Source organism: Shimia aestuarii (assembly GCF_900114635.1).
Taxonomy (GTDB): Bacteria; Pseudomonadota; Alphaproteobacteria; order Rhodobacterales; family Rhodobacteraceae; genus Shimia; species Shimia aestuarii.
Genome location: NZ_FOTQ01000003.1, coordinates 2,501 through 233,186, shown reverse-complemented (window position 1 = coordinate 233,186; position 230,686 = coordinate 2,501). Strand labels below are relative to the sequence as shown.

Here is a 230,686-nt window from a genome sequence, read left to right as displayed (position 1 = left end):
CATCCCGCTGCTGATCATCGGCAGGTCGGTCCCGGCCTGGTAATGCGCCGATGAAAAAACCGATATCCCCGCGAGAATGATGATCTCGTCATACCGTGCGATTTCAACCTCTGACATGCCGCCCGACGTCCAGCGGAAATTCTTCTGCACAAAAGCGCTGGATGATCCGACAACCCCATTCCTGACAGTGGCCGTGCGCAGTGAATTGCGCTGGCTTCCGAACACGTCGACCTCCACGCCTGCAAGCCCACCTTCCACGCGCATGTCATTCAACGCCGCCCGAACCGCCGCCACATGCGAATTTCCAAGGAAACAAAGCCGCTTCACCGACCAAAAGCCTCCAGCATCTGCTCGTCACATTGCACATCCTCATTGGCCGGAACCTCGGTTGGGCGCTGTCCCGTCTCCTCCCTCCGCAACCGGGGCGGATGGGCGGCGAAAAAGGCGTTCATGACAACCTCGACCCCTTCCGTCATGACCGACCGCAGATTGGATTCAAAAAACGTCCCCCGTGCGGCAGGGTTGGTGATGATCTCATAGCTGGGAAAATAATCGACGTTGTCACAGGTCTCGCAAAGCCACCCTGCCACCGCGCGCAGCACGGATTTCGAATAAGTGGACGCCGCAAGAACATGCTGCCCGCTGGCCGTCGCGGTCAATGGCACAGGCGACACCGTCAACAGATAGCGCAGCGGCCTTTTCCGGCCGCGCAAATCGTCCAGCATCTGCATGACGGCTCTGAAGTCGGCCTCAACTTCACCATACGAAAAATTTACGAATTCATAGTCCTGCGCCCGATCTTCCCCTGCAACAATTCCCGGTGCCAAAGGAACCACCTGCCCGCTTTCCTTGTGCACCCACGCCTCGGTCAGGCCCAATGTGAAAACAAAGACGTCGACCTCAAGGAAAAGCCTCCGCACGCAGCGCAAATGGTATCTTCGCGCCTCGATCACTTCGTCGCGCGACAGAAACCCGTTTGGCTCGATAGTCGGGCGGAATGCATCAAAAAACCGCCCCTCGCGTTCCCAGATCAGGAACGGTCGCGGATCGTCACTGAACGCTGCCTCGACCAACTGGCGCAATTGCCGCGCGGAATAAAGGTTGCCATAGCGAGCGGAATACATCCCGTATCCAAACGCCGCATGTTGCACCTCGGACAGTCCCCTCGGCGCCGGTTCCACATCCAATACCCGATACCCGTTTTGGGTCAGATGCCGCGCGATATGCTGCGCAAAACAACTCCCGGCCGTTCCGATCTTCTGATCCGGACCGATCTCCCATTTTTTTTGGTAGATCTCTGGCACGGTCAAATGGCTCGGTGCGACAACACCGGTTTTCCAGAACGCCCGCCTATCGAGGTCTGAATAGTAATTCTTCACGCGCGTCCCAAAGCCCTGCTACTGCCAAAATACGCCAGATCCTGCGGTTTCTCCGCCTTGCCGAAAATTATGCCAAAGGACCCACGCCTTGTCACCCTGTCCCGCGAAAACGATCCTGCGCGTCGCTGCCGCACGATGCTGTGCAAAGCGACCACGCGCGGCGATGACCCGGCGTCAGGCCGCCATTCGTGACTTGCCTTCCTCCCCTGCCGGCTGACACTCTCACCGGCATCAGACAGGAGAAAACCGCCATGTATGAAGTCATCGGCAATATCGCCAGCCGCGCCTTTCGCGTCATGTGGATGCTCGAGGAACTTGGCCAGCCATACGAGTTTTCCCCTGAGAAGCCCCACTCCGAACGGGTCAGGTCGCTGAACCCTTCCGGCAAGATCCCGATCCTCAAAGACGGAGATGCCGTTATCTCTGACTCCACCGCCATCCTGACCTATCTCGCCGACAAGCATGGCGCCCTCACCTATCCGGCGGGCACCGTCGAACGCGCCCAACAGGACAGCCTTACCCACCAGATTCTCGACGAGATCGACGCCGTGCTGTGGACCGCCGCCCGCCACAGCTTTGTCCTGCCCGAAGACAAGCGCGTTTCCGACGTCAAACCCTCGCTGATGTGGGAATACAGCCGCAACGTCGCGAACATCATGGCACGCGCCAAGGGCCCCTACCTGATGGGCGACATGATGACGATCCCCGACATCATCCTGACCCATTGCGGCGGCTGGGCCCTGTCGGCCAAGTTTCCGACCGACAACGCCGAATTCAAAACCTACCTGAAAAACGCCCGCGCCCGCCCTGCCTTCCAGAAGCTACGCAAATAGCGAAGACCGGCCACATCAACCGACGGCCCTTCTCAATGGTCTCCAATACCCTGGGGGAGTCACCCTCGGGGAGACGGGGGCAACGCCCCCTTTAGTCAAAGCGGCGGCACGCGCCCCTGAAGGCAAAACCGCAAACGTCCCGCCGGGCGCGCGTCCTGGATCACCCCGTCCGGCGCGTCCCGATAGAGCTTCAGCAAGGCAAGCGTGTCCGCCACATCTTCCGCCGGGCGCACCCCGGAAAACAGATAGGCCACCTTGCCCGACCCCCTCAACGCCAACGCAAGCGGCGCGTCGCACATGTTGAGACAGGACGTCGTGCGCACCTCCACCTCAACCGGGGCTGCCATTCTCAAATCGGCCGCAAACCCCGCCCCTTCGGGGGCTTCACCCGGCGCCGCGCAGGTGTCGCAGATATAGACAACATCACCCAATGAGAAGGCCTCCTGTTTCACAAGAACTGGACTAACGGGCCGGGGAATGCGACACAAGGCTTCGCACAACGCAACGGAGATCGAAACACCGTGATCAAGAAAGCTTCTGCCATTCGTGTTGTTCCCGGCAACCCGCGTGACCGTCAGGCAACGGCCCTCCTGCAGGCCAGCCACGCCCTGATGCGATCCCTGTTCAACCCCGAGGAAAACCACTTCCTCTCGGTCGATGAACTGTGCACGCCCGATATCCGTTTCTTTATCGCCCGCGAGGACGACAAGACCCTTGGCTGCGCCGCGCTGGCAAACCGTGGGGAATATGGAGAGATCAAATCCATGTTCGTGGATCCCATTGCACGCGGCAAGGGCATAGCGCACAAACTCATGCAGCGCCTTGATGCCGAGGCACGCGCGCAGCGGCTCAGCGCGCTCAAGCTGGAAACCGGTGACAAGCTGGAACAGGCGCATTCGCTCTACAAGGCGCACGGCTTTGTCGAATGCGGGCCCTTTGGTGACTACGAAGCCAATTCCACCTCGATCTTCATGACCAAGGCGCTCGACTAGGGATCAGCATTCCGCTTCGAGATAGCCGGTGCTGCCGCCACTCGGCACCCAGATATCGACCACTTCGCAATCCTGATAAAGCGGCACATAGCTCGCCAGGGGGGCTGTACGCGCACTATCACGGCAATCCATGATCCCAAGGATCAGCGCCGCATCGCCGCGAATCTCAATCACGTCACATCCCGTGACCGCCTCAATGGCAATTTCCGCGCGACGCCCGATCGGACCAAGTCGCGGAGCATATTCCGAATTGACGCGAATGGCTTCGGCAAGACGCCCGCGATGGCGAATATCAAATGTGCTGCCCTGCACCGAGACACGCGTCACCTCCGCCCCTCGAAAATGGGGCGTTGGTGTATTGCAGGCCACAGCCATCAGGCAAGTCATCAGTAACACCCATCGCATGAGCGAGACTCTCTCAAACTTGGGTTAACGCCTCCTTAACTTCCGCACCTCCCCTGTGCGCGTTTGTCACAGTCACATTCCAACTTTCGCATATATTATATATTCCATGTTCAGAATGTAATGGGAGAGTCGTCATGACCACCACGGCCCAAAGACCTGCCGACAGCTATTCGCCGCTCTATTTCCTCGCCTCACTTGGCGCGGGCGGTCTGTCTGTCACGTTTTTCATGTACCTGATGTTCTGGGTGCCTCATAAGGGCAAACCCGTTCCCACCTTCGAAGACATCGCGGTTGCATTCCAGACCGGCGACCTGCCCATGCAAGCCGCCTTCCTGATTGCCGTGCTGGGCATTGCCGTCTTTACGGTTCTCAATATCAAGTCCCTGATCTGGAACCTGCGCGCCCTGTCCGCGTTCAAGCAAACTGGCGCCTATCTCAAGCTTGTCAATTCCAACGCCGAATCCACGCTTCTCGCGATGCCGCTGGCCATGGCCATGACCGTCAATGCGCTGTTCATCGTGGGGCTTGTATTCGTACCCGGGCTTTGGAACATCGTGGAATACCTGTTCCCCGCCGCGCTCGTCGCCTTTGTCCTGATCGGTATCCTGGCATTCCGCCTGATCGCCAATTTCCTTGGCCGCGTTCTCTCGCAGGGCGGCATCTTTGACGTCACCGCCAACAACAGCTTTGCCCAGATGCTCCCAGCCTTTGCCCTGTCGATGGTCGCCGTGGGTCTGTCCGCTCCTGCTGCCATGAGCACCGCCCAGACCACCGTCGGCATCTCGCTGGTCCTGTCCACTTTCATGGGCACGGCCGCCATCGTTTACGCGCTGGTCGCGATCTTCACCGCCTTCAATTCGATGCTGCATCACGGAACCGCCAAAGAGGCTGGCCCGACCCTGATGGTGGTGGTCCCGATCCTGACCGTTCTGGGCATCATGTTCCTGCGCCAGAACCACGGGCTGCACGCGACTTTCGAAGTCCATGGCACAGCCGCCGAGACCATGATCTTCCTGGCACGCCTGCTGTCGATCCAGATCCTGTTCCTGCTGCTCGGGCTGCTCGTTCTGCGCCGTCAGAGCTACTTCGCGGATTTCGTGTTCGGCTCCAAAACCTCGCCCGGTTCCTATGCGCTGGTCTGCCCCGGTGTGGCCCTTTCGGTGATGACCCAGTTCTTCGTGAACAAGGGGCTGGTCGGCGCCGGGATCATCGCCAAGTTCGGGATTGCCTATTGGTCGATCACCGCGATCGCGATTGCCTTTCAGATTGCCATGGTGGTGCTGGTGCTGCGCCTCAACCGGCAGCATTTCGGCAAACCCGCCTCGGGTGCCGCCGTCCCGGCCGAATAATCGATTTCCTCCGCGAGAACGAAAAGGGCGCCTTCGGGTGCCCTTTTCACGTGGGTTTACCGACGCAATACCGACGTGATACCGACGTGAAACCGAAAGCCCGAATTGGTCAGGTCAGCGCCCCACGCAGCACCCGTCCCAGCCGCAGCATACCTTCGTCAATCTGTTCGACCGTCGGACTGGAGAAGTTCAAACGTAGGGTGTTTGCTCCCGCCCCATCGGCAAAAAAAGCGCTCCCCGGCACAAAAGCAACCATCTCGCTACGCAACGCCTCGGCCAGCAACGACGCCCCATCCATGTTCTTGGGCAATGTCATCCAAACAAACATTCCACCCTCGGGACGGGTCCATTCCACCCCTTCTGGCATATGCTTTTCAAGGGCGGCAAGCATCGCATCCCGCCGCGCGCCATAGCTCTGGCGCAGAGTGCCAACATGGCTCTCGAACATGCGCGCGGCGACCTCGTGCACGACAATCTGGTTGATCGTTGGAGAGTGCAGGTCGCTGGCCTGTTTGGTCAAAACCAACTGCCGGATCACGGGCTTTGCAGCCACCACCCAGCCCACCCGCAATCCGGGGGTCAAGGTCTTGGAAAAGCTCCCACAATAGATGGTTCGGCACGCTTCAAGATCGCCCTTGCGCGCGACCTCAAGGGCGAGGATCGGCGGCACCGAATCGCCGTCATAGCGCAGCGCCTGATACGCCGCATCCTCGATCGACGCCACGTCCAGCGCCTCGGTCAGGTCCAGCACGCTTTCTCGTCCGCGCAGGTCCATCGTTTTCCCCGTCGGATTTGCGAAATCAGGGGTGAGATAGGCAAATTTCACTTTTCCCCCAGCCGCTTGCGCGGCATCCGCATAATCTTGAGCGGGACGGTTGCCATTGACGCTCAACCGATCAAAGCGCGGTTCATACGCCCGGAACGCGCCCAAGGCACCCATGTAGGTCGGCCCTTCGACAAGAGCGGTATCGCCTGCGTTCAGGAACAGTTTGCCCAGGTAATCCAACGCCTGCTGAGAGCCCGATGTGATCAGGATATTGTCAACGTCACACGGCACCCCCATGCGCTCCATCTGCCCCACCAGCCAACGGCGCAGCGGCAGGTATCCTTCGCTCACCGAATACTGCAACGCAACCGCCTGGTTCTCCGGCGAGAGCGCGCGGGCATAGGCTTCGGAAAACGCCTCAGCCGGAAACAGGTTGGGGTCCGGAATACCGCCGGCAAAGGACAAGATACCGGGTTGTTCGAGAAGCTTGAGCAATTCGCGTATTTCGGACGCCTTCATCTGGCTGGTGCGACTGGCAAAAACCTGTTCGAGACTCATGACGCTTCCTCCCCGGCTGGTCAGGCCCAAGCTAGAAGCCCAGCTCATTATAAGTCAATATTATTGACCTACATGACATAATTCGTGAAGTTCCCCAAGCCCTCTTGCCCTTTCCGCGCGCCCATGGTCAACTCACTTGACCAATCCTGCGAGGTTTCAGAATGCCCTTCCAGAAGGTCCAGCCCGAAAAACTCTCCACCTCCGTCGTCCGCCAGATCGAACTCCTGATCCTGCGCGGCATCCTGCGCCCCGGCGAACGCCTGCCTGCCGAACGCGAGTTGAGCGAACGACTGGGCGTTTCGCGCCCGTCACTGCGCGAGGCGATTTCCACACTTCAGGACAAAGGATTGCTGACCTCAAAGGCCGGTGCCGGCATTTTCGTGGCCGACGTTCTGGGCAGCGCCTTTTCCGCGGCTCTCGTGCAATTGTTCGCCGCGCATGACGAAGCTGTTTTCGACTATATTTCGTTTCGTCGGGACATGGAGGGGCTTGCTGCGGAACGCGCTGCGACTTTGGCGTCGGATACGGACCTGCAGGTCATTCAGACCGTCTTTGAAAAGATGGAAGCCGCACATACCAAGCGCAACCCATCCGAAGAGGCTCAGCTGGACGCCGACTTTCACCTCGCCATTATCGAGGCCAGTCACAATGTCATCATGCTGCACATGATGCGCTCGATGTATCAGCTCCTTCGCGAGGGCGTGTTCTACAACCGCTCGATCATGTTCAAGCAACGCACCACGCGTTCGGACCTTCTTGAGCAACACCGCGCCATCAACACGGCCCTTCAGGCGCGCGACGCCGACGCCGCACGCGCCGCCGTGACCGCGCATCTCGACTATGTCGAGCAGGCGCTGTCAGACCACCAGAAGTTCAAGAAGAACGAGGCCATTGCCCAACAGCGCTATGTGCATGAGATGACCCGCTAGGCGCGTCAGGCAACCTTCAGGACAATCTTCCCGATGTGTCCACTGGTTTCCATCCGCGCATGGGCGGCGGCAGCTTCGGCCAGTGCGAATTCACTGTCCATGACCGGCGCAACGCGGCCCGCGTTCAGAAGCGGCCAGACGTTTTGCCGAAGCGCATCAGCGATCCTGGCCTTGGCCAGGTCGCTCTGCGGGCGCAGAGTTGACCCGGTAATGGTCAACCGCCGTGTCATGACCTGCGCAAAATTCAGCTCCACTTTTGGCCCACTCAGGAATGCGATCTGAACAAGGCGGCCGTCATCAGCCAGTGATTTGATATTGCGCGGAATATAGTCGCCCCCCACCATGTCGAGGATCAGGTTCGCACCGCCCTCGGCCTGTATCGCGTCGACAAAATCCTCGGCGCGGTAGTTGATGGCCCGCTCCGCCCCAAGGTCAAGGCAGGCACGACATTTTTCATCCGAGCCAGCCGTTGTGAAGACCCGCGCCCCCAGAACACTGGCCAACTGGATCGCCGTCGTGCCGATCCCACTTGATCCACCATGCACAAGGAACACTTCACCTGCCTGCAATCCGCCGCGCTGGAACACGTTCGACCACACCGTGAAGAACGTTTCGGGCAAACAGGCCGCTTCTTTCAATCCCATGCCATCCGGGATCGGCAGGCAATGCGCCGCCGGGGTCAACGCGTATTCGGCATATCCCCCACCGGGCAAGAGCGCGCAGACTTCGTCGCCCTCCGCCCATTCACTCACCCCTTCTCCCACCGCGACAACGGTCCCCGACGCCTCCAGTCCGGGAAGATCGGACGCATTCGGCGGCGGCGCGTACATGCCCGCGCGCTGCAGTGCATCCGGGCGGTTCACCCCCGCATAGGCAATCTTGAGCAACACCTCGCCAGCGCCAGGCTGGGGCACAGTGCGTTCGGTCAGCTGCAGCACATCTGGGCCACCGGGTTTGGTGATTTCGACAGCTTTCATAAGGTGCGACATGCGGGGCTCCTTGGGTTGTGATTAACAGGTTGCCCGATCCTTAACATTGCCACACATCTGCGCAACAGGGGCTTTCGGGTAACGCCCTCGCTGCCCCTTTGTCCGACATGGCTTTGCGGCGTTGCCCAGATCGCCACTCTGCGCTACTCATGCGCAACGCTAAACAAGAGACGGCCCATGTCCCATATCAGCCAGATCGAGATCGACGACCGCAACCTGCCCCCTCCGACTCCGGAGATCGAACAGGAGCGCAAGGTGGCCATGTTTGACCTGTTGGAAGAGAACACATTTGCCCTTCCCAAGCGGGACGATCGCCTGGTGCCGGACGGCCCCTACAAGGTGGACCTTTCGATCCGTGAAAAACGGCTGGTATTCGATGTCGCCACCGAAGACGGCGACAAGGCCGCCGAGTTCCACCTGAGCCTGTCGCCCTTCCGCCAGGTCGTCAAAGACTATTGGGCAATTTGCGAAAGCTATTTCGACGCGGTGAAATCCCTGCCGCCCAGCCAGATCGAAACCATCGACATGGCACGGCGCGGAATTCACAACGAAGGGGCCCGCATTCTTCAGGAGCGACTGGAAGGCAAGGCCGAGATCGACATCGACACGGCACGCCGCCTTTTCACCCTGATCTGCGTCCTGCATTTCGGAGGCTGAGGCGCGTGGCCGAAGAACTTCCTCAGTCGGTTCTCTTCTGCTGCGACCATAACGCAGTGCGCTCTCCCATGGCCGAAGGAATCATGAAAAAGTTCTTTGGCACCGACGTCTATGTTCAGTCTGCCGGCATTCGCAACGATCTGGAAATTGATGGATTTGCGATTTCGGTCTGCGAAGAGATCGGTGTGGAACTGTCGCGCCACCGCTCGCGCAGCTTTGAAGAGATGGAGAAATGGGGCGATCAGCTTTCGTCCTTCGATCTCGTCGTAGCCCTCACTCCGGCAAGCCGCGCCGAAGCCCGAGACCTGACCCGGTTCTATCACCTCGACCTCGAATACTGGCCGATCTCGGACCCTTCCGGCATGGGTGAAAACCGCGAATCCCGGCTGGAGGCCTATCGCAAATCCCGCGATGAGATCATCGGACACCTTGTCGAGCGTTGGGGCGATCCGCGCGCGACCTGAAACAGGTCGCTTTCGACCCAACGGGCACACGGACTCGCCGCTAGGATTCGTGTGTGATCGACGAGGGGAGCCACATGAGCACAGATACTATTCGCGCCTATTACAACGCCTTCAACGCCGGTGATATCAATGGCATGGTGGATTGCCTGTCTGACGCCTTTGTCCATGACGTAAACGAAGGGCAGCGCCGTGATGGCAAGGCGGCCTTTGCCGATTTCTGCGCGCATATGAATCGTTGTTACAAGGAGACGCTGACCGACATGGTAATCATGGTCAGCGAAGATGGCACCCGCGCTGCGGCCGAGTTCACCGTCAACGGCACCTATCTTGAAACAGACGGGTCTCTGCCAAAGGCACATGGCCAGTCCTACGTCCTGCCAGCAGGTGGATTTTTTACCCTTGAGGATGGCAAAATCACGCGCGTGACAACCTATTACAACCTCAACGACTGGATCAGGCAGGTGTCGTGATGGAAGTGCGCAAGCTGGTTGGCGATGCGCTGGCGAACGCGCTGGACGACGTCGCGCGCTTGCGTATCGAGGTATTTCGCGCTTTCCCATATCTTTATGATGGCGACCTTGCCTATGAGCGCGACTATCTCAGGCCCTATGTCGAAAGCGATTCGGCCATCATCGTTGGCGCATTTGATGGCGATCGGCTTGTCGGGGCTGCAACAGGCACCCCGCTGCGCGACCATGCCGACGATTTCGCAGCCGCCTTTGCAGAAACCCACATCTCGCTGAACGACGTGTTCTATTGCGCTGAGTCTGTCCTTCTTCCCGAGTATCGGGGAATGGGACTCGGTCATGACTTTTTTGATCACCGCGAAGCACACGCGCGGTCGCTGGGGTTTTCCAAGGCAGCATTCTGTGCTGTTCTGCGTGAAAATGGCCATCCCCTCCGACCGGAAGGCTACGTGCCGCTCGATGGTTTTTGGCGCAAGCGCGGCTATGCCCCGCTTAAAGGGGCCGTGGCCGGGTTTGAGTGGAAAGACATCGACAAGGGTGCGGAAACAGAAAAGGCACTGCAATTCTGGATCCGGGACCTGTGAAAAGGAAGACATCCATGAGACTTGCAACCGCCGGATACCCGCTCGATTTTTTTGATAGCTGGGCAGCCTACGAAGACAAGCTGCATCGATGGGTCTCCGATGCAGCGACAAACGGCGCGGACCTTTTGGTCTTCCCCGAATATGGCGCGATGGAACTGGCCACGCTTGCGGGGGCCGATGCGGCCCGGGATCTTGAACAATCGCTGCATGCCGTGTCCGAACGCATGCCCGAAGCCAATGCCCTGCACGCCCGCCTGGCGCAAGAATTCGGCGTGCATATCCTCGGCGCCTCCGCCCCGGTTTTTGACGGTGGCCCGCGCCCGGTAAACCGCGCTCACATCTTCGCGCCTTTCGGTGCAATCGGGTTCCAGGACAAGCAGATCATGACACGGTTCGAAACCGATCCGTGGAATGTCGTTCCCGGCGGGGAGTTGAAGGTTTTCGACACCACCATCGGCAAGATCGGAGTGCTGATATGCTATGACAGCGAATTCCCCCTGCTCGGCAAGGCGCTGGAAGCGTGCGACGTGATCCTAACGCCAAGCTGCACGGAACAGCTCTCCGGCTATTGGCGCGTGCGTGTCGGGTCCATGGCGCGCGCCCTCGAAAATCAGTGCGTTGTCGCCATGGCGTCACTGGTTGGCACGGCAGAATGGTCCGAAGCCGTCGACATGAACACCGGCATGGGAGGCATCTTTGGCCCACCCGACACCGGCTTCCCTGACACGGGCGTCATTGCCGAAGGCACCCTGAACCAACCCGGCTGGACATATGGGGATGTCGACCTGCAAACCATTGACGCAGTGCGCGAAACCGGCAGGGTGCGCAACCGCTGGGACTGGGCCAATCAACTGGGCCGTGATTCCCAAGTCACAAACCAGATTTTGCGCTGAGATTGCCCTTGAAAACCTGTGCATATAGGCCCATTTAAGGGCAGCCCGCGCAAATGGCGGGTATTATGTAAAGGAGAAACCATGGCCAAGGAAGAACTGCTCGAATTTCCCGGTGTCGTGAAGGAACTCCTGCCCAATGCGACGTTTCGGGTCGAGCTGGAAAACGGCCATGAGATCATCGCACACACGGCAGGCAAGATGCGCAAGAACCGCATCCGTGTTCTGGCTGGCGACAAGGTGCAGGTCGAAATGACCCCGTATGATCTGACCAAGGGTCGGATCAACTATCGCTTCAAGTAAGCGCCCCGCGCGGGCGGATCGAGGATTTCGGATGAAACTGATCCTGGGTTCGGGAAGCCCGCGCCGCCGGGAACTCCTGGCACAAATCGGGGTGGTGGCGGATGATATCCGCCCGCCCGACATCAACGAAGATCCCCTGACAAACGAACTCCCGCGGCCCTATTGCCAGCGCATCGCATATGAAAAGGCCATGGCGGTCAAGGCGGATGCGGACGATATCGTGCTGTGTGCGGACACGACCGTCGCACTCGGGCGCCGGATCATGGGCAAACCGCGCGACGCGGGCGAAGCAGCAGAGTTCCTGCTGGCGCTGGCCGGGCGTCGGCACCGGGTGATTACTGCCGTGGCCATCCGCCGGGGCGACCAGATCTGGCAGCGCGACGTCGTCAGCGCCGTCAAGATGAAGCGCCTCTCGGACAATGAGTTGAACGCCTATCTCGTCAGCGACGACTGGCAGGGCAAGGCCGGCGGCTATGCCATTCAGGGCCCAGCGGGCGCGTTCATCCCGTGGATCAGCGGATCGTTTTCCGCCATCATGGGCCTGCCCGTCGCCGAAACCGCCACGCTTTTGCAGGCCGCAGGCTATCCGTTATACAAGGAGCGCACATGAAAGGCCGCCAGATCATTCTCGACCATATCGAAGGCCGCGAAGCCGCCGCGCTAATGGTAGACGGGCAGCTTGACGACATTCTGGTCGACGGCGATGCCCCCCGCCCCGGAACGGTTTACCGCGCGATTGCCGACCGACCGGTCAAGGGTCAGGGCGGCATGTTCCTCAAGACGCCGGACGGCCCGGCCTTTCTGCGCCAGGTCAAGGGTCTCGCGCCGGGACAGGCTCTGCTCGTTCAGGTGACAGGCTATGCCGAGCCGGGCAAAGCCATTCCAGTGACGCAAAAGCTCTTGTTCAAGAGCCGCTTTGCCATCGTCACTCCTGACGCACCCGGCCTGAATATCAGTCGCGCGATCCGCGACGAAGATACACGCGACACCCTGCTCGAAATCGCGCATGACGTCGCCGGGGACGCCGACATGGGTCTGATCCTGCGGTCGGCCTGTGACGGCGCAGATGAGGACGAGATCGCCGAAGACATCGCCGCGATGCTGGATCTGGCGCGCGCGGTTCTGAAAGACACAGAAGGCGGCGCTGAACTGCTGGCCGAGGGCGATGGCCCGCACGTAGCGGCCTGGCGCGACTGGAGCGATCCGGCCGAGATCGTTACCGAGGCTGGCAGCTTTGAGACCCACGGCGTGCTTGACGCGCTAGAAGAGGCGCAGGGCCCCAGGGTTCCGCTTGGTGGCGGCGCCAGCCTGTTCGTAGAACCCACCCGCGCCCTTGTCGCGGTGGATGTGAACACAGGCGCCGACACATCACCTGCATCCGGGCTGAAGGCGAACATGGCCACTGCCAAACTGCTGCCGCGCGCACTGCGGGTACGGGGCCTTGGCGGGCAGATCGTCGTTGACCTTGCCCCAATGCCCAAGAAGGACCGCCGCGCCTTTGAAAGCGCTCTACGGGCTGCTTTCCGCCGGGACACGATCGACACAACGCTGGTGGGCTGGACCCCGCTGGGGCACTACGAATTGCAGCGCAAGAATGCCCGCATCGCATTGTCCGAGGTGCTGTCATGAGCTGCCCGATCTGCAAGAAAGACACGGTCGCCAAGTATCGCCCCTTCTGCTCCAAACGCTGCGCCGACGTGGATCTCGGCAAGTGGCTCAGCGGAGATTATGCCTTACCATCAGGCGATCCCGAAGAAGCGGAAACGGCCATCGACGAGATATCGCAACACGCCCCGCATCTGCACTGATTTTTTTGTCGAATCCCTCTGGACACGCCTCCTAGCCTGACATAGAACGCCGCAACCCGAACGCAAGACGTTCACCCGTGCCCGGGTAGCTCAGGGGTAGAGCAGTGGATTGAAAATCCTCGTGTCGGTGGTTCGATTCCGCCCCCGGGCACCACTTTAGCCATAAAAAAATGCACTTCAGCATCGCACAGTTTCTACTTCCTGCATTGCACAGTCATCGCACAGTTTTTCGTGCGTTGCTGGGTGGATTTGAGCGCTGAAAGACTGTGTCGAACACAGTGTTTGGAATCGCGGTGTTGAACACAGTGTTCGTAACACACTGTTTGCCCACAGTGTTTGTGGCATGGCTCTACAACACAGTGTTTAGGAAGACGGTCAACAACAGAGCTTTTTCATTCGGGCTCAGGGCCTACCTTCAAAATCCTGTCTTTGCTCCCAACCAGCGCTTCATAGCCTACCTCTGCGCCAGCGCCCCCACACCAAACCTCCATCGCGTCCAATTGAAAGGATACGGTCAGGACCCCAATTATAGTCGCCTCCTACCTCCGTAGATGCGTTGGTTCAATCAGTGCCAGTCTCGAAAGGCTTCATAGCCGCGTAAAACGCTTTGTGCGCGGGTGTGCATATTTTGTGCCTTCTCGCCAGTTCGACGATCTTCCCGGACAGCCAAGCGTTTTCCAAAGGTCTTCCATTTTGCAAATCTGTTAGCATTGAAGACTGCGCGCTCGCCCCCATGCCCATGGCAAACGCCATTGTTTTTCCTACAAAGCCGTCGTCTAGTTTTACAGCCTCGGCATCGGCAACAGCGACCGCCTCCTTCAACGCTTGTTCAAATAGTTCTTTTGCGGACTGCTCTTGTTGGGTGAAACCGATTGGCTGCCTGGTCAAACAGGTAATCCCAGAAAAGCTAGCCAAGAATACAAACTTCTCCCATAACTCCCTTGTTATGCTCTGAGGTGCCCCTAGATTTGTAGACGCTTTGCTTGGTAATTTTGGAAGCAAAGCGTCTACAAATCTAGGGGCACCTCAGTCTTTGCCCGTTCGCAGCTCCATCAGATGGCCCTGATACTCGCGCAATTCGAAGAAAAGGTGAGGCCCCCGATTATTCTCGCAATGAGCTACCAATCGCCGGAAATCATCGATGAGGACATGACTTCCATGTTCTTTCGCGATTTCAAGCGATCTCTTCAGTTTTGGGAGATCATTCAGGCATTGGAACTTTCTTGAGTGATCATATTGCCAAAAGAGCGCATCAGGTTTTCCAGCTTTCACCGCGGCAAATTGGAGATTCTCGAGTTGCTGTTTCGCAGCCGGGTGACCAGCAATGCCGCCCTTGGGCTTGGCGCCGTGCGTTAGGAGAACATAGGCGATCGGCAATGCGTTCTCTTTCCGTTGTGAAAACGTAAATCTTGTATTTCCACCTATGTCCTCATGCTCTGATTTCAAGCTTCACCAGTGGTCTTGCAAGTTGGTTTTCGTACGGACTGACACCAATAAAATAATCCTAGGAGAACGGAGGAATATGCCCGACGGACGTTGGGCGGGGCTGTATAATATGGGCATGCAGAAACTACCGAAGGAATACGCATGCCCCGTCAGCCGAAAACCGTGTCCGATGCCTGCCAGAGCTGGCTCAAATCCTGCGAACGCAACGAGCTGGAGCGATCTACGCTCAAGGCCTATCGCAGCCATGTGAACATCCATATTGAACCGAGGATAGGTGATCTTCTGCTCAGAGAGCTCTCCCGCAGCAACGTCCGGGATTTCATGGACGAGTTGCTGGATGAGGGCGTGTCACGCGCCCTTACAAAGAAGATCATGGTTAGCCTGCGGGCGGTTCTGACAGAGGCCGTCGAGCGCGAATGGCTCTCGCATAATGTTGGAACAGAAGTGAAACTCAAACGCAGCTCAAGGGCGATCGGCAGGCGCATCGATATCCCGACCAAGGAAGAAATCCGCACAATCATCGCCAACGCCCCGGACTCACATCGGGCGATGTTCGTAACGGCAATCTTCACAGGAATGCGGATTTCCGAGCTGCGCGGGTTGACATGGGAGGGTGTCGATTTCGAGCGCAAGGTTCTCCGTGTCTACCAGCGTGCGGATGAATACTGCGAAATCGGACTTCCAAAGAGTAGGGCAGGAACACGCGAGATCCCGATGGCGCCAACAGTCCTTTCGGCGCTGGAAGAATGGAAGGGCAAGGTGCCGAAGAGCGACCTCGGTCTCGTCTTTCCAAATTCGGTCGGGAAAGTGCAGAACTATTCGAACATCTATAATCGTGTGTTCAAGCCAATGCTCGCGAGGGAAGGCATTGCCAATGCCGCCGGAGAGCCTAAGTTCGGCATTCATGCTTTGCGACACGCTGCGGCGTCACTGTTCATTGAGCAAGGTTGGAACCCGAAGAAGATCCAGACGCTGCTTGGCCACGCCACGATCAACATGACGATGGATGTTTACGGGCACTTGTTTGAGAATGCTGAGGAAGATGTCGCGATGTTTGAGAAGTTGGACCAGGATTTGATGGCGGCCTAATACTGATTAGTTTGTCGTATTCATGAGCGCGAGCGGACATTCGTTGCCTCATGCGCCCATGCCCGCAACGCGAGACCTTTTCGGGCCCTGTAGTCAGAATTGCGAACGTCGGCTTCCCCTGCAAAGCGCCCAACTTTCCAAACGTCCAGACACCCCCGTTGCAAGGGGTGACGCGACGCTGTCCCAAGTGCCGAGTTGTCCAAGACCGAAAACTCCAGTTGCACAATCAATGCGCCACCATGATGTGCCTGACCGCGGTGTAATCCTCGAGCGCATACATGGACATGTCCTTGCCATAGCCCGATTGCTTGGGCCCGTCATGCGGCATTTCCGTGGTCAGCATGAAATGCGTATTCACCTAGGTGCAGCCGTATTGCAGCTTGACGGCGACATCCATCGCGCGGCCGTTATTTCCGGTCCAGACCGACGAGGCCAGACCGTATTGGCTGTCATTGGCCCAATCGACCACCGGGTCGTCTTCGGTGAACCGGGTAACCGAGACGACGGGGCCGAACACTTCGCGCTGGACGATCTCGTCCTCCTGCCGGGCGCCTGCAACGACGGTGGGCTTGTAGTAGAAGCCAGGACCACGACCATCGCGCCTCCGGTGGCGATCTCGACATGCGAGAGGTCAGCGGCGCGCTGGACAAAGCTAGCGACCCGATCGCGTTGGCGCGGCGAGATCTGCGGCGGGATCTCGTTCAGGCTGTCATCGGCGTTGTTATAGACGATGCTGGCCGCTGCGGCAGACAGCTCGGCCACAAGATTTTCATAGATCCCGGCGCCCGCATAGATCCGGCAGGCCGCGGTGCAGTCCTGCCCGGCATTGTAATAGCCAAAGGCCTTGAGCCCCTCGACCACCGCCGACAGGTCGGCATCATCATGGACGATGACGGGCGCCTTGCCGCCCAGTTCTAGATGGGTGCGCTTGACGGTGCGCGAGGCGGCCTGAAGCACTTTCTTGCCGGTCGCCACATCCCCGGTGATCGAGACCATATCGACCCCGTCATGGTTGATCAGCGTGCTCCCGAACGAACCGTCCTTGCCGACGATCACGTTCACAACGCCTTCGGGCAGGATATCGGCAAGGATATCGGCAAAGGCCAGTGCGGTCAGAGGCGTCTGCTCGGACGGTTTCATGACAACGGTGTCAACGCCCTGCGCGGTATCTATGCCGGTCTCGGCAACTGTGTTGGCGGCGGTGCGGGAGGCTTTACGATTTACCGTGACAACCATTGGGCCTTTGACGGTGCCGGGCTTGGTTATGGCGACGTGCTGGGCGCGCGCTCGCGGATTTTCGGCTACGAGGTCGACGGCCTGGACTATCGCTTCGAGGATAGGTCGCCATTAGCATCCCGTGGGTGTCGCTTCAATGCGCTAAAGTGTCTCAGCGATAGACCCGGTGATTGCGCTGTCCCCAGTCCGTATAGAGGTCTGCCATGATGGTTCGGAATTGGGTTTCCGCCCGTTCGGGCAGGATGGCTGCGGCATCGCCTTCGCCGAACACTCTGACGATATCGCCAACAGCGATATCCCTGATGCCGGTCACATCCGCCACGATCGCATTCATGGAAATCTTACCCAAAACCGGCGCCAGTGTATCCCGTATCGCGACAGTACTTCCCTCGTGTGCAACGCGCCTGAACCCGTTTTCATAGCCGATCGAAATACAGGCCAATCGGCAATCCCTGTACAGGCATTGCGCGCGGTCATAGCCGACTGTCATCCCCTGCGGATAGTCCTGCATGCTGACGACGCGGGCCTCGAGATCCATTGTCGGTCGAAACCCCAGATCAGGCCGCAAGATCCCGTAGAGGATCGCACCACAGCGATACATGTCGGTTGTAACATCCACGTCCGAGATCAGCGTCAGTGAGCTGCCCGCATGGACCAGCGTCTCACGGCGTTTCAGATTGCTGTTTTTGAACACCCACGCGGCCTGTTGCTGAAACTGATCCGCGATTTGCCCGAGATGTGCGGGCTCATTGGATGGAAAATGCGAACTAATCCCATGAATGTTAGCCCCAAGGGCGGCAAGGATTTCGTGGCATGTGTTCTGCCCATCCGCCGTCGAAATCTCCAGCGCGTCGCGCGACATGCCCGCTGTATTCAACGCCAGATGGGCACCGGTTCGCAGTTTTCCTGCATCCAAAAGGGCGCGAAGCTGCAGCGCAGTGGTGACTGAGGCGACTTGCTCTTCGACACGATCATCCAGCGCGCCCTCGATTTCCTGCAGTCGCGCTGCGCGCAAACGGATCAGCGTGCCGTCGAACCCTGCGTCGCGAACAGCACGCGCTTCGGCATTAGATGTGATGCCGACTGTCTCTACCCCCTGCTCCCGGATCAGGGGCACGACTTGCGCAATGCCATGCCCATAGGCATCGGCCTTTAGCACCGCACAAAACTTGCGGCCGTCAGGGACAAGACCCAGCGCGAGCTCCAGGTTTCGCGAAATCCGGTCGCGGTGAATGGTGCACCAGGATGTGGGGTTTACGTCGCGCATAGTTACTGCGCCTCGGATCCCAGCATGTCCTGCACAATTTGGCAGAACAGATCCACCGCAACAGGGACAAGGGCATCGGGGAAATCATAGTCGGGGTTGTGAAGTTGGGGATGATTTTCGCCAGCTCCAAGGTAGAGCAAGGCAGCTTTGGCCCCATCGTCGCCAAACCGCCCGAAATCCTCGGACCAGCGCATGGGCGTCGGCATCTCGCGGCAGCGCTGCCCCAAGGCCCCGGCTGCGGTGCGGGCAATGCTGGTGGCCTCGACATCATTCACCACGGCGCGAAACACATCATGCCACAGGATATCGACGGAAAGCCCCAGAGCGTGTTTTTCAACCCTGTGCAGCGCCTCTTGCATCAGCGCGTCCATACGTTCATTGGTCATCGACCGCAGCGTTACGCGCAACTCGCCATCCGCGGGGGCAATGCCAAACGTTGGTTCACCCAAATGGGCATGGGTTAAGGTCGCCAGCGAGAACGCCTCATCCCCAATGGTGCCGCAGCTCAGTTCGGGAAGGCCGGCCATCAGAGCCGCCATGGCTGGCCCCGGAGACACACCATCCTCGGGCGCAGCGGCGTGTGAGCTTTTGCCCTCAAGAAGGATCTGCATGCCGCGTGAGGCGCAATTGCCGGGCCCTTTGCGAAGGCCAACCTCTCCCAGCGGACGACCGGGCACGTTGTGATAGGCAAAGGAAAAGTCGGGCCGGATTTCTGGCCAGCGTGGATCGTCAATCACCGCCTGAGCACCAGCGCCGGTTTCCTCGGCAGGCTGGAATAGCAGAATGACGCGCCCCTTTTGCGGACGCGTGGTCAACCGTGTCGCAACTCCCAGCATTGACACCATGTGGCCATCATGGCCACACAGGTGCCCCTTGCCAGGAATGGTCGATTTGTAGGGGAGGTCCGAGATCTCGCGGATGGGCAATCCGTCCAGTTCACACCGCAAGAGAACCGTCGGGCCTTCCTCGCGCCCGGAAAACTCGGCAGCAACACCATGCCCGCCCAGCCCGCGCCAAAGCCGGTCTGCCCCCAGTTTGGTGAGTTCTGCGACGATGCGCTCTGCTGTCTGCGCCTCTTCACCGGACACCTCGGGCGATTGGTGCAAAGCGTGGCGCAGGGCCACAAGATGATCCAACTGTTCTGATGAAAGAGCCTGCATATTTGTCCCCTCAGAAAATCTCGACCAGACCAGCGGCGCCTTGTCCGCCGCCGACACACATGGACACCACGCCCCATTTCGAACCGCGCCTGCGTCCTTCCAGCAGAATATGCCCCACCATGCGCGCACCGGACATGCCATAGGGGTGACCGATGGAAATTGCACCGCCGTTGGCGTTCAGCCGGTCGTCAGGAATGCCCAGACGATCGCGGCAGTACAGCAGTTGCGCGGCAAAGGCTTCGTTGATCTCCCACAGATCAATATCCTCCATGCGCAGTCCGTTGCGCTCCAAAAGACGGGGCACCGCGACGACAGGCCCGATGCCCATTTCGTCAGGCGCGACGCCAGCCACGGCAAATCCGCGCAAAGCGCCGAGTGGTTCGAGCCCCCTGTGGCTTGCCTCTGCCGCATCCATCACGACCAGCGCGGCCGCACCATCCGAAAGCTGGCTGGCGTTGCCCGCGGTGACAGTCATGCCTTCGCCACGCACGGCGGCGAGACTGGCCAGCCCGCCAGCCGTCGTGCCCGTGCGATTGCATTCGTCGGCTGTCAGCGTGACGGTTTCCTTGTGGGTTTCCTTGGTGGCCTTGTCCGCGACGGTCTTTGTAGCCGTGACCGGAATGATCTCATCGGCAAACAGACCGGTGGCCTGCGCTTTGGCTGTACGAGTCTGGCTTTGCAGGGCATAGGCATCCTGCGCTGCACGGCTGATGCCGTAACGGTCCGCGACCACTTCGGCGGTGTCCAGCATGGGCATGTAATAGGCCTCTGCCACCGACGGATCGTTGTAGCGATACCCGTTCCAATGCGCATTCTGCACCAGTGAAATGCTCTCCAGCCCACCGGCCAGCGCGATGTCTACCCCTTCGCCCTGCACCATATGCGAGGCGATGGCGATGGCGTTCAGACCCGAGGCGCATTGCCGATCCACGGTGGCACCCGCGACGCTGTCGGGCAGACCCGCGGCTTGCACAATGTGACGCGCGACATTGACACCGGACGAACCCTGCGTGAGCGCTGATCCGAACACAGCCTCTTCCACCTCCCCACTGCTCAGGCGCGCGCGGTCCAGCGCGGCCTTGACCGCCGGGGCGGCAAGGCTCGGGGCCTCAAGGTTGTTGAACGCACCGCGATAGGCCTTGCCAATCGGTGTGCGGGCGTATGAAACGATAACTGCCTGTCGCATGGGCAAATCCTCAGATGTTTTCAACGCCGCACCAGTCGGCGATGAACATGGCCGTGGCCTTGGTCACGCGGCGCATGCTTTCAAGCTCAACCCGCTCGTTGAAACCGTGGATCGCCTCGGCGCGCGGGCCATAGACCAGCGCAGGCGTATCGGCATATAAGCCAAAGAACCGCGCGTCGGTCGTGGCGGTGATCGCTTCGCGGACGAGGCCCTGTCCGGTGGCGGTGCGGTGGGCGTTCTCGAGTGCTTCGATCGCCGAAGTCGCTTTGACCGAACTGTCCTGCGACAGCGCATACCCTTCGGCGTGGAACCCGTGATAGACGATCTCGGGCAAAGAGTTGCGCAGGAAATCGTTCTGCCGCGCGGCATCCAGAATGACCTGCTCGATCTCGGCCCTTGCCGCGTTGATGGATTGCCCCGGGAACAACCCCATGCGCACGTCAAACACACACCAGGCCGGGACCGAGCTTGTCCAGTCACCACCTTCGATCTTGCCGACATTCAGATTTAGCGCGTGATCCATATGAGCGTAGTCACTGGTCCGGTTTTCCGCCGCGTTCCAGCGGTGTTCCATATCATGCAGCGCGGTGATCAGAGGAACGGCCGCTTCAATCGCATTGGCACCGCTACCGGCATAGGCCACATGGGTCGGCAACCCCTTGAGATGCACCTGGAACCACAGGACACCCAGCTGCGCCGTGACCAGATGTTCCGAAAATGGTTCGGGGATCAGTGCGGCATCAGCGGTGTAGCCCCGAGCGAGGCAAGCGAGCGCGCCATTGCCAGTGCACTCTTCCTCGACCACCGATTGGTAGAACACGTCCGCTGCGGGCGCGAGCCCGCAGGCCGACAGGGCATCAAGCGCGAAGAGGTTCGAGGCCAGACCGGCCTTCATGTCGCCGCCACCCCGGCCATAAAGCCAGCCGTCCTCGACTCGTGGTTCAAACGGCGGGGTGTCCCACATGTCCAGCGGTCCGGCGGGCACGACGTCGATATGCCCGTTCAGGATCAACGAGCGGCCTGTCCCGGATTTGGAACGGTGCGTGCCCACGACATTCACGGCATCCTCATACGGCCCAATCACCGGAGAGAACCCGGGCAGGTGCTGAATTTCAGAGACGTCGATCTGCCATTGATCGAGTTCATAACCCCGGTCAGCCAACGCGCTGGCCATGAAAGCCTGTGCGGATTGCTCCTGCCCTCGGGTCGACGGATGCGCGGTGAGGTCAGACAGAAAGGCGACCTGCCGGTCAAACGCCGCATCCACGGCATCGCACAAACGGCTATTGAGTTCGGTTTGCATAAACAACCTCAGAAAACGGGCAGAGTGGTATCGGATACGACCAAGGGTGCCCCGGTCGCTTCGCGGACCTCGGCAAGGCTGACCCCTTCGGCAATTTCGACAAGCGCATAGCCTTTCGGCGTGACGTCAATGACCGCCATCTCGGTAAAAATTCGCGAAACACAACCCCGTGCCGTAAGTGGCAGGGTACATTCATCCTTGAGCTTCGGGTTGCCCGCCCGGTCCGTATGGGTGGTCAGGATCACAACCCGGCGCGCCTTTTGCGCCAGCTCAATGCCGCCGCCCACGCCGGGGCTGAATTTACCGGGGATTTTCCAGTTGGCCAGATCTCCCTGACGGCTTACCTCGAATGCCCCAAGCATGGTCAGATCCAGACGGCCCGAGCGCACCATCGCAAAGCTGGTCGCGCTGTCAAAAAAGGCCGAGCCGGGCACGGTCGAGACATAGGCCCCGCCTGCATCAATTAAGTTTCTGTTGGCCTGATCCGCAGGCAAGGTCGGACCAATTCCGGTCAACCCGTTTTCGGTGTGCAGGCAAACTGGAAAGTCGGGTGGCAGATGATCAACCACCTTGGTTGGCAGCCCGATACCAAGGTTCACAACCATGCCCGGAGCAATCTCGCGTGCAGCGCGAGCGATCATGCGGGTTTTAGCGCTGGACAACGGCGTATTCCTTGGAAAGCGCACCCAATTCGGTGACGTGATCAACAAACACACCGCTTGTGTGAACGGCGTCCGCGTCCAGCGCACCCAATGGTGTGACGGTTTCAGCCTCAGCAATCACGCGGGTCGCGGCCATGGCCATAAGCGGATTGAAGTTCCGCGCGGTCGCGACATAGGCCAAGTTGCCAAAGGTATCGGCCCGACCGGCATGGATGAGTGCGAAATCAGCGTGTAACGCCGTTTCGACAAGGTGCGGCTTGCCGTCCACCTCGACGAGCTGCTTTCCATCTGCCAGTTCAGTGCCGATCCCGATATCGCTCAGCACAGCTCCGATCCCGGCGCCTCCTGCACGGATGCGCTCAGCGAGGATACCTTGGGCGTTGAACTCCACTTTGATCCGGCCGCTGTTCATTAGGTCGATGGCATGGCTGTTCAGTCCCAGATGGGTGGTAATCAGGCGCGCCACCTGACCGCTTTGCAGCAGGTGGTCGATGCCCATACCCGGCTCATTTGCGTCGTTTTTGATCAGCGTCAGATCACGGGCACCATGATCCACAAGCGCATGGATCAGCGCCATCGGCGTGCCCGGCACACCAAAGCCGCCCACCATGACTGTATCGCCGTCTTTGATATGGGCCACGGCTGCCGCCATGTCACAGCGTTTGTCCGGCAGTCTCATGCGGCCACCTCCAGTGGTAGGCCAACCTCTGCAGCAAAAGCGTCCAGCGAGTCGCGTAAAATGGACATCAGCTCAGCGATCTGCGCTTCGGTAATGATCAGCGGCGGTGCGATCAGAAAATGGTCCCCAGCCGTGCCGCCGCGCGTGCGACGGGAATAGATGATCAGCCCCCGTTCATAGGCCAGCTCGACCAGACGATCATAGGCGTTCAGGCGCGGCTCCAGCGGCTCCATCGTGTCTCGGTCCGAAACGAGTTCGAACGCGGTCAACAAACCCTTGCCGCGCACGTCGCCGATAAAGGGATAGCGATCCATCAGCGCGCGCAGCTCATCCATCAGGACCACGCCCATGGTAGCCGCATTGGCGATCAGGTTCTGGTCTTCCAACTCCTCCAGCACCGCCAACCCAGCAGCGCAAGCCAGGGGGTTGCCCGCATAAGTGAAGCCATGCGCAAAACCGCCGGCATCCAGGATCGGTTCGACCAGACGCTTACCGGCAACAACAGCCCCCAGCGGGACATAGCCCGCGCCAAAACCCTTGGAGAGTACCACGATATCCGGGGTGATCCCCCAATGTTCCGCCGCCAGAAACTTACCCGTGCGACCCGCACCGGTCATGACCTCATCATAGATCAGCAACACGCCGAACTCGTCGCAGATTTCACGAATGCGACCATAATAGCTGTCAGGGGCCACCAGAGCGCCGGTGGACGCCCCACCGACGGGTTCCATCAGAAACGCCAACACGCTATCCGGCCCTTCGGCAAGGATCTTGTCCCGAAGCAGTTCAGCGTATTTCAAACCGCGCGCCTCTTCGCTCAGGTTGTCGCGGTCCAGATAGGTGGCCGGGGCGGCGATCTTGGGCATGCCCTCCAACATCGGCGCGAAAGGCTCTCGCAGCGGGTCATACCCGGTCAGATCCAGCGCCCCGAACGTACAGCCGTGATACGAAGGAAAGCGCGAAATCACTTTATAGCGGTCGGATTGTCCCTGTGTCAGAGCATACTGTCGCGCCAGTTTCACGGCGCTTTCCACGGCCTCTGAACCGCCAGAAACAAAGAACACACGGTCCAGCCCGTCAGGCGTCATGGCGACGGTTTTCGCAGCGAGATCCTCGGATGGGTGCGTGCGAAAATGCAGTCGATAGCCAAAAGTCGCACGGTCCATCTGTGCTTTGATCTTTTCCAGCACGCGCGGGTTTGAATGCCCGATATTAGACACCATCGCCCCCGAAGAGCCGTCTATGTAGCGTTTGCCGCTTTCATCGAACAAGTAGATGCCTTCACCCCGATCCAGAAACGGGCGTGGGTTGCGGCTTTGGTAGAACAGGTAGGATTCTTCGCTCACGACGCACCCTCAATATGTTTGCGCAGGAATTCGCGGGTTCTGTCCTGTGTCGGATTTTTGAAAAGTACGCTCGGCGGGCCTTCTTCAACCACGACGCCCTTGTCCATGAACAGCACGCGGTCACAAACCGAGGCGGCGAAATCCATCTCATGGGTGACGATGATCATGGTCATGTGCTCTTCGGCGAGCTTTTTCATCACCATATTGACCTCTTCCACCAGTTCCGGGTCGAGCGCGGAAGTGGCCTCGTCAAACAGCATCAGCTTGGGTTTCATGGCCAAGGCTCGGGCAATCGCGACGCGTTGCTTCTGACCGCCGGAAAGCTGCGAGGGGTAATAGTCGATCCGCTCCAGCATCCCGACCTTGTCCAGTTGCTCCTCGGCCAGCTTGTCGGCATCGGCTTGCGACAAGCCTTTCAGCAGCTTCGGCGCCATGGTGACGTTTTCGCGGGCGGTCATGTGCGGAAACAGGTTAAAGTGCTGGAACACCATCCCAACCTGCTGCCGCATTTCGTTGATGTGCTTTTCATATTGGCGATGCGGCAGCGTCTTGTTCACCTGCACACCGTCAAGCCAGATCTCGCCACCGGTCAGCGGGTCCAAATCGTTGATCGCCCGCAGTAGCGTGGATTTGCCCGATCCTGACGATCCGATGATCCCGACAATCTGGCCACGCTCGACGTTCAGGCTGATGTCCTTGAGCACCTCAAGCGAGCCAAAGGATTTCTGGGCGTGACGGATTTCGACAAAGTGTGTCTGTTCGCTCATGATTGGCCTCTTGGATCAGCGCGAGATGGAAATGCGGCGTTCGATCTTGCGCTGCACCCATTCCATGCAAAGGTTGATGACATAATAGAAAGCGGCGGCGAGGATATAGAACTCGAACGGACGATAGGTCTTGCCGATCACCCTCTGCGCGGACAGCGTAAGCTCGCTGACGCCGATGACTGACACCAGCGCGCTGTCTTTCAAGAGCGCGATCATGTTGTTCCCGATCGGCGGGATGACGGCGCGCACCGCCTGAGGAATGACCACTTTGCGCAGCGCCTGCGTGCGGCTGAGACCCAATGTGCGTGCTGCTTCCATCTGGCCCTTGTCCACGGCAAGGATGGCGGTCTGGATCAGCTCGGAATTGTAGACCGCAAAGTGCAGCCCCAACCCAATGATCCCGGCCACAAAGGCGGGCAGGTCAATGCCGATCTGCACCAGCCCGAAATAGATCAGGAACAGCTGCAACAACAGCGGCGTGCCCATGAACACCCATTCGGTCAACCGGAACGGCTGGCGAATGAGCCAGGGGGCGTAAAGGGCGATCACCGCAAAGATGATGCCGCCAACAAAGCTCAGCAAGGCGGCTGCAACCGTAATCCCCACGGTCCAGCCAACACCCAGCAGGATGATGTCCATGTATTTGGGAATAATCGAAAAATCTAGGCCCATCTGTCTGTCCTTTTCCGATCAGGTGATCTGTACTTTGCGATCCAGCCAGGCAACGCCACGGCCGACCACGTAGATGATGATCATGTAGAGAACCCCCGCGAGCAGGAACATTTCGAAGGGCTTGTAGGTCGACCCGATATAGCGCTGCGCGGTGTAGGTCAGCTCGACCACCGCAATCGCCGCCACCAGCGCAGTGGCCTTGATCAGCATATTCAGGTTCACACCCAGCGGACGCACCATCAGGCGCGCGGCCTGCGGCAAGATCACCTTGTAAGTGGCCTGCCAGCTGCTCAGCCCCAACGTGCGGGCAGCCTCGCGTTGTCCCTTGTCGATGGCGATGATCGCGCCGCGGATCGTCTCGGTCATATAGGCGCCAGCATTTATGCCCAGGCCGATCACGCCGGCCTCGAACGCGTCCAGCTGAATGCCAATCTGGGGTCCGCCAAAGTAGAGAATGAAGAGTTGGATCAGCGCGGGCGTGCCGCGAAACAGGCTGACATAAGCTGCACCGAGGAACCGGAGAACCGCAAATCGCGAGAGACGGGCAGCGGCCCCAAGCGTGCCGCAGATCAAGCCCAGAATCGCTGTCAGAACAGACAGCAGAATGGTGACCCACGCGGCCTCCAGAAAGAAGGGATAGACCTTCAACATCAGATCAATGTCCATGAGTCACTCCTTTTGGGTATCCGACCCGAAATCGTCCGGACGGCGCAAAGGCTGTCTCGGCACGTTTTGCGTAAAGTATCGGATAACTTTGGCGCCCGTGGATGGGGCAGTAAAGGATCATCGGTCCCTTAACCGTCGCCACGATGAAGATCCCCGCCGCCGTTGGGCGACGGGGAGATGTGTCTTAGCGAATGTCTGCGCCAATCCATTTTTCGGCAATGGTCAGATAAGTGCCATCATCCATCATGGATTGCAGCGCAGCCTGCATTTCTGCGGCCAGTTTCGGGTTGCCTTCGCGAATGGCGATACCCGCGCCAAACGGTTCGGTAGTCGGGTCGCCGAACATCTCGAACTCCTGCCCTTTCTCGGTCATGGCCAGAATGGCCGCGATCGAGTCGTTGACAATGGCGTCCACACGGCCGTTTTCCAGTTCCAGCAGCAGCTCGGGCAGACCTTTGTAGGTGTTGATGTCATAGCCCTTTTCGCGCGCCCAATCTTCGTGGGTTTCGCCCAGGGTCAGGCCGACTTTCTTGCCTTCCAGATCCTCGAGGCTCGAAATGCCCGAGCCCGGCTTGCTGAAAATGGCACGTTTGTCCGAGTAATAGGGACCAACAAAATCAACCACTTCATCGCGCTCTGCGGTGATGGTCATCGATCCGACGATGGCGTCATATTTGTTGGCCAGCAGGCCGCCAATAATGCCGTCCCACGCGGTGGTTACGATTTCCACTTCCATGCCCATGCGCTTGGCAATCTCAGTGCCAATGGCCGGGTCAAAACCAACAACTTCGTTCTGATCGTTCACGAAGTTGAACGGAGGATATGCGCCGGACATCGCAATGCGGATCACGCCCTTTTCTTTCAGCGCGTCGAGCTCTTCTGCGACTGCGGTATTCAAGCCAAACACCGCAAGGCCAGCGGCGGCAATTGCGGATTTCAAGATGGTACGGCGAAAAGTCATTAATGTCTCCCTGTGAGAATCATGCCGGGGTGTTTCCCGATCAATGCCTGCGGGCGGACCCGCTTGCGAAAAAACTTGCATAACTCAGCAATATTGCGCAAACAGATAATAACTACATTCAATATAGATTTCATCTATGAGCCTTCCGCAGCAGCAACGCTTTCCCTGGAACCTGGACTGGAACCTTCTGCGCACCTTCATGGTTGTGGTCGAACAGGGCGGCATATCCAAAGCCGCCGACTTTCTGGGTCTCAAGCAGCCCACCGTTTCTGCAGCCCTAAAACGCCTTGAGCAATCGACAGGCAAGCAGCTTGTTATTCGCAAGCCCAACGAGTTTACCATCACGCGACCCGGACAGGCGCTTTACACCGAATGCGCCAATATCTTCGGCACCATCTCTCAGCTTCCCTCCTTGCTGGATGTCGACCGCGCCGAACTCAGGGGGCATCTGTCGATCGCCATCACGAGCTCCGTAATTTCCGAGCATTTCGACGCGATCCTGAGCAATTTCTCCAAGATTCATCCACATGTCACCTATTCTTTCTCAGTCCACGAAAGTGAAGATGTGGAAACGATGGTGAACCAGAACCGGGCCAGCTTCGGAATTTGCCTACTTTCCAAACTGCCCAGAAATCTGGACTCTGTAATCCTTTATCGAGAGTTTTTCGGCCTTTACTGCGGGGCGCGCCATCCATTGTTCAACGCCAAGGAAATCAATCCCAAAGATCTACAAGGGGAACCCTTCGTCGCCTTCCAGACTGAGGCCGAGGGCGGACCGCTGCATGCCATTTCACGGCTTCGCGCACGCTTGGGTTTGGCCACCAGCTGGCGTGGCGTGTCCTCAAGCCTTAATGAAATCCGTCGTCTGATCATGGCGAATGTCGGAATTGGCGCCCTGCCCCTTCACGTTGCAAAACTGGACGTTCTGGCCGGAAATATCCGGCAGTTGCCGCCCTATGACGAGCTGCCCATGGTGAACATCTACCTTATCACCAACCCGGCACGCCGCCAGTCAGATGCCGAGGCCGAGTTCCTGTCGGTATGCAATGCCGAGCTGAACGCCATTGATATCAAAGAACGCACCTATGGCCTAGACTGACTAAAAAAGCTTGAGATTGCCGCTACGTTTGGAGTGCCACAAGGCGAGTTCAAGTTGCTGCCCTGCTTCATCGAGGGTTTGAAAATGCGCAGCAATCTGGAATGACGGGCCGCCGTACAGCGACGGACAACTACGAAAGTTGTGGGCACTGGGCCTTGCTTACCAACGCCAATGTCGTCAATCGGCGCTTCGCAACTGTCTGCGAAAGGTGCAGCATCGGTCAGAATGGGCTCGTTTCAGCCATTGGTTGTGCTCTGCACCGAAGTCCGCTGAGCGGGACGAAGCGGACAGTGACGAGGGGTCCAAAAAAGGCGCCTCTAGCTGTTCGAAAGCGTCAGGCTCCAGGCCTCAGTTTATCCGAAATCCAGCGATACTCTGGCGGCAACACCGGAAGCTTGGTTGTCATCATCGGTTCCGATGAAAGCTTGCGGGCCGCTGTTAGACAGACTTCGGCCTGCTTATCCATCTGGATTTCGTTCAGGGCCATCGCACGGAGTTTCAGGTGTCCCGCTTCGTTCGGGCGCAGATCAGAAGCTGCGGCAGCATCGTGGGCGGCTCCTTCGAAGTCTCCCCCACAGAACCTGGCCACACCTCGCATGAACAGTCGGTAAGGCTGAAGCGGGTTCTGAGCGCCACGCTCGATTAACCGGGAAAAGGCGGTATCGGCACCCTCGAAATCGGACTCCCGAAGGAGGATCTGCCCTCTTAGTTCGTAGTTCTCGAGATACGCCGGATTGATTTCCGCACTTCGCTTCAGATCCGCGCGGGCGCCTGGAACGTCATCATCAACGACGAGCCGGAAGTATGCACGCGTCCAGAACACATAATCGCTCTGCGGGGACTGGATTACCGCGGTGTTCAGATCATCAGAATAGATTTCACGTAGCTGCGCGGGCAGGTCTTCATAGCGCGCTCCATGCAGCATGATCTGAGCTTCGACCCGCATGCAGAGCGATACTGCGTCGTGCGGATTGAGCGAAATCGCCCGTTCCATCAGTGCGAGACCGTACGACCAACTCTCCATTGTGACCTTGTAGTATTCGTTGGCTGCCCGTGCCCTGAGTTCCGAGACACTCAAGTCCTCGAGAGGGATATCGACCAGACGATCCCCGTCGAATGCATTGGTCTGCAGACGCAGGTCACCCTCCGCCAGTTCGAGGACTTCGTCACAGAAGGCAAAGATATCCTCTGTTGGCGCTTCGTATGTTTGCGACCAGACGGGCCGGGCATCTGCCCGTGAGGTCATGGTTACAGTGAACCGGCCTCTTCCCCCTGCTATGCGCAACCGTCCGCGCAAGTCATAAGTCGCCTTTTCCACGTTTTTGTCGGAAGCGTCGAATATCAACACGCCCTTGCGACGCGAGACACGAACGATCAACTGGTCGCGCAAGTCGCCGGCCACAGCAGCAGTTTCAGAATCGATCGGGGCGAATTCGAAAGCCTGCACTGCGATTGATGGAACATCGTCCAGTTTCCGTTTCAGACCGGGAGCCGGGCGCCACTGATAAAGCCTGACCGGCTGCGAAATGTTCTTCAGGTTGAACGTGCCTGCGTCGCTAAGAAGCTTGGCGCGGTCGTTGGACAATTGCCGAAACAGATCTTCCGACACCATCACGCCTCCCGGCGGCGCTTCGGTCTGGATACGCTGAGTGATATTCACACCGGCGCCGTAGAAATCATCTTCATCTTCGACGATTTCGCCCAGGTGACAACCGATCCTCAGCTTCAGTTTCCGATGATCGTAGAGGTTGGTCTGCACCTGAATAGCGCTGTCCAGAGCCGCGCTTATAGAGGAAAACGCGATGATCCAGCCATCTCCCATACGTTTGAGAATTTCGCCACCGAAATCAGAAAGGACGGGCTCTAGCTGCTTGTTCTTCAGTTCACGAACCGCCTCGATCGCAGCGTCTTGATCGGCGCTCATCATTCGCGAGTATCCGACCATATCGACGAACATCAATGTCGTGATCCGCGAACGCATCCTGTTCCTCCGCTGCCTAGCCTAGCAAGAAAAGTCGGATCGGCAAACGGACAACATGTGGGGACCGTTTCTTCAGACAGCTGCCCCTTATTTGAGCAGCGGCTACGCCTGCATTGCGGACGAAGCGGCCTTTCGCCAAGTCACAGAAGGCGGATAACAAATATGCGCTGCAGCTTAAGGCTTCGTGCTATTCTGACGTGGAACTGAGGGAGCCAGGGATGACCAGAGGCCTGCTTTTCGCCACGTATGTGGCTGTTATATCCGCGGGATCAGTCTTTGCGGGCGGTGATTGCCGACATCTCTGCGACGCAAAATTCTACACCACCGCAACAGTTGCAGACGTAAGAGAAATACTGGATGGCGGAGCCGACGTTAACGCGCGGGACGATGTTGGAAAGACTGCTCTGCATTGGGTCGCACTGGCGTCGCCGAGCGTGGTTGTGGCACTGCTCGCGGCTGGCGCTGATGTAAACGCACGGGATCAATTGGAACGGACGCCTCTGCATTTTGTGGCAGCGGCAGGATCCGTCGAAAACATCAAGCTGCTCATAGATGCTGGAGCTGACGTAAACGCCAAGACTGCCAATGACTGGACCCCAATCCACGGTGCTGCGAAGTTTGGTTCCGAGGAGCAAGTCATGGCTTTGCTTGAGGCAGGAGCAGATGCGTCCGTCAAAACCGAGATGGGTGAAACTGTGTTCGACTTTGGCTCCAGCAACAAAAAGCTGGCCGACACTGAAGTCCTAAAGAAGTTGGAAGATCAAGAATGACAGAGGACTGAACGGCGTGTCTTCGTTATTTAATCGCTGCGCCGCAGCTCGCTTTCCCGGAAGCTGTCGTTTGAGCATTGCTAAAACGGCCGGATCGAAACCGGCCGTTCGTCGCCCTGCAGTTTGATGTCCGACATTGCGGGACGAAACGGACATTTGGTACCACATCTGGTACTGTTCCTATCGATGCCTCTGAGAAGCGAGATTTCATGCCCAAAATACTACTTCATCATGTTTCCTATCCCGTCAGGGATATTGAGGAGTCAGCTGCCTTCTACGAAAGTCTTTTCAACCTAGAACGCCTTGACCGCCCACCATTTTCGATACCCGGAGTTTGGTTGGCATGTCACGATCGCCAAATTCACCTAGTGCTGAACGAAGCTGGAACCTACCGCACCAAATCGTCTCCTGACATTGCTGACGTTCACTTTGCATTCTGCACCGACGACTTCGAAGAAATGGTCGAACGCTTGGAGGCGGCTGGATTTAGGGAGGACTTGCCGGAGGGTGACAGAAAAAGACTACTTATTCTGCGTGAAGGCCTCGCCGGGTTCCCACAACTCTATCTGCTTGATCCCGACCTCAACACTATCGAAGTAAACGCAGCTCCAATGCCAGGAGAACCCTGAAGCGAACTCGCTATCATTACCCCTTTTGCCTTCGAAGCAGACCAAGTCAGGAAAGGGGCATGGGTCGGTTGAGTTAACTTGGAGCGGCCGTCTGCCAGACTTGCGAACGATGCCAGGTGTGGGGGCGTAGCCGCAAATTCCTTTCAGAAATGGCGCAACTCTGTCGATCCGCGTCAATCCAACTCGAACCGTAGGACGCCCGCTGCGGCAAGTTCATCATCGAGTTCCCTTGCCGTCAGAAATTCAAGGGCAGATGCCGCGCTGGCCCGAGAGGTTCGACTAAGGAATATCGACATATCGATATGAGTCCCAAGCTCTTCCGGCAGGATTGCCGCAGGAACCACCCCAGGTGTGGAAATAACCGTGGTCAGCGGAGCGACCGCAAGCTCAACTTGGCCAGCGGCGACGGATGCGACCGGCTCGCCACCACCCATGGCCAGGCTCTTTGGTAAAAGTGCAGTACTCAGATCGAGCCGCCCGATCACATCCAAGTAGGTGCGGCCACTTGTACCTGCACCCGTGTAGGCGATGCTGTCGGCTTCATGAAAAAGGCCTCTGATAGTCTCGACGTCTTTTGTGATTGAGCCTGCGGTTTCCTCTTTTCGGCCAATGGCAAGGGGCACACGTCCAAAAGCTCGGTGACTGGCTGCCTCTGCATTTCCAGTTTCTATGAGCCCCTTAGCGTAAGGGGGATTGGTCAAACCGATGTCATAAGCTTCACCCGCCGAGATGCGCTCAGGTATCGCAGGGTTGAGATCAACCAACTGAGTGACCGATGCACCCGTTGCCGTTTCCAAGCGCGGAACGAGGTTATTCATGATCGCCCGGATCGCCACCGGTACAAAAATGCGCAATTCACTCGGCATAGCAGATGAGGTTTCTGACGGTGTGCTCCAGTATTATCTTTGCATGATCCTTTGCGGCTGAGAACAGGGCAATGCTTGCATAAAAGAGCAGTTCGACTTGGAAACTGAGCAGACGCCGCCCGATTTCGACTGAAAGGCTGCTCTGCGGGACAAACCTACCGACGATTGCTTATTGGGCAACGGCAGCTCTCGGCCCATAGCCGACATCCGACCCCGTTCTTCGCCGCAGCGGCAGCAGCCCGCATTGCCAACATTCGCCGTGAGTGCAAAACCTGATGCGGGTCGCACTCACAGAACGCGGACTTTGTCAGCTTTCACGGAGCGGGCAGCATCTACCAGACTCAGCCCCAGCGTCATCGAGCTATGGATATCATTTCTGCGGCGCGGCTCGACATAGGTGCCACTTTTCCTATGCACAGCATTGTTCAACGGAAGGCAAAGGCCGGGTCGCTGACAAAAACCCAATCGTCATGTGGGACCAATTGGCGGCAAAATCGGTCTAAACCATGGCGAGCTGCCAAGCGGGTGCTTTGCTTGCCTTCGCCTCAGCACCTTTGGCCAAAGTGCTGGTAGATGCCTCACCTCGCGGTATGTGCCGTAATATTAGGCAGCTTTTAGATTACAATGCCATAAATAGGCGTAATTCACGCCTTTGTAGAAGGATGCGCTTTCCGAGCTGTGCTCCTCAATTATGATCGTCGCTAAGAAATTCGGCCTGAGAAAACCCATGGAAAAACCAGAAAGCTTCGATGAGATGTGGGGAGTGAGCGGCGCTCTTCGAGAACCTTATCGTCAATTTAACACTTGGTTCGAAAGCGAGGATCCCGCGCGCCTGCGCAAGAAACAGCGCGACGCGGAGGAACTTTTCCGGCTGACCGGGATCACTTTCAATGTCTATGGCAAGGCCGAGGCCGAAGAGCGCCTTATCCCGTTTGATATCATTCCACGGATCATTTCAGGCAGCGAATGGTTTCGCCTCTCACGCGGGATAGAACAGCGTGTGCGTGCAATCAACGCCTTTCTCTACGATATCTATCACAAGCAGGAAATCGTGAGGGCAGGCCGTATCCCTGAGGAAATGATCAGCCGAAACGAGGCCTTCCTGCCTCACATGATCGGAATGACCCCCCCGGGTGGGGTCTACACACATATCGTCGGGATCGACTTGGTTCGCACAGGCCCGGGCGAGTTCTTCGTGCTTGAAGACAATGCCCGCACGCCTTCGGGCGTCAGCTACATGTTGGAAAATCGCGAGACGATGCTCCAAATGTTCCCTGAACTTTTCAGTCAGAACAGAGTTCAGCCCGTCTCCAACTATCCCACTGATCTGCGTCGTTCTCTTGCCGCGTGCGCGCCGCCGGCGTGTGAAAGCGAGCCTGTGGTCGCCGTGCTGACGCCCGGGATCTACAATTCTGCCTATTTCGAGCATGCCTTCCTGGCCGACAAGATGGGCGTGGAACTGGTCGAGGGGCATGATTTGCGGGTTGTCGATGGCCGCGTCGCCATGCGCACAACGCGCGGCTACAAACCGATCGACGTGCTCTACCGCCGGGTAGATGACGAGTTCCTTGATCCGCTGAACTTCAACCCCGAAAGTGGCCTTGGCGTGCCCGGGATCATGGACGCCTACCGCGCGGGTTGTCTCACCATTGCCAACGCGCCCGGCACCGGCATTGCCGATGACAAGGCAATCTACAGCTACATGCCCGAGATCGTCGAGTTCTACACGGGAGAACGCCCCATCTTGCAAAACGTGCAAACCTGGCGTTGCTCGGAACCCGAGGCGTTGGCCTATGTGCTCGACAATCTAGAAGAATTGGTGGTCAAGGAAGTTCATGGTTCGGGCGGGTATGGGATGCTCATCGGTCCGACTGCCACCAAGACGGATCTTGCGGCGTTCCGCCGAAAGCTCAAGGCGCGGCCCGGTAATTATATCGCCCAGCCCACTTTGGCGCTTTCGACCGTTCCGATCTTTTCACGTGCGGGGCTCAGCCCCAGACATGTTGATCTCAGACCTTTCGTTCTGTGCAGCCCCGGGAAAGTGGAAATCACCCCAGGCGGTCTTACTCGCGTGGCGCTGAAGAAGGGGTCGCTGGTGGTCAATTCCTCGCAAGGGGGTGGCACCAAGGACACCTGGGTTCTGGAGGACTGACACGATGCTGGGCAAAACCGCAAACGGCCTCTTCTGGATGTCACGTTACCTGGAGCGGGCGGAAAACACCGCGCGTCTTATCGAAACCGGACAACGCATTGCGCTGACTAGGTTGAGCAGCGGAGAAGAAGAATGGATACCCGTGCTGCAATCCGCAGGGTCTTTGGGTGGTTTTCACGAGGCCTATGAAACCCCCGGCGCTGAAGCTGCCATAGATTGGATGCTGCGCGGTCGCGACAACCCCTCTTCGATCAAGACCAGCATCTCTTCTGCCCGACAAAACGCCCGTTTGGTACGGACCGCAATCACCGGTGAGGTTTGGGAAGCCGTCAACGCCACCTACATGATGGCAAGTACCCTTTTGGCACGCAAAGTCAGCGAACGTGACCTGCCCTCCGCGCTTGCCGCGATCCGACAGAACACGGCGCTGGTACGGGGCATGATTCACGGAACGATGCTGCGCAATGATATGTATGACTTTCTACGCATTGGTACGTTCCTTGAGCGGGCGGACAACACAGCCCGCATCCTTGATGTGAAATACTACGTGCTCTTGCCGTCGGTCAGCGCCGTTGGCAGCTCGATCGACAACGTGCAGTGGGAAGGCATCCTGCGTTCGGTTTCCGCACGTGGCGGTTTTCGCATGGAATATGGCGCCGAGGGAGGACCGCAGGAAATCGCGCACTTCCTGATCTTCGACAAGCGTATGCCGCGCAGCCTTGCCTTCTGCGTAGCTAAGATCAAGGACAACTTGCGCTATCTGAACGCCGGACAATCGAAACCATCGCAATCCCAGAAACTGGTGACCCATCTTGAAAACACCTATCTTTCGCACGGTATCGAAGAGGTATTCGATTACGGCCTGCACGAGTTCATCGAGAAAATGCTGGAACTGCTCGCAGAGCTCGCGGGCCAAATCCAACTCGACTATCGATTCTATGAGTGAGCCATGCGACTGACCATTCATCACACCACCCGCTACAGCTTTGATCAGCCGGTAACCTTCGGCCTGCAGCAATTACGCAAGACACCGAAAAACACCCCGAACCAACATGTGCTGGAATGGCACACACGCATCAACGGCGGGCGCAAGGAGCTTTCCTTCGAGGATCATCATCACAATACAACCGAGTTGATCAGCTTCGAACCTGGGAGCTCTTCACTCGAACTGATTTCTGAGGGGCGGGTAGAACTGAATGACACCCATGGGGTGGTGGGCCGTCATCGAGGTCCGTCACCGTTGTGGCTTTATGCCCGCGCCACCCCGTTGACGGAGGCGCGCGCGGGGGTCCGCGAACTGGTAAGCGACCTTGATAATCGTGATACCGTTGACATGCTTCACGAGCTGTCGGCCCGTATCCAACGTAAAGTTGCCTATGAAATCGGTGTATCACACGCGGGTTGGAGCGCGGAGGATGCGATCGAAGCGGCCAGCGGCGTTTGTCAGGATCATGCGCATGTCTTCATCGCTGGTGCCCGTAAACTGGGCCTTCCGGCGCGCTATGTCTCGGGCTACCTCATGTTGAATGACCGCACTACGCAAGATGCCATGCATGCTTGGGCCGAGGCCCATGTCGAAGGGTTGGGCTGGGTTGGTTTTGATGTTTCCAATGGTATCTCGCCCGATGCGCGCTATGTACGTGTTGCCACGGGGCTGGACTATCGCGATGCGGCGCCTGTATCTGGAACGCGAATAGGAGGTGCCGGAGAGGTGCTCGACGTTCAAATCGAAGTGGCGCAACAGTGAGGCCTCTATGACGTATTGTGTGGGAATGATGCTCAATGCTGGGCTGGTTTTCATGTCCGACACCCGCACCAATGCCGGGCTGGACAACATTTCGACTTTCAAGAAGATGACCTGCTGGGAAACATCTGGAGAACGGGCGATCACACTCCTGTCTTCGGGGAACCTGGCAACGACGCAGGCCGTGGTCAGCCTTCTCGATGAACGTACTCAAGCACATGACGAGCGCGATCCTTCGATCCTCGGTGCGCCTTCGATGTTTCAGGCAGCGCGGATGGTGGCCGATACACTGCGCGAAGTGATTGCCCAGCATGATGCCGCGGGCCAACAGGCCGACAGCGCATTCGGCGCGACACTGATCCTAGGTGGTCAGATAAAGGGCGGTCCACCGCGGCTCTTCATGATTTACCCCGAAGGAAATTTCGTCGAGGCCAGCACCGATACACCGTTCTTCCAGATTGGCGAAACGAAATACGGGCGTCCCATCCTGGTGAGGGCCTACGATCCCGAAATGTCCTTCGAGGAGGCAATGAAACTCCTGCTGGTAAGCTTTGACTCGACAGTCAAGGCGAACCTTTCCGTGGGTGCTCCGTTTGATTTCCATCTCTATCGAAAGGACGCACTTAGGATTGAAACCGGGGGCCGAATTGAACAGGAAGACTCATATTTTAAGCTTGTCTCGCAAGGGTGGGGGGATGCCCTGAAAAACGCGCTTGATAGCCTGCCCGATTTCTCGTTGGAGCGATAGCCTTCTGGCTTCGTAATCCGGGGAACCTCATCTTTTGCGATTGAACGATCACACAACGGCAGAGTTGACAGTCCTCAACCAAGAATATCAAGCGCCTTCTTCAGCTGCGGGAAGGAGCCAAGATCCAATTGGCAAGGATGGCTTTACGACGGTTGCAAACTTTCTTGCGTTCCCCAACGATGGACGAAATGGGCTCATTCCGGTCATTAGCTGCATCGCTGCCCTATGTCCGTTGAGCGGGACGAAGCCGTCGTTCGTTACAGAGCGGCGTCGGACGACAATGTTTCAAGTATTCTAAAAGCTTTCGACCGCCGCAGGTGTGTTTTGGGACGACCTACTTCGCCTTGTTGCGCCAAGCTTCGATCAACTCGTCAAACCGCGGGTCTTTTCGGGTCAGTTCAAGATCAGGGTCATACAATGCCCAATCCAGCATTCTCACCGGGCGACCGGCCTGAATTGACTGTTCCATGAACTCAATCGCTTTATCGACATTTCCGGCCATCGAAAAAGCGCACGCAAGATTGTATGTCGTTCTTGGATCGGCAGACTTGATTTCTTCGGCGTGCCGAAGCCATGGAAGGGCCTCTTCGACCCGGTTCATGTGAATGTACGCAAACGCACCCACGTAAATGGCAGGCGCGTCAGTCGTATTTAGTTTCAAGCGACGCTCCGCGATTGCGAGCGCCTTTAGGGATATTGACGTAAGCTCTACTTCGAGACCGAGTTTTGACAGGCAATTCATCAGCATCATGTTTGACTGCAGGTCGTCTCCACGCACTTTGGAAGCCTTGGAATAGGCTACCGCGGCTGATTCAAAATCTCTTTGAGTGAGGCTGATTATTCCTAGGTGCCAAAACGCTTCATAGAGCATTGGATCAAGTTCAAGCGCGCGTTCAAGTTCTGCCTTCGCCTCGTCAAAGTCACCCTGCAAGAAATGTGCCAGCCCTAAAGAAGCGTGGGCCTCTGGTAGATCAGGATCTAGTTGTACTGCTTTGCTACTATTACTGATCGCGGCTTCAACAAAGGTCTCATCCGACGAGTAGAATTGGAAGATAGTCGACTCACAGTCCGCCAAACCGCTGAATGCAAGCGCATAATTTGGATCAAGTTCAACCGCATTTTCAAATAGCTGGCGCGCTTTGTACAAATTCTTCCTGTTCATTTCATAAAGTAAGTTGCGCCCCTGCAAACAGAGGTCGTAGGCATCGAAATTCCTTGTGGGTACACGCTCGATCGCCCGCCTTTCCTTCGGCGCAATGGCAACTTTGAGGGCATCAACGATATTGCGGGTCACGTCATCTTGAACCTCAAAAACGTCCAATAGTTCACGGTCGTATCTTTCTGCCCATAAATGACCGCCCGAAGCCCCATCTATGAGCTGCGCAGTAACTCTGACACGGTTGCCAGATCTTCTGACGCTTCCTTCCACCACATACTGTGCACCCAGATCCGCGCTGACTTGCTGAATCTTGATAGCTTGACCTTTGTAGGAGAAAGTTGAATTTCGCGAGATAACGAGAAGCTCAGAGACTTTGGACAAGTCAGTTATTATGTCCTCAGTTATGCCGTCGGAGAAATATTCCTGCTCCAGGTCGCCGCTCATATTTGAAAAGGGCAAAATCGCAATCGATCTTCTTTCTGTCTGGCCCTGCTCTTCAGCGCGTTTTCGCGAATAATCACTTGTTCCAATTTTGCAATGGTAGACGCGTACAGGTTTGGACAGGTTCTTTAGGCGTCGCGTTCCTCCGTTTTCGAATTCGCAGTCAACCTTTCCTGAAACCATGTCGTAGGCTGTTCCCGACAAGCAAACGCTTCCCGGCTTCGCTATCGACTCAAGGCGTGCGGCGATATTCACGCCGTCGCCGTACATATCATCGCCATCCACGATGACATCGCCTAAATTGACGCCAACCCTTAGAACAAGGCCGCCTTCAACTCGGATCAAATGTCGCTGGATTTCGATGGCGCACTTGACCGCATCAACCGCGGAAGCAAATTCGACCAGCGCCCCGTCACCAATTAATTTGAAAATCCTGCCATTATGCTTGCCGACGATGGGATCAAAGACTTCAACACGATGCGTTTTGAGAGACGATAAAGTTCCCGTCTCGTCCTGTTCCATAAGCTTTGAATAGCCAACAATATCTGCCGCCAAAATCGCCGCTAGCCTACGTTCCACCCTTTCCCCCTCTTGCACCAACAAGCCGGAACTCAAACGAACCACGTTACGCGAGAACAAGACCGGCTATGACGATGGCCGATCATACCAACGAACCACCTTAGTTCAACAACGCGTCCTTTTCTTCAAAGCAGTCGCCATCAGTTGAGGCTCCATTGAGCCTCGGCAATGGGATCAAGAGGTGTATTCGAAGCAACGCCGTAATCGCGCGTGATCAACGTCTTTTTGGGCTCGTTTCAGCCATTAGCTACACTTGGGATTGAGGTCTGCCCAGCGGAACGGAGCAGTCCTTGCGTTCAAGGTTCGGCAACTAACCTATTTGGGCTTGAAGCAGATTATCTGCACGGGGTGGGTTCGGCGTTCTTCGATGTTTCGCGCGGCATTTCGCACAATTTGCGGAGCCAATTTGCCTAACAGAATATGAGTGCCAAATACTGGTGCTTCACCTTTCTCGGCAAGTTCGATAGCACGTCCATAGCCCTGCAAATACTTTTCTCCTGTATCGGCGACCTCGATGTCGGCGAAACCTGCCTTTTCCAGCGCGGCAACTGTATCGGCGGGCCGCATCAGGTAGGCGCCGCTTCCGTCTTCTGACCAGGGCACCGGATGATGTGGCTCACCCACTTCGCCCAGCCCATGTTCCGTAAGCGCGAAGAATGCACCAGGCTTCAATACCCGGCAGGCTTCGCCGAAGAAAACGTCTCGATCGGGCACGTTCATTGTGACGTGCTGCGTGTAACCTCCATCGAATGTTTCATCACCATAGGGGAGCTTCTGCCCGTCACCGTGGCGGCATTCCACTGCGCTTTCCATCCCAACGAGCACACTCAGTTTGTTGGCAGCGTCCACGAATGGTGCCGTTATGTCGATACCGTCAACATGGCAGTTGAACCGTTTTACCAGATACCTAGCGGGACCGCCGAGCCCACAGCCGATGTCGACAAGTCGATCACCCTCTTTGATTGGTAACGCATCTGCAAGTTCAACGGTCGCGGGGAACCCTCTCGCATGAAAATGATCCACAGGCGCAAGCTGTTCGACTGTCACGGAGTTGGGGTCGATGCCTGCGAGTTCCATTGTGTCCAAAATTCGGGCATATACGTCTCCCTTGCCCCAGTGATCAGAAATGGCTTTTGCATCAGTCATTTGAGCCCCTCCTATCTTGCCGGTTAAGTTAGCACAGTTTCGAAGCACCCGATATGCGGGTTCATTCCGTCTGCTCCGGGCTCACAGCCGCCATTCCCTGTACTTGCGAGAGCCTGACTGCCCTGAAGGTCAGCTAAGCGGACGAAAGAGACGTTTTTTGGGGGTCAACTTTTCTGTTTTCTTGAGGACAAGATTGGGTCCAAGACGCCCAATGCTACAGCAAGGCCGAGACTCGCAAGCAGTGCCCCGATTGCTTCCGGCAGAGCGGGAATTTCACCCGTCACCGGTATGCCCACCAAAAGCGTGCTTACCGGGACAACGGCTGGAAACAGGGCCGCTCTCGCCGCCCCAAGCAGTTGCACTGCCTTTGCATAAGCGATCAAAGCCAAGACACCTGCTCCTAGCCCTTGGGCGCAAAGCTGAGCAAGGAGGTCTTGGGTAGGCAGGACGGCAAGACGACCAAAGTCCTGCAAAAGTACGAAGAGTGGCACAACAGCCGCTGCAGACAGAATGGAAACCGAAGCCGTCGCGGCGACGGCGTTCACGCTCCAGCGCCTGAGACAAAGCGTAAAGCCGACCCAGAACAAGCCGCCCAAGAAAAACAAGCTATCACCAATCCATGCGAGCGGATGATCGACAGCGCCACCGACAGATCGCGATGCAACGATTGCCAAACCTGAAATCAGCAAGATGGTACCAATGGCCCTTATAAGCGATACCTGTTCCTTTAGAACGAACCAACCTAAGAGCATTGTAACAAGCGTTGCCGTGGACGGTTGAATGACGGCGCCGTGGCTTAACGGTGCGAATAGAAACCCGGAGGTTCCGAGAAGCACAAATATGGGGCCTGCGAAAATGGCCAGAAGTGTTCCGCGCATCCAGCCAACACCGCCGAGATCCCGGAAGCCTGCCCGGAGCATCCAGGGAAGCATGACAAGTCCCGCAACGCCATAGCGAAGAAGCAATAGGTCTTGCGGTTGTAACCCTGCCTTGATCCCCGCGCGCGCGTAGGCCAGATACGCCGCCCACATCGCAACTGCCCCAAGTCCACATAAGATGCCGAAGAGCGTGGACGTTGTCTGTTCGCCTTGTTTGCTTGTGCTGACCATGAACCTAGTTAAACACCAGACATGCCAAGCGTAGCAATGCTTCACTAGTTTGGTTATGTTTCCAAGCCGTCGCTGGATTACCGCTGATCCGGCGGCTCAGGCTGCGGCACGGACAATCACTGCATAAGCAAAGGCTGAACTGTGGCTGACTTCCACTCCGCGGACAAACACGGTATTGCCTAGTTTGGTTTACCGAGCACGCGCTACGATCAAGGATGCCGGAATTTGAGCCCGCCATTTGTCACCGTGGATGAAGCGTTCACTGACTTTTTCGGCCACCGCAGCTTTGATTGCTGCATTGTTCACCTCTGGTTGCTGAGACAGCAAGTATCCACCGCGAGGCGCTCCGTTCTGGAAAATCTCCGCCAAGCTTTCTGGAGCATCCAACATCCAGAAACAATCGACCTGGTGCTGGTTCTCCACGTCGAAACCCGCGTCTGACAAGATCGACTTTGCCATTTCCTCGTTTGCAAACTGGTGAAAATTCGGACTCTCGGGCATCTTCACGGAAACATGTCCGTGTTCTTGCACGCTGCTATAAAAAACTTGGAAGACAGGGGAGATATCTGGGCCACACCAAGACGTCATAATGAACTGACCCTTTGGTTTCAGAACCCTGCGAATTTCCGAGAGCGCTTTTGGTTGATCGGGCACGTGCATTAAGCCGAAACTGCAGACGACACAGTCAAAGCTCCCGTCCTCGAAAGGTAGATCTTGGGCGTCGGCTTCAACAAAGTCTCCTGCAGGAAACCTCTTGCGTGCATGTGAGAGCATCTGTTCGGAAAAATCTGCCCCCGTTACCGAATACCCAGATTGGGCAAGTGCCTCGGTAACATTACCTTGCCCGCAGCAGAGGTCGAGAACCTTATCGGTACTTTTGATACTGGACACAATGGAAGGAATTGCCATGTCACTCGCTTCAGAGAACATGTTTACGTAGCCGGATGAAATCGTATCGTTAGACCAGCCTTTCGTTTCTAGTTCCGCAAAGCCCTCGTACGTCGTCATTTTGACCGCTCCGATATCGTTTGAACTCTAAGATTTTAGCACAACAGGTCGAGTTCAGCCAAAGGACACCCTGAACATGGGGACTAGATCGGAATCAATTTTGCCGCCTGCCGCATTTCGTCAGCCTTTGAGGGTCTAAACGGTTTATGGTCCGGTCTGGCGGCCGTATCCGCCGTTTCCGTTTCAAACCCGGCACCTGAACGCAAGCAAGTTTGGCAGCTATCAACTAGCCCGGCACTGTTTCAGAAACCGCTCAATCTCGGCATTCATCAAAGGCCAGCAGGGATCATTCGCAGAAGGTATGTGGCTAGAGCTTTCGTATGTCACAAACCGAGCCTCTGGTAGGAGAGATGCCATCAGCCGTCCTTGCTCAACAGGGTGCATTCGGTCGCCATCGCAGTGCAGGACAAGGCAAGGAGCTTGAATATCCGGGAGAATATCGGTCACGTCTATTTCATCGATAACCTTACGGTAGCTGCTAACCACTTCAGGTGTTACCATGTCGCGCATTGCCTCTGCGAATTGACGACGATCTTCGACACTGGCCAGTGGCACAATCATGTCAGCCATCATGTCGCGAAGTGAAGGATAGTCGTCATCCCATCCAACCTTCATCATCGTCTGCATGGCACTTGCTTTCTCCTGATCCCTTTTTACAGGACGTTTGGATCGGCCAAGCGGGAACCCTCCGACCATCACAATACCCGAGATCCTCTCCGGAAAACGCGCTGCAAAAGCAGCTGCCACCGCACATCCTTGGGACATACCAAGAATGGGGGCTCTCTCGACTTCGGCAGCATCAAAGACAGCCCGCAAATCCTCAATCATTGTATCGAAAGAAATGTCGGGTATATCTCGATCAGAAAGGCCATTCCCGCGTGCGTCAAAACGAATGAACTTGTGTGTGTTCGAAAGTGAGGTGATGAAATGTGCTAGGTGTGGAAGACGAAAATCCATATCTAACCGACTAATCCACGCAGGTGCCCGCACCACTGGCGAGCCCTCTCCGACGGCTGTCCAAGCCAGCATTACGCCGTCACTACTTTTAGCGAAGCGAATGTCATGCCCCCTTTCGACGTTCAACGCTTCCGGTGCTGAGCCAACCTGATCTACAACGATCGACAAGATCTGCAGCGGGTGTTCGATATTCTTGAACCGATGGGTCCCCTCATTTTGAAACTGAACTGGAAGACCACTCCCGGCCAGGTCTGTCACAAGCTTCGAAACAAAAACCCCGCCTTCGGGTGCTGCAGCCTCAAGCCTTGCCGCTACATTGACGGCTTCGCCAAAGATATCTCCTTCTGAAACAGTGACGTCTCCAGCATGAATACCCATCCGAAGCCACAGCCGCTCCGTATCGTCATAGAGAGCGGGTACCGAGCTCACTTGCTTCTGGATTTCTGTTGCACAGAGAACCGCGTCCCTTGCAGACCCAAACTCCACGATGGCACCATCCCCCATGAGTTTTACAACGCGCCCACTTTGCGCCTTCACTGTAGGTCTAATAGTTGTGCGAAATAACACATCGAGCGCGTGCAGCAGCTCATCTCTTCCTTTTTGCATCAAGCGGCTGTAGCCGACCACGTCCATTGCCAAAATGCTAGAAAGTCTGCGTTGCGCCATCGCTCGCCTCCTGTCACGATCCAAATGATCGTATTCTTTTCCAATAGCAGTGCAAACGGCTATTCTGGGCTCGAAACGGTCGTTCGCCGCAAACCTCATGAACGACTGCTCTGGGCCCGACAGCCCATCTTGCCGACAAGAATCTGGGGGCTGCCTTCCGCGGCGGCCTTCACGTCATCGACGTTACATTGAATGACACGGAAATTGGTCGATCGCCCTCAGTTGGAGCTCCCGTCTGCTACAATTATTTGATATTCGTTCACAAAAGGGCGCGTGACCAGGTTTCAAAACCAGTTTTCGTGCTCGCCCAGAGGCAAATTCGGGGTTGGGGATACCGAATGGGGTACAAGTAATTTTATAGATAATTTTCAGTTTAAAATCTGTTACTTACCCTTCTTTTTAAACTCCGCCCCCGCACCATTTTTCTCCAAGAAAAGTAATGTGTTGGCGATGTAACAGCTATTGCACCTCGCTGGTTGATTGCCCGGGACTGCACCAAGGTTATTCAGTGACTGGCTCCATGTCCATTGGAGCCTGGTGCTTCTTTGCCTCACAGATTTCTTTTAACCGTTGCCTGAGTGTGGGCTACACCCTTTCTGGAACAGAAGTAGTCCAAAATTTTAAACCAATTTGCAGCTGGGTTAAGTTGGATCAGGGGTTCATTTCGGCTGCTATTCTCATTGGTTGTATTCTGCTGGCATAGGCCTCATCTGGGGTCAACAAGCCATGCTTTGAGTGGGGGCGTTCGGTGTTGTAGTAACTCAGCCACCTACCAATACCGGGGCGCATTTCTGATCCCGTCTCAAAGGCATTCAAATTCACGCATTCATATGTCGTCGCCATCCACGGCCGTTCGATCAATCGGATGTCGCGCCATGCGCCTTTTCCATCCATGCTGATCTTGACCTTTGCGTCCACCCGCACGTCGAACCAAGCGCCACTGGTAAACTGGCTGCCTTGGTCGCTGTTGAAGATCTCTGGTTTACCGTGGTTGACCAAAGCCTCTTTCAAGGCCTCCACGCAAAAGTCCGCGTCCACGCTTTTCGACAGCCGCAGACGGCTATTCGGGCCGGTTTGCGAAGATTGCGAAAATGAGTGAGGAGATCAAGAAAGAGAGAATCAGAAACCGCAGGTTGCAGCACCAAGCCGCTGCCGCTCAAAATCAAACAAAAACCGAACCAGAGCCTCCGTTACGAAAACACCAACCCTTTCCGAAAAACTCTGTAGACGGACACACTTCTTGTCGGCATCTGGGTTTTCGTGGCGAACTCGCATCAATCGCCTCTTTGTCGTGCGAATTGAACGTAGTTGGTACGCCATGCATGCAGGCTGCGAGCAAGGAAAGTCCGGCGTTCAAACGCCTACGTGGTTTTTGCCAAAGATGGCCCTGATTTCCGGCTGGCTCTGATGACGCGACCGCTTGAATCCAGCCACGGAACGGGTTCACCGCCATATTGAGCAAACCGGAGGACAGGGGAAAACAAACAAGAAGCCGAAAGGAATAGTTCCCAAGTTTCGAAACGTTGAGGCATTCGTCACGCAAGACTTGTTCCGTCTTGATGCGATCAGGCGTGAGGCTTGCACTTACCCGCCGGTTTACCTGCCTTCCGGCAATGATACGTGACCTCAATATCTTGTGTTCTTGCCAGCAGCTGACTTGCGATTCTCGGAGACCCGACGCTTCGCCTTCCCAATGATATTTGGGTGCAGATTACCATTCTCTCCACCAACAGGTCGCGGCGGCAAAGTAAGCGCCAGATGCAGCGCTCGCACGTCAGAATTGATAGGTGGCGCCGAAAATAAGCCCGGATTGGCTGAACTCGAACGGATTTCCGTTTACCACGCTCTCCATCGACAAATGTCGATAACCGCCGCGCAGAACCCAATTGTCATTGAGCTGATAATCCGCCGTCAAGAGCGCCTGCCAGGTTTCATTCCCCTTTTCGAACCCGCCATAATCGAAAAAGGCGGTTCCGTTCCAGCGCTCTGAAAACGCGACCCGTGCACGGAGGCCGACAACCGGGTCCACCCAGCCCGCTTTCGCGGTCGCGCTGCGCGGCGCCGCCGCTCCCGGCACTAGAGCCAGCGTGGTATTTGTGTCGAACCACCGGAAACCGGCAGCCAGATCAAGTTCAACCGCGTCACTCTCATACACCTGATAGGCCACGTATCCATTAAAAATCTGCGTCGTCATCGACGCATTCATTTTCGAATAAGCGGGTCCGGGCCTGGGATTGCTGAAAGACAGATCATTGTACATGTAGTCCGCCAGAAAGCTCCACTTTCCATTGGAGGCGCCGAAGGCGCCCATGAATGCAAAATCCAGGTTAGCCAACGCATCTGCAAAGCTGAGCGTGCCTTCGATCCGCCCGCCAGGCGTGGTAATCGCCGTGTTCGTCTCCGGCATGAAAAGATAGACCGTCGCCTCGTAGTTCCAGTTGCTTTGCTGGGCAAACGCCGGTGACGCAACGGCGCTGAACGCGGCAAGGGTTGCCGAGAGCGTCATACAAGTTTTCATTTCTGACCTCCTTCATGTCGGACCTGTGCGATGCACCTCCAGTTCAAAAGACGATCTGGCCCCGCCTGGCGAGACGGGAAAGCGCAATGCCGGATACAAGCCACATGTGACAATACTATCGCACGAAATGCGGTTTGTCCCACGCGCCGTTCAATCGTGACGCCTAATGACCGGCTGCCACTCAAGTCCTGCAAAACGGGCCGCCTGCCCGCCGGCCCAATGCCCCGTGGCCAGGCAGGCCGTCAACAGGTAGCCACCTGTCGGCGCTTCCCAGTCCAGCATTTCACCAGCCGCAAACACGCCGGGGAACCGATGTAGCATCAGGTCCTGGTTCACTTCCGAAAACGGAATACCACCGGCGGTCGAAATTGCCTCGTCCATCGGTCGCGGCCCGGAATGCCGAAGCCGCAACGCCTTGATAAGCGGCGCAGGATCGTCTGGCAGAGGGCGCGCAAACTCCATCAAGAGCGCCTGTTTTACGGGATCGAGCCGCAGCGCCTTGCGCAGGTGGTTGGCCATGCTCGCCTTGCCCCGCGGTTTGCTCAGCCGTTTGCGAATTTCTGCGACTTCCAGATCCGGCAAGAGGTCCAACGTCAGGACCTGCCCCTCGCGCATCGGCTTGGACACGGCATAGACCCCGCCCCCCTCGATCCCGCGTTGCGAAATCACGAACTCGGCCCGCACCGCTTTGTCCCCTGCTCGGAGAACCACGTTCTTGACCGGGCTCCCGAAAAAGCGCGCCATGTGCGGCGACCAGTCGACGAGAAATCCCATATTGGCCGGCTGGAATGGTGCTACCGGCACCCCGGCAAGCTCGGCCCACGCCCCATCCGATCCAAGCCGCGCCCAGCTGGCCCCGCCACAGGCCAGAACCGCCACCTTCGGGACAATCTCCTCGACGCCTTGCGGCGTGTCGAACCGAAATCCCCCCCCCACCCATCGCCACCTGCGCCGCAGGCTGACGCCCTGCGCCTCCAACCGTGCCAGCCAGGCCCGCAACAGGGGGGATGCCTTCATCACCTTGGGGAAAACCCGGCCCGACGACCCGGTGAACATCTCCTGCCCCAGAGCCTCGGCCCAATGCGTCACCTCGTCCGGCCCAAACGCCTCAAGCATGGGGCGCAGGTGCGGCGCGGCCTCGTCATAGGCCGCAAGGAATGTCTCGAAAGGTTCGGCCTTGGTCAGGTTCAGCCCCGACTTGCCGGCCATCAGGAACTTGCGCGCGGGTGAAGGTTTGGCCTCGGCAATTACCACCTCCAGCCCCGCCGCCGACATCACGTCCGCCGCCATCAGCCCGGCAGGACCGGCCCCGATGACCAGCGCCTCCGTCATGAAGACCGGGTCTCGATCGACCCCTTGAGCTCGACCACACGCTGCGGATAGGGAATCTCGATGCTATTGTCCTTGAGCGCATTCCAGATCAGGAAGAGCACGTCCGACATGAACTTGTTCTTGCCGTCATCTATGCCCTCGACCCAGAATTCCACCGCGAAATCGACCCCGCTATCTCCAAATCCACGCAACTCGCAATCCGGCGGGAAGGGTTTGTCCAGAACACCCGGATGCTTGGCCACGGCGGCCTCCACGATATCCGGGATCAGGTTGATATCCGTGTCGTAGCTCACCGAAAAGGGCGCCTCGTAGCGGTTGGCGCTTCCCTGGTCCGAGAAATTCACCACCCGCGTAGTGATGAAGTCCTCGTTCGGCACCACGATCCAGCGCCCATCAAAGGTTTCCAGGATCGTGGCGCGTGCGGTCATCTTGACAATGGTACCCGCCTCGCCGCCGTCCAGCTCGACATAGTCCCCCACCGTGGCCTGCCCCTCGAGCAGAAGGATCACACCGGAAATGAAGTTCGACGCAATCTTCTGGAGGCCAAAGCCCAGCCCGACACCGATAACACCGGTCAATACCGCCAGCGACGTGAGCGATATGCCCATGATGTTCATCACCAACAGGAAAGCGACGCCGAAAATGGCGATTTCCATCGCCTTCGCAGTCAGCTCCCGCATGGCCGGGCGCATCTCTTCCTGCTTCTTGATGAACTGGTTTGACTGCTCGTTCGACCACCTTCCCAGCCAGAATATCGCGCCCCCGACGATCAAGAAGCGAATTGCGAACAGCAACGAAAAGGACAGGTTGCCCAGAGGCACGATGGTCTCGTCCAGCTTCTGCATCGCCGGATCGAGAAGACCCAGCGCATAAAGCGCAGCAACCGGGATCAGCACATAACGCCCGAGCACTTTCATCAGCGGATCATGGATGATTTCGCGTACGAGAATACGCACTGCGATGAACAGGAACACCCGTTTGCCAAAGGCAATCACCGCGCCCGATCCGAACACCGACCGCGTGACGCTTTCCCCCAATCCGGTGAACAGGTACGCCAGCAGGGGCAGCAGCAACGGCACGAAGACAAGAACAAAGCGCCGCAGGCGGGCAAGCGCGTGGGTCTGCTCTTTCGGCGGGGTCAGCAAACGGGTCAACAGCGGCCGCGCCCTGCGCGCCACCAGCAGCGCCATCACGAATGCAACGACCAGCAAAGCAAACTGTGACCACGCCGCCGGGCTCATCACCCAGCCCTCGGCGAATGACCACATCTGTTGCGCCTGCTCCAGCGCTTCCTGCGCGATTTCCGAGCCTTCCATCATACCCTCATACCGAGATACCCTTCCGACAATCTCATGCCCGCATGTCTTGGCAAACTCAAGGGAAACCCCGTGCCGGATCCGATATGTCCCCTATGTGGCCGCCCGATTCCGCCAAAAGCGCCGCAAAGCCTGCACCACCTCATCCCCCGGCTCAAAGGCGGCAAGGGGGGGGCGGTCGTGCGACTGCACCAGATCTGTCACAACGAAATTCACGCCACTTTTACCGAGGCAGAACTGGCCCGGGACTATCACACGGTCGAGGCCCTGCGCGCGCACCCGCGGCTTGCCCGCTTCATCCAATGGATCGCCAAACGTCCACCTTCGTTCCATTCGCGAACACCCGGCCCGCGACGCAAACGCTGAGCGCGCCAATGGGGCGCTCAGCCACACATCTCTTTGATGCCTTGCGCGATCTCCGGTTTCGCAGCGAGCGTATCCGCCACGATCTCCCGCGCGGCGTCCAAGAGCACCTCGCGCTCGACGATCCGGTCCACCAGCCCAAAGGCAAGTGCCTCATCGGCCAACAACTTCTGCCCTCCCATCAGAACGAGCTTGGTGCGAGCCGGGCCAATCAGCGCGGCCATGCGCCCGGGGTCGGAGGGTTGCGGCAGGAAGCCGAGTTTCATGACCGGATAAAAGAACTTGGCCCCGGGCACGGCCAGGCGGATGTCACAGGCCAGCGCCATACCCATCGCACCCCCGGCAAGGGTTCCGTTCAGGGCCGCAATGCTCAATCCCGGCAGAGCAGCAATGGCGCCCGACAGCCGTTCCCAGACATCGCTCGTGGCCAGACCAGCACGCGCCTCTTCAAGGTCGGCACCGGCGGAGAACACTTTTCCAGTGCCTGTGAGGACAAATGCACGCGCCTCTTGCGCGGACTCCGCGATGTCTGCCAGTTCCGAAAGCATCGCGTGTGTCAGAGAATTGGCCTTGTCGGGACGGTTGATCGTGACCACCCACAGACCGTTCTCTTCTTTGACAAGCTCAATCATACCAGGCCCACTTTCCGACGGATGTCTTCGTCACGCAGCGAAATTTCATCGCCAAGCCATGCGTCCGCCTCGGCACCGCACATCCAGAGCAGGCACCTTGCAGGCCATTCCGGTGGAATGTGATCGGACCACTCCAGCTGGCTTACCGGGTTGATACCGCTGGCCTTGATTTCGCGCTGCATCTGTGTGGCCACGGTGCCGGGCGACAGGCCAATTGCCCGGATCCCCTTGTCGCGTGCCTCCTTGTCGACACAACGGGTCAGCATGTTCACCGCCGCCTTGGAGGCGCAATAATGGCTCCAGGCCTCGACGGGTCCATGCGCCGCGCCCGAGCTGATCGTGAGGATCGAGCCACCTCCCGCGCGCTCCATCACCGGCATGACAGCACGCATGCCGTGGTAAACCCCCTTGAGGTTGATGTCGATCACCTGCCCCCACTCGTCCGGAACAGACTGGTCCAGATGGGCGATCGGCTCGACCACCCCGGCGTTGTTGATCAGAACATCCACCGCACCGAACCGCTCGACCGTAGCCGACACCATCGCTGCGACCTGGCCATAGTCGGCCACGTCACAGGGGATGGCCATGGCCTGCGGTCCGATTTCGTCCGCGATGGCGGCAATCGCTTCGGTGCTGCGCGCCGTGAGAACAACGCTGGCGCCGGCCTGTGCAAAGATCCGCGCCGCGCTTTCACCGATCCCGCGGCTTGCGCCTGTGATGATCACCGTTTTTCCTGACATATCCGCCATAAATCTTTCTCCTCGCGCAAGATTTGCCCCACTGGTAATCGCGAAGTGAAGCCGGGTCCACCCCTTCACCCTTGACCCCGCCGCGCCATCGTCCGAAGCTATGGCCGAAGATTAAGTGAGGGATGTCCCAATGAATTTCCAAAAACGTATTGCAGGGTCGGGCCTGCTGGCCACATTTTTGCTTTCCACCACTGCCATGGCCGATGTCGGTGCGCGCGATGTCTGGGAAAGCTGGCGCGGATATCTGGGGGGATTTGGATATGATATTTCCGCCTCGGAAAAGACCGACGGAAATACGCTCAGCATCAACGACTTGACGCTCGGCATGAGCATCCCTGACGAAGACGGCACCGTGACCGTCGAAATGGGCAGCCTGCAGTTTGTTGAAAACGGCGACGGCACGGTTGCAATCGTGATGCCGAACCAGATGCCGATGCGCATTCTTGCAGATGTCGAAGGCGAAACCGTCGACGCAGTGGTCACGATAAGCCACACCGGTTTCAGCACGATCGTATCGGGCACGCCCGAAGAAATGACCTATACCTACAACGCCTCGGAACTCGGCGTGGCGCTGACCAGCCTTGTCGCCGATGGTGAACCGATGCCCGAGGGCATGGTCGTCAACGCCATCATGAGCGGTGTCATGGGGCGCTCAAAGATGGCCGTGGGGGAAACGATCACCACGCAACAGAAAATGAGCGTCGATACGCTTACCTACGTTGTTCAGGCCGAGGACCCCGAAGGCGGTGGCACCGTGGATATCAAGGGCAGCATGAGCGGGCTGGAAATGGACGCGGATGCCGTTGTGCCGACCGGCGACTATGGCGAAGATCCCGCCGCGATGTTCGCCGCCGGGTTCGACATTGCCGGGTCCTACGCGCTTAAAGGCTCCGACCTCGCCTTCATGCTGACCGAGGACGGAGCGCAGACCAACGCCACGATTACCACCGGCGCCTCCAACATGGCCATCAAGATGAACGACATGGCCATGGCCTATTCCGGAACGCTTGCGGACATTCAGCTCAACGCGATGGGGCCGGATATCCCGTTGCCGATCGACGTGGCCATGGGCGAATTCGGGTACGGGTTCGAGGTACCGCTCAAGGCGGACGAACAGCCGCAGGATTTTGCCGCCAATCTCACACTCGCCGACCTTGCTGTCTCTGAAATGATCTGGGGCATGGTCGATCCGGGCCAGGTTCTGCCGCATGACCCCGCGACGATGATCATTGATATCGTCGGCAAGGCCACGGTCTTTACCGACATCATGACGCTGGACGAAAACTCCGACGAGGTGCCGGGCGAGCTGAACGCCATGTCGCTCAAGGATCTGCAACTGCACATCGCCGGGGCAAGCCTGACCGGCATGGGTGATTTCACCTTCGACAACTCCGACATGGAGTCCTTTGACGGCCTGCCGCGCCCCGAAGGCGCGCTCGATCTCAACATCAAGGGTGTAAACGGCCTGATGGACAAGCTGGTCCAGATGGGCCTTTTGCCCGAGGATCAGGTCATGGGCGCGCGCATGATGCTGTCGATGTTCTCGGTTCCCGGTGCTGGCGAAGACGAACTGACCTCGCGGATCGAGGTCAACGAACAGGGCCATGTACTGGCAAATGGACAGCGCCTGAAGTAACCCAAGACTCAGCACGCAGAGGGGCCGCCGCGCGCGGCCCCTTTCGTTTTGTGGGACTTGCACCGGCCCCCCGCCCGGTCTACCTCAGGTGAAACAGATCACAGGGGCATCATGAGCCAAAATCTCCAAACCCTCGCAGAGCAGCTTCTTGACGCGGCCCAAAAGGCGGGTGCGGACGCCGCAGACGCGATCACGGTTCAGGGCACCTCGCTCTCCATCGACGTGCGCGAAGGCAAGCTGGAACAGGCCGAGCGCTCCGAGGGGCTTGATCTGGGGCTTCGGGTTTTCGTCGGACAGCGTCAGGCCAACGTGTCCGTCTCCGACGCGCGCCCCGAAACCATCACCACCATGGCCGAACGCGCCGTCGCCATGGCGCGTGAAGCGCCCGAAGATCCCTATATCGGACTGGCCGAGGCCGATCAGCTGGCCAAGCAATGGGACATCAACGCTCTCGAACTGGCTGATCCCTCACCCGAGCCTGACCCGGCCGCGCTTCAGGCCGACGCCCTCGCCGCCGAGGCTGCCGCGCTGGCCGTATCGGGTGTCACGCAGGTGCAATCCGCGACTGCAGGATTCAGCCACACCCAGATGCACCTTGCCGCCACCAATGGCTTTTCAGGCGGCTATGATCGCACCAGCCGTGCCACCTACTGCACCGCCATCGCCGGTACCGGGGACGGCATGGAGCGCGACTATGACGGGGACGGGCGCATCTTCCAGAGCGACCTGCGCCGCCCCGAAGACATCGGCACCACCGCCGGGCAGCGCGCAGTTGAACGGCTAGAGGCCCGCAAACCCGCAACCGGCGCTTACCCTGTGCTGTTTGACGAACGCATTTCCTCATCGCTGATCGGACACCTGTTGGTTGCCGCCAACGGCTCTTCGGTGGCGCGCGGCTCATCGTGGCTACGCGAAAAACTTGGGCAGCAAGTGCTGCCCGAGGGTCTTTCCCTGATCGAAGACCCCCTGCGCCCGCGCACCTCCGGGTCCCGCCCCTTTGACGGCGAGGGCCTGCCGACACGCGCCCGCAAGATCGTGGACAACGGTGTCCTCACCGGCTGGACACTCGACCTCGTGAACGCGCGCAAGCTGGGCATGGCCTCGACCGGCAATGCCGGGCGCGGTGTCTCGGCACCACCCTCGCCCTCCACATGGAACGTCGCCCTGACCCAAGGTGACCAATCCCGCGAAGACCTGATCCGCGACATGGGCACCGGCCTTCTGGTCACATCCCTGATCGGCTCGACCATCAACCACAATACCGGCGATTATTCCCGTGGGGCTGCGGGGTTCTGGGTCGAGAATGGCGAACTCACCTACCCGGTCAACGAATGCACCATCGCGGGCAATCTGCACGACATGCTGCGCGGGATGATCCCCGCCAATGACGCGCGCACCTATCTCTCCCGCGTGGTTCCTTCCCTGCTGGTCGAAGGGCTGACTCTTGCCGGGAACTGACCTCGACCTCCTGATCGACGCTGCGCGCGAGGCAGGACGCATTGCCACGCGTTTCTCCGGCCCCGAGGCCCAGGCCTGGCACAAACCCGAAGGCGCCGGCCCCGTGACCGAGGCCGACCTTGCCGTCAACGAGATGCTCGAACGTGAATTGCGCGCGGCCCGGCCCGACTATGGCTGGCTGTCCGAGGAATCGCTCGACAGCGGCGACAGGCTCGCAGCGGAAAAGGTGTTCATCATCGACCCGATCGATGGCACCCGCAGCTTTATCGACGGCTCGAATACATGGGCGCATTCGCTGGCCATCGCGCAAAACGGCACCGTCACCGCCGCAGTCGTGTTCCTGCCCCTGCGCGACAAGCTCTATAGCGCGGCGGACGGCCGGGGTGCCCACCTCAACGGCGCACCTATTTCGCCAACCACGCGGGACAGGCTCACCGGGGCCAACATGCTGGTCGCGCGCCCGGTGATGGACGCCAAGCACTGGAAAGCCGCACCCCCCAACGTATTCCGAAGCTACCGCCCCTCGCTGGCCTATCGCCTCGCGCTCGTGGCCGAGGGCCGCTATGACGCCATGCTCACGATCCGACCGACATGGGAATGGGACATTGCCGCCGGAGACCTGATCCTGCGCGAGGCCGGGGCCACCACCTCGGATCGCACAGGCGCGCCGCTGCGCTTCAACAACCCCGACCCGCGCGTCAAAGGGGTGATTGCCGCCAATGCCGCCGTGCATGGCGACATCAAAAACGCGCTCACGGGACGCTAAGCCGCGCGATAGCGCTCAACAAAGTTGCGCAGCACTTTTTCGGGCGCGTGCACATCCGCCGCGCGGCACATGTCGATCAGGCCCTGCGCATCCTCGGGGCGGAAATAGCCGCGATGCTTGTAGATGTTGATCCTCACTTCGAACCCATCGCTATCGGCCTCCGGGTGAAACTGCGTGGCATAGACGTTCTCACCGTAGCGGATCATCTGGTAGGGGCAGGTCGGTGAACTGACCAGGTGCACGCACCCCTCTGGCAGACGCTGCACCGCCTCCTTGTGACCGACAAAGGCATGGAACGCGTCGGGGACACCCGCCAGAACCGGATCGGCTTTGCCGTCTTCCGTCAGCACGCAATCCGCCGTGCCCACCGCTTCCGAATAGTTTTCCTTGTTCACCACACGGCCAAGATGATGCCCGAGGATGCCGATCCCGTAACAACAGCCAAGGAACGGAAAGTCCTTCTCGGTGATCTCCGGCATCAACCCCAAGACGGCCGTTTCGATCTGCGCCTCGACCGGGGTTTTCTGGTCTTCCGGGTCGCTCACGCACCCCGGTCCACCGCCTACGATCACCCCGGCATACTCCTCGAGCTGCAACCCTTCGGGCAACGGAGACTGATCAAGCCGGATGCGGTGCACTTCGGCCTCGTCAAGCCCGCCTTTGCGCAGAATGGCTTGGAACTCGTCATCCGAGGCTTCGGTTTCGGGGCGCAGTTGCAGGATCAGAAAAGGTTTCATCGGTAGCCATCCAAAGTAATGCCGCCCGTGGTTGCCCGATTGCGCCGGATGCGTCAACAGGGCAAGGTTGCGCAAGCGCTCTGCCCTTGAGGCCGCGGCCCATCGGCCCTAGGTTGCCAGCGAACTCAAACTTCAGGAGTCATGCAATGACCCAGCGCCTGCATCTCGTCTTCGGCGGCGAGTTGGTGGACCCCACCAAATCCGCGTTCAAGAATGTCGACGACATTCATATCGTCGGGATCTTCCCGAACTACCAATCCGCGTATGACGCCTGGCGCGCCGAAGCGCAGCGCACGGTGGACAATGCTCACATGCGCTATTTCATCGCCCACCTGCATCGCCTGCGCGACGAAGAGGCCGAGGCGTCCTCGACCGAAGAACTGGGCTGATCCCCCCGATGGCGCGCTCGCTCAGCCTTGCGGCCTATCTGGCCTTTGCGCGCCGTCAACCGGCCAGCCTGTCCCGCATCACCACCCCGCGCCCCGACGGGGAACTGGTCTGGATGCACTGCGCCGATCCCACACGCGCGCGCGCCATGGCGCAAATGGGTCTGCGGCTTGCCGCGAACCGGCCCGGCACGCACCTGTTGCTGACCACGTCGCCCGGTCAGCGCCCGCCGCGCAGCCTTCCCAACGGCGTCACCTGGCAGGAAGGCCCCTCGGAAAACCCCGGTGACGTCCGCGTTTTTCTGAACCATTGGCGGCCGGATTTGCTTTTGTGGCACGGTCCCTGGCTGCGCCCAGCCCTGATCGACGCAGCCGCCCAACGCGACATTCCGGCCATCCTGCTCGAAGCCGACAATCCCGGGCTGGAAAACCGCCGCTGGCGTTGGGTGCCCGAACCGACCCGTGCGACCATCATGCGGTTCTCCGCCCTCATGACACTTGATGACGCCGCCGCCGAGCGGTTTCGCCGCTCCCTGCCACTGGATGGCCCCACCGTCATCGACAGCGCCCGCCTGCTCGAAGAAAGCCCGGTCCTGCGCTACAATGAAACCGACCTGGAAGAGCTGCGCTCCGTACTGACAGGGCGCCCCGTCTGGCTCGCTGCCCATATCCAGCCCGAGGAAACGCCCGCTGTTCTGAGCGCCTATCGCAAAGTGCTCAAACTTTCACACAGGATGCTTTTGATCCTCGCCGCGGACAGTCTTGAAAAGGCACCGGCCATCCGCCGCCAGATTGCCGACTCCGGGTTGCGGCTCGTGGATTGGGAAAATGGCGAGTTTCCCGACAACAATACACATGTTCTGCTCGCCGAGACCCCGGACGAACTCGGGCTCTGGTACCGCGTCGCCCCGGTCACGCTGATGGGGTCATCCATGGCGCCGGGCTTTGGCGGGCGTGATCCTCTCGAACCGGCGGCACTTGGCTCTGCCGTGCTCTATGGGCCCGGGGTGCGCAATCATCTTGACGCCTACAAGCGGCTGGTCGATGCCGGTGGCGCGCGCATTGTCAGGGACGCATCCAGCCTCGCCGCCGCGCTGATCCACCTGCTTGCCCCCGATCAGGTCGCGGCAATGGCCCATGCCGGCTGGCAGGTAGTTTCGGACGGCGCCGAAGTCTCGGATGCCATCATCGGCCTGTCTCAGGACATGCTTGACGCAAAGGACAGTTTTTCATGAAAGCACCGCGTTTCTGGGACAACCCCACCGACCGCCCCGGATGGCAGGCCCTCCTGCTTGCTCCTCTTGGAGCACTCTATGCCCGCGCGACACGCAAACGCGTAGCCCAAGGCGAGAACGGCCTGAAGGCCCGCGTCCCCGTTATCTGCATCGGCAACCTGAACGCCGGAGGCACGGGCAAGACACCGACCACCATTGCCCTCGCGCAGCATCTTCAGGCGCGCGGCCTGACTCCGCATGTCGTTTCGCGCGGCTACGGCGGATCGCTTGAAGGGCCCGTACGCGTCGATGAAGTGCGCCACGCTGCCAGCGAAACCGGCGACGAACCGCTCCTGCTCGCCGCTTTCACCCCGACATGGGTCGCCAAGAACCGTGCTGCAGGTGCGACCGCCGCGCAGGACGCCGGGGCGGACGTGATCCTTCTGGACGACGGGTTCCAGAACTCCTCGGTTCAAAAGGACCTGTCGATCATCGTCGTGGACGCGGCCAAGAGCTTTGGCAACGGGCGCTGCATTCCCGCGGGCCCCCTGCGCGAACCTGTCGACGTGGGCTTGAAACGTGCTGATATCGTGCTGTCCATCGGCCCCGACGCGGCGCAATCCGCTTTCAAATCCGCTTGGGGGGGTCACCTCACGCTGCCGCATCTGACAGGGCACCTCGCCCCGCTGCAAACCGGCATGGACTGGACCGGCACACGATTCCTGGCCTTTGCCGGGATCGGAAACCCGGCCAAGTTCTTTGCCACCCTGCGCGGCCTTGGCGCCGACATCGTGCGCGAACAACCGCTGGATGATCACCAGACACTGACTCCGGCCCTGCTCACGCGCCTCGCCAAGGAAGCGGCACAACACAACGCACAGCTTGTCACCACGGAAAAGGACGCCGTACGCCTGCCCCGCGACATGCGCCCGCACGTTCTGACCCTGCCTGTCCGGTTGGAAATCGACGACTGGTCCGCGCTGGACACCGCCCTCGATGGATTGCTACCCGGACAGGACTGACCCGTCCGGGCAAAAAGCGTCTTACAGCTTCGAATCCAGGATCGCCTTGAGATCCTTGTAGCTCATGTTCGAATGCTTCTCGCCGTTGATGATCAACGTCGGCGTACCCGAAATATCGTCCGCGCTTGCGTTCTTCTGATACCACGCGATCAACGCCTTGGCCTTGTCTTCATCCTGCAGGCAGGCCTGCAGCTGGTCATCCTCCAGTCCGGCCAGACGCCCGGTCTTGCGCAGCGCGTCGGCAATCGCCACCGGATCACCGGCGCGGCTCCATTCCGACTGCGATTTCATCAAGAGGTCCGCAATGCCAAAGAATCGTTCCTGCCCGCCACACCGCGCCACCATCGACGCCCACAGGCCGAACCGGTCGAAATAGACATCCCGGAAAACGAACTTCACCTTGCCGGTATCCACGTAATCCGTCTTGAGCTGCTTCAGGACGTTTTCGTGAAAGCTGGCGCAATGCGGGCAAGTAAACGACGCGTATTCGATCAGCGTGATCGGCGCATCTTCCGCCCCCATGACCATCTCGACCACTTCCGAAGAAGAGGCTTCGGCCCCGTCGGACGAGACCAGTTCGACATTGGCCAGCGGCACGGTGGTGTTGGTGGACTGGCTGTACCAGTATCCGCCGCCCGCAACGGCAATCAGCGCCACAAGGACGATGGGTAGTAGACGGTTCATTCAGAAACCTTTCGTGTGGTTTTTCGTTTTGAAAGCACGTTTGACGCCAGGCGTTCAAGCGCCTGTCGCAAATCCGCATCTCCGACCGGCGCGGCCACTTCGGCGGCCTCTTTGCGCACCTCCGGGTCCGGCGCGGCCTCGCGTTTGGGTTTTGGTGCGAACTGCGCCTGCCCCTCGGCAAATCCTGTGGGCGCGGTCTGGGTGATACGCAGCCTTGCAATCGCGTTATAGCCATAGGCCGCATTCACCCGCGCCCGCAGCGTTTCTTTCTGCATCTCGAGCATCGGCGCCTGCGCCCCCGTGGTCAGTACGGTCAGCGTCGCGCCGAACCCCTGACGGCCGTATTTCACATCAACCGGCTTACAGATGCGCGCGACATCCTCCCCCACGATCTCGGCCCAGTGGGTCAGCACCTTGGTCACGGCAAAGCCCCGACTTTCGCCAGCCTGCCGGATTCGGTCCCGCAACAGCGATGACGTACGTTTGAAACCTTTGGTCGTGGCGCGGCGCATGTCGAGTCTTGCATCCTTGGATCAGGCACTATTGTAGTGTGCCAGCCGCGCTGTTCCAGCGAAACCGCTTCCATGGGGGGATAAAACTTGCGTGACCTGCCGGAACCTGCCGACCTGCTCGACTGGTATGATACCCACGCGCGCAAGATGCCGTGGCGCATTGGTCCGGCAGAGCGCGCTTCGGGCCACCGCCCCGATCCTTACCGCGTCTGGCTGTCCGAGATCATGCTGCAGCAAACCACCGTGGCCGCGGTCAAGGACTATTTCCTGCGCTTCACAACGCTCTGGCCGGACGTACACGCACTCGCAGCGGCGCGGGATGAGGATGTCATGGGCGCCTGGGCGGGGCTCGGCTATTACGCCCGTGCACGCAACCTCCTGAAATGCGCCCGCGTGATCAGCGAGGATCTGAAAGGCGCATTCCCCGACACGCTGCCCGAGTTGCTGAAGCTTCCCGGCATTGGCCCCTACACGGCCGCCGCCATATCCGCCATCGCCTTTGACCGCCCCGAAACCGTGGTCGACGGCAATGTCGAACGGGTCATGGCGCGGCTCTTCGATGAACACACCCCCCTGCCCGCGTCCAAACCGATCCTGACCGAACACGCCGCTCGCCTGACACCCACGCAGCGCCCCGGCGACTATGCACAGGCGGTCATGGACCTTGGCGCCACGATCTGCACCCCGCGCAACCCGGCCTGCGGCATCTGCCCGTGGCGCATCCCCTGCAAGGCCTGCGACATGGGCACCGCCGCAGGCCTGCCCAAGAAGACCCCGAAAAAGCCCAAGCCGATCCGCTTTGGCACCGTCTATATCGCCCGCCGTGTCGACGGCGCGGTCCTTCTTGAACGCCGCCCCGACAAGGGACTGCTCGGCGGCATGCTGGGCTGGCCCGGCTCGGACTGGAGCGAGAACGAAACCCCGCCCCACGACACCCCGATCCGCGCAGAATGGAAGACATTGCCTGCCGAGGCGCGTCACACCTTCACCCATTTCCACCTGCGCCTCACGGTCAAGACCGCGCTTGTGCCCATGGACCGCACCGCCAGGGTTGGCGACTTCCTCGAACAGGCCGATTTCCGCCCATCCGACTTGCCCACGGTCATGCGCAAGGCGTTCGATCTCATGCGCGAAGGGTGAAGCACGTTGCGGCCCCCGGAAAGGCACCGCATACTGCCCGCGCGCGCAGCCCTTACGGAGCCACCACATGATCCCGTCCAAGCAAGTTGCCAAGCTTTCCAGCGCCCTGCCCTTCTGGTTGTCGCTGCTGCTGATCCCCCTGATCTGGATCGTCGCAGGGCTTGGCTCGTGGTGGGTGCTGCTTGTCCCTGCGGCCACTTGGTACCTGTTCTCCGCGCTCGACGCCGTCACCGGACTCAACCTTGAAAACGCCGATCTCGAAACCAGCGAAGACGATCTCTACTGGTATCGCCTGATCACGATGATCTGGCCCTATATCCAGTTCGTCACCCTCTTCGGCCTGATCTATTTTGCCACCCACACCGACCACCTGTCCGTTGCGGCCAAGATCGGCCTGTTCTTTGGCGTCGGCGTGATTTCCGGCACCGTGGGCATCGTCTATTCCCACGAACTCATGCACCAGAAGAACAAAACCGAGCGCTGGCTTGGTGACTGGCTCATGGCCATGGTGCTTTATTCCCATTTCCGCTCCGAGCACCTTCTGGTGCATCACCGCTATGTCGGCACCCCGCGCGACCCGGTCACCGCGCGGTATAACGAAGGCTTCCACCGCTTCTTCCCCCGCGTTTTGATCGGCTCGCTGAAATCGTCCTTCCGCGCCGAAAAGGACATGCTGGCCCGCAAGGACTTGCCCTGGACCGACCTATCCAACCCCTTCTGGCGCTACTGGGCACTTCAGGGGGGCATGTTGCTGCTGGCGTTCCTGATCGGCGGCTGGGCCGGGTTTTTCCTGTTTATCTGGCAGGCCTATATCGCGATCTGGCAGCTTGAGATCGTCAACTATGTCGAACATTACGGCCTGACCCGAAAACATCTGAGCGAAGGCAAATACGAGCACGTCAAGCCGCATCATTCGTGGAACGCAGCCCACAAAGCCTCAAACTGGCTCCTGATCAACCTGCAACGCCATTCGGACCATCACTACAAGCCCGACCGCCGATTTCCGCTCTTGCAGAACTATACCGAGGCCGACGCGCCGCAGCTGCCCTATGGCTATCCGATGATGACCATGTTCGCGATGGTGCCGCCACTCTGGAAACGGGTGATGAACCCCCGCGTGCGCAAGTGGCGCGGCATGTATTATCCCGAGATCACCGACTGGAAACCCTACACCAAGGCCAAAACGCCGATGCCGCGTTAACCTTGATCCTGCGGCCGCTCAAACGCCCAGACCGTCAACTTGTCCTCGACCCCCCGAATGTCCTGATCTTCAAAACGGCGCAGGCCAGCCAGACAGGCATGCCCGCCTTCCTTGACCACTTCATCGCGCATTGAGTCGCTGATCACCAGCCGCGCATTCAGACCCCGTGTCAGCGCCTCAAGCCGCGAAGCCACATTTACCGTATTGCCGACCACCGCGAACTCCAGCCGGTTCGCCCCGATATCGGCCAGAACTGCCGGACCGTAATGCGCCCCGAACCCCACCCGAAGCGGCGGCTGTCCGCGCGCGATGCGATCATTGTTCCAAGCATCAAGGTCGTCCATCATCTGATGCACGCATTCAAGAGCATTGATCGCGTCCTTGTCGGTCGGCTCCGGGGTGCCAAAGGTCACCATCAACCCGTCCCCCAAATACTTGTCCAGCGTGCCACCGTGATTGAACACCGCCTTTTCCATTAGCCCATGGAACTCGCGCAGGGTTTCGATCACCTCTTCGGGCGCGCGTCGCGCGGCGAATTCCGTGAACCCGACGATATCCACGAACAACACCGCGATCTCGTGGTTGCGAATACGCTTCAGCGGTTCGTCATTGGTCGACAGCGCCTCAACCACGTTGGGCGAGAAATAGCGGCTGAGGTTCGTGCGCTCCCGCTCCAGCGCCGCATTCGAGCGCAACAACCCATTAAAACGGCGCACCGATACCGCCATGATCATCGCCACGATCAGGAACACTGCAATCTCCTGAACCCGCATCTGGATCACATAACTGTTCGGGTCGAGCCAGGCAGCCATCTCTGGCTGATCCGGATAGGCTGCAATCATCGCCTCACTCAATCCGGGCAACGGCTCGACAAACCACAAGGACAGCAACAACGCCCCAAGCCAAAGACCCGTCGTCCACGTCCCGATCGCCATCACCGTCCGCCACGAATAGGCCAGCGTCCCGGCGGCGAGGATCACGAACAGGTAGATGAAATTGCCAAACCGGTACTGCATCGCGTGCGGCCAAGTATGCTCGCTCAGCGGGTTCGGCCCGACCATGCCCGCCGTCATCAGGAACAGGTCAAAAAAGATCAAAAGCAACTCGACCCGCGACAGGCCCACCTTGCCCACGCGCCGCATCAGCCAGCCATTCAACGCCAGAAGCGCCAGAATACCCTCGAAATACCAGACATCCGGCATCGGCACGAGGAACAGAAGAAGAATCGCAATCACGAACAGCGCGGCCCAACGCACACGGACCGCCAGTTCCAGCCCCTGCTGCTTGTGACGCTCCAGAACGGCCTCGGTATATTGGTATTCCGGGCTGTCTTTATGCGGCAGGTCATCCGACCTACGGCGCGCAAAAAGGGACAGGATCGGAGTCTGGGTATTCATTGCCTTGGACCTTCCTGAAACGATCTGCCTTAAATAGTGGCAACTGGAATAACTTAAAGCCCAAAAAAAGCCCCGCCAACATGGGCGGGGCAAGTCAGGGTGCCTGTTCTTAATCGTCAGGCCACAGGCACCGGCGGTATTCATTTGTCTTGGGTAGAGGTATTGGGATCGTCTGAAAAATCAGTTCGGACGCTCGGCCATCTCTGCGCGGATCTGCTGGCGCAGCACGTCGATCGGCACACGTTTGCCGTCCTGCTTGTAGCTCCAGTAGGTCCAGCCGTTGCAGCTCGGCGCGCCTTCAAGATGGGCACCGACCTGATGGATCGAGCCCTTCACGTCATCCCCGATCAGCGTGCCATCGGCGCGCACCTTGGCCTTGTGGCGGCCATTGATCGAATACAGGTTCTCACCGGGGCGCAGCATGCCACGTTCCACCAGCTGCCCAAACGGCACGCGCGGCTCGGCGCGTTTGCTTGCCGAAACCTGCAGCGCTTCACGGTCGAACTTGCGGGTGTTCTTGAGGCGCTTCTCTGCCACCTTGCGATAGGCTTCCTCGCGCTCGATCCCGATGAATTCGCGGCCCAGCATCTTGGCAACAGCGCCGGTCGTGCCGGTGCCGAAGAACGGGTCAAGAACCACGTCGCCGGGGTTGGTCGATCCCACCAGCACCCGATGCAGCAGGCTCTCGGGCTTCTGCGTCGGATGCGCCTTGTCGCCGTTTTCATCCTTGAGCCGCTCATGGCCCGTACAGATCGGCAGAACCCAGTCGCTGCGCATCTGCACACCTTCGTTCAGCGCCTTGAGCGCTTCATAGTTGAACGTGTACTTCGCGCCTTCGGATTTCGATGCCCAGATCATCGTTTCATGGGCATTGGTAAAGCGTTTGCCACGGAAATTCGGCATCGGGTTCGACTTGCGCCACACCACGTCGTTCAGGATCCAGAACCCCTGGTTCTGCAATTCCGCACCCATGCGGAAGACATTGTGATAGCTGCCGATCACCCAGATCGCGCCGTTCGGCTTGAGAAGACGGCGCGCCGCCTTGAGCCAGGCACGGGTGAACTTGTCATAGGCGGCAAAGCTGGAAAACTGGTCCCATTCATCGTCGACCGCATCCACCTTGGAATTGTCGGGACGATGCAGATCGCCCTTCAATTGCAGGTTATAGGGCGGATCCGCAAAGATCAGATCAATCGAGTTTTCCGGCAGACTGTTCATCACTTCGATGCAGTCACCATCCAGAATCGTGTTGAGTGGGAGCGCAGTTGCGCTCTTCGCTTTGGTCATCGTTTTCATTCTCTGCCTCGTTCACGGCGCGGTTTTTTTGATGCGCTCGTTGATGAGACAAGGATGATTCAAACGTGATTCGGCGTCAATTTCTTTTTTGAATCAACAGCTTACATTTTACCCTTGATACAAGATATTGTGGACAGGCCTGAACGAACGTCTATGGTGTGGGGTCACACCAAGATTTTGGAGCGCCGCCTTGTGGCTTTTTGACGGATATCCGGCGTTTGTTTCCCAGCCATAGCCAGGGAACTGTTGCGCCAAATCCCACATGATGCGATCGCGCGTGATTTTTGCCACGATCGACGCGGCCGCAATCGACAAAGACTGGGCATCCCCTTTGACCACTGCCTGCGACCGAAGCGTCAGACCGCGCGGGATCATGTTGCCGTCAATGAGCAGGTAATCGGGCGCGTGCGGCAACCCCGCAACCGCCCGCTCCATCGCCAGATGACTGGCCCGCAAGATATTGATCTCGTCGATCTCTTCGACGCTGGCATGGGCGATACTGACTTCGGCCTTTTTCATGATCTCGACAAAGACCGCCTCGCGCCGTTTCGCGCTCAACTTCTTGGAATCGTTCAACCCCTCGGGAATACTGTCAGGGTCAAGCACCACCGCCGCCGCCGTCACTGGCCCGGCCAGCGGCCCGCGTCCCACTTCATCAACCCCGGCCACCCGCGTGGCCCCCTGCGCCAGCGCGCCCTGCTCCAAAGAATAATCCGGCATCTCCATGGCTCTTCACAACCACGCCCGCAGACCAATCGCAACATGAAAAAGGCCGGGCGGCTCCACACCGCCCGGCCCGCCAGCCGGTCTGCTGCCGGCCTTCTGCTCGATGTCTTATCGACGGCTCACGCGATAGCCGCTGCGGCGCAGGCATCCCGCCTTGTAGATCGTGCCGTACCCCCGGCGCGTTTCGACCTCGCGTTCGCAGCTGCGCGGCAGGTGTGCCGTGGGAAAACCCGAGCGTGACAGGCAGCGCACACCGAACCCACGCACGGGCTCGCCGCTTGTGGTCCAGTAATCGCGCTTGCAGGCAAGCGGCAGTTCCCGGTTGAACCGGTGCGGATTGCCTCGGGGCGCAGGGCGCGGCGTGGCATAGGGGTTATAGGGATCGCGGGCTGGTTCGTACCGCCGCGTCGGCGCATCATAGACTTGGCGCCGCTTTTTTTTCTTGTTCTCGTCTTCCAGCGCCTTGCCGATGATCACGATCGCGGCCGTCCCGAAAAGAACCTTGGCAATATCATCCGCATCGGGCCCGGCATGTGCCTTGGCGGCGGTCAGCCCGGTAATGGCGATGGCAGCGGCGAGAACGGTGGTGATGAAGTGACGGGGTTGCATCTTGGGTCTTCCTTCCTGTCTGTGACAACTCAGTGCCCGGTCTTGCGCACCGGACGATGTGCCCCAACAATTCCGCACCATCGAAAAGCCACACAATATCAGCGCCTTGTTATCCCATATCAGGCACTCAAAACGGCTTGGTTATTGAATAACACGGGCCTTTGGCGCAAAGATTGGCCCATGATGTACACGCTCAGACATATCGCCCTCATGGCGGCCATGCTGCTGGCGCTGGCGCTCCCCAACCCGGCAGCCGCCGCCGAATGCTATGCCGATTACAAGGCCAAGAAGGACAGCCCCCTGCGCCTGCATTACGGCGTCATGCAACTGCATCAGGGCTGCTCCAAGGCCGACGCCAAGAAAGAGGTCGCCGCCCGGATCAAGGGCGACGGCTGGAAACTTCTGAATGTCCTCTCCGTGTTCGATGGCTCGGAGCTTGCCGGAAAGGAATCCAGTGCCGGACAATTCTACCTCCGTTATTGACGCCCGCCGTCAGGCTGGCCGGGTCGTCACTCTTGGTCTCACCGCCATCGTCGCGATCCTCCTGATCGCAGCGGTCGTGCTCGTGTTCACCCTGCCCGATGCCAACGCCTTCAATGCGCGGGTGGAACAGCTGTTTCTGGAAAACGACACCCTGACCGGGCAGGCGGAAATCAAGCTTCTGGAAATCCTCGCCCAATCCGGCACCGCCTTTGCCGATACGCTGGCCAGCTATCGCATGGTCATCCTCGTGCTTCTGGTCTTTGCCACCGGCATGATGATCGCCGCGCTGGTCTTCCTGATCATGCTGATCACCATGAACCGCCGCATGGCCCAGATCGAGCGCGCCGGGATCCAGGTCAATTCCCTCCTGATCAGCCGGGATGAGAAAACCGTCTATCTCAACAACATGGGCTTCAAGCTCACCGACGCGGCCATGGAAACCCTCTCGGTTCTGGCCGAGGCCCGCATGGATGACGAGATGCTGTCCGGTGTCGAGATTGAAGCGATGATCTCCGGCAAATCCAGCAGCGATTGTGACGAGGCCGCAGGCGCGACCCGTATCAAGCGCCTGCGCGACAGTCTCGGCAACCAGATGGTGAGCGAACTTCTGGTCAAGAATATCGCCCGCAAAGGCTATATGCTGGCCATCGACAAGGACGTGATCCGGGTGCTCTAGCGGCCGCGCATCGGCGCCGCGCGCGGTGGCGACCCGAACTTTCTGCAACGCGGTTTATCTCGCCACCCCAACGCGCCTCCAAAATAAAGCGCCAAGCCTCATCAAATCGCCGCCGCGTGGGGGCGCGGCACCGATGCGCGGCGGCGCGCAAGCGCGCCTTTGTTCCGCGCAGACGCACATCACCTGAGCTTGGAAACCCCCCCTCGCCCCCATATACTGTGTCTCACCCGGCATCAGAAAGGCCGCCCCATGGAAGGCTCCCGTTTCGGTTCCAATTCCGGCTACGGCATTCGCATCGAACCGCTTGACGGCACGGTGCGCGTCCTGCGTGAAGGCCACGTCCTCGCCCAGAGCACCCGCGCCAAGGTGATGTATGAAACCCGCCTGCCGCCTCAGGTCTACATCCCTGCCGAAGACGTGCAGATTCCGCTTTCCGACCCAACCGATCTGCAAACCTTCTGCCCCTTCAAAGGCACCGCCCGCTATCGCGACATTCAACTCGACGGTCAAACCCTCGCGAACGGAACGTGGTCCTATGATGATGCCCTGCCAGAAAGCCGGGACATTCAGGGCCACATTGGCTTCCTGCCCAACACCTATACCGAGCTTGACCTCGGAGGCGCCGAGTTCAGCCCCGATGACTCCGGCAACATCTCCGGCCCTCTGGTTGATTGGCTCATGCGCGGGGCCTCCACGAACACCACGCCGGAAGATTTCACCCGCGCGCTTGCGGAAAAGATGCTCGAAAGCGGCATCGCCGTTTCCCGCATGAGCCTGATGATCTGGTCCCTGCACCCGATGATCGCGGGCAAGAACTATATCTGGCACAAGGGCAAGGACGAGATCACCACCTTCGCCCCGTCCTACGAGCTTTATGACCACCCCTCCTACGTCAACAGCCCCCTGCGCCACGTCGCCGCCGGGCTTGGCGGGGTGCGCCAGAAACTCGACGTGCCCGTGGACCAGATGCAATTCCCAATCATGGAAGACCTCAAAAAGGACGGCCATACCGACTATGTCGCCATGCCGCTGTCCTTTTCCAACGGGCAAATCAACGTCCTCACCCTCACCAGCGATCACCCGGACGGCTTCACCACCGCCAACCTTGGCCTGATCTTCGAAATCTCCTCGGTCATCAGCCGCTTTTTCGAAGTCTTCACCCAAAAGGAGAACGCGCAAAGCCTTTTGGAAACATATGTTGGCCGCCGCACCGGGGCGCGTGTGCTGGGCGGTGAAATACGCCGGGGCGACGGAGACGAGATCGACGCCGCGATCATGTTCTGTGACCTGCGCGGCTCGACCCGGCTTGAAGAAGAGCTTGGCCGCGACGTCTATATCGACCTCCTGAACCAATTCTTCGACACCGTCACCGCAGTGGTGAACGATCATGGCGGCGAGGTGCTGAAATTCATCGGTGATGCGGTGCTGGCCGTGTTCCCCAGCGATGCCACCGACGCCTGCGCCAACGCGCTTGTTGCCGCCAAGCAGATCGTGCGCGATCTGCGCGATGTGGCCGAGGCGGCTCACCTTGACTGCGAATGCTCCATCGGCATCGCCTATGGCCGCGTCACCTATGGCAATGTCGGCTCGCAAGAGCGGCTCGACTTCACGGTAATCGGCCAGCCTGCGAATATCGCGGCGCGACTGGGCGACTACGGCAAACGCGTCGGCCACCGCATCGTCGCCACCGCCGAGGTCGCCGCAGAGGACAAGGACGCAAAGCCGCTGGGCGCCCTCTCATTGCGCAATGTCTCGGAACCGGTCGAGAGTTTCGGCGTGTCTGTCGATTCCTGACACAATCCCGGCAATCCGCCGCGCATTGCCCTTGTCTCAACCCTTGACGATGGGGATTTAAAGGGAAAGAAGGGGCCTTTAGTCTACCATCGCCCATTTCCGAGGCGGATGGCGTCCCAAAAGGTGCGTGCATGAGCGAGCCCGACATCTCTGTTGTCGTTCCGGCCAAGAACGAAGAATCCAACTTGCCCACCCTGATCCAAGGCATTCAATCCGCCTTTGACGGGACGGGCCACGCAATCGAGATCATCATCGTCGATGACGGCTCCGAAGACGGCACCCTTGCACGCCTCAAGTCGTTGCAGGCTGACATGCCCAACCTGCGCGTCCTGCACACCCCCACATCCGGTGGCCAAAGCGCCGCCGTGCACACGGGTGTCAAAGCCGCGCGCGCCCCAATCTGCTGCACGCTCGATGGCGACGGCCAGAACCCGCCATCCGAACTCCCGAAACTGGTCGCACCGCTGATGGCGGCCGATGCGCCGGCCAAGCTGGGTCTGGTCGCGGGCCAGCGCGTCAAGCGTCAGGACACCATGTCCAAGAAACTCGCCTCCAAGGCGGCCAACGGCATCCGCTCCTTCGTGCTCAAGGACAAGACCCGCGACACTGGCTGCGGTCTCAAGGCCTTCCGCCGCGATGCCTTTCTGGACCTGCCCTATTTCGATCACATGCACCGCTACCTGCCTGCGCTCTTCTCGATGAACGGCTTTGACGTGGCCCATGTCGATGTCGCCCACGAAGCGCGCCATTCGGGCCGCTCGAACTATTCCAACCTGCAACGCGGGTTGGTCGGGGCGGTGGACCTCTTCGGCGTGGCATGGCTGATCCGGCGGCGCAAAAAGGCGCGGGCAACAGAACTCAACGGAGACAGCTGATGGAAGCGGTTCTTTCCTTTCTCAAGGTCGACAACTGGGTCGAATTCTGGTGGGTCATGTTCGGCCTCTTTGGTCAGCTCATGTTCTCGGGCCGCTTCATCGTACAATGGATCGCCTCGGAAAAGGCGCGCCGCTCAACCGTGCCGCTGGCCTTCTGGTATTTCTCCATGGCCGGTGGGGTGATCCTGTTCACCTATGCCGTCTACCGCGCCGACCCGGTCTTTATCCTTGGCCAGTCGCTCGGCCTCTTCATCTATTCGCGCAACCTCTTCCTGATCTATCGCGAGCGCCGTGAAAATGCCGCTGGCTGAGTCGCGCGACTGGCTCAAGCCGACCCTCGTCGCCGTTGGCCTGATCACGCTTCTGCGCGTGGTCGCCCTCTGGGGGAGCCCGACCGACCTTTATGTCGATGAATCGCAATACTGGCTCTGGGGTCAGAACTTCGATTTCGGCTATTATTCCAAACCCCCGATGATCGGCTGGGTGCTACGCCTCTTTGATGAACTGGCCATCCACCGCAGCGCCTTTACCGTGCGCCTGCCCGCGCCGCTGTTTCACGGCATCACCGCGCTGATCCTCGGCGCGTGGGCCCAAAGCCTTGCCCCGGCGCACCGCATGGCGGGTCTCTGGGTGGCGATGGCCTATCTCTCTCTGCCCATCGTCGCCGTCGGCAGCTTCCTGATCTCGACCGACACGATCATGGCCCCCTTCCTTGCCGGGGCGCTGTTGTTCTACTGGCGCCTCTGCGCGGGCGGTACCGCGCGCGACGCGATCCTTGGCGGCCTGCTGCTGGGCTGCGCCTTCCTGTCGAAATACGCCGCGATCTATTTCCTGCCCGGCGCGCTGATTGCCTACCTGATCATCCCGTCGATGCGCCCGCGCGCAGGCCTGCTGGCGCTCTATGCGCTGGCCTTCCTCGCCGCCGCATCGCCCAATATCCTGTGGAACTTTGCCAATGACCTGACCACGGTCAGCCACACGATGGACAACGCCGCATGGCTCAAGGCCGAAAGCGCAGGCCCGAAACCCAGCCTGCCCCGCGCGTTTGAATTCATCGCCTCGCAATTCCTCGTCTTCGGCCCGGTCTTCATGGTGCTCTGGATCGCCGCCCTGCGCGCGCCCGCTCCGGGGCGTCAACGCGCGCTGATCTGGTTCTCGATCCCCGTCTGGACCATCGTCCTGATCCAGGCCTTCATGTCGCGCGCCTATGCCAACTGGGCCTTTGCCGCGATCCCCGCGGCCACCATCGCCGCCCTGCTCTTTGCGCTCGATCGCGGTCGCATCCGCACGCTTTGGGCAGGTATTGCGCTCAATGCCGTGGTCTGCGTGGCCATTCCGCTGATGACGCTGTTTCCGACGCTGATCACCGACGCCAAGGGCCAACCGCTTGCCAAGCGCTATGTCAATGTTGCCGACATCACCCATGACGCCATTGCCACCGCCCGCGCCGAAGGCCTGACGGTCATCGTCGGCAAGCATCGCGGCATTTTGGCCGATTTCTTCTTCACCGGCGCGGACAGCGACATGACCTTCTACGCTACGCCCCCCAAGGGCGCGCCGAACCACTATTACCAGCAGAAAAAAGCCCTGCCCGCCGACCTCACCGGCCCGGTCCTGTTTGTTACCGACGACGCGGCCCTGACGTGCAACGGGGAAACCCTGACCCCGGTGGTCGACCTCTCGCAAGAGATCGGAAGCTGGGCGGGCAAACCCTTCCCGGCCTATGTCATCGACGCAGAGTGCCTGCGATGAGCAACAACACCAAAGCCCTGCGCGACGGGATCGTCCTGACCACCATCCTCGCCATGGTCTTCACGGTCTGGCCTGCGCTCGATCTCTGGGTGTCCGGCCTGTTCTATTCCAACACACACGGATTCTGGCTGGGCAAGGTCGACGTGATCCAGAACCTGCGCAAGGCGATCTGGTCGCTGATCCTGCTCACGTTGTTCTTTTCGCTTGCCGCTCTGATCTTCTCAAAGATCGTGCGCACCACCACGCCCCGGCTCGACAAGGTCTGGGAGGTGATCGTGCTCACCTACCTCCTTGGCCCGGCCCTTTTGGTCAACGCCATCCTCAAGGAACACTGGGGCCGCGCCCGCCCGTCAACCATCACCGAATTCGGCGGCACGCGCGACTTCACCCCGGCCCTGATCCCCTCGGATCAATGCGCCACCAACTGTTCCTTTGTCTCCGGCGAAGGTGCAGGGTCGACCGCACTCCTAATCGCAATCCTGCTGATTGTGCGCAACATGGCTCCGGGCCGTTATACAAGGCACATGACCATCGCCGCTTTCATCATTGCGGGGATGGGTCTGTCCTTCCGCGTGCTGATGGGGCGGCATTTCCTGTCCGACACCATTCTGGCGGCGCTTTTCGTGACCCTGATCGCGCTCACCATCCTGCAGCTCAAACGCTACCGCAATATCCGCCTGTACTAAGTCTTCAGAGCTTGTCGGCGAACTGCGCCAGAACCTCTTCGTAGACCGCCCGCTTGAACGGCACGATATTGGCCACCAACTCGTCCGCAGGCAGCCAGCGCCATTCCGAGAACTCCTGGTGCTCCTGCTCGATCTTCACCTGATCGTCCGTGCCATGGAACCGCAGCAGGTACCATTTCTGCTCCTGCCCCTTATAGCGCCCCTTCCAGATGCGCGGCACGATGTCATGCGGCAGGTCATAGGCCACCCAGCCCTCGGTTTCGGCCTCCACCGTCACCAGATCGCGGGACACGCCGGTTTCCTCTTCCAGCTCACGCAACGCCGCCTCTTTCGGCGTCTCGCCCTTGTCGATCCCGCCCTGCGGCATCTGCCACGCGGGCACCTCGCTATCCAGTCGCTGCCCGACAAAAGCATGCCCGTCGGCATTGACCAGCATCACACCGACATTGCGGCGATAGGGCAGTTTCTCGATCTCTTCGGGGGTCATGACATCTCACTCTTTCTCAGGCTTGGCCAAGTCCTAACCAAGCCCATCACCACGCGCAACGCGGCAAATCCTCAATGCGCCTCGGCCCAGTTCCGGCCCCGCCCCGCATCCACGATCAACGGCACGTCGAGCTTCACCGCAGGCTCCGCCGCGCCCTGCATCACATCCCGCGCCACCGCGATTGCCTCGTCCACCGCGCTGTCATCCACCTCGAAAATCAGTTCGTCATGCACCTGCAACAGCATCTTGGCAGGCAGATCGGCAATCGCCGCCGGCATCCGCACCATGGCCCGACGGATCACATCCGCCGCCGTGCCCTGGATCGGGGCGTTGATCGCCGCGCGATAGGCAAAGCTGGCGCGCGGCCCCTTGGCGTTGATCTCGGGCGTGTGAATCTTGCGCCCGAACAGCGTCTGAACGTACCCGTGTTCCTTGGCGAAGGCCTTGGTGTTGTCCATATAGGTGCGAATGCCCGGGAAGCGCTCGAAATAGCGGTTGATGAAATCCTGCGCCTCGCCGCGCGGAATGCGCAGGTTGCGCGCCAGACCAAAGCCCGAGATGCCATAGATCACTCCAAAGTTGATCGCCTTGGCCCGCCGCCGCAACTCAGGCGTCATCTCTTCCATCGGCACGTCAAACATCTCGGACGCGGTCATGGCGTGAATGTCCTGCCCGTCCTTGAACGCCTGCTTCAGGGCATCAATCCCCGCGATATGCGCCAGGATACGCAGTTCGACCTGGCTATAGTCGAGGCTGACCAGCGTCTTGCCCGGCTCACTGACAAACGCCTCGCGAATGCGCCGCCCTTCTTCGCTGCGCACCGGAATGTTCTGAAGGTTCGGATCGGTCGACGCCAACCGCCCCGTATTGGCCCCGGTCTGCACATAAGACGTATGTACCCGCCCGGTCTCGGCATTGATGTGATCCTGCAAGGCATCCGTATAGGTGCTCTTGAGCTTGCTCAGCTGCCGCCAGTCCAGCACACGGCGCGGCAATTCATGTTCCGTGGCAAGCTCTTCGAGAATATCGGCCCCGGTGGAATATTTGCCGTTCTTGCCCCGCTTGCCGCCTTCAATCCCCATCTTGTCAAACAGAATCTCGCCAAGCTGCGCGGGGCTTCCGACGTTAAAGCTTTCCCCGGCCAACTCGTGAATCTCGGCCTCCAGCCCGGCCATCTTCTGGGCAAAGGCGTTGGACATCCGGGACAACGTATCCCGGTCCACCTTGATCCCGTGCATTTCCATCTCGGCCAGCACCGGCACCAACGGGCGCTCCAGCGTCTCATAGACGGTTGTCACCTGTTTCTGATGCAGGCGCGGCTTGAACAGCTTCCACAGGCGCAGCGTGATATCCGCATCCTCGGCGGCATACTTCACCGCCTCATCAATCGGCACCTTGTCAAAGGTGATCGCGGATTTTCCCGTTCCAAGCAGCGTCTTGATCGGGATTGGCGTGTGATCCAGATACCGCTCCGAAAGCGCATCCATCCCGTGATTATGCTCCCCCGCATGCAGCGCGTAGCTCAGAAGCATCGTGTCATCGATTGGCGCAACAGTGATCCCGTACCGGCTCAACACTTTGCAATCATACTTGGCGTTCTGGAAAATCTTCAGCACGGCGGGGTCTTCGAGCACCGGTTTGAGCATATCCAGCACCTCGTTGAGTGCCATCTGTCCGTCCTGCAATTCCTCGCCGCCAAAAAGATCGTCGCTCGCGCCCTTCTTGTGCCCGACCGGGATGTAACAGGCCTCTCCCGGCTCCACGCTCAGACAAATCCCGGCCAGCTCCGCGACCATCTCGTTAAGTGAGGTGGTCTCGGTGTCCACGGCGACGTAACCCCTGTGATGGATCTTGCCGATCCACGCCTGCAAGGCCGCCGCATCACGCACGCATTCATAGGCGTCGGGGTCAATGGCCACCGATTCTTCGCCTGCATCCGAGGTCTCTGCCGCTTGCGGTTCGGGAATGCTCGGCGCCTCGACCCCCAACTGGTCCGCCATCCGCTTGGACAGTGTGCGGAACTCCATCTCGGCCAGAAAGCTTAACAAGACGTCCGGCTCGGGTTCACGCACTTCCAACTCGTCCAGCGTGAAATCCAGCTCCATGTCGCAATCCAGCTGCACCAGCCGCTTGGACAGTTCAATCTGGTCGCGTTTCTCGATCAGCGTCTGGCGGCGCTTGGGTTGCTTGATCTCTTCGGCCCGGTCCAACAGGCTTTCCAGATCGCCGTATTCGTTGATCAGCAAGGCCGCCGTCTTGATGCCGATCCCCGGCGCACCGGGCACGTTGTCCACGCTGTCCCCGGCCAGCGCCTGAACATCGACCACCCGTTCGGGTCCAACTCCGAACTTCTCGATCACCCCGTCCCGGTCGATGCGGCGGTTCTTCATCGCATCAAGCATTTCCACGCCATCCCCCACCAGCTGCATCAGGTCCTTGTCGGAACTGATGATCGTGCACCGTCCCCCGGCATCCCGTGCCTGACAGGCCAGCGTGGCGATGATGTCATCCGCCTCGAAACCCTCGATCTCCTTGCAGGCGATATTGAACGCCTTGGTTGCCTCGCGGGTCAGCGGAAACTGCGGCACAAGGTCTTCGGGCGCAGGCGGGCGGTTGGCCTTGTATTGATCGTACATGTCGTTGCGGAACGACTTGCCGGAATAGTCGAAGATCACCGCCACATGCGTCGGCGCATCCGGCCCGGTATTGGCCTCGACATAGCGGTGCAGCATGTTGCAGAACCCCGCCACCGCGCCCACCGGCAACCCGTCGGATTTGCGCGTGAGCGGCGGCAGCGCGTGATAGGCGCGAAAGATAAAGGCCGATCCGTCGATCAGGTGAAGGTGACAACCCTTGCCGAAACTCATGTAACGCGCTCCCCGTTTCCTGTTGGTCCCGTTGTGCCATGCCGCGCGCGGTGGTGCCAGATGGAAAGCGGTGGATGAGGGGGCCAGCCCCCTCTTGAGCCGATGGCTCAATTCACCCCCGGGATATTTCTGGCAAAAGGAAGAGGTGGGGTGGGGATTGTTTTACCTGTTCAGGACTTGACGACTCCGCCACGAGAGCGTTTGTCTTGCGCTTCAAAGAGGGGAAACACATGACACATCTCTGGGTGCGGGCAGAGCAGCGGCCCAATGAAGAACGCGTGGGGCTGACCCCCGAAGGCGCAAAGGCACTTCTCGGCAAAGGTATTCGGGTTACGGTCGAGGAAAGTTCGGTGCGCGCGATCCCGATTGAGGGTTATGTTGCGGCGGGTTGCGAGATTGCTGCGGAGAACAGCTGGCCCGACGCGCCGCGTGACGCCATCATCTTTGGTCTCAAGGAGCTGCCCGAGGATGGCACCCCGCTACCGCACCGCCACATCATGTTCGGCCATGCCTTCAAGGGGCAGCATTCCGGCAAGGCGCTCTTGCAGCGGTTCAAGGCCGGGGGTGGGACGCTTTATGACCTCGAATATCTCGTTGACGACACCGGGCGCCGCGTCGCGGCCTTTGGCTATTGGGCCGGTTATGCCGGGGCGGCGGTCACACTCAAGACATGGGCCGCGCAACAGCGTGGCGAAACCTGTGGCCCCGTGGGGGTTTATGCGGGCAAGGATACGCTTCTGGCCGATCTCGGCGCCGAACTTGACGCGCTAAACACCCCCCGCCCCACCGCCATCGTCATCGGTGCGCTGGGGCGCGTCGGCACCGGCGCGGCGGATCTTCTCGAGGCAATGGGCTGTGCCGTGACCAAGTGGGACATGGCCGAAACCGCAAGCGGCGGCCCCTTCCCGGAAATCCTTGATCACAACCTGTTCCTCAACTGCATCTTCGCCCGCCCCGGCACCCCGGTCTTTGTGCCGCGCGACGCCCTCACCGCGCCCCGCGCCCTCACCGCGATTGGCGACGTGGCCTGTGATCCAGACAGCGATTACAACCCGGTGCCGGTCTATGACCGCGCCACCACCTGGGATGCCCCCGCCCTGCGCGTGGCCACCGACCCGGTGCTCGACGTCATGGCAATCGACAACCTGCCTTCGATGCTGCCTGTCGAGTCCTCACAAGACTACGCCGACCAGCTTCTCGGCACGCTGCTGAGCCTCGACGATCTCTCGAGCGGGGTCTGGACCCGCGCCGAGGCCGATTTCATCACCCATTCCAAAGACCTCTGAGAAGGAGCGCAAAACATGACCATCCACTGGTGTGGCACCGGCCTCTCGGCCATTCCCGGCCTGCGCCGCCTGATCGCGGCGGGCCATCCCGTTACCGTCTGGAACCGGACCGTCGAAAAGGCCAGCGAAACCGTGGGCGACCTGACCGACGACATTCGTGCCTTTGACATCGACACGCTGGGCGCGGCGCTCAACAAGGGCGACGTGGTTGTCTCGATGCTTCCGGGCGACTGGCACGTCCCACTGGCCGAACTGTGCATCGCCAAGGGCGCCAATTTCGTCAGCTCGTCCTACATCGCCCCCGAGATGAAGGCACTCAATGCCGCGGCGCAGGCCGCCGGCATCGCCTGCGTCAACGAAGTTGGCCTCGACCCCGGCATCGACCACCTGATGGCCCACGCGCTTGTTGCCGACTACCGCGCCTCGGATGCCTATGATGCGGGCAACACCCTCTCGTTCATCTCCTACTGTGGCGGCATCCCGAAACACCCAAACCCGTTCCGCTACAAGTTCAGCTGGTCGCCGCTTGGCGTGCTCAAGGCCCTGCGCTCCGCCTCGCGTTCGATCCGCGATCACGCGCCGCTTGACGTGGCCCGCCCGTGGGACGCGATCAGCAGCTACGAAGCCCCGCTGCCAAGCCCCGAGACCTTCGAGGTCTATCCCAACCGCGACTCGATCCCCTTCATGGAGGATTACAAGTTCGACCCCGACTGGTCGGTCAAAGAGTTCGTGCGCGGCACCCTGCGGCTCAACGGCTGGGCCGACGCATGGAGCGACGTCTTCCGCGAGATCGAAACCCTTGCAGGACCCGAAGGCGATGCTCGTCTCAAGGAAATGTCGGACCAGTTCTGGGCTGACAACGCCTATGACGAAGGCGAACCCGACCGCGTGGTGCTCTGCGTTGGTCTAAAGGCCGAGAAAGACGGCGAGACCGTCTGGCACAAGACCTACGTGATGGACGCATGGGGCGATGAAAACAGCACCGCCATGGCGCGGCTTGTCTCGGTCCCTGTATCGCTGGCCATCGAATCCGTGCTCGCGGGCGACATCGCCCCCGGCGTGCACGCCGCCCCGAGCGAACCTGCACTGTTCAACGCGTGGCTCGACGAGGTTGGCAAACTGGCCCAGCATCTCGACGTGGTCGACCATACGGCCTGAAGTGACGACACCGAGATAAGCACGGCGCGCTCCCAACTGCGCGCCGTGTTCATGCCCCAGTCATCGCAAGACCCGGTTTATGGCAATCAATTCTTTCTGACTGGTTTTGATCCAGAAGGATCTCAACAGACGCCCGCATCCACATAGGCGACGAGCGGAAGTTCGCCCTGATCAGGAGCAATGTCTGCAGTGCGGGACGGAGCCGCCGTTCAGTTTCTGAAGCGGAGTTGTAAAGATGCCCGCTCGGAGTCGTGCATCCGCTCCTCTTCCTCGGGCTCCCCGTCCTGCGAACCAGCCGTTCGGACGGTTCAAAGTTGGTGTCGTACCCGCTTGACCAGCACTGCCAGGTCGCAGTTTTGGACGTGACTTCAGTGATGCCTGGAAGCATAGGTTTGGATTTCCAAACGGATCCGCTGGTCCGGCCAAATGAGTTGCCAAATCAGAACAACTGGCTCGGCGACATCGCCGTATCACCCCAGCCTCACAATAGTCGCTCGGACCTCAAAGAGCCTGAACCGAAAATCTGACGCTGGGACAGTTGTAAGTTCGCGTGAGCGATATTAGTTATAGACTTATAACCAATCCGGGACAGGTTCGTGCCTATTGCCGGTGCAATGGAGGTGTGGCTTATGGAACCCCCTATCGAACATTCGACAAGCTCGTCCAGATGGGTGAAGGGCGTTGCATTGTTTGCAATCGCCTTCGGGTTATTGACTCTGTTTTCAGGCGGCAATGTCCTGTTTGGCCCAGACGACGCGCGCGAACTGGCGGGCGCCTATGTGCCGTTTGTCGTCTGGTTCAACTTCCTTGCAGGGTTCTTCTACGTTCTCGCTGGGATTGGCATCTGGCTGGGGCGCGCTTGGGCATTCGGCCTGTCGGCCCTGATCGCGGCGGCAACAGCGATGGCGGCACTGGTCTTTGGCATCCAGGTGCTTCAGGGCAGCGCCTTCGAGATGCGAACCGTGGGCGCGCTGGCCGTCAGAACGGGCTTCTGGGCAGTGATCGCAATGCTTCTGTTCCGTCGGACTGGCCGGCCGTGAGAGCGCGAAAATCGCAACAGGACCGAAAGGCCGAGATAGTGCAAGCCGCCCTTGACCTGGCCTTCGAGGCGGGGCCGGATCGGCTGACGACGGGGATGATTGCGGATCGGCTTGGGCTGACACAGCCTGCGATCTACAAGCATTTCAGAAGCAAGGAAGACATCTGGCAGGGTGTGGCGGACAGTCTTTGCGACCTAATCGCGGCCAACATCGCAAAGTCACGGGATACGTCAATGACACCCGAGCGCAGCTTGCGACGGCTTGTTCTGGGCCATCTGCGTCTGGTGCGGGACAATCCTGCCCTGCCGCAAATCATGGTGATGCGCGACCCCACAGAGGCGCAGAACGCGTCATTGACACAAATCAGGGCAAGCATGTCGAAGTTCCGCGACAACCTGATCGACGCCATTCGCCAAGCGCAGTCTGCCGGCCGTTTCCGGGCCGATATCGGCGCGTCGGATGGTGCAACCTTGATTTTCGGGATCATACAGGGCTTGGTTTTGCGGCTGCTTTTAACGCGTGATCCGGAGATCTTGTTGAGCGAAGGCGAGCGGTTGCTGGATTTGCAGTTGTCGCTGCTAGCCGAGAATGGAGACAGCAATTGAGAAATGCCTTGAAACTGGTGTTTGTCACGGTGCCGCTGGTGGCGATCGGGGCTGGCATACTTGCCTATATCATCGCGAACAGCCCGCCGCCGGAGCGTATTACGCTGACAGAGCGGGCGACACCGGTTCGCTCGATCATCGCCCGCGTCCGGGCCGTCACACCCAGCATCGCCGGGTTTGGCCTGATCAACCCGGCCAGAACCTATGAGGCAATCGCGCAGGTCGGTGGCACGGTGGATTATGTGAACCCGGGCCTGGCGAAAGGCGCGATTTTGCCCGCGGGCGCGGTGCTGGTCCGTCTTTCCCCGGTCGATTTCAACCTGGCCATCGCGCAGGCCAATGCCAACATCCGCGCCGCCGAGGCCCGGTTGGAGGAATTGGCGGTGTCCGAGGTCAACCAGACCGCGGCGCTGGAGATCGAGAAGCAGGCGCTGGCGCTGAAAGAGGCGGATCTGGACCGCGCCGAAACCCTGTTTGCAGGCGGGACCGTTCCACAGACGGTGCGTGATGCCGCCCGCGCGGCACTTCTGGCACAGCGCCAGAAGGTCCAGAATGTGGCAAGCACATTGGCCCTGTTGCCAACACAGCGGGCGGTGCAGACCGAGCAGATTGCCGTCTACCGATCGAACCTCGAGACCGCCAGGCTGAGCCTTGAACGCACCGAACTGTCGCTGCCCTTCGCGGCGCGGGTTGCGTCCACTTCGGTCGAGGTCGGGCAGTTCGTGCGCGTCGGCCAGACCGCCGCCGTACTGGACGGAATCGACGCCGCCGAAGTCGAGGCGCAAGTTTTGATCGCGGCGCTGCGCAATCTGATGCATTCGACCCACATCAGTACCGATGCGGTGCCGCTCGACCCGTCAGCGATGACCGAGGCGCTTCGTGCCTTGGGTCTTTCGGCAGAGGTGCACCTGCGGCTGGGTCAGGACGTTCTGACATGGGCCGCGTCGGTGGATCGCATCAGTGACACGATTGATCAAAAGACCGGGACGCTGGGCGTGATCGTGCGCGTTGATACCGCCTATTCCGGGCTGGAGCCGGGCAGACGCCCGCCACTGACCAAAGGCATGTTCGTCGAAGTGATTCTAAAGGCGCAACCCGCAAGCGGTGTTGTCGTTCCGCGCAGCGCCTTGCGGGATGGGCAGCTACTGGTGGCAGATGCCGATGACCGGCTGCAACTGGTGCCGGTCGAATTCGATCTGGTGCAGGACGGGATCGCCCTGATCACAGGCGGTATTGCAGAGGGCGCGCGCATTGTCGTCAGCGCACCCAGCCCGGCCATTCCGGGCATGTTGCTGGCCGTGACCGAAGACAGGGCCCTGATGGCGCGGCTTGCCGCGGAAGGCAGTGCCGAATGATCAGGTTCTTCGCCGGCCACCCGACCATTGCCAACCTGCTGATGATCCTGTTCCTGGTGGCGGGCCTGTTCGTGGCGCCAACCCTGCTGCGCGAGACGTTTCCGCGTGCCGAACAGAACGAGGTCGAGATCACGGTGCCCTATCCCGGCGCGCGCCCTGAAGACGTCGAAAGCGCCATATGCGAGCGCATCGAAAACGCGCTGGACGCGGTGACGGGCATCGAGCGGCAGTCCTGCGAGGCGCGTGAAGGGTCTGCGCGATCCATCGTGAAAATGCGCGAAGGCGAAGATTTTCAAAGCTTCGTGGCGGATGTGAAATCCGAAATCGACGCCATCACCGATTTTCCGGATCGCGCCGAAGCCGCCCGCGTCAGGCCGCTGGGTCAGACCGATTTCGTAGCCTCGATTGCCATCACCGGCCCCGATACAAGAACCGGCCTAAAAGACTATGCCGAGGATGTGCGCACCCGGATGCTGCAATGGGGCGGCATTCCCAAGGTGGATATTCGAGGGTTTTCCACCCGGGAATTGCAGATCGGCCTGAAACCCGGGGCGCTGCACCAGTTCGGCGTCTCGGTTTCGGATATCGCGCGGGCGGTGCAGGCGGGCAGCCTGGATCTGCCGGCGGGCAGCTTAGAGACCTCGACCGAGACCCTGCTGATCCGAATAGCCGAGGAACGCCGCGACGTTGCCGATCTGGCGGCGCTGATCGTGCGCTCGTCAGCCGGAGGCGGACAGGTCCGGCTGGGCGATATTGCCGAGATCACCGAACGGTTCGCGCTGGATGATGACGTGGTCATGTTCGACGGGCGGCCTGCGGCGATTCTGGATATCAACAAGACCCGGGCCGAGGATTCGCTGCGCATCATCGATGCGTTGCAGGCGTTTCTGGCGGCAGAGAGTCAGCAAGCCCCGCCCGGAGTGATCATGGAAATCACCACCGATGCGGCCTCGGTGGTGCGCGATCGTCTGACGCTGGTGGTGGTCAATGGCTTGCAGGGTCTGGCGCTGGTGTTCCTGGTGCTGTGGCTGTTTTTCGGTTTTCGGTTCTCGTTCTGGGTCGCGATGGGGCTGCCGGTTTCGTTCATGGGCGGCGTCGCGCTGATGGGGCTGGTCGGCTATTCGCTGAACCTGATGACGACGTTGGGTCTGCTGATCGTGATCGGTCTGTTGATGGACGATGCCATCGTGATTGCCGAAAACATCGCCCGGTTGCGCGAAAAGGGGCGCAGCGCGATGGACGCAGCGGTCGAGGGCGCAGCGCAGGTGTTTCCCAACGTTCTGGCGTCATTCGGCACCACGGCGATGATTTTCGGGTCGCTGGCGTTTTTGCAGGGCGACCTTGGCGCGGTTCTGCGGGTCGTGCCGGTGGTGATGCTGTTCGTGCTGATGATCTCGCTGATCGAGGCGTTTCTGATCTTGCCGCACCATCTTATCCATTCGCTTGAGGCGCGCACAAAGCCGGGCGGCATCTCGGCCCGGGTCGAGGCTGCGCTGGCGTGGACGCGCGAGCGGCTGGTGGGGCCGCTGGTCGATTTCACCATTCGCTGGCGCTATGCGACGGCGGGCGTGAGTTTTGCGGTCTTGCTGGTCTCGGTCGCCATGCTGGCGGGCGGCTATCTGAAATTCACCGCCTTCCCGGAACTGGACGGCGACACGATTGTGGCGCGGGTTCTGCTGCCGCAAGGCACGCCGCTGTCGCGCACCGAGGCGATCGTGGCGCGGCTGGAAGACGGGCTTGATCAGGTCAACGAACGGCTTTCGCCGGAACAGCCCGAAGGTGCCGACCTGATCCGGCATGTCTCGGTCTATTACGGCCTGAACCGCGATGCGTTCGAAACCGGCGCCCACGTCGCGACGGTCAGCGTCGATCTCCTGCCCTCGGCAGAGCGCACCAGTCGTCCCGATGCGATCATGCAGCTTTGGCGTGACATCGTCGGGCAGGTTCCCGACGTGATCAGCCTGAAATACGCTGAATCGACCATCGGCCCCGCCGGCATCGCCATCGACCTGCGCCTGAAGGGCGATGACTTGACCCTGCTCAAATCGGCCTCGCTCGAATTGCAGGACTGGTTGTGGCAATACAACGGCGTCACTTCGATTCTGGATGACTTGCGACCGGGCAAGCGGGAGTTGCGGATCAGCCTGAACGATGCCGCCGGACCAATGGGGGTGACCGCCGCGATAATCGCCGATCAGCTGCGCGCGGCTTATTTCGGAACCACCATAAGCGAAATGCAGGTCGACGGCAGCCTGCTGGAGGTCACGGCCCAGCTTGCCGCTCAAGCCCAGAGCAGTGAACGGGCCTTCGACGATTTCATCATCGCCAGGGGCGACGGATCGAACGTCCCGCTTGGCATTGTGGCAAATATCGAGACCGGCCAGGGATATGCTCGCATCAACCGCGAAAACGGCATGCGGACCGTGACCGTACAGGGGTCGATCGACACCCGAATCGCCAATGCAAACGCGATTGTCGGTGACACACTGACGCGGTTTGTGCCCGGCTTGCAGGCGAAATACCCCGGTGTCGCGATTGATGTCGAAGGTCAGAATGCCGAAGCCGGGAAGACCCAGCAATCTATGCTAAAAGGGTTTCTTGTCGGGTTGATCGGGGTGTTCCTGCTGCTGAGTTTTCTGTTTCGGTCCTATGTAGAACCGATCGTGGTCATGCTGGTCATTCCGCTTTCGCTGCCCGGGGCGATATTCGGCCATATGGCGATGGGGCTGGATTTCTCAATGCCCAGCATGCTGGGCTTCGTGGCGCTGGCAGGCGTGGTGGTCAACAACTCGATCCTGCTGGTAGATTTCGTCAAGCGCGAACACGGTGACGCGGCAACTGTCGCCATCGCGGCGGCCCGCGCCGCGCGTGCCCGGTTCAGGGCAATTTTCCTGACCACCACGACGACCGCGGCCGGGCTGTTGCCGATCCTGACCGAGACCAGCCTGCAAGCGCAAATCCTGATACCACTGGTGGCCAGCCTGGTCTTCGGACTGCTGACGGCCAGCCTGATCGTTCTCTTCGCGCTTCCCGCCATATACGCGATTCTCGATGACCTGGGCCTTAGCACTCTGGCGCACGAACGACGCGCAGCAGCCGCATGAGTTTTGGCTTCGGTTTGAGGCGGGACAGTGTTGCACTCGGATCGTCTACGGTCGCGGCCGTCGCTTTTGGAAGTCATTTCCGTTCCAGGCGCAACGTTGCTTACCTGCTCGCTTGGTCCCGAAATGCGGTTAAAATCAACGTCCGCTTCGTATTCTCGTTTTTGCGAGCGAGTTGGTACACACTTCGATCAGCAACCTCCCTCCGAGCTACTTTCTGCAACGCAGCAGCCGACACGAAGGGCTCAAACCTGCCCTTCGCGGCGCATTGCATCAATATCGGCTATCCGCCTAAACAAGTCCTACCATTTCAGATGCATAGCAGGTTCTGGCCCATCCCTGAACACCAAGCACCTCCCATGTCTGTTCTGGGATGCTTAGTGGGTACGGTCTCAAACGACCTTCCACTGCTTATTCAAACGCCTGGCATGGCGACTGGCATTGTCGCCATGCCGAAGCCTTCCAATCTCACCCCGCCACGGCCCCGATTGCCGTCACCTTGCGCACCCATTTCTGCACCATCCCGTCCTTTGGATGACTGGCCCCGCTGAACTGGGTGATCTTCAGCGGCTTGATTCCAACGAAGCCAAGCACCTGCCCGCGCAACTGCACCATCAACGCATTCCGATAGAAAAGCCGGAACACCCAGTTCGGCGTGTCCGACAGGATCAGCACCCGCCCCGTGCGCCCTTTCAAAAGCGGCGCGGGCAACCCAATCGCCGTCGTGTTGCGCGTGTCAAAGGTCCGCCCCGGCAGGAATGCCCGGTCGATCAACCCCTTGAGCTTGGCCGGGAACCCACCCCACCAGACCGGGGTCGCAACCACCACATGTTCGGCCCATTCGATATCCTGCAACACCTGCTCCAACCCCGGTTCCAGCGGCTTCTGGTTGACGTAACCGCCAAACCCGTAATCCGGGTCAAACTGCAAATCATGCAAATGCGTCAGGCGCACATCATGTCCCGCGTCCCGCGCCGCATCCGCATAAGCCTGGGCAAGGCTGCCCGTCAGAGAACTTTCCGCCGGATGCCCGTTCAATACAAAAACCCGTTTGCCCTTCATGATTCTCACTCCTCGAATCCATTAAATTGACCACGGTCATTTTCTTAGCCTCAATAATTGACCGCGGTCAATATAAAATTTGACCACGGTCAGAAACCATGTCAAAAGACCCCATGGCCAGAGCAGTTCAGAAACGTACATTGGAAACCCGCGCCCGCCTTGTGGCGGCCGCAGAAAAGGTCATTTCAGAGGTCGGATACGATGGCCTGCGCGTCGAACAAGTGGTTCAGCGCGCCGGCGTGGCAAAAGGCACATTCTTCGCGCATTTCCCGGACAAGGACGCGCTGATGGATCTGTTGATGGGCGCACGCATGGACGCGATTCTGGACGAGGTTGGGCACCGCCCACCGCCGCGCTCGACCGCCGAACTCGTTGATTCCCTCATGCCCCTGCTGCGCTTCATGACCTGCGAACGCTATGTGTTCGATGTAATCCTGCGCCATTCGGGGGCCGCCGCACGCAGCGAAATCGGGCCCATTGCGATGAATTTCGGTCGTCAGATCGACCTATTGGCAGACAAACTGACCAACGGCCCGTTCCGCTCCGATATCGACAGCGGGCTTCTGGCCGAGGGGGTGCAGGCCTTCGCGGTTCAGGCCATGGCGCTGGTATTCTGCGCCCTGCATAACGAAACCGACCTGCGCGCGCGGCTGACGGTTTATCTTGATGCCTGGCTGATGCCGCCCCGCTGACGCATAACCGCGCGGGGCGTTAATTGCCCGAATTACCGTAAACCGCACCGACGCGATACCGATGCAATACCGAAGTTTTACCAAAACCGGTTTTTCAGGAAATTCAACGAATTAACCCCGATTCGCGGATCAGCCGCCCCGAACGAGATCGTCTTCCTCATCCGCGAGCGACATGCCCAGCTCTTCCATCCCGTTTTCAAGATGGTCCGACAGGTGCGGCGTGCCGAGAAGGTAGTCCGCGGTCGGAGTCGTCGCCTCGGACTTGGCGGTGCGGATCGCCTCTTCCAGCTCATCCGCCCCAAAGGCTTCACGCCCGATCCACATGACAGCCACAAGGCTGGCCTGTTCCTCTTCGTTCAGCCGTTCGATAAAGCCACGCAGCTCACCTTCGGCCCGGTCCAGCTCGCGCGACATCAGCACAACCTGCGCCACTTTCCAGGGGGTAATCTCCAACATGTCACGTCTCCTTGCGGTCCGTCGTCTTAAGACCATCTGAGACATCATCATGCAACCCGTCCTTGATCTTGCGCAAATATTAATTCCGCATACCCCGTTCAGGACGCCCGCGTTTTCACAACCGTCACGGCAAAGATCACCATCGACACGAGCGTCAGCACCGACCCCGCCTTGGCCAGCGTTTCCCCGGTCTGCTGCAAGGCCTGCACGATACCCGGCACGATCAGCACGAGCCCCAGAACCGCCACCCCGAAATGCACCCGCGCCAGCCAGTGATCCGCCGCTGCGGGAACGAGGTGATAATAAAAGCCGGCAATGGCAAACCCGACCCAGCCAATCAGGTTCAGGTGGGCATGTGCCGGAGACAGATCGTGATTGTGGGTCGCTGACATCTGGATGCCCCAGCCCATCCCGATCAGGGCGCAAAGCACTGCCAGCCCGAAAAACCAAAAAGAGATTCCACGCATGTTGTTTCCTTTCAACTCACTGTTCCGATTGCGTTATTCTTGCTTCTCATGCCGCAAGTGGCGGCCCGGTGAACGTCATGTTGTAGCGCGCGCCAATCGCGCCAATCGCCGCCATGTCCTCGGGGATGCGATACTGCCCCTCGGCCATTTCACGGAAGAACCCTTCGAAACCGCCCGGGGTCAGGATTGTCAGCATTCGTGCGGGGCGCGGCCCGATCACACGGAACGCATGTTCCACGCCCCGAGGGACAAAAACCGTTTCCCCGGCCTGCGCCACCTGTTCCGCCCCCGCCAGCCAGAACAGCGCCTCGCCGCTCAGCACATGAAACGTTTCGTCCTCTGCTTCGTGCACATGACGCGGCGGCCCGCTCTCGGGTGGGCAGACACTTGAGAATATCCCGATGCATCCGCCTGTCTCTTCCGACGACAACTGAATGTGATATTCGGTTCCGTTCCAATTCATCGGGCGCGGCACTGTCCGGTCCATGACGAGTTCCTTTCTGTTTCGTCAGAGGCTGCCAGACCCATATTCATGATTGAAACAAATTGTTCTTATACTCATTATGAACGCCATGAATTTATCTACGCTGGACCTCAATCTCCTGCGTGTTCTCGATGCGCTGCTGGCCGAAAACTCCACAACCCGCGCTGGCCAGCGTATCGGTTTGACGCAATCCGCCGTCTCGGCCGCGCTGGGGCGCCTGCGCCATGCGCTGAACGATCCCCTTTTCGTCCGCCAGGGCCAAAGCCTCGTGCCCACCGATTTCGCCCGCTCACTGGAAACTCCCCTGCGCCGGACGCTGGACGAATTGCAGACCCTGCTAAGCGGTCCCGAAGGCTTTGACCCCGCTCGCTCCACGTCGTCGTTCAAGCTGTCCGGCTCGGATTTCTATGCCACGCTCCTGATGCCGAAACTGGCCGAGCTCCTCGGGCGCAAGGCCCCCAACATGACCGTACAACTGGTCGACCTTGTCCCGGACAGCTATGTCGGCATCCTCGAGAACGCAGAGATCGACATCGCCCTGATCCCGAAATCCCCGTTTCCTGCATGGATCGCACACCACCCCATGCACCGATCACGGTTCGTGGTGATCGCCCGCGCAGGACATGATCGCCTGCACCGCGCCGGACTTCGCCCCGGCGACACCATCCCGATAGACCTCTTCTGCGACATGGGACACGTCCTGTTTTCGCCCGAGGGCAAACGGGCCGGAATGGGGGATGCGGCTCTCGCTGCTGCCGGGCGCAAGCGCCGTGTTGTCATGACCCTGCCGGTGTTCTCCGGCGTCGTGAACGCCGTGTCCGCCAGTGATCTGATCGCATTGTTGCCACACCAATTCGCCGAGCACAGCGCCAAACGCTTCCGGCTGGAGATCTACCATCCCCCGATGCCAACCCCTGAACCCGAGCTGTGCATGGTCTGGCACGAGCGCGCAACGCTCAACCCGGCCCATCGCTGGCTGCGCGAGCAGGTCGCCGGAATCCTCGACGACCTGACAGACTGAGCGCCCTGCGTCCCCGCCTCAAACCTTGGGCTTGCCCAACGGCACCACCTTCTTGTCTTCGGGCGCCAGTTCCTCGAAATCGAAATTGTCCAGCCGCCGCGCCCGTCGTCCGGCCTTGTCCGCGCTGATCTTGATGTCGGCAATATCCTTGGCCGCCTGCCCAAAATGCCGGTCAAGGTTCTCCACCCGCGTCCCCAGCCGCTCCACATCTCTGTAAAGCAGCCCCAACTCGCGCCGGATCGCGCCCGCCTGTTCGCGCATGCGCGCATCCTTGAGGATCGCCCGCATCGTGTTCAGCGTCGCCATGCATGTCGTGGGAGACACAATCCAAACCCGCGCCGCGAACCCTTCGCGCACCAGCTCGGGGAAATTCGCGTGCAGTTCCGCATAAACCGCCTCCGAAGGCAGAAACATCAGCGCCCCATCCGCCGTTTCCCCCTCGAGGATATAGCGCTCGGAAATATCCTTGATGTGCTTCTTCACCGCACCCCGCAGCATCCGCGCCGCTTCGTTAAGCTGACCCTGATTGTCGGCATTCCTGAGCGCCTCATAGGCTTCCAGCGGAAACTTGCTGTCGATCACGATTGGCCCCGGCGGGTTGGGCAGATGGATCAGGCAATCCGCGCGCCGGCCGTTCGACAGGGTTTTCTGCAACGAATAGCTGTCCGCAGGCAGCGCCTTGGACACGATATCATTGAGCTGGATCTCCCCGAACGCCCCGCGCGTCTGCTTGTTGCTCAGGATATCCTGCAACGACAGCACATCTCCCGACAGGCGGGTAATGTTTTCCTGCGCCTTGTCGATGGTCTTGAGCCGCTCCTGCAGCTCTCCCAGCGAATGCGCCGTGCGCCGCGCCGACCCTTGCAGGTTCTCGGTCATCTGGTGGTTGACCTGTGCCAGCCGTTTTTCCAGATGCTGCAACAGGTTGGCCTGTGCCGCCGCCTGGCTCTCGACAACCTGCGTCAGCCCGCCCGCCAATTGCTGCTGGCCATCGCCCAACGCCTGCACCCGTTGCCCCAGCGCGCCCATCTGGTGCGCCAACGGCTCCGCCATCCGCGCCGACCGCCCCGCCGCCCGGATCGATAGGATCAACAAAAGGATCACCAGCGCCGCAACGCCACAGGCCGCCAACTCGACCGGGCCAAGAACGTACTCGCCAACCGTTATCATGCCTGCCTCACTGCCTGTTCCGCCCGCCCCCTTTCCGGGGGTCGGGCCGCGCGCTTCGCCCCCTCCGCGGGGGCGAAGCGCGCGCCTCAACTCCGTCCGAACAACCGCTCGATGTCGCTCAGCTTCAACTCCACATAGGTGGGCCGCCCATGGTTGCACTGCCCCGAATGCGGCGTTGCCTCCATCTCGCGCAACAGCGCGTTCATCTCGTCGGCTCGCATCCGCCGCCCCGACCGGATCGACCCGTGACAGGCCACCCGGCTCAGGATCGCCTCGATCCGGGCCTGCACCAGCATGCTCTCGCCCTGGTCATCCAGCTCATCCAGAATATCGAGCACCATGGCCCGCGCGTTGACCTCACCAAGGATCGCCGGTGTCTCGCGCACCGCCACCGCACCACCGCCAAACGGCTCCAGCGTCAGCCCCAGCTTGCTCAACTCGTCCGACACTGCCAGCAGGCGCGCACAATCCCCGTCGCTCAGTTCCACGATCTCGGGGATCAACAGCGCCTGCGCCGCCACGCCGTTCTCCGCCATCTGGCGTTTCAGCTTTTCATAGACCAGCCGCTCATGTGCGGCGTGCTGATCCACGATCACCATCCCGGTTTCGGTCTGGGCAATGATGTAATTCTCATGCACCTGCGCGCGCGCCGCGCCCAATGGCAACGCCTCAACCGGGCTTTCTGCGTCCGCTTCCGGCGCCTCGTCCAGTACCGGTTCCACCCGCGCGCTGTAGCTTTCTGAAAACCCGGCAAACCCGGTTTCCGGTGCCTGCGCCGCATAGCCAGCCGACCGCGCCCCCAACGAGGGTCGATCCATCTGATAGACCCGCGCCGCGCCCACCGGTTCGGGCCGCATCGCGCCAAGCGTTGCCCCCGCCACCGTGGTCGATGCCCGGTGCCCAGCTTCGGCCAAGGCATGGCGCAGCGCGCTCACGATCAACCCGCGCGCCAGCCCCGGATCACGGAACCGCACTTCAGATTTCGCCGGGTGCACGTTCACGTCCACCAGATGCGGGTCACAATCAATGAACAGCGCCGCCGCCGGATGCCGGTCGCGGCTCAGGAAATCGAAATACGCCCCGCGCAACGCCCCGACCAACAGCTTGTCCTTCACCGGACGTCCATTCACGAACAGGTATTGCGCCACGGAACTCCCGCGCGAATAAGTCGGCAAGGCGGCATAGCCCAAAAGCCGCAGCCCCTCGCGCGTCGCATCGATCCGCAGGGCATTCTCGGCAAACTCGCGCCCCAAAATCGACGCCAGCCGCCCGTGCAGTGCGTCAAACAGATCGCCATTCTCGGCCTCGGCGCGGAAGGTCACCCGCCCCTCGCCGCCCCCGGTCACATCGCGCAAGGTAAAGGCAATGAACGGCTCGGCCATGGCCAGCCGCTTGACCACATCCGTGATCGCCTGCGCCTCGGCCCGATCCGAGCGCATGAATTTCAACCGCGCAGGCGTGGCATAGAAAAGATCGCGCAGCTCAACAATCGTCCCACCCGACAGCGCGGCGGGTTTCACCGCGCCCATCTTGCCACCCGAAACGCTGATCGACGCCGCCTCGGCGCGTCCGACCCGGCTGGTGATTGTGAGCCGCCCCACCGCGCCCAAACTCGGCAGCGCCTCTCCGCGAAACCCGAAGGTGTGGATGTCGAGCAAATCCGTGCCGTCGATCTTGGACGTGGCATGGCGCGACAGCGCCAGCGGCAGCGACTCGGCCTCGATCCCGCAGCCATCATCCGTCACCCGGATCAGCGTCTTGCCCCCGTCCGCATAGGCCACCTCGATCCGCCGCGCGCCCGCGTCGATCGCATTCTCCACCAGCTCCTTGACCGCAGAGGCGGGGCGTTCCACGACCTCCCCGGCGGCAATCCGGTTAATCGCGGCATCATCCAACTGGCGGATTACGGGGCGATTTTCGCTTATCTTGGGGTCTGTCTGGGCCATACCGCAAAACCTAGCACGGTCTGGTTTGATTCTGCCACCGACTTTGCACCCTCAAAGGATCACACGGAGCGCGGCCTGAACCAGCTCAACCCGGTCCCGGTCTGCCCCTTGGGCCGATACTCTGCACTGACGAACCCCCCGTAACCGCGCGCATCCAGTCCTCGGAAAAACGTCGGATAATCGAATTCACCACCCATCGGCTCGTGCCGGTCCGGGATGCCGCCGATCTGGATATGCCCGACACGATCCGCATGCGCGTTCCAGCACGCCTCAACGTCCCCGGTGATCCGGTACGCATGATAGGTGTCGAACTGCATTGCGAGGTTCGGCGCCGCGACCACATCCAGTATCTCCGCCGCCAGGTCAAAATCATCAAGGAAATAGCCGGGCATGTCGACGCTGTTGATCGGTTCGATGGTCAGCCGCTGCTTGGGCGCAAACTCCGTCGCCCATGTCAGGTTTTCGATGAAGGTTTCGCGCGCCTCTGCGCCCTCTGCCGCGCCCGCCATGATGTGCAAAAGCCCAGCGCCCAACGCCTCGGCATAGCGCAGCGCCCGCTTGAAATCATACTGAAACCGCGCCTGCCCGCCGGGAATGGCCGCAAAGCCCCGCGCGCCACCCGTGTAATTTGGCGGCGGCGTGTTGATCAGCACCAACTCAAGCTGGTTGCGCCTGAGCGCCGCCTGAATATCGCGCGCCGGACACTCATAGGGGAACAAGACCTCGACCGCCCGAAATCCCGCCGCACTGGCCGCGTCAAACCTCTCAAGGAAGGGCAGTTCCGTGAACAGCATGCTGAGATTGGCGGCGAATTTTGGCATGGGTGATCCTTTGCCACAGGGTTAGCGAAGCCTACGTAAAGGTCAATAATTTCCGGCGGGACAAGCAAAAGCGCGCCAACCAGGAATCAGCCCAACTCCTCCGCCCGCTGGATCGGAAAAAACACCCCTCCCGACCAGACTCCGAACCAGCTCTCGCCCTCGACCTCCGAGACCGCGCCGGCCTCTACCATCCGGTAGAAACTCTTGCGGTCAATCCGCGCCTCAAGGTTGGCCCGCACCAGCACGTAAGGCGCCGGTTCATCGTGCTCGGGACTGGTTTCCACCCGGATCGGATTGCTCGGTCCGGCCTCGACCACATCGCCGACATTTGTCTCAAACCGCAAGACCTGCGCCGCGCCCTCACCCGCGACATCCACGTCCACCGCCACGAACGGCACATCCTCGACCGTGATTCCGACCTTTTCGACCGGGGTGACAAGGAAGTAATCCTCCCCTTCGCGCAACAGGATCGAGGCAAAAAGCTGCACCAAAGCCTCGCGGTTGATCCGACCGCCCTCGTGATACCACGACCCGTCCCTTGCGATCCGCATGTCGATATCGCCCATGAATGGCGGGTTCCAAAGGTGCACCGGCGCCGGTCCCCTGCCCTTTTTGGCGGCACGGGCCGCTTCTTCGATGCCTTTCGCATCCGGTTTCACAGGAATTTGTCCGCTCATTGTTTTTGCCATTTCATCTGTGCGCGCTAAGCTTCGTATACATATAGGAGAGCAGGGAGCCTTGTCATGAGCGAAGAGACCGATCTGGTTGCAGAAATCGAACAGCTTGGCGTGAAACTAGCCGACGCCAAGGACGCGATCACGCGCCGTTTCATCGGACAGGAAAAGGTCGTCGACCTAACGCTTTCGGCCTTGCTTTGCGGGGGTCACGCGCTCCTGATCGGTTTGCCGGGGCTGGGCAAGACCCGGCTCGTGGATACGCTTTCCACCGTCATGGGGCTCAATGGCAACCGGGTTCAGTTCACGCCCGACCTGATGCCCGCCGACATCCTTGGCTCCGAGATTCTCGAAAAGGTCAAGGGTGGCGGGCGCGACTTCCGATTCGTGCCGGGTCCGATCTTCTGCCAGCTGCTCATGGCCGACGAAATCAACCGCGCCAGCCCGCGCACCCAATCCGCCCTTTTGCAGGCGATGCAGGAAAAGCGCGTCACCGTCGCCGGCGAAGACCGCCCGCTTGACGCCCCCTTCCACGTGCTTGCCACCCAGAACCCGATCGAACAGGAAGGCACCTACCCCCTGCCCGAAGCCCAGCTTGACCGCTTCCTCGTGCAGATCGACGTCCCCTACCCGGACCGCGACACCGAACGTGACATCCTTCTGGCCACCACCGGGGTGGAAGAGGACGAGGCCCACCAGGTCTTCACCGCGCAGGAATTGATCGCCGCCCAGACCCTCCTGCGCCGCATGCCCGTCGGGGACAGCGTCATGGAACTGATCCTCGATCTCGTGCGCGCCTGCCGCCCCGAGGACGAAACCGCCACCGATGCGGTGCGCGAACATGTGGCTTGGGGCCCCGGCCCCCGCGCAGCGCAGGCGCTGATGCTGACGGTGCGCGCCCAGGCGCTTTTGCATGGCCGCCTCGCGCCCAGCGCGCAGGACGTGATCGACATGGCCCAACCCGTGCTCAGTCACCGCATGGCGCTCACCTTCGCCGCCCGCGCGCGCGGCGAAAGCCTGCCTGAATTGATCCGCGAGACCGTGCACCGCTTTGATCCGATGGGGGCCGCCGCGTGATCACCTCCGCCCACCTGCGCACGGGGGCCGAAGCCGAAGCCGCCAGCCTGCCGCCCCTCTTGGCGCAGGCCGAGCATCTGGCCGGAACGGTTCTGCTTGGTGACCATGGCCGCCGCCGGGCCGGGCTGGGCGATGACTTCTGGCAATACCGCCCCGTGCAACCGGGCGACAGCCTGCGCATGATCGACTGGCGCCGCTCGGCCAAGACCGGCGCGCAATTCGTGCGCCAGCGCGAATGGCAGGTGGCCCAATCCGTCATGCTCTGGGTCGATCAGGCCGCCTCGATGGTCTTTTCCAGCGACAAGTCCCTGCCGACCAAGGCCGACCGCGCTCGCGTGCTGGCGCTGGCTGTGGCGATCCTTCTGATCCGGGGCGGCGAACGCGTCGGCCTGACCGGCACCCTCCTGCCCCCACGCCGGGGCGAAGGCCAGATTCTGCGCCTGACGGACATGCTCTTGCGTGACGAAGGCGGTGATTACGGCACCCCCGAGGCCCGCGCCATGCTGCCCCATGCCCGCGCGCTCTTCGTGTCCGACTTCATGGGCGATTTCGACAGTTTCGAAGCCGCGCTGACCAAGGCCGCCGATCGCGGCGTGCGCGGTGTCTGCCTGCAGGTGCTGGACCCGGCCGAGGAAAGCTTCCCCTTCAAGGGCCGCGCCATCTTTGAAAGCATGGGGGAAACCCTGCGCCATGAAACCCGCAAGGCCGACGACCTGCGCGACCGCTACATGGACCGCCTTCTTGAACGCAAGGACCGCCTGCGCGCCCTCTGCCGTATGACCGGCTGGCACTACGGCCAGCACCACACCGGCGAATCCGCCCAATCCGCGCTCCTCTGGCTGCACCGCGCGATGGAGAAGCGCTAATGATCCTTGGCCTGCCCATCGGTTTCACGGCCCCCTGGGTGCTCGCGGCGCTGGCGCTTCTGCCGATCCTGTGGCTGATCCTGCGCGCGATCCCGCCCGCCCCGATCCGTCGACGTTTTCCCGGCGTCGTACTCCTTCTGGGGCTCAGCGACGACGACACCGTGACCGACCGCACACCCTGGTGGCTCCTGCTCCTGCGCATGCTGGCGCTGGCGGCGGTGATCATCGGGCTGGCCGGACCGCTCCTCAATCCCGAGAAGTCGCAAGGCGGCAAGGGCCCCTTGCTGATCGCGATGGATGCAAGCTGGGCCTCCGCCGCCGATTGGGAGGCCCGCCGCACCATGGTATCCGCCCTGCTCGAAGAAGCTGCCCGCGACGGGCGCGCCGTGTCCCTGCAACGCCTCAACGACCCGCAGGAACTGCGCTTTCTGCCCGCCGACAGCTGGGCTTCGCGTCTTGCCGGGGTCCTGCCCCAGCCATGGGCCGCCACGCCCGACCAGATGTCCGCCCTTGCCCGGGCCACGGATGGTCAGCGCTTTGACACGATCTGGCTGTCCGACGGGGTGGCGCGCGACGGGCGCGATACCCTGCTCGACGCGCTGCAAGCCGCCGGATCGGTGCGTGTCGTGCAAACGGGACAGGGCGCGCTTGGCCTCAAACCTTCCACCTTCGAAGACGGCAAGGTTCTCCTGACCGCCACCCGCTCGGAATCGGCACTGGCGCGCGACATCACCGTGCAGGCCATCGGACAGGATCCCGGCGGCGCCGAACGGGTGCTGGCCACCCTGCCCATGACCTTCGAAGCCGGCGAAAACGAAGCAACCAACGCCCTTTCCCTGCCCGCCGAACTGCGCGCCCGCATCTCGCGGTTCGAGGTACAGGGCCTGCGCTCCGCCGGGGCCGTGACCCTCTCGGATGACAGCCTGCGCCGCCGCGAGGTGGCGCTCATCGCCGGACGCGAAGACCGCGAAGGACTGCAACTGCTCTCGCCCCTGCATTACCTGCGTCAGGCGCTTGTCGAGAACGCCGACGTGCTCGAAGGCGCCCTCACCGACCTGCTCCCGGCCAACCCGGACGTGATCGTGCTGGCCGATGTTGCCGTGTTGTCCGAGGGCGAAGAGGCCGCCGTGCTCGATTGGCTCGACAAGGGCGGGCTGCTGCTGCGCTTTGCCGGTCCCCGCCTTGCCGCCAGCGAAATCAGCCGCACCGAAGAAGACCCGCTCCTCCCCGTCCGCCTGCGCGCAGGCGGGCGCAGCGTCGGTGGCGCGATGAGCTGGGGCGAACCCAAATCCCTCGCCCCCTTCCCCGAGGACAGCCCGTTCTTCGGCCTTGAGGTTCCGGAAGAAGTCACCGTCACCGCGCAGGTCATGGCCCAGCCCGATCCCACTCTGGCCTCGCGTGTGATCGCCTCGCTCAGCGACGGCACCCCCCTCGTGACCCGCAAGCAGATCGGTCAGGGACAGGTGGTGCTTGTACATGTCACCGCCAACGCCGAATGGTCCGGCCTGCCGCTCTCGGGCCTCTTCGTGCAGATGCTCGAACGGCTCGCCGTCCTGAGCAGCACCGCCGCCGACCTTCAGGACCGCATGGCAGGCACCATCTGGCAGCCACTCAAGGTTCTTGACGGGTTCGGGCGGCTCGAAGACGGGCAATCCCTGCCCGGCGTCCCCGGCGAAAATCTGCTCTCGGGCGCGATCAGCCGCGATCTGCGCCCCGGCCTCTACCGCGACGGCGATCGCCTGCTGGCGCTCAACGTGCTGGACGCGGAGACCACGCTCGCGCCCGCCCGCTGGCCGCTTTCCGTTCCGGTCGAAGGCCTGCGCGGCGCGGTCAGCAAGGACCTCTCGGGCTATCTTCTGGCCGCCGCCCTGATCCTTCTGGCCGCCGACGTGCTGGCTTCTTTGGCCGTGTCGGGGCGCCTCTGGGGCGCACGCGCCGCCGCCGTTCTGGCCTTGGCCGTCCTGATGCCCACGCCACAGGCGCAGGCCCAGTCCAACGATCCCCTGATCCGCGAAATGGTCCTCGCCCATGTGCTGACCGGCAACCGCACCGTGGATGACACCGCCCGCGCCGGGCTGCACGGCCTCACCGAAACGCTCTTTTTCCGCACCTCTGTCGAACCCGGGCCACCCGCCTCGGTCGACCTCGAACGTGACGAGCTGGCCTTTTACCCGATCCTCTACTGGCCGATCACCCCGGATCAGCCCAGCCCCTCGCGCGAAGCCTATGCCAGGCTCAATGACTACCTGCGCTCGGGCGGCATGATCCTGTTTGACACCCGCGACGCCGACGTCGCCCGCTTCGGCGCGGCAAGCCCCAATGGGCGCAAGCTGCAAAGCCTTGCCGCCGGGCTCGATATTCCCCCGCTTGATCCCCTGCCCGCCGACCACGTCCTGACGCGCACCTTCTATCTCCTGCAGGATTTCCCAGGCCGCTATGACAGCCGCGATGTCTGGGTCGAGGCCGCCCCACCCGACGCCGAACTGATCGAAGGCATGCCCTTCCGCAACCTTAATGACGGGGTCACGCCTGTGGTGATCGGCGGCAATGACTGGGCCGCCGCCTGGGCCATGGATGAGCGGGGCAACGCGCTCTTTCCCGTGGGTCGGGGCCGCGCCGGCGAACGCCAGCGCGAACTGGCTTATCGCTTCGGGGTCAACCTCGTGATGCATGTGCTGACCGGAAACTACAAAAGCGATCAGGTCCACGTGCCTGCGTTGCTGGACAGGCTGGGCCAATGACCGGACAAGTGCTTTTTGACCCGCTCGTCCCGCTTTGGGCACTGATCGCACTGGCCCTGCTCTGCGCCGTTGCGATCTCTGTCGCGCTCTGGCGTGGCCTGTCGGGCTGGGCCTATCGCGGCCTTGCCGAGCTGGTGATCCTTGCAGCGCTATCTGGCCCTGTCCTGCAAACCGAGAACCGCGCGCCCCTGACCGACATCGTGCTCATGCTGGTCGACCAAAGCGCGTCCCAGCGCCTTGCCGACCGGACCGGGCGCACAGAGACCGCCGCCGAGGCGCTCGCCACCCGCCTCGCTGCGCGCGACAATACCGAAATCCGCCGCATCAACGTGCCGGACGGCGCGGGTGATGCGGGCACCGAAATGATGGCCGCCCTGACCGAGGCGCTCGCACAAGAACCCGGCGGGCGAATTGCCGGGGTCATCGCGCTCAGCGACGGGCGCGTACATGACATGGACCGCATGCCCGACGTGCCCGCCCCGGTCCACCTTCTGCACACTGGCAAGTCCACCGACTGGGACCGCCGCCTCAGCGTGCGCAACGCCCCCGCCTTTGCCATCCTTGGCGAACCCGTCACCCTCACCTTGCGCATCGAAGACAGCGGCGCCTCCCCCGCTGGCGTCGATCGCGCCCCGCTTGATATCTCGATTGATGGCGGGGAACCCGAGCGCTTCATGGTGCCCACCGGCCGCGACATCGACCTGCCCGTCACACTTCCCCATGGTGGGCGGAACGTGATCCAGTTCTCCGTACCCGCCGAAGAGGGCGAGTTGACCGACCGCAACAATGCAGCCCTCGTGCAGATCAACGGTGTGCGCGACCGATTGCGCGTGCTTCTCGTGTCGGGCGAACCCCATCCGGGCGGGCGCACATGGCGCAACCTGCTGAAATCCGACGCTTCGGTCGATCTCGTGCACTTCACCATCCTGCGCCCCCCCGAGAAACAGGACGGCGTGCCGGTCTCCGAACTCTCGCTGATCGCCTTTCCCACCCGCGAGCTGTTCCTTGAAAAGATCGAAGATTTCGACCTGATCATCTTCGACCGCTACCAACGTCGCGGCATCCTGCCGTCGATCTACCTTGAAAACGTCGCCCGCTACGTGCGCGAAGGCGGCGCTGTGCTGGTCGCCGCCGGCCCGGATTTTGCCACTGCGGACAGCATCTACCGCTCGCCGCTCGCCGACGTCCTGCCCGCCAGCCCCACCGCCCGCGTTCTGGACGAGGCTTTCACGCCCGAGATCTCCGAAATCGGCGCGCGCCACCCTGTCACGGCGGGCCTGCCCGACGCGGGCAGCTGGGGCCGCTGGCTGCGCCAGGTCGATGTGCTGCCCGATGCGGGCACCGTCCTGATGACCGGCCACGAAGAGCGCCCGCTCCTTGTGCTGAACCGGGTCGACGAGGGGCGCGTCGCGCTTCTGGCCTCGGATCACGCCTGGCTCTGGGCGCGCGGCTACGAAGGCGGCGGCCCCCAGCTCGAACTGCTGCGCCGTCTCGCCCATTGGATGATGGGCGAGCCCGAGCTCGAGGAAGAAGCACTCTGGGCCGAGGCCACCGGCCAGTCCATGCGCATCATCCGCCGCAGCATCGAAGACAGCGTCGGCCCCGTCACGGTCACAACCCCATCCGGCGAAACCGTAGATGTCCCGTTGAACGAGGTGTCTCCCGGCCATTTCGAGGCCCAATACAATGGCCCCGAGATCGGCCTTTATCGGCTGAGTAACGGCGACAAGGAGGCGGTGATCGGCCTTGGTCCCGCCGCCCCGCGCGAGTTCGAGGAAACCATTGCCAGCGCCGCGCCCATGACGCCGCTGATTGACGCCCGGCGCGGCGGGGTCTTCTCGCTCGAAGACGGGCTGCCCACCATCCGCAATACCCGCGAAGGGCGCCCGGCGGCAGGGCGTGGCTGGATCGGCCTGACCCCACGCGGTGCCTATGAAACCCACGACATCGCCCGCGCACCGCTCTTGCCCGCGTGGCTTGTTCTGCTGCTGACGGGTTTGCTGATCGTCACCGGCTGGCTGCGCGAAGGGCGGCGCTGATCCGCGCCGCCGCCGCATTTCGGCGCATCCACCCAAAAACCGGTTCCCCCCAAGCGCCCCACGCGCTAGAACGCCCCCGATTTCACACGGGAGTTTTCGATGACCACGCCAAAGCCTGTCGTTCTGTGCATTCTCGATGGCTGGGGCCTCTCCGAGCGCACCAAGGACAACGCCCCGCATCTCGCGAATACCCCCGCCTTTGACGCGATGATGGCCGAGTGCCCGAACAACACGCTGATCACCCACGGCCCGGATGTCGGCCTGCCCAGCGGCCAGATGGGCAACTCCGAAGTCGGTCATACCAATATCGGCGCGGGCCGGGTGGTCGCCATGGATCTGGGCCAGATCGACCTTGCCATCGAAGACGGCTCCTTCTTTGAAAACACAGCCCTGCAGGCCTTCATCGCCAAGCTCAAGGAAACCGGCGGCACCGCGCATCTCATGGGCATGATCTCGGACGGGGGCGTGCATGGCCACATCACCCATATCCTCGCCGCTGCCCGCGCTGTCGCGGATGCGGGCGTCCCGGTGGTGCTGCACGCGATCACCGACGGGCGCGACGTGGCCCCGAAATCCGCCTTCTCCTATCTCGAAACCCTCTCCGAGGGCCTGCCAGAAAACGCCCGTATCGCCACGATCACCGGGCGCTATTTTGCGATGGACCGCGACAATCGCTGGGAACGCGTGGCCGAAGCCTATAACGCGTGGATCAAGGGCGCGGGCCACAAGGCCAGCACCGCCCACGCCGCCGTGTCCAACGCTTATGAACGCTCGGAAACCGACGAGTTCATCTCCGCCACCGTGATCGGTGGCTATAGCGGTGCCAGGGACGGAGACGGTTTCTTCTGTCTCAATTTCCGCGCCGACCGCGCCCGCGAGATCCTCGCCGCCATCGGCCAGCCCGATTTCGATGCCTTTGACACCGGTGCCCGCCCCGATTGGGCGGGCCTCCTTGGCATGGTCGACTATTCCGATGCCCACAACGCCTATATGACAACGGCCTATCCCAAGCAGGAAATCGTCAACACGCTGGGCGAATGGGTCGCCAAGCAGGGCCTGCGCCAGTTCCACCTTGCCGAGACCGAGAAATACCCGCACGTGACCTTCTTCCTCAACGGCGGCAAGGAAGCGCCCGAAGCAGGCGAAGATCGCTACATGGCCGCCTCGCCCAAGGTCGCGACCTATGACCTCCAGCCGGAAATGTCCGCTGCCGAAGTGACCGAGCATTTCGTCGGTGCCATCGAAGAAGGCTATGACCTCATCGTGACCAACTACGCCAACCCCGACATGGTCGGCCATACCGGCAGCCTCAAGGCGGCCATGAAAGCCTGCGAAGCCGTGGACGAAGGGCTGGCCGCCGTGCGCGCCGCACTGGATGCGGCGGGCGGGGCGATGATCGTGACCGCCGATCACGGCAATTGCGAAACCATGTTCGACGATGCCACCGGCGGGCCGCACACCGCCCACACCACCAACCCGGTGCCGGTGATCCTCGTCAATGGCCCCGAGGGCGCGCAACTTCGCTCTGGCGGACGGCTGGCCGATCTGGCACCCTCACTTCTGGACCTGATGGGGATCGAGAAACCCCCAGAAATGACCGGAGAGAGCCTGATCATCCGATGAGATTTGCCGCGCTGCTTTTGCCATGGGGACTTGTCGCGGGACTTGTCGCGGGCCTCGCCCGTGCCGAAACCGATCCGGCAGACGCCGCCCGCGCCGCCGCAGATCAGCTCGAAGCCGCCACCGTCGCCCTTGCCCAGACCGACAGCGCACGGGATCGCGTGAAGGCCCTGACCGAAGTGGTTCATGCCTACGAGGCGGGCTTGACTGCCCTGCGCGCCGGCTTGCGCCGCGCGGCCATCCGCCAGGCCCAGCTTGACCGCCAGCTCAAGGCACAGGAGGGCGAGATCGCCCGCCTGCTCGGCGCGCTGCAATCCATCGGCTCGGGCCCGCCACCCGTCATGCTCCTGCATCCGCACGGCCCCGAAGGCACGGCGCGGGCGGGTATGATCCTGGCTGATGTCACGCCGGGACTGGAAAGCGAAGCCGCCCGCCTGCGCCGCGATCTCGAAGAGGTGGTGATCCTACGCGACCTTCAGGAGGGCGCCGCCGAAACCCTTCAGAACGGGCTGGCCGGGGTACAGGCCGCGCGCACCGAACTCAGCAAGGCGATTGCCGACCGCACCGACCTGCCCAAACGCTATGACGAAGACCCGGTCCAGACCGCTCTCCTGATTGCCTCGACCGAAACGCTCGAAGGCTTTGCCAGCGCGCTGGTCGACCTGCAGGTCGAGGGTATGGACGAGATCGACCTGCCCGACGCCACAGCCTTCAAGGGCGTCCTGCCGCTACCGGTCGATTCCACCGTTCTGCGCCGCGCGGGCGAGGCCGACGCCGCAGGCATCCGCCGCCCCGGCCTTGTTGTCGCCACCCGCCCCAATGCGCTCGTTGTCGCGCCGCTCGCGGCCACGATCCGCTATCGCGGCCCGTTGCTCGATTATGGCAACGTCATGATCCTCGAACCCCAGCCCGGCCTGCTCTTTGTTCTGGCCGGCATGGAAAAGGTCTTTGGCGCCCCCGGACAGGTGCTGCCAGAAGGCTCTCCCGTGGGTCTGATGGGCGGAAATGACCCTGAAATCGGTGCCATTCTCTCACAGTCGAGTGATGGCACTGGTCATGACCGCACAGAAACGCTCTATATAGAAGTCAGAGAAGGCAAATCGCCGGTGGACCCGGAAACGTGGTTCCGCACCAACAAGGATGGATAACCTATGAAGAAATTCGTCGCTGCCGCCGCAGGGGGTGTCATGGCCGGGCTTCTGGTCACGACCCAGGTGGCCGGGCCGCTCCTGGCTCAGGAAAACGCACGCCAGAGCAACGTCTATGAACAGCTCGACCTGTTCGGGGATATTTTCGAACGCATCCGCGCCCAATATGTCGAGGAAGTCGACGAAGCCGACCTGATCGAAGCCGCGATCAACGGCATGCTGACCTCGCTTGACCCGCATTCCAGCTATCTGTCGCCCGACGACGCAGAAGACATGCGCGTTCAGACCCGCGGCGAATTCGGTGGCCTCGGCATCGAGGTCACGCAGGAAGACGGTCTGGTCAAGGTGGTCTCCCCGATCGACGGCACCCCCGCTGACGAAGCCGGGATCGAGGCCGGAGATTACATCACCCATGTCGATGGCGAAGGCGTGCTTGGCCTGACGCTTGATCAGGCGGTCGAAATGATGCGCGGCCCTGTGGGGTCGGAAATCGTGATCACCGTGCTGCGCGAAGGCGAACCGGAGCCCTTCGACGTCTCCATCATCCGCGACACGATCAAGCTCACCGCCGTGCGCTCGCGCACCGTGGGCGACTCGGTGGTGCTGCGTGTGACCACCTTCAACGACCAGACCACCCCCAACCTCGAAGCAGGCCTCAAGAAACAGGTCGAGGAACTCGGAGGTATGGAAAACGTGACCGGCATCGTGCTCGACCTGCGCAACAACCCCGGCGGGCTGCTGACACAGGCGATCAAGGTGTCCGACAGCTTCCTTGAAAAAGGCGAGATCGTCTCGACACGAGGCCGCAACCCGCAGGACGGCGAACGCTACAACGCCACGCCGGGCGATCTGGCGGAAGGCAAGCCCATCGTTGTGCTGATCAACGGCGGCTCGGCCTCCGCGTCCGAAATCGTCGCTGGTGCGCTGCAGGATCACCGCCGCGCCATCGTCGTGGGCACCAAATCCTTCGGCAAAGGCTCGGTCCAGACCGTGATGCCGCTGCGTGGGGACGGGGCCATGCGCCTGACCACGGCGCGCTATTACACGCCATCGGGCCGCTCGATCCAGGCGCTTGGCGTCAGCCCCGACATCGTCGTCGCCCAACCGCGTCGTGCACCCGCCGCGACCGAGGAGGAAGAGACCAACACCAACCGCCGCTTCCGCGGCGAAGCCGACCTGCGCGGCAGCCTCAACAATGACAGCCTCTCCGAGGACGAGGTGCGCCAGATCGAGGAAGACCGCAAAAAGGCCGAAGAAGCCGCCAAGCTGCGCGAAGAGGATTACCAGCTGGCCTATGCCATCGACATCCTCAAGGGCCTCTCGGCGCTGGGTCCGAAAGAGTAAGCTGCCGAAAGGTGCTGAAAACAAAACAGGGGCGTCCATTGTGGCGCCCCTGATCTATTTTAGCTGCCCCGTTTCTGGCTTTAGCGCAATGTGATAGACTGGCGTCGAACGGAGCCTGCCATGACCCCCTTCCAATGCACTACATTTGCCGCAATCCTGATCGCAACGCCCGCACTGGCCCAGAACGATGTTTTCTACGTCTCTGGTGCTGGCGATGATTATACCATCGCGTCCAATGCCAATGGCTATGTGCTCACCAGCCGCTACCCCAAGGCCCGCTTTGTCGAAGCCGGTGCCGACAGCCGCGTTGTTCGGGGCGTCGAAACTTTCTATTTCGGCAAGGATTGCGACGCATTCCACGACCTCTTCGGCAACGGCACATGGGGCTGGGCCAATGGCGGATTCGGGGCCGAGTTCGACGGATTCCGCCTGATGTTCCCACGCCAGGAGCTGCCAGAAGGACCCGGTCTCGACTGCCGCTGGTAAACCTCTATCCAGCCTCACCCCAGCCACCACCGCCGGGCGTGCCCATGCCAAACACCGCCCCAGCGGGCAGGTCGATCTCGTCAAACCCCTTGAGGTCCACGCGGGTGCCATCCGGCATCTCGGCCCAGTTCACCCCCACCGCGCCGGGCGCCCCGCCCGCCACGCCAAAGGGCGCAACCTCGCGGTGCGAACACAGCGTCGTCACCGTCACCGGCTCAAGAAACCGCATCTCGCGCCACGCCCCGTTACCGCCACGCCAGCGTCCTGCACCGCCTGAACCATCGCGCACACCAAACGCCTCAAGCCGCACAGGAAAGCGCTTTTCCAGAATCTCGGGATCGGTCATGCGCGTGTTCGTCATATGCGACTGCACCGCATCACACCCATTGAACCCCGGCCCGGCACCCGTGCCCCCGGCAATCGTTTCATAGTTCTGGAAATCATCATTGCCCCAGATGAAGTTGTTCATCGTGGCTTGCGAACAGGCCATCACCCCCAACGCCCCATAAAGCGCGTTACAGGTCGCCTGACTGACTTCCGTATTCCCCGCAATCACCGCCGCCGGGTATTCGGGGTTCAGCATCGACCCATCCGGCACCACGATCCGAAGCGGCTTCAGACAGCCCTCGTTGAGCGGAATTTCCGCCCCCACCATGGTGCGGAAGACATACAAGACAACCGCCCGGCACACCGCCAGGGGCGCGTTATAGTTCCCTTTGTGCTGCGCACTTGTGCCCGTGAAATCAATCACTGCCTCGCGCGCACCATGATCCACCGACACACTCACCCGGATCTCGGCACCATGGTCCATCGGATAGACAAACTGCCCGTCCTTCAGCAGGTCGATCACCCGACGCACGCTTTCCTCGGCATTGTCCTGCACATGCCCCATATAGGCCAGCACCACGTCGAGCCCGTATTGCGCGACCACCTTGAGCAATTCCCGCCGCCCGGTCTCGTTCGCCGCCACCTGCGCCTTGAGGTCGGCCATGTTCTGATCCGGGTTGCGCGCCGGATACATGCCGCTGGCCAGCACCTGCCGCGCTTCGCTCTCCAGCAAATCCCCGCGCGACACCAGCCGCACATTGTCGATCAGCACCCCCTCGTGGTCGATATGCGTGCTATCGGGCGGTCCGGAACCGGGCGTGCGCCCGCCAATATCAGCGTGATGCCCGCGCGAACCCAGCCAGAACACCACCTCGCCCCCATGGAACACCGGCGTCACCACCGTCACGTCCGGCAAATGCGTCCCGCCGTTATAGGGCGAGTTCAGCATGAAGGCGTCACCCTCGTGAATATCCCCGGCATTCTCGCGCATCACCGTGCGAATGCTCTCGGCCATGCTCCCGAGATGCACCGGCACATGCGGTGCATTCGCCACCAGATCGCCCTCTGCGTCAAAGATCGCACAGGAGAAATCCAGCCGCTCCTTGATGTTCACCGACCAGCTCGTATTCGCCAGCGTCGCCCCCATCTGGTCTGCGACGCTCATGAACAGGTTGTTGAACACTTCCAGAAGCACCGGGTCCACATCCGTCCCGGCCGCCTTTTCCCGCGCCTTCTCGGCCACCCGCTCAAGGATCAGGTTGCCAAGCCCGTCGACCCGCGCGGCCCAGCCCGGCTCCACCACATTGGTGCCGGTCTTTTCCTTGATCACCGCAGGCCCGGCAACCACGGTCCCGGTGTTCAGCAGATCGCGGTCAAACATCGCCACGTCGCGCCACGCGCCGTCCGCATACATCAGGATTTCAGCCACCGCTGCGCCATCGCCCTCCGGCACCACAGGCAGCACCGCACCAGAACTGCCGCCCGTCGCTTCGACGCTCACCATGTCTATGATGATCTCACGGTCGGGCGAGATGAACCCATAGCGCTCCTTGTGGCGCGCCTCGAAATCGGCGCGCGCCTGCGCAACCGTATCAAACGCCACCGGGATCGCCTCATGCGCCCCGTCATAGCGCAGGTGCACCCGATGCGCGGCCTGCACCTCCCCGGCCCCCTGCGCTTCCACCTCGGCAATCGCCGCCTCGGCCAACTCCCGGGCCACGGCGCGTGCGCGCTCTGCCTCGGCAAGCGGCACATCGACCTGCGCTTCCTTCATCGCCGTGATCCGCGCCAGCCCCATGCCAAAGGCCGACAACACACCGGCATAGGGATGGATCAACACCCGCTTCATGCCCAGCGCATCGGCCACCAGACAGGCATGCTGCCCGCCCGCACCGCCAAAGCACTGCAAAGTATAGCCGGTCACATCATGCCCGCGCTGCACGCTGATCTTCTTGATCGCATTGGCCATGTTGTCGACCGCAATCCGCAGAAAGCCTTCGGCCATCTCCTCGGGGCTGCGCGCTGCCTCGCCGGTCTCGGCGGCCACCTTCTCCGCCATCTCTGCGAATTTCGCGCGCACCACCTCCACATCCAGCGGCTGGTCCCCCTCGGGGCCAAACACATGCGGGAAATGATCCGGGTTCAGCTTGCCCAGCATCACGTTGCAATCCGTCACCGCCAGCGGCCCGCCACGCCGATAACAGGCCGGCCCCGGATCGGCCCCGGCGCTTTCCGGCCCGACCTGAAACCGCCCGTCGCGGAACGTACAGATCGACCCGCCCCCGGCGGCCACCGTGTGAATATCCATCATCGGCGCGCGCATCCGCACGCCCGCCACCTCGGTCTCGAACGAGCGCTCATATTCGCCCGCGTAATGGCTCACATCCGTCGAGGTGCCGCCCATGTCGAACCCGATCAGCTTGTTGAATTCCGCCGCCTCCCCAGTCTCGACCATGCCGACGATCCCACCCGCAGGCCCCGACAGGATCGCATCCCGCCCCTGAAACCGATGCGCCTCGGTCAAGCCGCCATTGGACTGCATGAACATCAGCCGCTCGCACGCCGTCCCAAGATCCAGCGCGCCCGCCACCTGATCCACGTAACGGCGCAGGATCGGCGAGAGATAGGCATCCACCACCGTCGTATCCCCGCGCCCCACCAGCTTGGCCAACTGGCTGACCTCGTGGCTGACGCTCACTTGCGTGAACCCGATCTCGCGCGCCATCGCTGCCGCCCGTGCCTCATGCGCCGGGTTCAGATAGGCGTGCAGCCCGGCAATCGCGATTGCCCGGATACCGCCGTCAAAGGCCGCTTGCATTGCCGCGCGCAACGGCGCCTCGTCCAAGGGGCGCACCACGACGCCCTCGGCATCCAGACGCTCGTCCATCTCGATCACGTCTTCATAAAGCAGGTCAGGCCGCTTGATCTCAAGATCGAACAGGCGCGGCCGCGTCTGATACCCGATTTCCAACAGGTCGCGGAACCCCTTGGTGATCACCAACAGCACCCGCTCGCCCTTGCGCTCCAAGAGCGCATTGGTCGCCACGGTCGTGCCCATCTTCACGGCGCTGATCGATCCGGGTTCGAACACCTCCCCGGCCCCGATCAACTCGCGAATTCCCTGCACGGCGGCATCGCGATAACGTTCCGGGTTTTCCGACAAAAGCTTGTGTGTCTCGATCCCGCCATCGGGTCGCCGCGCGACGATATCGGTAAATGTCCCGCCCCGGTCGATCCAGAATTCCCAACGCCCGCTCATGCCTGCCCCCGTTTCCAGCCTCGCACAGGCTTCACCCCGAAGCGCGGCAATGTCAACGCACCCTGCGTCAATTCAAACGTTGACTTATTCATGAAATTGAATACATCCAAGCCAACACGCGACGCTATTCCACATGGGCAAGCCGCGCACCAACGGGATAAAACGACAAATCACCGTTGGACGGCTCGCCCGCAAGTCGACATTCGCCAAGGAGTCCACCCATGGACATCAAGACCATCAACGCGCAAATCTCGGTCTCTCCCCAGATCGCCCCCTCCGACCTCAAGGACATCGCCGCCGCGGGGTTCCGCTCGGTGATCTGCAACCGCCCCGATGGCGAGGCCGCGGACCAGCCCACCTTTGAAGAGATCGAAAGCGCCGCCAAGGACGCCGGTCTTGAAACCCGCTACCTGCCCATCGTCGCAGGCAAGGTACAGGACGAAGACGCCGATGATTTCGGCAATGCGCTTCTCGAACTGCCCGGCCCGGTCTTTGCCTATTGCCGTACCGGCACGCGCTCGGCGACGCTCTGGTCGCTGTCACAGGCCAAGACCATGGCGCCTTCCGACATCCTCGCCGCAACCAAGGCCGCAGGCTACGACATGGCCGGCGTGGTGCGCCGCATCGTGAATGGCGGCAAAACCCCGACCGACACCGCCGACGCGGCTTTTGACGTGGTGATCGTGGGCGGGGGTGCCGCAGGCATCGCCGTGGCATCGTCGCTTCTGTCGCGCAAACCGGGGCTGGACGTGGCCATCATCGACCCCGCCGACATCCACTATTACCAGCCCGGCTGGACCATGGTCGGCGGCGGCATCTTCGACGCTGAAACCACGGCCAAGACTATGGGCTCCCTGATCCCTTCGGGTGTGCACTGGCTCAAATCCGCCGTGGCCGCCTTTGAACCCAAGGACAACGCCGTCATCCTCGATGGCTGCCGCGTGGTGAAATACAACCGGCTTGTCGTCTGTCCGGGCCTCAAGCTCGACTGGAACAAGGTCGAAGGCCTTGTCGAAACGCTGGGCAAGAACGGTGTGACCTCGAACTACCGCTATGACCTCGCGCCCTACACGTGGGAGCTGGTCAAGGGCCTCAAAAAGGGCCGCGCGCTCTTTACCCAGCCCCCTATGCCGATCAAATGCGCCGGGGCACCGCAAAAGGCCATGTACCTTTCGGCCAGCAACTGGGAACGCATGGGCGTGCTCAAGGATATCGACGTCCAGTTCATGAACGCGGGTGGCGTGCTCTTTGGCATCAAGGACTATGTCCCGGCCCTGATGGAGTATGTCGAACGCTACAACGCCGATCTCAATTTCTTCCACAACCTTGTTGCCGTGGATGGTCCGGCCAAGACCGCGACCTTCGCGGTGAACAAACCCGACAGTGATCCGGAAACCGTGACGGTCGAGTTCGACATGATGCATGTCACCCCACCCCAGACCGCGCCAGATTTTATCCGGGTGTCGCCCCTCGCGGACGAAGCGGGCTGGATCGACGTGGACCAGTCGACGCTGCGCCACAAGGAATACGAAAACATCTGGTCGCTCGGGGACGTGATGAACGCCCCCAACGCCAAAACCGCCGCCGCCGCCCGTGTTCAGGCGCCGATCGTGGCCGAGAACCTTGTCGATGACATCGACGGCAAATCGCCCACCGCGATCTACAACGGCTACGGCTCCTGCCCGCTCACCGTGGAACGCGGCAAGATCGTTCTGGCCGAGTTCGGCTATGGCGGCACCCTGCTGCCGTCCTTCCCGAAATGGCTGATTGACGGCACCAAGCCAACCCGCGCGGCCTGGGTGCTCAAGGAACAGATCCTGCCGCCCGTCTACTGGAAGGCGATGCTGCGCGGCAAGGAATGGATGGCCAAGCCCGAGAAGGTCAGCGCGAGCTAAAGCCGTGCAGCGCCCGACCGAGGGCGGGCGCCTCCGACCTCGGACAAGAGCGCTTTATCGCGCCACGTTCTGCACGCGTGATATCTGTCAAAACGCCGCATAAGCGCCCGCCCATGGGGCGGTCGGGCGCTGCCCGGCGGCGCGCAAGCGCGCCTTGATTCCGGGCTGGGGTTCTCACCCATTCTCCCCGTACAACCACCGCATGTCCGGCCCCTCGACCGTGTACATATGCACCCAGATATAGGCGTGCTGAAACGCTGCCACGATCAGCGCCTGCCACGACCCGCAGACCAGCGCGATCCCCCACAGCCCCATGAAACCGAAGGTATACATCGCGTTCTGTGACCAGCGGAAGGCGCCCTCCCGCACGATCGGCATCCGGCGGTAATGTTCATAGAAGTGATCCCCGCCCAGCGCCCGCTCAAAGCTGAAATAGCGCTTCACGCTATACATCGTGTACCCCGCCACCCCGAGCAGCACGGCCCCCGCCCCGATGCTCGGCCAAAGCGGCCACCCCAGAGACCCGCGATCCAGAACGGCCACGATCAACACCGTTACCGGCCGCGCGATCAGGAACGGAAAGAACATCCAGCCCCAAACCTGCAGGTCGCGCTTGGCCAGGAAGCGCGACATCAGCGACAAGTGCAGTTGCAACCGGAAGATCAGCGCCACCATACCCTGATGCGCCACCGCCAACCAGACCGACACCCAGGCCCAGGTCACGCTGTCCATCCACAGGAACCGCCGCGTGCCCGTGTCTCCCTGCAGGAACCACGCCGCCCCGGCCAAAAGGAACGTCAGCAGGATCAGGTGCTGGCCCTGTCCTTCGAAAATGTCACGCCAACCGCTCTTGGCGCGGATGTCCTGCAATGTCGCCATGGGGCACTCTCCTCGCCTGATTGAACGCCCGATCCCGGCTTGGGTCAACGGGATGTCTTTTTTCCAAACCCCACATACGTCAGCTTAACAAAGCGCGTTTCGCCAACTTCGATCCCCCGGTGCCGACGCAAAACCGACCTGATACCGACGCAAAACCGAAACCCGATTTCCGTGTTTTTCACCGCATTAACCCGATTTCTGGAAGATTCGCGGCGCAATGGCCCACTCTCTCGCGCGCCACCCCTTCACTTATTCCTAATTTTGAATATATAACATCGCAATGAATCGCCAGCATCGGAATCACCCATGTCCCTGCCCCGCCTGAGTCTTGCCCAACTCGAACGCCACCTGCCGATCCTGCAATGGGCGAAAACCTATGACCGGGACACGCTGACCTCGGACGCGGTGGCCGCCGTGATCGTGACGATCATGCTGATCCCGCAGTCGCTGGCCTATGCTTTGCTTGCGGGCCTTCCGGCAGAGATGGGGCTTTACGCGTCGATTTTGCCGCTGGTGGCCTATGCCATCTTCGGCACCTCGCGGGCACTGGCCGTCGGCCCGGTCGCCGTGGTCTCGCTGATGACCGCCGCCGCCGTCGGCAACCTTGCCCTGCAAGGCACCGCCGAATACGCCGCCGCCGCCATTGCGCTGGCCTTCATCTCGGGATTGATCCTGACCGTGATGGGCTTGTTTCGCCTTGGTTTTCTTGCCAATTTCCTGTCGCATCCAGTGATTGCGGGCTTCATCACCGCCTCCGGCATCCTGATTGCCACCAGCCAGCTCAAGCACATTTTCGGCATCGACGCCCATGGCCACAGCCTGACCGCGCTGCTGCAATCGCTCTATGCGCACCTGCCCGAAACCAATGTCATCACGCTTGTGATTGGTGTTGTCACCACCGGCTTCCTGTTCTGGGTCCGCAAGGGGCTGAAGCCCCTCCTGCTCGGCACCGGCATGAACTCGCGCCTTGCCGACATCCTTGCCAAGGCCGGCCCCGTCGGCGCCGTCGCCGCGACCACGCTGGTGGTCTGGCTGTTCGGGCTGCAAAACCACGGTGTGCGCATCGTGGGCGAAGTGCCCACCGGTCTGCCCCCCCTGTCGCTGCCCAGCTTTTCCGCAGACATCTGGTCCTCGCTCTTTGTCTCCGCCTTGCTGATCTCGATCATCGGTTTCGTGGAATCGGTCTCGGTGGCCCAGACGCTCGCCGCCAAGAAACGCCAGCGCATCGTGCCCGATCAGGAACTCGTCGGCCTCGGCACTTCGAACATTGCCGCTGCGATTTCAGGGGGTTACCCGGTGACAGGCGGCTTTGCCCGCTCGGTCGTGAACTTTGACGCAGGCGCCGAAACCCCCGCCGCCGGGGCCTTTACCGCCATCGGCATCGCGCTGGCCGCGCTGCTGCTCACGCCGCTCCTGTTCTTCCTGCCCAAGGCCACGCTCGCCGCCACCATCATCGTCGCCGTACTTTCCCTTGTGGATTTCTCGATCCTCAAGAAAACATGGGGTTATTCCAAGGTCGACTTCTCCGCCGTGGCCGCCACCGTCCTTCTGACGCTCGGCTTTGGGGTCGAGGTCGGCGTGTCCGCCGGGGTGATCCTGTCGATCGGCCTTTTCCTCTACAAGACGTCGCGCCCCCACGTGGCCGAGGTCGGGCTTGTCCCCGGCACGCAACACTTCCGCAATATCCTGCGCCACAAGGTGAAAACCCATCACGAACTGGTCACGCTGCGCATCGACGAAAGCCTCTACTTTGCCAATGCGCGTTTCCTTGAGGATTACATCAACGACCGTGTCGCCTGTGACGAACCTATCAAGCACGTCGTGCTGATGTGCTCGGCAGTGAACGAGATCGACATGAGCGCGCTGGAAAGCCTTGAAGAGATCAACCACCGGCTCAAGGACATGGGGATTTCGCTGCATATGTCCGAGGTCAAAGGCCCTGTGATGGACCGCCTCAAGCGCAGTCATTTCCTGGATGACATGACCGGGCAGGTGTTCCTGTCGCAATATGACGCCTGGGCCGCGCTCGCGCGGGGCAAGGCATCTGGTCTGGCGGCCCAGTAACGGGCCGTTGGCCCGTCGCCTGCGGCGGTTGAGTATTTCTGGCAAAATGAATACGGGGCGTCAGTGCGCCGGGGCACCCGCGCGTTTGCGGCACGGGGCAAAGAGCGCTGCGAGGGCGAGGATCATACCCGAGACCGTGGCGATCATGCCTGCCGCGCTGACTGCGTTGTCATGGCCCAGCCAGAGCGGCCCATAACCTGCCAGCACATAGCCCAGCACAGCCGAAAGGAAGGCGAAAACCACGCTCCACACGATCTGCACCTCGAGCTGATTGGTCATCAGTCGCGCGGCGGCAGGGGGACAGATAAACATGGCGATCACGATGATCGAGCCAACCGCGTCAAAGGCGGCCACGGCGGCAATCGCCGCCACGATCACCAGCGCAAGCCCGATCCAACCCGTGCGCATGCCCAGCGTCTGGGCAAAGCCCTCATCAAAGGTGGACAGTTTCAGCGGCCGCCAGAACAACCATGTAAAGGCGCACACCGCCATCAGCGTCACCGCGATACGGATCAGTTCCACGGGCAGCCCGGCAAGGGCAATCGGGTCCAGCAGGCTTTCCCAGCCGACCGCGTCCAGCCAGATCAGGCTTTCGAGATTGCCATAAAGCGCGTGCTCCACATCCAGATGCACCGCGGACGTATCCGATTGCTCAAGCAGCAGCACCCCGGCGGCAAACATCGCCGTAAAGGTCAGCCCCATCGCCGCTCCGGGCTCGATCCGGCCCAGCCGCCGCACGGCTTCGATCAGCACCACCGCGACCACCGAGGCCAGCGCCGCGCCGATCATCATCGGCCAGGCCGACACCGCGCCCGTGACCAGAAAGGCCACCACGATTCCAGGCAGGACGACGTGGCTGATCGCATCCCCGATCAACGCCTGTTTGCGCAGTACGAGGAAGTTCCCCGGCAGGGCACAGGCCACCGCCGCGAAAATGCCGATCAGCATCGGCGTCAGCGACAGAGGGACAAACTCCGCACCACTCATGCCGTCATCCCCCTGGGTCCGCCGATCCGGGTGTCGATCTCGGCAATCTGGTCCGCGGTCAGCACGGTTTCAATCTCGCGCAGCCCGTCATAGAGCGCCGCCGCGCTCTCGAACGCCTGATCGGCCCGCACGAGTTCCCAGCGCTTTTCGTCGCGCAATGCCTTGGCCGCGCGCGCCTTGCCTGCCTCGGTTGCGACACCGTCAGGATGGGCCAGCCCGGCCTTGCGCAACAGGCGCAGCGTGTAGTTTTCATAGATCGGCTGACCTTGGGCCAGCGCCAGCAACCCTTGGCGCATATGCACCCGACGCTGGAACCGCCCATGACGCAGCACCGCCGCCAGCACGCCGCGATTGGGCGCAAGGAACATGGAGATGGCGAACATGGCAAAGCTGACCAGCACGATGATCGGCCCCGTCGGCAGCGCCGGGGCCGTGGCCGAAAGCGCGGCGCCAATCCACGCCGCCGCCCCGCCACACAGGCCGGAAATCAGCGCCACCCGGTCGGTCCGGTCGGTCCAGAACCGCGCCGTCACTGGCGGAATGATCAGCATGGCCACGATCAGGATCAGCCCGACGATCTTCAGCCCCACGACCGTCACCGCCATCGCAAGCCCCATGATGGAAAGGTCGATGCGGGCCACGTTCACCCCGCTCGAGGCGGCAAATTCCGGGTCAAACGCCACCAGCCCCATCGGCCGGCGCAGCATCAGCACAAGCGCCAGCGTGGCCGCGCCCCCCACCGCGATCACCACCGCATCATTCCACAGCATCCCGGCGGTTGAGCCAAGCAGAAATCCTTCCAAACCGGCGGCGCGCCCCGCGCTCATGGTCTGGATCACGGTCAAAAGCACGATGCCAAAGCCAAAGAACACCGACAGCACCGCACCAATGGCGGCATCTTCGGCCAGCCGCGTGTTACGCGTCAGCCAGTTCACACACAAAAGCCCCAGCCCGGCAGAAACAGCCGACCCCAAAAGCAGGATTGGCAGGTTCCGCCCATCCCCGCCCAGCATCACCATGAGGATAAAGGCCAGCCCGACCCCCGGCAGGGTGGCATGGCTGATCGCGTCGCTCACAAGCGCGCGTTTGCGCAGGTATAGGAATGTGCCCGTCACCCCGGCCGCGACACCCAGAAAACAGGCGCCAATGGTCACCAGCGTGGCGTTATAGCCGAGCTGCAGCGTCAGTGCATCCCACAACATGGTTCAGCGCGCGGCCAGCGCCAGCTGGTCGATCTGCCCGGTGGCCAAGCGCCCGCCATAGGCAATGTCGAGGTTCTCGGGTGTGAAGGCTTCGCCGACGGAGCCTTCGGCAATCTTGCGGGTGTTGATCATGAACACGCGGTCAAAATACTCGGTCACGGTGGCCAGATCGTGATGCACCGCCACCACCGTCTTGCCCTCTTCGCGCAGGCCCTTGAGCACGGCGATAATGGCTTTTTCCGTGGCCGCATCGACCCCGGAAAAAGGTTCGTCCAGCAGGTAGAGATCCGCCCCCTGCGCCAAAGCCCGTGCAAGGAAAACACGCTGTTGCTGGCCGCCCGAAAGCTGGCCGATCTGACGGTCTGCAAAATCGGCCATGCCGACACGCTCAAGGCAGGCCATTGCCGTGTCCCGGTGGCTCTGAAGCACGCGGCGCAACAGACCAAGTTCACGGTAAAGCCCCATCAGAACCACGTCGATCACGCGAGTCGGGAAATCCCAGTCCACACTTGCGCGCTGCGGCACATAGGCAATGCGGGCACGCTGTGCGGCCATCGGCTTGCCATAGACTGTCGCATGTCCGGCCAACGGCTTCACGATGCCCAAGGCGGCCTTGAGAAGGGTCGACTTGCCCGCGCCGTTGGGGCCGATAATCGCCGTCATCGACCCGTCCTTGATCGTCATGTCGACCGAGAACACCACCGGTTTCTGACCATAGGACACGGTCATGCCCCGGATCGCCAGCGGGCTCTCTTCCATGTTCGGCATAGTGGGCACGGCGCCCTGATTTGCCGCCAGTTCAAGTGTCATGGTTAAAACCCTGCCGACAGTTTGCCGTGCATACCGCGCTCGGGCGCGGATCCGCCCAACGCATTGGCAATCACGGTCACATTGTGATCGATCATTCCGATATAGGTGCCCTCATAGGTACCGTCAGGCCCCATGGCGTCAGAAAACAACTCTCCGCCGATCAACACCTTATGACCCTTTGACGCAGCCCCTTCGACAAGTGCGCGGATCGACCGGTCCGAGACCGAGCTTTCCACGAACACCGCGCTGATTTTCCGCGCGACCAGCATATCGACAAGCTCCCCGATCCGGTTCAACCCGGCTTCTGACTCGGTCGAAATGCCTTGAATACCCATGACCTCGAACCCGTAGGCCTGCCCGAAATAACCAAACGCATCATGCGCCGTCAGCAGAACCCGCGCCTCTTGCGGGACGGTCGCCAGTGTATCGACCGCATAGGCCCGCAGGGTTTTGAGTTCGTTAACCAGGGTGGCAGTATTCTCGGCAAATATCGCGGCCTGTTCCGGGGCCTTTTCGCTCAGCGCATCGCGGATACGCTCTGCGACCGTGATCCAAAGGCCCGGATCCATCCACACATGGGGGTCAAACTTGTCGGCATAATCGTCATGCCCACGCAACATTTCGCGCGGCAGCGTATCGGTCACGGCCACGACACTGCTGCGTTTTGCGAGCTTGTGGAAAAACTCTTCCATCTGCGCTTCGAGATACAGACCGTGCCACAACACGAGGTCCGCACGGGTCATCGCAACAATATCCGTGCGCGTCTGACGATAGGCATGCGGGTCTACCCCCGGCCCCATCAGCGCCTTGACCTCGACCAGATCACCGCCGATCCGGCGTGCGGTGTCCGCGATCATGCCGGTGGTCGCCACTACGGAAAGGGTGCCACCCGCCCAGACAGGCGCCGCCAGAGCCATCGCTCCGGCCAGTCCGGTAATCATAAATCCACGTCGCGAGAATCGCATGTCGACTCCTCTGGCTGCGTTTGAAATGAATATGAGAACCATTCGCAAGAAAGTCAACGCAATTGCGAATTATTTGCAAAAAGACTTTACCATATGGTCAAAATATCGCCGCTGACCGCACGCGAATGCTTGAAATGTTAGCGCCCGCATGACACGGTAGGGCCTGTTTTTCGCACAGGACGGACCCATGCAGACGCCCACCAAGACCGACGCTGACCACCAGTTGCCCACGGCGATCGAACCCCGAAATCCCGGCATGGCGCTGGATCTCGACTGGGTGCGCACCGCACAGGCCAACACCTCGGCCATCGAACGCCGCGCCAAGACCCTGCCGGGCCGCCGCTCGGTCAAGAAAGACTATCAGGCCGCGTGGCTCTGTCGTGCCATTTCCTGCATCGACCTGACCACGTTGGCCGGGGACGACACCGAGGGCCGCGTCCGCCGCCTGTGTGCCAAGGCCGCCCAACCAGTGCGCGCCGACATCCTTGAGGCGCTTGGCATGACCGGCCTCACCACCGGCGCGGTCTGCGTCTATCACGACATGGTGCCCACCGCCGTTGACGCCCTCTCGGGCACCGGCATCCCCGTCGCAGCTGTCTCCACTGGCTTTCCGGCGGGCCTTTCGCCCTTTCACCTGCGCGTCGCCGAGATCGGGGAAAGCGTCAAGGCCGGGGCCGAAGAGATCGACATCGTCATCACCCGCCGCCATGTCCTGCAGGGCAACTGGCAGGCACTCTATGACGAAATGGCCGCCTTCCGCGCCGCCAGTGGCGACGCTCATGTCAAAGCCATCCTCGCCACCGGCGAGTTGGGCACGCTCCGCAACGTCGCCCGCGCCTCGCTGGTCTGCATGATGGCGGGCGCCGATTTCATCAAGACCTCCACGGGCAAGGAAAGCGTCAACGCCACCCTGCCCGTATCGCTCGTCATGATCCGCGCCATCCGCGACTACTATGACCGCACCGGCTACCGCGTCGGCTACAAACCCGCCGGCGGCATCTCCAAGGCCAAGGACGCGCTAGTCTACCTGTCGCTAATGAAAGACGAGTTGGGCGACCGCTGGCTGCAACCCGACCTTTTCCGTTTTGGCGCCTCCTCGCTTCTGGGCGACATCGAACGCCAGTTGGAACACCACGTCACCGGCCATTACTCGGCCTCCTACCGCCACGCCATGGCCTGAGGATACCATTATGACCATCAAGGAAATCTTCGAGACCATGGACTACGGCCCCGCCCCCGAATCCGCCGCCGACGCGCTTGCCTGGATCGTCGATCAGGGCGCCGCCTTTGGTCAGTTCATCAATGGCACATGGACCGAACCGCGCAAGGACTTCCAGTCGTCCAATCCCGCCAATGGCGAAACGCTGGCCGACCTGTCCCAAGCCACCGCAGACGAGGTCAACGCCGCCGTCACCGCCGCCCGCAAGGCGCAACCCAAATGGGAAAAACTTGGCGGTCATGGGCGCGCGAAACACCTCTACGCCATCGCGCGGCTCTTGCAGAAACACGCCCGCCTCTTTGCCGTGCTTGAAACCCTCGACAACGGCAAACCGATCCGCGAAAGCCGCGATATCGACATCCCCCTCGCTCAGCGCCATTTCTACTATCACGCGGGCATGGCCCAACTGATGGAGTCCGAACTCCCCGACCAACAGGCTATCGGCGTCTGCGGTCAGATCATCCCGTGGAACTTCCCGCTCCTGATGCTGGCATGGAAAATCGCGCCCGCGCTGGCCATGGGCAATACGGTGGTCCTGAAACCCGCCGAATACACCTCGCTCACCGCCCTTTTGTTTGCCGATATCTGCCAACAGGCGGGCCTTCCGGCAGGTGTCGTGAACATCGTCACCGGTGATGGCGCCGTGGGCGAAATGATCACCACCCACGACGGCATCGACAAGATCGCCTTCACCGGCTCCACCTCGGTCGGCCGCGCCATCCGCGCCGCCACCGCAGGTTCCGGCAAATCGCTCACCCTCGAACTTGGCGGCAAATCCCCCTACATCGTCTTTGACGACGCCGACATAGATTCAGCAATCGAAGGCCTCGTCGACGCAATCTGGTTCAACCAGGGACAGGTCTGCTGCGCCGGATCACGCCTGCTGGTTCAGGAAGGCATCGCCGACCGCTTCCATGAGAAACTCAAGTCCCGCATGGACGGGCTGCGCATTGGCAACCCGCTCGACAAATGCATAGACGTGGGCGCCGTCGTGGACCCGGTTCAACTCAAGACCATCACCGACATGGTCTCGTCCAACACCGAAGGCGAAACCTACCACGCCCGGATCGACCTGCCACCCGAGGGCTGTTTCTATCCACCGACGCTGATCACCGGCCTCGCCCCCTCCGCGCGCCTCATGCAAGAGGAAATCTTCGGCCCGGTTCTGGTCTCCACCACCTTCCGCACCCCGTCCGAAGCGGTCCAGCTTGCCAACAACACCCGCTACGGCCTCGCCGCCTCGCTCTGGAGCGAAAACATCAATCTCGCGCTCGACGTGGCCCCGAAACTGGTTGCCGGCGTGGTCTGGATCAACGCCACCAACCTCTTTGACGCCGCCGCTGGGTTTGGCGGTCTGCGCGAAAGCGGCTTTGGGCGCGAAGGCGGCTGGGAAGGGCTCGCGGCCTACACCAAACCCAAAGGCAGTCCCAAACCCCTCAAACCCATCGAGGCGCTGCCGGGTGACAAAGGCCCGTCCGATCCGCTCGACCGCACGGCCAAGCTTTATGTCGGCGGCAAACAGGCCCGTCCCGACGGCGGCTATTCCCAGACGATCTACGGAAAATCCGGCAACATCCTCGGACAGGCCCCGATCGCCAACCGCAAAGATATCCGCAACGCTGTCGAAGCCGCACAGGCCGCCAAGGGCTGGTCCGGAACAACAGGCCACCTGCGCGCCCAGATCCTCTACTACATCGCCGAAAATCTCTCGACCCGCGCCGATGAATTCGCGCATCGGATCAACGCGCTCACCGGCGCACGCTCGGGCGCGAAAGAGGTCGACGCCGCCATTCACCGCCTCTTCACCTACGCGGCATGGGCCGACAAATACGACGGTCAGGCGCATGGCGTCCCCATTCGCGGTGTGGCGTTGGCGATGAAAGAACCGGTCGGCGTGATCGGCGCCTTCTGCCCCGATGACGCACCGCTTCTCGGGCTGGTTTCCCTCATGGCCCCCGCCATCGCCATGGGCAACCGCGCTATTCTGGTCGCGTCCGAACCCTTCCCGCTGGCCGCTACCGATTTCTACCAGGTGCTGGAAACCTCCGATGTCCCGGCAGGCGTGGTCAATATCCTCACCGGCTCCCATAGCGATCTGGCCAAGCCGCTCGCGGGCCACATGGATGTCGATGCGGTCTGGTCCTTCTCATCGACCGACCTTGCAAAAACCATCGAGCGCGAAAGTGCCCACAACCTCAAACGCACATGGGTCAACAACGCCACTCAGCGCGACTGGTTGGGACCAAAAGGCGAAGGCCGCGCCTTCCTGCAGGCCGCCACCGAGGTCAAGAATATCTGGATCCCCTACGGCGAATAACAAAAGGGGACGGCCGCACCCGGACCGCCCCCTCTTCATTTTGCCAGAAATACTCCGGGGGAGGCCCGCAGGGACGGGGGCAAAGCCCCCTCACACCCCCTTGGGCTTGCCCACCACCACGAACATGAGCGTTTCGGGGTCCAGCAACTCACGCGCCACGCGGTTCACATCCTCCAGCGTCACGGCATTCACCTTGTCGTTGCGCGTCACCATGTAGTCGATCGGCATGTCATCAACCTGCATGCCCACCATGATATTGGCAATCGAACTGTTCCCGTCAAACCGCAGCGGATATGCACCGGTTAAAAGCGCCTTCGCCGCGTCCAGCTCTTCCGCCGTCACGCCCTCGGACGATATCTTGGCCCATTCCTCCCGGATCACGGCAATCGTTTCCCCGATCCGGTCATTGGCCGACGCCACGCTGCCGAGGTAGAGATTGGCAAGGTCTTTCGGCACAAGATAAGAGTAGATTCCGTAAGTCAGCCCGCGTTTCTCGCGCACCTCTGTCATGAGGCGGCTCTCGAACCCGCCCCCCCCAAGGATCGTGCTCAGAAGGTAGGCGGCAAAGAAATCCGGGTCATCGCGATGCATGCCCGCCTGCCCGAAAATCGCGACCGATTGCGGTGTATCGAAATCCACCACGTCGACAGTCCCCGTGATCTGCGGGGCAGACTGCGCGGGCATCGCGGCGCCGGTTTCGGGCAATTCGCCCAGAAGACGATCCAGCAGCGGCCCCAACTCTTCGGCCGTGATATCGCCCACCGCCGACACGTACATGCGATCCTTGGCCAGCGCCCCTCGGTGGGCCGCCACGATGTCCTCCCGGCTCAGCGCCGACACGCTTTCAAGCGTGCCGTTCTCATCCGACCCATACGGGTGATCCCCAAAGACCAGCGCATTGAACCGCGCGCTCGCAATCTTGTCGGGGTCCTTCAGGCTCGACCGAATTCCGCTCAGCACCTGATTACGCACCCGCTCCAGCGCGGTTTCGGGAAAGCTCGGCGCGATCAGCGACAGGCGCAGCAGTTCAAGTGCCTCGTCGCGGTTCTCGCTCAGCACCCGCGCCGAAATCGCCACCGCATCGTCGCCGCTGTCATAGCCGAACTGCGCCGCCAGCGACTCGCCCGCCTTGGCAAAACCCTGCGCATCCAGATCGCCAGCCCCCTCTTCCAGCAATCCCACCATCAGGTTGGTCGCCCCGCGCTTGCCCGGCGCATCTAGTGACGTACCGCCCTTGAAGCGTATTTCCAGCGCCATGAAGGGAATCGATGGCTCTTCGACAAGCCATGCCTTGATCCCACCGGGCGAGGTCACTTCCTTGATCGCGATTTCGGCCATCGCCGGGACCGCCGCCATGAGGGCGACGAAACTCAGAACAAAGCGCATCATTGCGTCACCTCTTCCTCGGCCATCAGCCAGCCGGTCACGGAATTTTTCTTCTCGAACACGGCTCGTGCAGCGGCGACAATCTCTTCTCCCGTCACCGATTGCAGGATCTCGGGCCACTCCTGAATGTCGGCAATCGTCAGCCCCGACGTCAGCGCCCGCCCATAGCGGTTGGCCAACCGACCTACGTCGTCGCGCTCATAGATCTGCGCCGCCCGAAGCTGCATCTTGATCCGCTCAAGCTGCTCTGCATCCACTCCGGTCTCAAGAAACTCGGCCACCGCCGCGTCCATTGCGTCTTCCGCCTCTTGCAGGGACACGCCGGGCACCGGCACCACCGTCAGGTTAAAGGTGGTCCGATCCAGCGACACGCCGCTGTACCATGCCCCCGTGTATACGCTCAGCTTCTGTTCGAACTGCAGTTTCTGGTTCAGAACCGAGGTCGTCCCGCCCCCCAGAATTTCGCCCAGCAAGGTCAGCGCCGCCGCCTGCCGCTGATCGCCGGGATTGCGCTCCGGGGCCAGGTAAGAGCGCGTCACATAGGGCTGCGCGACGCGCGGATCGGTATAAACCATGCGCCGGGGTGTGGTCTGGGGCGGCTCCTGCGGACGGGCACGTTCGGGCAAGTCCGGATTGGCGGGGATCACGCCATAATACTGCTCGGCCAGCGCCTTCACCGCATCGGGCTCCACATCCCCTGCCACGATCAGAATGGCATTGTTGGGGGCGTAATAGGTGCCGTAGTACTCCAGCGCGTCCTGCAATCCGAGCTGTTCCATCTCGTGACGCCAGCCAATGATCGGCACGCCATAACGATGGTTGTAATACTGAACCGCCCCCATCTGTTCCCGAAACAGCGCGCCGGGGCTGTTCTCGACCCGCATGTTGCGTTCCTCGATGATCACGTCGCGCTCGGTCAGAATTTCTTCTTCGCCCAGACGGATATTGACCATCCGGTCGCTTTCCATCTTCATCATCAATTCCAGCCGATCAGCCGCAACCCGTTGAAAATAGGCGGTATAGTCATAGCTGGTAAAGGCGTTGTCCCGCCCACCCTGCGCCGCAACCGTGGCCGAGAACTCACCCGGTTCCAACGTATCGGTGCCCTTGAACAACAGGTGTTCGAGGAAATGCGCCACGCCCGAGACACCGGGCTTTTCATCTGCGGACCCGGCGCGATACCAAACCATATGCACCACAACAGGCGCGCGATGATCCTCAACCACGACCACCTGCATACCGTTATCCAGCGTGAAATCCGTGACCAGATCATTGGCCCAGACAGGCACGGCGCACAACGCCACCCCAAGGGCCAAAGCCAAGCTTCGCAACATAAACACACTCCCGGTTTTTGATGTCTCGGGGAATAGTTACGCCCGCTGCGCCCCGCTGCAAGGGCACAAACGAAGATGTGAGATGACGATTTGCGTTAGACTCAGGATCCCGGCGGCGCCGCAGGCGTCTTGGCCCCGGCTTTGCGCCAGCGCCACCACTCGGGATAATAGTCGAGGTGCTCGCGCTTGTAGATCTCGTTATAGCGATCTTCTTTCACGATGCGGATGTTGGTGAACCGGCCACGCTTGCGCCGGAATTCCGCGTCCTCGGCCCCGACGGTTTGACGGATATTGCCATCCCGCCCCTTGCGCGAGGCGTAGTTGACCAGCGCCCCGTCCGAACTGCCGATCCCTTGCGTGTTGTTGCGCGCCTTGGCCGATCCGCCCAACGCCACCGCCGCGTCCCCAAGCGGGTCCTGATCGGTGATGTTGCCCTGTCCCGGTGTCGGTGCTGGCAGGGCGGCGTAATCCTTGGGCTGGGTAAGCGGTTTGCCGGGAACGATACGGAACTCGTCGGGTCCTTCGCCGTTGGAACTCAGCACGCGAACGCCCTTGTCGTTGCCGCACGCGGCAAGACCCAGAACCAAACCGATCATAAGCACATGCCGCAAACGCATGGCATACCTCCTGCAACCTCGGGCCAAGCTTTACCGCATCGTCACGGCAAGGTCACGCCTCTCTTTTGCTCCCGCCGAAAAACACCAGCCCCAAGGCCCCGGCAAAAATCCACACATCCGCGAGGTTGAAGGCAAAGGGATTGTCGATCCCGCAACAGGACATGTTCAGAAAATCGGCAACAGCCCCGTAAAGCAGCCGGTCAACCACGTTGCCGATCGCCCCCCCGATCAGCAACCCGGCACTGATCATGCCCCATTTGCCCGGCGGATCACGCCGCACCCAGAACAGCACGAAGGCGGATACCGCCAGCGCCACCCCGATCAGCACCCAGCGCGCGGTATCCGCGCTGTTGGCAAACAGGCCGAAATTGATGCCCTCGTTCCACGCCATCGTGAACCGCAACAGCGGCGGCAGCACGTCGATGAACAGCACTTCCCGCAGGTTCAGCAAATGCACCACGGCATATTTGCTCGCCTGATCGGTGATAAAGGCCCAGAATCCGGCCCAGAACACCAGACGCATACGCGCCCCCTTTCTGCCTCTCTGCGAAACGGTGTGCCCCTTGTTTTCAGGGGCTTACACCATGAACTGTGCGGCCCGCCCCGGCGCAGTCCGGGGCACGACCGATCTTGCGTCCCGCCCTAGTGGCGGAAGTGGCGCATGCCGGTGAACACCATCGCCAGCCCCGCCTCGTCCGCGGCCTTGATCACTTCGTCATCCCGCATCGACCCGCCCGGCTGGATCACGCATTTGCCGCCTGCCGCGGCGGCTTCCAGCAACCCATCGGCAAAGGGGAAGAATGCATCCGAGGCCACGGCACAGCCCTTGGCCGGGCTTTCCGCCAAGCCCAGTTCGTCCGCCATGCGGCCCGCCTTGGCGGCCGCGACATTGGCACTGTCCAGACGGCTCATCTGACCGGCACCAACACCAACGGTAGCCCCATCCTTGACGTAGACAATCGCGTTCGACTTGACGTGTTTCGCCACTTTCCACGCGAACAGAAGATCGGCCATTTCCTGCTCACTGGGCGCCTTCTTGGTCACAACCTTAAGGTCTTCCATCCCGACATAGCCCACGTCCTTGTCCTGAACCAGCATCCCGCCGGCGACCTGCTTGTAGGCCGTGATCGGCGCGCGGGTGTCCGGCAGACCCTCGGTCAGCAACAGGCGCAGGTTCTTCTTGGCGGCAAATACCTCGATCGCCTCATCGCTGGCGCCCGGTGCAATCACCACCTCGGTAAAGATTTCCACGATCTTCTGCGCGGTCTCCACGTCCAGCGGCTGGTTCAGCGCCACGATGCCGCCAAACGCGCTGGTGCGGTCACAGTCAAACGCCTTCTGATAGGCATCGACCAGTGTCGCGCCCACGGCCACACCACAGGGGTTGGCGTGCTTGATGATCGCACAGGCCGGACCGTTCGCAGGATCGAACTCCGCCACAAGCTCAAACGCCGCGTCGGTGTCGTTGATGTTGTTATAGCTCAGCTCCTTGCCCTGAAGCTGGCGCGCTGTGGCCACACCCGGACGGTTCGAGCCATCGGTATAGAACGCCGCCTGCTGGTGGCTGTTCTCGCCATAGCGCAGCGTCTGCTTGAGCTCGCCGGCAAAGGCGCGGCGGCGCGGCGTTTCCACGCCAATCGCCTCGGCCATCCAGTTCGAAACAGCCGCATCATAGGCCCCGGTACGGGCATAGGCGATCTGGGCCAGCTTCTTGCGGAACTTCGGACAGGTCGCGCCGTTATGCTGATCCATGTCGCCCAAGAGTTTGTCGTAATCGGCCACATCCACCACCACGGTCACATCGCCGTGGTTCTTGGCAGCGGCGCGGATCATCGCCGGGCCGCCAATGTCGATGTTCTCGATGCAGGTGTCATAATCAGCCCCGGCGGCCACGGTGGCCTCGAACGGGTAAAGGTTCACCACCAGAAGGTCGATCGGGCCAATGCCGTGCTCTTCCATCGCGGCCACATGCTCGGAGTTGCCACGCAGCGCCAGCAGCCCGCCATGCACCTTGGGGTGCAACGTCTTCACGCGCCCGTCCATCATCTCGGGAAAGCCCGTCACCTCGGACACGTCCTTAACGGTCAGCCCGGCATCGCGCAGCGCCTTCGCGCTGCCGCCGGTGGAAAGCAGTTCAACACCGCGCTCGGACAGCGCGCGTCCAAGGTCGATCAATCCGGTCTTGTCGGATACGGAAATCAATGCGCGGCGGATAGGGGTCATGTCGGTCATAGCGTGTGCGGTCCCAGAGGTCAGGTTGTCAGATCCATCTCATCCCGGTTCAGGTCGCGAATGGCCATAGACGAGTCATGCGCCTTGGACACCGACCACCGGATGCGCGTCGCATACTCCATTGCCACGCCAGATAGAACGACCTGTTTTGTCGCGCGGGGCTTTAAACGCCCTTTTTCCAGAAAAACACTGGGTTCCAGTGTCAGATTCAGCTTCGTATCATGTCGGAACACCCACAATTCGCCGCTTTTGAGCGCCACCGAAACCGCCGCGCCGCCCATGTCCAGCTCGGCGTCGGCCTCGGGATGCAGGTGGAATCGCAGGTCAAACGGGATGCCCTGAAGCGCGTGCGCGTCCATCGCCTTGTCAAACCTCCGCTTTGCCGGGTCATCCAGCGCGATCAGCAGGTCTTCTCCCGCCATACCCCGCCCGTCAAAGGTCAGCTCCAGCGTACGTGCATGGGTCAGCCCGTGGGTACGGACATAGCCGTCATGCCCACCTTCGAACCGCAACCCGTCCGGGGCCTGGCTCATCTGGATCGGCACCTCCCGGGGCGCATCCACCAATTGCTCGTCACGCCAGCCGCGCGCGCCATCCCCAAGCCGCGCACTCGACAACCCATCCAGCGACAGGGTGGAGTGCGACGGCGTCGCCCGCCCCGCGCGGCGCCAATCCTCTCCGAAACTGCCGCCCGACCCACAGTTCACGATCAACGGGCGCCGCCCGCTGGTCAGCTCGAACGCCAATGTCGAGGCATGGGCATTGACCGAACTGTCACCCAGTGGGGGTGGGCTCGCATCGACGATTACGCTGGTGCGCCCCGCACTCAGCCGCGCATACCCCATCGCCAGCCCATCCGCCTGCCGCGTCTTGACCGTGCTTTCTGCCAATGCGCTGTCCAGACGGCCCTCCATGCCGCGCCCACCGCCATGAAAGCGCGCCAATCCACCGTCGGCATGGCGCAACGTGCGCAACGTCGGTGCAATCCGCTCAATCGCCTGCATATGCCCGCCTGACACCGGTTTGCCAGCCTCGCCAAGCGCCGTCGCCGCCCATGTCAAAAGCGTGAAGACTTCCAACAGCTCCTCGGGGTTGCGAGTCGGGATACCCCCCTGCTCATCCACCTGCCTTCGGCATTCCCGCTCCAGCGCCTTGCACGCCGGGGTGACATGCCGCTCCATGCCTTCCAGTGCCAGCCCGGCATAGATCAGCCCCGTCAGGGCCTCGAACCGGGGCAATCCCGGCAGGGTCTTGTGCCAGCGGCGGCTGAGAAAAATCGTCTGCTGCCCCAATGAGCGATAAAACGCGTCCGATTGCTCGGCATCCCGCGCGCGCAACAGGAAAAGCGCATGGCTGATCCAGCGAATCACGCGCCGCCCGGTAAGGTCCGGTGTCCACCCCGGCCCTCGCGCCTGCCCATAACGGTCGATCCAGCGCCACAACCACAGCTGCGCCCGCTCACGCGCCGCCGCATCTCCCACGGCGGCAAGGTCATCCATCCACGCAAACCCGTGTAACTCCTGCGCAAACACCTCGTCCGGCACGCCAATGTCCCAGATCGACGTTTCCGGCGCCGTAACCAGATGCCCCGCAAACAGAAAATTCCCCGCCAAAAGCTGCTTGCCGCGCGCATAAAGCCCGATCGTGCGCGGCTCGGGCATGGAGGTGAACCCGGTGGCGGGGCGCGCCATCGTCGAAATCCGCGCATGAACGCGGTGCATCGCCCGCGTATAGCGGGCCGCAAGGCTATTGGGGTCGGACATCTGCTCTGCCTCTACGCTCTTTGGCGTTTGCGCAGGAGTGTAGCCGCGTTCCCCCGACAAGTCACCGACTGAATCGGCTTTCGGGGCTGGGGCAAACCGCTCCGCCGTCCGTTACCACGTCTGTTCGCGTGCAAAATCGACATAGGCCCGCACCCGTGCGGGCATGTTCCGCTTGCTGAGATAATTCAACGAGAACCGCGGCAACGCTTCGGTCTGCCCCTTGAGAACCTCGACCAGAGCACCAGACTGCAGATGCTCCCGGACAAGATGCCGATAGATATAGGCCAACCCAAGCCCCGACCGGGCCGAGGCCGCGATCGAGCCCACGTCATTCGCGATCACACGCGGTGTCGGCATGACCGAATACGGCCCATCAGGCCCGGCAAACACCCACGGCGCGAGCGTGCCGGACCTGTCAAAGGCAAAGCACACGCCCGCATGCGCGGCCACGTCCTCGGGGGTCTCGATCGGAGGCGCCTTTTCGAGGTATTCCCCGGACGCCACAAGCGCCATCTGCTGCACGGGGCCAACCGCAAAGGCATAGGTGTCCGGGTCAAGCAACGTCTCCGCCCTGATGGCCAGATCCGCCCCCCCGGTCACAAGGTCCACCTTTTCCTCGTCATAAAGCACCTCGATCACCAATCCGGGGTGCCGCTTCGCAAATGCGGCATTCAGCTCGTCAAGAAACAGTCGGCTGGCCCCGATCGGCGCCGTGATGCGCAACAGCCCGGCCAGGCCCGTTTCGGTTGAATGCACGTCACCCAGCGCGCTTTCAAGTTCGCGGATCGCGGGCAGGCTGCGCCGGTAAAGCGTCTCTCCTGCCTTGGTCAGCGCTATCGCCCGCGTGGTGCGCTCCAGAAGACGCACCCCCAGACGGTCCTCGAACCGCTGCACCGCCTCGCTCACCGTCCCCGCCCCAAGGCCCAGCTTATCCGCCGCCGCGCGAAAACCGCCCTCCTGCGCCACGGCGACAAAGATCGCCACATCACTCAACTCGTTTCGACGCATTGTTCGATTTTCCTTACAGATTGATCAAATATGGCCTGTTTTTCTAACAGATAGAGCGCCCTACTTTGGTTGGCAACAGAAACCCTGCGCGGCTCCACCCACGCAGACCACCGAAAGGAAAGACCAATGAGTGAAATGAAAATCTGGGACCTGCACATGCACTTCAACGGCCCCTTGGACGAAAACAGCGCCAAGGGCATGATGCAACTTGCCGAAAGCATCGCCGAGGAACCCGGTGTCGTCTGGAAGATCTGGACCCACGAAGCCGGGACCGCGCATTTCGGATCGACTTACCTGTTCCGCGACCTCGCAGCGCTCGAAACCTACAAGGCCATGCATCTCGAGCGCCTCGCCGCCTTCGGCATTACCGAGATCACGGACCATGTTTTTGATATCATGGAAGACCTGAGCACCGTCACGCACGCGCCCCTGTCCGCCGCGCAGTAACCGCCAAACTGGCATCGGCCAGCACCCAGCGATCAGACGGCCGGTGCCCCCTCCAAGCCAATCAAGGGATCAAACCGATGACACCAAGAACCTTCCTCACACTTCACGGCGCAATCTATGCCGTTTTTGCCGTGGCCCTGTTCGTTATTCCCGTCCTGCTCTGGCCGAACTACGGGGTGGAATTGAACGACCACTACGCGGTCTTCCTGTCCCAGCACAACAGCATCTTCCTCGGCGGGATCGCTATCATCAGCATCCTGCTCCGCGATACGTCGGACATTTCCACACAACGCAAGATTCTCACAGGCCTGATGTGGACCAACGTCCTCGGCTTTGCGATCACGCTCTATGCGGCCCTGACCGGTATCTTCACCGGCTTCGGCTGGTCCGACCCGGCGTTTTTCGCCCTGCTCGCCGTGCTGAGCTTCCTGCAAAAAGGCAAGCTGAACGCCTGAGGCCGTGCGCGGAAACCCAGTCCGCGCTTACCCCGCCTTGCGCAGGCAGGCCACGTAAAACCCGTCCATGCCGCCCCGATCCGCCCAGTAGTCGGGGCGCAGACGCAATCCACCTTCTTCCGTGATCCACGCCGGGTCGATCCCCGGAAGCTCCAGCGCCGCACGGTCAACCGTGACATCCTTGTGGCGCGCCACGGCCTCTTCCACCTGCACTTCGCCCTCGTCCGGCAAAAGCGAACAGGTGCAAAACACCAGCCGCCCGCCCGGTTTGACCAGAGACAGCGCGTGGTCGATCATCCAGGATTGCATACCGATCAACTCGCCGAATTCGCTGCCATCCTTGGCATGGGGCAAATCCGGGTGCCGCCGAATCGTACCCGTTGCTGAACAAGGCGCATCCAGCAGCACCGCGTCATAGCTGCCCTTCTGGGACATCACGTCGCCGACGATCAATTCGGCATTCAGCCCCGTGCGTTCGAGGTTTTCGCGCACCCGTTCCATTCGCGCCGGATTATCATCCACCGCCGTAACCTTGGCGCCACTGGCGGCAATCTGCATGGTCTTGCCACCGGGCGCGGCACAAAGATCAAGCACATGCTCGCCCTCTTGTGCATTGAGCACCTTCGCCGGAATCGCAGCAGCCGCGTCCTGTACCCACCACTCCCCGCTTGCAAACCCGGCCAGTTTCGACACCTGCCCGGCCTCCATCAACCGGACAGACCCGGTCTCAAGCAGGGTGCCGCCAACCGCCTCGGCCACCGCCGCCGCGTCGCCCCTGGCAGTCAGATCAAGCGGCGCTCCGGCGAAATGCGCCGCTTCCATCGCGGCCACGGTTTCGGGCCCATAGGCCGCGACCATCGGCCCACGCAGCCATTTCGGCAGACGCGGCACCCGCAGGATATTCCACGCCTCGGCCCCTTGCGCCGCCACCTTGCGCAGCACCGCATTCACCAGCCCCTTCATCGACTGGGTGCGTTTGTTGCGCGCCACGATCTCGACCGCGTCATTCACGACGCCATGCGCCGCACCGCCCTGGCACAGCTCTACGGTCGCCAGCCGCAGCACGTTGCGCACGGTCAAAGGTGGGTATTTCTGCAAGTGTTTCTGCAACATCCGGTCCGCCCGCTCGAGCCCTCGCAGGGTTTCCATAGCAAGCCGTTGTGCCCGTGCCCTTTCCTGCGGCTCCAGCCGCTCCAGCGCCCCGGCGCCGATCAACTCGGACATCAGCCGCCCTTCCCCGAGCACCTGATCCAGCAGGTAAACCGCGCTGCGACGAGTCTGCACCCCTGATTTTGCCATTGGCTCGCGACTCCTTGTTCTCTTGTGCGCGTCGGACGGGCGCGTATATCAAGGGTCAAGCCCGAAAGGAACCCGCCATGAGCGATCAGACCGCCAAAGACAACCCATCCGATCTTCCCCCCGCCGCCCAACGCGCCCTTGCCGAGGCCGAAGAGCGCCGCAAAAAGGCCAAGGCGCTTGAAATGCCAACCGAACTCGGTGGGCGCGACGGCCCCGAACCGGTCCGTTATGGCGACTGGGAAAAAAAGGGCATCGCCATAGACTTCTGAAGCCCGCTTTTGCTGGGCGCCGCACGGCAAGGGCCTCAAAGAAAAGACCCGCGGCAACACATCCGCGGGTCTTTTTTCATTCAGTGCCGGATCAGGTCAGGCGGACTTATTGCGTTTGCGCCGAGAAGCCGCGCCCAGAGCGCCAAGAGCGGTCAAAAGCATCCAACCGGCGGCAGGAAGCGGCACGACGCCAAGCGCCTCGTCATCTTCCAGCAGGAAGGCCGTTTCGCCACCTTTGACACTGGTATTCTGCAAGTATGATCCGGTGGTGCTTGAACGCTGCCATGCAAAGGTCGTGCCTTGAGCATCGGTGTCATGATAGACCGACAGCCAGTAATCCCCCGCACCAAGAGACAATACAGAATCAAAGGTCAGCGTGTATTCGCGAATATCGGCACCAGCCAGGCCATTATGATCAACGCCGGTATCCGTGTTCGAAACCATTGTGAAGGACACGTCCGCGATCAGAGAACCAAGTGCCCCGGCCGCATCGTTATAAACCTGAATGGCAAAGTCGAGAGGATTCGGCTCGACACCCGATGTCCAGTGTACGCCCCAAAAGGTCAGACGCCAGAGATTGCTCGCCGAGCTCAGCGAGAAATCGTCGAAGACTTGAAAACCGCCTTCCGAGAAATGCGCACCGTCCACCGGCGCGCCGGGATTGAAGGATTGGTCCACAAGCGTTGCTGCATGTGCAGTCGCAGTGCCTGCACATACAATTGCGGATGCTGCTACAAAATTCTTTATCACGATAGTACCCCCGAATTAACAAAGTATATAATCGAAGAACCATAACTTCCGGGTGGGGAACCGCCAAACATTTTTTTGCCAAAAGCGTCGATCGCCCATTACCGTTTCCGGCACCACAAACTGCCAGAATGCTCTGGAACCCAGGCCCGGTGACGACGGCGGATGCAAGGTGAGCAAGGGCAATCTCTATCTGAGGGGGGGGGCCTTTTTGGAAGCTCGATGCCAGCTCACGGATCGCTGACCGTATTTTGTCTCGCAAACGCCAACAAGCACCTCTCGGAATTCCATTTTCTTCAGGCCATGACGAAACGGTTGGCCGGAACAAGAGTCGTCACCTAGACTCAACGCCAAGTGTCCGCGGCGCCCCCTCTTCTCAATGGTTTAAAACTCCCATAACGCGACGCCCGCCGCGTTAAACCGCCCTCTTCGGAGGGGCGATACCGACGCAATACCGACGGAATACCGACGTGATACCGAACGCCAGATCCCCTGTTAACCAAGGGATCTGGCAGTGATTCGTTGCAAAACTCAGAGACCCAGCGCGCGCCGCCGTTCCTCGGCAAATCCCTGCACCAGTCGATCTGCCACCAGCGCCAGGATCGCCATCGCCGCCCCGGCCGTGATGCCCAGCCCGACATCCGCCTGCCCAAGGGCAAGATAGATCGACTGACCCAGCCCGGTTGTCCCGATCAGCGCGGCGATCACGAGCATCGCAAAGGCATAAAGGATGGTCTGGTTCAGGCCCAGCAGGATCGTCGGCGCCGCATAAGGCGCGCGCACTTCGAACATGGTTTGCCATTTGCCCGCCCCGCTGGCCTGCGCCGCCTCGATCATCTCCTCGGGCGTCGTGGTTAGCCCATGGCGCGTATAGCGGATCATCGGCACGATCGCGTACAGGCAGATCGCCAGATAGGCCGAGAATTCGCCGATCTGGAAGAACATCAGCACCGGGATCAGGAAGACAAAAAGCGGGATCGTCTGCAGCAGGTCACAGACCGGGCGGATCACCCGCCATGCCATCGGACTGACCGCCGCCCAAAGACCCAGAAGACCACCGACAACAGCGCAACTCACCACCGAAGCCCCTGAAAGATAAAGCGAAAGCAGCGCCCTCTCCCACAGTCCCGAGATCAGCACGAGACCCAACAGGATCACCACGAGCCGTGTCAGTTTCCACCCCCCGGACACCCAGCCCAAGGCCCCGGCTCCAATGATCACCACCGGCCATGGCAGTTGCGCGATACCAATCTCCAGCATCAGCGCCAACAGCATCACGATGGCCCCTGCGGCCAACCGTCCACGCCAGGCCAAAAGCGCAGCGATCACCGCTGCAATACCAAAGAATACTGCGCTATGCTGGGCCGTCCATTTGAAACCCCAGGTAAACGGCAGAACCGCGTCGGCAAGACCAATCCGTAACGGTAGAAGGCCATAGAACATCACGTTGTTCTTGAGCGCATCCAGCGTCGCGCCGTGATCGGCCGTAAAGGCCCCCACACCTGCATCCACGCGATCGGCCACACCGTCAAACATGGCCACGCCATCCGGGTTCCACCCCGCGACAACCGACCAAACAGCCACAGCCGCGCCGGCGCCAAACAGCCCCCAGACAATCTGCTTGTTCTGACGCGCGCGCGGCAAAGCCAGCGCGCCCGACATCCGGTCGATCACGATGGCAAACACCACGATCACCAAACCCGCAAGAAAAGCCTGCCCGAACAAGGCCTTGCGCATGGTCAAAAGCACTTCCCAGCCGATATCGTCAAACCCGCCAATCACGGCGGCGATGATCACCATCGACAGGGCCGCCATCAGGCATTGGTTCACACCGATCATGATCTGCGTCGTCGCTGCCGGAATCTCGACAAGGAACAACTGTTGCCGCCGCGTGCCCCCGGACATCACCGCCGCCTCCCGGATTTCCGGTTCCACCCGTTCCAGCCCCAACAGCACATTGCGCGCCATGGGCGGCGCGGCATAAATCGCCGAGGCGATCAGACCCACCACCGGTCCAAAGCCAAACAGCACCAGCAACGGCGTCAGATAGGCAAATGTCGGCACCGTCTGCATGATGTCCAAAAGCGCCTGAACTGCCCCCTTGAGCCGCGGCACCTCGAACGCCAGAATGCCGATTGCCAGACCACTGATCAAGGCAAGCGGCACCGAAACAACCACCAGCGCCAGCGTGTTCATGCTTTCGGCCCAATAGCCCGACAGAACCACGAACCCGAGGCCAAAGAACCCAAGTGCTGCCAGTCGCAGCCCGCCGATCCACCAGCCAAGCGCCGTGACACTACCCACCACCAAGGGCCATGGCGCCTGCCCCAAAAGCCAACTCACCCAGTTCATCGGAAAGCTCAATGCGAACGAGAAACCTCGGGCTATGGGCTTGAAAATACTCAGAAAGCCGCCAACAACAGCCCCCATCCATTCGGTCATGGGCACCGTCAGGGCCGTCGGCCAGCCCACCAGCCACTCGAACTGTCCACCCAGCAGACGGCACAGAACCGCCACCACGAGCACCAGTACCGCCGCCTGTGCTCCCCGCGTCAGCGACAGGCTCATGCCTCGTCCACCTGCAGGGCGGCAGCAAGGTCCGCAGGCTGCACCGCCCCGACCAGCTTGCCATCGCGATCATGCACCGGAACCGGCTCGTAAAGCGACATGCACTTGGCCAGCGCCGTGTCCAGCGTCATGCCCACACGCAGACCCGGATCATCCGGCATGTGCTCGGGGATCTCCTTGAGCATCACCGATTCCACGCAAGCATGCCGTCCCTTGGCAACATCCTTGGAAAACTCGGCGACATAATCGTTTACTGGGCGCAGCACGATTTCCTCGGGCGTACCGATCTGAACAATCTCGCCATCCTTCATGATCGCTATCCGGTCCGCCAGCTTGAGCGCCTCGGTGATGTCATGCGTGATGAACACGATGGATTTCTTCAACGTCGCCTGAATGTTCAGGAATTCGTCCTGCAACTGCCGCCGGATCAGCGGGTCCAACGCCGAAAACGGTTCATCCAGGAACCAGATGTCGGGGTTCACAGCCAGCGACCGGGCAATCCCGACACGCTGGCGTTGCCCACCGGAAAGCTCACGCGGATAGGCATCCTCGCGCCCCTGCAGCCCCACAAGCTCGATCACCTCCAAGGCCCGCTTGCGGCGTTCCTTCTTGCCCGCGCCCTGCATCTTGAGCGGAAAGCCAACGTTGTCGGCCACGCTCATATGGGGGAACAGGCCGAAATGCTGAAACACCATGCCCAGCTTGCGCCGGCGCAGGTCGATCAGCCGTTTCTCGCTGGCCTTCAGGATATCCTCGCCATCAACATGCACCGCCCCGGCTGTGGGTTCGACAAGCCGGGAGATGCAGCGGATCAGGGTCGATTTTCCCGACCCTGACAAGCCCATGATCACGAACAGCTCCCCCGCGCGCACTTCGAAATTCGCATCGCGCACGGCCGGGATGAGGCCCTTGCCAATCAGATTTTCGGCAATCGCCGGGCCGTCATGCGCGGCTTGCGCCTCGCGCAACGCCGCCGACGCGCGTTCCCCGAATACCTGCCACAGGCCCTCGACCTTGATCGCCGGGGCAGAACTGTTCGCTTCGCTCATGGCCGTTTACTTGGTTGCCGCGTCGACGACGGGTTTCCACTTGGCCTCGTTCGCGCCCATCCACGCCGCGACCACGTCTTCAACCTTACGCCCGTCAACGTCGACGGCACCCATCATCGGCTGCTGGTCTTCCACGGCGAGCGTGTAGTTAACCAGAATTTCATGCGCGGCAGGCCATTGTTCTTTCAGACCCGGCCAACCGGCTTTGAAAATCCGCGACGGCGCAAAATCACAATCGTTAACGGCATTCGGGTTCGGCCCCCATGCCGGATCTTCGAAACAGGCCGCTTCACCGGCGGGCAGTTCGACGAATTTCACATCATAGGCCGACATCGCCCAATGCGGCTGCCAGAAGGTGATGAGCAGCGGCGATTTCTTTTCGGTCGATGCGCGCAGTTCTGCGATCAGCGCACCTTCCGACCCGGCTGGAACGGCCTTGAACGGCAGGTCCAACCCGGTCATGCGGTCCGCACCCGGAGTGCCCCAATCTGCGGGGTAGTCCACCAGACGCCCCTGCGGCAGGGTTTCGGCGGTGGCAAAGTTCATCGCGCAATCCTTGAGCGCTTCCCACGCCGGCAGGCCGGGGCACAGATCGGCGACATGCGCCGGATAGGCAATGCCTTCCTTGGCATCGAGACCAAGGTCGGAAAGCTCTTCCAGTTTGCCTTCGCCCTTGAGCACGGCATATTGATCCGACACGTTCGACGACCAGATTTCCAGCGTGGCGTGAATGTCACCATCCGCGATGGCCTGGAACTGGTTCATCATGCCGGCGGTGACATATTCCACCTTGTACCCGGCGGCCTTGAGCATCTCGCCCGCAACATGGGTGGTGACATGCTGACCGGTCCATTCATTGATGGCCAACTTGATGGGTTTATCAACATTGCCCATCTCCGCCGCACCCAGTGCTCCGGCGCAAATGGCGGTCATGGCAAGGGCCGACAGGCCCGACTTGATCGTCGTCTTCATGAGTTTCTCCCCTTGGCGCGACCATTTCTTGAATGGCCATTTAAGTTTTTGATTGTCGGCATAAGAACACACGCGAGGTCTTCTGCCAACAAAAATGTCGCGGCTTCTAGTCTAAGGGGAATCACCGCGACCCCCAAATGCACTTTCCCGCACATCTGAACGACGGGAAAGCGATATCTTTTCAATCACTTCGGCGCAAGTTCATAGCCCCAACACATCCAGCATATCATATTGACCGGGCTTCTTGTCCTGCCCCCAAAGCGCCGCCTTGAGCGCACCGCGCGCAAAAATAGAGCGATCCGTTGCCAGATGGCGCAATACGATCCGCTCGCCCGCTGCCGCGAAAAGCACGTCATGTTCCCCAACAATGTCGCCGCCACGAATGGCCGTGAACCCTATGTCCCCCCGCTTGCGCGCGCCGGTGATCCCGTCTCGCCCGCGATCCGCCACGTCCGCCAGTTTCACACCGCGGCCCTCAGCCGCTGCCTCACCCAGCATAAGCGCCGTTCCCGATGGGGCATCGACCTTGTGGTGATGATGCGCCTCAATAATTTCGATGTCGAAATCCTCGTCCAGCGCCTCGGCCACCTTGCGGGTGAGCACCGTCAACAGGTTCACGCCCAGACTCATGTTTCCGGCACGAACGATCACCGCATGGCGCGCACAGGGATCAAGCTTGGCAATATCTTCGTTCGTCATGCCTGTTGTGCCAATCACATGCACCGCCCGCGCCTGTGCGGCGAGCTTGGCAAACTCGATCGTGGCCGCAGGGGCCGTAAAGTCGATCACCGCCTGCGCCTTTGCAAAGGCATCGAGCGGCTGATCCGTTACCGTCACACCCAGCGCCGCGCCGCCCATGGCCTCGCCCACGTCGCGCCCGACCCAATCGTGCCCCGCGCGCTCCACCACACCAACCAACCGCGCCTTGTCACTGTCGACCACGGTCTTGATCAGCATCTGCCCCATCCGGCCAGAGGCCCCGGTGATCACGATACCCGGCAGGTCTTCCATTGCGCTGTCTCCATGGTTGCACATCGTCTTGGGCCCTGCTTACCCAATGCCTGCCTGCTTGGCAAAGCCTATGGAAAGCCCTAAGTGGGGAACATGGCAAAGAACAGATATCAAGATGACTCCGGCCCCTCCCAACGACAACTTCGCGTTGGCGAACTGATCCGCCGCACCTTGTCCGAGGTGCTGGCCCGCGGAGACATCCACGACCCCGACCTCAACCGCATGTCGATTACTGTGGGCGAGGTCCGCACCTCCCCTGATCTCAGGATCGCCACCGCCTATGTGCTGCCCCTCGGCGGCAAGGGACAGGAAGACGTGATCGCGCTCCTGGCCCGCAACAAGGGCGAGCTGCGCCGCATCGTCGGCAAGAAGACGGGGCTGAAATTCGCCCCCGACCTGCGCTTCCAGCTTGATCAGACCTTCGACCAGATGGACGAAACCCGCCGCATGCTCTCCGAGGACCGGGTCCGCCAGGACACCGAAGACCAGTGAGACTCCGCGCCCTGATCTTTGCGACGCTGACGGCCCTTCTGCCCAACCTGGCAGGCGCCGTGACATGCAAGGACATGGCATACAAGGGCAACAGCTACACCGTCTGCGAGGTCGACCCCGCCAAAGAAGACCTGCGCCTGTTCCTGCGGGATGCAGACGGAGACATCCTGGGACAGTTTCCGGCAATCAACCACACTCTGCCAGACGGTCAGTCCCTGAGTTTCGCCATGAACGCGGGTATGTATCACGCCGACCGCGCGCCCGTCGGCTATTACCGCGAAGGCGACAAGACCGAAGGCCGCCTGCTCACCGGCGCGAGCAAGGGCAATTTCGGCCTCCTGCCCAATGGCGTGTTCTGCATCCGTGACACCCGCGCCGACGTGTTCGAAACTCTGAAGTTCGAGAAATCCCGCCCCGAGTGCACCTATGCCACTCAATCCGGCCCGATGCTGGTCATTGACGGCGCATTGCACCCGCGCTTCCTTGCCGACAGCACGTCGCGCTACATCCGTAACGGGGTCGGCACGACGCGGGATGGCCAGCGCGCCATGTTCGTGATCTCCAACAACAGCCTCACCTTTCACCAGTTCGGCTCGTTCTTTCGCGATGTTCTGAAAACCCCTAACGCCCTCTATTTCGACGGCAAGATCAGCCGCCTGCACGCGCCCGAGCTTGATCGGTCCGACGCAGGTTTCTGGCTGGGTCCGATCGTGGGCGTGGTGGCGCCCGACTGACCCGATCTTTCTTTTTCCGGAAATACCCCCGGGGAGTCTCAGCTTGCTGAGACGGGGCAGCGCCCCCAGCACCGGTCCGGGTTTGACAGACCCCGACCAATCCGCTACCCCGCCGCCCTCGCCCTCAATCACGGAAGACATCATGGGACGCAAACGCAAGGGACGCGACATTTCCGGCTGGCTGGTCGTGGACAAACCCGCGGGCATGACCTCCACCGCCGTGGTCAACAAGGTCCGCTGGGCGCTGGACGCCAAAAAGGCTGGGCACGCTGGCACGCTTGATCCCGAGGCCACCGGCGTTCTGGCGATCGCGCTTGGCGAGGCGACCAAGACCGTGCCATTCATCACCGACGCGCTCAAGGCCTACAGCTTCACCGTGCGGCTGGGACAGGCCACCAACACCGACGACGCCGAAGGCGAAATCATCGCGACATCCGACCTGCGCCCCTCTGACGACGAGATCAAGGACGCACTTGGCCAGTTTGTCGGCGACATCATGCAAGTGCCACCCAAATTCTCGGCCGTGAAAGTCGACGGCCAGCGCGCCTACAAGCTGGCCCGCGATGGCGAGGATGTCGAGCTCACAGCGCGCCCTCTCTGGGTCGAGGAACTGGTCCTCACCGACCGCGAAGACGATGATCACGTCACACTGGAAATGACCTGCGGCAAGGGCGGTTACGTGCGTTCCATTGCCCGAGATCTCGGCGCGGCCCTGGGCTGTCATGGCCACGTGCGCGAACTGCGCCGCATCTGGTCCGGCCCGTTCGACGCCCAAGACGGCATCACTGTCGAACAGATCGACGCGCTGGCAAAGTCTCCGGATCTCGATGCCTTCCTGCGTCCGCTCGAAGAAGGGCTTGCCGACCTCCCCGAAGTCAAGGCAACGGCCGCCGGTGCCACGCGTCTGCGCAATGGCAACCCCGGCATGGTCATCGCTTCCGACGTGGATTACGGTGAAGAATGCTGGGCCTCCTTCGAAGGACAGGCGGTCGCCGTGGGTATTTACAAGGCGGGCGAACTGCACCCCAGCCGCGTCTTTGTCCAACCTACGGAATGATCACCCGCGACTTCCAAAAGGACGACGCGGCCTCGTCGGCGATCTACTCGGATTGCGAGATCTATCGCTATGCCCTGACCCGCGTTTGGGACGAAAACGCGCCCAAGGTGTTGTTCATCATGCTCAACCCGTCCAAGGCAACCGAGCGCCAGAACGACCCGACAATCGAACGATGCGAACGCCGCGCCCGCGCCCTTGGTTTTGGCGGATTCCGGGCCGTGAACATCTTCGGCTTGCGCGAAACCGACCCCAAGAAACTGCGCCGGCACGCCGCCCCCACCGGCCCCGACAACGATGGCGTGGTTGCCCAAAGCTGTCTCTGGGCCGACACGATCATTGCCGCTTGGGGGGCGCATGGCGACCATTTGGGGCGGGGAGTCGAGATGCGTGAGGTTCTCCGCGCCACCGGTCGCCCGATCCACCACCTCGGCCTGACCAAACACGGCCATCCCCGGCATCCGCTCTACATTGCCTACGCAACGCAACCTTCGGTCTGGGTTCTTGGGGAACCGACTGGGGCACTTTCACGTTAACCATTGACTCCATTAAAGATTTACCCGGAGCCGGCGCTATGCGGTAATGATGCTGGGTAAGTGTGGAGTTGTGACGCGATGCTTATGATCGCAGGATTGTTGGGTCTTATGGCCGGGGCCGCCGCTTTCGTGGCCCTGGATGTTGGTGGGGACGATTCAGAGACGGAAGCCGACGAGCGGCTTTCCCAGGAGGTTGCCGAAACTGCGTCACAGAACATCACGGCAGGCTTCCCCGACGATGCGCCGGAGACGCCCGACATCTCGAGCAAAATCCTGACCGGCACCTCTGGACATGACATTCTGTCCGGCGGCGCTGAGGCCGACATCATCGACGGCGGGGCCGGAAACGACCAGATCAACGGATATGACGGCGACGACAGCATCACGGGCGGCGATGGCCGTGACGATCTGCACGGGGCCGAGGGCGATGATGTCCTCTCCAGCGGCGACGGCGATGATGTTATCCATGGCGAAGATGGCGACGACACCCAACAGGGCGATGGCGGTGATGACACACTCTTTGGGCATTCCGGCGACGATATCCTCTATGGCAACGAGGGCGCGGATTCGCTTGTCGGCGGTCAAGGACAAGACGCCTTGCGCGGCGGCGGCGGTGCCGACGCGCTACACGGCGGGCTGGACGATGATCACATGAATGGCGGCACCGGCGAAGACACGCTCTTTGGCGGCGATGGTCAGGATACGATCCTCGGCATTGGCGACGATGAAACCGACTTTCTGAACGGCGGCGATGGCGACGACATTCTTGTGGGCGGGCGCGGTGACATTTTGACCGGCGGCACAGGTGCGGACATGTTTCTTCTTGGCGCAGATGAAACAGCTGATGAAACCTTGAGGGTCATGGACTTCGACCCGGATCGGGACAATCTCGTCCTGCTCTACGACGATGCCACGGGGGATCCGACCATCACCATAGAGCCCGATCCAAACAGCCAGAATAGCATTCTGGTTCTGGTGAACGGCACCGAATTGGCCGTGGTGCATGGTGCCGTCGGTCTGGAAGCGACCGACATCGCGCTCCTGCCACAAGGCAATGCGGCGGCGTCCGAAATGTTGCGGGTCTGATCACGCCCCTTTCCTTTTCGCACGATATCTCCTATACGCGCGCATCTGTTGAACGAATCTCGACAGATTTCTCCACGGACCTTGCTGGACGACATCCCGGCTTGTGCCCTTAACCTTCAACCTAAGGAGACCCCGATGTCGATCACTGCTGACGAAAAAGCACGCCTGATGAAAGAATTCGCAACCAAGGAAGGCGACACCGGTTCGCCCGAAGTTCAGGTTGCAATCCTCACCTCGCGCATCAACACCCTGACCGAGCACTTCAAAACCCACAAAAAAGACAACCACGGTCGCCGTGGTCTTCTGAAAATGGTTGCTCAGCGCCGTAAGCTGCTGGACTACCTGAAGGGCAAAGAAGAAGCACGCTATCAGGACCTGATCAAACGTCTGGGCATCCGCCGCTAAGTCGTTCCGATCCGGAAACAAGAAACGCCCGCTCAACCGAGCGGGCGTTTTCTTTTTTGGGAAAGCGTAGCGCGGTTACTGCAACTGAGCAGTCTCGCTGGCCTTGATTACGGCGGCCACCCGCTTGCCTATTTCGCGGCTCGCCTTGAGCGACGGGTGAATCATGTCCGCCCCGTGATACGAACGATCCCCATGCGGCACCAGATCCTTGAGCGACACAAAATGGACGTTGGGCAAGATCTCTGCCAGTTTCTCGATCCGCGCTTCCAGCTTGTCACCGTCATCGCGACACTCCTCGATCGGAGACCAGACACCGGGGCTACGCAGATAGCCAACATAGACAATGTTCGCTCCGGTCTTGCGCAGCGAATCCACCAGATGTGGAATAGCGCCCTTGCGCCCGTCTTCCGAGATCATGCGTTCAATCTTGGGATCACACGCCACACAGCCACAGCCCAGCCACAGGTCGTTGCCGCCACCGTTCAGCACAATCCAATCCCAGTTACCCTCTTTGTACTGGTTGGCAATCTTCATCCCCATCGAGCCCGAAATCGGCAAACCATAGATGATGCGCGCGCCACCAATCGAGCGGTTCAGCACCGGTTCGCCAAGTTCATTGGCCAGAGAATGCGTGATCGAACGCTCTGTGACCCCATGCCAGGCCATCAGGGAATCGCCCATGGCGAGAATACGTGGCCCATCCGCGCGCGAGACATTGTCCACTTGGCTGCGGGTTACGGTTTCAGAACAGCCTGCCAAAAACAAAACGGCAGCCGCGAGAAGGGAAAGGGTGAATTTCATCAATCTGCTCTCAATTCGGGGGCGTCGCCTCTTTACACATTAAGGTGTGACGCTGTTTGTGGAGTGCCGGTCCAGTTGCCCCCAATGGCCCGACGCATTGGCCACAGTATTGCCGCATTTTTGCCAAAAATCCATTCCTCGGCTGTAAACAATCTGTTGCCGCCTCGCGATCACAACGCGGTTTCATCCTTATCTGCTCACGAAACCGTTCAAAAATCGTTGTTTCCAAATCCCCTGTTTTCAGATATGGCCCCTGCATCTGAGACGGTGTGCCCTGACCCTTGGCACTCGGAAGAAGGATGAAAAGGGGTCGGCGGCAATGGGGCCGCCATTGAAACGGGAGACCCGGGATACGCCTGGGAGCGCTCCCAACTAGGAAAAACTGATGTTTGATGTAACGACGAAAACCATGCAGTGGGGCGAGGAAACGCTCACACTGGAAACGGGCAAGGTTGCCCGTCAGGCCGACGGCTGTGTGATCGCCACTCTGGGCGAGACCTCGGTCATGGCCGCCGTGACTTTTGCAAAGTCACCCAAGCCCGGTCAGGACTTCTTTCCGCTGACCGTTCACTACCAGGAAAAATACTATGCCGCCGGTAAAGTGCCCGGTGGTTTCTTCAAGCGTGAAGCGCGTCCGACCGAAAAAGAGACGCTGACCGCACGCCTGATCGACCGTCCGATCCGCCCGCTGTTTGTCCCCGGCTTCAAGAACGAAGTTCTGGTGATGTGCACCGTGTTGAGCCACGACCTCGTCAACGACCCCGACATCGTCGCCATGATCGCTGCCTCGGCCGCACTGACCATCTCGGGTGCACCGTTCATGGGCCCGATCGCGGGTGCACGCGTTGGTTTTGAAGACGGTGAATACATCCTGAATCCGACCGTCGACGACATGCAGGACCTGCGCAACAACCCCGATCAGCGCCTTGATCTGGTTGTGGCAGGCACCAAGGACGCCGTGATGATGGTGGAATCGGAAGCGTACGAGCTGACCGAAGCCGAAATGCTGGGTGCCGTGACCTTTGCGCACGAACAGATCCAGCCGGTCATCGACCTGATCATTTCGCTTGCCGAAGATGCCGCGAAAGAGCCGTTCGACTTCCAGGCACCGGACTACTCGGAACTTTACGAAGCCGTTAAAGCTGCCGGTGAAGAGCAGATGCGTGCCGCCTTTGCCATCTCGGACAAGCAAGAGCGCACCACCGCTGTTGCCGCCGCGCGCGACGCAATCAAGGAAGCCCTCACAGAAGAGCAACTGGAAGACGCCAACCTTGGCTCGGCCCTGAAAAAGCTCGAAGCCGGCATCCTGCGCGGTGACGTTGTGAAAACCGGCACCCGGATCGACGGCCGTAAAACCGACGAAGTTCGCGACATCGTTTGCGAAACCGGCCTTCTGCCGCGGACCCACGGGTCTGCTCTGTTCACCCGTGGTGAAACCCAAGGCTTGGTCGTGACCACGCTGGGTACCGGCGACGATGAACAGATCATCGACGCGCTGCACGGCAACTTCCGCTCGAACTTCCTGCTGCACTACAACTTCCCGCCCTACTCGGTTGGTGAAGCTGGTCGCGTGGGCCCTCCGGGCCGTCGTGAGATCGGTCACGGCAAACTGGCATGGCGCGCGCTTCAGGCCGTTCTGCCCGCCGCAACCGACTTCCCCTACACCGTACGTGTTGTCTCGGAAATCACCGAATCCAACGGCTCGTCGTCGATGGCATCGGTCTGCGGTGGCTCGCTGTCGATGATGGATGCGGGCGTTCCGTTGAAATCGGCTGTTGCCGGTGTGGCCATGGGCCTGATCCTTGAAGACAGCGGTGACTACGCGATCCTGACCGACATCCTGGGTGACGAAGACCACCTTGGCGACATGGACTTCAAAGTGGCAGGGACCGAAAACGGCATCACCTCGCTGCAGATGGACATCAAGGTCGCAGGCATCACGCCCGAGATCATGGAAAAAGCCCTGGCGCAAGCCAAGGACGGCCGGATGCACATCCTGGGCGAGATGAACAAGGCGCTGACCGGTGCTGCGGAATTCTCGATCCACGCACCGCGCATCGAGACCATGAACATCCCGACCGACAAGATCCGCGAAGTGATCGGCTCGGGCGGTAAAGTGATCCGCGAAATCGTCGAAGTGTCGGGCGCCAAAGTCGACATCAACGACGATGGCGTCATCAAGATTGCATCGCCCAACGGTGACTCGATCCAAAAGGCCTATGACATGATCCACGCGATCGTGGCAGAGCCCGAGGAAGGCGCCGTTTATACCGGCAAGGTCGTGAAGATCGTCGATTTCGGCGCCTTCGTGAACTTCTTTGGCAAGCGCGACGGTCTGGTACACGTGTCCCAGATCGAAAACCGCCGCCTGAACCATCCTTCGGACGTTCTGAAGGAAGGCCAGGAAGTGAAGGTCAAGCTTCTGGGCTTTGACGACCGTGGCAAGGTGCGTCTGTCGATGAAAGTTGTCGACCAGGAAACCGGCGAGGAAATTCCTCAGCAGCCGCGTGAGAAAAAGGAAAAGAACGAGGACTGATCCTCAGTTTGCTTTTCAGTTCCAAGCCCCGGTGGAAACACCGGGGCTTTTTTCGTGGCACGCGTCGCGATAGGCTGCAATCACATTTTGTGATTGCAAATTACAGGACCAAATTTGCCCAAAACCTCCCCCGCGCCCCCGATCTATCAAGTCAGGAACAAGCTCGTGATGCTGGACAGCGATGTCGCTGCGCTTTTCGGAACCAAGACCGGACGCCTCAATCAGGCGACCCTCGCCCGAAATGCGGACAAGTTTCCCGAGAGCTACGCCTTTCAAGTGACCGAACAAGAGACCGAGGCGTTGCGGTCACAAAACGTGACCGCAAATATCGATCCAAAGCGGCGCGTGCCGCCAACAGTCTATACCGAAGAAGGTGTAATCATGTGCGCCACGGTTCTCAAAACCGAGCGCGCCGTGGCGGTGACAAAACAGGTCGTACGAAGCTTCGTTGCGCTGCAACGGCAATTGAAGGACACCCAGAACCACCCGATGCCGGATCCCGTACCGGACTTGCCAGCCTTGCAACAACAAGCCCTGCCCCCGGCCCTCAGCGAAAAGGTCGGCGGCTATATCGACCGGCTGGCAAACGTCACGCTCAATCAGGCCCAACGCGATGCGGTCATGACCGAGGTGCGCGCCTTTCGAGAGGAAGGGTTTGAGGCCCTGCATGCATTTGCCAAGCGGCCTTCGATCAAAACCGCCACCGAGGCGGCCGAGTTACGCAAACGTCTTGCCGAGGCGGAGCGGATCGAAGAAGAAATCCGGCGTATGCGCGCCGAAACCCGTGATGCCGAGCGATTGGCCCTCATCAGGGATTTGTTGTTCATGGCAGAATACGAGCGTGCCCGCGAAGTGGGCACGCTCGAGGAGTTTGTGGCAACACTGCGCAGGCTGGACAAGCCGCCCAGCTGAAACAGGTCACTCGGGCAGCTTGGTCATCCGCAGATAGGGGAAATGCGTGGTGTAGTCACCGAATTTCGCCTTGGCATCCTCATCCGACACGGCAGTCGGAATCACGACATCCGCACCGGGCGTCCAGTTCGCAGGCGTAGCCACACCTTCGCGCGCGGCGGTTTGAAGTCCATCCAATGCGCGCAGAACTTCGGCGAAGTTGCGCCCGACGTTCATCGGATAGGTCATGCTCAGCTTGAGTTGTTTGTCCGGGCCAATGATGAAAACGGACCGCACGGTCTGGCTGTCTGCCGGTGTGGGGTTTTCTGACAGGTAGTAGTCGGCTTGCAACATATCGAATGCCTTGGACACCTCAAGCCCCTGGTCCGCAATGATCGGGAACCCTGCGCTTGCGCCGCCAAAGGTTTCAATGTCGCTCTTCCACTGCTTGTGTTCTTCGACGCCATCCACGCTGAGACCAATCACCTTGGTGTTGCGCTTGGCCCATTCATCGGCCAGCTGCGCCACGGCGCCGAATTCGGTAGTACAAACGGGGGTGAAATCCTTGGGGTGCGAAAACAGGATCGCCCAGCTGTCGCCAATCCAGTCATGGAACGTGATCGCGCCCTGATCTGTTTCTGCTGTGAAATTGGGAACAATGTCATTAATTCGAAGACCCATCGGTTTCTCCCTTTCTGGTCCAAATATCTTGCCTTCTTCAGCACATAAGCCCTGCGGCGCGAATACAAAGTGGTCGCCACACAAAAAATGGTCCAGAAGTCGTGACTTTGGCCAAGGACCTCCTTTCCCCGGGGAAACGGTCTAATACAATCCCCCTCTTTACGTTTGCCAAATAATTTGATCAAATTATTCGTGACGTCACGCGACATGTGCTTGTGACAGCAACTTCGCGCTGACAAAGTGCGTACAGATTCTCAGGGAGAGTACCATGATCGAGAAACGCCAATTCTATATCAACGGTCAGTGGGTCGACCCCGCGACCCCCAACGACCTTGCCGTCATCGACCCGGCCACCGAAGAAACCTGCGCCGTGATTTCGCTGGGCGATCAGGCCGATACCGACGCCGCCGTTGCCGCAGCGCGCGCCGCCTTTGACGGATGGGCAGAAACACCCGTTGAAGAACGCGCGGCGCTGATCAAGAAGCTGGGCGACATTTACAACGCCCGCCGCGATGAGATGGCCGAGGCGATGCGCATGGAAATGGGCGCGCCGATTGACCTTGCGCGCAACAACCAATGGGGCGCCGGGAGCTGGCATCTGGCCGGTTTCCTCGAAGCACTGAAAGAGTTCGAGTTTGAAAAGAAGATGGGCGCCGATCGCATCCGCAAGGAACCCATCGGGGTTTGCGCGCTGATCACCCCTTGGAACTGGCCCATGAATCAGGTGTTCCTCAAGGCGATCCCAGCGATGGCGGTGGGCTGTACCATGGTTCTCAAGCCGTCGGAGATTTCTCCGCTGTCTTCTTTGTTGTTTGCCGAGATGGTGGACGAGGCAGGTTTCCCGCCGGGCGTGTTCAACCTCGTCAACGGCGACGGTGTCGGAGTCGGCTCGCAGCTGTCGTCTCATCCGGACGTGGACATGGTGAGCTTCACAGGCTCGACCCGCGCCGGAATCGCGATTTCCAAGGCAGCCGCCGATACGCTCAAGCGCGTCAGCCTCGAACTTGGCGGCAAGGGCGCGAACGTGATCTTTGCCGACGCTGACGAAAAGGCCGTCAAACGCGGTGTGATCCACTGCATGCAGAACACCGGGCAATCCTGTAACGCCCCGACCCGTATGCTCGTGGAACGGTCGCGCTATGACGACGCCGTGGCCGAGGCCAAGGCAACCGCCGAAGCCACGCAGGTTGGCCCGACCACTGAAAGCGGCCGCCATATCGGCCCGGTCGTGTCGGAACTTCAATTCAACAAGATCCAAGGCCTGATCGAAATCGGCATTAAGGAAGGTGCGACCCTCCTCGCCGGTGGCCTGGGGCGTCCCGAAGGCATGAACAAGGGCTACTACGTGCGCCCGACAGTCTTTGCCGATGTGACTCCGGACATGACGATCTATCGCGAAGAAATTTTTGGCCCGGTGCTGGCGATCACCCCGTTCGACACCGAGGAAGAGGCCGTCGCCATGGCCAATGACACCGTCTATGGCCTGACCAATTACATCCAGACACAGGATGACGACAAACGCCTTCGCATGGCCCGCAAGGTGCGTTCGGGCATGGTCGAAACCAACGGTGTCGGCCGCGTTCAGGGATCGCCATTTGGCGGATACAAACAGTCGGGCAACGGCCGCGAAGGCGGCGAATGGGGACTGGAAGAGTTCTGCGAAACCAAAGCGATTTCCGGCGTGCCCATGGGCTGAGCCACGCGACAACCACATCTGGAAGCGCCGGGGTCATGGGCCTCGGCGTTTCTTTTTCCGGGCCTGAGATCCCCGGTCCGACACCGCTCGCGGCGCACCGCGAGCCCTGCCAACATTGGACTTATATTGAAATCCCACTGGACCTACTTCCCAAAGCAAAAATCCAGTGAGAATATGATCAAGTTTCGACGCGAGTCTTTGCCTTTGCGTCGACCCCCATCAAACATCGCCATCCCGAGGAGGTTCCGCCATGGACGGCACTTTGAACGAAAACGATCTTTCCCGAGTCGTCGCCGCCGACAAGGCGCATGTCTGGCATCACTTGGTCCAGCACAAACCCTTTGAAACCAGCGATCCGCGCATCATTATCGAAGGCAAGGGCATGCGCGTCTGGGACCAGTACGGCAAGGAATACATCGACGCCGTATCCGGTGCGGTCTGGACCGTGAATGTCGGCTATGGCCGCGAACGCATTGCCAATGCCGTGCACGCACAGCTGATGAAGATGTGCTATTTTGCGCAGGCTGCAGGCTCGATCCCCGGCGCGATTTTCGCTGAGAAACTGATCGAAAAGATGCCGGGCATGAGCCGCGTCTACTACACGAACTCCGGCTCGGAAGCGAACGAGAAGGCGTTCAAGATGGTGCGCCAGATCGCGCACAAAAAATACGGCGGCAAGAAACACAAAATCCTGTTCCGCGACCGCGACTATCACGGCGGCACGCTGGCGACCATGTCGGCCGGCGGTCAGGACGAGCGCGTCAAACAGTATGGCCCCCTCGCGCCGGGCTTCGTGCGCGTGCCGCACTGCATGGAATACCGCAAGGAAGAGCTCGGGCTCGGCCATCTTTCGGGCCGCGACTTCGGCATCGCTGCTGCAAACCTGATTGAAGAGGTAATCCTGCGCGAAGGCCCCGAAACCGTCGGCGCGCTCTGCCTTGAGCCGGTCACCGCTGGTGGCGGCGTGATCACTCCGCCCGAAGGCTACTGGGAGCGGGTTCAGGAAATCTGCAAACAGTATGACATCCTGCTGCACATCGACGAAGTCGTCTGTGGCATCGGGCGTACCGGCACGCACTGGTTCGGCTATCAGCATTACGGGATCAAGCCCGATTTCGTGACCATGGCCAAGGGCGTCGCCTCGGGCTATGCCGCCATTGCCTGCATGGTGACTACCGAAGAGGTCTTCGAGATGTTCAAGACCGATCCTTCGGACAAGCTTGACCATTTCCGCGACATCTCGACCTTTGGCGGCTGCACCGGCGGCCCGTCGGCGGCGCTCGAAAACATGGCGATCATCGAAGAAGAAGGGCTGCTGGAGAATTGCACCGTCATGGGCGAGCGCATGCTTGGCAACCTTCAGGCACTCATGGAAAAACATGAAGTGATTGGTGATGTGCGCGGCAAGGGGCTTTTCCTCGGCGTCGAACTGGTCAAGGACCGTGACACCAAAGAACCCGTCGACGAGAAAGATGTGGTCGCGGTCGTTGGCGACTGTGGCGCACAGGGCGTGATCATCGGCGCGGCCAACCGCTCTATCCCGGACCGCAACAATGTGCTGTGCTTCTCGCCCGCCCTGATTGCGACAGCCGAAGATATCGACGCCATCACGGACGCTGTCGACAAAGCCCTGACAAAGGTGTTCGGCTGACCTAACCGATGTTCCGGTTGTGCCCTTCGGGGCACGACCCGCGCGGCCCGGCCTCTTCACGGGGGCGGGCCGCGCGCCTTTCCCGCCTCTCAGGCTCGCAAAACGTCGATGGAAAAGTCCAGTTTGCGCCCCAACTAAGTCCAGTGTAGCCTGCGCGTCATGGCGATTTCGGTCGAAACCTTTTTTCTTTCCCCCGACAATCAGGGCACACTTCAGGCCCAGATTCAGCAGATGATTGCGGAAGGCATTCTTTCGGGACGTTTCCGCAAAGGCGAAAAACTGCCCTCAAGCCGCCGCCTTGCCAGCCACCTCGGCGTCAGCCGCATCACCGTTACGTTGGCCTATACCGAACTCCTCGCAAACGACTACCTGACGTCGCGCGGGCGGTCGGGATATTTCGTGTCAAACAACGCGCCCGTTCCGCCCAGCTTTACACCGCCCCAGAAGGGCGAAGAAACGGTCGACTGGACCCGCGCCATCGGGCGCCGCTTCACCGGCGGCAACATGATGAACAAGCCCCATGACTGGGCCAGTTATCGATATCCGTTTGTCTATGGCCAGACCGACCCATCTCTCTTTGATCATTCGAACTGGCGCCTCTGCGCTCTGCAGGCGTTGGGTCAAAAGGATTTTTCGGCCCTCACCGCCGATTATTACGATCAGGACGACCCCCGCCTTGTCGAATTTATCGCCCGCAACACCCTGCCCCGGCGTGGTATCATCGCCCGCCCCGAGGAAATCCTGATCACGCTTGGCGCACAGAATGCGCTTTGGATTGCGGCCCAGATCCTCCTGACCCAACGCCGAGTCGCCGCGATCGAAGACCCCTGCTACTACGCCCTTCGGGAAATTCTTGAACAATCCCGTTGCCACGTCACCCCCGTCCCCGTGGATCGCGACGGGCTGCGCCCGGATGCGATTCCCGACGAGTCCGACGTCATTTTCACAACCCCCAGCCACCAATGCCCGACCACCGCCACCATGCCCATGGCCCGCCGCCACGCTCTTTTGGAACGCGCACGCGACATAGACGCGCTGATCGTCGAAGACGACTATGAATTCGAAATGTCCTTTCTCGACGCCCCTTCTCCGGCGCTCAAATCGCTGGATACCGACGGACGGGTGATCTATGTCGGCAGCTTCTCGAAATCCCTTTTCCCCGGTTTGCGCCTTGGTTATCTCGTCGGGTCGGAAAGCTTTATCCGTGAGGCCCGCGCCCTTCGGGCAAGCGTCCTGCGCCACCCCCCCGGACATATCCAGCGCACGGCAGCCTATTTTCTGTCACTCGGCCACTACGACGCCCTGATCCGCCGCATTCGCGAAGCGCTCAAACAACGCCGCGCCGTGATGCAAACCGCAATCGACGCCCATGGTCTCCGAGTATCGGGCAAAGGCGTGTTCGGCGGGTCGTCCTTCTGGATGCAGGCACCCGATGGATCCAACACCGACGACATCGCTACGCAGCTGCGGGCACAAAGCGTCCTGATAGAACCTGGCCATCATTTCTTTCATGGCCCCGACCAGCCAACCAATTTCTATCGCCTTGGCTACTCTTCGATCCCTGCAACGCGCATCCCGGACGGCGTGGCGCGGATCGCAGAAGCATTTCGCTCTTAGGGATTGGCCTTAACCGGATCTGGAAACTGGCCCTATCTGACGCGGGGTCCCACCCGTAATTTCACTGCAAAACGCCCGTGGGCGCAACAGGAGTGATTCACATGAAAATGACCACCGAAGAGGCGTTTGTAAAAACGCTCCAAATGCACGGAATCGAACATGCCTTCGGCATTATCGGATCGGCCTTCATGCCGATTTCCGACATTTTCCCCAAGGCCGGCATCACCTTCTGGGACTGCGCGCACGAAGGCTCAGGCGGCATGATGGCCGATGGCTACACCCGTGCCAGCGGCAAGATGTCGATGATGATCGCGCAGAATGGCCCCGGCATCACCAACTTCGTGACCGCCGTGAAAACCGCCTATTGGAACCACACGCCGTTATTGCTGGTCACACCGCAGGCCGCCAACAAGACCATGGGCCAAGGCGGCTTCCAGGAAATGGAGCAGATGCGCGCCTTTGCCGATTGCGTCTGCTATCAGGAAGAGGTCCGTGACCCCTCGCGCATGGCCGAAGTCCTGAACCGCGTGATCTTGCAGGCCAAGCGCAACTCGGCCCCTGCCCAAATCAACGTGCCGCGTGATTATTTCACTCAGGTGGTCGACATCAACATGCCCGCCATCGTTGACTTTGAACGCCCCTCCGGCGGCGAAGACGCGCTGGATCAGGCCGCAGCGCTTCTGTCCAATGCCAAGTTCCCCGTGATACTCAACGGCGCGGGCGTGGTGATCGGCGGCGCGATCCCCGCCTCCATGGCTTTGGCCGAGCGGCTTTCGGCACCGGTCTGCTGTGGGTATCAGCACAACGACGCCTTCCCTGGTTCCCACCCGCTTCACGCTGGACCGCTAGGCTATAACGGCTCGAAGGCCGCGATGGAGCTGATCTCCAAGGCCGACGTGGTGCTGGCCCTTGGTACCCGCCTCAATCCGTTCTCGACCCTGCCCGGCTATGGCATCGACTATTGGCCAACCAACGCGAAACTGATCCAGGTCGACATCAATCCCGACCGCATCGGGCTTACCAAACCCGTGACCGTCGGCATCGTCGGCGATGCGAAACAGGTCGCGACTTCCATTCTGGAAAAACTGTCTGACGGCGCGGGCGACGACGGACGCAAAGCGCGTGAAGACCTCATTTCGACCACCAAGTCGGCATGGGCCCAGCAGCTCAGCTCGATGGACCACGAAGACGACGATCCCGGCACCACATGGAATGAACGTGCCCGCGCTTCGAAACCCGACTGGATGAGCCCCCGCATGGCATGGCGCGCCATTCAATCGGCGCTTCCGCGCGAAGCGATCATTTCTTCCGACATTGGCAACAACTGCGCCATTGGCAACGCCTACCCGTCCTTTGAACAGGGGCGCAAATACCTCGCCCCCGGCCTCTTTGGCCCCTGCGGCTATGGCTTGCCGTCCGTCGTCGGTGCCAAGATCGGTTGCCCCGACACGCCGGTTGTCGGCTTCTCGGGCGACGGTGCTTTTGGCATCGCCGTGACCGAACTCACGGCCATCGGGCGCGAAGAGTGGCCGGCGATCACCCAGATCGTGTTCCGCAACTACCAGTGGGGCGCGGAAAAGCGCAACTCGACCCTGTGGTATGACGACAACTTCGTCGGCACCGAACTCGACACACAGGTGTCCTACGCAGGCATAGCCAAGGCCTGTGGGCTCAAAGGCGTGGTGGCGCGGACCATGGATGAACTCACTGCCGCGCTGGCGCAAGCCATCGAAGATCAGAAAAACGGCATCACGACGCTGATCGAAGCTTTGATCAACCAGGAACTCGGGGAGCCTTTCCGCCGCGACGCGATGAAGAAACCTGTCGAGGTGGCCGGGATCGACCCGGCGGACATGCGCCCCCAACAGGTAGGCTGACGTGGAATCAAGTCGGGGGGCAGAATTCTCGATAGAATTTCGGCAAGAATTTTCCAGGATTCTTGCCCCTCGTCGCTACCCTAGCGCCAATGTCACCACGGTGGCGTCCACGATATCGTCAACGCGCACGCCACGGCTCAGATCGCAGACCGGGTGGCGAAACCCCTGCAGGATAGGCCCCAAAGCCTGTGCCCCGGCCAGTTCCTGCGCCAGCTTGTACGCAATATTGCCAGCATCCAGCGATGGAAAAACCAATACGTTGGCCCGTCCGTCTCCCATGCCCTTTTTCTCGGCCACACGCGGGTTGAGCGCGGCGTCTCCCTGCACCGGGCCGACAAAGCCAGACAGCTCGGCGGCCTCGCGCACACGATCCACACTTTCTCCTACGCCGGAACGATCCGTGGAAAACGACAAAAGCGCCACACGAGCGTCTCCCAGAAGGGCCTTACCGCTGCGCTGCGAAGCGCGTGCAATCGCGGCCAACCCCTCCGCATCCGGCGCGACATTCAATCCGCAATCCGCAAAGATCAGCTCGCGCCCATCCGGGAACCGCATGAGAAAAAACGACGACGGCAGGCCGACACCCTCTTCGAGGCCGATCCCAATCGACGCTGCCTCGATCACGGCTTTTGTCGGCGACACTGCCCCGGCAACCATCGCATCCGCTTCGCCCTTTGCCACCATCGCTGCCGCCCGGTACAGCGGCCGGGTCAGCATGCGCCGGGCGATCCCTTCTTTCATGCCTCGCGCCTGGACCAGCGTTTCAACATATGGCTCCACTGCGTCAGCCAGCGGCACAACCTCGCAAAGCCTGTCCCCTTTCAACCGTGCTGCGGCATGGACAATGCGGTCGTCCTCCATCTCAGGCATCACCACCCGGGACACGCGGTTTCTCACCCGCTCCCTCGCCGCTTCCAGTGCTGACATGTCCACCCCCTCTTTCGATGTCAGGAGACAATGATGACCGACACAGTCAAAATCAACCGCGGACTGAAGGGCATCTATTTCGAACGCTCCGGGGTGAGTCACATAGACGGTACCAAGGGAGAGCTTTCCTATCGGGGATACTCGATTCACGATCTTGCAACCCAGGCCACTTTCGAAGAAGTCTGCTTTCTCCTGATCCACGGCGACCTGCCCAACACCGACGAACTCGCCACCTTTGACGCCGCGCTCAAAGCTGCACGCACCCTTCCCGAACCGATTTTCGAAATCATCCGCGCCACGGCTGACGGACATCCGATGAATGTCCTGCGTACCGCCGTCTCTGCCCTCGCCGCACTCGAACCCGACAGCCGGAACACAGGCGAAGACGCATTCATCGCCAACGGCATCCGCCTGACAAGCCAGGTGCCCATGATCATCGCCGCGCACGAAAACATCCGCAACGGGCGCGCGCCCGTGCCTGCGGACCCAACCCTCAGCCACGCCGCCAATTGGCTCTGGATGCTCAAGGGCGAGAAGCCTTCGGATGACGCAGCCCGCCTTGCCGATGTGGATTTCATCCTTCATGCAGAACACGGCGCCAATGCGTCGACCTTCGCCGCCCGCGTCACCATCGGCACCGAAGCCAACCTGCACGGCGCCATCGTCACGGCCCTCTCGACGCTTGCAGGCCCGGCGCATGGCGGCGCCGCCGAAGACGTTATGAAAATGGTGCACGAGATCGGCACACCGGACAAGGCCGCCGACTACGTCAAAGCCAAGCGCAAAGCGCGCGAGGCCGTCACCGGCTTCGGTCACCGCGTCTATCGCGCCGAAGATCCCCGCGCCCGTCACATGCGCGACGGTGTGCAAAAACTCGGCGAAGAGATGGGCGCGCCCGAGTGGTATGAAATCCTGCAAGCCGTGGTTGAGGCGATGAAGCCCTATGCCCGACATGGCCTGAACGTGAACGTGGATTTCTATTCGGGCGTCATCTACCAGCTCCACGGCATTCCAATGGACCTGTATGTCCCGATCTTTGCCATTGGCCGGATGCCGGGCTGGATCGTGCAATGCATCGAACAGCAACGCAGCAACATCTTGATCCGCCCGCTGACGCTCTATAACGGCCCCGAGATGCGCAGCTTTGTCCCGATTTCCGACCGTTAGGCGGAAAAACTTCTGGCAATCCCTCCCCATTACGCCACTCTGTTCCAAACAACCCCGAGGCCCCCATGTCCGCCCCACAGCACCGCATCGACACATCCCCCAAGGTCTCTGACGAAATCCGCCAGACCACCTGCTACATGTGTGCCTGCCGCTGCGGGATCAACGTGCACATGAAGGATGGAAAAGTCGCCTATATCGAGGGCAACCGCGACCATCCCGTCAACAAGGGCGTGCTCTGCGCCAAGGGATCGGCGGGCATCATGCAGCACAACGCCCCTTCACGCCTTCGCAAACCGCTCCTGCGCACCGGGCCGCGCGGGTCCGGCGAGTTCCGCGAAATCTCGTGGGAAGAGGCAATGAACACCGCCGTCGGCTGGCTGACCGAAATCCACGAAACCGCCCCGCACAAGCTGGCCTTCTTCACGGGCCGCGACCAGAGCCAAAGCTTCACGTCTTTCTGGGCACAGCATTTCGGTACTCCGAATTATGCGGCGCATGGTGGCTTCTGCTCGGTCAACATGGCCGCTGCGGGCATCTACACGATGGGCGGCGCCTTTTGGGAGTTTGGTCAGCCCGACTGGGATCGCACCAAGCTCTTCATGCTGTTTGGCGTCGCGGAAGACCACGACTCCAACCCGATCAAGATGGGGTTGGGCAAGCTCAAGGAACGGGGCGCCCGTGTCATTGGCGTCAACCCAATCCGCACAGGTTATAACGCGGTGGCCGACGACTGGGTCGGCATCACCCCCGGCACTGATGGTCTGTTTATCCTCGCGCTGGTCCATGAACTGATGCGCGCGGGCAAGATCGACCTGCATTATCTCGCCCAATACACAAACGCACCTGTTTTGGTGGATGGCGAAACCGGCCTCTTGCTGCGCGACGAAGACGGCAAACAACTGGTCATCGACCGCATCACCAAAAAACCAACACCCTTCGATCAGAAAGGCGTGCGCCCCGACCTCTCGGCCACCTACCGCCACGCGGGCGTCACCCACCGCACCGTCATGGCCCACATGGCAGACCGCTACCTCTCACCGGACTACAGCCCCGACGCGGTCGCCGACCGCTGCGGCGTTCCCGCCGACCGTATCCGCGCCATCGCCGCAGACCTTGCGCGCGTCGCCTTTGACGAAGCCTTCGAACTGGACCTCGAATGGACCGATTTCCGGGGCGAGAGCCACAAGACCATGACGGGCCGCCCGGTCAGCTTCCACGCCATGCGCGGCATCTCGGCCCATTCCAACGGGTTTCAGACCTGCCGCGCCCTGCACGTGCTGCAAATCCTGCTAGGCAGTGTCGAAGTGCCCGGCGGCTTCCGCTTCAAACCGCCCTACCCCAAACCGGTCGAAGCCCACCCAACGCCCCATGGCCAGGGCCGCCCCGGCCGCCCGCTGGCAGGTCCACATCTTGGCTTCCCGCGCGGTCCCGAAGATCTGCAGCTTGACGAAAAGGGCAAACCCACCCGCATCGACAAGGCGTTCTCATGGGAAAACCCAATGTCCGTGCACGGGTTGATGCACATGGTCATCTCAAACGCTCATGCCCAGGATCCCTACCCGATCGATACGCTGTTCATGTACATGGCCAACATGGCGTGGAACTCGACCATGAACACTTCGGGCGTGATTGAGATGCTGACCGACCGCAACGACGATGGCGGTTATCGCATCCCGCGTATCATCTATTCGGATGCCTACAGTTCCGAGATGGTCGCCTATGCCGACCTGATCCTGCCCGACACAACCTATCTTGAACGCCACGATTGCATCTCGTTGCTGGACCGCCCGATCTGCGAGGCCGACGCCGCCGCCGACGCGATCCGCTGGCCGGTGGTGGAACCCGACCGAGACGTGCGCGGCTTCCAATCCGTGCTGATCGAACTGGGCGCCCGCATCGGCTTGCCCGGTTTTCTGAACGAAGACGGCAGCCCGAAATGGAAGGACTACGCCGACTACATCGTCACCCACGAACGCCGCCCCGGAATCGGCCCCCTCGCAGGCTGGCGGGGCGAGGATGGTGATCAGGCCGGGCGCGGGTCCGTCAACCCGGACCAGCTTGACCGCTACATCGAAAACGGCGGCTTCTTCGTTGAACACATCCCCGACAACGCCCAATACATGAAACCGTGGAACATGGACTATCAGGACTGGGCGGTCAAAATCGGCCTCTTCGACGCGCCCCAGCCCTTCCTGTTCCAGCTCTACGTCGAACCCATGCGCAAATTCCAACGCGCCGCCGAAGGCCATGGCGACCAACAGCCGCCAGACCACCTGCGCGACCGCCTGAAACAGGTCATGGACCCTCTCCCGATCTGGTACGAACCGTTCGAGCAAACCCTCGTCGACACCGACCAGTTCGCGATCCACGCTCTGACCCAACGCCCGATGGCCATGTATCACAGCTGGGGCACTCAAAACGCATGGCTGCGCCAACTGCATGGCAAGAACCCGCTCTACCTGCCCACCAAGCTCTGGCAGCAACACGGGTTCAAGGAAGGCGACTGGGCCCGCGTGACCTCGGCTCATGGCGAAATCACGGTCCCCGTCGCCCATCAGGCGGCGCTGAATGAAAACACCATCTGGACATGGAACGCCATCGGCAAGCGCAAGGGTACATGGGCGCTCTCCGAAGACGCCCCCGAAGCCCGCGAAGGCTTCCTGCTCAACCACCTGATCCACGAGCTTCTGCCCGCCAAGGGCGACGGGCTACGCTGGGCCAACTCCGATCCCATCACCGGACAGGCCGCATGGTTCGACCTGCGCGTCCGCATCGAAAAGGTCGCCGCCCCAGCCGAGGCCCAACCTGCTTTCGATCCAATCAAGTCGCCTGTGCCCACCGGACCAACAACACTCAAATGGAAGGTCGGCGCATGACGCAACCCACCTCTTCATTTTGCCAAAAATACTCCGGGGGAGTCGCCCAAGGCGACGGGGGCAGCGCCCCCATCCCCGCCAATACCGACGCAATACCGACGTTATACCGACGCAATACCGAACCGCAAAAATGACCGATCTTCCTGCCCAAACCACCCGCAAACTCGGCCTTGTGATCGACCTTGATACTTGCGTCGGCTGCCACGCCTGCGTGATCTCCTGCAAAGGCTGGAACACGGAAAACTATGGTGCGCCCCTCTCGGATCAACGCCCCTATGGCGACGAACCCATGGGTACGTTCCTGAACCGTATCCACAGCTACGAAGTGCAGCCCGACACCGGCCCGGCACAAACCATCCACTTCCCAAAGTCTTGTTTACATTGCGAAAATGCCCCATGCGTCACGGTCTGCCCCACCGGGGCCAGCTACAAGCGCAGCGAGGACGGCATCGTGCTCGTCAACGAGGATCACTGCATCGGCTGTGGCCTCTGTGCATGGGCCTGCCCTTATGGCGCGCGCGAACTGGATCAGGCAGAGGGCGTGATGAAGAAATGCACACTCTGCGTGGATCGCATCTACAATGAAAACCTGCCCGAAGAAGACCGAGAGCCCGCCTGCGTACGAACCTGCCCCGCAGGCGCCCGCCACTTTGGCGACTTTGCCGATCCAAATAGCGCCGTGTCGCAACTCGTTGAAAAAAGGGGTGGAATCGACCTGATGCCAGAGCTTGGAACGGCCCCTGTCAACAAGTATCTGCCGCCCCGTGCAAAGGACCGTTGGGACGATGAGAGCTTGCTCGCTCCGCTCCTCACCCCGGTTGCAAAAGAGCCCTCCGGCTTCCTGAGCTGGCTCGACAAGGCCCTTGATAAACTGCCCGGAGGGTCCGCCTGATGCATCCCGCCCCGTCCGTTATCATTTTCACAACCCTTTCCGGGTTAGGCTTTGGTCTGCTCTTCTGGCTGGGTCTTGATTCAACGCCACCGACCGGCATGGTGGCTTTCGCGTTTTTTGTCATCGCCTATGCGCTTTCGGTGGGCGGGCTACTGGCTTCGACCTTTCACTTGGGCCGCCCCGAACGCGCTTGGCGCGCGCTCAGCCAGTGGCGCACAAGCTGGCTCAGCCGCGAAGGCATCTGTGCGGTCGCCGCCCTGCTTGTCATGGCCGTCTACGCCGCTGCTCTCGTCTTTGCGGGGGTGCACCTCGCCCCCTTGGGTTGGATCGGCGCCTTGCTTTCGCTTGGAACCGTCTTCACGACCTCGATGATTTACACCCAACTTGCCACGATCCCCCGGTGGAACTCGCCACTGACCCCCGCCCTGTTCCTGAGCCTCTCTCTGGCTGGCGGCGCGCTTTTGTCAGGACGGGTCACGCTGGGACTGTCACTTCTGCTCCTGGCGGGCCTCGTGCAACTGGCGTGGTGGATGCGCGGCGACCGCGCCTTTGCGCAAAGCGGCACAGATCTTGGAACCGCCACAGGCTTGGGCGATCGCGGCACGGTGCGCTCGCTTGCCCCGCCTCACACGTCACCAAACTACCTGATGCGCGAATTCATCTTCGTGATTGGCCGCAAACACGCCCAGAAGCTGCGCATCATCGGCTTTGTGCTGATGATCGTCCTGCCGGTTCTCCTGCTGGCCCTGTCCTTCAGCCATTGGCTCGCCGCACTCGCTGTGCTCTGTCACATCGCAGGCGTCGCCGTCTGCCGCTGGCTGTTCTTCGCCGAAGCCGAACACACCGTCGGCCTCTACTACGGGATGCGATAAAAAAACGGGCCGCGAGGCCCGTTTTCCTTCTTTCCAATCAGTTGCGTGGCTTGCTGCGCCAAGTATCCAACCAGCGCGAAACGCGCCCCCTCTTTTCGGCAAGGCTATCACCCGCGGCCTCAAGGCTGTCACCCATATCCTCCAGAACCGGATCAATTCGCGCCGCACGGAACCGGCGCCAGCGCACCCAGACCGCCCATACGATTGCGAAAAATATGGTCAGGATAATGATGTTGAGCCATGGAATGATCCGCACATCCGGGCTTTCGACGGGCTTCACCCCAACCGCATTCGGATAGATCGACAGGAACTCGTTGCGCCAGCCATAATGCTTGATCGCCACCCAGCGCGGGTTGTCGCTCGTGGATTTCAAATCCGCCGCTTCCGCCTGAAGGTTAGAGGTGTCAAACTTGAAATAGGGCGGCCACCCGGCCGAGGTATCCTCGTTGCGATAAACCATCACCTTGCCATTCGGGCGCTTGGTCTGAATGAAAAACACATCCCGGTTTGCACCGCCTGTCGCATTGCTCGCATCCGGCTGCGCCCAGAAAATCGAGTTCTCTCCGAAATCAATCCGCTTTTCATAGGTATCCGTGATCCGGGCAATATCGTGCTGCGGCAGCGTATAGTGAAAGAACGCCGCCACCAGCAGCCAGAACAGCCCCCAGAAACCCCATTTGACATAGACCATCCCAGTGGTCCTCCTTAGTGGAAATTCATGAAATAGATCAGCGCCGTTACCAGCGTCATGGGGATGATATAAACCCCCCAGATCAATTTACGACGCAAGGACCCGTCATAATCCTGCAATCCCTCTTCGATAAACGCGTCCCGCTCGGGCGTTTCTTCGCGATCACCGGTGCCATGGGTCGTATCCCATTCGGCTTCCAGCTTGCCCCGCCGCACGCTGCGCGAATACAGCGACAGGCAGATATAGACCACCGTGAGAACGACAAATCCAACCGCCATCAATCTCAGCAATGCAAACATGGCCTACCTCCTCACCGCGCCCCAGGGACCGACGCGCGCAATAAGATCATCGCGCGCGGCCGAGACCGGTTCTTCCATCGGCGCATCATGCCCGAAAAGAGCGGCGCGCGCACCGGCCTTGTCCACCTGATACTCCCGATCCAGAAAATCGGCCACATAAGACTTCTTGGTCTCACTCCACGTCGCATAGGCCCCATAGAACGACTCCTTGTGACAGATGAACAGCTGCCGCACATCCTTGGGCGCAAGCTCTGCGAGCAGCATATTGACCAGATCCTTGTCCGGCGTATCCGCAGCGCGCAGGCTGTAGAAATAGGCCGGATGGTCGCTGTTGATCTTGGGCCATGGCCCGTCGCTTTCTGCCCAGTTCACCAACGCCCGAAGCCCGTGGTATTCGGGCGGTAGCTGCTCTGCGTGGTTTCGCGCCAGCGCGCGAATATCCCGCCGCGTCGCCCCGGTCAGGTCCACCCCAGCCTCCTGCGCCGCGTCAACAACGATAAAGTCCATTTTCTGCCGCAGTATGGCGCTCGCATCAATGCCGCGCGCCTTAACGATGGGTTCAACCAACGCGTTGTATTCGAAAAACTTCGCGATCTGGTTCCGGTCCCGGAAATCAAACATATACTTAATCGGCAACTTGCCCAGCGCGTCCTTGTCCCCGCGCGCAATCACCGCCGGATGTGCGAGGCCGCGAAAGACGTAAAGCCCGCCAAAATGTGCGGTCCAGAAATTGTCCTGCTGGAACACCATATGCTTGAGCCGCACCGGATTGCGCGTCACATCGCCCGTGCGTTTGGCCAAGGTGATCATGTCCGCGATCAGCACATCGTCAAACCAAGCATCCTCTTCGCCCTTGAACCGATCCACCATCCCGGCCAGCTCGTCCGCATCGCGCAGCGTGCCTTGGGTCGTGTCCGCCTCGATCTCGACCTTGCGAATATCGAAGAGGCGCTTTGGATCCGAGACGGAAAACACCGAGTTCACCAACTCCCCTGCCACCGCATCCCGCGCGGTAAGGGCAAAAAGCTGTGGCTCGTTCTCGGTGATAAACTGCTTGAGAATACCCCGGCTGGTCGAGAACTTGGCATTCAAGAGCGGCGCAGATTTCTGCTCGGTCGTGAGCAGGATGAACTGCCGATTGACCCCGTTGTGGTTGAGATAAAGGTGATCCCCCAACTCATCCCCGATCTCCGGGGAATAACCTGAGATATCGATATGGAAATCCGTAAGGCCCGTGACCTTCCCCGTCAGATGCTTCAGCGCACGGTTGTAACGCTCGACCAAAACAGGCGAGGCCACCTCGATCAGGTTGCCAAACATGAGGCCGCGTTTAATCAGTCGGTGCATATGTACCTCCACCAGACCGGGTGTTTCTAACCGCGATCATCCCGCACCGGAAATGGCCCGGGGCCTCTGCGTTATTTTGGCGAGATCCCGGAAAAAGCTTGGGACACAAGACACTCAACCTCACCCCTTCCCCTCCAAATACCGCCGCTTCGCCTCTTCCTGACGCCCGAAGTCCCGCACCATCGCCTCAATCGCCACCTCGTCCGACTTGTCGGCATAGCGGAACTCTGAATCGGCATATCGGTTGATCTCCTGAATCACCATCTCCACCGTGATCGGCACCCGCAGCGCGGAAATCATGTCCTTCTTGCGCTCATAGGGCTGGAACAGGAACAATTCCGGGTCTTCCATCCATTCGTCAGGCAGTTCGAAATCCATCGCCCGCACTTTGACCGCATCGGTGATGTTCTTGATCGCACGGCCCGTAAACCGCTCATCCGCCTGCTGGATCGCCTTCAGGTAGGTGCCCAGCTTGGCAATCGTGTCCAGTTCGCCGATCTGGTCATGCACCCGGTCGAACACGTTCAACAGTCCCTCTTCATGCGGGCGTGAATGGCTTTCAAACGACGCGGCCACCGCCTTCTGGATCGCCTGCGCCTCGAACAGTTCATGATCCCCAAGCGGGATGTCGTGGTTTTTGCCCATCAACAACGCAAGGATGTCGATGTAATCCTCCCGCGTCTGCGGCCCGTCCACAAGGAACCGCGCCCCGGCCCTTTGACGCAACGCATCGTCCACGTTCTCAGGGTAGTTCGAGAACATGCCAAAGGTGCAACTCCCCCGCACCACCGTATTGGCGCCGGCAAAGCTCTCCATCAGCACCGCTGTGATCTCCAGCTGCCCTGCCGATGACTGCCGGTCACCGCGCTTACCCGCCAGCTGGTCGATGTCATCAATCGTACCAAAACCGATCACCATCGGATCGATGATATTGTTGATGAACGCCTTGGCATTCTGCCCCGACTTGCCCTGATAGCTGTCGATATTGTCGGTGCTGAGGTTCTGATAGCGGAACGGATAGCCTGCCACCTGACAATACTCGTTGATCAGCCCGGCCATCATCTGGATCAGCGTCGTCTTCCCCGTGCCCGGCTTGCCATCCCCCATGAAGGTAAAGATGAACCCGCCCAGCTCGGCAAATGGGTTCAGCTTTCGGTCGAAATCATAGGCCATCAGCATCTTGGAAAGCCGCATCGCCTGATACTTGGCGATATGGTTGCCCACCACCTCGTTGGGCTTCTTGAATGTCATGGTCAGGGTCGACCCCTTGGCCGCCCTCGCCGGCGAAAAGCCGTTGATCGTCAGGTCGTCCGCCTCGACCCGCCAGCTGGCATTGGCAAACGCAGCAAGCCGTCCCGCAGTCTGCGCCCGCAGCGCCACCTTTTCCATCAACTGTTCCGCAAAGGCGCAAATGCAGGGAACAAGACGTACTTCTTCGCTCACCAACGCGGCAATGTCCTGATCTAACTCCCACAACGCGCCATGAAGGGCCAGTTGCGCGTTGTCGGTCAAAACTTCCTGCACCTCGCCAACCTCAATCGAAACCTCCCCGACATGGGGCGCGAGCAAGAACGCTGTAGCGTTGGCAAACACGTGCAAAACGGCCAACGCCTCGGCGGTAAGCAACTCGGAAAACTCCACCTTGCGATCCGCCCCAAGGGATCCCGCCAGATTGTCCCGCTTTAGATCACCAAGTCCGGACGCTTCTGAAAACGTCTCGCCGATCGCCAACGCAATCGCCACGGCGCGGCGCAGATCATGCAGGGCGTTGGCCTGAAGGGGCGAAATCAGCGGATCGTCCCCATCGACGGATTCCACCCGCTCCACCAAATGAACCCCTTCCGGGCGCGCGGTCGAACGTGTCACCAATCCCGGCGTGGTGCTTCGAAACCGGCGCCGTGTCCCTAGTCCGGCAGAGCGCTCCGGCGTTGGTGCATTCTTCCCTTTGGCAATGCGGGGCGTGTGGTCAAACCCGTCAAGCAAAGCTACCGCAGCATCGTAATGCTTGCGAACGTCCTCTTCGCGCAGCTCCATCTGGTCGGCTGTCAAGCTCATCTCTCAAACCCCACTCTTCATTTTGCCAAAAATACTCAAGCCGCAGGCATGGCCCGCCCGCGGGCCATTCAATAGCTCAACACCCGCCCCTGCGGGCTCACCACGTATTTGCGCACGGAAGCAAACCCGGGTGGTGACAACTCCTCCAACGCCTGAAATGGGCGTTGCGGCAGGATGATCGCGCGCTCCATGCGGGTCGCCCCGGTGTCCACACCCCGCCCCGAAAACGGATCAAGTGCAAACACCTCGCGCTCCACGGTCGAAAACCAGCCGGCGCGCTCTTCCTTGACACGCTCCGACAACAGTTCTTCCACAGTCCACGCCAGCGCCCAGTCATCCCCCTCCGGCGCGCGCGCCTGTTCCAGGACATCCCGGATCGGCCCGGTCTGGCGCGTGTAGGCCGACGAATACATCGGCCCAACATGATAGCGCCGCAGTCTTTTGGGGTGCAGATCGTCAAAGCTCTCGTCAAACCCCTTGGCGATGGTCACAAGCTTTAAACCGCCCAGCGATTGCGCCATCAGATGCGCTTGCACTTCGGGCCACCGCCGTTCGTCCTTGGGCAGTGCAGTGCGCCCGCTATCCTCGATTTCCAAAAGATAGATCGTCGGTAGGTTCACCTGGCTATCATAGACCGCCCAATGCACAAGGAACCGGCGCCGGTCCTCAAGGTTTTCGACCCACTCGACCTGCGGATGGTTCTGCGCCCAGAACAGTTCTCCCTTAAGCAATTCCTCATAGTAGAGCCTCTGAGACATTGCGAACTGCAGCTTGGTCGGTATCTCGCGCTCGCCAATGATCACTCGCAGCATCTGATCTTTGAGGTCTTCGCTTGATGGCATGTTGCGGAGATGGGTTTGCGCCTGCTGCGCATCATTGGCCATCACCAGCAACTCATTGAACACCGGGAAGCCGCTTTCAACCGCATCCATCGAAAGAGAGCCAAAGAACTTGCCGGTGTCCCGCCCAACCAGCAGATACTTCATGCTCAAAGCACGAAACGTATAGCTGATCGCGGTCAGGTATCGCGTGATCACGGCCACATCGAGATCACTCAGCTCCCCCTCGGCAGCCCGCGCGGCGGCCACCTGAGTGAGGTGCTGGGTAATCCGCTCGAACTTCTGGAAATACCTGCGCGACGCATGGGTATCCATCAGCGCCTTGTGATCGGCAGAAGACTCCGTTTGGGTCATGAGGACAGGTTTCCGTCAGGCGCCATAAAGGTTCTTATCGTGCTTCTCGACAATCTTCTGGAACCGGCGTGCAAAGCGCTCATCCGCTTTGGCTTTGGCTTCCAGAACATCGCGCGCATAAACCATATGCTCTTCGTGGGCCTCCATCATGTCGGCCATGCGCTGGTTCGTCGCCGTGCCAATGGCGGCCATCGATGCCTGCGCCTCCTTGTCGGTCTCTACGCCGATCTCGTTGATCCGGTGCGCCACGTCCTGCTGCTGAGCCGTTTTCAGCGACTTGGTCAGCGCATCATACAGAACCACGCGCTGCTTGGTGTCCGTCTGCAACTTGTTGATCAGCACCATCTGCGTCGCAGCCTGGTTCTGCAGCGAGTCGATCCAGGTTTTGCCCTTCTCTATGTAGCGTTCCAGAGTCTGCGACTTGGCCAGCTTGACCTGCTCGTCTTGCACCAGCTCATTGTACTTGTTGTTCAACGCCGCCAGTTCGCTTTCCAACTGGGTGCGCGCAGCAGCGTCCTGTTCAACCGCAATCTTGTTCTCAAGCTCAATGATCTTGGGGTCCATGGCCACGATCTCGGCCTTGACCTGCTCCAACGCCCCGACTGTCGCTTCCCGCTCGTCCAGCGTTTCTGTCAGGTTTGTTTCGACCTTGGTTTTTTGCTCGTTCAGAACACCCAACTGGTTTTCAAGAAGGGATGTAATCACGTCCGACTTGGCGATCAGGTCCTGCAGCTTGTCGTCGATGTTGGCCGTCCGAATCCGGTCCTGGCGCATCGATTCCGATTTGGCGCGGCTGAAAATGCCTACAAAACTTTCCCAGCCAGTTTTGTCGCGCATCTCGTCGAAGTCCTTGGAAAACGCCGAAGTCACATCGTCCAGCCCCATGATCAGCTCGGCGATATTGGCGTTCATGACCTCGGTATGAGCATGAACGTCGTCGAGCGTGGCATTTTCAATGTCGATCGCAATGTCATCGCCAGATTTCATCTTGGCCCTTGCGGTTTCGATCCGGCTGGTCAATTCGGCAATTTTCGCCTGCGCTGCAGCGACCTGTTCCTGAGATTCGCGGACCTGGGCATCAAAATCAGCCATAAAACACTCCCTATATATCAATTGGTTGGGTCAGATATGGGGAATGTTACGGTTTTTTACATCCTCCCTCCCTGCGATTTGCGTTGAGTGTTGCAAATGCGCAGGACAAAAGAAAGTACAGGAAAACCGACATCTTGGACGCATGGTTAGACACCGCCACCTTGTGTCTGTGCCGCTTGTCCCCAAAACTCAGCGCGATAAGCTCCCGCTCGGACAAAAGAAAGGCACTCCCATGCAAGCTGGACCGCGCAACCTCATCACCGATGTCGAGGGGCTCAGAGTTGGCAATGCCCAAAATGACAAGATCAAGACCGGAAGCACAGTTCTTTTGGCTGATGCGCCGTTCACCTGCGGGGTGAGTGTCATGGGCGGCGCACCGGGAACCCGGGAAACCGATCTGTTGGCTCCTGACAAGACCGTTCAGCAAGTTGACGCGCTTGTGCTGTCGGGGGGGTCGGCCTTTGGGCTTGATGCTGCATCTGGCGTCGTGGACACACTGCGCGCCCAAGGGCGTGGTTTTGCTGCGGGACCACAGGTTGTGCCGATTGTCCCGGGAGCGATCCTGTTCGATCTTCTGAATGGGGGCGACAAGGACTGGCCAGAAAACCCCTATCGCGCGCTTGGCGTTTCGGCACTTGAAAACGCGGGTGAGCAGTTTGACCTTGGGACAGTGGGCGCCGGAACCGGGGCAACTCTTGCCTCTCATAAAGGGGGCCTCGGCTCGGCTTCAATGGTTTTGCCTTCCGGTCACACTGTCGGCGCTTTGGTTGCTGTCAACGCCCTTGGCGATGCATCACCGGATGGCACCCGCTTCTGGGCAGCGCCTTGGGAACTCGGAGCTGAGTTCGGCGGCCACGGTTGCATTTCCAAAGCGCCGGATGCCTTGCCAAACACAAAACTCGGCGCCCACAACACAACTATAGCAATCGTCGCCACCGACGCGGTTCTAACGCAAGCACAGTGTACTCGCATGGCTACCGCTGCCCACGACGGCATGGCCCGCGCCTTGGTGCCCGCACATACTCCAATGGACGGCGACCTGATTTTTGCGCTGTCGACGGATGTCAAACCGCTCGACGATCCAATTGCCGATAGTCTCTGGCTCGGGCATGCCGCCGCAACCTGCCTCGCGCGCGCGATTGCACGGGGCGTCTATCATGCTACGCCTCAGGAAGGAGACACCTTGCCTTGTTTCCATAGGCTCTAGTTCGGGAACAGCATTCGGCAAAAGGCGCTGTTGGGATTCTCCAACACGTCGATCACGTCAAAGTGGTGTTTTTCGCCTGCAACAAAACGATCACACCCCCATGCTTCGGACAACCAGCGCGCCTGGTCCAGAAACGCGGGGCGTTCCCGCGCGCCCACCCAGACCGTTACCGGGACATCCGCGTGTGGCTTTAGCAAGGACGGGCTTTCCGCAATGCATTCGGCATCGTCAAGTTTGAGATCGGCATTCATCGAGGTCTGCATCAGCGGGCGCAAATCCGCTAAGGGCGAAATGGGCACGACATGCTGCAAGCGCTCTGCGACAGTGTCGGCCAAGACGCCGGGACAGGCCATGCGCGCCACCAAATGCCCGCCCGCGGAATGTCCCGCTAGAACGATTGGACCGTCCACCTCGCCTGCGGCCACGTCAATCGCCCGCGCGACTTGCTGTGTGATTTCCGAAATCCGTGCCTGCGGCGCCAAACTATACGAGGGCATGGCTACTGCCCAACCACGGTCGACGGCGCCTCTGGCAAGGTGCGTCCAGTAGCTGCGATCAAACCGCAGCCAGTAACCGCCATGCACAAATACGAACAGGCCTAACGGTACTCCAGACGGCAAAACCAGGTCAAATTTGTGCCGCGTGCCAGCGCCATACGGCAACGCTTCGCGCGCGTCGGTTTCCGCTCGAAAGGCTTTGGCCTTCTTTTCCCACATGGACGGGAACGCGTCCGCGTTCGCGATGTAGGCCGCGTTCGCATAGTCGTCGTCAAGATTCATTGACCGATTATCCTTGGCATGTTGTCTATTTACGTTATCAGTCTTGACTGGACAAATTTGATCAAAAATGATCTGCCAAGACCAAAGCTCACTTCGGGAGGTCAGAATGCTTGATACCGTGACTAATCTCAAATCCCTTCTTAACGATCCCAGCCTGCTGGAAACGCGCGCCTATATCGGTGGCAAATGGGTTGATGGAGAGGGAGGCGCAACCTTCGATGTCACCAACCCGGCGCGCGGGGACGTTGTTGCGCAAGTTGCCGACGTCAGCCGCGCACAGGTCGCAGGCGCGATTGCGCAGGCCGAAACCGCTCAGAAGGACTGGGCCAAGTGGACTGGCAAAGAGCGGGCGGCTGTCCTGCGCAAATGGTTCGACCTGATGATGGAAAACCAGCAGGACCTTGGCATCATCCTGACCGCTGAAATGGGCAAGCCGCTGGCCGAGGCCGTCGGTGAGATTGCCTATGGCGCGTCGTTCATCGAGTTTTTTGCCGAAGAGGCCAAACGTATCTATGGCGAAACCATTCCCGGCCATCAGCGTGACAAGCGCATTACGGTGATCAAGCAGCCTATTGGTGTGGCAGCGTCAATCACGCCATGGAACTTCCCCAATGCCATGATCACCCGCAAGGCGGGACCCGCCCTTGCAGCCGGCTGCTCCTTTGTGGCGCGGCCTGCAGCCGAGACGCCTCTCTCGGCAATCGTGCTCGGCGTTCTGGCCGAACGCGCGGGCATTCCCGCTGGCGTTCTGAATATCGTTCCATCGTCGCGCTCAAGCGAGATCGGCAAGGAGTTCTGCGAGAACGACGCCGTGCGCAAGCTGACTTTCACCGGGTCCACCGAGGTCGGTCGCATTCTGCTGCGTCAGGCGGCAGACAGCGTGATGAAGTGCTCGATGGAGCTGGGCGGCAACGCACCTTTCATCGTGTTTGACGACGCCGATCTGGACGCGGCTGTCGAAGGCGCAATCCTGTGCAAGTTCCGCAACAACGGTCAGACATGCGTCTGTGCCAACCGCATCTATGTGCAGGCCGGGGTCTATGACGCCTTTGCCGAAAAGCTCAAGGCGCGCGTCGCCGCGATGAAAGTCGGCGACGGGCTTGATGAAGGCACGATCTTTGGGCCACTCATTAATGCCGAGGCGGTTGTGAAGGTGCAGGAGCATATCGCTGATGCTACGGCGAAAGGCGCGGAAGTCATCCTTGGCGGCAACCCCTCGGAACTGGGCGGAACATTCTTCCAGCCTACGATCGTCACCGGCGCAACCACTGATATGGCCTTTGCCACGGACGAGACCTTCGGGCCGCTGGCACCGCTCTTCAAGTTCGAGGACGAAGACGAGGTCATCGCAATGGCGAATGACACGATCTTCGGGCTGGCCTCGTACTTCTACGCCAAGGATCTCAGCCGCGTTTACAAGGTGGCCGAGGCGTTGGAATACGGCATCGTCGGCGTGAACACAGGCATCATCTCAACCGAGGTCGCTCCATTTGGCGGCGTTAAGCAATCGGGGCTCGGCCGCGAAGGCAGCCATCATGGCATCGAAGACTACCTGGAAATGAAGTACATCTGCATGTCTGTCTAATCCGGCAACATCACGGCCACGCGGGACACCAGCTCCTGCGTGGCCTGCTGCCAAGCCGCATCCACTTCGGGTGTGAACTCTTCGGCCAGAACATCACGCAACGCCCGCACAACCGCATCGCCCGCAAGCAAAAACTGATCTTTCGTAACACCAAAACGGCCATGCACCAGTACAAGCCGTTTTGCGACTTCGGCCAACTCGTCCTGACGATTGAGAAGGCGCACGGTCATCACCAACATCGTCGCAAACATCTCCTTTTGCTGCTGCATGTCGTTTTGGAACATGCCGCGCGCAGATGGCATCGAAGCGAACAAATGCTCGTAAAAGGCATTGGCGATTTCGGCCTTCTGCAGAAACACCTTCTGAAAACTTTTTTGAACAATGGTGATTTGTTCCGGGGGCATCGCATTCCAAATTCGCAGTCACAATAGATGCACCCTAGGACAAGAACGTTAACATCCCCCTGACGGCCCGGTTTCCTAGCCACGACGGCGAGAGATAACCAGGTACAAAGTCAATCCGGCAGCTGACAAAATACCCGCCCAAAACAGTGTTTCCTGAAAGCCGATCAGGTCGGCCAGCACCCCCAGAGCCCAAGCCCCGATTGCCGAGCCACCCGCGACAACAACCGCCCAAAGGCTCATGACCCTGCCGCGCATGTCGTCCTCCAGTTCCATCTGGATGGCCGTCTGCATTGAAATTGCAGACAAAGTGGTGACAAAAGCGATTGCAGCAGCGACCGTCAGTGCAAGCATCCAACCCGGAGCCGCGCCCAGAGCCGAAACCATCAACAATCCGACAACTATTGCGCTGATCGTGATGTTTGGAATACGACCCGGCGCTTGCGGCGGCAATGCCGCTTTAAAAAACCCTCCGACAACAGCGCCCATCCCCGTCGCCGTCAACAAAACTCCGAGACCCTCTGGACCTCTCTGGAACACACCATCCGCCAGCGGAGGCAGAATCTCCAGCGCTCCACGCGCAATCGTGGCCAGCGCACCACCAATCACCATGGCGCGCCAGATCACTGGCGTGCGCCACACATGGGCAAGGCCCTGTCGCAGCGCTTCGAAAAAAGAACCGGGGTCAGTTGCCGTGTCCCGGCGTGGACGAACCTCAAGCCGCAGCAGCGCGACAAGAAAAGGAAGAAACAGAAGCGCCTGAACCAGAAGCGTGGCGGCTACGCCAATTGTTCCGATCATGACCCCGCCGATAGCTGGCCCCAAAGTCCGCGCGACGTTGAAATTGATCGCGACAATGGCAACTACGGACCCGACCAGCTCTCGCCGCACGAGACGCGGGGCCAAGGACATACGCATCGGGTGATTGGCCGCCAGCGCAATGCCAGAGATCAACGTCAGCGCGATCATCGTCACCGGGGCCAGCCATCCAACGGCAAAGAAAATATAGAAAGCAAACATCACGCCGAAGTTCACCAACTGGATCAGGAACGTCGCGCGCTTGACATCGACGCGGTCGACCCAGACTCCGAAGAGCGGGGACAGGACAATGGCCGGGGCGAATTGCACGAAGGCGATGAGACCTACAAAGCTTGACGATCCGGTCAAATCCCACGCGATCCACCCCACCGTCACACGCTGCATCCAGATGGCAAGCAGGCCAAAGATGCTGCCCGATACGTAGGTGCGGAAATTCGCGGACTTGAGGGCGGCGAGGTTCACGACAGTCATTGCCTTGTTCAGGAAATACAGTCGGAGATTGGCGGATCACGGGCAAGACAACAACCCCGCAAACAAAAGGCGCGCCGGAGGTCCGGCGCGCCGATGCGTGTGATGTTGGTCCGCTTAGTTGACGGCTTTGGCGTCAACCACGTCCTTTTCGATCTGGGCGGCATCGCCGCGCGCGATCTCGATCCGACGCGGCTTGAGCGCTTCGGGAATCTCGCGCTCCAGATCAATGTGCAGCATGCCATCGACATGGCTTGCCCCGGTCACGCGGACATGATCGGCAAGGTGGAAGCGGCGCTCGAATGCGCGGGTGGCGATGCCGCGATGCAGATAGGTTTTTTCCTCGACATCTTCGGCTTTGCGCGCGGTTACGACAAGCGCGTTTTCCTTGACCTCGATGCTCAGGTCTTCGGCGGCAAAACCGGCCACCGCAATCGAGATGCGATACGCATCTTCGGCGGTTTTTTCGATGTTATAGGGGGGGTAGCTCGACTGCCCGACTTCGTTGGACAGAACACGGTCCATCATGTTGGCAAGTTGGTCAAAGCCAACGGTCGAACGGTAAAGCGGTGCAAAATCAAAACTGCGCATGGGTTATCCTCCATCATGAGCGATACCAGTTGTCAGCCTTCCTTTTCGGACAGGCCAGTTCAGCGGAACCCGATCATCGGCGCTCCGATACCACATGATTTGGGAAGCAAATTTGGGGTTTCAACCCCCGTTGGCACGCACGAATTTAGCGCCGGTGCTCTGGCGCCCCTCTTGCACTGACATGCGGCGCACCTTGGGGCCTGAGGCACTGTTCAGCTCGGCCATCAACAGCTCAAGAGGACCATCAAGGCCCATGCCAAGCGACACCTTGGTGCCGTCCATTTCCGCCTTGGCCGAGACCACCGAAGCAATACGGGTTTCGCCATTCTCAAAGGCAAAGACCGGCGCGCCGCTGCTGCCAAAATCGACGTTGCAGGACATGACGTAGACCCCTTGCTGACGTCCCAAAACACGGCACATTTCCTGAAACGAGGGGGCTTCTTCGCGCCCCACGGCATAGGACACCACGCCGATCTTGGTGCCCTTGCGAATACGCCCGGCCGTCTCGAAGGGCTTGATCGTCGTGTTGCGGATCGGGTGGTGGAGTTTCAACACAGCGAGATCGTTGACGACACGTTTGGCCCCGCCTGCGCGGACAAAGTTGTATTCCGGATGAACCACGGCCCGACGCACGCTGCGATAGGCTTCGGCGCGTCCGTTGCGCCAGCCGGCTCGAAACTCGATCTGTTCTGTATCAATACGCTTGCCCGTAGAGCGATCATACAGGCAATGCGCGGCAGTCAGCACAAGGTCCGGAGCAATCAGAGCGCCGGTGCAAAAACCCCGACCACCAATTTCCAGCCGCCCGACGCCCCCCCACCCCTTGCTGTCCTCGCCCGTGTTCAGGCTGCGCAGGGAAGTGTCCTGTGCCCAGGCAATATTTGCCAGAAACAGCGTGACAATGAAGGTCAGAATGCGGGCCAAAGCGCGTCCTCCGGTAGGCTCTTTCCCAAGCACCTAGCACCCGGACTGGGCGGAAATGGGGCAGCAGCGTGGCCTGCTTTGGCCCCGGTCCGGTTACCGCAAGATCGGTATCTCCGGCACCCGCTTGCCTTCGGCTGTCAGCGCCGGGGGTTGCGGGCCGCCTGTGGCCCAGTCCAGAAGTTCGACCGTATGCACGATCGGCACGTCCGTTCCCCCGCCGATCTGCATCATGCAACCAATATTGCCGGCCGCGATGATGTCGGGGTTCTTGGCCTCCAGCGTGCGCACCTTTCGGGCCTTGAGCTGTTTGGAGATCTCAGGCTGCATGAGGTTATACGTCCCCGCCGACCCGCAGCAGAGATGGCTGTCAGCCGGCTCGACCACCGTGTACCCGGCGCGCTTCAGCAAGTCCTTGGGATAGGTCTTTATCTGCTGGCCATGCTGCAGGGAACAAGCGGCGTGATAGGCCACGACGGTTTCCTTGTCCTCGCCTTCGGGCATGTCCAGCGTCATCAGGAGTTCCGAGACATCCATGGCGAGGTCGCTGACCCGTTTGGCATCTTCGGCCAGCGCCTCGTTGCGGAACATAAAGCCGTAATCCTTGACCGTGGTACCACAGCCGCTGGTGTTGATTACAATGGCATCCAGTCCCTCGCCGTCCATCTCGCGGCACCAGGCCCGGATGTTCTTGGCCGCGGTCGCGTGGCTTTCTTCGGTCTTGCCCATGTGATGCGTCAGCGCCCCACAGCACCCGGCCCCCTCGGCCACCACAACTTCACAGCCCTGCCGCGTCAGAAGCCGGATCGTGGCGTCGTTGATATCCGTGTTCAGCGCCTTTTGCGCACAGCCCGTCATCAGCGCGACCCGTTTCTTGCGGGGCTGCTCTGGCGCAAAGCTTTGTGGATCATCATTCCGGCTCACGGGGGGAATGTGCTTCGGCGCCATTTCCAGCATCGCCTTGAGCCGCGCATCCGGCATCAGAAAGGCAAAGGGCCGCCCGATCTTGGCCCCTAGAAGGGCCAGACGAAATCGTGTTGGATAGGGCAGAATACGCGCCAGCGTCCAGCGCAGCATCCGGTCCATGAACGGACGTTTGTATTTACCTTCGATATACTCGCGCGCATGGTCCACGAGATGCATGTAATGCACACCTGAGGGGCATGTCGTCATACAGGCCAGACAGGACAGGCAGCGGTCGATATGCATCACCGTCTTCGGGTCAGGATCACGCTCGTTTTCGAGCATATCCTTGATCTGGTAGATCCGCCCGCGCGGGCTGTCCAACTCGTCCCCCAGCACCTGGTAGGTGGGGCAGGTGGCCGTGCAAAACCCGCAATGCACACAGGCGCGCAGGATTTCGTTGGCGCGCTGGATGCCGGGATCCCTGAGCTGGTCTTCGGTAAAGGTCGTCTGCATCTGGCTTACCCCATAAGTCCCGGATTAAGGATGCCGCGCGGATCGAACCGGGCGCGCAAGCCTTTGGAAATTGCCGCCAAGGGTGCGGCTTCGGGTTGGAAAACGTCCACGTTCCGGCGCAACGCGTCGCTGCCGCGCACCAAGGTGGCGTGCCCGCCCAAGCGGGCTACTACCGCGCGCACGCGCGCCGCCCCACCATCGCCGCCTTCGCTCATGGCCAGCCAGATCAACCCACCGCCCCAATCACATACGGCCTTGGGATCACCCAATTCCTGCAGAATTTCGGGGGCGTCAGTGGGTTTGACCGACAACCGCCAAATCGCGTCGTGCGAACCGGAGAGCGGACTCACATCGCGGATGTTGCGCCACATTTCGGCGCTCTTTTCACCTTCGAGAACTTCCCACCCGGCGCACATCTCGGCCTGCATCCGCTTGATCCGATAGTTCACGGAATCGGCCAGACCTTCAACGCGCACATAGGCTTCGCCCCCGTCCGTCAGGAAGGCCGCGCCAGAGACATCAAACGGCGAGCCAAGTGCAGCGGATAGCGCCGCAATCGCGTCTCGCGCTGACAAACCGCGCCCGACAAGTGTTGCCTCAGCTTCCGGGATGGCCTGCACCTTGAGCGACACCTCGCTGAGCACACCCAACGTGCCCCATGACCCGGCCATCAGCTTCACGAGATCATAGCCGGTGACGTTTTTCATGACCCGGCCACCATTCTTGAGAATTTGCCCGGTGCCGTCGACAAAACGCACACCAAGCGCCGAGTCGCGACAGGCTCCGACCTGAATGCGGCGGGGGCCAGAAACATTGGCAGCCACCACGCCGCCAATCGTCGGCGTTCCATCGGTGCCTAGAAGGACGCGATGATCCATCGGCTCAAAGGCAAGGCGCTGATTTTCACCCGCTAAAACGGTTTCGATCTCTTCCAGAGGTGTACCAGCGCCAGCAACAAGCGTCAGCGCGCCGGGTTCATACAAGGACACGCCAGAGAGGCCCGCTGCGCTCAGCCTATCGCCGTCGACCGGCGCACCGATATCGCGCGTCCCACCCCCGATGATCTGCAAAGGCCCCTTGGCCGCTGCCACCATTTCGGCCAGCTCGGTCTCGTTATTTGGTTTCATCTTGATCTCACTGGTCCTGAAATTCTTGGGAAGTTGGCGCGATGTTATTCGGCGGCAATCCGGCGCGCGTCGCTGGCGGCAAGGGGAAAGACCTTGGCTGGGTTCAGCAGCCATTTCGGGTCAAACACGTCCTTTACCGCCATCTGGATTTCCAGATCGCCGGGCTCGTATTGCGTCACCATAAGATCACGCTTTTCGATCCCGACGCCGTGTTCTCCGGTGAGGCAACCGCCCACCTCGACGCAGAGTTTCAGAATCTCGGCCCCAAAGGCCTCGCATTTCTCAAGGTCGCCCGGCTTGTTGGCATCAAACAGGATCAGCGGGTGCATGTTGCCGTCCCCGGCGTGGAAGACGTTGCCGACATCCAAACCGAAATCCTTGGACATCTCACCGATCCGGCGCAGCACCAGGGGAAGTTGGCTCACCGGGATTGTTCCGTCCAAGCACATGTAATCATTGATTTGTCCCATTGCGCCAAAGGCCGACTTGCGGCCAAGCCAGATTTTTGCGCTTTCCTCAGCCGACCCGCTTTCACGCAGTTCGACGGGGTTATGGGTGCGGGCGATGGCGATGATGCGCTCAAGCTGCGCTTCGATCTCTTCTTCGCTGCCTTCGACCTCGACAATCAGAAGTGCTTCGCAATCAGGATAGCCTGCCCCGGCAAAGGCCTCGGTGGCGCGGATGCAGGGGCGGTCCATGAACTCGATGGCGACAGGCAGGATACCGGCCTTGATGATGTCGCTGACGCAGTGACCTGCGACCTCATTGCTATCAAACCCCATGAGCACCGGGCGCGCACCTTCGGGCTTGCGCAGAATTCGCAGGGTGGCTTCGGTCACGACCCCCAACTGGCCTTCGGAACCGCAAATCAAGCCCAGAAGATCAAGTCCGGCCGCGTCCAGATGTGCGCCGCCGATCTCGACAACTTCGCCATCCATCATGACCATTTTCACGCCCAGAAGGTTGTTCGTGGTAACACCGTATTTGAGGCAATGTGCGCCGCCCGAATTCATCGCGATATTGCCCGCGATGGCGCAGGCAAGCTGGCTCGAAGGGTCGGGGGCGTAGAAGAAATCTTCTTCCTCGACCGCGCCGGATACGCTCATATTCGTGCGCCCGGTTTGGACCCGGATGAAGCGATTTTCGTAATCCGTTTCAAGGACTTCGTTCATTCTGGCCACCCCGAGGATAATCGCGTCCTCGGTCGGCATGGCGCCCCCGGCAAGCGATGTTCCGGCGCCCCGGGGCACCACGGGCACGCCTTCCTCGTGACAGACTCTCAAAACCGCCGACACCTCTTCGGTACTGGCTGGCAAGACGGCGGCCAGCGGTGGGCAGCGGTAGGCGGTGAGCGCATCACATTCATAGGCACGCGTTTCGACCGGGTCGTCGATCACCGCATCGGCCGGAAGAACGCTGCGCAGGCGGGCCACGATCTGGGCCTTGCGCGACAGGATGGCCGGGTTGGGGGCTGGCATGTCCATAAGCTTACCTCGCTTTAATTGGTAAGTTTTTATAACCAATTTTACATGCTGGCAAGTCCCAATATGTCGCGCTAGGGTTCGGGCATGACCTGGACCGAACGTTTTGCGCTTTTTTCCACGCTGGATATCGTTGCTTTTGCGATGCTTTTCGTGGCTTGGACCAGTATAGGGTATTTCATTGAAAATCCCCCAACGCGCCGCCCCTCGGTTTCGCGGTTGATGGAGCATTACAGGCGCGAGTGGATGGCTGCGTTTCTGGATCGGAACCCGCGGGTTTTTGATGCGCAGATTCTGGGTAACTTGCGACAGGGAACGGCTTTTTTCGCCTCGGCGACGATGATCGCAATTGGCGGCGGGCTGGCTCTGATTGGCAATGCTGATCAGCTTGCCGGCGTGGCGCGGGATTTCACGCTGCAGGCACAGCCGATCCTGCTGGAATTTAAGATCGTGGTCATGCTGATCTTTGTCGCCAACGCGTTTCTCAAGTTCGTCTGGGCGCACCGGCTTTTTGGATACTGCTCGGTCGTGATGTCATCCGTCCCGAATAATGCAAGCGATCCCAATGCGTTACCACGTGCCAACATTGCTGCCGAAATCAACATCACCGCCTCGCGCAGCTTCAACCGGGCGATGCGCTCGGTCTATTTCGGGCTGGCGGCTTCGGCGTGGTTGTTTGGCGCGATGGCCCTGATGGCCGGGACGGCGATCACGGTTTTCGTCCTCTGGCGACGGGAATTTGCGTCGCAATCACGCGAAGCCCTGCTGCGGGAAGTCGACTGAGAAACGCAATGGTTAATAGCGGCTGACCCCACCGAATCGCGTGTCGGTATCACGTCGGTATTCTGTCGGTATTGCGTCGGTGGGTCATACGGCATTCAGGGAAATCGCGATCGTGACAGAACAGTCCTTAACCTCGGGATAACCGAAATTGGTCAGACGCGGTGATAGGGTGCGCCGGCAAGAATCGAGGCCGCGCGGTAGAGCTGCTCGCCCAGCATCACGCGGGCGAGCATGTGTGGCCAAACCATCTTACCAAAACTGAGCTTGGCATCGGCCTGAGCCCGCAAGGCGGGATCAATGCCATCCGCACCACCGATGACAAAGGCCAAATCCCCGCGCCCTTCGTCACGCCAGCCTGCCAGCATGTTGGCAAAATCGGGCGAGGACATCAGCTTGCCCCGCTCATCCAGCGCACAGATCACCGCGCCGCGTGGGATCACCCCCGAGAGGAGACCTGCCTCGGCAGACATCCCACCGCCCTTGCGGTCTTCGACCTCGTGCACGGCAACGGGGCCAAGGCCCAGCGCCCGGCCGGTCCGGTCAAATCGTGTGAGGTAATCGTCAAGCAACTCGCGCTCGGGGCCGGACCGCAGCCGACCAACGGCGCAGATATGCACCTTCAGTGCCATACTCTCTCCCGCGCGCGGTTGCGCCTTGATGTCAGCCGATCAGGCGGTGCCTGCCGGAAGCCACATCTTTTCGAGCTGGTAGAACTCGCGCACTTCGGGACGGAAGACATGCACGATCACGTCGCCGGTGTCGATCAACACCCAGTCGCCAGTTTCCTTGCCTTCGACCTTGGCCCCACGGCCAAACTCGGCCTTGAGCCGTTCAACCAGCTTTTCGGAGATCGCGGCCACCTGACGGGACGAACGCCCGGAGCAGACCACCATATAGTCCCCGATCGACGACTTGCCGCGCAGATCAATCTGCACGATGTCTTCGGCCTTGTCTTCTTCGAGAGAGGTAAGGATACGCGCAAGCAGTTGCTCGCTTGTCGTATCGGACTGGGCGGTCGTCATGGCCGCGCCTTCTTCAGCAGCATTTGCCACATCCGTATTCAGAGACAGATTCCTGCCCTCCTTGCAACGCACCGCAATGCCCCGGTGCCGGGCGTATTTTCAAGATAGCACCGTCAATAGCACTTCTCAATGAAAGGCAAGAGGCTGCGAGCCGATTGTTGCCAAAAGGCGCAGGGTTTGCCGCGAAATGGATCACAAGACGGGCCAGCGGCGGACCGGAGGACGCCGTTGCGACGCTGGATCGGCAGTGTTTTTTCTTGCGGAATACAAGCGTGATTTGAGAGGCACGGACCCCTTGAGAATACGGCGGCCCACATGGGGCCGGTCCGCCGTTGGCCCGGCGCCCTACGGGCTTGATTCCGGGCCAGTGGAGTTTTCCTCCCCAAGCATCCGCACTTCGCGCTGCGGGAAGGGAATGGAGATGCCGTTTTCCTGAAACGCATCCCAAAGGGCGAGATAGACGTTACCGCGGATATTGGTCAGCCCGCCGGTCGGATCCTCGATCCAGAAACGCAGGATGTAATCCACGCTGCTGTCACCAAAGCCGACGATGTGGCAAACCGGCGTCTTGGGAAAACTCAGCACCCGGTCGACCCCTTTGGCAGCTTCGATGGCGATCTTGCGCACCGCGTGAGGGTCATCGTCATAGGCGGTCCCGAAGTAGATATCGAGCCGCACATAGGTGTCGGAATGGGACCAGTTCACCACCTGCCCGGTGATCAGGTCTTCGTTCGGAATCAGGAACTCCTTGCCGTCCCGGGTCACCACGCTCACGTAGCGGGCCGACAGCGAGTTGATCCAGCCGAAGGTTTCCCCCAGAGAGATCACGTCGCCGGGTTTGATCGACTTGTCCAAAAGGATGATGACGCCCGAGACAAGGTTCGACACCACCTTTTGCAGGCCGAAACCGATGCCGACACCAATCGCACCCGAGAGAAACGCCAGCCCGCGCAAATCGAACCCGATGGTGCGCAGCCCAATGAAGAAGGCTGCGCCGTACAGTAGCACCTGCAGAAACTTGACGAAGAGCACTTGCATCGAGGGCGAAATGTCTTCGTTGGAGCGGATTCGGCTGGCGGTCTGGCGGGACAGGAATCGCACCAGCGCGAAGGTCAGCCCGAGGATCAGCGCCGCCTGGATCACCATCCAGAGTGTGAGGCGGGAATCACCTATTTCGATGGCGATGCTGTCCATGAGTTGCATCGCCTCTTGCGAGAGGCCAAGGATGACAATCGTGATCCACGCCCAAGCGCCGTAGCGTAGAAAGCTGCGCAAGGCGGAGTTTTGAACAAGACGCACGACCAGCACCACGACAAGCCAGGCCGTGCCGAGATTGGCCAGCACCGCCAACAGGTAAGAGCGGCTTGGCCATGTCAGTTCGCGCATGACCAGCACCGTGAGCCAGGTGATCGCAACGAACACCACCAGCGGCAAGCGCCGATAGATCATCATCGCGTATCGGTAGCGCCACTTGGCCCAGCCTTCGCGGGTCTTGAGCCAGTCATAGAGCCGGGGCTGCAGGGTGCGGGCAATCAGGAAGGAAAGCGCGACGAGGCCGAGCGCGATGGCCACCTGATAGGCATTCCATGGGCGTAGCAGGTCTTCGAGAAAACCTCTCACCTGGTCCCAGATACCCAGCACGATCTGCGTGGTTTCAGTGTCGGGGGCCGGCGTATCAACCTCGCGCGCGGCCCCGGCGGTGCGGTTGAGCGCATCCGCCTGTGCGTCGGCTGTGGTGGTTTCGGTGCCGGTTGCGATTTCTTCTTCCATTGAGCCCATGTTGCACGGCTTGGGCGGGCTGGGCAATGATCTTGCAACGCTGCAAGCCGCGCTTGAAGGAATCTCGCAGGCGGTGTATGGCGGGGCCATGAAACGCATCTATGACATTGACGACCGCGCCTTTTTGCCCTGGCGCTTTTTTGGTCAGTCGAAATCCGTCATCGCCGCTCTATGAGTGCGCGGCGCGCCTTTTCGCGTGCCATACCTGCGAAGCCATATCAGCCAATGTAAAAGAAATGGAGAGGACCGATGTCCCCCAAAACACTCTATGACAAGATCTGGGATGCCCATGTTGCCCACGAGGCCGAGGACGGCACCTGCCTGCTTTATATCGACCGTCACCTTGTTCACGAAGTGACCAGCCCGCAGGCCTTTGAAGGGCTGCGCATGGCGGGCCGCAAGGTGCGCGCCCCGGAAAAGACCATTGCCGTGCCGGATCACAACGTTCCGACCACCGCGGGCCGGGAAGATCCCAGCCAGATGACCGAGGAAAGCCGCATTCAGGTTGAGGCGCTGGACAAGAACGCCAAGGAGTTTGGTGTGCATTATTATCCGGTGTCTGACGTGCGTCAGGGCATCGTGCACATTGTTGGCCCGGAACAGGGCTGGACCCTGCCCGGCATGACCGTGGTGTGCGGCGACTCGCATACGGCCACCCACGGCGCTTTCGGCGCGCTGGCCCACGGGATCGGCACGTCGGAAGTGGAGCACGTTCTGGCCACCCAGACTCTGATCCAGAAAAAGTCCAAGAACATGAAGGTCGAGATCACCGGCAAGCTGAAGCCGGGCGTGACCGCCAAGGACATCACGCTGGCCGTGATCGGTAAAACCGGGACCGCTGGCGGCACCGGCTATGTGATCGAGTATTGCGGTGAAGCGATCCGCGACCTCAGCATGGAAGGCCGCATGACCGTTTGCAACATGGCCATCGAAGGTGGAGCGCGCGCCGGTCTGATCGCACCGGACGAGACCACGTTCGAATACGTCAAGGGCCGTCCGCACAGCCCCAAGGGCGCGGCGTTCGAACAGGCTCTGGAATACTGGAAAACGCTCTACACGGATGAAGGCGCGCATTTTGACAAGGTCGTGACCATCGCCGCCGAAGACATCGAGCCGGTCGTCACATGGGGTACCAGCCCCGAGGACGTTCTGCCGATCACCGGCGTGGTGCCGAACCCCGAGGACTTTACCGGCGGCAAGATCGAAGCGGCGCGCCGCTCGATCGAGTACATGGGCCTCACTCCGGGTCAGAAGCTCAACGAGATCGAGATCGACACCGTGTTCATCGGGTCCTGCACCAACGGGCGGATCGAGGACATGCGTGCAGTGGCCGAAGTGGTCAAGGGCAAGAAAATCAAGGATGGCATCCGCGCCATGATCGTGCCCGGTTCGGGCCTTGTCCGCGCACAGGCCGAGGAAGAAGGTCTGGCGGATATCTTCAAGGACGCCGGTTTCGAATGGCGTCTGGCAGGATGCTCGATGTGTCTGGCGATGAACCCCGACCAGCTCAGCGAGAATGAACGCTGCGCCTCGACCTCGAACCGGAACTTTGAAGGGCGTCAGGGCTACAAGGGCCGCACGCACCTCGTGTCCCCGGCAATGGCCGCAGCGGCTGCGCTGACCGGCAAGCTCACCGACGTGCGCGAATTGATTTAAGGAACCTGTGACATGGAAAAGTTTGAAAAACTGCACGGCATCGCGGCGCCTATGCCGCTGGTGAACATCGACACTGACATGATCATCCCCAAGGTGTTCCTGAAGTCGATCCAGCGCACCGGGTTTGGTGCGAACCTGTTTGACGAGATGCGGTTTAACCGTGATGGCACCGAGATTCCTGATTTCGTGCTGAACAAGCCGCAGTATCGCAATGCCGAGATCCTGATCGTGGGCGACAACTTTGGCTGCGGATCGAGCCGCGAACACGCCCCTTGGGCGATTGCCGATTTCGGCATCAAGTGCATCGTGTCGACCTCGTTTGCGGATATCTTCTTCAACAACTCGTTCAAGAACGGCATCCTGCCGATCGTGCTGCCGCAAGAGCAGGTCGATATCCTGATGAAAGACGCGGAAAAGGGCGAAAACGCCCGCATGACCGTTGATCTGGAAGCACAGGAAATCACCACCTCGGACGGCGAGGTGATCCCGTTCGACGTGGACCCGTTCAAGAAGCATTGCCTGCTCAACGGGCTGGACGATATCGGCCTGACCATGGAGAAGGCCGCATCCATCGACGCCTTTGAAGCCAAGGCCAAGATCGAGCGCCCCTGGGCCTGATCCTTTAAAAGACATGACCGGGAGCAAAGCTGATATGCAAAGCCATGATTTGCTCCCGGTTGGTACGGTCTGGGTGGGGCCGGAGCTGAACTGGATTGCCAGGATGTCCCTGCAGTCATTGCTGCATGCGGGCCACCCGGTGACGCTTTTTCATACCGACACGATTCAGGACCCCAAACTCCCCGGACTTTCGCTTGTTCCGGCACGGGAGCTTTGGGACTATCCGGAGACGCTGTTGACTCATGTTAGCCCGGCGGTGTTTTCGGATTTCTTTCGTCTGCACATGATCCGCAAGGCCCGGATGATCTGGGCCGATACCGACGTCCTGTGCGTGCGCCCTTTTGTGCCCCGGGACGGCTACCTTGTGGGGTATGAACATGGTGGCTGGATCAATGGCGCGGTTCTGATGCTGCCGGACAGTTCACCCACGCTCAACGAACTGATAACCCGTTTTGACGATCCCTCCTTTGTGCCCGACTGGTTGTTTCACCGTTTCAAGGGCAAGGCGCGCAAGGCAGGGCCGGAGCGGGCGCTGTACGAAGCCTGCCGTCTTGCCCCCAATGTCGTCGGGCCAAAAGCGCTGACACATATGTTGCCCAAACACGGTGAAGACGGGCATGTGCTGCCCTACCAGATCCTGAACCCGCTGCCGTGGTCATTGGCCGATGTCTATTTCAATCCGCATGGCGGGGTGGAGCCCTGGCTGAACGATCAAACCATGGCCGTTCATATCTACACCTCGCGAATTCGCAGACACCACAAGCAGGTCAGACCAATGGCCGGGTCTTTCATGGCCCGGTTTGCAGAGACAATCGGGTTTGACATGGACGCGCATGGGCCCACGGCCGAACATAGCGCCGACACAGCGTAGGGACACGGGCCGTCGCGCGGTGCAAACCGGCGTCCTCAAATGTGGCGGATCGCGGCCTCGGGCCCAAAATGTGGCAGAAATAGGGCGCATTCTTTTGCCCTGCCTCAATTGAGTTTAAGCGCACGCAATAGCCTGTCGGCAATGGTGCCCCGCCCCAAGGAGGACACCACATCTTGTAGTGCCTTGGCTTTGCTGAATTTTTTCGTTCCGAATTGATGCATTCGCGCACCAGTCGCCACGGCAGGCGCAGACTTCTTAACCCTGATCCAAAGTAAACCTTGAGCGCGGCAGCGAAAGGCGGCAAGATTAAGGCAAGAATGAGGCACCCCCGTCTGAGCAGGCGGGATCAAGTTGGAAAAAGATCGCGGCAACGTATCGCGAGCGTCCAGTTTGAAGGGAAAAGGGCAGTGTTGGGAAAAATCGTAAGCGCCTTGACGCGGGCATTGTTGGTGGCGTTGCTGTTTGCAACTCCGGCGTTGATCCTCCCCAATGTAAGCCCCGACGCGATTGAAATCGTGTTGCTGTTCGCGCTGTTTTCCGGCTGTCTCGTCTTTATCGAGTATTATTCGACCTATCCGTCGATCATCGAATTCCGCTATGCCGCGCCCTTTAACCGCCTGCGGTTTCTGGCGATCTTTTTTGCTGTGTTCTGCCTGTCGGTGATCGCGCGTGGCGCCTATGCGCCCAATGCGTTTACGTCGTTCCTGCATACGCTGGGGATCGTGGTCGGCAACGCGATTGATTTCCCGTATTCGCCGGTGCGCCTGATGGTGATCATGCTGCCCGACAATGCCTCTCCACAACTGGTCGAAGCCGTGCGCACCTCGTCCGGTCTTTCCTACCTGATCTCGATGATCGCGCTGATGGTGTTCTATTTCTATGTGCGCATCCTTGGATGGCCGGCGCGCAACGGGGCGTTCAATGTCTGGGTCAACCTGCCCCTGTTCGATCCTACGGCGGGGGGCGATGTGCTGCCCCGATTGCAGCGCGATGGACGTCTTAACATTGCGTTAGGGTTTCTGATGCCATTCTTGATCCCGGCGGTGGTTCAGATGATGTCCGATCTGGTGGATCCGATCTATCTGGACGATCCGATGACCTTGATCTGGACGATAAGCGCATGGGCCTTCATTCCGGCAAGCCTGATCATGCGGGGCATGGCGATGACCCGCGTGGCCGAGATGATCCGCGACAACCGTCGTCGCGCCTATGCCGCTGCAAGGGCCTTGCAAACCGCCTGATCCTTTTCCTGTGCTTTTTGTGGGGCGCACCCGCCGGGGCCGAGGGGCTGCGGCTGGCAACATATGACGTGGAATTGGCCCGCAAAGGGCCGGGGCTGATGCTGCGCGATATCCGGCGCGGCGATCCGCAGGTCGACGCAATTTCCGAGGTGGTCGCATCGGTGACACCGGACGTGTTGTTCCTCCAAGGGGTGGATATCGACTATCGGCTGCATGGGGCAAGGGCCCTGCGGGATGTGTTCGCCGAGGCTGGTTTGGGTTATCCGCATGTAATTGCCCTGTCACAGAATGCGGGCGTGCCGAGCGGTGTGGATCTTGATGGCGACGGGCGGGCGCATGGGCCACGCGATGCGCAGGGTTTCGGACGGTTTCGAGGGGAAGGCGGCATGGTGCTGCTGTCGCGCTGGCCCGTAGCGCCGGACGGCGTACAGGATTTCAGCGGCGTGTTGTGGCGTGATCTGCCGGGCGCGGTTTTGCCGGAGATCAATGGAGCGCCCTTCCCTTCTGAAACGGCCCAAGCGGTGCAGCTATTGCCCTCGCACGGGGCGTGGATGGTGCCGATTGTCGGGCCCGAGGGGCAGCGGGTGACGCTGATGCTGTTCGCTGCGGGGCCGCCGGTGTTTGACGGGCCCGAGGATCGCAACGGATTGCGCAACGCAGACGAGATCCGGCTTTGGCAGGTGGTGCTGGATGGCGGGCTTGGTACGCCCCCGGACGGGGCGTTCGTGATCATGGGCAATGCCAATCTCGACCCGGAACACGGAGAGGGGCGGCGCGAGGTGATGCGGAGACTGCTAAACGATCCACGCCTTCAGGACCCGCATGCCGACACGGGGTCAACGGTGGACTGGCCCGAGCCGGAGCCGGGTGACTTGCGGGTGGACTACGTTCTGCCGTCGTCCGACCTGAAAGTGCGGGACGCCGGGGTGGTCTGGCCCAGCGCCGAGGAGACGCTGGGCGAGGCGGTGGCCACGGCCAGCCGTCACAGGATGGTTTGGGTCGACCTTGCGTTCTGAGAGGACAGCATTGGGCGCAGCGTGTCCTGCGGCAGCGCCGAAGCAAGGGCGGTGGTCACGGGCGTGTGCGTGAATCCCGGCAGGAGCGCATTGAAACGCGTACCATCCAGACTGTGTGGCGTGTTCCAGAGATAGCGCATCTCGAGCAGGTGTCGCGCCAGTTTCCAGAAAGGACGCGCGAGATGCAGCAGCACCCAGTTCATGCGCTTGAGACGCACCGGCCGACCAGTGACCCGCGACAGGTGGTCCGAAATCTCCTCTCCGCTCAACGTGTATCCGGGAAAGGGGATGTCTTCGAACCGGTCGAGATGCTGGCGCATCTCGGCAAGAGACACGGCGGCACGACACAGATCGGGCAGGTAGGCCCAGGCGTGGGCGATCTTCGGGTTTCCGGGATACGTGAAAACGCCTTTGCCCACTTTCGGGATCATGATTTGGTCGAACCAGTTGCCAGACGCCTCGGTATCGAGGAAATCCCCGGCCCGCAGAATGATCGTGCGCACGCCGCTGTCGCGATAGGCCTGCTCCATGCCACGGCGGATTTGGCCCAAGGGGTTGGTCGCCGCATGCGGCGAGTACTGTGACCACGGCGCCGGGGTGCCGGCACCGAAGACATAGACATTGCCGGGCAGGATCACGGTCGCATCCACGGATTTGGCGGCGGCGATGACGTCGGCATGCAGCCGCGGCACCTGCGCGGCCCAGTCGGGATAAGCCGGGTTCCAGGCATTGACGATCACGTCCACGCCCTGAACGGCGGTTGCGAGCGTGTCGGTCTTGCGATCAAAGCGGCGCACTTGCCAGCCTGCGGCGGCGAAGGCGTCAGCCGCGTTGCGGCCAAAACGGCCCGAGGCCCCGAGGATGAGAACGGTCTGGGTCATGAGAGAAGCTCCTTTTGGAAGGTGTACCACAAAGATGTCCCCTTCATTTGCAAATATGAATTGGCGAAAATCAAAAGTGTGATATTCAAAACTGAATGGATACGCGACTGACAAATCTCGACTGGTCCCTGATTCAGTCTTTCCTAGCCGTGGCTGAAACGGGTTCCCTGTCAGGTGCGGCGCGCAGGCTGAACGCCTCGCAACCCACGCTCGGGCGCCACATCAAGACGCTGGAAGAGACTTTGGGGATCGAGCTGTTCCATCGCCATGCGCGGGGTTTCGAACTCACCCGGCTGGGGCATGATATCCAGAACTACGCAAGGCGGATGGAAGAAGCCATGGCGGCGTTGGCGCTGACGGCTGCGGGTGGCGAGACGCGGCTGGCCGGGGATGTGCGCATCGCCACAAGCGTGTTCATGGCCCACCACGCCATGCCGGGCATCATCGCGGATATCCGTGCGCAGGAACCAGACATCCATATCGACCTTGTCCCCTCGGACGCGTCTGAAAACCTGCTGTTTCGCGAGGCGGATATTGCCGTTCGCATGTACCGCCCCGAACAGCTGGATATGGTGACGAAACATCTGGGCGACATCACGCTCGGCATGTTCGCCACCACCGGATATCTTGACCGCAAGGGGCGCCCGCGCGCTGCCGAAGACCTGCGCCTTCACGACATGGTCGGGTATGACGCCAATGATGACATCCTGCGCGAGATGCGCGCGATGGGTATTCCTGCCGCGCGCGACTGGTTTTCGGTCCGGTGTGACAATCAGAGCGCCTATTGGGAGTTGATCCGTGCTGGCTGTGGACTTGGCTTTTGTCAGCGCAACATCGCCCTTGCCACGCCGGGACTTGAAGAGGTTCGGGTCGACTTTCCCCTGCCCGTTTTGCCCGTGTGGCTGACCGCGCATGAGAGCCTGCGCCACACGCAGCGCATTTCCCGTGTCTGGACCCTTTTGGAGGCGGGGCTGCGGCCCTTCGTTTCTTGATCTTTTGCCCGGGTCCGGCTAGGGCAGAGCGGACGATTTTTACCAAGGACGGACAGCCCCATGAGCAACCCTTCGCTTCTTATTCTTGCCGGTGACGGCATTGGCCCCGAAGTCATGGCCCAGGTACGCCGGATCATCGACTGGATGGGTGACAAGCGCGGCCTGAAATTCGACGTGAGCGAAGACCTCGTGGGCGGTTCGGCCTATGACAAGCACGGCGTGCCGCTGCATGACGACACGATGGCCAAGGCACAGGAAGTGGACGCGGTTCTGCTGGGTGCCGTGGGTGGCCCGAAATACGACGATCTGGATTTCAGCGTGAAGCCGGAGCGCGGCCTGCTGCGCCTGCGCAAGGAAATGGACCTTTATGCCAACCTGCGCCCGGCGCAGTGTTTTGACGCGCTGGCGGATTTCTCGTCGCTCAAGACCGACATCGTTTCCGGGCTTGATATCATGATCGTGCGCGAGCTGACCGGGGGCGTCTACTTTGGCGAGCCGCGCGGCATCTTTGAAGAAGGCAACGAGCGTGTGGGCATCAACACCCAGCGTTACACCGAAAGCGAGATCGAACGCGGTGCGCGTTCGGCATTCGAGCTGGCCATGCGCCGGAACAAGAAACTGTGCTCGATGGAAAAAGCCAACGTCATGGAATCGGGCATCCTGTGGCGCGAAGTCGTGACCGAGGTGGCCAAGGATTACCCTGAGGTCGAGCTTTCGCACATGTATGCCGACAACGGCGCGATGCAGCTTGTGCGCGCTCCGAAACAGTTCGACGTGATCTATACCGACAACCTGTTTGGCGACATCCTGTCGGATTGTGCCGCGATGCTTACCGGTTCGCTGGGCATGCTACCCTCGGCGTCGCTTGGTGCGCCGATGGAAAACGGCCGCCCCAAGGCGCTTTACGAACCCGTACACGGCTCGGCCCCGGACATTGCTGGCAAGGGCATTGCAAACCCCAGCGCCTGTATCCTGAGCTTTGCCATGGCGCTGCGCTATTCCTTTGATCAGGGCGCAGAGGCCGATCGCCTTGAAGCTGCGGTGGAAAAGGTTCTGGCCGATGGCGTGCGCACCGCAGACCTGATGCAGGCCGAAGGCGGCACCCCCGCATCGACCAGCGATATGGGCGACGCGATCCTCGCCGCGCTGGACGCCAGCCTGTAATCTGACGCATCTGAAAATTCAAAGGACCCCGGTACATTGTGCCGGGGTCTTTTTCATTCGGGCAAAGGCCGTATAACCGAACAAGTGCAATAACCGATCCGGAGCCGCGCGATGAACCTCAAGGCCACGATACTGGCGCTGCTGGCGTATGCGCTGTTTTCCACGCATGACGTGGTGGTGAAATACCTGGGCGCGATCTATTCGCCGCTTCAGATCGTGTTCTTTGCCAGCCTGTTCAGCTTTCCTCTGATCACGGTGATGATGGTGCGCGATCCAAGCCCAGGCAACCTGCGCCCGGTGCATCCATGGTGGGTGGCGCTGCGTTCGGTCTGTTTGGTCGCGGCGCCGACCGCGGCTTTCTTCGCCTTTACCATGCTGCCCCTGGCACAGGTTTACGCGGTGATCTTCTCTACACCCTTGCTCATCACGGTCCTGTCTATCCCGATTCTGGGGGAACGGGTCGGGGTGTGGCGGTTGTCAGCCGTTCTGGTCGGGTTGGTCGGGGTGCTGATCGTGGTGCGCCCCGGTGTAAACGGCGTGAGCTGGGGTCATGCTGCGGCCTTTGTGACGGCCGCGGGGGGTGCATTGCAATCGGTGATCGTGCGCAAGATCGGGCGGGATGAGCGGCGGGTGGTATTGATGCTGTTCCCGTTGCTGGCAAGCGTCGTGGTGATGGGGATCAGCATGGCCTTTGTCTATCAGCCGGTGAGCCTGCCGGACCTCGGCGCGATGGCTTTCGTGGCGCTGTTCGGGTTTACGGCGACCCTTCTGTTGGTGCAGGCCTATACGCTCGGAGAGGCCGCAATGGTCGCACCCATGCAGTATTCCCAGATCATCTGGGCGATTATTTTTGGGGCTCTCCTGTTTGGCGAGCTCCCGGACAGTGTCACGCTGGCAGGAGTGGCGCTCATCGTGGCCAGCGGGTTATTCATCATCGTGCGCGAGGCAACGGGTGGCACATCGAGACAGACTCCGGTCCTGCGCACCCGCACCCGCGGATTGTCGCCGGGCAGCTTCCGGGTCTCGCAAATGCTGCGGCGCCCCGGAGACGAATAAATTCGCGCGATATGGGCTTGCCAAAGCCCCACGAACCGACTATCCCGCGCGTCACGGTCGGAGTGTAGCTCAGCCTGGTAGAGCACTGTCTTCGGGAGGCAGGGGTCGGAGGTTCGAATCCTCTCACTCCGACCAATAGAGCAAGGCGCCCTAGGGCGCCTTTGTTAGCTTTTTGCGAAGCAAGTTTATGAGCTCGGCCCCATAATCTCTGTTTCCATTGTCTCCGAACCGATGAAGCCTGAACACCAGTTGGGCGAGGCAACGAGATCGCCGGACTTCAGGCATCCATGTGATCTTCGATGTTTCGCAGAAACTGATCGCATTTTACCTTCATCTCATCTGACTTCTTAGTGCGGAACTCATTACCTGCATCACCCAAACGGCACAGGAATCCTCTGCATTTTGGCCGGGCACATGCGGAGGGACCATGATCGTATCTTCGATCTCCAACTTTTCATACCGGATGGAGTCGCCACCGTTTCTCACCTCGCCCGGGAACTGCAACCAGAACCGCCCGCACCAGTTCGCGCCTCGACCTTTGCGCCGAGATGGCAAAAAATTGTAAGTGTAGTCCCATCCCGACAATCAGTCAGGCAACGCGCCTTGACTCTACCCAAAGATCAACATGAGCGTGCTTGTCATCAAAAACAGGACAGTGAGCCACATCAGATGCTGCGGCTTTAGTTTCCGCGACAAGAAAACCCCGGAAACTGTTCCGGCAATTGTCGGCAATACCAAAGCAGACGCGGTAGGCAATAGCGTATCAGAAATGCCCACGAACATTGCCTGAAATCCAAGTGCGATGGGGTAGGAAAGCAAGAACGTCACCAGTGTCGTGGACCGCACTACGATGGGGTCGCTCTTGATGGCTGTCACATAGGCTGCAACCGGCGGTCCGGGCATGGCGAGCGCTGAATTGAGAATGCCGCAGACAACGCCAATCGCACCGCGCCGCGCCCGCGTGTCGGTCTGAAAGAAGGGGAACCGGGCTAAGACTCCCGTAGCAATCACCGTCATCACTCCAACAACAACCGCAGCGAAAAGCTTCAGGTGCTCCAGCGACAGGTTGAGGTAGGCCAACGCCCCCAGCGGGGTCCCGATGCAGACCCCGGCGAAGAGCGGACGCAACAGCCGCCAGTTCACGTACGGCACAGTGATCGGCGTTAGCATTAGCGCGATCAGGAAGCTCAGCACAATTGAGACCTGTATAGCCCCGGCGCTGGCCATGGTGACAAGCAGGACCGGCCCGGCAATGACGCCAAAGCCGATGCCCGTCACGGCCTGCAAGAGCGATGCGAAAAACACCGCGCCAACCAACAAAAGCGGCACGGTGCCAGGGTCAAGAAAGCTCGGCATCTCAAATGCGGGTCACGAAAACACGACCTGGATGTCAGTGTATTCTTCCAGCCCTTCCTGCCCGAACTCTACACCTACTCCAGATTGTTTGACCCCGCCAAAAGGCGCGTTTGGCTGGATCGCGCCGTGCTTGTTGATCCAGACCGATCCGCATTCCATCCGGCTGGCCACTTGCCGCGCTGCGGTGATGTCGCGGCTCCAGACCGATCCGCCCAGCCCATTGGGGTTGTCGTTGGCCTTTTCGATCACCTCGTCGATATCGCGGTAGCGGATGATCGGCAAGGCCGGTCCGAACTGTTCCTCGTCCACCAACCGGTCTCCATTGTCGAGATCGGCGATGATGGTCAGCGGAAAGAAATAGCCCGTCTTTTTACCGTTTCGCACCGGAGCGTCACCACCCAGCAATACCCGGCCCTTGCCGCGTGCGTCTGCCACAAGATCGCTGACGATCTCGTATTGCCTCAGGTTCTGCACCGGGCCGAGCATCGCGGCTTCGTCCGTGCCGATCCCCATGGGCATCTTGCGCGCGAATTTGACCAACTCCTCGCAGACGTCTTCATAGACATCGTCGTGCACATACAACCTTTTGAGCGCGGCGCAGGTCTGACCACCATTGATGAAAGCGCCCCAGAACAGGCCCTCGGCGATCTGTTTCGGGTCGACGTCCGGCAGCACGATCCCGGCATCGTTACCACCCAGTTCCAGCGTCATCCGTTTCATGGTGTCGGCAGCGCTGGCGTAGATCTTCTTGCCGGTGGCGCAGGAGCCGGTGAAGACAATCTTGCCGATGTCGGGATGGCTCGTCATCATCGGGCCCAAGTCATCGTCGCCGGTGACGCAGTTCACCACGCCGCGCGGCAGAACTTCGTTCATCAACTCAACCAGCCGCAGTGTGGTCAGCGGCGTGTAGGGCGACGGTTTGCACACCACCGCGTTGCCCGCCAGCACGGCCGGAACGATGTGCCATATGGCGATCATGACAGGGAAGTTCCACGGCAGGATCGATCCCACCACGCCGATCGGCTTGCGGAACAACTCGACACGCCCTTCGTTGTTGTCCTGCAAAACCTTCGGCGGCATCGACAGGCTGGCGGTGTATTGCGTCCACGCAATCGCCCCACCGATTTCCCAGCGCGACCCCAGACCACCCAGAGGCTTGCCCTGTTCAGCGGTCAGAAGCTGAGCCAGTTCCTCGGCATGGGCCTCGATGCGCTCGGCGATGCGACGGCACGCGGTCTGGCGTTTGCGTTCGGTTTGCTTTTCCCAGCTTTTCTGGGCAACTCGGGCCGCGCGCACGGCATCTTCGAGCTGATCCTTGGTCGCCAGCGGGGCCAGCCCGGCGACCTTCTCGGTTCCCGGGTTGATCACCTCGAAACACTGCTTGGTCGGCACTTTCTTGCCGTCGATAATCAGGCGGAACGGGTCCATATCAGGTCTCCTTGCTGCGCTTCTTGGGGCCGTCGTTGCCGTGCCAATCGCGGAAATGATTCTTGTGAGTATCGAGATAGGATCCCGGCTTCATATGCTTGTCGTAGAAGTCGAGGTCCAAGTGGTGCGCCTGAATGAACAGGGTCATCTGGATCGGGTCCACCGTCGCAGGGAATTTTCCATACGTATCAAAGATATACTGACACATATCCTTGACGCACTGGATGCCCTCGGGGCTCGCCGGGATGGTCGCGGCATCAAACTCTGCATTCGGGGCGGTGTGGGGTTTGACCATGCCCTTGGCCTCCCACTCGTCCATGGTCTGAAGCGCACCCTCAAGTGCTGCGTCCACCGCATCGGACATGTTGGCATAATAGGGGGGGCAATAGGCCTCGAAAACACCGTCGCGCCCGACCGGGATCGGGAACGGGTCCGACTTGGACTGGATGAAGCGGAAACCAAGGCCGCGGCAGGCAGGTGTGCCGCCCAGAACCACGGTCGACGAGAACCCGCCATAGACCCAGCCGCCCAGGCCTGTTGCCTGGAGCGTCAGCGCCATAAGCTGCCCCATGAAGGCGCCTTCGGCCAGCATCCCATCCGACAGCAGCTTTTCCAAACGGCTGAGCGTCATCACCTTGCGCTTGTTCAACAGACCGTTGTCGACCCACTTCTGGTTGCCGCAGGGGCGCATGCCGTTGCGGTCATCGACGATATAATAGCCTCCGGTGTTCTGGGCATAGCGCCCGGCCTTGCCGTCGCACAGGTTGATCATCAGCTTGATGATGTCCTTGGTCACGTCGATTACCGGCATGAAAATCGTGGTGCCGGGCATGTTCGTGACCCACTGGTTATGCGGCCAGATGCCCGGTTCAGCGGGAGGCAGGTCCATGCGCTTGTCATCGATTTTCTCTACGAATTCGTCATAGAAGCCCAACAGCTTGTCGCGGTCGCCTGCCGTTTCATACTCGCGCATCTTGGTCATCTTGGCTTGATCGGCCTTAACCACGAACACCCCGTCGTCATTGGTGAAGAAAAGCCGCGAGCGGTGCGATCCCATCGCAGAGGGGTATGGCTTGCCGATCGTTTTCACCATCGCACCGGGCAGGTTGGTTTCGGCCAGGATCGGCCCCGTTGTGGCCGTGGCAGCGGCCACCAACATGGCGGTTTCCAGATCGCTCAGCGGATAGGGCTCGTATTCGGATTTGTGCTGGAACGGGCCCGATGTCATCTCCATGCCAATGCCGAACCGGCGCGAACGGCGCCCCATGATTGCATCGAACAGTGGGTAGTCCCATGCCGCCTGCGCCTGTGGTGGCAGGCCTTCGGGTTTGCGAGTGCTCATTGCCGGGCCTCCTTCGCGACTTCGCGGCGGACACCCAAAAGCAGGCGAACCAGATAGCCCCATGCACCCGGCTTGCGCAGAACCATTCCCACGATCCTGCGCAGGTCGGCATCGGTCATGGTGGTCTCTGCCTCCCAGACGCCCATCTTGCCGGTCAGCACGATGCCGTCTTCAAGCAGGTCCAGCTTTTCAAGGTCGAACGAAAATTCGCCCGCTGCTGAATCAATCTTCATGTCATCCTCCCATCCCCGCTCAGGGGATCATTTTCCAATATGCGTCCTTGAGGGTGATCAGCCCGTCGCCGATCTCGTAAAGGTCAAAGCCCTGCGACTGACGCCAAGCGCCATCGGGGCCGAGATATTCAACGTCATAGGTTTGCAGCACCGTGTTGCCGCGGAAGCGCCACACCGAAGCTGAAAACCTTGGTCCATTGGGCATGGCAAAGCGGCGCTCCATTTCCTCCAGAGCGGCATCACGGCCATAGACCACCTGCCCGTTTGGCAGTTTCCACGTGAAGGCCGGGGACAGGCATTCTCGCAACGCCGCGATATCGCGAGTCGTGAACGCCTCTTCGAACTTGGTGAAAAGCTTCTTGTGGCCCATCTCGTCATCGGCGGGAACTGTGAGCGGTGCGCGCGCGATTTTCTGTTTGCGCTGGTAGGCGCGGTTCTCGACAACTTTGAAGCCATTGGCCAGCCTGGGGGCGTTTGACGCACTGCGCGCGGCACTAATCTCTTCTTCCGCCTGCGGTGCCGGGTTGTCGACGACCTGAGAAGGCACCGCGCGTGGTGGCGTTGGGGCTGGAACGGACGCAATGGCATCGATGCTCTGATCACGCTCATTGTTCAACACGCGCAAACCCGTGGGCGTTTCGCCTGCGCGAGTCCTGCGCGAAGTGGTCGTTATGCCCTTGGCCGGCTTGCGCGAACCCGGTCTTGATCCTGTCTCTGACATCAGCGCGTAGCCCCCTAGTTCTCTCCAAAAAAGCGGCCGATTGATTGACGACTCGGCAACACTCAATTTTGGAAAACCTAGCAACGAGCACGGTGGTTCGTCAACTAAAATGAATTAGCATTCATAATTATCGCCATTTATGTTGCGCCTTATTAATTGTTTTCAATAGATTTTTTTACACTTAAGTGAATTTAAATTCATTTTATTTGACAGAATCAACCATTCCCACATAGCCTGTGCTCAGTTCTTAGCAAACGCGAGATGACAGGGAGGAACTCGTCATGAAACTCACAGCCATTGCCGCTGCACTGGTCGTTGCAGGCGGCATTGCCGCCGAAGCCAAGGAACTTCGGCTCAGCGCTGCCCCACCCCCGAACTCACCCTGGGGCAAGATCACCATGAAATTTGTCGACAAGCTCGCCGATGTCTCTGGAGGAGAGCTGACCGCCAAGCCCTATCTCGGCTCGAAGCTGGGTGGCGAACAGGACGTCGTAAAACAGATCGCACGGGGTCGGATCGACATGGGCGTCATGTCAAACACCGCCGTGTCGCTTCTGGTGCCGGAATTCGGCCTGTTGGCGTCTCCTTACGCCTTTGACACCGCCGAACAATTTGATTGCGTAGCGGACAATCACCTACTCGATACCTATGCCGCAGAATTTGACGCCGCCAAGGTGCACGCGCTGAGCTGGATGGAGGTGGGCTATCAGGTCATCTTCTCGAAAGAGGCGATCCGAACCCCGGCAGACCTCTCTGGCGTCAAAATCCGCACCGCGCCTTCTGCAACAGATACCCTGTTCATCCAGACTGCCGGCGGCACACCGGTGCCCCTGGCGCCCAGCGAGGCCGTGCCCGCACTCAAGACCGGACAGGTCAGCGCCGCGACACAACTTTCCGTGTTCGGAGTTGCCACCGGATATGACAAGGTCGCACCGCAAATCACCGTGACCCGCCACCAGCACCAGGTTGGCGCCGTGATCATCTCGCAAAGAACGTGGAACGGACTGTCGGACCAGGAGAAGGCCTGGATCAACGAAGCTGCGCCCACCTTCCTTGAATTGCGCGCCGCCATTCGGGGAGCCGAAGGCGCGTTGCTGGGCAAGGCGGCGTCCGAAGGGGCAACCGTCATTGAACTCAATGACGACGAGCTCAAGGCGTGGAAGGCTCTGGCCCCTGCAGCGCAAGAGGCCATCCTGAACGAGCTGGGTGATGATGCCAAGGCCAAGTGGGATGCGATCCTTGCGGCCAAAGCATCCTGTTCGTGAGGCCGAGATGTTAAAGTCCGTTCTCAAAGGACTGACGCTAACCGAATCCATTGTGGCGACGGTGGCCTATGCCCTCGTTGCCACTCTCCTGATGGTGGATGTGATTGGGCGCGAAGTCTTCTCCTCGGCATTCCTTGGCCTTCAGCAACTCGCAGTCTATGGCGCGATCGTGGCCGGGTTTCTTGGGCTAACGCTGGCCACGTCGGACAATTCGCACCTGCGTCCCGAATTTTTGGACGGACTGGCAGGTCGGCACGGCGCAGCAGTTGCACGTTTCGGCGATGTGCTGTCAGCCAGCTTCTTCTTTGCCGGCGCGTATGTGTCATGGACGTTCGTTCAGATTTCGATGGAAAGCGGAGACAAGGCCCCCGTGCTGTATTTTCTGCTCTGGCCACTGCAACTGGTCATCCCCTACGCATTCACCTCTGCGGGTCTCAAGCACCTGATCTTTGCGCTAAGCCCCACGCTCAAACCTCACTCCGACATCCTGACAGGTTGATCTCATGTATGCTGTTCTTCTTCTCGCGATGGTTCTGACGCTTTTGGCGTTCAGACAGAACATCATCGTCATCCTGCTTGCTTCGGCGGCCTATGTGCACCTTGTCTGGGGCGACGGACACCTCGAATACCTCGCCGAAGATATCTGGATCAGCCTCGACAACGCGCTTTTGCTGGCGATCCCGATGTTCCTTCTGGCGGGTTCGATCATGACCCGCGGATCCATTGCGCGCCGCCTGATCGACCTGGCCATCAGCGTCACGCGCCCCATTCCCGGGGGCCTCGCCGTGGCCACGATCCTGAGTTGCGCCATCTTCGCCGCCATTTCCGGTTCCTCGCCGGTCACATTGCTGGCAGTGGGCACGATCCTTTATCCAGCACTCCTCGAAAACGGCTATTCCAAGCGCTTCTCGCTCGGCGCGCTGACTTCGGGTGGCACATTGGGCATCATCATTCCGCCGTCCATCCCCCTCATCCTATACGGCATCGTGAACGAACAAAGCATCGCTGACCTGTTCCTCGCCGGGATCATTCCCGGGCTGATGATCGCTGGAGTGCTGGCAGGGTATTCCTACTGGGTCAACCGCAAGATGCCGTCCGAGCCGTTCGACCTGCGCGAGTTTGCCACCGCCTTGCGGCGCGGCGGCTGGTCAGCGCTGTTGCCGGTGATCCTGCTGGGCGGGATCTATTCAGGCTATTTCTCGGCCACCGAGGCGGCGGCGGTGGCACTGGTCTATGCCCTCTTCGTCGAGATTTTCATTCACCGCGAGCTGAAGCCAATCGACTTTTACCATACCTGTGTGGACACAGCGAAGTTGCTGGGGATGCTGTTCCCGATCGTGGCCGTCGCATTGAGCCTCAAGACCATCCTGACAATCGAAGAAATCCCCGACCAACTGGCGCTGTGGATCACGTCGGTCACCGACAACAAAATTGCCTTCCTGCTGGCCGTCAACGTGCTCTTGCTGATCGTCGGCTGCCTGTTCGACGTGATCTCTGCAATCCTGATCCTGGGTCCCCTCCTGATGGTTCCGGCGGTGGCCTATGGCATAAACCCGGTGCATTTCGGCGTAATCATGGTGATCAACCTCGAGATTGGTTTCCTGACGCCGCCCCTTGGGCTGAACCTAATCGTGGCGATGACCGCCTTCCGAGAAAGCTTCATCGAGATCTGCCGCGCGGTATTGCCATTCATCGCGCTTATCCTCGCAGTGCTCATGGTTGTCACCTTTGTGCCTCAGACAGCACTGTTCTTTGTGCGATAACGAACCTTCGCGTCGCTTTGACAGGGCGGCGCGACACGCTTAAATCAAGGATGGAGCGGCCTCAACAACAGGGAATGGCATGGATATCGGCGCGTTACTGATGGATGATGACATCCCCGGCGTTCTCCCGGCCAAACAGGCGCGCAGCCGCCGCATTCGCGATGCCTATATCGAGGCGGGCATAAAGCTGTTGAACAGCAATAGGTTTAACGACCTCAAGATATCGGATCTTGCAGAAGAGTGTGGCCAGTCCGTCGGCAGCTTCTACACCCGCTTCGAGGACAAGGAAGCCTACTTTCGCGCCTTGCGTGCAACTGCAATCCAGCTCTGCAACTCGGAAATCCATGCTCGCGTCAACGTGGATAAACTCTATGAAATGGAACCCGGCGAAGCGCTCGATGCCTTGGTTGACCTGATGGCCGATCTCTTCACCGGACCGGTCCGTGGCGTGCTTCGCGAATCCTTGCTGCGCATTCTCGAACCCGATGACCCGTGGGCCCCGATGCGCGACAGCGCACGCGAGATCATGCGCAATTATCGCCGCGCCTGTGCGACACTGTTTCCTGCCTTCTCCCCGGAAGAGACCAAGGAAAGACTAAGCTTTTGTTTTCAGCTCATCGTCGGTGCGCTTCAGAATGACCTTGTCAACGACTACCACGTTTTCTCGACACGAGACCATTCGCTCAGGGCTGCGCTGAAAGAGGCGACACATCGATACATGCGTTTGACCGACTTGTATTGAAGCAGTCGCTCACATTCCATCCTTCAGACGAGTGATCTGAGAATTGCCTTGGCAAGAAGGCGGGCACTGGAACCCGTAGGCTCCAGTGCCAGTCTGTCTTACATATCACTACCGGCGAAAGGCAGCGGGTAGTTGCCGATCTGCTGTGGTGTGAACGGCAGCTTTTCGGTCTCGACCGGCGACGTGTAGAGCTTGCGGGTTTCGGGACGTTCGTTTGAAATGCCCGTCAATGCCGGCCCAGGGGTTGCATCCGGGCGGTTCGGATATTCCTGCATCCACAACTCGTGCCGGGCACGCTGGCGGTTGAACATCGATTTGACGTGGAACTGCTGAATCATCTCCCCGGTCCTTTCTCGCGGATCGGTATAAAGATCATAGAACTCGTTCTTCGAAAGACCTGGTGTCGCGTTTTTCCAGTCGCGCTTGAACCGGCCTTTGACGCCTGCGGCCAGGTTCGGGCCCTGGTAGATCATCACATAATCCCGGCGGCTGAAGCCATCTCCATTCAGGAACAGCGATGTCTGGTCGACACCATCAATCACCCGGTCAGTGGGGATCTGGTCCATTGCGCCACCGAGGCGGGCAAATGTGGTGAACAGGTCGCTGACATGAAGGATGTCACCCACGATCTGGTCCGGTTCGATCACGCCCTTCCATTTCGCAATTGCCGGCACACGCACGCCACCTTCGGTAAAGTCACCCTTGCCGCCGGAGTACAGGGTTTCGGCCATGCCCCGAGGACCATAGTGAATGAAAGGCCCATTGTCGGCCATCACCATGACGAGCGTATTCTCGGCAATGCCCTTTTCCTCAAGATGCGCCACAAGTTCGCCAACGAAGTCATCGACAGCGATCAGGCCTTCCGCAAGCATGTTCTTATTTGCCGTCGCTCTCTTCGCAACTCTGGGGTCGGGAAAAAACGCACCGAGAATGGGCTGGTAGGCGATAAAGAATGGCTCGCCGGCTTCGACGCTCTTGTCGATGAAGGCCAGTGTCCGGCGCTGGGATTCAGTTTCGATATCCCAGTAGTTTTCAATGTTTGGCGGCGGGCCCCATTCAAGGGTTTCCCCGCCCTTGGTGCCTTCCAGTGTCCAGACCTGACCCAGCGGCTGCCAGGATTTATCCATGTCATATTTGTCTTCGCCGTAAAGCTCGGGATAAAGCCCGGTTATGACGTTGCCAACCTCGGCCCCGGGGTTCCACATCGAAGGCACCTGGTTGTAGGGGGTAAAGAACGCCTCGTCGTAGCCTTGGTTGTGAGCATAGGAAAACTCTGTGTCGCCAAGGTGCCATTTGCCGTAAAACGCGGTTTTGTACCCAACATTCGACAGCACCTCGGCAATGGTCACTTCCTCGGCATCCATGCCGGAATACTCAACCGGGAAAGAAACGGTGTGCATGCCGCTCCGCACGGCGTACCGACCGGTCTGAAGCGCTGCACGCGTAGGCGTACAGGCGGGTTCCGTGTACATGCGCATGAAGTTGATGCCTTCATCCGCCATCCGGTTCATGTGTGGCGTCTCGAACCCGCGAACCGCCTGAATTTCCGGGATGCCGACCTCGCCCACCGCAGTGTCATCCCACATGATGTGGATGATGTTGGGCTTGGTGCCGAACTTGGCCTCCAGCGCGTCCAGCTTCTCCTGAAGTGACGCATCTTCGGCGGCCCACCGTTCGCCATGCTGTGCTTCGAGAACATAGTGTTCGGCATCATGAATGATCTTGCCACTTTCGGCATGTGCGCCGGTCAGCGACATCATCACAAGTGCCAACGCACTGCATGATGCCTTGCCTGATTTCAGTTTCATGTGTCTTCTCCAGATTGTGAAAATTGGTGTGGGCTCGAACTGGTACTGTCGGGCCCCCGGGGCCCTCCGACCCTGCGCGAAGCTCTCTCGAGCGCGGCGCGGATTTCGTCTGTGAGGCCTTTTAAACTCTCCAGAAAAAGGTCGCGTGCCTTCTGCAAATCCTCTTCCGAGGCACCCTCACACTGCGACAGGACGTGCAGGTCCCCCACGAGCAACTCGTAATCGTCGCAGATCTCTGCAAAGATGGCGTCCGTCGCACGCAAACTTTTGATCGCGTCGCGCGCTTTTGGCAGGCATTCTTCTGCTTGAGCGGGGTAGGCCGCTGGGTTTTCGTCATTGGAGCCCATCTCACCAATCCTCCTTGCGGTTGAAAGGTCGGAACAAGGGTTATACGGTGAAAGATGACGTGAAACGCACCGGAGAAATTCTCTTAGGCATTTGTTTTGGTTTGTTTTCTTAGCGCATGACTGAGTAGGGGTGCAGATTCGATTCATGAGTCCGGAAAACGAAAAATCCATTCGAATTGCGCTGGAGGACATTCTGAAAAGTCCGCAGCTGTCCGGCTCCGCCCGTCTGCAGGGTTTTCTGACTTACGTGGTCGAACAAAGCCTGCAGGGCCACCCTGAAGAGATCGTTGGAAAGATCATCGCCCAGGACGTTTACGGGCGTCAGCCCGCCGATGGCAGCGACAATATTGTGCGGGTCGATGCCCGCCGATTGCGCCGCGCCCTGTCAGACTACTATGCGACACATGGCGGTAATGACGCCGTCGTGATCCACATCGATAGCGGCGGCTATGTTCCCAGGTTCGAGTTTCGCGAAGGAGGCAAAGAAACACAAAAGCTGGCCAAATCGCGCCTCGCACAATTCCGAATTCCGATAGCGTCAATATCGCTGTTCGCTGTGGCTCTGCTCGTCTGGTCGGTTGGGAGAGGTATCGATTTTCCCCCGAGCCCGGACAGCGCGGACATCAACGTGCAGGAGCGCGCGGTGCAGGAACGCAAGGCGCTGGCAGAGAAATCCATGGCGACGTTGCAGGCCTCGAATATGGCAGCAAAAGCAAGCGAAATGCTGTTCCCGATCGCGGATGTCGAACTTCAAACCGCAGCTCTCAAGTTGTTCGAAGAGGCCATTCGCATCGATCCTGCCTATGCAGGTGGGTATGCGGGAGCAGCTCACAGCTTGTCTACTCTGGCCATTTTGGCACCGGATCTCGAGCAACGTGAGGAAAAGCTTAAGGCGGCGTCGCTCATGTCCGGCGCTGCCGTCGATCTTGACCCGACTGATGGTTGGGGCATTTCGTCCCAAGCCTGGCTGGCCTTCGCCAGCGCGGATTTCGAAAACGCGAAAACGCTCTCTCACCGGGCCTATTTGCTGAGCGAAATAGATGGCAGGGTTTTGAACTTCCGTGCTCTCATTCTTTTGCTGACAGGGAGCTTTGCGGAAGCGCAAAAGATTTCAGCGCCTGACGCGCCGCGCAGAGATGCGGGTTCGCACCAGGCAAACCTGAATATTCATGGGGTCGCCAGTTTTCATCTTGGTGACTACGAGACTGCTGTTTCTTCCTTCGATTCCGCGATTGCGTCAGGCGCTCCTGTCAGTGAACTGACGCTGCTCTATATGGCTGCGTCATACCAGGCAAATGCGCAGACTGACGAGGCTCAGAAACTTCTCGCGGAATTGTCACGAACCTGGCCTCTGTTTCAGCCAGAGGTCGCATTGAGCAAGTTCTATGCGAGTCACGAACACGTGGATGCTGTACTCGTCCACTTAATGGCGGCAGGTTGGCCAAAGGATCAGTAACTTGTCCAGAGTTTGTGTCGTCCAACCCCTTTTCGTGCTCCGGAAATTGTATCTGTCACGGAATCCGAGATGCCCAATTCCACCAGTTCCGACACAGCCATTGCGAAGTTGACAAGCTCTTAAGCGACCGCTGTGATTTCGACCTTGCGCGGTTTTCCGGCTGTGCGGAGATGGTGTGAGGAGCCCCAAAATTTGTGGACGCTTTGCCCCTAACTTTGAAACAAGGAGGCCGATATGGGGACAAGCAATTACAGTGACGGGTTTAAGCGGCACGAAGTGCATCTGATCACGGTGCGGGGTTACCCCACGCCTCGCGCATTGCGCTGGCTTCTTCCAACATTTGGATAGCGAGCTGATCAGCATCATCGAGTGAAATTACATATGCGATTTCCTCGTCCTCATAAACATCCGGTGCTGCGATGCACTTCAAAATGAATTTGACCGCCCTCGACAGCTCGGGAACGAAGTTCGACACAGGGGAAGATTTCCGTGACGTGTCAACGGGGGTGTTTGGGCCGGTTCGACGCTAAACTATTGGAATGAATGGGACCGCCCGGTCCCCTGACTCCGACCAAGCAGACGAGCGCCCTCGGACGCCTTTGTTGTTTACTTGGTCGTCTCCAGCGACATCTCCAACATTTCGCGCACGGTATGTCCTCAGTCCGTTTTTGACTGGTGGCACCCTATCGCCCAAGAAGCGCCTCCCGTCTTCCGGACTTTAGTCCCCGCTCCGTTCCTTTGCCGTCTTCGTCACACCTAGAAAGTCGATTTCGACAAAGATACCACTCGAATTGGAAGGTACCCTCGATTTATTCCGAATTTCGAGACAGCTGCTCCCAATTTTCAAATACTCCGGAAAAGAGTTGTCGCATCTTTGTGGCTGGCAGCTCGGGTTGGCAGGACGCATAGTTGGTCGAATATTCAAGTCGGCCTTCAGGAGCGTCCATGAGCACCACCTATTATGCACCGCGCGGGGGGCACCCCGGCCAGGAACAACTTCTGACGGATCGTGCGATTTTCACCGACGCCTATGCCGTTATTCCCAAGGGCACCATGCGCGACATCGTGACGAGTTTTCTGCCGTTCTGGGACGATACGCGGCTCTGGGTGATTGCACGGCCCATGACCGGATTTGCCGAGACGTTTTCGCAGTACATCATGGAAGTCCAACCTGATGGTGGCTCGGATCGGCCCGAAACCGATCCCGAGGCCGAAGGGGTTCTGTTTGTCGTGGAAGGCACCGCCACGTTGAACGTGGGCGGAGAGACCCATGAGATGACGCCGGGCGGTTATGCCTATCTGCCCCCTTCGTCGGGTTGGACCCTGCGCAACCGTGGCGATGAGACGCTGCGGTTTCATTGGATTCGCAAGGCTTATGAAGCGGTTGAAGGGTTGGACACACCGGATGTGCTGGTGCTCAATGAGCAGGATATCGCGCCCAACGTGATGCCGGGCACCGAGGGCAAGTGGGCGACGACGCGCTTCGTCGACCCGGCAGACCTGCGCCATGACATGCATGTGACCATTGTCACGTTTGAACCGGGCGCCGTGATTCCGTTTCTGGAAACCCATGTGATGGAGCACGGGCTTTACGTGCTTGAAGGCAAGGCGGCCTATCGCTTGAACAATGACTGGGTCGAGGTCGAGGCCGGGGATTACATGTGGCTGCGCGCCTTCTGCCCGCAGGCTTGTTATGCCGGTGGGCCGGGCAAGTTCCGGTACCTGCTTTACAAGGACGTCAACCGGCACATGTCGCTGCGTCCGCGGCTCTCACGTTAACGCTGGCGCTACGCCCCCGATCGCCTGCGTCAGCGCCTTGGCTGCCTCGGTGACCGGGGCGCCCAGGCGCGCAATCTCCTCCGGGCTGACCCGGCTGGTCGGTCCCGAGACGGAAATCCCGGCCAGGGCCTCTCCGTTCATGTCGAAAACCGGCGCCGCGATACAGCGCATGCCCGCCGTGCGTTCTTCGTTGTCGATGGAAAACCCTCGGGCGCGGATTTGAGCGAGGTCTTGCATGAGCGCGTCACGGTCCGTGATGGTGTACTCGGTAAAGGCCTGCAAACTGCTTTTGGCGAGAACCCTTTGCAGACGATCCGTCTCCATATGCGCCATAAGCGCCTTGCCGATCCCGGACGAGTGCATGTCAGAGAGCGTGCCGGGCGGGAAAAAGGCGCGGATGGTTTCGTGGGTTTCCACCTGGCTCAGAAACAGAACGCTGCCTTCCTTTTCGATCCCGAGGTTGGCGGTTTCGCCGGTGTCTTCCATCAGCTTGCGCATGATCGGGCGGGCACGGTCGACAAGGCTGGTGCGGCGCAGGAAACGGGCGCCGATCACAAAAGCACCGGGGCCGATATTCCAGACCTGTTCATCCGCATCGAAATCCACAAGGCCGCGCCCTTCGAGCGTGACCAGAACGCGGTACACCGTGGCCGGAGACTGACCCATATCCTCGGCAATACGGGTCAGGGGCAAGCCCTTTGACCGGCTCAGATACTCAAGCACCGCCATTGCGCGATCCAGCGATTTGATGGTGTTCTGTTCTGTTTTGTCATGCCAGTCGCGCGGGCGCCCACGCGCTCTGCGACCCTCGTTCGGACCATTTTCCTGAGAATCCATAAAATGTCTCTCCATCAAAGTGAAAGCCTTTTTCACAATATGAAAAATTCAAGCCGCTGACAAGACTTGGTTTTTTCTCACCTCTCCACTTTTGAAAAATGATTTCAAAAAAATTTCACCTGCAGGGAAGCGCGTCTATGGTCAGGGCAACGATGCAAGGAGACGATCCATGAGCTTTCAGAACCCGGTCTTTATTCCCGGCCCGACCAATATCCCCGAGAGCCTGCGCAAGGCCTGTGACATGCCCACCATCGACCACCGGTCGTCACTGTTTGGGCAAATCCTGCACCCGGCCCGCGCGGGCGTACGCAAGATCCTCAAGAGCGAGACGGCGGAAGTTTTCATTTTCCCCTCGACCGGCACCGGTGGTTGGGAAACCGCTCTGACCAATTGTCTTTCGTCGGGTGACAAGGTTCTGGCGGCGCGCAATGGCATGTTCAGCCATCGCTGGATCGACATGTGCCAGCGGCACGGGCTGGATGTTCAGGTTGTGGAGACCCCGTGGGGCGAAGGGCTTCCGGCGGACCGCTATGAAGAAATTCTGACGGCAGACACCGCCCATAAGATCAAGGTGGTTCTGGCCACGCATAACGAGACCGCCACAGGCGTGAAGTCGGACATCGCTGCTGTGCGCCGCGCGCTGGATGCGGCGGGGCACCCCGCGCTGTTGTTCGTGGACGGCGTGTCATCGATTGCGTCGATGGATTTCCGCATGGACGAATGGGGCGTGGATGTTGCCGTGACCGGTTCGCAAAAGGGGTTCATGCTGACCGCTGGGCTGGCCATCGTGGGCTTTAGCGCCAAGGCGATCGAGGCCACCAAGTCCGCCACCCTGCCCCGCACCTTTTTTGACATCAACGACATGACCGCAGGCTATGCTAACAATGCCTATCCATACACACCCGCCGTTGGCTTGTTGAACGGGCTGAACGAAGCCTGCGCGATGCTGCTGAACGAAGGGTTGGAGAACGTATTTGCCCGCCATCACCGCATCGCCGAAGGCGTGCGAGCCGCTGTAGGCGCTTGGGGGCTGGAGCTGTGCGCGGCCAATCCGTCGGTCTATTCCGACACGGTCAGCGCCATCCGCACACCTGACGGGTTCAACGCGACCGACATCGTCACCCATGCCGCCAGCAAATACGGCGTCGCCTTTGGCGTGGGGCTTGGCGAAGTGGCGGGCAAGGTGTTCCGCATTGGCCATCTGGGAAGTCTGACCGATGTCATGGCGCTTTCGGGGATTGCAACGGCCGAGATGTGCATGGTCGATCTGGGGCTGGATGTCCGGCTGGGTTCGGGGGTTGCTGCCGCGCAGGAGTATTACCGTGGACACGGGATCGAAGCCCAGAAAGATGCCGCGTGATGAAGGATACCGCGATGTATATTCCAACCTATCAGGACATGCTGGACGCGCATGAGCGCATCAAACCGTATATCCGGCGCACCCCGGTGCGGACCTCGGATTACCTCAATGAACTGACCGGCGCCGAGCTGTTCTTCAAGTGCGAGAACTTCCAGGAACCTGGCGCGTTCAAGGTTCGCGGTGCCTCGAACGCCGTGTTCGGGCTGGATGATGCACAAGCCGCCAGGGGCGTGGCCACGCATTCCTCGGGCAATCATGCGTCCTGTCTGAGTTATGCCGCCATGAAGCGCGGCATCCCCTGTAACGTGGTGATGCCGCGCACGGCCCCGCAGGCCAAGAAGGACACGGTCCGTCGCTATGGCGGTCAGATCACGGAATGTGAGCCGTCCACCTCGTCGCGCGAAGAAACCTTTGCGCGGGTTCAGGCGGAATCGGGCGGTGATTTCGTGCACCCCTATAACGATCCGCGCGTCATCGCCGGTCAGGGCACCTGTTCGCGCGAGTTCATGGAACAAACCGATGGGCTCGACATGGTGGTCGCGCCGATTGGCGGGGGGGGCATGATCTCGGGCACCTGCCTGACGCTGGCGACGCTGGCGCCTGAGACGCAGGTGATCGCCGCCGAGCCGGAACAGGCCGATGACGCCTATCGCAGCTTCAAGGCGGGGCACATCATTGCCGATGATGCGCCCAAGACCATCGCGGACGGGCTGTTGGTGCCGCTCAAGGACCTGACATGGCATTTCGTGTCGAACCATGTGAGCGAGATCTACACCGCGTCCGAACAGGAAATCATCGATGCGATGAAGCTGATCTGGAAACATCTGCGGATTGTCATGGAGCCGTCAAGCGCGGTGCCCATGGCGACCGTTCTCAAGAACCCGGACGCGTTCAAGGGCAAGCGCGTGGGGCTGATCATCACCGGCGGCAATGTCGATCTGGATCGACTGCCGTGGACCCATGGTGCGTGAGATCACGCACCCAACCAACGAAACTGTAGGGTGTGTGCTTGCACGCACCGCCCCGTACCGAAAGATCGAAAGATGAGAGACATGACAAACCTGGACACTTACGAAGTGGGCTTTGACATCCCGGCCAAGCCCGGCATGGACGAGGCCGAGATCCAGACGCCCGCACTGGTGCTGGATCTGGACGCGCTGGAGCGCAACATCAAGAAAATGGGCGACTATGCCAAGGCGCATGGGATGCGGCATCGGGTGCATGGCAAAATGCATAAGTCTGTCGATGTCGCCAAGCTTCAGGAAAGCCTTGGCGGCGCGGTTGGCGTGTGCTGTCAGAAAGTGTCCGAGGCCGAGGTGTTTGCCCGCGGCGGGATCAAGGACATCCTTGTCTCGAACCAGGTGCGCGACCCGGCCAAGATCGACCGTCTGGCCCGCCTGCCCAAGTTCGGCAGCCGCACAATTGTTTGCGTGGATGACATCGAAAATGTCGCCGAGCTTTCGGCGGCAGCGGTCAAACATGGCACCGAAATCGAGGTGTTCATCGAGATCGATTGCGGCGCGGGACGGTGCGGTGTCACCACCACGCCCGAGGTCGTGGCGATTGCCAAGGCGGTCGAGGCGGCAGAGAACCTGAAGTTCTCGGGCATTCAGGCCTATCAGGGCGCGATGCAGCATCTGGACAGCTATGAGGACCGCAAGGACAAGCTCGACGTGGCGATTGCCATGGTGCAGGACGCCGTGGACGGGCTTAAAGCCGAGGGGATCACCTGTGAGCTGGTTTCCGGCGGCGGCACCGGATCGTATTACTTTGAGTCCAACAGCGGCGTTTATAACGAGCTGCAATGTGGATCCTATGCGTTCATGGACGCCGATTACGGGCGCATTCTGGACAAGGATGGCAAGCGTATCGATCAGGGCGAATGGGAAAACGCATTCTTCATCCTGACCTCGGTCATGTCGCATGCCAAGGCGGACAAGGCCATCGTGGATGCGGGCCTCAAGGCACAGTCGGTCGACTCGGGCCTGCCGGTGATCTTTGGCCGGGATGATGTCGAATACATCAAATGCTCGGACGAACATGGCGTGGTCATGGACCCCAACGGCGTGCTCAAGGTGAATGACAAGCTGCGGCTCGTGCCCGGCCACTGTGACCCGACCGCAAACGTGCACGATTGGTATGTCGGAGTGCGGAACAGCAAGGTGGAAACCGTCTGGCCCGTCTCGGCGCGCGGCCGCGCCTATTGATCCAAGAGTGACCCATCCGGGCGGCGGCCCCGCCCGGAGACCGCCCATGCGCCAGTTTCTCATCCTGCTGAGCACATGGGCGGACCTGACTAGATTTGGAGACTTCCCATGCTGATCGTACCCGAACGCGATATCGCGGACCTGATGACGCGCGCCGCGGCCTTTGAGGCCGTGGAACAGGTTTTTGCCGCAATGGCATCCAAGGATGCCTATAATTTTCCGGTCGTGCGCGAGGCGATCGGTCATGAAGACGCGCTTTATGGCTTCAAGGGCGGATTTGACCGCGCGGGGTTGACGCTTGGCCTCAAGGCCGGGGGCTATTGGCCCAACAATTTGGAAAAGCGCGGGCTGATCAATCATCAGTCGACGGTGTTCCTGTTTGATCCTGACACGGGCATGGTGCGGGCGATGGTCGGGGGCAACCTTTTGACCGCGCTGCGCACGGCAGCGGCATCTTCAGTGTCTATCAAGCATCTGGCGCGCAAGGACGCCAAGGTTCTGGGCATGATCGGCGCTGGCCATCAGGCGACGTTCCAACTGCGTGCCGCCTTGGAACAGCGGGATTTCGAAAAGGTCATCGGCTGGAACTATCACCCCGAGATGCTGCCTAACATTGCCACAGTCGCAGAAGAGGCGGGCGTGCCGTTTGAGGCGGTTGACCTTGAAGGGATGCGGGAGGCGGATGTGATCGTCTCGATCACCTCGGCCTTTGCACCGTCACTTTTGGCCGATCACGTCTCGGAAGGCACGCATGTCGCCTGTATGGGGACAGATACCAAGGGAAAACAAGAGGTTGAGGCGCGCCTCTTGGCCAAGGCCACCGTGTTCACGGACGAGGTCGCGCAGTCGATTTCCATCGGAGAGGCGCAACACGCGGTTGCCGAGGGGCTGATCCGTGCCGAAGATGTGGCAGAGCTTGGCGCGGTGATCAATGGCACGCATCCGGGCCGCAGTTCCGATGACCAGATCACGCTGTTTGACGGCACTGGTGTGGGTTTGCAGGACCTCGCGGTGGCGGCTTCGGTGGTCGATCTTGCCGTGGAAAAAGGCGTGGCGATCGAGGTGGATTTCTGACGCTCGGATCACCTGTTACACCCTGACTATCCAACGAAACGCCCCGCCAATGCGCGGGGCGTTTTTTGCGCTGTGTGCTCCGGTGTGGCGCTTTTCTGGGCAGCCCCGCCAAGGCCATGGCGCTAAAGTCTTTTTCAATGCAGTGTTGAAAGTATTTCGTGATACCACTCGTTTTTCGTGGCAGTCACACGCGCTACACTGTCTGATATCCCCTAGAATCCGGGGCGACACGGGAGTTCCAATGGCACATCAAAACGAAATCCGGTTTCTGCTGAACGGCAAGGAAACTACGGTTACCGATCCGAAGGCGACCCTGACACTGCTCGATTATTTGCGTATCGAGCAGCGCCTGACGGGCTCCAAGGAAGGCTGTGCCGAGGGCGATTGCGGTGCCTGCACGGTCTTGGTCGGGCGGCTGCGCAATGGTGTGCTGCACTATGAGACGATCAATGCATGCATCCGTTTCCTTGCGTCGCTGAATGGCTGTCACATTGTCACGATTGAACACCTGTCCGGCCCGGATGGCCGGCTTCACCCGGTGCAGGAGGCCATGGTCGAGCATCACGGCAGCCAGTGCGGATTCTGCACGCCGGGCTTTGTAATGTCGCTTTATGCGCTGTGGATGGAAAACGCGACGCCCAGCGCGCAAGAGGTGGAAACTGCGCTGCAGGGCAACCTGTGCCGTTGCACCGGGTATGAGCCGATTGTGCAGGCCGCATTGGCCGTGAACCAGTATGGCAGCCCATCGCATGATTACCTGAACCGCGAGCGCGCCGACGTGACCACACGGCTTGCGGCATTGCAGCCCGAAGGGCGGATCGAGACCGGGCCAGAGGATGACCGGGCTATCCTGCCACATGACGTGGCCGATCTGGCGGAGGTTCTTGCGGACAATCCCAAGGCGACCATCGTTGCCGGATCGACCGATGTGGGCCTTTGGGTGACGAAATTCATGCGCCCGATTTCTCCGGTGGTGTTCATCAACCACCTGGAAGAGTTGAAAGACATCACGCTGGACGACGACGCGCTGACCGTCGGTGCGGGCGTGACCTATAGCGAGAGCGAAGCCGCCATCCGCGAGGCGTTCCCGCATCTGCGCGAATACTGGGACCGCATTGCCGGCTGGCAGGTGCGCAACATGGGCACGATCGGGGGCAATGTCGCCAACGGGTCGCCCATCGGGGACACGCCGCCGGTTCTGATCTCGCTTGGCGCCGAAGTGACGTTGCAAAAGGCGGGGGGGGCGCGCACCCTGCCGCTGGAAGCGTTCTTTATCGACTATGGCAAGCAGGATCGGGAAGCCGGGGATTTTGTCGCCAGCATCCGCATTCCGCGCGCGAAACCGGGACAGATCGACGCCGCCTACAAGATTTCCAAGCGGCGGGACGAGGATATTTCCTCGGTCGCCGTGGGGATCAGTGTTGTTCTTGAAAGCGGCACGATAACCGAGGCCCGGATTGCTTTTGGTGGCATGGCCGCGACGCCAAAACGCGCCGCGTCTGCCGAGGCCGCGTTGGTCGGGCAAAGCTGGACTGCAGAGGCGTTCGACGCCGCCGCCAAGGCGCTGGCGCAGGATTTCACCCCGCTTTCGGACTGGCGGGCCTCTGCCGAGTACCGGTTGCTGGTTGCGGGCAATCTGTTGCGGCGTTTCCATCTTGAACACGACACCGCCCAAGACGCGCCTGTGCGTCTGGCCATCGCGTGAGGAGTAGGGCGATGAAGGATCAAACGACCATTCGCGGCGCCGTTCACCAGAACCAGAAACACGATAGCGCCGTCAAACAGGTGCAGGGGCGCGCGGATTACACCGATGATATTGACGAACCTGTTGGCACGTTGCATGCCTATCTGGGTGTTTCCAGCGTGGCCCATGGCCGGATCAAGGGCATGGACCTGTCGCGCGTGCGCGCGGCCCCCGGCGTGGTGGATGTGCTGACCGCCGAGGACATCCCCGGCGTCAACGATGTCAGCCCCACGGGCAAACATGACGAGCCGGTCTTTCCCACCGACAAGGTCGAATTTCACGGCCAGCCGATTTTTGCGGTGATTGCGGAAAGCCGCGATGCGGCGCGGCGCGCGGCAGAACTGGCGGAGGTAGAGTACGAGGTGCTGCCCCACGCGATAGACGCGGTGTCGGCGCATGAGGCCGGAATGCCGCTGGTGACGGACCCGCTCAAGCTGGAACGGGGTGACGTGGACGCGGCTTTTGAAGGTGTTGCGAACCGCGTCTCGGCGCGCATGGTCGTGGGCGGGCAGGATCACATGTATTTGGAAGGGCATATCGCCTTTGCCATTCCCGGCGAAGACGAGGATGTGATCGTACATTGTTCGACCCAGCACCCGAGCGAGGCGCAGCACATGGTCGCCCATGTTCTGGGCGTGCCCTCGAACGCCGTGGTGGTGAACGTGCGCCGCATGGGTGGCGGGTTTGGTGGCAAGGAAAGCCAGATGAACCTGTTCTGTGCCGTCGCGGCCATCGGCGCCAAAAAGCTGAACCGTCCGGTGAAAATCCGCCCTGATCGCGATCAGGACATGACCGCGACCGGCAAACGGCATGATTTCGTGATCGACTATGACCTCGGCTTTGACGACGACGGCCGGATCGAGGTGGTCGAGGGCCAGTTTGCCGCGCGCTGCGGGTATTCCTCCGATCTTTCTGGGCCGGTGACGGATCGCGCCCTGTTTCATGCGGACAATGCCTATTTCTATCCGCATGTGCGCCTTACCTCGCGCCCGCAAAAGACCAACACCGTCTCCAACACCGCCTTTCGCGGCTTTGGCGGGCCGCAGGGCGTCGTGGCCGCCGAACGCATGATCGAGGAGATCGCCTATGCGCTTGGCAAAGACCCGCTTGAGGTGCGCAAGGCCAATTTTTATGGCGATGCCAGCGATGGACGGAACCTGACGCCCTATCATCAGGAGGTCGAGGACAACGTCATTGGCCGCGTGGTGGAAGAGCTGGAAACCAGCGCCGACTATCAGGCACGTCGCAAGGCCATTCTGGACGACAACGCCAAGGGCGGGATCATCCGCCGTGGTATCGCGCTGACCCCGGTCAAGTTCGGCATTTCCTTTACGGCTACCTGGTACAATCAGGCCGGATGCCTGCTGCATGTCTATAATGACGGGTCGATCATGCTGAACCATGGCGGCACCGAAATGGGACAGGGGCTAAACACCAAAGTGGCGCAGGTTGTGGCCGATGCGTTGCAGGTGGATTTCGACCGGATCAAGATCACCAAGACCACGACCGAGAAAGTGCCAAACACCTCTGCCACGGCGGCCTCTTCCGGGTCCGACCTTAACGGCATGGCGGCGCTGGATGCTGCGGAGCAGATCAAGGCACGACTGGTGAAATTCGCCGCCGAAAGCCGGGGCGTGCCGGAAGAGGCAGTCAGCTTCGCGCCCAACCGGATTGTCATCGGGGACGAGTCCGTCGCTTTTGATAGCTTCGTCAAAGAAGCCTACATGGCCCGCGTTCACCTTTCGGCGGCTGGGTTCTACAAGACGCCGAAAATCCATTGGGACCGTGAGGCCGGCAAGGGGCGTCCGTTCTATTACTACGCCTATGGCGCGGCCTGTTCGGAAGTGGCGATTGATACACTCACCGGCGAATACCGGGTGGAACGCACTGATATCCTGCATGATGTCGGACGCTCGCTTAACCCGATCCTCGACAAGGGGCAGGTGGAAGGCGCGTTCATTCAGGGGATGGGCTGGCTCACGACCGAGGAGCTTTGGTGGGATGATGCGGGACGGCTGCGCACCCATGCGCCCTCGACCTACAAGATCCCGCTGGCAAGCGACCGCCCGCGCATTTTCAACACGAACCTCGCCGATTGGTCGGAGAACCGCGAAATGACGATCAAGCGATCCAAGGCCGTGGGCGAGCCGCCCTTCATGCTGGGCATCTCGGTTTTCGAGGCACTTTCCATGGCCGTGGCCAGCGTTGCCGATTACCGCGTCTGTCCGCGCATGGATGCGCCTGCCACGCCGGAACGGGTGTTGATGACCATTGAACGGCTGAAAGCAGAGGTGTGATCCCATGACCACCGCACGTGCCCTCGCAGACTTCATGAACGGCCCCGGCGCCGTTGCCTCGGTGCGGTTGACCCGCGTGCGCGGATCTTCTCCGCGCGCGTCCGGGACGGAGATGTTCGTGCGCACGGATGCATTGTGGGGCACGATTGGCGGCGGTCAGCTGGAACATCTGGCTATCGAGGCGGCGCGCAAACTTTTGTCCGAAGGCAACCTGTCACAACACATGGACGTGCCTTTGGGGCCAGAGATTGGCCAGTGCTGTGGCGGTCGGGTCGAACTGGTGATCTCGCGCCTTGGCAACACCGACAGGGAAGACGCGATTGTTGCCGTGAAACAGGATGAAGCAGCGCAACCGACCGTATTCGTTCTTGGCGCGGGCCATGTGGGGCGCGCGCTGGCCGATCAGCTGCAGCATATGCCCGTGCGCACCGTGCTGGTGGACCCACGCGAAGGGGAACTGGCGCAATCCAATGCGCAGGTGGAAAAACGCCTGAGCGTCATCCCGGAAGTGGATGTGCAGAACGCCCCTGCAGGCAGCGCCTTTGTCGTGCTGACCCATGATCACGGTCTGGATTTCCTGCTGGCCTCGGCGGCGCTGCAGCGCGGGGATGCAAGTTATGTCGGGCTGATCGGCTCAGACACGAAACGCGCCAAGTTTGCCAGCTGGTGCAAAGACCACTGTGATGGCTTGTCCATCGCACCCTTGATCTGCCCCATCGGGGCAGGCGGTAGCCGCGACAAGCGGCCGCCCGTGATCGCCGCGCAGGTCGCGGCCGAAGTGATCACGGCACTGACCTCTGAAACTACCGCAACTCCCCACTTCGGGGGCACTGTTTCGCAGATCGCGGCTCAGTGAGAAAACGCCGGGTTCTGTTGCGTCGAGGAGGAGGCGGCAGGGCATCGGTTTGCTAATGGAGGTCCCAATGAGGGATGGTAGCTATACCTACAAGCTGTTTCACCGCAGCGACTTCAGCGCGTTCTGGGCGCTGTTTACTGACAACCTGATCAACCTGATGGTGCTGGCCGGCGTGTGCCAGTTCGTTTTTCAGATGCCGGCGGAAATCGTCTATGGCCGGATCGTGCCGGGCGCGGCCGTCGCCATTCTGGCAGGCATAGCCGTTTATGTCGGGCTGGCCAAACGGGCGGCAGCCCAGCATGGGCGGGACGTGACCGCCCTGCCCTATGGCATCTCGACACCGGTCATGTTCGTCTATCTTTTTGGCGTGATCGGGCCGATCTATTGGTCGACCAATGATCCGGTTCTGGCCTGGCAGGTGGGCATAGGCGCGGGGTTCATGGGCGGCATCGTCGCCGCACTTGGCGCGGTGATCGGACCGTGGCTCAAGCGGGTGACACCGCGCGCGGGCATGTTGGGGACGCTTTGTGGCATCGCGTTGGTGTTCATCGGGACCGTGCCTCTGGCCACCGTGTTCGAAAATCCGTTCATCGGCTTTGCCTCGATGATCATCATCCTTTGGGGCCTCGTGGGCCGGTTCCGCCTGCCCTACAACATCCCCGCCGGCCTTTTGGCGCTCATCGTCGGGACCGTTGTGGCCTTTGCCATAGGCGAAGCAAAACTCAGCATCGAAGGGGTCGGGTTCTATCCGCCGCTGCCGTATCTCGGCGACCTGATGGCGGGTATTCAGTACCTCTTTGCCAACCCGGAACTGTTCCTCGTTCTGGTGCCGGTGCAGATCTACAACTTCATCGAAACCATGAACAACGTCGAAAGCGCCGAGGCGGCTGGCGACCATTACCCGGTCGCGACCTGCCAGATCACGGACGGGCTTGGAACCATGGTGGGGGCGGTTTTTGGCTCGCCCTTCCCGACCACCGCCTATATCGGGCATCCGGCCTATAAACGCATGGGCGCGCATGCGGGCTATGTCATCGGCGTTGGAGTTGTGATCCCGGCGGCGGCCTTCCTTGGGCTGTTGGCGTTCCTCAACAACCTGATCCCCGTGGCAGCTGCTGCGCCGGTTCTGGTGTTCGTGGCCCTGAGCCTGATCACCAACACGGCCCATTCGGTCAAAACCGACCACATGGCCGCCGTCACCATCGCGATGATGCCGCATGTATCGTCCTTCCTGATCGTCAAGTGGGGCTCGCTCATGGGAGCGCTTGGTGCGGTCGGGGTTACGGGCCTGCCGCAGTTGGGCGATGCGAACCTGACCGCCGCACTGTTGCAGCAGGGCGCGCATTTCGAGGGGCACCTTGCGCTGTCGCAGGGTGCGATCCTGACCGGGTTGATCTGGGGCGCCATCGTGGCCAGCGTGATCGACGGACGGTTCCGCAATGCGGGCGGGTTTGCTCTTGCCGCGGCTGTCATGTCGGTCTTTGGCATCATCCACGGCGCGAGCCTGCATTGGCCCGAGCTGAGCGGCGTATCGGCAGGCTACCTGATCGCGGCGGCGTTCCTCTACATCTATCCGCTCTTTCACAAGGAAGATGATCTGGTGAATGAAAACGTGGTGGTGGAAGAGGCCCCAACCCTGCCCGCGGAATAACTGTTCGTCTCCCCGAATAGACATGGCGCGGGCCGGACCGTCTCCCCGGTTCTGGCCCGCGCATCCCTTTCAATGACTCAGCTTTCAGACTGGACCCGCTCATGACACAGACGGATCAATACACGCTTTTGCGTGGCCGTATTCTGGATTTCCACGCCGCGCCGCAGGACGAGACAGACACCGAGGCCTATCGCTATATCGAGGATGGCGCGATCTTGTTGGCGGGTGGCAAGATCAAGGCCACCGGAGCGTTCGCGGAGATTGTCGCTCTTGCCCCCGACGCTTCGATCACGGACCACCGCCCCAACCTTTTGATGGCGGGCTTTATCGACACCCATGTGCATTTTCCGCAGGTGCAGGTCATCGCCTCGTGGGGCGCGCAGCTTCTTGACTGGCTCAACAGTTACACTTTCCCCGAAGAGACCCGTTTTGCGGACCCGGCCCATGGCGCCGCCATGGCGGGGCAGTTCCTTGACCTTCTGACCTGCCATGGCACCACCACCGCTGTGGCCTATTGCTCGGTGCATCCCGCATCGGTGGATGCCTATTTCACAGAGGCCGCCCAGCGCAACATGTGCATGATCGGCGGCAAGGTGATGATGGACCGCAATGCACCCGAGGCGCTGACCGACACGCCGCAATCAAGCTATGACGACAGCAAGGCGCTGATCGCGAAATGGCATGGAAAGGGGCGCGCGCATTATGCGATCACGCCGCGTTTCGCCATCACCTCGACGCCGGAACAGCTTGAGATTGCGGGTGCGCTGGTCACAGAGCATCCCGACTGTTTTGTGCAAACCCACCTCAGCGAAAACCACGACGAGATTGCCTATACCGCAGAGCTTTACCCGGATGCGCCGGATTATCTGGGCGTTTATGAAAACTATGGTCTGCTGACGCCCAAGATGCTCTTGGGGCATTCGATCCACCTTACCTCGCGCGAGATCGACGTGCTGGCCGAGACAAGAGCCAAGCCGGTGTTTTGCCCGACGTCAAACCTGTTTCTGGGCAGTGGTCTGTTTGATGATGCGGGCCTGCGCGGGCGCGGCATTCAGAACGCAATTGCCACCGACATCGGCGCAGGCACCAGCTATTCGATGCTGCAAACGCTGAACGAAGGCTACAAGGTGCTGCAACTTCAAAACCAGAAACTGCACCCCCTGCGTGCCTTTCACTGGATCACGCGGGGCAATGCCGAGGTCCTGGGTCTTGCGGACCGGATCGGGACACTGGCCAACGGATCGGACGCCGATATCGTGGTCTTGAATGCGCGCGCCACTCCGGCCATGGCGCTTCGGATGCAGCGCGCACAAACCCTTTCGGAAGAATTGTTCATCCTTCAGATGCTGGGCGATGATCGCGCGATTGAAGAGACCTATGTGGCGGGTGTGCCGCAAAAACGGGACCACGCCGGAGCACGTCCGGAGGCGGTTCAGGCGGCTCTGCAACTGGCCTGAGCCTGAGTAACTTGGTCGGCTGGTGCCAATCTAGGGCATCAGCCGACAAACAAACGGCCGAGGAAGATGGCGCTCATGCCATAGCCGATGAGGATCACGATGATGCGGACCACCGAGGCAGGCACGGCCTTGGCAATCCATGCCCCGCCATAGCCCCCGAGCACCGCGAACACCATCATCAGAACCGCCATCGGCCAGACGACCAGCCCGGCAACGGCAAAGGTGGCGACAGAGATGGCCGAAAGGGCAAAGGACAGACCGTTCTTGACGCCATTCATCAGGTGGATATCGCGCCAGCCCCACATGGCGAACAGCGCCAGCAAAACGATGCCAAGCCCACCGTTGAAATAGCCGCCATAGACGCTGACCAGAAAAAGTCCGAGCGCGCCTTCGGGTTTCAGAGCGCGCGATCTGCGTTCCGCCCAAGCGCGTAGTTTACCGCCCAACAGGAAAGCCGTGGTCGCAAAGAACAATAGGAACGGGACAATCAGCGAAAACGCCTCGTTCGAAGACACCAGCAGAAGCAAGGATCCGGTCAGACCGCCAGCAAGGGTGATCGCCGTCAGGCGGATCATCTGTGCGCGTGAGAGGGTTTTGAGTTCCGAAAGGAACCCGATGGCGCCGCCGAGATAGCCGGGAAACACCGACACGGCGCTGGTGGCATTGGCCGCGACGGGCGGCACCCCGGCCCAGACAAGCGCCGGAAAGGTCAGAAACGTCCCTCCACCTGCGATGGTGTTGACGACACCGGCCCCGAACCCTGCCAACGCCAGCACAACAATTTCCAGAACGCTCATCGTCTTCCCCTTCCAAGAGAAAAGCGGCGTGGGGGCCACGCCGCTTTCCATTCTTTTTCAAACCGCGTCAGGCGGTTGTCAATGCACTCGCCCCTTAGACGTGATCATCATGGGGCAATGAACCTTTGGAATGGCCCGACATTCCGCCCGACACTTCCTCGGTTGCTTCATCGGAGAGTTCTTCGGGCAGGATCAGGTTCAAGACGATGGCAATCAGCGCCGCTGGCAGGATGCCCGAGGTGGCCAGCACCTTGATCGTGCTCGGCAGGTGCTGCAACGCACCCGGCTCAAGCTGAAGACCCAACCCCAGTGACAGGGAAATCGCGAAGATCACCATGTTGCGGCGGTTCCAGTGCACGTCCGAGAGCATTGAGATACCTGCAGCCGCGACCATGCCGAACATCACAATCACGCCACCACCCAGAACCTCGATCGGGATTGACGAGATCACCGCCCCGATCTTGGGGACAAGCCCAGCAAGGATCAGGAAGAGTGCGCCGATGGTCACAACCCCCCGGCTCATCACGCCGGTCATGGCGATCAGGCCGACATTCTGGCTGAACGAGGTGTTGGGCAGCGCACCGAAGAGACCCGAGATCGCGGTGCCGAACCCGTCGGCATAGGTTGCGCCCTGGATTTCCGTATCGGTGGCCTCACGTCCGGCGCCACCTTTGGTGATCCCGGACACGTCACCCACGGTTTCTACCGCCGAGACAAAGGACATCAGGCAGAAGCCGATGATGGCGGCCATCGAAAACTCAAGGCCGAAGTGCAGAGGATTCGGCAGGGCGAATGTCGCCGCGCGGCCCACATTGGCAAGGCTGACTTCTCCCATCACGAAAGCAAAGACATAGCCCACGATCAGCCCGATCAGTACCGCCGAGACCGACATCATGCCCTTGGCAAAGAACTTGAGCCCCAGCGTCACGAAGATCACGATCAGCGCCATGGTCCAGTTGATGAGCGATCCGTATTCGGGCTTGCCAATGGCAGGCACACCACCTGCGGCATACTGAATACCGACCTTGACCAGCGCCAAACCAATCATCGTCACCACGAGGCCCGTGACCAGCGGTGGCAGGGCAAAGCGGATCTTGCCGATGAACAAGCCCAAGAAGGCATGGAACAGGCCGCCGACCAAAATACCGCCCATTAGAACGGCAATCGCGTCCACCCCTTTGCCCGCAACCAGCGGGATCATGATCGGGATAAAGGCAAAGGATGTTCCCTGAACGATGGGCAGGCGCGCACCAACGGGACCGATCCCCACTGTCTGGAAGAGGGTCGCGATGCCCGCAAAGAACATCGACATCTGGATCATGTAGATCATCTGCGGAAAGTCCGGGCTGTTCGAGCCGAACCCGAACCCGGCAGCTCCACACACGATAATGGCGGGCGTCACGTTCGAAACGAACATGGCCAGCACGTGTTGGATTCCAAGCGGAACCGCCTTGGCAATGGGTGGTGTATAGTTCGGATCGCGCAGCTGTTCCGGCGTCCCGATTGAAGCATCAGCCATAATGTGTCTCCCCACTAGCTGTTGTTGGGGCCACCTCTCCTCCCTGGTGGCCCTTGGGTTCTAGTCCGCCACCACCGTGAAAGGGGTGTCGAACCAGAATTCTTCCAAGTTGGCCCCAGCGCCGATCCGATCGACCACGGCAAACAGCCCCGATCCTGTGATCGGTGTCAGGACTCCGTGCCACGTGTTGCGGGCAAAGTTGATGGCCTGACCGGGGGACGTGATGAACGCGCGGGGCGTTGCGGGGCCGTTGCCTGTATCTTCGGCAACAATGACCAGAAATGCCTCCATGCTCATCGGAATGAAGGCCTGTGATCCGTCGGGGTGCCGCTCCATCATATCGAGTTGATAGGGCAGGCTGCGCAGTTCGGCCTGAAACAGGCTGATCCCTGCGCGCCCCTCAACGAAATCCAGCGTAGCGCGATCGTGATAGCGCCCGCAAAGCCCCTGGTTGATGAGTTTGTCCGGCGCGCCCGACGTGTCGAGCACCTCGCCAAAAGGTGCAAACGCCTCTTGGGTCAGCGGCTCAATGCGGATGTGCCGGGTCATGCGCCCAGTTTTTCCTGCAGGCGCAACTCGGCGATACGTTCAACCTGACGGCAGGCTTCGGCGAATTCGGTGGCGCGGTCGTTGTTGATCCGGCGCTTGAAAGCCTCGGTGATGGTTGCCTTGGTGTTGTCGCGCACGGCGATGATGAAGGGAAACCCGAATTTTGCGACATAGGCGCTGTTCAGCTCGGTGAACATGGCACGTTCTTCGTCAGTCAGCGCATCCAAGCCCACGGACGCCTGCTCAGCGGTCGACTCGGCGGTCAAACGCTTGGCCTCGGCCAGCTTTCCGGCAAGGTCCGGGTGGGCCACCAGCACGCCTAGCCGCTGCTCCTCGCTGGCTGACCGGAACACGCGGGCTAGGGCGTTGTGCACACCAGCCGCCGTATCATGGGTCGGCCCCAGTTCAAGCTCAAAGGCCCCTTCGGCGATCCACGGGCTGTGTTCAAAGATACCGCCAAACTCGGACACAAAAGTCTGTTGGTCCATTTCGGAGGGGCGCGTTGTCTGCATGGGGGGATGTTCCTTGGCCCAATGATCGGCGATCTGTTCTCGGGTCGCGAACCAGACACCTTCATGTTTGTTGAAATGATCGAGCACACGCTTGAGCGCGGCGGCGCGTCCGGGACGCCCGATAAGGCGGCAGTGCAACCCGATCGAGAGCATCTTGGGCGCACCCGCCTGCCCTTCCGCATAGAGCATGTCAAAGCTGTCCTTGAGATAGCTTTCGAACTGATCGCCGTTGGTATAGCCCGCCTGAATGGCAAAGCGCATGTCGTTGCAATCCATGGTGTAGGGAACGATCAGCTGATCCTTGCTCCCGGCCCTGACCCAATAGGGGAGATCGTCGGCATAGCTGTCGGCGATATAGGCAAAGTCGCCCTCTTCGGCGGCCAGATCGACCGTGTTCATGGAACAGCGCCCGGTGTACCAGCCGCGCGGCGGGGTGCCCGTGACCTCGGCATGCAACCGGATCGACTCGCGGATTTGCGCGCGCTCTTCCTCGGGGGACATGTCCTTGTGTTCGATCCACTTCAGACCATGGCTGGCAATCTCCCAGCCCGCGGCCTTCATCGCCGCGACCTGTTCGGGCGCGCGGGCCAGCGCTGTGGCGACACCGTAAACCGTGAGTGGTGTGTCTTTGAGCAGACGATGCACCCGCCAGAACCCGGCCCGCGCGCCGTATTCATAGATCGATTCCATGTTCCAGTGCCGCTGCCCGGGCCAAGGCTGTGCGCCGGTGATTTCGGACAGGAATGCCTCGGACGCGGGATCGCCGTGCAATACGTTGTTCTCGCCGCCCTCTTCGTAGTTCAGCACAATCTGAACGGCGATCCGGGCGCCACCCGGCCAATTTGCCGCCGGAATATTGGCACCATACCCGGTCAGATCTCGTGGATATCTATTCAAAGCATGTTCCTCTGGTTTTGATGCTTGATATACCAAACAATGTAAGTAGTTTTTCAAAAAAAATGATAAAGAGCCTTTGGGCAGTCCGCCTTTGCCTCGATGCGGGCAACCGGACTAGAAGGTCTCAAACAATTAGGAGATATTGCCATGTCGGGTTATCTGACCACCCATGTCCTTGACACCGCGCGCGGGTGTCCGGCGCAAGGTCTCAAAATCGAGCTCTACCGGATCAACGGCGACACGCGCAGCCACCTCAAGACGCTTGTGACCAATGACGACGGGCGTACCGATGAACAGATCCTTCCGGCGTCCGAATTCGAGTTGGGCGAATATGAGCTGATCTTCTACGCAGGTGCCTATCTTGACGCCTCGGGTACGCCGCCCGAAAATCCGCGGTTCCTTGACATTATCCCGATCCGGTTTGGCATGTCCGAGGCCTCGCATTACCACGTGCCGCTGTTGCTCTCGCCCTTCGGGTATTCAACCTATCGCGGCAGCTAAGCCGGTTTTGGCGAAACGCGCACGGCCGTGGCGATGCGCTCGATCATGAATTCCATGAACAGCCGGGTTTTCGGGTCCTGCATTCGGCGATGCGTAAAAAGACACGCCATCTGGATCGGTTCAGGTGGCGTTTCAACCGCTACGGGTACCAGCGTCCCGGCATTGAGGTGTTCGATCACTTCGAAAACCGGCTTCATTGCCACCCCATGACCTGCCAAAGCCCAGTCGGTCAGCACATCCCCATCATCTGATTCATAGCGCCCCGACACCCGGAACCGGCGCGGGCCATCAGGCGTCGAAAGGCGCCACTGGAACTCGGTCGCGCCGGGAAAGCGCAGGCTCAGGCATTCGTGATTGTCCGCGACCAGAGCGTCGCCGTTGGCAGGCATACCGCGCGCGGCGATGTAATCCGGCGAGGCACAGAGCACCCGCTCCACATCGGCAATCTTGCGGATTCTGAGGTTGCTATCCTCGGGTTGACCCAGAAAGAATGACAGATCGAGCCCTTCGGTGGTGAGATCAACATTCCGGTCGGTCAGGCGCAGGCGCATGTTGACTTCGGGGTATTGTTTCAGGAAATCAGGAACTTGCGGCGCGATCAGCCGCCGCCCGACCCCCAAGGGCGCGGCCACATAGAGCGCCCCTTTGAGATTTTCGGTGATGTTGACGATCTGCGCCTCGGCCCGCTCGACCGATTCAAGGATATCGGTCGCGCCGCGATAAAACGACTTGCCCTGCTCGGTCGGGGCAAGGCTTCGGGTGGTGCGTTGGAACAAGCGCACCCCAAGATGTTCTTCAAGCTGTGAAATTCTAGACGACGTGACCGCAGGGGAGACACGCAGGTCTCGCCCGGCGGCTGACATGCTGCCAAGCTCGTAGACACGGACAAAGGTGCGGATATTATCGAAATAGGACATTGTTTCGCTTTTTTTGATACTGCTTGGCTTTTACCAGCAATACCAGAATAAAAGCCGCTCGAATAGAGTGTTCGAAAGTTCGAATCTTGGGAGACCTGCCATGTATGATCTGGCAATTCTATGGGACTGGATCGCGTTTTCGGTCCGCTGGCTGCATGTCATCACCGCGATGGCATGGATTGGCGCGTCCTTTTATTTCATTGCGCTCGATCTGATGCTGAAACCCGCCGCGCATTTGCCCAAAGGGGCCTATGGCGAAGAATGGGAAGTGCATGGTGGCGGGTTTTATCACACGGTAAAGTATCTCGTGGCACCCGCAGAAATGCCCGAGCACCTGACATGGCACAAATGGCAAAGCTATACGACATGGCTCTCAGGTGCCGCACTTCTGATGATCGTCTACTGGGTAGGGGGCGAGCTGTTCCTGCTGGATCCGACCAAGGCGGAGCTGTCGCTGTGGCAGGGTATCCTGATCTCGGGCGGGTCTTTGACAATCGGCTGGCTGGCCTATGATTTCATGTGTAAATCCAAACTGAGTGAGCAACCTACCCTGTTGATGTTGCTGCTGTTTGTGATCCTCGTGATCATGTCTTGGGGCTATAACCAGATCTTTACGGGCCGCGCGGCGCTGCTGCACCTTGGAGCTTTCACGGCGACGATCATGACCGCCAACGTATTCTTCCAGATCATGCCGAACCAGCGCATCGTTGTGGATGATCTCAAGAACGGGCGCACGCCGGATGCCAAGTACGGCAAGATCGCCAAGGTCCGCTCAACGCACAACAACTACCTCACGCTGCCGGTCGTTTTCCTGATGTTGTCGAACCATTACCCGCTTGCGTTTGCGACCGAGTACGCCTGGATCATTGCCAGCCTCATTTTCCTTACCGGTGTCACGATCCGTCACTACTTCAACACAATGCACAAAACCGGCAAGGGGCCGAATTGGACCTGGGCGGTAACGGTTTTGCTGATGGTTGCGATTGCCTGGCTGTCCACGGTATCCAGCATGGAAACCTACGAAGAATCCGAGGCCCGCGCCCTGACGCCTTATGAGCAGAAATACGCATCGGCGGAGCGTTTCGAAGACGCTTACTACGCCGTGACAGGCAATTGTTCGATGTGTCATGCGCGCGAACCGTCCTGGGAGGGTCTGCATTGGCCTCCCAAGGGCGTGGTGCTGGAAACAGAGGCCGATGTCGCACGCCACGCAGAGCAGATATATCTGCAAGCCGGGCGCACCCACGCCATGCCCCCGCCGAACGCGATCGAGATGGATCTTGAGGCCCGCCAGTTGATCGTCGCGTGGGTACAGGAAGTTCGCGGCAAGTAACTTGCAACGTGCATCTCTGTAGAGCCAGTCAACTGACTTCCAGCGTTTCCACGTGGCATTCCTTTTTAGATTCTGGCCTTTCCAATGTCTCGATGTCTGACGTCAGCGCTTATGGGACCAAATAGGGCTGTTTGCTAGGAGAGGGTTTGTTGCTCATCGCAGCCATTGAGCCTCCCCATCTGAATTGGTCCACCGTTATGTTTAGGAAACGGAGGACAAAGAATGGCGAACAAGCGACCGAAGCCCGAAGATATTGTCTCGCTTGGTGGCCTATTGCTGCTTTCGCGGCATCGAACCGGACGCGGTCAACGACACCGTCATGACGGAATTCAAGGCCTATCTCGATGTCCGTCTCCTCGGCAAGGACCCGGCCAAACTGTGCAAGGAAATGGCGCAGACCTGGAACGCCGTTGTGAAGCGCAATGGTTTTGCACCTTTCCATTCTCAGCTACGAGAAAGGTGCGCAGTATCGGACGCGCCCGATGACGATCTATCCGCTTAGCCTTCAGGAAGAGATCAAATCCTATCTCAACAAGTTGGCCCACTCCGACCCGTTTGACGAAGACGGTCCGGAAAAACCTCTGCGCCCGGCATCCATTCGCAATACGCAAGCTCACCTGCGGCAATATCTCGATGCGCTTGTCAACGCTGGTGAAGACCCGAAGTCGTTTGGTTCGTTGAAGGATGTGGTGACGGCAGACCTGATCAAGAAGGCATTCACGCAGATCATGGATCGCCGTGGTCTCGATGATTTCCCGCCTGCGCTGCACAATATCGTCTGCACGCTGACCGCAATTGGGCGCCATCATATTGGCCTCAAGCCCAAGAAGTTGAAGGCGGTCCTCAAGGTTAAAAAGAAGGTGGCCCACAATCCCGAAGGGATGACGGCCAAGAACGCCAAGCGCCTTGCCAAGTTTGACGACTGGCAAAACGTGGTTCGTCTCATGAGCCTGCCTGAAGACTTGATGGACCGCGCCGATGCCAACCCGCATTCCCGCATGTCGGGCCTGTTGGCCATTCGGAGCCTTCTGTCAAAGATCCGGATCGTGCCTGACGGTGAGGGTCTTGCCTTGGAACTTGTCGGGGAGTTGGCCGGTCTGCTGGCATTGGGGCAAACAAAAACGGCCTCTGAGAGTGTTTCTCAAGGCCGTTCTGTATCAATGGTTGCGGGGGTAGGATTTGAACCTACGACCTTCAGGTTATGAGCCTGACGAGCTACCGGGCTGCTCCACCCCGCGACAGGCGGCTATTTTGGCCGCATGGCCTCATGCTATAAGGAAAGAGGCCAGATAATCATCGAATTGAGAGATACGTTAAGGGAAGTCGTTTACTAGGTTTGGCGATGACCTACTCTCCCACACCTTAAGATGCAGTACCATCGGCGCTACGGTGCTTAACGGCCGGGTTCGGGATGGGACCGGGTGTTTCACTCGCGCTATGATCACCAAACCGAGTAAACGGCTTCGCTTAATTTCGCCTTTCGGCGTGTCCAAGTCACGTACGTCTGTGTTTTGTGTATGCTTTTGATTTCCAGTCTGTCTTTTACTGGATCAAATCAAGCCTATCGGGCAATTAGTACCGGTCAACTGAATGCATTGCTGCACTTACATCTCCGGCCTATCGACGAGGTGGTCTACCTCGGCCCTCAGGGATACCTTGTTTTGAGGGGGGCTTCCCGCTTAGATGCCTTCAGCGGTTATCCTGTCCGATCATAGCTACCCTGCACTGCTGCTGGCGCAACAACAGGTCCACCAGTGGATCGTTCACCCCGGTCCTCTCGTACTAGGGGCAACTCCTCTCAAGTATCCTACACCCACGGCAGATAGGGACCGAACTGTCTCACGACGTTCTAAACCCAGCTCACGTACCTCTTTAAACGGCGAACAGCCGTACCCTTGGGACCTGCTCCAGCCCCAGGATGAGATGAGCCGACATCGAGGTGCCAAACACTGCCGTCGATATGGACTCTTGGGCAGTATCAGCCTGTTATCCCCGGCGTACCTTTTATCCGTTGAGCGATGGCCCTCCCACTTGGGACCACCGGATCACTATGGCCGTCTTTCGACTCTGCTCGACTTGTCAGTCTCGCAGTCAGGCTGGCTTCTGCCATTGCACTCAACGAGCGATTTCCGACCGCTCTGAGCCAACCTTCGCGCGCCTCCGTTACGCTTTAGGAGGCGACCGCCCCAGTCAAACTACCCGCCACGCAGGGTCCCGGATCCGGATAACGGACCGCGGTTAGACATCAAGCAGAATAAGGGTGGTATCTCAAGGGAGGCTCCACCGGAACTGGCGTCCCGGTTTCAAAGCCCACCACCTATCCTGCACATATTGTGCCTGATGCCAGTGCGAAGCTGTAGTAAAGGTGCACGGGGTCTTTCCGTCTAACCGCGGGAAGCCTGCATCTTGACAGGCAATTCAATTTCGCTGAGTCGATGTTGGAGACAGCGGGGAAGTCGTTACGCCATTCGTGCAGGTCGGAACTTACCCGACAAGGAATTTCGCTACCTTAGGACCGTTATAGTTACGGCCGCCGTTTACCTGGGCTTCAATTCAGAGCTCTCACCCCTCCTTTTAACCTTCAGGCACCGGGCAGGCGTCAGACCCTATACGTCGTCTTGCGACTTCGCAGAGCCCTGTGTTTTTAGTAAACAGTCGCCACCCCCTGGTTTGTGCCCCCAGCCAATACTTGCGTAGAAACTGGGCCTCCTTCTCGCGAACTTACGGAGGTATTTTGCCGAGTTCCTTCAACATCGTTCTCTCAAGCGCCTTGGTATGCTCTACCAGTCCACCTGTGTTGGTTTAGGGTACGGTCTGATGGAGGGCTATTTCCAGGAACCGATCAGCGGCCCACCCAATCCGATAAGGGTGAACAACAGTCACGATCCGTCACATCCTCCTGGCCCAGTAATATTAAACTGGTTCCCATCGCCTACGGCTTTCGCCCTCGGCTTAGGGGCCGGCTTACCCTGCTCAGATTAGCTTTAAGCAGGAACCCTTGGACTTTCGGCGAGAGTGTCTCTCACACTCTTTGTCGCTACTCATGTCATCATTCTCACTAGTGATCTCTCCACCGGATCGCTCACGCGCCGGCTTCACAGAAAGCTCCTTATCCTCCATGACCTTCCGAAGAAGGCTAAAGAGGACAGGAACTATGTCACACTACGCTCTGCTACCATGCACTATGTGCATCCTAGACTTCGGCTCATGGCTTGAGCCCCGTTACATCTTCGCCGCAGGACAACTTATTTAGACCAGTGAGCTGTTACGCTATCTTTAAAGGATGGCTGCTTCTAAGCCAACCTCCTGGTTGTTTTGGTCGTCCCACCTGCTTTCCCACTTAGCCATGAATTAGGGGCCTTAGTCGTAGGTCAGGGTTGTTTCCCTCTCCACTACGGACGTTAGCATCCGCAGTGTGTCTGCCATCTAGTACTCCCGGGTATTCGGAGTTTGGTTAGGATCAGTAAGCCTGTGGGGCCCCATTACCCATCCAGTGCTCTACCCCCCGGGGTATTCGGATGACGCTCTACCTAAATAGATTTCGCAGAGAACCAGCTATCTCCGAGTTTGATTGGCCTTTCACCCCTAGGCACAACTCATCCCGACCTTTTTCAACAGGTGTGGGTTCGGACCTCCAGTAAGTGTTACCTTACCTTCATCCTGGTCATGCCTAGATCACTCGGTTTCGGGTCTGATCCATCTAACTCGACGCCCTATTAAGACTCGCTTTCGCTGCGCCTACACCTAACGGCTTAAGCTTGCTAGATAGACCAAGTCGATGACCCATTATACAAAAGGTACGCCGTCAGCTCGCAAGGAGCCTCCGACTGATTGTAGGCGTTCGGTTTCAGGTACTGTTTCACTCCCCTCGTCGGGGTGCTTTTCACCTTTCCCTCACGGTACTGGTTCGCTATCGGTCAGTAAGGAGTACTTAGCCTTCGAAGGTGGTCCTCCGATCTTCAGACAGGATTTCACGTGTCCCGCCCTACTTAATACATCCGGTCATGCTTCCCATACGGGGCTGTCACCCACTATGGCCGACCTTTCCAGGTCGTTCTGGTCACAATCTCGGCTTGGCTGGTCCCCGTTCGCTCGCCGCTACTAGGGGAGTATCAATTGATTTCCTTTCCTCCGGGTACTTAGATGTTTCAGTTCCCCGGGTTTGCTCTTAAGACCCTATGTATTCAGGTCAAAAGTACCTGGTTAAGAACATTATAAACTACCGAAGTAATTATAATGAACTTTCAGGTGGGTTCCCCCATTCAGAGATCCATGGATCAAAGCTTATTCTCAGCTCCTCATGGCTTATCGCAGAGTATCACGTCTTTCATCGCCTCTTACTGCCAAGGCATCCACCAAACGCCCTTCTCGCGCTTGATTTGATCCAGAAAGAGACAGACTTGCATCTATCGTGACTGCATAAGCTGGCAAGCAATGCAGTCCTGTTTCTGAACCAAAAGTCATACTTTCCCGCTCCTTACCCTGGAACCCGCGCTGCCGATGTCGGTCGGCCCCACGCAGAGGATAAGGAACTTGTGAGCAACATCGCTGTTGCTCGGGTTAGTGTACTTGACTTGGACAACTCTGTTCGTTTCAGCCGGCAGACGCATGGAAGATCGAGGAAACAATCTTGTCATACGCTCGCCTATCCGAAGATAGGCACCAAACTGAG

Annotated in this window: 208 protein-coding genes, 3 tRNA genes, 2 rRNA genes and 1 pseudogene (1 of these 214 only partly in view); 108 read left to right on the top strand and 106 right to left on the bottom strand. The window is 60.3% G+C overall.

Annotated features, from left to right (window positions below):
* Positions 1-327, bottom strand: partial view of a hypothetical protein gene (locus BMZ35_RS10575; protein ID WP_093093737.1) — the 5' end (the start) only. The gene continues 423 nt to the left of window position 1, outside the view; 327 of the gene's 750 nt are visible here — the first part of the coding sequence; it begins with the start codon at positions 325-327; its stop codon lies off the left edge, out of view.
* Positions 324-1,304 (bottom strand): GSCFA domain-containing protein, encoded by a 981-nt coding sequence (locus BMZ35_RS10570; RefSeq protein WP_165610052.1) that lies wholly within the window; start codon positions 1,302-1,304, stop codon positions 324-326. The genes BMZ35_RS10575 and BMZ35_RS10570 overlap by 4 nt, the downstream gene beginning before the upstream one ends.
* Before the next feature lie 326 nt (positions 1,305-1,630).
* On the opposite strand from BMZ35_RS10570, the gene BMZ35_RS10565 reads away from it, so the two are divergent.
* Positions 1,631-2,212, top strand: a complete 582-nt coding sequence (locus tag BMZ35_RS10565; RefSeq protein ID WP_093093733.1) for a glutathione S-transferase family protein — start codon at positions 1,631-1,633, stop codon at positions 2,210-2,212.
* 95 nt (positions 2,213-2,307) lie between these two features.
* Here BMZ35_RS10565 and BMZ35_RS10560 read toward each other — a convergent pair whose 3' ends face one another.
* On the bottom strand, positions 2,308-2,643 hold the full coding sequence (locus tag BMZ35_RS10560; protein WP_242654757.1) for a DUF1636 family protein: 336 nt from the start codon (positions 2,641-2,643) through the stop codon (positions 2,308-2,310).
* Positions 2,644-2,733: 90 nt separating this feature from the next.
* On the opposite strand from BMZ35_RS10560, the gene BMZ35_RS10555 reads away from it, so the two are divergent.
* The gene (locus BMZ35_RS10555) at positions 2,734-3,204 is read left to right on the top strand and encodes a GNAT family N-acetyltransferase (RefSeq protein WP_242654755.1); all 471 of its coding nucleotides are present in this window, start codon (positions 2,734-2,736) and stop codon (positions 3,202-3,204) included.
* Positions 3,205-3,207: 3 nt separating this feature from the next.
* Here the strand turns inward: BMZ35_RS10555 and BMZ35_RS10550 are convergent, their stop codons facing one another.
* Positions 3,208-3,591, bottom strand: a complete 384-nt coding sequence (locus BMZ35_RS10550; RefSeq protein ID WP_207502953.1) for a hypothetical protein — start codon at positions 3,589-3,591, stop codon at positions 3,208-3,210.
* Between the two features lie 152 nt (positions 3,592-3,743).
* On the opposite strand from BMZ35_RS10550, the gene BMZ35_RS10545 reads away from it, so the two are divergent.
* Positions 3,744-4,958: a TsoY family (seleno)protein gene (locus BMZ35_RS10545; protein WP_093093731.1), complete on the top strand. Its 1,215-nt coding sequence runs from the start codon at positions 3,744-3,746 to the stop codon at positions 4,956-4,958.
* Between the two features lie 109 nt (positions 4,959-5,067).
* Here the strand turns inward: BMZ35_RS10545 and BMZ35_RS10540 are convergent, their stop codons facing one another.
* Complete coding sequence (locus tag BMZ35_RS10540) at positions 5,068-6,282, bottom strand: aminotransferase-like domain-containing protein (RefSeq protein ID WP_093093729.1); 1,215 nt, start codon at positions 6,280-6,282, stop codon at positions 5,068-5,070.
* 161 nt (positions 6,283-6,443) lie between these two features.
* On the opposite strand from BMZ35_RS10540, the gene BMZ35_RS10535 reads away from it, so the two are divergent.
* The gene (locus BMZ35_RS10535; RefSeq protein WP_093093727.1) at positions 6,444-7,211 is read left to right on the top strand and encodes a FadR/GntR family transcriptional regulator; all 768 of its coding nucleotides are present in this window, start codon (positions 6,444-6,446) and stop codon (positions 7,209-7,211) included.
* A gap of 5 nt (positions 7,212-7,216) precedes the next feature.
* On the opposite strand, the gene BMZ35_RS10530 is transcribed toward BMZ35_RS10535, so the two are convergent.
* Positions 7,217-8,200 (bottom strand): NAD(P)H-quinone oxidoreductase, encoded by a 984-nt coding sequence (locus BMZ35_RS10530; RefSeq protein WP_093093725.1) that lies wholly within the window; start codon positions 8,198-8,200, stop codon positions 7,217-7,219.
* 177 nt (positions 8,201-8,377) lie between these two features.
* Between BMZ35_RS10530 and BMZ35_RS10525 the strand changes: the two genes are divergently transcribed.
* From BMZ35_RS10525 to BMZ35_RS10480, 10 genes are all read left to right on the top strand, one after another.
* Positions 8,378-8,857 carry a UPF0262 family protein gene (locus tag BMZ35_RS10525; RefSeq protein WP_093093723.1) on the top strand — a complete coding sequence of 160 codons (480 nt, stop codon included), beginning with the start codon at positions 8,378-8,380 and terminating at the stop codon, positions 8,855-8,857.
* Between the two features lie 5 nt (positions 8,858-8,862).
* A complete protein-coding gene (locus BMZ35_RS10520; RefSeq protein WP_093093721.1) occupies positions 8,863-9,321 on the top strand; it encodes an arsenate-mycothiol transferase ArsC in 459 nt (152 codons plus the stop codon).
* A gap of 74 nt (positions 9,322-9,395) precedes the next feature.
* Complete coding sequence (locus BMZ35_RS10515; protein ID WP_093093719.1) at positions 9,396-9,791, top strand: ketosteroid isomerase-related protein; 396 nt, start codon at positions 9,396-9,398, stop codon at positions 9,789-9,791.
* A complete protein-coding gene (locus BMZ35_RS10510; protein ID WP_093093717.1) occupies positions 9,791-10,372 on the top strand; it encodes a GNAT family N-acetyltransferase in 582 nt (193 codons plus the stop codon). The genes BMZ35_RS10515 and BMZ35_RS10510 overlap by 1 nt, the downstream gene beginning before the upstream one ends.
* Positions 10,373-10,386: 14 nt before the next feature.
* Positions 10,387-11,265 carry a carbon-nitrogen hydrolase family protein gene (locus BMZ35_RS10505; RefSeq protein WP_093093715.1) on the top strand — a complete coding sequence of 293 codons (879 nt, stop codon included), beginning with the start codon at positions 10,387-10,389 and terminating at the stop codon, positions 11,263-11,265.
* Positions 11,266-11,346: 81 nt separating this feature from the next.
* Positions 11,347-11,565 (top strand): translation initiation factor IF-1, encoded by a 219-nt coding sequence (gene infA / locus BMZ35_RS10500; protein WP_007205486.1) that lies wholly within the window; start codon positions 11,347-11,349, stop codon positions 11,563-11,565.
* 31 nt (positions 11,566-11,596) lie between these two features.
* The gene (locus tag BMZ35_RS10495) at positions 11,597-12,175 is read left to right on the top strand and encodes a Maf family protein (protein ID WP_093093713.1); all 579 of its coding nucleotides are present in this window, start codon (positions 11,597-11,599) and stop codon (positions 12,173-12,175) included.
* A complete protein-coding gene (locus BMZ35_RS10490) occupies positions 12,172-13,194 on the top strand; it encodes a ribonuclease E/G (RefSeq protein ID WP_093093711.1) in 1,023 nt (340 codons plus the stop codon). The genes BMZ35_RS10495 and BMZ35_RS10490 overlap by 4 nt, the downstream gene beginning before the upstream one ends.
* Positions 13,191-13,373: a DNA gyrase inhibitor YacG gene (locus tag BMZ35_RS10485; protein ID WP_093093709.1), complete on the top strand. Its 183-nt coding sequence runs from the start codon at positions 13,191-13,193 to the stop codon at positions 13,371-13,373. Before BMZ35_RS10490 ends, BMZ35_RS10485 begins: the two co-directional genes overlap by 4 nt.
* A 79-nt stretch (positions 13,374-13,452) precedes the next feature.
* Positions 13,453-13,527, top strand: a tRNA-Phe gene (locus BMZ35_RS10480).
* Between the two features lie 407 nt (positions 13,528-13,934).
* On the opposite strand, the gene BMZ35_RS10475 is transcribed toward BMZ35_RS10480, so the two are convergent.
* Both BMZ35_RS10475 and BMZ35_RS20765 read right to left on the bottom strand, forming a co-directional pair.
* Entirely contained in the window at positions 13,935-14,375 is a 441-nt protein-coding gene (locus BMZ35_RS10475) for a ketopantoate reductase C-terminal domain-containing protein (RefSeq protein WP_093093707.1), read from the bottom strand.
* A gap of 24 nt (positions 14,376-14,399) precedes the next feature.
* On the bottom strand, positions 14,400-14,819 hold the full coding sequence (locus BMZ35_RS20765) for a hypothetical protein (RefSeq protein WP_165610050.1): 420 nt from the start codon (positions 14,817-14,819) through the stop codon (positions 14,400-14,402).
* 141 nt (positions 14,820-14,960) lie between these two features.
* Between BMZ35_RS20765 and BMZ35_RS10470 the strand changes: the two genes are divergently transcribed.
* Entirely contained in the window at positions 14,961-15,908 is a 948-nt protein-coding gene (locus BMZ35_RS10470) for a tyrosine-type recombinase/integrase (RefSeq protein WP_093093705.1), read from the top strand.
* A 354-nt stretch (positions 15,909-16,262) separates the two neighbouring features.
* On the opposite strand, the gene BMZ35_RS10465 is transcribed toward BMZ35_RS10470, so the two are convergent.
* The 12 genes from BMZ35_RS10465 to BMZ35_RS10405 form a co-directional block, all read right to left on the bottom strand.
* Positions 16,263-17,144: an aldehyde dehydrogenase family protein gene (locus BMZ35_RS10465; RefSeq protein WP_423227755.1), complete on the bottom strand. Its 882-nt coding sequence runs from the start codon at positions 17,142-17,144 to the stop codon at positions 16,263-16,265.
* 151 nt (positions 17,145-17,295) lie between these two features.
* On the bottom strand, positions 17,296-18,411 hold the full coding sequence (locus BMZ35_RS10455; protein ID WP_093093703.1) for an alanine racemase: 1,116 nt from the start codon (positions 18,409-18,411) through the stop codon (positions 17,296-17,298).
* A 2-nt stretch (positions 18,412-18,413) separates the two neighbouring features.
* Positions 18,414-19,571: an amidohydrolase gene (locus BMZ35_RS10450; protein WP_093093701.1), complete on the bottom strand. Its 1,158-nt coding sequence runs from the start codon at positions 19,569-19,571 to the stop codon at positions 18,414-18,416.
* Positions 19,572-19,581: 10 nt separating this feature from the next.
* The gene (locus BMZ35_RS10445; RefSeq protein WP_093093699.1) at positions 19,582-20,757 is read right to left on the bottom strand and encodes a thiolase family protein; all 1,176 of its coding nucleotides are present in this window, start codon (positions 20,755-20,757) and stop codon (positions 19,582-19,584) included.
* A 10-nt stretch (positions 20,758-20,767) separates the two neighbouring features.
* On the bottom strand, positions 20,768-22,060 hold the full coding sequence (locus BMZ35_RS10440) for an ArgE/DapE family deacylase (protein WP_093093697.1): 1,293 nt from the start codon (positions 22,058-22,060) through the stop codon (positions 20,768-20,770).
* An 8-nt stretch (positions 22,061-22,068) separates the two neighbouring features.
* Entirely contained in the window at positions 22,069-22,701 is a 633-nt protein-coding gene (locus BMZ35_RS10435; protein WP_093093695.1) for a 3-oxoacid CoA-transferase subunit B, read from the bottom strand.
* Positions 22,702-22,708: 7 nt separating this feature from the next.
* Positions 22,709-23,401 (bottom strand): CoA transferase subunit A, encoded by a 693-nt coding sequence (locus BMZ35_RS10430; RefSeq protein ID WP_093093693.1) that lies wholly within the window; start codon positions 23,399-23,401, stop codon positions 22,709-22,711.
* A complete protein-coding gene (locus BMZ35_RS10425; RefSeq protein ID WP_093093691.1) occupies positions 23,398-24,747 on the bottom strand; it encodes an aminotransferase family protein in 1,350 nt (449 codons plus the stop codon). Before BMZ35_RS10425 ends, BMZ35_RS10430 begins: the two co-directional genes overlap by 4 nt.
* Positions 24,744-25,514 carry an amino acid ABC transporter ATP-binding protein gene (locus BMZ35_RS10420; protein ID WP_093093689.1) on the bottom strand — a complete coding sequence of 257 codons (771 nt, stop codon included), beginning with the start codon at positions 25,512-25,514 and terminating at the stop codon, positions 24,744-24,746. The genes BMZ35_RS10425 and BMZ35_RS10420 overlap by 4 nt, the downstream gene beginning before the upstream one ends.
* A gap of 15 nt (positions 25,515-25,529) precedes the next feature.
* Complete coding sequence (locus tag BMZ35_RS10415) at positions 25,530-26,186, bottom strand: amino acid ABC transporter permease (protein ID WP_093093687.1); 657 nt, start codon at positions 26,184-26,186, stop codon at positions 25,530-25,532.
* 18 nt (positions 26,187-26,204) lie between these two features.
* Positions 26,205-26,852, bottom strand: coding sequence for an amino acid ABC transporter permease (locus tag BMZ35_RS10410; protein WP_093093685.1), 648 nt, complete (start codon positions 26,850-26,852; stop codon positions 26,205-26,207).
* Positions 26,853-27,036: 184 nt separating this feature from the next.
* Positions 27,037-27,813, bottom strand: coding sequence for a transporter substrate-binding domain-containing protein (locus BMZ35_RS10405; RefSeq protein ID WP_093093683.1), 777 nt, complete (start codon positions 27,811-27,813; stop codon positions 27,037-27,039).
* Between the two features lie 136 nt (positions 27,814-27,949).
* Between BMZ35_RS10405 and BMZ35_RS10400 the strand changes: the two genes are divergently transcribed.
* Complete coding sequence (locus BMZ35_RS10400; protein ID WP_093093681.1) at positions 27,950-28,912, top strand: LysR family transcriptional regulator; 963 nt, start codon at positions 27,950-27,952, stop codon at positions 28,910-28,912.
* A gap of 334 nt (positions 28,913-29,246) precedes the next feature.
* On the opposite strand, the gene BMZ35_RS10395 is transcribed toward BMZ35_RS10400, so the two are convergent.
* Positions 29,247-30,893, bottom strand: a complete 1,647-nt coding sequence (locus BMZ35_RS10395) for an adenylate/guanylate cyclase domain-containing protein (RefSeq protein ID WP_093093679.1) — start codon at positions 30,891-30,893, stop codon at positions 29,247-29,249.
* A 218-nt stretch (positions 30,894-31,111) separates the two neighbouring features.
* On the opposite strand from BMZ35_RS10395, the gene BMZ35_RS10390 reads away from it, so the two are divergent.
* Both BMZ35_RS10390 and BMZ35_RS10385 read left to right on the top strand, forming a co-directional pair.
* Positions 31,112-31,663, top strand: a complete 552-nt coding sequence (locus tag BMZ35_RS10390; RefSeq protein ID WP_131814357.1) for an ankyrin repeat domain-containing protein — start codon at positions 31,112-31,114, stop codon at positions 31,661-31,663.
* Between the two features lie 209 nt (positions 31,664-31,872).
* Complete coding sequence (locus BMZ35_RS10385; protein ID WP_207502951.1) at positions 31,873-32,292, top strand: VOC family protein; 420 nt, start codon at positions 31,873-31,875, stop codon at positions 32,290-32,292.
* A 173-nt stretch (positions 32,293-32,465) separates the two neighbouring features.
* Here the strand turns inward: BMZ35_RS10385 and BMZ35_RS10380 are convergent, their stop codons facing one another.
* Positions 32,466-33,158: a substrate-binding domain-containing protein gene (locus BMZ35_RS10380; RefSeq protein ID WP_093093675.1), complete on the bottom strand. Its 693-nt coding sequence runs from the start codon at positions 33,156-33,158 to the stop codon at positions 32,466-32,468.
* Positions 33,159-33,885: 727 nt separating this feature from the next.
* Here BMZ35_RS10380 and BMZ35_RS10375 point away from each other — a divergent pair.
* From BMZ35_RS10375 to BMZ35_RS10360, 4 genes are read left to right on the top strand one after another with little or no spacing between them, the layout of a single operon-like run.
* A complete protein-coding gene (locus tag BMZ35_RS10375) occupies positions 33,886-35,310 on the top strand; it encodes a circularly permuted type 2 ATP-grasp protein (RefSeq protein ID WP_093093673.1) in 1,425 nt (474 codons plus the stop codon).
* A gap of 4 nt (positions 35,311-35,314) precedes the next feature.
* Positions 35,315-36,256 carry an alpha-E domain-containing protein gene (locus BMZ35_RS10370; protein WP_093093671.1) on the top strand — a complete coding sequence of 314 codons (942 nt, stop codon included), beginning with the start codon at positions 35,315-35,317 and terminating at the stop codon, positions 36,254-36,256.
* 3 nt (positions 36,257-36,259) lie between these two features.
* Positions 36,260-37,057 carry a transglutaminase family protein gene (locus BMZ35_RS10365; RefSeq protein WP_093093669.1) on the top strand — a complete coding sequence of 266 codons (798 nt, stop codon included), beginning with the start codon at positions 36,260-36,262 and terminating at the stop codon, positions 37,055-37,057.
* Positions 37,058-37,064: 7 nt separating this feature from the next.
* Positions 37,065-37,802 carry a proteasome-type protease gene (locus BMZ35_RS10360; RefSeq protein ID WP_093093667.1) on the top strand — a complete coding sequence of 246 codons (738 nt, stop codon included), beginning with the start codon at positions 37,065-37,067 and terminating at the stop codon, positions 37,800-37,802.
* Positions 37,803-38,136: 334 nt separating this feature from the next.
* On the opposite strand, the gene BMZ35_RS10355 is transcribed toward BMZ35_RS10360, so the two are convergent.
* The 9 genes and pseudogenes from BMZ35_RS10355 to BMZ35_RS10315 all read right to left on the bottom strand — a co-directional run bounded on the left by BMZ35_RS10355 (position 38,137) and on the right by BMZ35_RS10315 (position 50,033).
* Entirely contained in the window at positions 38,137-39,981 is a 1,845-nt protein-coding gene (locus BMZ35_RS10355) for an adenylate/guanylate cyclase domain-containing protein (RefSeq protein ID WP_131814356.1), read from the bottom strand.
* A 315-nt stretch (positions 39,982-40,296) separates the two neighbouring features.
* On the bottom strand, positions 40,297-41,127 hold the full coding sequence (locus BMZ35_RS10350) for a class I SAM-dependent methyltransferase (RefSeq protein WP_093093663.1): 831 nt from the start codon (positions 41,125-41,127) through the stop codon (positions 40,297-40,299).
* 164 nt (positions 41,128-41,291) lie between these two features.
* Positions 41,292-42,236 carry a DMT family transporter gene (locus tag BMZ35_RS10345; protein WP_131814355.1) on the bottom strand — a complete coding sequence of 315 codons (945 nt, stop codon included), beginning with the start codon at positions 42,234-42,236 and terminating at the stop codon, positions 41,292-41,294.
* 189 nt (positions 42,237-42,425) lie between these two features.
* On the bottom strand, positions 42,426-43,244 hold the full coding sequence (locus BMZ35_RS10340) for a class I SAM-dependent methyltransferase (protein ID WP_093093659.1): 819 nt from the start codon (positions 43,242-43,244) through the stop codon (positions 42,426-42,428).
* Between the two features lie 222 nt (positions 43,245-43,466).
* Complete coding sequence (locus tag BMZ35_RS10335) at positions 43,467-44,867, bottom strand: alpha/beta fold hydrolase (protein WP_165610047.1); 1,401 nt, start codon at positions 44,865-44,867, stop codon at positions 43,467-43,469.
* Between the two features lie 699 nt (positions 44,868-45,566).
* A pseudogene (locus BMZ35_RS10330) lies at positions 45,567-45,920 on the bottom strand (transposase); the annotation flags it as partial.
* Positions 45,921-46,641: 721 nt separating this feature from the next.
* On the bottom strand, positions 46,642-47,385 hold the full coding sequence (locus tag BMZ35_RS10325) for a hypothetical protein (RefSeq protein WP_093093653.1): 744 nt from the start codon (positions 47,383-47,385) through the stop codon (positions 46,642-46,644).
* Between the two features lie 150 nt (positions 47,386-47,535).
* Complete coding sequence (locus BMZ35_RS10320; RefSeq protein WP_093093651.1) at positions 47,536-48,717, bottom strand: TIGR03862 family flavoprotein; 1,182 nt, start codon at positions 48,715-48,717, stop codon at positions 47,536-47,538.
* Positions 48,714-50,033: a mechanosensitive ion channel family protein gene (locus BMZ35_RS10315; RefSeq protein ID WP_093093894.1), complete on the bottom strand. Its 1,320-nt coding sequence runs from the start codon at positions 50,031-50,033 to the stop codon at positions 48,714-48,716. The genes BMZ35_RS10320 and BMZ35_RS10315 overlap by 4 nt, the downstream gene beginning before the upstream one ends.
* Before the next feature lie 72 nt (positions 50,034-50,105).
* Here BMZ35_RS10315 and BMZ35_RS21095 point away from each other — a divergent pair, with 72 nt between their 5' ends.
* Positions 50,106-50,399, top strand: a complete 294-nt coding sequence (locus BMZ35_RS21095; protein ID WP_093093893.1) for an HNH endonuclease family protein — start codon at positions 50,106-50,108, stop codon at positions 50,397-50,399.
* A gap of 17 nt (positions 50,400-50,416) precedes the next feature.
* On the opposite strand, the gene BMZ35_RS10305 is transcribed toward BMZ35_RS21095, so the two are convergent.
* On the bottom strand, positions 50,417-51,028 hold the full coding sequence (locus BMZ35_RS10305; RefSeq protein WP_093093649.1) for an enoyl-CoA hydratase/isomerase family protein: 612 nt from the start codon (positions 51,026-51,028) through the stop codon (positions 50,417-50,419).
* Positions 51,025-51,777: an SDR family oxidoreductase gene (locus BMZ35_RS10300; protein WP_093093647.1), complete on the bottom strand. Its 753-nt coding sequence runs from the start codon at positions 51,775-51,777 to the stop codon at positions 51,025-51,027. Before BMZ35_RS10300 ends, BMZ35_RS10305 begins: the two co-directional genes overlap by 4 nt.
* 130 nt (positions 51,778-51,907) lie before the next feature.
* On the opposite strand from BMZ35_RS10300, the gene BMZ35_RS10295 reads away from it, so the two are divergent.
* From BMZ35_RS10295 to BMZ35_RS10285, 3 genes are all read left to right on the top strand, one after another.
* Complete coding sequence (locus BMZ35_RS10295; RefSeq protein ID WP_093093645.1) at positions 51,908-53,413, top strand: DUF2125 domain-containing protein; 1,506 nt, start codon at positions 51,908-51,910, stop codon at positions 53,411-53,413.
* A gap of 111 nt (positions 53,414-53,524) precedes the next feature.
* Positions 53,525-54,871: a TldD/PmbA family protein gene (locus tag BMZ35_RS10290; RefSeq protein WP_093093643.1), complete on the top strand. Its 1,347-nt coding sequence runs from the start codon at positions 53,525-53,527 to the stop codon at positions 54,869-54,871.
* On the top strand, positions 54,858-55,637 hold the full coding sequence (locus tag BMZ35_RS10285; protein WP_093093641.1) for a 3'(2'),5'-bisphosphate nucleotidase CysQ: 780 nt from the start codon (positions 54,858-54,860) through the stop codon (positions 55,635-55,637). Before BMZ35_RS10290 ends, BMZ35_RS10285 begins: the two co-directional genes overlap by 14 nt.
* Here BMZ35_RS10285 and BMZ35_RS10280 read toward each other — a convergent pair.
* Positions 55,634-56,374: a glutamine amidotransferase gene (locus tag BMZ35_RS10280; RefSeq protein ID WP_093093892.1), complete on the bottom strand. Its 741-nt coding sequence runs from the start codon at positions 56,372-56,374 to the stop codon at positions 55,634-55,636. The two genes, BMZ35_RS10285 and BMZ35_RS10280, sit on opposite strands and share 4 nt — an antisense overlap.
* Positions 56,375-56,520: 146 nt before the next feature.
* Between BMZ35_RS10280 and BMZ35_RS10275 the strand changes: the two genes are divergently transcribed.
* From BMZ35_RS10275 to lpxK, 3 genes are read left to right on the top strand one after another with little or no spacing between them, the layout of a single operon-like run.
* The gene (locus BMZ35_RS10275) at positions 56,521-56,763 is read left to right on the top strand and encodes a DUF4170 domain-containing protein (RefSeq protein WP_093093639.1); all 243 of its coding nucleotides are present in this window, start codon (positions 56,521-56,523) and stop codon (positions 56,761-56,763) included.
* An 8-nt stretch (positions 56,764-56,771) separates the two neighbouring features.
* Positions 56,772-57,995: a 3-deoxy-D-manno-octulosonic acid transferase gene (locus tag BMZ35_RS10270; RefSeq protein WP_093093637.1), complete on the top strand. Its 1,224-nt coding sequence runs from the start codon at positions 56,772-56,774 to the stop codon at positions 57,993-57,995.
* Positions 57,992-58,996, top strand: a complete 1,005-nt coding sequence (gene lpxK / locus BMZ35_RS10265; RefSeq protein WP_093093635.1) for a tetraacyldisaccharide 4'-kinase — start codon at positions 57,992-57,994, stop codon at positions 58,994-58,996. The genes BMZ35_RS10270 and lpxK overlap by 4 nt, the downstream gene beginning before the upstream one ends.
* A 21-nt stretch (positions 58,997-59,017) precedes the next feature.
* On the opposite strand, the gene BMZ35_RS10260 is transcribed toward lpxK, so the two are convergent.
* Positions 59,018-59,680 (bottom strand): DsbA family protein, encoded by a 663-nt coding sequence (locus tag BMZ35_RS10260; protein WP_093093633.1) that lies wholly within the window; start codon positions 59,678-59,680, stop codon positions 59,018-59,020.
* Positions 59,677-60,192, bottom strand: a complete 516-nt coding sequence (locus BMZ35_RS10255; RefSeq protein ID WP_093093631.1) for a DUF721 domain-containing protein — start codon at positions 60,190-60,192, stop codon at positions 59,677-59,679. Before BMZ35_RS10255 ends, BMZ35_RS10260 begins: the two co-directional genes overlap by 4 nt.
* An 87-nt stretch (positions 60,193-60,279) precedes the next feature.
* On the opposite strand from BMZ35_RS10255, the gene BMZ35_RS10250 reads away from it, so the two are divergent.
* Together BMZ35_RS10250 and BMZ35_RS10245 are read left to right on the top strand one after the other, a co-directional pair.
* Positions 60,280-61,332, top strand: coding sequence for an A/G-specific adenine glycosylase (locus BMZ35_RS10250; RefSeq protein ID WP_242654754.1), 1,053 nt, complete (start codon positions 60,280-60,282; stop codon positions 61,330-61,332).
* 67 nt (positions 61,333-61,399) lie between these two features.
* Positions 61,400-62,533, top strand: a complete 1,134-nt coding sequence (locus tag BMZ35_RS10245) for an alkane 1-monooxygenase (RefSeq protein ID WP_093093629.1) — start codon at positions 61,400-61,402, stop codon at positions 62,531-62,533.
* Here the strand turns inward: BMZ35_RS10245 and BMZ35_RS10240 are convergent.
* From BMZ35_RS10240 to BMZ35_RS10225, 4 genes are all read right to left on the bottom strand, one after another.
* On the bottom strand, positions 62,530-63,930 hold the full coding sequence (locus tag BMZ35_RS10240; protein ID WP_093093627.1) for an adenylate/guanylate cyclase domain-containing protein: 1,401 nt from the start codon (positions 63,928-63,930) through the stop codon (positions 62,530-62,532). The genes BMZ35_RS10245 and BMZ35_RS10240 overlap by 4 nt on opposite strands.
* A gap of 180 nt (positions 63,931-64,110) precedes the next feature.
* Positions 64,111-65,226 (bottom strand): site-specific DNA-methyltransferase, encoded by a 1,116-nt coding sequence (locus BMZ35_RS10235; RefSeq protein ID WP_093093625.1) that lies wholly within the window; start codon positions 65,224-65,226, stop codon positions 64,111-64,113.
* Between the two features lie 108 nt (positions 65,227-65,334).
* Positions 65,335-65,952, bottom strand: a complete 618-nt coding sequence (locus tag BMZ35_RS10230) for a ribonuclease HII (protein ID WP_093093622.1) — start codon at positions 65,950-65,952, stop codon at positions 65,335-65,337.
* Positions 65,953-66,060: 108 nt separating this feature from the next.
* On the bottom strand, positions 66,061-66,561 hold the full coding sequence (locus BMZ35_RS10225; RefSeq protein ID WP_093093620.1) for a hypothetical protein: 501 nt from the start codon (positions 66,559-66,561) through the stop codon (positions 66,061-66,063).
* 180 nt (positions 66,562-66,741) lie between these two features.
* Between BMZ35_RS10225 and BMZ35_RS10220 the strand changes: the two genes are divergently transcribed.
* The 7 genes from BMZ35_RS10220 (at position 66,742) to BMZ35_RS10190 (ending at position 72,827) form a co-directional block, all read left to right on the top strand.
* Complete coding sequence (locus BMZ35_RS10220; RefSeq protein ID WP_242654752.1) at positions 66,742-67,044, top strand: hypothetical protein; 303 nt, start codon at positions 66,742-66,744, stop codon at positions 67,042-67,044.
* A complete protein-coding gene (locus BMZ35_RS10215; RefSeq protein ID WP_093093618.1) occupies positions 67,016-67,720 on the top strand; it encodes a winged helix-turn-helix domain-containing protein in 705 nt (234 codons plus the stop codon). The genes BMZ35_RS10220 and BMZ35_RS10215 overlap by 29 nt, the downstream gene beginning before the upstream one ends.
* A 249-nt stretch (positions 67,721-67,969) precedes the next feature.
* Complete coding sequence (locus tag BMZ35_RS10210; protein WP_093093616.1) at positions 67,970-69,514, top strand: DUF427 domain-containing protein; 1,545 nt, start codon at positions 67,970-67,972, stop codon at positions 69,512-69,514.
* Positions 69,515-69,645: 131 nt separating this feature from the next.
* Positions 69,646-70,389, top strand: coding sequence for a glycosyltransferase family 2 protein (locus tag BMZ35_RS10205; protein WP_093093614.1), 744 nt, complete (start codon positions 69,646-69,648; stop codon positions 70,387-70,389).
* Positions 70,389-70,700: a lipid-A-disaccharide synthase N-terminal domain-containing protein gene (locus tag BMZ35_RS10200; RefSeq protein ID WP_093093612.1), complete on the top strand. Its 312-nt coding sequence runs from the start codon at positions 70,389-70,391 to the stop codon at positions 70,698-70,700. Before BMZ35_RS10205 ends, BMZ35_RS10200 begins: the two co-directional genes overlap by 1 nt.
* Complete coding sequence (locus tag BMZ35_RS10195; RefSeq protein ID WP_093093610.1) at positions 70,687-72,141, top strand: ArnT family glycosyltransferase; 1,455 nt, start codon at positions 70,687-70,689, stop codon at positions 72,139-72,141. The genes BMZ35_RS10200 and BMZ35_RS10195 overlap by 14 nt, the downstream gene beginning before the upstream one ends.
* On the top strand, positions 72,138-72,827 hold the full coding sequence (locus tag BMZ35_RS10190; protein WP_093093608.1) for a phosphatase PAP2 family protein: 690 nt from the start codon (positions 72,138-72,140) through the stop codon (positions 72,825-72,827). The genes BMZ35_RS10195 and BMZ35_RS10190 overlap by 4 nt, the downstream gene beginning before the upstream one ends.
* A gap of 4 nt (positions 72,828-72,831) precedes the next feature.
* Here the strand turns inward: BMZ35_RS10190 and BMZ35_RS10185 are convergent, their stop codons facing one another.
* Both BMZ35_RS10185 and polA read right to left on the bottom strand, forming a co-directional pair.
* The gene (locus BMZ35_RS10185) at positions 72,832-73,314 is read right to left on the bottom strand and encodes an RNA pyrophosphohydrolase (RefSeq protein WP_093093606.1); all 483 of its coding nucleotides are present in this window, start codon (positions 73,312-73,314) and stop codon (positions 72,832-72,834) included.
* Positions 73,315-73,385: 71 nt separating this feature from the next.
* Positions 73,386-76,181: a DNA polymerase I gene (polA, locus tag BMZ35_RS10180; RefSeq protein ID WP_093093604.1), complete on the bottom strand. Its 2,796-nt coding sequence runs from the start codon at positions 76,179-76,181 to the stop codon at positions 73,386-73,388.
* Positions 76,182-76,411: 230 nt separating this feature from the next.
* On the opposite strand from polA, the gene BMZ35_RS10175 reads away from it, so the two are divergent.
* From BMZ35_RS10175 to BMZ35_RS10150, 6 genes are all read left to right on the top strand, one after another.
* The gene (locus BMZ35_RS10175) at positions 76,412-77,467 is read left to right on the top strand and encodes a saccharopine dehydrogenase (RefSeq protein WP_093093602.1); all 1,056 of its coding nucleotides are present in this window, start codon (positions 76,412-76,414) and stop codon (positions 77,465-77,467) included.
* Positions 77,468-77,482: 15 nt separating this feature from the next.
* On the top strand, positions 77,483-78,625 hold the full coding sequence (locus BMZ35_RS10170; RefSeq protein ID WP_093093600.1) for a saccharopine dehydrogenase C-terminal domain-containing protein: 1,143 nt from the start codon (positions 77,483-77,485) through the stop codon (positions 78,623-78,625).
* A 710-nt stretch (positions 78,626-79,335) separates the two neighbouring features.
* A complete protein-coding gene (locus BMZ35_RS10165) occupies positions 79,336-79,665 on the top strand; it encodes a hypothetical protein (RefSeq protein ID WP_341350629.1) in 330 nt (109 codons plus the stop codon).
* Positions 79,666-79,703: 38 nt separating this feature from the next.
* Positions 79,704-80,270, top strand: a complete 567-nt coding sequence (locus BMZ35_RS10160) for a TetR/AcrR family transcriptional regulator (protein ID WP_165610045.1) — start codon at positions 79,704-79,706, stop codon at positions 80,268-80,270.
* The gene (locus tag BMZ35_RS10155; RefSeq protein WP_131814353.1) at positions 80,267-81,625 is read left to right on the top strand and encodes an efflux RND transporter periplasmic adaptor subunit; all 1,359 of its coding nucleotides are present in this window, start codon (positions 80,267-80,269) and stop codon (positions 81,623-81,625) included. The genes BMZ35_RS10160 and BMZ35_RS10155 overlap by 4 nt, the downstream gene beginning before the upstream one ends.
* Positions 81,622-84,729, top strand: a complete 3,108-nt coding sequence (locus BMZ35_RS10150; protein WP_093093594.1) for an efflux RND transporter permease subunit — start codon at positions 81,622-81,624, stop codon at positions 84,727-84,729. The genes BMZ35_RS10155 and BMZ35_RS10150 overlap by 4 nt, the downstream gene beginning before the upstream one ends.
* 465 nt (positions 84,730-85,194) lie before the next feature.
* On the opposite strand, the gene BMZ35_RS10145 is transcribed toward BMZ35_RS10150, so the two are convergent.
* The gene (locus BMZ35_RS10145) at positions 85,195-85,788 is read right to left on the bottom strand and encodes an NAD(P)H-dependent oxidoreductase (RefSeq protein ID WP_093093592.1); all 594 of its coding nucleotides are present in this window, start codon (positions 85,786-85,788) and stop codon (positions 85,195-85,197) included.
* Between the two features lie 113 nt (positions 85,789-85,901).
* Here BMZ35_RS10145 and BMZ35_RS10140 point away from each other — a divergent pair, with 113 nt between their 5' ends.
* Positions 85,902-86,480, top strand: coding sequence for a TetR/AcrR family transcriptional regulator (locus BMZ35_RS10140; protein WP_093093590.1), 579 nt, complete (start codon positions 85,902-85,904; stop codon positions 86,478-86,480).
* A gap of 129 nt (positions 86,481-86,609) precedes the next feature.
* Here BMZ35_RS10140 and BMZ35_RS10135 read toward each other — a convergent pair whose 3' ends face one another.
* From BMZ35_RS10135 to BMZ35_RS10125, 3 genes are all read right to left on the bottom strand, one after another.
* Positions 86,610-86,936, bottom strand: a complete 327-nt coding sequence (locus BMZ35_RS10135) for a DUF3775 domain-containing protein (protein WP_093093588.1) — start codon at positions 86,934-86,936, stop codon at positions 86,610-86,612.
* Between the two features lie 98 nt (positions 86,937-87,034).
* On the bottom strand, positions 87,035-87,403 hold the full coding sequence (locus BMZ35_RS10130; RefSeq protein WP_093093586.1) for a hypothetical protein: 369 nt from the start codon (positions 87,401-87,403) through the stop codon (positions 87,035-87,037).
* A 46-nt stretch (positions 87,404-87,449) separates the two neighbouring features.
* Complete coding sequence (locus BMZ35_RS10125) at positions 87,450-87,890, bottom strand: cupin domain-containing protein (RefSeq protein WP_093093584.1); 441 nt, start codon at positions 87,888-87,890, stop codon at positions 87,450-87,452.
* An 85-nt stretch (positions 87,891-87,975) separates the two neighbouring features.
* On the opposite strand from BMZ35_RS10125, the gene BMZ35_RS10120 reads away from it, so the two are divergent.
* The gene (locus BMZ35_RS10120) at positions 87,976-88,908 is read left to right on the top strand and encodes a LysR family transcriptional regulator (protein WP_093093888.1); all 933 of its coding nucleotides are present in this window, start codon (positions 87,976-87,978) and stop codon (positions 88,906-88,908) included.
* 18 nt (positions 88,909-88,926) lie between these two features.
* Here BMZ35_RS10120 and BMZ35_RS10115 read toward each other — a convergent pair whose 3' ends face one another.
* From BMZ35_RS10115 to BMZ35_RS10100, 4 genes are all read right to left on the bottom strand, one after another.
* Complete coding sequence (locus BMZ35_RS10115) at positions 88,927-90,078, bottom strand: DNA recombination protein RmuC (RefSeq protein WP_093093582.1); 1,152 nt, start codon at positions 90,076-90,078, stop codon at positions 88,927-88,929.
* Positions 90,079-90,164: 86 nt separating this feature from the next.
* Positions 90,165-92,024: a DNA mismatch repair endonuclease MutL gene (gene mutL / locus BMZ35_RS10110; RefSeq protein WP_093093580.1), complete on the bottom strand. Its 1,860-nt coding sequence runs from the start codon at positions 92,022-92,024 to the stop codon at positions 90,165-90,167.
* A 59-nt stretch (positions 92,025-92,083) separates the two neighbouring features.
* Complete coding sequence (locus BMZ35_RS10105) at positions 92,084-92,845, bottom strand: hydroxypyruvate isomerase family protein (RefSeq protein WP_093093578.1); 762 nt, start codon at positions 92,843-92,845, stop codon at positions 92,084-92,086.
* Positions 92,846-92,931: 86 nt separating this feature from the next.
* The gene (locus BMZ35_RS10100; RefSeq protein WP_093093577.1) at positions 92,932-93,522 is read right to left on the bottom strand and encodes a DUF1285 domain-containing protein; all 591 of its coding nucleotides are present in this window, start codon (positions 93,520-93,522) and stop codon (positions 92,932-92,934) included.
* 66 nt (positions 93,523-93,588) lie between these two features.
* Here BMZ35_RS10100 and BMZ35_RS10095 point away from each other — a divergent pair, with 66 nt between their 5' ends.
* The 8 genes from BMZ35_RS10095 (at position 93,589) to BMZ35_RS10060 (ending at position 104,840) form a co-directional block, all read left to right on the top strand.
* A complete protein-coding gene (locus BMZ35_RS10095) occupies positions 93,589-94,596 on the top strand; it encodes an AAA family ATPase (RefSeq protein WP_093093575.1) in 1,008 nt (335 codons plus the stop codon).
* The gene (locus BMZ35_RS10090) at positions 94,593-95,462 is read left to right on the top strand and encodes a DUF58 domain-containing protein (RefSeq protein WP_093093573.1); all 870 of its coding nucleotides are present in this window, start codon (positions 94,593-94,595) and stop codon (positions 95,460-95,462) included. Before BMZ35_RS10095 ends, BMZ35_RS10090 begins: the two co-directional genes overlap by 4 nt.
* A complete protein-coding gene (locus BMZ35_RS10085) occupies positions 95,462-98,203 on the top strand; it encodes a DUF4159 domain-containing protein (RefSeq protein ID WP_207502949.1) in 2,742 nt (913 codons plus the stop codon). Before BMZ35_RS10090 ends, BMZ35_RS10085 begins: the two co-directional genes overlap by 1 nt.
* Positions 98,200-100,242, top strand: a complete 2,043-nt coding sequence (locus BMZ35_RS10080; protein WP_093093569.1) for a hypothetical protein — start codon at positions 98,200-98,202, stop codon at positions 100,240-100,242. The genes BMZ35_RS10085 and BMZ35_RS10080 overlap by 4 nt, the downstream gene beginning before the upstream one ends.
* Positions 100,243-100,341: 99 nt before the next feature.
* Entirely contained in the window at positions 100,342-101,865 is a 1,524-nt protein-coding gene (gene gpmI / locus BMZ35_RS10075) for a 2,3-bisphosphoglycerate-independent phosphoglycerate mutase (RefSeq protein ID WP_093093567.1), read from the top strand.
* The gene (locus BMZ35_RS10070; protein WP_093093565.1) at positions 101,862-103,010 is read left to right on the top strand and encodes a murein hydrolase activator EnvC family protein; all 1,149 of its coding nucleotides are present in this window, start codon (positions 101,862-101,864) and stop codon (positions 103,008-103,010) included. The genes gpmI and BMZ35_RS10070 overlap by 4 nt, the downstream gene beginning before the upstream one ends.
* 3 nt (positions 103,011-103,013) lie before the next feature.
* A complete protein-coding gene (locus tag BMZ35_RS10065) occupies positions 103,014-104,354 on the top strand; it encodes a S41 family peptidase (RefSeq protein ID WP_093093563.1) in 1,341 nt (446 codons plus the stop codon).
* 120 nt (positions 104,355-104,474) lie between these two features.
* Positions 104,475-104,840: a hypothetical protein gene (locus BMZ35_RS10060; protein ID WP_093093561.1), complete on the top strand. Its 366-nt coding sequence runs from the start codon at positions 104,475-104,477 to the stop codon at positions 104,838-104,840.
* Between the two features lie 4 nt (positions 104,841-104,844).
* On the opposite strand, the gene BMZ35_RS10055 is transcribed toward BMZ35_RS10060, so the two are convergent.
* Positions 104,845-108,426 carry a hydantoinase B/oxoprolinase family protein gene (locus BMZ35_RS10055; RefSeq protein ID WP_093093559.1) on the bottom strand — a complete coding sequence of 1,194 codons (3,582 nt, stop codon included), beginning with the start codon at positions 108,424-108,426 and terminating at the stop codon, positions 104,845-104,847.
* A 221-nt stretch (positions 108,427-108,647) separates the two neighbouring features.
* Here BMZ35_RS10055 and BMZ35_RS10050 point away from each other — a divergent pair, with 221 nt between their 5' ends.
* The gene (locus BMZ35_RS10050; protein WP_093093557.1) at positions 108,648-110,321 is read left to right on the top strand and encodes a bifunctional protein tyrosine phosphatase family protein/NAD(P)/FAD-dependent oxidoreductase; all 1,674 of its coding nucleotides are present in this window, start codon (positions 108,648-108,650) and stop codon (positions 110,319-110,321) included.
* 174 nt (positions 110,322-110,495) lie between these two features.
* Here the strand turns inward: BMZ35_RS10050 and BMZ35_RS10045 are convergent, their stop codons facing one another.
* A complete protein-coding gene (locus tag BMZ35_RS10045; protein WP_093093555.1) occupies positions 110,496-111,200 on the bottom strand; it encodes a methyltransferase in 705 nt (234 codons plus the stop codon).
* A 306-nt stretch (positions 111,201-111,506) separates the two neighbouring features.
* Between BMZ35_RS10045 and BMZ35_RS10040 the strand changes: the two genes are divergently transcribed.
* Complete coding sequence (locus BMZ35_RS10040; protein WP_093093553.1) at positions 111,507-113,264, top strand: SulP family inorganic anion transporter; 1,758 nt, start codon at positions 111,507-111,509, stop codon at positions 113,262-113,264.
* A gap of 60 nt (positions 113,265-113,324) precedes the next feature.
* On the opposite strand, the gene BMZ35_RS10035 is transcribed toward BMZ35_RS10040, so the two are convergent.
* From BMZ35_RS10035 to BMZ35_RS10020, 4 genes are read right to left on the bottom strand one after another with little or no spacing between them, the layout of a single operon-like run.
* Positions 113,325-114,251: a metal ABC transporter permease gene (locus tag BMZ35_RS10035; protein ID WP_093093551.1), complete on the bottom strand. Its 927-nt coding sequence runs from the start codon at positions 114,249-114,251 to the stop codon at positions 113,325-113,327.
* A complete protein-coding gene (locus tag BMZ35_RS10030) occupies positions 114,248-115,453 on the bottom strand; it encodes a metal ABC transporter permease (protein WP_093093549.1) in 1,206 nt (401 codons plus the stop codon). Before BMZ35_RS10030 ends, BMZ35_RS10035 begins: the two co-directional genes overlap by 4 nt.
* 3 nt (positions 115,454-115,456) lie before the next feature.
* Positions 115,457-116,263, bottom strand: a complete 807-nt coding sequence (locus BMZ35_RS10025; protein WP_093093547.1) for a metal ABC transporter ATP-binding protein — start codon at positions 116,261-116,263, stop codon at positions 115,457-115,459.
* Between the two features lie 2 nt (positions 116,264-116,265).
* Entirely contained in the window at positions 116,266-117,228 is a 963-nt protein-coding gene (locus BMZ35_RS10020) for a metal ABC transporter solute-binding protein, Zn/Mn family (RefSeq protein WP_093093545.1), read from the bottom strand.
* A gap of 187 nt (positions 117,229-117,415) precedes the next feature.
* On the opposite strand from BMZ35_RS10020, the gene deoC reads away from it, so the two are divergent.
* Both deoC and BMZ35_RS10010 read left to right on the top strand, forming a co-directional pair.
* On the top strand, positions 117,416-118,408 hold the full coding sequence (gene deoC, locus BMZ35_RS10015) for a deoxyribose-phosphate aldolase (RefSeq protein WP_093093543.1): 993 nt from the start codon (positions 117,416-117,418) through the stop codon (positions 118,406-118,408).
* A 10-nt stretch (positions 118,409-118,418) separates the two neighbouring features.
* On the top strand, positions 118,419-120,764 hold the full coding sequence (locus BMZ35_RS10010; RefSeq protein WP_093093542.1) for an aldehyde dehydrogenase family protein: 2,346 nt from the start codon (positions 118,419-118,421) through the stop codon (positions 120,762-120,764).
* 90 nt (positions 120,765-120,854) lie between these two features.
* On the opposite strand, the gene BMZ35_RS10005 is transcribed toward BMZ35_RS10010, so the two are convergent.
* The 7 genes from BMZ35_RS10005 to BMZ35_RS09975 all read right to left on the bottom strand — a co-directional run bounded on the left by BMZ35_RS10005 (position 120,855) and on the right by BMZ35_RS09975 (position 129,104).
* Entirely contained in the window at positions 120,855-122,153 is a 1,299-nt protein-coding gene (locus BMZ35_RS10005) for a M16 family metallopeptidase (RefSeq protein WP_093093540.1), read from the bottom strand.
* Positions 122,150-123,484 carry a M16 family metallopeptidase gene (locus BMZ35_RS10000; protein ID WP_093093538.1) on the bottom strand — a complete coding sequence of 445 codons (1,335 nt, stop codon included), beginning with the start codon at positions 123,482-123,484 and terminating at the stop codon, positions 122,150-122,152. The genes BMZ35_RS10005 and BMZ35_RS10000 overlap by 4 nt, the downstream gene beginning before the upstream one ends.
* A gap of 101 nt (positions 123,485-123,585) precedes the next feature.
* On the bottom strand, positions 123,586-124,101 hold the full coding sequence (locus BMZ35_RS09995) for a DUF3035 domain-containing protein (protein ID WP_093093536.1): 516 nt from the start codon (positions 124,099-124,101) through the stop codon (positions 123,586-123,588).
* Positions 124,102-124,153: 52 nt separating this feature from the next.
* Positions 124,154-124,624, bottom strand: a complete 471-nt coding sequence (lspA, locus tag BMZ35_RS09990; protein ID WP_093093534.1) for a signal peptidase II — start codon at positions 124,622-124,624, stop codon at positions 124,154-124,156.
* Between the two features lie 119 nt (positions 124,625-124,743).
* Complete coding sequence (gene purH, locus BMZ35_RS09985) at positions 124,744-126,333, bottom strand: bifunctional phosphoribosylaminoimidazolecarboxamide formyltransferase/IMP cyclohydrolase (RefSeq protein WP_093093532.1); 1,590 nt, start codon at positions 126,331-126,333, stop codon at positions 124,744-124,746.
* Positions 126,334-126,353: 20 nt separating this feature from the next.
* On the bottom strand, positions 126,354-128,096 hold the full coding sequence (locus BMZ35_RS09980; RefSeq protein WP_093093531.1) for a heparinase II/III family protein: 1,743 nt from the start codon (positions 128,094-128,096) through the stop codon (positions 126,354-126,356).
* Positions 128,097-128,207: 111 nt separating this feature from the next.
* Positions 128,208-129,104, bottom strand: a complete 897-nt coding sequence (locus BMZ35_RS09975) for a LysR family transcriptional regulator (protein WP_093093529.1) — start codon at positions 129,102-129,104, stop codon at positions 128,208-128,210.
* Positions 129,105-129,230: 126 nt separating this feature from the next.
* Here BMZ35_RS09975 and BMZ35_RS09970 point away from each other — a divergent pair, with 126 nt between their 5' ends.
* Positions 129,231-129,551, top strand: coding sequence for a monooxygenase (locus tag BMZ35_RS09970; RefSeq protein WP_093093527.1), 321 nt, complete (start codon positions 129,231-129,233; stop codon positions 129,549-129,551).
* Between the two features lie 77 nt (positions 129,552-129,628).
* A complete protein-coding gene (locus tag BMZ35_RS09965) occupies positions 129,629-130,006 on the top strand; it encodes a hypothetical protein (RefSeq protein WP_093093525.1) in 378 nt (125 codons plus the stop codon).
* Positions 130,007-130,033: 27 nt separating this feature from the next.
* Here the strand turns inward: BMZ35_RS09965 and BMZ35_RS09960 are convergent, their stop codons facing one another.
* Positions 130,034-131,305, bottom strand: coding sequence for an RsmB/NOP family class I SAM-dependent RNA methyltransferase (locus BMZ35_RS09960; protein WP_093093523.1), 1,272 nt, complete (start codon positions 131,303-131,305; stop codon positions 130,034-130,036).
* Positions 131,306-131,382: 77 nt separating this feature from the next.
* On the opposite strand from BMZ35_RS09960, the gene BMZ35_RS09955 reads away from it, so the two are divergent.
* Positions 131,383-131,574 carry a DUF1674 domain-containing protein gene (locus tag BMZ35_RS09955; protein ID WP_093093521.1) on the top strand — a complete coding sequence of 64 codons (192 nt, stop codon included), beginning with the start codon at positions 131,383-131,385 and terminating at the stop codon, positions 131,572-131,574.
* A 96-nt stretch (positions 131,575-131,670) separates the two neighbouring features.
* On the opposite strand, the gene BMZ35_RS09950 is transcribed toward BMZ35_RS09955, so the two are convergent.
* The 5 genes from BMZ35_RS09950 to dapB all read right to left on the bottom strand — a co-directional run bounded on the left by BMZ35_RS09950 (position 131,671) and on the right by dapB (position 137,921).
* A complete protein-coding gene (locus BMZ35_RS09950) occupies positions 131,671-132,324 on the bottom strand; it encodes a VPLPA-CTERM sorting domain-containing protein (RefSeq protein ID WP_131814352.1) in 654 nt (217 codons plus the stop codon).
* Between the two features lie 528 nt (positions 132,325-132,852).
* On the bottom strand, positions 132,853-134,889 hold the full coding sequence (locus tag BMZ35_RS09945; protein ID WP_093093518.1) for an ABC transporter permease: 2,037 nt from the start codon (positions 134,887-134,889) through the stop codon (positions 132,853-132,855).
* Positions 134,886-135,938, bottom strand: coding sequence for a quaternary amine ABC transporter ATP-binding protein (locus tag BMZ35_RS09940; RefSeq protein ID WP_093093516.1), 1,053 nt, complete (start codon positions 135,936-135,938; stop codon positions 134,886-134,888). The genes BMZ35_RS09945 and BMZ35_RS09940 overlap by 4 nt, the downstream gene beginning before the upstream one ends.
* Before the next feature lie 6 nt (positions 135,939-135,944).
* Complete coding sequence (locus BMZ35_RS09935) at positions 135,945-136,910, bottom strand: ABC transporter substrate-binding protein (protein WP_423227754.1); 966 nt, start codon at positions 136,908-136,910, stop codon at positions 135,945-135,947.
* A 201-nt stretch (positions 136,911-137,111) separates the two neighbouring features.
* A complete protein-coding gene (gene dapB, locus BMZ35_RS09930; protein WP_093093514.1) occupies positions 137,112-137,921 on the bottom strand; it encodes a 4-hydroxy-tetrahydrodipicolinate reductase in 810 nt (269 codons plus the stop codon).
* A 93-nt stretch (positions 137,922-138,014) separates the two neighbouring features.
* Between dapB and rbfA the strand changes: the two genes are divergently transcribed.
* The 6 genes from rbfA (at position 138,015) to rpsO (ending at position 142,228) form a co-directional block, all read left to right on the top strand.
* Positions 138,015-138,413, top strand: coding sequence for a 30S ribosome-binding factor RbfA (gene rbfA, locus BMZ35_RS09925; RefSeq protein ID WP_093093512.1), 399 nt, complete (start codon positions 138,015-138,017; stop codon positions 138,411-138,413).
* Positions 138,410-139,147 carry a phosphodiester glycosidase family protein gene (locus BMZ35_RS09920; protein WP_423227753.1) on the top strand — a complete coding sequence of 246 codons (738 nt, stop codon included), beginning with the start codon at positions 138,410-138,412 and terminating at the stop codon, positions 139,145-139,147. The genes rbfA and BMZ35_RS09920 overlap by 4 nt, the downstream gene beginning before the upstream one ends.
* 142 nt (positions 139,148-139,289) lie before the next feature.
* Entirely contained in the window at positions 139,290-140,204 is a 915-nt protein-coding gene (gene truB / locus BMZ35_RS09915; RefSeq protein ID WP_093093510.1) for a tRNA pseudouridine(55) synthase TruB, read from the top strand.
* Positions 140,201-140,737, top strand: a complete 537-nt coding sequence (locus BMZ35_RS09910) for a DUF1643 domain-containing protein (RefSeq protein ID WP_093093508.1) — start codon at positions 140,201-140,203, stop codon at positions 140,735-140,737. The genes truB and BMZ35_RS09910 overlap by 4 nt, the downstream gene beginning before the upstream one ends.
* 78 nt (positions 140,738-140,815) lie before the next feature.
* On the top strand, positions 140,816-141,823 hold the full coding sequence (locus tag BMZ35_RS20585; protein WP_110680247.1) for a calcium-binding protein: 1,008 nt from the start codon (positions 140,816-140,818) through the stop codon (positions 141,821-141,823).
* Positions 141,824-141,958: 135 nt separating this feature from the next.
* Positions 141,959-142,228: a 30S ribosomal protein S15 gene (gene rpsO / locus BMZ35_RS09895; protein WP_093093504.1), complete on the top strand. Its 270-nt coding sequence runs from the start codon at positions 141,959-141,961 to the stop codon at positions 142,226-142,228.
* Positions 142,229-142,303: 75 nt separating this feature from the next.
* Here the strand turns inward: rpsO and BMZ35_RS09890 are convergent, their stop codons facing one another.
* Complete coding sequence (locus tag BMZ35_RS09890) at positions 142,304-143,029, bottom strand: SGNH/GDSL hydrolase family protein (protein ID WP_093093502.1); 726 nt, start codon at positions 143,027-143,029, stop codon at positions 142,304-142,306.
* Between the two features lie 385 nt (positions 143,030-143,414).
* On the opposite strand from BMZ35_RS09890, the gene pnp reads away from it, so the two are divergent.
* Together pnp and BMZ35_RS09880 are read left to right on the top strand one after the other, a co-directional pair.
* Positions 143,415-145,565 (top strand): polyribonucleotide nucleotidyltransferase, encoded by a 2,151-nt coding sequence (gene pnp, locus BMZ35_RS09885; protein WP_093093500.1) that lies wholly within the window; start codon positions 143,415-143,417, stop codon positions 145,563-145,565.
* A gap of 93 nt (positions 145,566-145,658) precedes the next feature.
* Positions 145,659-146,477, top strand: a complete 819-nt coding sequence (locus BMZ35_RS09880) for an ORF6N domain-containing protein (RefSeq protein WP_341350628.1) — start codon at positions 145,659-145,661, stop codon at positions 146,475-146,477.
* Between the two features lie 6 nt (positions 146,478-146,483).
* On the opposite strand, the gene BMZ35_RS09875 is transcribed toward BMZ35_RS09880, so the two are convergent.
* Positions 146,484-147,137, bottom strand: coding sequence for a peroxiredoxin (locus BMZ35_RS09875; RefSeq protein WP_093093496.1), 654 nt, complete (start codon positions 147,135-147,137; stop codon positions 146,484-146,486).
* 268 nt (positions 147,138-147,405) lie between these two features.
* On the opposite strand from BMZ35_RS09875, the gene BMZ35_RS09870 reads away from it, so the two are divergent.
* From BMZ35_RS09870 to xsc, 4 genes are all read left to right on the top strand, one after another.
* Positions 147,406-148,833, top strand: coding sequence for an aldehyde dehydrogenase family protein (locus BMZ35_RS09870; RefSeq protein WP_093093494.1), 1,428 nt, complete (start codon positions 147,406-147,408; stop codon positions 148,831-148,833).
* Between the two features lie 250 nt (positions 148,834-149,083).
* The gene (locus BMZ35_RS09865) at positions 149,084-150,484 is read left to right on the top strand and encodes an aminotransferase family protein (RefSeq protein ID WP_093093492.1); all 1,401 of its coding nucleotides are present in this window, start codon (positions 149,084-149,086) and stop codon (positions 150,482-150,484) included.
* A 159-nt stretch (positions 150,485-150,643) separates the two neighbouring features.
* Positions 150,644-152,101 carry a MocR-like pyridoxine biosynthesis transcription factor PdxR gene (gene pdxR, locus BMZ35_RS09860; RefSeq protein ID WP_093093490.1) on the top strand — a complete coding sequence of 486 codons (1,458 nt, stop codon included), beginning with the start codon at positions 150,644-150,646 and terminating at the stop codon, positions 152,099-152,101.
* 101 nt (positions 152,102-152,202) lie between these two features.
* Entirely contained in the window at positions 152,203-153,978 is a 1,776-nt protein-coding gene (gene xsc / locus BMZ35_RS09855) for a sulfoacetaldehyde acetyltransferase (protein WP_093093488.1), read from the top strand.
* Positions 153,979-154,053: 75 nt separating this feature from the next.
* On the opposite strand, the gene BMZ35_RS09850 is transcribed toward xsc, so the two are convergent.
* A complete protein-coding gene (locus BMZ35_RS09850) occupies positions 154,054-154,905 on the bottom strand; it encodes a phosphate acyltransferase (protein WP_093093487.1) in 852 nt (283 codons plus the stop codon).
* Between the two features lie 33 nt (positions 154,906-154,938).
* Between BMZ35_RS09850 and BMZ35_RS09845 the strand changes: the two genes are divergently transcribed.
* The 4 genes from BMZ35_RS09845 (at position 154,939) to BMZ35_RS09830 (ending at position 160,712) form a co-directional block, all read left to right on the top strand.
* Positions 154,939-156,072: a citrate/2-methylcitrate synthase gene (locus BMZ35_RS09845; protein ID WP_093093885.1), complete on the top strand. Its 1,134-nt coding sequence runs from the start codon at positions 154,939-154,941 to the stop codon at positions 156,070-156,072.
* A 65-nt stretch (positions 156,073-156,137) separates the two neighbouring features.
* Positions 156,138-158,948: a molybdopterin oxidoreductase family protein gene (locus tag BMZ35_RS09840; RefSeq protein WP_093093485.1), complete on the top strand. Its 2,811-nt coding sequence runs from the start codon at positions 156,138-156,140 to the stop codon at positions 158,946-158,948.
* A 130-nt stretch (positions 158,949-159,078) separates the two neighbouring features.
* Positions 159,079-159,840 (top strand): 4Fe-4S dicluster domain-containing protein, encoded by a 762-nt coding sequence (locus BMZ35_RS09835; RefSeq protein ID WP_093093483.1) that lies wholly within the window; start codon positions 159,079-159,081, stop codon positions 159,838-159,840.
* On the top strand, positions 159,840-160,712 hold the full coding sequence (locus BMZ35_RS09830; protein ID WP_093093481.1) for a dimethyl sulfoxide reductase anchor subunit family protein: 873 nt from the start codon (positions 159,840-159,842) through the stop codon (positions 160,710-160,712). Before BMZ35_RS09835 ends, BMZ35_RS09830 begins: the two co-directional genes overlap by 1 nt.
* 37 nt (positions 160,713-160,749) lie before the next feature.
* Here the strand turns inward: BMZ35_RS09830 and BMZ35_RS09825 are convergent, their stop codons facing one another.
* The 6 genes from BMZ35_RS09825 to BMZ35_RS09800 all read right to left on the bottom strand — a co-directional run bounded on the left by BMZ35_RS09825 (position 160,750) and on the right by BMZ35_RS09800 (position 167,389).
* Positions 160,750-161,403 (bottom strand): DUF1523 family protein, encoded by a 654-nt coding sequence (locus BMZ35_RS09825; protein WP_093093479.1) that lies wholly within the window; start codon positions 161,401-161,403, stop codon positions 160,750-160,752.
* A gap of 14 nt (positions 161,404-161,417) precedes the next feature.
* Positions 161,418-161,702: a hypothetical protein gene (locus BMZ35_RS09820; protein ID WP_093093477.1), complete on the bottom strand. Its 285-nt coding sequence runs from the start codon at positions 161,700-161,702 to the stop codon at positions 161,418-161,420.
* 3 nt (positions 161,703-161,705) lie between these two features.
* Positions 161,706-163,049, bottom strand: a complete 1,344-nt coding sequence (locus BMZ35_RS09815) for a DUF6638 family protein (protein WP_093093475.1) — start codon at positions 163,047-163,049, stop codon at positions 161,706-161,708.
* A 120-nt stretch (positions 163,050-163,169) separates the two neighbouring features.
* Positions 163,170-165,104, bottom strand: a complete 1,935-nt coding sequence (locus BMZ35_RS09810) for an AAA family ATPase (protein ID WP_093093473.1) — start codon at positions 165,102-165,104, stop codon at positions 163,170-163,172.
* Between the two features lie 68 nt (positions 165,105-165,172).
* Positions 165,173-166,297 carry a hypothetical protein gene (locus tag BMZ35_RS09805; RefSeq protein WP_093093471.1) on the bottom strand — a complete coding sequence of 375 codons (1,125 nt, stop codon included), beginning with the start codon at positions 166,295-166,297 and terminating at the stop codon, positions 165,173-165,175.
* A gap of 15 nt (positions 166,298-166,312) precedes the next feature.
* A complete protein-coding gene (locus tag BMZ35_RS09800; RefSeq protein ID WP_093093469.1) occupies positions 166,313-167,389 on the bottom strand; it encodes a coiled-coil domain-containing protein in 1,077 nt (358 codons plus the stop codon).
* 232 nt (positions 167,390-167,621) lie between these two features.
* Between BMZ35_RS09800 and BMZ35_RS09795 the strand changes: the two genes are divergently transcribed.
* The gene (locus tag BMZ35_RS09795) at positions 167,622-168,596 is read left to right on the top strand and encodes a P1 family peptidase (protein WP_093093467.1); all 975 of its coding nucleotides are present in this window, start codon (positions 167,622-167,624) and stop codon (positions 168,594-168,596) included.
* On the opposite strand, the gene BMZ35_RS09790 is transcribed toward BMZ35_RS09795, so the two are convergent.
* The gene (locus BMZ35_RS09790; RefSeq protein WP_093093465.1) at positions 168,593-169,375 is read right to left on the bottom strand and encodes an alpha/beta hydrolase; all 783 of its coding nucleotides are present in this window, start codon (positions 169,373-169,375) and stop codon (positions 168,593-168,595) included. The genes BMZ35_RS09795 and BMZ35_RS09790 overlap by 4 nt on opposite strands.
* Positions 169,376-169,481: 106 nt before the next feature.
* On the opposite strand from BMZ35_RS09790, the gene BMZ35_RS09785 reads away from it, so the two are divergent.
* Complete coding sequence (locus tag BMZ35_RS09785; protein ID WP_093093463.1) at positions 169,482-170,960, top strand: NAD-dependent succinate-semialdehyde dehydrogenase; 1,479 nt, start codon at positions 169,482-169,484, stop codon at positions 170,958-170,960.
* On the opposite strand, the gene BMZ35_RS09780 is transcribed toward BMZ35_RS09785, so the two are convergent.
* From BMZ35_RS09780 to BMZ35_RS09750, 7 genes are all read right to left on the bottom strand, one after another.
* On the bottom strand, positions 170,957-171,319 hold the full coding sequence (locus tag BMZ35_RS09780) for a globin domain-containing protein (protein ID WP_165610044.1): 363 nt from the start codon (positions 171,317-171,319) through the stop codon (positions 170,957-170,959). The two genes, BMZ35_RS09785 and BMZ35_RS09780, sit on opposite strands and share 4 nt — an antisense overlap.
* A gap of 120 nt (positions 171,320-171,439) precedes the next feature.
* Complete coding sequence (locus BMZ35_RS09775; protein ID WP_093093460.1) at positions 171,440-172,651, bottom strand: MFS transporter; 1,212 nt, start codon at positions 172,649-172,651, stop codon at positions 171,440-171,442.
* Between the two features lie 114 nt (positions 172,652-172,765).
* The gene (locus BMZ35_RS09770; protein ID WP_093093458.1) at positions 172,766-173,239 is read right to left on the bottom strand and encodes an Hsp20 family protein; all 474 of its coding nucleotides are present in this window, start codon (positions 173,237-173,239) and stop codon (positions 172,766-172,768) included.
* A 120-nt stretch (positions 173,240-173,359) separates the two neighbouring features.
* Positions 173,360-174,163, bottom strand: coding sequence for a trypsin-like serine peptidase (locus BMZ35_RS09765; protein WP_093093456.1), 804 nt, complete (start codon positions 174,161-174,163; stop codon positions 173,360-173,362).
* A gap of 93 nt (positions 174,164-174,256) precedes the next feature.
* On the bottom strand, positions 174,257-175,579 hold the full coding sequence (glcF, locus tag BMZ35_RS09760; protein WP_093093454.1) for a glycolate oxidase subunit GlcF: 1,323 nt from the start codon (positions 175,577-175,579) through the stop codon (positions 174,257-174,259).
* Between the two features lie 5 nt (positions 175,580-175,584).
* Positions 175,585-176,706, bottom strand: coding sequence for a glycolate oxidase subunit GlcE (gene glcE / locus BMZ35_RS09755; RefSeq protein ID WP_093093452.1), 1,122 nt, complete (start codon positions 176,704-176,706; stop codon positions 175,585-175,587).
* A 44-nt stretch (positions 176,707-176,750) separates the two neighbouring features.
* On the bottom strand, positions 176,751-178,190 hold the full coding sequence (locus BMZ35_RS09750; protein WP_093093450.1) for an FAD-linked oxidase C-terminal domain-containing protein: 1,440 nt from the start codon (positions 178,188-178,190) through the stop codon (positions 176,751-176,753).
* An 84-nt stretch (positions 178,191-178,274) separates the two neighbouring features.
* On the opposite strand from BMZ35_RS09750, the gene BMZ35_RS09745 reads away from it, so the two are divergent.
* Positions 178,275-178,970 (top strand): DUF599 domain-containing protein, encoded by a 696-nt coding sequence (locus BMZ35_RS09745; RefSeq protein WP_093093448.1) that lies wholly within the window; start codon positions 178,275-178,277, stop codon positions 178,968-178,970.
* A 152-nt stretch (positions 178,971-179,122) separates the two neighbouring features.
* On the opposite strand, the gene rlmH is transcribed toward BMZ35_RS09745, so the two are convergent.
* From rlmH to BMZ35_RS09730, 3 genes are all read right to left on the bottom strand, one after another.
* The gene (rlmH, locus tag BMZ35_RS09740) at positions 179,123-179,593 is read right to left on the bottom strand and encodes a 23S rRNA (pseudouridine(1915)-N(3))-methyltransferase RlmH (RefSeq protein ID WP_093093884.1); all 471 of its coding nucleotides are present in this window, start codon (positions 179,591-179,593) and stop codon (positions 179,123-179,125) included.
* Positions 179,594-179,638: 45 nt separating this feature from the next.
* On the bottom strand, positions 179,639-179,992 hold the full coding sequence (rsfS, locus tag BMZ35_RS09735; protein WP_093093882.1) for a ribosome silencing factor: 354 nt from the start codon (positions 179,990-179,992) through the stop codon (positions 179,639-179,641).
* A 345-nt stretch (positions 179,993-180,337) separates the two neighbouring features.
* Positions 180,338-181,771 (bottom strand): mechanosensitive ion channel family protein, encoded by a 1,434-nt coding sequence (locus tag BMZ35_RS09730; protein WP_423227752.1) that lies wholly within the window; start codon positions 181,769-181,771, stop codon positions 180,338-180,340.
* On the opposite strand from BMZ35_RS09730, the gene BMZ35_RS20890 reads away from it, so the two are divergent.
* The 6 genes from BMZ35_RS20890 (at position 181,770) to BMZ35_RS09705 (ending at position 187,173) form a co-directional block, all read left to right on the top strand.
* Positions 181,770-181,946: a hypothetical protein gene (locus tag BMZ35_RS20890; RefSeq protein WP_165610040.1), complete on the top strand. Its 177-nt coding sequence runs from the start codon at positions 181,770-181,772 to the stop codon at positions 181,944-181,946. The genes BMZ35_RS09730 and BMZ35_RS20890 overlap by 2 nt on opposite strands.
* 74 nt (positions 181,947-182,020) lie before the next feature.
* Positions 182,021-183,427: a 3-isopropylmalate dehydratase large subunit gene (leuC, locus tag BMZ35_RS09725; protein ID WP_093093446.1), complete on the top strand. Its 1,407-nt coding sequence runs from the start codon at positions 182,021-182,023 to the stop codon at positions 183,425-183,427.
* A 12-nt stretch (positions 183,428-183,439) separates the two neighbouring features.
* On the top strand, positions 183,440-184,045 hold the full coding sequence (gene leuD / locus BMZ35_RS09720; protein ID WP_093093443.1) for a 3-isopropylmalate dehydratase small subunit: 606 nt from the start codon (positions 183,440-183,442) through the stop codon (positions 184,043-184,045).
* A gap of 13 nt (positions 184,046-184,058) precedes the next feature.
* Positions 184,059-184,916 (top strand): hypothetical protein, encoded by an 858-nt coding sequence (locus BMZ35_RS09715; RefSeq protein WP_165610043.1) that lies wholly within the window; start codon positions 184,059-184,061, stop codon positions 184,914-184,916.
* 407 nt (positions 184,917-185,323) lie between these two features.
* Positions 185,324-186,157, top strand: a complete 834-nt coding sequence (locus BMZ35_RS09710) for a hypothetical protein (protein WP_131814351.1) — start codon at positions 185,324-185,326, stop codon at positions 186,155-186,157.
* Between the two features lie 17 nt (positions 186,158-186,174).
* Positions 186,175-187,173 (top strand): endonuclease/exonuclease/phosphatase family protein, encoded by a 999-nt coding sequence (locus BMZ35_RS09705; protein WP_165610039.1) that lies wholly within the window; start codon positions 186,175-186,177, stop codon positions 187,171-187,173.
* Here the strand turns inward: BMZ35_RS09705 and BMZ35_RS09700 are convergent.
* Positions 187,140-188,054: a Rossmann-fold NAD(P)-binding domain-containing protein gene (locus BMZ35_RS09700; RefSeq protein WP_093093437.1), complete on the bottom strand. Its 915-nt coding sequence runs from the start codon at positions 188,052-188,054 to the stop codon at positions 187,140-187,142. The two genes, BMZ35_RS09705 and BMZ35_RS09700, sit on opposite strands and share 34 nt — an antisense overlap.
* A gap of 95 nt (positions 188,055-188,149) precedes the next feature.
* Between BMZ35_RS09700 and BMZ35_RS09695 the strand changes: the two genes are divergently transcribed.
* The 4 genes from BMZ35_RS09695 to BMZ35_RS09680 all read left to right on the top strand — a co-directional run bounded on the left by BMZ35_RS09695 (position 188,150) and on the right by BMZ35_RS09680 (position 191,401).
* Positions 188,150-189,046: a LysR family transcriptional regulator gene (locus tag BMZ35_RS09695; RefSeq protein ID WP_093093435.1), complete on the top strand. Its 897-nt coding sequence runs from the start codon at positions 188,150-188,152 to the stop codon at positions 189,044-189,046.
* 60 nt (positions 189,047-189,106) lie between these two features.
* On the top strand, positions 189,107-190,210 hold the full coding sequence (gene leuB, locus BMZ35_RS09690; RefSeq protein WP_093093433.1) for a 3-isopropylmalate dehydrogenase: 1,104 nt from the start codon (positions 189,107-189,109) through the stop codon (positions 190,208-190,210).
* Between the two features lie 111 nt (positions 190,211-190,321).
* Positions 190,322-191,266: a DMT family transporter gene (locus BMZ35_RS09685; protein ID WP_093093431.1), complete on the top strand. Its 945-nt coding sequence runs from the start codon at positions 190,322-190,324 to the stop codon at positions 191,264-191,266.
* Positions 191,267-191,324: 58 nt separating this feature from the next.
* Positions 191,325-191,401, top strand: a tRNA-Pro gene (locus BMZ35_RS09680).
* A 474-nt stretch (positions 191,402-191,875) separates the two neighbouring features.
* Here the strand turns inward: BMZ35_RS09680 and BMZ35_RS09675 are convergent.
* From BMZ35_RS09675 to BMZ35_RS09655, 5 genes are read right to left on the bottom strand one after another with little or no spacing between them, the layout of a single operon-like run.
* On the bottom strand, positions 191,876-192,622 hold the full coding sequence (locus tag BMZ35_RS09675; protein WP_093093430.1) for a sulfite exporter TauE/SafE family protein: 747 nt from the start codon (positions 192,620-192,622) through the stop codon (positions 191,876-191,878).
* A 12-nt stretch (positions 192,623-192,634) separates the two neighbouring features.
* Positions 192,635-194,050 (bottom strand): aldehyde dehydrogenase family protein, encoded by a 1,416-nt coding sequence (locus tag BMZ35_RS09670; RefSeq protein WP_093093428.1) that lies wholly within the window; start codon positions 194,048-194,050, stop codon positions 192,635-192,637.
* 1 nt (position 194,051) lies between these two features.
* On the bottom strand, positions 194,052-195,392 hold the full coding sequence (locus BMZ35_RS09665; RefSeq protein ID WP_093093426.1) for a hypothetical protein: 1,341 nt from the start codon (positions 195,390-195,392) through the stop codon (positions 194,052-194,054).
* Positions 195,389-195,625: a hypothetical protein gene (locus BMZ35_RS09660; RefSeq protein WP_093093424.1), complete on the bottom strand. Its 237-nt coding sequence runs from the start codon at positions 195,623-195,625 to the stop codon at positions 195,389-195,391. The genes BMZ35_RS09665 and BMZ35_RS09660 overlap by 4 nt, the downstream gene beginning before the upstream one ends.
* A 19-nt stretch (positions 195,626-195,644) precedes the next feature.
* The gene (locus BMZ35_RS09655) at positions 195,645-196,172 is read right to left on the bottom strand and encodes a nuclear transport factor 2 family protein (protein WP_165610042.1); all 528 of its coding nucleotides are present in this window, start codon (positions 196,170-196,172) and stop codon (positions 195,645-195,647) included.
* A 455-nt stretch (positions 196,173-196,627) separates the two neighbouring features.
* On the opposite strand from BMZ35_RS09655, the gene BMZ35_RS09650 reads away from it, so the two are divergent.
* The 4 genes from BMZ35_RS09650 (at position 196,628) to BMZ35_RS09635 (ending at position 200,116) form a co-directional block, all read left to right on the top strand.
* Positions 196,628-197,611, top strand: coding sequence for a TRAP transporter substrate-binding protein (locus tag BMZ35_RS09650; RefSeq protein WP_093093420.1), 984 nt, complete (start codon positions 196,628-196,630; stop codon positions 197,609-197,611).
* A gap of 7 nt (positions 197,612-197,618) precedes the next feature.
* Positions 197,619-198,110, top strand: a complete 492-nt coding sequence (locus BMZ35_RS09645) for a TRAP transporter small permease (RefSeq protein WP_165610041.1) — start codon at positions 197,619-197,621, stop codon at positions 198,108-198,110.
* Between the two features lie 4 nt (positions 198,111-198,114).
* Positions 198,115-199,374 carry a TRAP transporter large permease gene (locus tag BMZ35_RS09640; RefSeq protein WP_093093416.1) on the top strand — a complete coding sequence of 420 codons (1,260 nt, stop codon included), beginning with the start codon at positions 198,115-198,117 and terminating at the stop codon, positions 199,372-199,374.
* A gap of 79 nt (positions 199,375-199,453) precedes the next feature.
* On the top strand, positions 199,454-200,116 hold the full coding sequence (locus tag BMZ35_RS09635; RefSeq protein WP_093093414.1) for a TetR/AcrR family transcriptional regulator: 663 nt from the start codon (positions 199,454-199,456) through the stop codon (positions 200,114-200,116).
* A gap of 98 nt (positions 200,117-200,214) precedes the next feature.
* Here BMZ35_RS09635 and BMZ35_RS09630 read toward each other — a convergent pair whose 3' ends face one another.
* Together BMZ35_RS09630 and BMZ35_RS09625 are read right to left on the bottom strand one after the other, a co-directional pair.
* Positions 200,215-201,924 carry a sulfatase-like hydrolase/transferase gene (locus BMZ35_RS09630; RefSeq protein ID WP_093093412.1) on the bottom strand — a complete coding sequence of 570 codons (1,710 nt, stop codon included), beginning with the start codon at positions 201,922-201,924 and terminating at the stop codon, positions 200,215-200,217.
* Entirely contained in the window at positions 201,921-202,271 is a 351-nt protein-coding gene (locus tag BMZ35_RS09625; RefSeq protein ID WP_093093411.1) for a hypothetical protein, read from the bottom strand. Before BMZ35_RS09625 ends, BMZ35_RS09630 begins: the two co-directional genes overlap by 4 nt.
* Positions 202,272-202,416: 145 nt before the next feature.
* Here BMZ35_RS09625 and BMZ35_RS09620 point away from each other — a divergent pair, with 145 nt between their 5' ends.
* Together BMZ35_RS09620 and BMZ35_RS09610 are read left to right on the top strand one after the other, a co-directional pair.
* Positions 202,417-203,727, top strand: coding sequence for a winged helix family transcriptional regulator (locus BMZ35_RS09620; RefSeq protein ID WP_093093409.1), 1,311 nt, complete (start codon positions 202,417-202,419; stop codon positions 203,725-203,727).
* A 945-nt stretch (positions 203,728-204,672) separates the two neighbouring features.
* Entirely contained in the window at positions 204,673-205,506 is an 834-nt protein-coding gene (locus BMZ35_RS09610; RefSeq protein WP_093093405.1) for a bifunctional allantoicase/(S)-ureidoglycine aminohydrolase, read from the top strand.
* On the opposite strand, the gene bhcR is transcribed toward BMZ35_RS09610, so the two are convergent.
* The gene (gene bhcR, locus BMZ35_RS09605) at positions 205,498-206,343 is read right to left on the bottom strand and encodes an HTH-type transcriptional regulator BhcR (protein ID WP_093093404.1); all 846 of its coding nucleotides are present in this window, start codon (positions 206,341-206,343) and stop codon (positions 205,498-205,500) included. The genes BMZ35_RS09610 and bhcR overlap by 9 nt on opposite strands.
* A gap of 169 nt (positions 206,344-206,512) precedes the next feature.
* Between bhcR and bhcA the strand changes: the two genes are divergently transcribed.
* The 9 genes from bhcA (at position 206,513) to guaD (ending at position 218,989) form a co-directional block, all read left to right on the top strand.
* Positions 206,513-207,703, top strand: coding sequence for an L-aspartate--glyoxylate aminotransferase BhcA (gene bhcA / locus BMZ35_RS09600; RefSeq protein ID WP_093093402.1), 1,191 nt, complete (start codon positions 206,513-206,515; stop codon positions 207,701-207,703).
* On the top strand, positions 207,703-208,674 hold the full coding sequence (gene bhcB / locus BMZ35_RS09595; protein ID WP_093093400.1) for a beta-hydroxyaspartate dehydratase BhcB: 972 nt from the start codon (positions 207,703-207,705) through the stop codon (positions 208,672-208,674). The genes bhcA and bhcB overlap by 1 nt, the downstream gene beginning before the upstream one ends.
* Before the next feature lie 72 nt (positions 208,675-208,746).
* Positions 208,747-209,910: a 3-hydroxy-D-aspartate aldolase BhcC gene (bhcC, locus tag BMZ35_RS09590; protein ID WP_093093398.1), complete on the top strand. Its 1,164-nt coding sequence runs from the start codon at positions 208,747-208,749 to the stop codon at positions 209,908-209,910.
* 108 nt (positions 209,911-210,018) lie between these two features.
* Positions 210,019-210,984 (top strand): iminosuccinate reductase BhcD, encoded by a 966-nt coding sequence (gene bhcD / locus BMZ35_RS09585; protein ID WP_093093396.1) that lies wholly within the window; start codon positions 210,019-210,021, stop codon positions 210,982-210,984.
* A 241-nt stretch (positions 210,985-211,225) separates the two neighbouring features.
* Complete coding sequence (gene xdhA, locus BMZ35_RS09580) at positions 211,226-212,689, top strand: xanthine dehydrogenase small subunit (protein ID WP_093093394.1); 1,464 nt, start codon at positions 211,226-211,228, stop codon at positions 212,687-212,689.
* Positions 212,690-212,700: 11 nt separating this feature from the next.
* Positions 212,701-215,025, top strand: coding sequence for a xanthine dehydrogenase molybdopterin binding subunit (gene xdhB, locus BMZ35_RS09575; protein ID WP_093093392.1), 2,325 nt, complete (start codon positions 212,701-212,703; stop codon positions 215,023-215,025).
* A gap of 4 nt (positions 215,026-215,029) precedes the next feature.
* Positions 215,030-215,881, top strand: coding sequence for a xanthine dehydrogenase accessory protein XdhC (gene xdhC / locus BMZ35_RS09570; protein ID WP_093093390.1), 852 nt, complete (start codon positions 215,030-215,032; stop codon positions 215,879-215,881).
* 67 nt (positions 215,882-215,948) lie between these two features.
* A complete protein-coding gene (locus tag BMZ35_RS09565; protein WP_093093878.1) occupies positions 215,949-217,532 on the top strand; it encodes a xanthine/uracil/vitamin C permease in 1,584 nt (527 codons plus the stop codon).
* 101 nt (positions 217,533-217,633) lie between these two features.
* Complete coding sequence (gene guaD / locus BMZ35_RS09560; RefSeq protein WP_093093388.1) at positions 217,634-218,989, top strand: guanine deaminase; 1,356 nt, start codon at positions 217,634-217,636, stop codon at positions 218,987-218,989.
* Positions 218,990-219,027: 38 nt separating this feature from the next.
* Here the strand turns inward: guaD and BMZ35_RS09555 are convergent, their stop codons facing one another.
* The 4 genes from BMZ35_RS09555 to puuE all read right to left on the bottom strand — a co-directional run bounded on the left by BMZ35_RS09555 (position 219,028) and on the right by puuE (position 223,263).
* Positions 219,028-219,786 carry a sulfite exporter TauE/SafE family protein gene (locus BMZ35_RS09555; RefSeq protein ID WP_093093876.1) on the bottom strand — a complete coding sequence of 253 codons (759 nt, stop codon included), beginning with the start codon at positions 219,784-219,786 and terminating at the stop codon, positions 219,028-219,030.
* Positions 219,787-219,880: 94 nt separating this feature from the next.
* Positions 219,881-221,305: a uracil-xanthine permease family protein gene (locus BMZ35_RS09550; protein WP_093093386.1), complete on the bottom strand. Its 1,425-nt coding sequence runs from the start codon at positions 221,303-221,305 to the stop codon at positions 219,881-219,883.
* Between the two features lie 60 nt (positions 221,306-221,365).
* A complete protein-coding gene (locus tag BMZ35_RS09545; RefSeq protein ID WP_093093384.1) occupies positions 221,366-221,854 on the bottom strand; it encodes an ureidoglycolate lyase in 489 nt (162 codons plus the stop codon).
* Complete coding sequence (gene puuE, locus BMZ35_RS09540; protein ID WP_093093382.1) at positions 221,851-223,263, bottom strand: allantoinase PuuE; 1,413 nt, start codon at positions 223,261-223,263, stop codon at positions 221,851-221,853. Before puuE ends, BMZ35_RS09545 begins: the two co-directional genes overlap by 4 nt.
* Before the next feature lie 147 nt (positions 223,264-223,410).
* Here puuE and uraH point away from each other — a divergent pair, with 147 nt between their 5' ends.
* Entirely contained in the window at positions 223,411-223,764 is a 354-nt protein-coding gene (gene uraH / locus BMZ35_RS09535) for a hydroxyisourate hydrolase (RefSeq protein WP_093093380.1), read from the top strand.
* Here uraH and BMZ35_RS09530 read toward each other — a convergent pair.
* Complete coding sequence (locus tag BMZ35_RS09530; protein WP_093093378.1) at positions 223,761-224,681, bottom strand: LysR family transcriptional regulator; 921 nt, start codon at positions 224,679-224,681, stop codon at positions 223,761-223,763. The genes uraH and BMZ35_RS09530 overlap by 4 nt on opposite strands.
* Before the next feature lie 100 nt (positions 224,682-224,781).
* Between BMZ35_RS09530 and BMZ35_RS09525 the strand changes: the two genes are divergently transcribed.
* Both BMZ35_RS09525 and BMZ35_RS09520 read left to right on the top strand, forming a co-directional pair.
* Positions 224,782-226,014 (top strand): urate hydroxylase PuuD, encoded by a 1,233-nt coding sequence (locus BMZ35_RS09525; RefSeq protein WP_093093376.1) that lies wholly within the window; start codon positions 224,782-224,784, stop codon positions 226,012-226,014.
* 262 nt (positions 226,015-226,276) lie between these two features.
* A complete protein-coding gene (locus BMZ35_RS09520; protein ID WP_093093373.1) occupies positions 226,277-226,516 on the top strand; it encodes a hypothetical protein in 240 nt (79 codons plus the stop codon).
* 659 nt (positions 226,517-227,175) lie between these two features.
* Here BMZ35_RS09520 and BMZ35_RS09510 read toward each other — a convergent pair.
* From BMZ35_RS09510 to BMZ35_RS09500, 3 genes are all read right to left on the bottom strand, one after another.
* Positions 227,176-227,252 (bottom strand) — tRNA-Met (locus BMZ35_RS09510).
* 96 nt (positions 227,253-227,348) lie between these two features.
* A 5S ribosomal RNA gene (rrf, locus tag BMZ35_RS09505) occupies positions 227,349-227,463 on the bottom strand.
* A gap of 102 nt (positions 227,464-227,565) precedes the next feature.
* Positions 227,566-230,394, bottom strand: a 23S ribosomal RNA gene (locus BMZ35_RS09500).
* Positions 230,395-230,686: the final 292 nt, after the last annotated feature.

Coding starts and splice junctions, on each gene's coding strand:
- leuC (WP_093093446.1), top strand. CDS start 182,021: ATGTCCCCCAAAACACTCTATGACAAGATCTGGGATGCCCATGTTGCC.
- BMZ35_RS10420 (WP_093093689.1), bottom strand. CDS start 25,514: ATGAGCGAACAGACACACTTTGTCGAAATCCGTCACGCCCAGAAATCC.
- BMZ35_RS09960 (WP_093093523.1), bottom strand. CDS start 131,305: ATGGCAAAATCAGGGGTGCAGACTCGTCGCAGCGCGGTTTACCTGCTG.
- BMZ35_RS10455 (WP_093093703.1), bottom strand. CDS start 18,411: ATGCGCGACGTAAACCCCACATCCTGGTGCACCATTCACCGCGACCGG.
- BMZ35_RS10565 (WP_093093733.1), top strand. CDS start 1,631: ATGTATGAAGTCATCGGCAATATCGCCAGCCGCGCCTTTCGCGTCATG.
- BMZ35_RS10485 (WP_093093709.1), top strand. CDS start 13,191: ATGAGCTGCCCGATCTGCAAGAAAGACACGGTCGCCAAGTATCGCCCC.
- BMZ35_RS09815 (WP_093093475.1), bottom strand. CDS start 163,049: ATGCACCGACTGATTAAACGCGGCCTCATGTTTGGCAACCTGATCGAG.
- BMZ35_RS09875 (WP_093093496.1), bottom strand. CDS start 147,137: ATGGGTCTTCGAATTAATGACATTGTTCCCAATTTCACAGCAGAAACA.
- BMZ35_RS10390 (WP_131814357.1), top strand. CDS start 31,112: ATGACCAGAGGCCTGCTTTTCGCCACGTATGTGGCTGTTATATCCGCG.
- rpsO (WP_093093504.1), top strand. CDS start 141,959: ATGTCGATCACTGCTGACGAAAAAGCACGCCTGATGAAAGAATTCGCA.
- BMZ35_RS10255 (WP_093093631.1), bottom strand. CDS start 60,192: ATGCGCCGCGCCACGACCAAAGGTTTCAAACGTACGTCATCGCTGTTG.
- BMZ35_RS10200 (WP_093093612.1), top strand. CDS start 70,389: ATGGAAGCGGTTCTTTCCTTTCTCAAGGTCGACAACTGGGTCGAATTC.
- BMZ35_RS10005 (WP_093093540.1), bottom strand. CDS start 122,153: ATGATGCGCTTTGTTCTGAGTTTCGTCGCCCTCATGGCGGCGGTCCCG.
- BMZ35_RS10435 (WP_093093695.1), bottom strand. CDS start 22,701: ATGATCGCTCGCGCTGCACGCGAGATTGCTCCGGGCATGGTTGTGAAC.
- BMZ35_RS09660 (WP_093093424.1), bottom strand. CDS start 195,625: ATGAAGATTGATTCAGCAGCGGGCGAATTTTCGTTCGACCTTGAAAAG.
- glcF (WP_093093454.1), bottom strand. CDS start 175,579: ATGCAGACGACCTTTACCGAAGACCAGCTCAGGGATCCCGGCATCCAG.
- gpmI (WP_093093567.1), top strand. CDS start 100,342: ATGACCACGCCAAAGCCTGTCGTTCTGTGCATTCTCGATGGCTGGGGC.
- BMZ35_RS10115 (WP_093093582.1), bottom strand. CDS start 90,078: ATGATAACGGTTGGCGAGTACGTTCTTGGCCCGGTCGAGTTGGCGGCC.
- BMZ35_RS09770 (WP_093093458.1), bottom strand. CDS start 173,239: ATGCGCAGTTTTGATTTTGCACCGCTTTACCGTTCGACCGTTGGCTTT.
- xdhB (WP_093093392.1), top strand. CDS start 212,701: ATGAAGGATCAAACGACCATTCGCGGCGCCGTTCACCAGAACCAGAAA.
- BMZ35_RS09645 (WP_165610041.1), top strand. CDS start 197,619: ATGTTAAAGTCCGTTCTCAAAGGACTGACGCTAACCGAATCCATTGTG.
- BMZ35_RS10080 (WP_093093569.1), top strand. CDS start 98,200: ATGACCGGACAAGTGCTTTTTGACCCGCTCGTCCCGCTTTGGGCACTG.
- BMZ35_RS10220 (WP_242654752.1), top strand. CDS start 66,742: ATGATGTACACGCTCAGACATATCGCCCTCATGGCGGCCATGCTGCTG.
- BMZ35_RS09635 (WP_093093414.1), top strand. CDS start 199,454: ATGGATATCGGCGCGTTACTGATGGATGATGACATCCCCGGCGTTCTC.
- BMZ35_RS10025 (WP_093093547.1), bottom strand. CDS start 116,263: ATGACACTTGAACTGGCGGCAAATCAGGGCGCCGTGCCCACTATGCCG.
- BMZ35_RS09870 (WP_093093494.1), top strand. CDS start 147,406: ATGATCGAGAAACGCCAATTCTATATCAACGGTCAGTGGGTCGACCCC.
- BMZ35_RS09795 (WP_093093467.1), top strand. CDS start 167,622: ATGCAAGCTGGACCGCGCAACCTCATCACCGATGTCGAGGGGCTCAGA.
- BMZ35_RS10260 (WP_093093633.1), bottom strand. CDS start 59,680: ATGAACCGTCTACTACCCATCGTCCTTGTGGCGCTGATTGCCGTTGCG.
- BMZ35_RS10140 (WP_093093590.1), top strand. CDS start 85,902: ATGGCCAGAGCAGTTCAGAAACGTACATTGGAAACCCGCGCCCGCCTT.
- BMZ35_RS09550 (WP_093093386.1), bottom strand. CDS start 221,305: ATGGCTGATGCTTCAATCGGGACGCCGGAACAGCTGCGCGATCCGAAC.
- BMZ35_RS10535 (WP_093093727.1), top strand. CDS start 6,444: ATGCCCTTCCAGAAGGTCCAGCCCGAAAAACTCTCCACCTCCGTCGTC.
- lpxK (WP_093093635.1), top strand. CDS start 57,992: ATGAAAGCACCGCGTTTCTGGGACAACCCCACCGACCGCCCCGGATGG.
- BMZ35_RS10270 (WP_093093637.1), top strand. CDS start 56,772: ATGGCGCGCTCGCTCAGCCTTGCGGCCTATCTGGCCTTTGCGCGCCGT.
- BMZ35_RS09840 (WP_093093485.1), top strand. CDS start 156,138: ATGTCCGCCCCACAGCACCGCATCGACACATCCCCCAAGGTCTCTGAC.
- BMZ35_RS09530 (WP_093093378.1), bottom strand. CDS start 224,681: ATGTCCTATTTCGATAATATCCGCACCTTTGTCCGTGTCTACGAGCTT.
- BMZ35_RS10060 (WP_093093561.1), top strand. CDS start 104,475: ATGACCCCCTTCCAATGCACTACATTTGCCGCAATCCTGATCGCAACG.
- BMZ35_RS10100 (WP_093093577.1), bottom strand. CDS start 93,522: ATGAGCGGACAAATTCCTGTGAAACCGGATGCGAAAGGCATCGAAGAA.
- BMZ35_RS10020 (WP_093093545.1), bottom strand. CDS start 117,228: ATGCGATTCTCGCGACGTGGATTTATGATTACCGGACTGGCCGGAGCG.
- BMZ35_RS10365 (WP_093093669.1), top strand. CDS start 36,260: ATGCGACTGACCATTCATCACACCACCCGCTACAGCTTTGATCAGCCG.
- BMZ35_RS09745 (WP_093093448.1), top strand. CDS start 178,275: ATGACCTGGACCGAACGTTTTGCGCTTTTTTCCACGCTGGATATCGTT.
- purH (WP_093093532.1), bottom strand. CDS start 126,333: ATGACCGACATGACCCCTATCCGCCGCGCATTGATTTCCGTATCCGAC.
- infA (WP_007205486.1), top strand. CDS start 11,347: ATGGCCAAGGAAGAACTGCTCGAATTTCCCGGTGTCGTGAAGGAACTC.
- deoC (WP_093093543.1), top strand. CDS start 117,416: ATGCAGACGCCCACCAAGACCGACGCTGACCACCAGTTGCCCACGGCG.
- BMZ35_RS10095 (WP_093093575.1), top strand. CDS start 93,589: ATGAGCGAAGAGACCGATCTGGTTGCAGAAATCGAACAGCTTGGCGTG.
- BMZ35_RS10205 (WP_093093614.1), top strand. CDS start 69,646: ATGAGCGAGCCCGACATCTCTGTTGTCGTTCCGGCCAAGAACGAAGAA.
- BMZ35_RS10340 (WP_093093659.1), bottom strand. CDS start 43,244: ATGACGACGTACGAGGGCTTTGCGGAACTAGAAACGAAAGGCTGGTCT.
- bhcA (WP_093093402.1), top strand. CDS start 206,513: ATGAGCTTTCAGAACCCGGTCTTTATTCCCGGCCCGACCAATATCCCC.
- BMZ35_RS20585 (WP_110680247.1), top strand. CDS start 140,816: ATGCTTATGATCGCAGGATTGTTGGGTCTTATGGCCGGGGCCGCCGCT.
- BMZ35_RS10010 (WP_093093542.1), top strand. CDS start 118,419: ATGACCATCAAGGAAATCTTCGAGACCATGGACTACGGCCCCGCCCCC.
- BMZ35_RS09830 (WP_093093481.1), top strand. CDS start 159,840: ATGCATCCCGCCCCGTCCGTTATCATTTTCACAACCCTTTCCGGGTTA.
- BMZ35_RS10450 (WP_093093701.1), bottom strand. CDS start 19,571: ATGCAGGCTCTTTCATCAGAACAGTTGGATCATCTTGTGGCCCTGCGC.
- BMZ35_RS10375 (WP_093093673.1), top strand. CDS start 33,886: ATGGAAAAACCAGAAAGCTTCGATGAGATGTGGGGAGTGAGCGGCGCT.
- BMZ35_RS10035 (WP_093093551.1), bottom strand. CDS start 114,251: ATGAGTGGTGCGGAGTTTGTCCCTCTGTCGCTGACGCCGATGCTGATC.
- BMZ35_RS09800 (WP_093093469.1), bottom strand. CDS start 167,389: ATGGCTGATTTTGATGCCCAGGTCCGCGAATCTCAGGAACAGGTCGCT.
- BMZ35_RS09640 (WP_093093416.1), top strand. CDS start 198,115: ATGTATGCTGTTCTTCTTCTCGCGATGGTTCTGACGCTTTTGGCGTTC.
- BMZ35_RS10345 (WP_131814355.1), bottom strand. CDS start 42,236: ATGGTCAGCACAAGCAAACAAGGCGAACAGACAACGTCCACGCTCTTC.
- BMZ35_RS10280 (WP_093093892.1), bottom strand. CDS start 56,374: ATGAAACCTTTTCTGATCCTGCAACTGCGCCCCGAAACCGAAGCCTCG.
- BMZ35_RS09845 (WP_093093885.1), top strand. CDS start 154,939: ATGACCGACACAGTCAAAATCAACCGCGGACTGAAGGGCATCTATTTC.
- BMZ35_RS09810 (WP_093093473.1), bottom strand. CDS start 165,104: ATGAGCTTGACAGCCGACCAGATGGAGCTGCGCGAAGAGGACGTTCGC.
- BMZ35_RS10240 (WP_093093627.1), bottom strand. CDS start 63,930: ATGAATACCCAGACTCCGATCCTGTCCCTTTTTGCGCGCCGTAGGTCG.
- BMZ35_RS09995 (WP_093093536.1), bottom strand. CDS start 124,101: ATGCGTTTGCGGCATGTGCTTATGATCGGTTTGGTTCTGGGTCTTGCC.
- BMZ35_RS10465 (WP_423227755.1), bottom strand. CDS start 17,144: ATGGTTGTCACGGTAAATCGTAAAGCCTCCCGCACCGCCGCCAACACA.
- BMZ35_RS09805 (WP_093093471.1), bottom strand. CDS start 166,297: ATGACCCAAACGGAGTCTTCTGCCGATCACAAGGCGCTGATGGATACC.
- xsc (WP_093093488.1), top strand. CDS start 152,203: ATGAAAATGACCACCGAAGAGGCGTTTGTAAAAACGCTCCAAATGCAC.
- BMZ35_RS09610 (WP_093093405.1), top strand. CDS start 204,673: ATGAGCACCACCTATTATGCACCGCGCGGGGGGCACCCCGGCCAGGAA.
- BMZ35_RS10175 (WP_093093602.1), top strand. CDS start 76,412: ATGACACATCTCTGGGTGCGGGCAGAGCAGCGGCCCAATGAAGAACGC.
- truB (WP_093093510.1), top strand. CDS start 139,290: ATGGGACGCAAACGCAAGGGACGCGACATTTCCGGCTGGCTGGTCGTG.
- rsfS (WP_093093882.1), bottom strand. CDS start 179,992: ATGACGACCGCCCAGTCCGATACGACAAGCGAGCAACTGCTTGCGCGT.
- BMZ35_RS09850 (WP_093093487.1), bottom strand. CDS start 154,905: ATGTCAGCACTGGAAGCGGCGAGGGAGCGGGTGAGAAACCGCGTGTCC.
- BMZ35_RS10145 (WP_093093592.1), bottom strand. CDS start 85,788: ATGAAGGGCAAACGGGTTTTTGTATTGAACGGGCATCCGGCGGAAAGT.
- BMZ35_RS09700 (WP_093093437.1), bottom strand. CDS start 188,054: ATGACCCAGACCGTTCTCATCCTCGGGGCCTCGGGCCGTTTTGGCCGC.
- BMZ35_RS09980 (WP_093093531.1), bottom strand. CDS start 128,096: ATGTCCGACCCCAATAGCCTTGCGGCCCGCTATACGCGGGCGATGCAC.
- BMZ35_RS10495 (WP_093093713.1), top strand. CDS start 11,597: ATGAAACTGATCCTGGGTTCGGGAAGCCCGCGCCGCCGGGAACTCCTG.
- BMZ35_RS09565 (WP_093093878.1), top strand. CDS start 215,949: ATGAGGGATGGTAGCTATACCTACAAGCTGTTTCACCGCAGCGACTTC.
- BMZ35_RS10195 (WP_093093610.1), top strand. CDS start 70,687: ATGCCGCTGGCTGAGTCGCGCGACTGGCTCAAGCCGACCCTCGTCGCC.
- BMZ35_RS10540 (WP_093093729.1), bottom strand. CDS start 6,282: ATGAGTCTCGAACAGGTTTTTGCCAGTCGCACCAGCCAGATGAAGGCG.
- BMZ35_RS09525 (WP_093093376.1), top strand. CDS start 224,782: ATGTATGATCTGGCAATTCTATGGGACTGGATCGCGTTTTCGGTCCGC.
- bhcR (WP_093093404.1), bottom strand. CDS start 206,343: ATGGATTCTCAGGAAAATGGTCCGAACGAGGGTCGCAGAGCGCGTGGG.
- BMZ35_RS10065 (WP_093093563.1), top strand. CDS start 103,014: ATGAAGAAATTCGTCGCTGCCGCCGCAGGGGGTGTCATGGCCGGGCTT.
- BMZ35_RS10385 (WP_207502951.1), top strand. CDS start 31,873: ATGCCCAAAATACTACTTCATCATGTTTCCTATCCCGTCAGGGATATT.
- BMZ35_RS09940 (WP_093093516.1), bottom strand. CDS start 135,938: ATGAGCGAAGCGAACAGTTCTGCCCCGGCGATCAAGGTCGAGGGCCTG.
- BMZ35_RS10245 (WP_093093629.1), top strand. CDS start 61,400: ATGATCCCGTCCAAGCAAGTTGCCAAGCTTTCCAGCGCCCTGCCCTTC.
- BMZ35_RS10325 (WP_093093653.1), bottom strand. CDS start 47,385: ATGAAAACTTGTATGACGCTCTCGGCAACCCTTGCCGCGTTCAGCGCC.
- BMZ35_RS10470 (WP_093093705.1), top strand. CDS start 14,961: ATGCCCCGTCAGCCGAAAACCGTGTCCGATGCCTGCCAGAGCTGGCTC.
- BMZ35_RS09695 (WP_093093435.1), top strand. CDS start 188,150: ATGGATACGCGACTGACAAATCTCGACTGGTCCCTGATTCAGTCTTTC.
- BMZ35_RS10225 (WP_093093620.1), bottom strand. CDS start 66,561: ATGCAACCCCGTCACTTCATCACCACCGTTCTCGCCGCTGCCATCGCC.
- BMZ35_RS09670 (WP_093093428.1), bottom strand. CDS start 194,050: ATGGACCCGTTCCGCCTGATTATCGACGGCAAGAAAGTGCCGACCAAG.
- BMZ35_RS10525 (WP_093093723.1), top strand. CDS start 8,378: ATGTCCCATATCAGCCAGATCGAGATCGACGACCGCAACCTGCCCCCT.
- BMZ35_RS10275 (WP_093093639.1), top strand. CDS start 56,521: ATGACCCAGCGCCTGCATCTCGTCTTCGGCGGCGAGTTGGTGGACCCC.
- BMZ35_RS10125 (WP_093093584.1), bottom strand. CDS start 87,890: ATGGACCGGACAGTGCCGCGCCCGATGAATTGGAACGGAACCGAATAT.
- BMZ35_RS10030 (WP_093093549.1), bottom strand. CDS start 115,453: ATGTTGTGGGATGCACTGACGCTGCAGCTCGGCTATAACGCCACGCTG.
- BMZ35_RS09970 (WP_093093527.1), top strand. CDS start 129,231: ATGAGTGAAATGAAAATCTGGGACCTGCACATGCACTTCAACGGCCCC.
- BMZ35_RS10545 (WP_093093731.1), top strand. CDS start 3,744: ATGACCACCACGGCCCAAAGACCTGCCGACAGCTATTCGCCGCTCTAT.
- BMZ35_RS10290 (WP_093093643.1), top strand. CDS start 53,525: ATGAGCCAAAATCTCCAAACCCTCGCAGAGCAGCTTCTTGACGCGGCC.
- BMZ35_RS10235 (WP_093093625.1), bottom strand. CDS start 65,226: ATGAAAACGATGACCAAAGCGAAGAGCGCAACTGCGCTCCCACTCAAC.
- BMZ35_RS10445 (WP_093093699.1), bottom strand. CDS start 20,757: ATGCGACAGGCAGTTATCGTTTCATACGCCCGCACACCGATTGGCAAG.
- BMZ35_RS10320 (WP_093093651.1), bottom strand. CDS start 48,717: ATGACGGAGGCGCTGGTCATCGGGGCCGGTCCTGCCGGGCTGATGGCG.
- polA (WP_093093604.1), bottom strand. CDS start 76,181: ATGAGTTTCGGCAAGGGTTGTCACCTTCACCTGATCGACGGATCGGCC.
- BMZ35_RS10170 (WP_093093600.1), top strand. CDS start 77,483: ATGACCATCCACTGGTGTGGCACCGGCCTCTCGGCCATTCCCGGCCTG.
- xdhA (WP_093093394.1), top strand. CDS start 211,226: ATGGCACATCAAAACGAAATCCGGTTTCTGCTGAACGGCAAGGAAACT.
- BMZ35_RS10135 (WP_093093588.1), bottom strand. CDS start 86,936: ATGTTGGAGATTACCCCCTGGAAAGTGGCGCAGGTTGTGCTGATGTCG.
- BMZ35_RS09865 (WP_093093492.1), top strand. CDS start 149,084: ATGGACGGCACTTTGAACGAAAACGATCTTTCCCGAGTCGTCGCCGCC.
- BMZ35_RS10190 (WP_093093608.1), top strand. CDS start 72,138: ATGAGCAACAACACCAAAGCCCTGCGCGACGGGATCGTCCTGACCACC.
- BMZ35_RS10440 (WP_093093697.1), bottom strand. CDS start 22,060: ATGCAAACCGAACTCAATAGCCGTTTGTGCGATGCCGTGGATGCGGCG.
- BMZ35_RS10210 (WP_093093616.1), top strand. CDS start 67,970: ATGGAAGGCTCCCGTTTCGGTTCCAATTCCGGCTACGGCATTCGCATC.
- BMZ35_RS10070 (WP_093093565.1), top strand. CDS start 101,862: ATGAGATTTGCCGCGCTGCTTTTGCCATGGGGACTTGTCGCGGGACTT.
- BMZ35_RS10380 (WP_093093675.1), bottom strand. CDS start 33,158: ATGCCGAGTGAATTGCGCATTTTTGTACCGGTGGCGATCCGGGCGATC.
- BMZ35_RS10360 (WP_093093667.1), top strand. CDS start 37,065: ATGACGTATTGTGTGGGAATGATGCTCAATGCTGGGCTGGTTTTCATG.
- leuD (WP_093093443.1), top strand. CDS start 183,440: ATGGAAAAGTTTGAAAAACTGCACGGCATCGCGGCGCCTATGCCGCTG.
- BMZ35_RS10055 (WP_093093559.1), bottom strand. CDS start 108,426: ATGAGCGGGCGTTGGGAATTCTGGATCGACCGGGGCGGGACATTTACC.
- BMZ35_RS10410 (WP_093093685.1), bottom strand. CDS start 26,852: ATGGACATTGATCTGATGTTGAAGGTCTATCCCTTCTTTCTGGAGGCC.
- BMZ35_RS10045 (WP_093093555.1), bottom strand. CDS start 111,200: ATGGCGACATTGCAGGACATCCGCGCCAAGAGCGGTTGGCGTGACATT.
- BMZ35_RS09965 (WP_093093525.1), top strand. CDS start 129,629: ATGACACCAAGAACCTTCCTCACACTTCACGGCGCAATCTATGCCGTT.
- BMZ35_RS09975 (WP_093093529.1), bottom strand. CDS start 129,104: ATGCGTCGAAACGAGTTGAGTGATGTGGCGATCTTTGTCGCCGTGGCG.
- BMZ35_RS10130 (WP_093093586.1), bottom strand. CDS start 87,403: ATGCGTGGAATCTCTTTTTGGTTTTTCGGGCTGGCAGTGCTTTGCGCC.
- BMZ35_RS09625 (WP_093093411.1), bottom strand. CDS start 202,271: ATGGGCTCCAATGACGAAAACCCAGCGGCCTACCCCGCTCAAGCAGAA.
- BMZ35_RS10315 (WP_093093894.1), bottom strand. CDS start 50,033: ATGGAAGGCTCGGAAATCGCGCAGGAAGCGCTGGAGCAGGCGCAACAG.
- BMZ35_RS10405 (WP_093093683.1), bottom strand. CDS start 27,813: ATGACTTTTCGCCGTACCATCTTGAAATCCGCAATTGCCGCCGCTGGC.
- BMZ35_RS10040 (WP_093093553.1), top strand. CDS start 111,507: ATGTCCCTGCCCCGCCTGAGTCTTGCCCAACTCGAACGCCACCTGCCG.
- BMZ35_RS09750 (WP_093093450.1), bottom strand. CDS start 178,190: ATGGACATGCCAGCCCCCAACCCGGCCATCCTGTCGCGCAAGGCCCAG.
- dapB (WP_093093514.1), bottom strand. CDS start 137,921: ATGGAAGACCTGCCGGGTATCGTGATCACCGGGGCCTCTGGCCGGATG.
- BMZ35_RS10530 (WP_093093725.1), bottom strand. CDS start 8,200: ATGTCGCACCTTATGAAAGCTGTCGAAATCACCAAACCCGGTGGCCCA.
- BMZ35_RS10395 (WP_093093679.1), bottom strand. CDS start 30,893: ATGCGTTCGCGGATCACGACATTGATGTTCGTCGATATGGTCGGATAC.
- BMZ35_RS09935 (WP_423227754.1), bottom strand. CDS start 136,910: ATGAAGACGACGATCAAGTCGGGCCTGTCGGCCCTTGCCATGACCGCC.
- BMZ35_RS10400 (WP_093093681.1), top strand. CDS start 27,950: ATGAGCCTTCCGCAGCAGCAACGCTTTCCCTGGAACCTGGACTGGAAC.
- guaD (WP_093093388.1), top strand. CDS start 217,634: ATGACACAGACGGATCAATACACGCTTTTGCGTGGCCGTATTCTGGAT.
- rbfA (WP_093093512.1), top strand. CDS start 138,015: ATGGCAAAGAACAGATATCAAGATGACTCCGGCCCCTCCCAACGACAA.
- BMZ35_RS10505 (WP_093093715.1), top strand. CDS start 10,387: ATGAGACTTGCAACCGCCGGATACCCGCTCGATTTTTTTGATAGCTGG.
- BMZ35_RS09775 (WP_093093460.1), bottom strand. CDS start 172,651: ATGACTGTCGTGAACCTCGCCGCCCTCAAGTCCGCGAATTTCCGCACC.
- BMZ35_RS09955 (WP_093093521.1), top strand. CDS start 131,383: ATGAGCGATCAGACCGCCAAAGACAACCCATCCGATCTTCCCCCCGCC.
- BMZ35_RS09785 (WP_093093463.1), top strand. CDS start 169,482: ATGCTTGATACCGTGACTAATCTCAAATCCCTTCTTAACGATCCCAGC.
- pnp (WP_093093500.1), top strand. CDS start 143,415: ATGTTTGATGTAACGACGAAAACCATGCAGTGGGGCGAGGAAACGCTC.
- BMZ35_RS09630 (WP_093093412.1), bottom strand. CDS start 201,924: ATGAAACTGAAATCAGGCAAGGCATCATGCAGTGCGTTGGCACTTGTG.
- BMZ35_RS10370 (WP_093093671.1), top strand. CDS start 35,315: ATGCTGGGCAAAACCGCAAACGGCCTCTTCTGGATGTCACGTTACCTG.
- BMZ35_RS20890 (WP_165610040.1), top strand. CDS start 181,770: ATGTTGCACGGCTTGGGCGGGCTGGGCAATGATCTTGCAACGCTGCAA.
- BMZ35_RS10085 (WP_207502949.1), top strand. CDS start 95,462: ATGATCCTTGGCCTGCCCATCGGTTTCACGGCCCCCTGGGTGCTCGCG.
- uraH (WP_093093380.1), top strand. CDS start 223,411: ATGTCGGGTTATCTGACCACCCATGTCCTTGACACCGCGCGCGGGTGT.
- xdhC (WP_093093390.1), top strand. CDS start 215,030: ATGACCACCGCACGTGCCCTCGCAGACTTCATGAACGGCCCCGGCGCC.
- BMZ35_RS10185 (WP_093093606.1), bottom strand. CDS start 73,314: ATGACCCCCGAAGAGATCGAGAAACTGCCCTATCGCCGCAATGTCGGT.
- BMZ35_RS10150 (WP_093093594.1), top strand. CDS start 81,622: ATGATCAGGTTCTTCGCCGGCCACCCGACCATTGCCAACCTGCTGATG.
- BMZ35_RS10230 (WP_093093622.1), bottom strand. CDS start 65,952: ATGGAGATGCCGGATTATTCTTTGGAGCAGGGCGCGCTGGCGCAGGGG.
- BMZ35_RS09825 (WP_093093479.1), bottom strand. CDS start 161,403: ATGGTCTATGTCAAATGGGGTTTCTGGGGGCTGTTCTGGCTGCTGGTG.
- BMZ35_RS09945 (WP_093093518.1), bottom strand. CDS start 134,889: ATGAGCCTGTCGCTGACGCGGGGAGCACAGGCGGCGGTACTGGTGCTC.
- BMZ35_RS09620 (WP_093093409.1), top strand. CDS start 202,417: ATGAGTCCGGAAAACGAAAAATCCATTCGAATTGCGCTGGAGGACATT.
- BMZ35_RS09835 (WP_093093483.1), top strand. CDS start 159,079: ATGACCGATCTTCCTGCCCAAACCACCCGCAAACTCGGCCTTGTGATC.
- BMZ35_RS10430 (WP_093093693.1), bottom strand. CDS start 23,401: ATGAGACTGCCGGACAAACGCTGTGACATGGCGGCAGCCGTGGCCCAT.
- BMZ35_RS10000 (WP_093093538.1), bottom strand. CDS start 123,484: ATGTTGCGAAGCTTGGCTTTGGCCCTTGGGGTGGCGTTGTGCGCCGTG.
- BMZ35_RS10335 (WP_165610047.1), bottom strand. CDS start 44,867: ATGGCGCAACGCAGACTTTCTAGCATTTTGGCAATGGACGTGGTCGGC.
- BMZ35_RS10050 (WP_093093557.1), top strand. CDS start 108,648: ATGGACATCAAGACCATCAACGCGCAAATCTCGGTCTCTCCCCAGATC.
- BMZ35_RS10305 (WP_093093649.1), bottom strand. CDS start 51,028: ATGATTGAGCTTGTCAAAGAAGAGAACGGTCTGTGGGTGGTCACGATC.
- BMZ35_RS09545 (WP_093093384.1), bottom strand. CDS start 221,854: ATGACCCGGCACATCCGCATTGAGCCGCTGACCCAAGAGGCGTTTGCA.
- glcE (WP_093093452.1), bottom strand. CDS start 176,706: ATGAAACCAAATAACGAGACCGAGCTGGCCGAAATGGTGGCAGCGGCC.
- bhcC (WP_093093398.1), top strand. CDS start 208,747: ATGAGAGACATGACAAACCTGGACACTTACGAAGTGGGCTTTGACATC.
- BMZ35_RS09730 (WP_423227752.1), bottom strand. CDS start 181,771: ATGGGCTCAATGGAAGAAGAAATCGCAACCGGCACCGAAACCACCACA.
- BMZ35_RS09790 (WP_093093465.1), bottom strand. CDS start 169,375: ATGAATCTTGACGACGACTATGCGAACGCGGCCTACATCGCGAACGCG.
- BMZ35_RS09675 (WP_093093430.1), bottom strand. CDS start 192,622: ATGCCGAGCTTTCTTGACCCTGGCACCGTGCCGCTTTTGTTGGTTGGC.
- BMZ35_RS09910 (WP_093093508.1), top strand. CDS start 140,201: ATGATCACCCGCGACTTCCAAAAGGACGACGCGGCCTCGTCGGCGATC.
- lspA (WP_093093534.1), bottom strand. CDS start 124,624: ATGCGTCTGGTGTTCTGGGCCGGATTCTGGGCCTTTATCACCGATCAG.
- BMZ35_RS10515 (WP_093093719.1), top strand. CDS start 9,396: ATGAGCACAGATACTATTCGCGCCTATTACAACGCCTTCAACGCCGGT.
- BMZ35_RS09685 (WP_093093431.1), top strand. CDS start 190,322: ATGAACCTCAAGGCCACGATACTGGCGCTGCTGGCGTATGCGCTGTTT.
- BMZ35_RS10490 (WP_093093711.1), top strand. CDS start 12,172: ATGAAAGGCCGCCAGATCATTCTCGACCATATCGAAGGCCGCGAAGCC.
- BMZ35_RS09650 (WP_093093420.1), top strand. CDS start 196,628: ATGAAACTCACAGCCATTGCCGCTGCACTGGTCGTTGCAGGCGGCATT.
- bhcD (WP_093093396.1), top strand. CDS start 210,019: ATGCTGATCGTACCCGAACGCGATATCGCGGACCTGATGACGCGCGCC.
- BMZ35_RS10350 (WP_093093663.1), bottom strand. CDS start 41,127: ATGACTGATGCAAAAGCCATTTCTGATCACTGGGGCAAGGGAGACGTA.
- BMZ35_RS09820 (WP_093093477.1), bottom strand. CDS start 161,702: ATGTTTGCATTGCTGAGATTGATGGCGGTTGGATTTGTCGTTCTCACG.
- BMZ35_RS09715 (WP_165610043.1), top strand. CDS start 184,059: ATGACCGGGAGCAAAGCTGATATGCAAAGCCATGATTTGCTCCCGGTT.
- BMZ35_RS09890 (WP_093093502.1), bottom strand. CDS start 143,029: ATGAAATTCACCCTTTCCCTTCTCGCGGCTGCCGTTTTGTTTTTGGCA.
- BMZ35_RS09555 (WP_093093876.1), bottom strand. CDS start 219,786: ATGAGCGTTCTGGAAATTGTTGTGCTGGCGTTGGCAGGGTTCGGGGCC.
- leuB (WP_093093433.1), top strand. CDS start 189,107: ATGAGCAACCCTTCGCTTCTTATTCTTGCCGGTGACGGCATTGGCCCC.
- BMZ35_RS10105 (WP_093093578.1), bottom strand. CDS start 92,845: ATGCCAAAATTCGCCGCCAATCTCAGCATGCTGTTCACGGAACTGCCC.
- BMZ35_RS09665 (WP_093093426.1), bottom strand. CDS start 195,392: ATGAGCACTCGCAAACCCGAAGGCCTGCCACCACAGGCGCAGGCGGCA.
- BMZ35_RS10120 (WP_093093888.1), top strand. CDS start 87,976: ATGAATTTATCTACGCTGGACCTCAATCTCCTGCGTGTTCTCGATGCG.
- mutL (WP_093093580.1), bottom strand. CDS start 92,024: ATGGCCCAGACAGACCCCAAGATAAGCGAAAATCGCCCCGTAATCCGC.
- BMZ35_RS10510 (WP_093093717.1), top strand. CDS start 9,791: ATGGAAGTGCGCAAGCTGGTTGGCGATGCGCTGGCGAACGCGCTGGAC.
- BMZ35_RS10415 (WP_093093687.1), bottom strand. CDS start 26,186: ATGGGCCTAGATTTTTCGATTATTCCCAAATACATGGACATCATCCTG.
- BMZ35_RS10550 (WP_207502953.1), bottom strand. CDS start 3,591: ATGACTTGCCTGATGGCTGTGGCCTGCAATACACCAACGCCCCATTTT.
- BMZ35_RS10295 (WP_093093645.1), top strand. CDS start 51,908: ATGAATTTCCAAAAACGTATTGCAGGGTCGGGCCTGCTGGCCACATTT.
- BMZ35_RS10300 (WP_093093647.1), bottom strand. CDS start 51,777: ATGGCGGATATGTCAGGAAAAACGGTGATCATCACAGGCGCAAGCCGC.
- bhcB (WP_093093400.1), top strand. CDS start 207,703: ATGAAGGATACCGCGATGTATATTCCAACCTATCAGGACATGCTGGAC.
- pdxR (WP_093093490.1), top strand. CDS start 150,644: ATGGCGATTTCGGTCGAAACCTTTTTTCTTTCCCCCGACAATCAGGGC.